General features: G+C 73.1%; 202 protein-coding genes, 1 tRNA gene, 3 pseudogenes and 1 riboswitch (2 of these 207 cut by a window edge). Of the genes and pseudogenes, 108 read left to right on the forward strand and 98 right to left on the reverse strand.

Going from position 1 to position 228,513, the window contains the following annotated elements:
* Window positions 1-38, forward strand: the 3' end of a protein-coding gene (lgt, locus tag B086_RS40125; RefSeq protein ID WP_078531114.1) for a prolipoprotein diacylglyceryl transferase. The gene continues 1,072 nt to the left of window position 1, outside the view; only the last 38 of its 1,110 coding nucleotides appear in the window; the start codon falls outside the window, past its left edge; its stop codon occupies window positions 36-38.
* Between the two features lie 100 nt (window positions 39-138).
* On the opposite strand, the gene B086_RS0116510 is transcribed toward lgt, so the two are convergent.
* The 6 genes from B086_RS0116510 to B086_RS45465 are packed head-to-tail and all read right to left on the reverse strand — an operon-like array spanning window position 139 to window position 7,687.
* Window positions 139-1,026, reverse strand: a complete 888-nt coding sequence (locus B086_RS0116510; RefSeq protein WP_018567532.1) for an HpcH/HpaI aldolase/citrate lyase family protein — start codon at window positions 1,024-1,026, stop codon at window positions 139-141.
* Window positions 1,023-2,291, reverse strand: coding sequence for a CaiB/BaiF CoA transferase family protein (locus B086_RS0116515; protein ID WP_018567533.1), 1,269 nt, complete (start codon window positions 2,289-2,291; stop codon window positions 1,023-1,025). Before B086_RS0116515 ends, B086_RS0116510 begins: the two co-directional genes overlap by 4 nt.
* A complete protein-coding gene (locus tag B086_RS0116520) occupies window positions 2,288-3,652 on the reverse strand; it encodes an ADP-ribosylglycohydrolase family protein (protein ID WP_018567534.1) in 1,365 nt (454 codons plus the stop codon). The genes B086_RS0116515 and B086_RS0116520 overlap by 4 nt, the downstream gene beginning before the upstream one ends.
* A complete protein-coding gene (locus B086_RS0116525) occupies window positions 3,640-4,821 on the reverse strand; it encodes an ADP-ribosylglycohydrolase family protein (RefSeq protein WP_018567535.1) in 1,182 nt (393 codons plus the stop codon). The genes B086_RS0116520 and B086_RS0116525 overlap by 13 nt, the downstream gene beginning before the upstream one ends.
* 8 nt (window positions 4,822-4,829) lie before the next feature.
* Window positions 4,830-5,948: an ADP-ribosylglycohydrolase family protein gene (locus tag B086_RS0116530; RefSeq protein ID WP_018567536.1), complete on the reverse strand. Its 1,119-nt coding sequence runs from the start codon at window positions 5,946-5,948 to the stop codon at window positions 4,830-4,832.
* Window positions 5,945-7,687 (reverse strand): ADP-ribosylglycohydrolase family protein, encoded by a 1,743-nt coding sequence (locus B086_RS45465; RefSeq protein WP_018567537.1) that lies wholly within the window; start codon window positions 7,685-7,687, stop codon window positions 5,945-5,947. The genes B086_RS0116530 and B086_RS45465 overlap by 4 nt, the downstream gene beginning before the upstream one ends.
* A 320-nt stretch (window positions 7,688-8,007) precedes the next feature.
* Here B086_RS45465 and B086_RS0116540 point away from each other — a divergent pair, with 320 nt between their 5' ends.
* The 4 genes from B086_RS0116540 to B086_RS0116555 all read left to right on the forward strand — a co-directional run bounded on the left by B086_RS0116540 (window position 8,008) and on the right by B086_RS0116555 (window position 16,100).
* Entirely contained in the window at window positions 8,008-8,739 is a 732-nt protein-coding gene (locus tag B086_RS0116540; RefSeq protein ID WP_018567538.1) for a VIT1/CCC1 transporter family protein, read from the forward strand.
* 477 nt (window positions 8,740-9,216) lie between these two features.
* Window positions 9,217-13,749: a glutamate synthase large subunit gene (gene gltB / locus B086_RS0116545; protein ID WP_018567539.1), complete on the forward strand. Its 4,533-nt coding sequence runs from the start codon at window positions 9,217-9,219 to the stop codon at window positions 13,747-13,749.
* Entirely contained in the window at window positions 13,742-15,205 is a 1,464-nt protein-coding gene (locus B086_RS0116550; RefSeq protein ID WP_018567540.1) for a glutamate synthase subunit beta, read from the forward strand. Before gltB ends, B086_RS0116550 begins: the two co-directional genes overlap by 8 nt.
* A gap of 172 nt (window positions 15,206-15,377) precedes the next feature.
* Window positions 15,378-16,100: a vWA domain-containing protein gene (locus B086_RS0116555; protein ID WP_018567541.1), complete on the forward strand. Its 723-nt coding sequence runs from the start codon at window positions 15,378-15,380 to the stop codon at window positions 16,098-16,100.
* Between the two features lie 27 nt (window positions 16,101-16,127).
* Here the strand turns inward: B086_RS0116555 and B086_RS0116560 are convergent, their stop codons facing one another.
* A complete protein-coding gene (locus tag B086_RS0116560; protein WP_018567542.1) occupies window positions 16,128-17,006 on the reverse strand; it encodes an aldo/keto reductase in 879 nt (292 codons plus the stop codon).
* A 94-nt stretch (window positions 17,007-17,100) separates the two neighbouring features.
* The gene (locus tag B086_RS0116565; RefSeq protein WP_018567543.1) at window positions 17,101-18,000 is read right to left on the reverse strand and encodes a hypothetical protein; all 900 of its coding nucleotides are present in this window, start codon (window positions 17,998-18,000) and stop codon (window positions 17,101-17,103) included.
* 131 nt (window positions 18,001-18,131) lie between these two features.
* On the opposite strand from B086_RS0116565, the gene B086_RS0116570 reads away from it, so the two are divergent.
* The 5 genes from B086_RS0116570 (at window position 18,132) to B086_RS0116590 (ending at window position 25,799) form a co-directional block, all read left to right on the forward strand.
* Window positions 18,132-18,482, forward strand: coding sequence for a chorismate mutase (locus tag B086_RS0116570; RefSeq protein WP_018567544.1), 351 nt, complete (start codon window positions 18,132-18,134; stop codon window positions 18,480-18,482).
* 363 nt (window positions 18,483-18,845) lie between these two features.
* Window positions 18,846-21,500 (forward strand): aminopeptidase N, encoded by a 2,655-nt coding sequence (pepN, locus tag B086_RS40135; RefSeq protein WP_018567545.1) that lies wholly within the window; start codon window positions 18,846-18,848, stop codon window positions 21,498-21,500.
* Between the two features lie 207 nt (window positions 21,501-21,707).
* A complete protein-coding gene (locus B086_RS0116580; RefSeq protein WP_018567546.1) occupies window positions 21,708-22,541 on the forward strand; it encodes an NAD(P)H-binding protein in 834 nt (277 codons plus the stop codon).
* A 319-nt stretch (window positions 22,542-22,860) separates the two neighbouring features.
* Window positions 22,861-24,258 (forward strand): pyridoxal phosphate-dependent decarboxylase family protein, encoded by a 1,398-nt coding sequence (locus B086_RS0116585; RefSeq protein ID WP_018567547.1) that lies wholly within the window; start codon window positions 22,861-22,863, stop codon window positions 24,256-24,258.
* Window positions 24,255-25,799, forward strand: a complete 1,545-nt coding sequence (locus B086_RS0116590; RefSeq protein ID WP_018567548.1) for a SidA/IucD/PvdA family monooxygenase — start codon at window positions 24,255-24,257, stop codon at window positions 25,797-25,799. Before B086_RS0116585 ends, B086_RS0116590 begins: the two co-directional genes overlap by 4 nt.
* Before the next feature lie 75 nt (window positions 25,800-25,874).
* On the opposite strand, the gene B086_RS0116595 is transcribed toward B086_RS0116590, so the two are convergent.
* Window positions 25,875-27,695, reverse strand: a complete 1,821-nt coding sequence (locus tag B086_RS0116595) for a bifunctional metallophosphatase/5'-nucleotidase (RefSeq protein WP_018567549.1) — start codon at window positions 27,693-27,695, stop codon at window positions 25,875-25,877.
* 221 nt (window positions 27,696-27,916) lie between these two features.
* Between B086_RS0116595 and B086_RS0116600 the strand changes: the two genes are divergently transcribed.
* Complete coding sequence (locus tag B086_RS0116600) at window positions 27,917-28,636, forward strand: SIMPL domain-containing protein (protein ID WP_018567550.1); 720 nt, start codon at window positions 27,917-27,919, stop codon at window positions 28,634-28,636.
* Between the two features lie 171 nt (window positions 28,637-28,807).
* Window positions 28,808-30,244 carry a pyruvate kinase gene (pyk, locus tag B086_RS0116605; RefSeq protein WP_018567551.1) on the forward strand — a complete coding sequence of 479 codons (1,437 nt, stop codon included), beginning with the start codon at window positions 28,808-28,810 and terminating at the stop codon, window positions 30,242-30,244.
* 7 nt (window positions 30,245-30,251) lie between these two features.
* On the opposite strand, the gene B086_RS0116610 is transcribed toward pyk, so the two are convergent.
* Both B086_RS0116610 and B086_RS0116615 read right to left on the reverse strand, forming a co-directional pair.
* Window positions 30,252-31,040: a hypothetical protein gene (locus tag B086_RS0116610; RefSeq protein WP_018567552.1), complete on the reverse strand. Its 789-nt coding sequence runs from the start codon at window positions 31,038-31,040 to the stop codon at window positions 30,252-30,254.
* Window positions 31,041-31,120: 80 nt separating this feature from the next.
* A tRNA-Leu gene (locus tag B086_RS0116615) sits at window positions 31,121-31,203 on the reverse strand.
* A 98-nt stretch (window positions 31,204-31,301) separates the two neighbouring features.
* On the opposite strand from B086_RS0116615, the gene B086_RS0116620 reads away from it, so the two are divergent.
* The gene (locus tag B086_RS0116620; protein ID WP_018567553.1) at window positions 31,302-31,988 is read left to right on the forward strand and encodes an ANTAR domain-containing response regulator; all 687 of its coding nucleotides are present in this window, start codon (window positions 31,302-31,304) and stop codon (window positions 31,986-31,988) included.
* A gap of 92 nt (window positions 31,989-32,080) precedes the next feature.
* Here the strand turns inward: B086_RS0116620 and B086_RS0116625 are convergent, their stop codons facing one another.
* The 7 genes from B086_RS0116625 to B086_RS0116655 all read right to left on the reverse strand — a co-directional run bounded on the left by B086_RS0116625 (window position 32,081) and on the right by B086_RS0116655 (window position 41,130).
* Window positions 32,081-32,797 (reverse strand): ABC transporter ATP-binding protein, encoded by a 717-nt coding sequence (locus B086_RS0116625; protein WP_018567554.1) that lies wholly within the window; start codon window positions 32,795-32,797, stop codon window positions 32,081-32,083.
* Window positions 32,794-33,657, reverse strand: coding sequence for an ABC transporter ATP-binding protein (locus tag B086_RS0116630; protein ID WP_026252493.1), 864 nt, complete (start codon window positions 33,655-33,657; stop codon window positions 32,794-32,796). Before B086_RS0116630 ends, B086_RS0116625 begins: the two co-directional genes overlap by 4 nt.
* Before the next feature lie 5 nt (window positions 33,658-33,662).
* A complete protein-coding gene (locus B086_RS0116635; protein WP_037873622.1) occupies window positions 33,663-35,435 on the reverse strand; it encodes a branched-chain amino acid ABC transporter permease in 1,773 nt (590 codons plus the stop codon).
* 5 nt (window positions 35,436-35,440) lie between these two features.
* Entirely contained in the window at window positions 35,441-36,373 is a 933-nt protein-coding gene (locus tag B086_RS0116640) for a branched-chain amino acid ABC transporter permease (RefSeq protein ID WP_018567557.1), read from the reverse strand.
* 109 nt (window positions 36,374-36,482) lie between these two features.
* Window positions 36,483-37,712: a branched-chain amino acid ABC transporter substrate-binding protein gene (locus B086_RS0116645; protein ID WP_018567558.1), complete on the reverse strand. Its 1,230-nt coding sequence runs from the start codon at window positions 37,710-37,712 to the stop codon at window positions 36,483-36,485.
* A gap of 593 nt (window positions 37,713-38,305) precedes the next feature.
* Window positions 38,306-38,800, reverse strand: a complete 495-nt coding sequence (locus B086_RS0116650; RefSeq protein WP_018567559.1) for a PaaI family thioesterase — start codon at window positions 38,798-38,800, stop codon at window positions 38,306-38,308.
* A gap of 50 nt (window positions 38,801-38,850) precedes the next feature.
* Window positions 38,851-41,130 carry an FdhF/YdeP family oxidoreductase gene (locus B086_RS0116655; protein ID WP_018567560.1) on the reverse strand — a complete coding sequence of 760 codons (2,280 nt, stop codon included), beginning with the start codon at window positions 41,128-41,130 and terminating at the stop codon, window positions 38,851-38,853.
* Window positions 41,131-41,428: 298 nt separating this feature from the next.
* Here B086_RS0116655 and polA point away from each other — a divergent pair, with 298 nt between their 5' ends.
* Window positions 41,429-44,155: a DNA polymerase I gene (gene polA, locus B086_RS0116660; protein ID WP_018567561.1), complete on the forward strand. Its 2,727-nt coding sequence runs from the start codon at window positions 41,429-41,431 to the stop codon at window positions 44,153-44,155.
* A gap of 217 nt (window positions 44,156-44,372) precedes the next feature.
* A complete protein-coding gene (locus tag B086_RS45470; RefSeq protein ID WP_234029321.1) occupies window positions 44,373-44,909 on the forward strand; it encodes a hypothetical protein in 537 nt (178 codons plus the stop codon).
* A gap of 161 nt (window positions 44,910-45,070) precedes the next feature.
* Here B086_RS45470 and B086_RS0116670 read toward each other — a convergent pair whose 3' ends face one another.
* Window positions 45,071-46,000 carry a DUF4184 family protein gene (locus B086_RS0116670; RefSeq protein WP_018567562.1) on the reverse strand — a complete coding sequence of 310 codons (930 nt, stop codon included), beginning with the start codon at window positions 45,998-46,000 and terminating at the stop codon, window positions 45,071-45,073.
* Window positions 46,001-46,297: 297 nt separating this feature from the next.
* On the opposite strand from B086_RS0116670, the gene B086_RS0116675 reads away from it, so the two are divergent.
* The gene (locus tag B086_RS0116675; protein ID WP_026252494.1) at window positions 46,298-48,148 is read left to right on the forward strand and encodes a lytic transglycosylase domain-containing protein; all 1,851 of its coding nucleotides are present in this window, start codon (window positions 46,298-46,300) and stop codon (window positions 48,146-48,148) included.
* Between the two features lie 97 nt (window positions 48,149-48,245).
* On the opposite strand, the gene hrpB is transcribed toward B086_RS0116675, so the two are convergent.
* Together hrpB and B086_RS0116685 are read right to left on the reverse strand one after the other, a co-directional pair.
* On the reverse strand, window positions 48,246-50,774 hold the full coding sequence (gene hrpB, locus B086_RS0116680) for an ATP-dependent helicase HrpB (protein WP_018567564.1): 2,529 nt from the start codon (window positions 50,772-50,774) through the stop codon (window positions 48,246-48,248).
* A gap of 85 nt (window positions 50,775-50,859) precedes the next feature.
* Window positions 50,860-51,816, reverse strand: a complete 957-nt coding sequence (locus B086_RS0116685) for a class I SAM-dependent methyltransferase (RefSeq protein WP_018567565.1) — start codon at window positions 51,814-51,816, stop codon at window positions 50,860-50,862.
* Between the two features lie 226 nt (window positions 51,817-52,042).
* On the opposite strand from B086_RS0116685, the gene rpsA reads away from it, so the two are divergent.
* Window positions 52,043-53,545 (forward strand): 30S ribosomal protein S1, encoded by a 1,503-nt coding sequence (gene rpsA / locus B086_RS0116690; RefSeq protein ID WP_018567566.1) that lies wholly within the window; start codon window positions 52,043-52,045, stop codon window positions 53,543-53,545.
* A 118-nt stretch (window positions 53,546-53,663) separates the two neighbouring features.
* On the opposite strand, the gene B086_RS0116695 is transcribed toward rpsA, so the two are convergent.
* Window positions 53,664-54,638, reverse strand: a complete 975-nt coding sequence (locus B086_RS0116695) for a right-handed parallel beta-helix repeat-containing protein (protein ID WP_037873582.1) — start codon at window positions 54,636-54,638, stop codon at window positions 53,664-53,666.
* Window positions 54,639-54,885: 247 nt separating this feature from the next.
* Between B086_RS0116695 and B086_RS0116700 the strand changes: the two genes are divergently transcribed.
* From B086_RS0116700 to B086_RS0116710, 3 genes are all read left to right on the forward strand, one after another.
* Window positions 54,886-55,824 (forward strand): PAC2 family protein, encoded by a 939-nt coding sequence (locus tag B086_RS0116700; protein WP_026252497.1) that lies wholly within the window; start codon window positions 54,886-54,888, stop codon window positions 55,822-55,824.
* A gap of 56 nt (window positions 55,825-55,880) precedes the next feature.
* Complete coding sequence (coaE, locus tag B086_RS0116705) at window positions 55,881-56,501, forward strand: dephospho-CoA kinase (protein ID WP_018567569.1); 621 nt, start codon at window positions 55,881-55,883, stop codon at window positions 56,499-56,501.
* An 88-nt stretch (window positions 56,502-56,589) separates the two neighbouring features.
* Window positions 56,590-56,970: a tetratricopeptide repeat protein gene (locus B086_RS0116710; RefSeq protein ID WP_018567570.1), complete on the forward strand. Its 381-nt coding sequence runs from the start codon at window positions 56,590-56,592 to the stop codon at window positions 56,968-56,970.
* 27 nt (window positions 56,971-56,997) lie between these two features.
* Here B086_RS0116710 and B086_RS0116715 read toward each other — a convergent pair whose 3' ends face one another.
* Window positions 56,998-57,252 carry a DUF6343 family protein gene (locus B086_RS0116715; protein WP_018567571.1) on the reverse strand — a complete coding sequence of 85 codons (255 nt, stop codon included), beginning with the start codon at window positions 57,250-57,252 and terminating at the stop codon, window positions 56,998-57,000.
* Between the two features lie 168 nt (window positions 57,253-57,420).
* Window positions 57,421-58,008 carry an RNA-binding S4 domain-containing protein gene (locus B086_RS0116720; RefSeq protein ID WP_026252498.1) on the reverse strand — a complete coding sequence of 196 codons (588 nt, stop codon included), beginning with the start codon at window positions 58,006-58,008 and terminating at the stop codon, window positions 57,421-57,423.
* A gap of 55 nt (window positions 58,009-58,063) precedes the next feature.
* Between B086_RS0116720 and B086_RS0116725 the strand changes: the two genes are divergently transcribed.
* Together B086_RS0116725 and pip are read left to right on the forward strand one after the other, a co-directional pair.
* Window positions 58,064-58,771 carry a uracil-DNA glycosylase gene (locus tag B086_RS0116725; RefSeq protein ID WP_018567573.1) on the forward strand — a complete coding sequence of 236 codons (708 nt, stop codon included), beginning with the start codon at window positions 58,064-58,066 and terminating at the stop codon, window positions 58,769-58,771.
* A 94-nt stretch (window positions 58,772-58,865) separates the two neighbouring features.
* A pseudogene (pip, locus tag B086_RS40145) lies at window positions 58,866-59,833 on the forward strand (prolyl aminopeptidase).
* A gap of 63 nt (window positions 59,834-59,896) precedes the next feature.
* Here the strand turns inward: pip and B086_RS45475 are convergent.
* Both B086_RS45475 and B086_RS45480 read right to left on the reverse strand, forming a co-directional pair.
* Window positions 59,897-60,352: a GNAT family N-acetyltransferase gene (locus B086_RS45475; RefSeq protein ID WP_026252499.1), complete on the reverse strand. Its 456-nt coding sequence runs from the start codon at window positions 60,350-60,352 to the stop codon at window positions 59,897-59,899.
* 114 nt (window positions 60,353-60,466) lie between these two features.
* Window positions 60,467-60,907, reverse strand: a pseudogene (locus B086_RS45480) (RidA family protein); the annotation flags it as partial.
* A gap of 77 nt (window positions 60,908-60,984) precedes the next feature.
* Here B086_RS45480 and B086_RS0116740 point away from each other — a divergent pair.
* Window positions 60,985-61,824, forward strand: a complete 840-nt coding sequence (locus B086_RS0116740; protein ID WP_018567576.1) for a nucleotidyltransferase domain-containing protein — start codon at window positions 60,985-60,987, stop codon at window positions 61,822-61,824.
* Window positions 61,825-62,001: 177 nt separating this feature from the next.
* The gene (locus B086_RS44605) at window positions 62,002-62,187 is read left to right on the forward strand and encodes a hypothetical protein (RefSeq protein ID WP_158690395.1); all 186 of its coding nucleotides are present in this window, start codon (window positions 62,002-62,004) and stop codon (window positions 62,185-62,187) included.
* Between the two features lie 59 nt (window positions 62,188-62,246).
* Here the strand turns inward: B086_RS44605 and B086_RS0116750 are convergent, their stop codons facing one another.
* Together B086_RS0116750 and B086_RS46245 are read right to left on the reverse strand one after the other, a co-directional pair.
* Window positions 62,247-62,735: a hypothetical protein gene (locus tag B086_RS0116750; protein ID WP_051115846.1), complete on the reverse strand. Its 489-nt coding sequence runs from the start codon at window positions 62,733-62,735 to the stop codon at window positions 62,247-62,249.
* Window positions 62,726-63,709: an ATP-binding protein gene (locus B086_RS46245; RefSeq protein ID WP_420712551.1), complete on the reverse strand. Its 984-nt coding sequence runs from the start codon at window positions 63,707-63,709 to the stop codon at window positions 62,726-62,728. The genes B086_RS0116750 and B086_RS46245 overlap by 10 nt, the downstream gene beginning before the upstream one ends.
* A gap of 210 nt (window positions 63,710-63,919) precedes the next feature.
* Here B086_RS46245 and B086_RS0116760 point away from each other — a divergent pair, with 210 nt between their 5' ends.
* Together B086_RS0116760 and B086_RS0116765 are read left to right on the forward strand one after the other, a co-directional pair.
* On the forward strand, window positions 63,920-64,780 hold the full coding sequence (locus B086_RS0116760; protein WP_018567580.1) for a helix-turn-helix domain-containing protein: 861 nt from the start codon (window positions 63,920-63,922) through the stop codon (window positions 64,778-64,780).
* On the forward strand, window positions 64,781-65,071 hold the full coding sequence (locus tag B086_RS0116765) for a DUF397 domain-containing protein (protein WP_018567581.1): 291 nt from the start codon (window positions 64,781-64,783) through the stop codon (window positions 65,069-65,071).
* Between the two features lie 229 nt (window positions 65,072-65,300).
* Here the strand turns inward: B086_RS0116765 and B086_RS0116770 are convergent, their stop codons facing one another.
* The gene (locus tag B086_RS0116770; RefSeq protein ID WP_018567582.1) at window positions 65,301-66,788 is read right to left on the reverse strand and encodes a glutamate synthase subunit beta; all 1,488 of its coding nucleotides are present in this window, start codon (window positions 66,786-66,788) and stop codon (window positions 65,301-65,303) included.
* Window positions 66,789-67,089: 301 nt separating this feature from the next.
* A pseudogene (locus B086_RS42895) lies at window positions 67,090-67,752 on the reverse strand (DUF2293 domain-containing protein); the annotation flags it as partial.
* Between the two features lie 67 nt (window positions 67,753-67,819).
* Between B086_RS42895 and B086_RS0116780 the strand changes: the two are divergent.
* Both B086_RS0116780 and B086_RS0116785 read left to right on the forward strand, forming a co-directional pair.
* Complete coding sequence (locus B086_RS0116780) at window positions 67,820-68,452, forward strand: uridine kinase (protein WP_018567584.1); 633 nt, start codon at window positions 67,820-67,822, stop codon at window positions 68,450-68,452.
* 293 nt (window positions 68,453-68,745) lie between these two features.
* A complete protein-coding gene (locus tag B086_RS0116785; RefSeq protein WP_018567585.1) occupies window positions 68,746-69,540 on the forward strand; it encodes a methyltransferase domain-containing protein in 795 nt (264 codons plus the stop codon).
* A gap of 35 nt (window positions 69,541-69,575) precedes the next feature.
* Here the strand turns inward: B086_RS0116785 and B086_RS0116790 are convergent, their stop codons facing one another.
* Together B086_RS0116790 and B086_RS0116795 are read right to left on the reverse strand one after the other, a co-directional pair.
* Window positions 69,576-70,553 carry a sugar kinase gene (locus B086_RS0116790; RefSeq protein ID WP_018567586.1) on the reverse strand — a complete coding sequence of 326 codons (978 nt, stop codon included), beginning with the start codon at window positions 70,551-70,553 and terminating at the stop codon, window positions 69,576-69,578.
* Window positions 70,550-71,455 (reverse strand): pseudouridine-5'-phosphate glycosidase, encoded by a 906-nt coding sequence (locus B086_RS0116795; RefSeq protein WP_018567587.1) that lies wholly within the window; start codon window positions 71,453-71,455, stop codon window positions 70,550-70,552. Before B086_RS0116795 ends, B086_RS0116790 begins: the two co-directional genes overlap by 4 nt.
* A gap of 107 nt (window positions 71,456-71,562) precedes the next feature.
* On the opposite strand from B086_RS0116795, the gene B086_RS0116800 reads away from it, so the two are divergent.
* Entirely contained in the window at window positions 71,563-71,991 is a 429-nt protein-coding gene (locus B086_RS0116800) for a VOC family protein (RefSeq protein WP_018567588.1), read from the forward strand.
* A 97-nt stretch (window positions 71,992-72,088) separates the two neighbouring features.
* Here the strand turns inward: B086_RS0116800 and B086_RS0116805 are convergent, their stop codons facing one another.
* The gene (locus tag B086_RS0116805) at window positions 72,089-72,661 is read right to left on the reverse strand and encodes a methylated-DNA--[protein]-cysteine S-methyltransferase (protein ID WP_018567589.1); all 573 of its coding nucleotides are present in this window, start codon (window positions 72,659-72,661) and stop codon (window positions 72,089-72,091) included.
* A 110-nt stretch (window positions 72,662-72,771) separates the two neighbouring features.
* Window positions 72,772-73,644 carry a glycerophosphodiester phosphodiesterase gene (locus B086_RS0116810; RefSeq protein ID WP_018567590.1) on the reverse strand — a complete coding sequence of 291 codons (873 nt, stop codon included), beginning with the start codon at window positions 73,642-73,644 and terminating at the stop codon, window positions 72,772-72,774.
* A gap of 281 nt (window positions 73,645-73,925) precedes the next feature.
* Here B086_RS0116810 and B086_RS0116815 point away from each other — a divergent pair, with 281 nt between their 5' ends.
* The 7 genes from B086_RS0116815 to aroQ all read left to right on the forward strand — a co-directional run bounded on the left by B086_RS0116815 (window position 73,926) and on the right by aroQ (window position 83,028).
* On the forward strand, window positions 73,926-74,819 hold the full coding sequence (locus tag B086_RS0116815) for an MHYT domain-containing protein (RefSeq protein WP_018567591.1): 894 nt from the start codon (window positions 73,926-73,928) through the stop codon (window positions 74,817-74,819).
* A 40-nt stretch (window positions 74,820-74,859) separates the two neighbouring features.
* Complete coding sequence (gene uvrB / locus B086_RS0116820) at window positions 74,860-77,007, forward strand: excinuclease ABC subunit UvrB (RefSeq protein ID WP_018567592.1); 2,148 nt, start codon at window positions 74,860-74,862, stop codon at window positions 77,005-77,007.
* Between the two features lie 176 nt (window positions 77,008-77,183).
* A complete protein-coding gene (locus tag B086_RS0116825; protein ID WP_018567593.1) occupies window positions 77,184-77,762 on the forward strand; it encodes a TerD family protein in 579 nt (192 codons plus the stop codon).
* A 58-nt stretch (window positions 77,763-77,820) separates the two neighbouring features.
* Window positions 77,821-79,935: a TerD family protein gene (locus B086_RS0116830; protein ID WP_018567594.1), complete on the forward strand. Its 2,115-nt coding sequence runs from the start codon at window positions 77,821-77,823 to the stop codon at window positions 79,933-79,935.
* Window positions 79,936-80,213: 278 nt separating this feature from the next.
* On the forward strand, window positions 80,214-81,218 hold the full coding sequence (locus B086_RS0116835) for a TerC family protein (RefSeq protein ID WP_018567595.1): 1,005 nt from the start codon (window positions 80,214-80,216) through the stop codon (window positions 81,216-81,218).
* Window positions 81,219-81,345: 127 nt separating this feature from the next.
* On the forward strand, window positions 81,346-82,446 hold the full coding sequence (locus B086_RS0116840) for a calcium:proton antiporter (RefSeq protein ID WP_026252500.1): 1,101 nt from the start codon (window positions 81,346-81,348) through the stop codon (window positions 82,444-82,446).
* Between the two features lie 123 nt (window positions 82,447-82,569).
* Window positions 82,570-83,028, forward strand: a complete 459-nt coding sequence (gene aroQ / locus B086_RS0116845) for a type II 3-dehydroquinate dehydratase (RefSeq protein WP_018567597.1) — start codon at window positions 82,570-82,572, stop codon at window positions 83,026-83,028.
* A 39-nt stretch (window positions 83,029-83,067) separates the two neighbouring features.
* On the opposite strand, the gene B086_RS0116850 is transcribed toward aroQ, so the two are convergent.
* Window positions 83,068-83,724: an MBL fold metallo-hydrolase gene (locus B086_RS0116850; protein WP_018567598.1), complete on the reverse strand. Its 657-nt coding sequence runs from the start codon at window positions 83,722-83,724 to the stop codon at window positions 83,068-83,070.
* A 63-nt stretch (window positions 83,725-83,787) separates the two neighbouring features.
* Window positions 83,788-84,474 (reverse strand): maleylpyruvate isomerase family mycothiol-dependent enzyme, encoded by a 687-nt coding sequence (locus tag B086_RS0116855; protein ID WP_018567599.1) that lies wholly within the window; start codon window positions 84,472-84,474, stop codon window positions 83,788-83,790.
* Between the two features lie 236 nt (window positions 84,475-84,710).
* Here B086_RS0116855 and uvrA point away from each other — a divergent pair, with 236 nt between their 5' ends.
* Entirely contained in the window at window positions 84,711-87,719 is a 3,009-nt protein-coding gene (uvrA, locus tag B086_RS0116860) for an excinuclease ABC subunit UvrA (RefSeq protein ID WP_018567600.1), read from the forward strand.
* 120 nt (window positions 87,720-87,839) lie between these two features.
* On the opposite strand, the gene B086_RS0116865 is transcribed toward uvrA, so the two are convergent.
* Window positions 87,840-88,751 (reverse strand): carbohydrate kinase family protein, encoded by a 912-nt coding sequence (locus B086_RS0116865; RefSeq protein WP_018567601.1) that lies wholly within the window; start codon window positions 88,749-88,751, stop codon window positions 87,840-87,842.
* Complete coding sequence (locus B086_RS0116870; protein WP_018567602.1) at window positions 88,748-89,800, reverse strand: LacI family DNA-binding transcriptional regulator; 1,053 nt, start codon at window positions 89,798-89,800, stop codon at window positions 88,748-88,750. Before B086_RS0116870 ends, B086_RS0116865 begins: the two co-directional genes overlap by 4 nt.
* A gap of 294 nt (window positions 89,801-90,094) precedes the next feature.
* Here B086_RS0116870 and B086_RS0116875 point away from each other — a divergent pair, with 294 nt between their 5' ends.
* Window positions 90,095-90,517 (forward strand): Rieske (2Fe-2S) protein, encoded by a 423-nt coding sequence (locus B086_RS0116875; protein ID WP_018567603.1) that lies wholly within the window; start codon window positions 90,095-90,097, stop codon window positions 90,515-90,517.
* Window positions 90,518-90,545: 28 nt separating this feature from the next.
* Here B086_RS0116875 and B086_RS0116880 read toward each other — a convergent pair whose 3' ends face one another.
* Window positions 90,546-91,493: a hypothetical protein gene (locus B086_RS0116880; protein WP_026252501.1), complete on the reverse strand. Its 948-nt coding sequence runs from the start codon at window positions 91,491-91,493 to the stop codon at window positions 90,546-90,548.
* A 385-nt stretch (window positions 91,494-91,878) separates the two neighbouring features.
* On the opposite strand from B086_RS0116880, the gene uvrC reads away from it, so the two are divergent.
* The 12 genes from uvrC to B086_RS0116940 all read left to right on the forward strand — a co-directional run bounded on the left by uvrC (window position 91,879) and on the right by B086_RS0116940 (window position 107,609).
* Window positions 91,879-94,038, forward strand: a complete 2,160-nt coding sequence (gene uvrC, locus B086_RS0116885) for an excinuclease ABC subunit UvrC (RefSeq protein WP_026252502.1) — start codon at window positions 91,879-91,881, stop codon at window positions 94,036-94,038.
* A complete protein-coding gene (gene rapZ, locus B086_RS0116890) occupies window positions 94,035-95,129 on the forward strand; it encodes an RNase adapter RapZ (RefSeq protein WP_018567606.1) in 1,095 nt (364 codons plus the stop codon). Before uvrC ends, rapZ begins: the two co-directional genes overlap by 4 nt.
* Window positions 95,126-96,217: a gluconeogenesis factor YvcK family protein gene (locus tag B086_RS0116895; protein WP_018567607.1), complete on the forward strand. Its 1,092-nt coding sequence runs from the start codon at window positions 95,126-95,128 to the stop codon at window positions 96,215-96,217. The genes rapZ and B086_RS0116895 overlap by 4 nt, the downstream gene beginning before the upstream one ends.
* Window positions 96,208-97,197, forward strand: coding sequence for a DNA-binding protein WhiA (gene whiA, locus B086_RS0116900; protein ID WP_018567608.1), 990 nt, complete (start codon window positions 96,208-96,210; stop codon window positions 97,195-97,197). The genes B086_RS0116895 and whiA overlap by 10 nt, the downstream gene beginning before the upstream one ends.
* Window positions 97,198-97,946: 749 nt before the next feature.
* Window positions 97,947-100,964: a M14 family metallopeptidase gene (locus tag B086_RS0116905; RefSeq protein WP_026252503.1), complete on the forward strand. Its 3,018-nt coding sequence runs from the start codon at window positions 97,947-97,949 to the stop codon at window positions 100,962-100,964.
* A gap of 250 nt (window positions 100,965-101,214) precedes the next feature.
* Window positions 101,215-102,225 carry a type I glyceraldehyde-3-phosphate dehydrogenase gene (gene gap, locus B086_RS0116910; RefSeq protein ID WP_018567610.1) on the forward strand — a complete coding sequence of 337 codons (1,011 nt, stop codon included), beginning with the start codon at window positions 101,215-101,217 and terminating at the stop codon, window positions 102,223-102,225.
* A 164-nt stretch (window positions 102,226-102,389) separates the two neighbouring features.
* On the forward strand, window positions 102,390-103,601 hold the full coding sequence (locus B086_RS0116915) for a phosphoglycerate kinase (protein WP_018567611.1): 1,212 nt from the start codon (window positions 102,390-102,392) through the stop codon (window positions 103,599-103,601).
* Window positions 103,602-103,606: 5 nt separating this feature from the next.
* Window positions 103,607-104,383, forward strand: a complete 777-nt coding sequence (tpiA, locus tag B086_RS0116920) for a triose-phosphate isomerase (protein ID WP_018567612.1) — start codon at window positions 103,607-103,609, stop codon at window positions 104,381-104,383.
* A gap of 108 nt (window positions 104,384-104,491) precedes the next feature.
* A complete protein-coding gene (secG, locus tag B086_RS0116925; protein ID WP_078509975.1) occupies window positions 104,492-104,728 on the forward strand; it encodes a preprotein translocase subunit SecG in 237 nt (78 codons plus the stop codon).
* Window positions 104,729-104,937: 209 nt separating this feature from the next.
* Window positions 104,938-105,273, forward strand: a complete 336-nt coding sequence (locus B086_RS0116930; RefSeq protein ID WP_003957010.1) for an RNA polymerase-binding protein RbpA — start codon at window positions 104,938-104,940, stop codon at window positions 105,271-105,273.
* Between the two features lie 134 nt (window positions 105,274-105,407).
* The gene (locus B086_RS0116935) at window positions 105,408-106,676 is read left to right on the forward strand and encodes an MFS transporter (protein WP_018567614.1); all 1,269 of its coding nucleotides are present in this window, start codon (window positions 105,408-105,410) and stop codon (window positions 106,674-106,676) included.
* Window positions 106,677-106,748: 72 nt separating this feature from the next.
* Window positions 106,749-107,609 (forward strand): hypothetical protein, encoded by an 861-nt coding sequence (locus B086_RS0116940; RefSeq protein ID WP_026252504.1) that lies wholly within the window; start codon window positions 106,749-106,751, stop codon window positions 107,607-107,609.
* A 79-nt stretch (window positions 107,610-107,688) separates the two neighbouring features.
* On the opposite strand, the gene pgl is transcribed toward B086_RS0116940, so the two are convergent.
* From pgl to tkt, 5 genes are read right to left on the reverse strand one after another with little or no spacing between them, the layout of a single operon-like run.
* A complete protein-coding gene (pgl, locus tag B086_RS0116945) occupies window positions 107,689-108,471 on the reverse strand; it encodes a 6-phosphogluconolactonase (protein WP_018567616.1) in 783 nt (260 codons plus the stop codon).
* The gene (gene opcA / locus B086_RS0116950; protein WP_018567617.1) at window positions 108,468-109,583 is read right to left on the reverse strand and encodes a glucose-6-phosphate dehydrogenase assembly protein OpcA; all 1,116 of its coding nucleotides are present in this window, start codon (window positions 109,581-109,583) and stop codon (window positions 108,468-108,470) included. The genes pgl and opcA overlap by 4 nt, the downstream gene beginning before the upstream one ends.
* Window positions 109,580-111,136, reverse strand: a complete 1,557-nt coding sequence (gene zwf / locus B086_RS0116955; protein WP_018567618.1) for a glucose-6-phosphate dehydrogenase — start codon at window positions 111,134-111,136, stop codon at window positions 109,580-109,582. The genes opcA and zwf overlap by 4 nt, the downstream gene beginning before the upstream one ends.
* 4 nt (window positions 111,137-111,140) lie before the next feature.
* A complete protein-coding gene (tal, locus tag B086_RS0116960) occupies window positions 111,141-112,259 on the reverse strand; it encodes a transaldolase (RefSeq protein WP_018567619.1) in 1,119 nt (372 codons plus the stop codon).
* Between the two features lie 34 nt (window positions 112,260-112,293).
* Complete coding sequence (gene tkt / locus B086_RS0116965) at window positions 112,294-114,381, reverse strand: transketolase (protein ID WP_018567620.1); 2,088 nt, start codon at window positions 114,379-114,381, stop codon at window positions 112,294-112,296.
* Between the two features lie 432 nt (window positions 114,382-114,813).
* Between tkt and B086_RS0116970 the strand changes: the two genes are divergently transcribed.
* Both B086_RS0116970 and B086_RS0116975 read left to right on the forward strand, forming a co-directional pair.
* Window positions 114,814-115,800, forward strand: coding sequence for a heme o synthase (locus tag B086_RS0116970; protein ID WP_078509976.1), 987 nt, complete (start codon window positions 114,814-114,816; stop codon window positions 115,798-115,800).
* Between the two features lie 96 nt (window positions 115,801-115,896).
* Window positions 115,897-116,229 (forward strand): hypothetical protein, encoded by a 333-nt coding sequence (locus B086_RS0116975; protein ID WP_018567622.1) that lies wholly within the window; start codon window positions 115,897-115,899, stop codon window positions 116,227-116,229.
* Window positions 116,230-116,353: 124 nt separating this feature from the next.
* Here B086_RS0116975 and B086_RS0116980 read toward each other — a convergent pair whose 3' ends face one another.
* Genes B086_RS0116980 through B086_RS0116995 form a run of 4 tightly spaced genes read right to left on the reverse strand, consistent with a single transcriptional unit; the run spans window position 116,354 to window position 120,040 of the window.
* Complete coding sequence (locus tag B086_RS0116980) at window positions 116,354-117,376, reverse strand: COX15/CtaA family protein (RefSeq protein ID WP_018567623.1); 1,023 nt, start codon at window positions 117,374-117,376, stop codon at window positions 116,354-116,356.
* A gap of 54 nt (window positions 117,377-117,430) precedes the next feature.
* Window positions 117,431-118,222 (reverse strand): ABC transporter permease, encoded by a 792-nt coding sequence (locus tag B086_RS0116985; protein WP_018567624.1) that lies wholly within the window; start codon window positions 118,220-118,222, stop codon window positions 117,431-117,433.
* On the reverse strand, window positions 118,219-119,196 hold the full coding sequence (locus B086_RS0116990; RefSeq protein WP_018567625.1) for an ABC transporter ATP-binding protein: 978 nt from the start codon (window positions 119,194-119,196) through the stop codon (window positions 118,219-118,221). The genes B086_RS0116985 and B086_RS0116990 overlap by 4 nt, the downstream gene beginning before the upstream one ends.
* Before the next feature lie 31 nt (window positions 119,197-119,227).
* Window positions 119,228-120,040 carry an aminoglycoside N(3)-acetyltransferase gene (locus B086_RS0116995; protein ID WP_026252506.1) on the reverse strand — a complete coding sequence of 271 codons (813 nt, stop codon included), beginning with the start codon at window positions 120,038-120,040 and terminating at the stop codon, window positions 119,228-119,230.
* Between the two features lie 161 nt (window positions 120,041-120,201).
* On the opposite strand from B086_RS0116995, the gene B086_RS0117000 reads away from it, so the two are divergent.
* The 11 genes from B086_RS0117000 to dapD all read left to right on the forward strand — a co-directional run bounded on the left by B086_RS0117000 (window position 120,202) and on the right by dapD (window position 128,830).
* Window positions 120,202-120,954, forward strand: a complete 753-nt coding sequence (locus B086_RS0117000) for a helix-turn-helix transcriptional regulator (RefSeq protein ID WP_018567627.1) — start codon at window positions 120,202-120,204, stop codon at window positions 120,952-120,954.
* On the forward strand, window positions 120,951-122,372 hold the full coding sequence (gene sufB, locus B086_RS0117005; protein ID WP_018567628.1) for a Fe-S cluster assembly protein SufB: 1,422 nt from the start codon (window positions 120,951-120,953) through the stop codon (window positions 122,370-122,372). Before B086_RS0117000 ends, sufB begins: the two co-directional genes overlap by 4 nt.
* Window positions 122,373-122,435: 63 nt before the next feature.
* Window positions 122,436-123,659: a Fe-S cluster assembly protein SufD gene (gene sufD / locus B086_RS0117010; protein ID WP_086024229.1), complete on the forward strand. Its 1,224-nt coding sequence runs from the start codon at window positions 122,436-122,438 to the stop codon at window positions 123,657-123,659.
* Window positions 123,656-123,979: a non-heme iron oxygenase ferredoxin subunit gene (locus B086_RS0117015; RefSeq protein WP_018567630.1), complete on the forward strand. Its 324-nt coding sequence runs from the start codon at window positions 123,656-123,658 to the stop codon at window positions 123,977-123,979. The genes sufD and B086_RS0117015 overlap by 4 nt, the downstream gene beginning before the upstream one ends.
* Before the next feature lie 7 nt (window positions 123,980-123,986).
* A complete protein-coding gene (sufC, locus tag B086_RS0117020; protein WP_018567631.1) occupies window positions 123,987-124,751 on the forward strand; it encodes a Fe-S cluster assembly ATPase SufC in 765 nt (254 codons plus the stop codon).
* Window positions 124,748-126,004, forward strand: coding sequence for a cysteine desulfurase (locus tag B086_RS0117025; protein WP_018567632.1), 1,257 nt, complete (start codon window positions 124,748-124,750; stop codon window positions 126,002-126,004). The genes sufC and B086_RS0117025 overlap by 4 nt, the downstream gene beginning before the upstream one ends.
* 11 nt (window positions 126,005-126,015) lie before the next feature.
* On the forward strand, window positions 126,016-126,483 hold the full coding sequence (sufU, locus tag B086_RS0117030) for a Fe-S cluster assembly sulfur transfer protein SufU (RefSeq protein ID WP_018567633.1): 468 nt from the start codon (window positions 126,016-126,018) through the stop codon (window positions 126,481-126,483).
* On the forward strand, window positions 126,480-126,812 hold the full coding sequence (locus B086_RS0117035; RefSeq protein ID WP_009187969.1) for a metal-sulfur cluster assembly factor: 333 nt from the start codon (window positions 126,480-126,482) through the stop codon (window positions 126,810-126,812). The genes sufU and B086_RS0117035 overlap by 4 nt, the downstream gene beginning before the upstream one ends.
* Window positions 126,813-126,924: 112 nt before the next feature.
* Window positions 126,925-127,245, forward strand: coding sequence for a DMT family transporter (locus B086_RS0117040; RefSeq protein WP_018567634.1), 321 nt, complete (start codon window positions 126,925-126,927; stop codon window positions 127,243-127,245).
* Window positions 127,245-127,799, forward strand: coding sequence for a TetR/AcrR family transcriptional regulator (locus B086_RS0117045; protein ID WP_018567635.1), 555 nt, complete (start codon window positions 127,245-127,247; stop codon window positions 127,797-127,799). Before B086_RS0117040 ends, B086_RS0117045 begins: the two co-directional genes overlap by 1 nt.
* 44 nt (window positions 127,800-127,843) lie before the next feature.
* Window positions 127,844-128,830, forward strand: a complete 987-nt coding sequence (dapD, locus tag B086_RS0117050; RefSeq protein ID WP_018567636.1) for a 2,3,4,5-tetrahydropyridine-2,6-dicarboxylate N-succinyltransferase — start codon at window positions 127,844-127,846, stop codon at window positions 128,828-128,830.
* A 132-nt stretch (window positions 128,831-128,962) separates the two neighbouring features.
* Here the strand turns inward: dapD and dapA are convergent, their stop codons facing one another.
* Complete coding sequence (dapA, locus tag B086_RS0117055; protein ID WP_018567637.1) at window positions 128,963-129,892, reverse strand: 4-hydroxy-tetrahydrodipicolinate synthase; 930 nt, start codon at window positions 129,890-129,892, stop codon at window positions 128,963-128,965.
* A 155-nt stretch (window positions 129,893-130,047) separates the two neighbouring features.
* Between dapA and B086_RS0117060 the strand changes: the two genes are divergently transcribed.
* The 5 genes from B086_RS0117060 to B086_RS0117080 all read left to right on the forward strand — a co-directional run bounded on the left by B086_RS0117060 (window position 130,048) and on the right by B086_RS0117080 (window position 132,812).
* The gene (locus B086_RS0117060) at window positions 130,048-130,224 is read left to right on the forward strand and encodes a hypothetical protein (RefSeq protein WP_018567638.1); all 177 of its coding nucleotides are present in this window, start codon (window positions 130,048-130,050) and stop codon (window positions 130,222-130,224) included.
* Entirely contained in the window at window positions 130,221-130,946 is a 726-nt protein-coding gene (locus B086_RS0117065; RefSeq protein WP_018567639.1) for a hypothetical protein, read from the forward strand. The genes B086_RS0117060 and B086_RS0117065 overlap by 4 nt, the downstream gene beginning before the upstream one ends.
* Window positions 130,947-130,997: 51 nt before the next feature.
* On the forward strand, window positions 130,998-131,435 hold the full coding sequence (locus B086_RS0117070) for a phage holin family protein (RefSeq protein WP_026252508.1): 438 nt from the start codon (window positions 130,998-131,000) through the stop codon (window positions 131,433-131,435).
* Complete coding sequence (locus B086_RS0117075; RefSeq protein WP_018567641.1) at window positions 131,432-131,845, forward strand: DUF3618 domain-containing protein; 414 nt, start codon at window positions 131,432-131,434, stop codon at window positions 131,843-131,845. The genes B086_RS0117070 and B086_RS0117075 overlap by 4 nt, the downstream gene beginning before the upstream one ends.
* Window positions 131,846-132,080: 235 nt before the next feature.
* Window positions 132,081-132,812 carry an antibiotic biosynthesis monooxygenase gene (locus B086_RS0117080; RefSeq protein WP_018567642.1) on the forward strand — a complete coding sequence of 244 codons (732 nt, stop codon included), beginning with the start codon at window positions 132,081-132,083 and terminating at the stop codon, window positions 132,810-132,812.
* A 40-nt stretch (window positions 132,813-132,852) separates the two neighbouring features.
* On the opposite strand, the gene B086_RS0117085 is transcribed toward B086_RS0117080, so the two are convergent.
* Window positions 132,853-134,685: an endonuclease/exonuclease/phosphatase family protein gene (locus tag B086_RS0117085; RefSeq protein ID WP_018567643.1), complete on the reverse strand. Its 1,833-nt coding sequence runs from the start codon at window positions 134,683-134,685 to the stop codon at window positions 132,853-132,855.
* Window positions 134,686-134,990: 305 nt separating this feature from the next.
* Here B086_RS0117085 and B086_RS0117090 point away from each other — a divergent pair, with 305 nt between their 5' ends.
* Window positions 134,991-136,445, forward strand: coding sequence for a hypothetical protein (locus B086_RS0117090; RefSeq protein ID WP_018567644.1), 1,455 nt, complete (start codon window positions 134,991-134,993; stop codon window positions 136,443-136,445).
* 120 nt (window positions 136,446-136,565) lie between these two features.
* Entirely contained in the window at window positions 136,566-137,135 is a 570-nt protein-coding gene (locus B086_RS0117095) for a TetR/AcrR family transcriptional regulator (protein ID WP_018567645.1), read from the forward strand.
* 115 nt (window positions 137,136-137,250) lie between these two features.
* Here the strand turns inward: B086_RS0117095 and B086_RS0117100 are convergent, their stop codons facing one another.
* The 8 genes from B086_RS0117100 to B086_RS0117135 form a co-directional block, all read right to left on the reverse strand.
* Entirely contained in the window at window positions 137,251-138,459 is a 1,209-nt protein-coding gene (locus tag B086_RS0117100; RefSeq protein ID WP_018567646.1) for a TerD family protein, read from the reverse strand.
* Between the two features lie 96 nt (window positions 138,460-138,555).
* Window positions 138,556-138,777 carry a hypothetical protein gene (locus B086_RS0117105; RefSeq protein WP_018567647.1) on the reverse strand — a complete coding sequence of 74 codons (222 nt, stop codon included), beginning with the start codon at window positions 138,775-138,777 and terminating at the stop codon, window positions 138,556-138,558.
* 122 nt (window positions 138,778-138,899) lie between these two features.
* On the reverse strand, window positions 138,900-139,889 hold the full coding sequence (locus B086_RS0117110) for a zinc-dependent alcohol dehydrogenase family protein (protein WP_018567648.1): 990 nt from the start codon (window positions 139,887-139,889) through the stop codon (window positions 138,900-138,902).
* On the reverse strand, window positions 139,886-140,710 hold the full coding sequence (locus B086_RS0117115; RefSeq protein WP_018567649.1) for a carbohydrate ABC transporter permease: 825 nt from the start codon (window positions 140,708-140,710) through the stop codon (window positions 139,886-139,888). Before B086_RS0117115 ends, B086_RS0117110 begins: the two co-directional genes overlap by 4 nt.
* Window positions 140,707-141,645, reverse strand: a complete 939-nt coding sequence (locus B086_RS0117120) for a carbohydrate ABC transporter permease (protein WP_018567650.1) — start codon at window positions 141,643-141,645, stop codon at window positions 140,707-140,709. The genes B086_RS0117115 and B086_RS0117120 overlap by 4 nt, the downstream gene beginning before the upstream one ends.
* Window positions 141,642-143,015, reverse strand: coding sequence for an ABC transporter substrate-binding protein (locus tag B086_RS0117125; RefSeq protein WP_018567651.1), 1,374 nt, complete (start codon window positions 143,013-143,015; stop codon window positions 141,642-141,644). The genes B086_RS0117120 and B086_RS0117125 overlap by 4 nt, the downstream gene beginning before the upstream one ends.
* Before the next feature lie 135 nt (window positions 143,016-143,150).
* Window positions 143,151-143,921 carry a DeoR/GlpR family DNA-binding transcription regulator gene (locus tag B086_RS0117130; RefSeq protein WP_018567652.1) on the reverse strand — a complete coding sequence of 257 codons (771 nt, stop codon included), beginning with the start codon at window positions 143,919-143,921 and terminating at the stop codon, window positions 143,151-143,153.
* Between the two features lie 289 nt (window positions 143,922-144,210).
* Window positions 144,211-145,020: an NAD-dependent epimerase/dehydratase family protein gene (locus B086_RS0117135; protein WP_018567653.1), complete on the reverse strand. Its 810-nt coding sequence runs from the start codon at window positions 145,018-145,020 to the stop codon at window positions 144,211-144,213.
* Between the two features lie 304 nt (window positions 145,021-145,324).
* Here B086_RS0117135 and B086_RS0117140 point away from each other — a divergent pair, with 304 nt between their 5' ends.
* The 4 genes from B086_RS0117140 to B086_RS0117155 all read left to right on the forward strand — a co-directional run bounded on the left by B086_RS0117140 (window position 145,325) and on the right by B086_RS0117155 (window position 149,066).
* Entirely contained in the window at window positions 145,325-146,266 is a 942-nt protein-coding gene (locus B086_RS0117140; protein ID WP_018567654.1) for a 5-dehydro-4-deoxyglucarate dehydratase, read from the forward strand.
* Entirely contained in the window at window positions 146,263-147,429 is a 1,167-nt protein-coding gene (locus tag B086_RS0117145; protein ID WP_018567655.1) for a hypothetical protein, read from the forward strand. Before B086_RS0117140 ends, B086_RS0117145 begins: the two co-directional genes overlap by 4 nt.
* Before the next feature lie 96 nt (window positions 147,430-147,525).
* Entirely contained in the window at window positions 147,526-148,125 is a 600-nt protein-coding gene (locus B086_RS0117150) for a TIGR03086 family metal-binding protein (RefSeq protein WP_018567656.1), read from the forward strand.
* Between the two features lie 137 nt (window positions 148,126-148,262).
* On the forward strand, window positions 148,263-149,066 hold the full coding sequence (locus tag B086_RS0117155) for an HAD family acid phosphatase (RefSeq protein ID WP_018567657.1): 804 nt from the start codon (window positions 148,263-148,265) through the stop codon (window positions 149,064-149,066).
* 49 nt (window positions 149,067-149,115) lie between these two features.
* Here the strand turns inward: B086_RS0117155 and B086_RS0117160 are convergent, their stop codons facing one another.
* The 3 genes from B086_RS0117160 to B086_RS0117170 form a co-directional block, all read right to left on the reverse strand.
* Entirely contained in the window at window positions 149,116-150,564 is a 1,449-nt protein-coding gene (locus tag B086_RS0117160) for a peptidoglycan D,D-transpeptidase FtsI family protein (RefSeq protein ID WP_026252509.1), read from the reverse strand.
* A 130-nt stretch (window positions 150,565-150,694) separates the two neighbouring features.
* On the reverse strand, window positions 150,695-151,165 hold the full coding sequence (locus B086_RS0117165) for a GNAT family N-acetyltransferase (RefSeq protein ID WP_018567659.1): 471 nt from the start codon (window positions 151,163-151,165) through the stop codon (window positions 150,695-150,697).
* Window positions 151,166-151,168: 3 nt separating this feature from the next.
* Window positions 151,169-151,942: an IclR family transcriptional regulator gene (locus B086_RS0117170; protein ID WP_018567660.1), complete on the reverse strand. Its 774-nt coding sequence runs from the start codon at window positions 151,940-151,942 to the stop codon at window positions 151,169-151,171.
* A gap of 159 nt (window positions 151,943-152,101) precedes the next feature.
* Here B086_RS0117170 and B086_RS0117175 point away from each other — a divergent pair, with 159 nt between their 5' ends.
* From B086_RS0117175 to B086_RS0117190, 4 genes are all read left to right on the forward strand, one after another.
* Window positions 152,102-153,631, forward strand: a complete 1,530-nt coding sequence (locus tag B086_RS0117175; protein ID WP_037873585.1) for an aldehyde dehydrogenase (NADP(+)) — start codon at window positions 152,102-152,104, stop codon at window positions 153,629-153,631.
* Between the two features lie 83 nt (window positions 153,632-153,714).
* Window positions 153,715-154,335 (forward strand): DUF1349 domain-containing protein, encoded by a 621-nt coding sequence (locus B086_RS0117180; RefSeq protein ID WP_018567662.1) that lies wholly within the window; start codon window positions 153,715-153,717, stop codon window positions 154,333-154,335.
* A 153-nt stretch (window positions 154,336-154,488) separates the two neighbouring features.
* Window positions 154,489-155,211, forward strand: coding sequence for a DsbA family oxidoreductase (locus B086_RS0117185; RefSeq protein ID WP_018567663.1), 723 nt, complete (start codon window positions 154,489-154,491; stop codon window positions 155,209-155,211).
* 102 nt (window positions 155,212-155,313) lie between these two features.
* The gene (locus tag B086_RS0117190; RefSeq protein ID WP_037873632.1) at window positions 155,314-156,363 is read left to right on the forward strand and encodes an aminotransferase class V-fold PLP-dependent enzyme; all 1,050 of its coding nucleotides are present in this window, start codon (window positions 155,314-155,316) and stop codon (window positions 156,361-156,363) included.
* 82 nt (window positions 156,364-156,445) lie between these two features.
* Here B086_RS0117190 and thpD read toward each other — a convergent pair whose 3' ends face one another.
* From thpD to B086_RS0117215, 5 genes are all read right to left on the reverse strand, one after another.
* Entirely contained in the window at window positions 156,446-157,339 is an 894-nt protein-coding gene (thpD, locus tag B086_RS0117195; protein WP_018567665.1) for an ectoine hydroxylase, read from the reverse strand.
* A 7-nt stretch (window positions 157,340-157,346) separates the two neighbouring features.
* A complete protein-coding gene (locus B086_RS0117200; RefSeq protein ID WP_018567666.1) occupies window positions 157,347-157,751 on the reverse strand; it encodes an ectoine synthase in 405 nt (134 codons plus the stop codon).
* 53 nt (window positions 157,752-157,804) lie between these two features.
* Entirely contained in the window at window positions 157,805-159,076 is a 1,272-nt protein-coding gene (ectB, locus tag B086_RS0117205) for a diaminobutyrate--2-oxoglutarate transaminase (protein ID WP_018567667.1), read from the reverse strand.
* A gap of 124 nt (window positions 159,077-159,200) precedes the next feature.
* A complete protein-coding gene (gene ectA, locus B086_RS0117210) occupies window positions 159,201-159,740 on the reverse strand; it encodes a diaminobutyrate acetyltransferase (RefSeq protein WP_051115847.1) in 540 nt (179 codons plus the stop codon).
* 371 nt (window positions 159,741-160,111) lie between these two features.
* Window positions 160,112-161,221 carry a pyridoxal-phosphate-dependent aminotransferase family protein gene (locus B086_RS0117215; protein ID WP_018567669.1) on the reverse strand — a complete coding sequence of 370 codons (1,110 nt, stop codon included), beginning with the start codon at window positions 161,219-161,221 and terminating at the stop codon, window positions 160,112-160,114.
* 169 nt (window positions 161,222-161,390) lie between these two features.
* Between B086_RS0117215 and B086_RS0117220 the strand changes: the two genes are divergently transcribed.
* Both B086_RS0117220 and B086_RS0117225 read left to right on the forward strand, forming a co-directional pair.
* Window positions 161,391-162,488 carry an amidohydrolase family protein gene (locus tag B086_RS0117220; RefSeq protein ID WP_026252511.1) on the forward strand — a complete coding sequence of 366 codons (1,098 nt, stop codon included), beginning with the start codon at window positions 161,391-161,393 and terminating at the stop codon, window positions 162,486-162,488.
* A 320-nt stretch (window positions 162,489-162,808) separates the two neighbouring features.
* Complete coding sequence (locus tag B086_RS0117225; RefSeq protein ID WP_018567671.1) at window positions 162,809-163,744, forward strand: SCO1860 family LAETG-anchored protein; 936 nt, start codon at window positions 162,809-162,811, stop codon at window positions 163,742-163,744.
* Window positions 163,745-163,885: 141 nt separating this feature from the next.
* On the opposite strand, the gene cobC is transcribed toward B086_RS0117225, so the two are convergent.
* The 5 genes from cobC to cobM all read right to left on the reverse strand — a co-directional run bounded on the left by cobC (window position 163,886) and on the right by cobM (window position 169,831).
* Complete coding sequence (cobC, locus tag B086_RS0117230; RefSeq protein ID WP_078531117.1) at window positions 163,886-164,998, reverse strand: Rv2231c family pyridoxal phosphate-dependent protein CobC; 1,113 nt, start codon at window positions 164,996-164,998, stop codon at window positions 163,886-163,888.
* Window positions 164,988-165,908, reverse strand: coding sequence for a sirohydrochlorin chelatase (locus B086_RS0117235; RefSeq protein WP_018567673.1), 921 nt, complete (start codon window positions 165,906-165,908; stop codon window positions 164,988-164,990). Before B086_RS0117235 ends, cobC begins: the two co-directional genes overlap by 11 nt.
* Before the next feature lie 88 nt (window positions 165,909-165,996).
* A complete protein-coding gene (gene cobJ / locus B086_RS0117240; protein WP_018567674.1) occupies window positions 165,997-167,697 on the reverse strand; it encodes a precorrin-3B C(17)-methyltransferase in 1,701 nt (566 codons plus the stop codon).
* On the reverse strand, window positions 167,694-169,016 hold the full coding sequence (locus tag B086_RS0117245) for a bifunctional cobalt-precorrin-7 (C(5))-methyltransferase/cobalt-precorrin-6B (C(15))-methyltransferase (RefSeq protein WP_018567675.1): 1,323 nt from the start codon (window positions 169,014-169,016) through the stop codon (window positions 167,694-167,696). Before B086_RS0117245 ends, cobJ begins: the two co-directional genes overlap by 4 nt.
* Window positions 169,013-169,831, reverse strand: coding sequence for a precorrin-4 C(11)-methyltransferase (gene cobM, locus B086_RS0117250; RefSeq protein WP_018567676.1), 819 nt, complete (start codon window positions 169,829-169,831; stop codon window positions 169,013-169,015). Before cobM ends, B086_RS0117245 begins: the two co-directional genes overlap by 4 nt.
* Before the next feature lie 95 nt (window positions 169,832-169,926).
* On the opposite strand from cobM, the gene B086_RS0117255 reads away from it, so the two are divergent.
* The gene (locus B086_RS0117255; protein ID WP_018567677.1) at window positions 169,927-170,658 is read left to right on the forward strand and encodes a ZIP family metal transporter; all 732 of its coding nucleotides are present in this window, start codon (window positions 169,927-169,929) and stop codon (window positions 170,656-170,658) included.
* A gap of 32 nt (window positions 170,659-170,690) precedes the next feature.
* On the opposite strand, the gene cobI is transcribed toward B086_RS0117255, so the two are convergent.
* The 7 genes from cobI to B086_RS0117290 are packed head-to-tail and all read right to left on the reverse strand — an operon-like array spanning window position 170,691 to window position 181,639.
* On the reverse strand, window positions 170,691-171,422 hold the full coding sequence (gene cobI, locus B086_RS0117260) for a precorrin-2 C(20)-methyltransferase (RefSeq protein WP_026252513.1): 732 nt from the start codon (window positions 171,420-171,422) through the stop codon (window positions 170,691-170,693).
* A complete protein-coding gene (locus tag B086_RS0117265) occupies window positions 171,419-172,837 on the reverse strand; it encodes a cobyrinate a,c-diamide synthase (RefSeq protein ID WP_018567679.1) in 1,419 nt (472 codons plus the stop codon). Before B086_RS0117265 ends, cobI begins: the two co-directional genes overlap by 4 nt.
* A gap of 4 nt (window positions 172,838-172,841) precedes the next feature.
* The gene (gene cobO / locus B086_RS0117270) at window positions 172,842-173,441 is read right to left on the reverse strand and encodes a cob(I)yrinic acid a,c-diamide adenosyltransferase (protein WP_018567680.1); all 600 of its coding nucleotides are present in this window, start codon (window positions 173,439-173,441) and stop codon (window positions 172,842-172,844) included.
* Window positions 173,441-175,501 carry a putative cobaltochelatase gene (locus B086_RS0117275; protein ID WP_018567681.1) on the reverse strand — a complete coding sequence of 687 codons (2,061 nt, stop codon included), beginning with the start codon at window positions 175,499-175,501 and terminating at the stop codon, window positions 173,441-173,443. The genes cobO and B086_RS0117275 overlap by 1 nt, the downstream gene beginning before the upstream one ends.
* Entirely contained in the window at window positions 175,498-179,151 is a 3,654-nt protein-coding gene (gene cobN, locus B086_RS0117280; RefSeq protein ID WP_078531118.1) for a cobaltochelatase subunit CobN, read from the reverse strand. Before cobN ends, B086_RS0117275 begins: the two co-directional genes overlap by 4 nt.
* A complete protein-coding gene (locus B086_RS0117285) occupies window positions 179,148-180,668 on the reverse strand; it encodes a cobyric acid synthase (RefSeq protein WP_018567683.1) in 1,521 nt (506 codons plus the stop codon). The genes cobN and B086_RS0117285 overlap by 4 nt, the downstream gene beginning before the upstream one ends.
* Window positions 180,665-181,639, reverse strand: coding sequence for a cobalamin biosynthesis protein (locus B086_RS0117290; RefSeq protein WP_018567684.1), 975 nt, complete (start codon window positions 181,637-181,639; stop codon window positions 180,665-180,667). The genes B086_RS0117285 and B086_RS0117290 overlap by 4 nt, the downstream gene beginning before the upstream one ends.
* A gap of 96 nt (window positions 181,640-181,735) precedes the next feature.
* Window positions 181,736-181,880: riboswitch (cobalamin riboswitch) on the reverse strand.
* Between the two features lie 127 nt (window positions 181,881-182,007).
* On the opposite strand from B086_RS0117290, the gene B086_RS42900 reads away from it, so the two are divergent.
* The 3 genes from B086_RS42900 to B086_RS45920 all read left to right on the forward strand — a co-directional run bounded on the left by B086_RS42900 (window position 182,008) and on the right by B086_RS45920 (window position 182,867).
* Window positions 182,008-182,259: a DUF397 domain-containing protein gene (locus B086_RS42900; protein ID WP_078531119.1), complete on the forward strand. Its 252-nt coding sequence runs from the start codon at window positions 182,008-182,010 to the stop codon at window positions 182,257-182,259.
* 81 nt (window positions 182,260-182,340) lie between these two features.
* A complete protein-coding gene (locus B086_RS0117295; protein WP_018567685.1) occupies window positions 182,341-182,598 on the forward strand; it encodes a hypothetical protein in 258 nt (85 codons plus the stop codon).
* A 140-nt stretch (window positions 182,599-182,738) separates the two neighbouring features.
* Entirely contained in the window at window positions 182,739-182,867 is a 129-nt protein-coding gene (locus tag B086_RS45920) for a hypothetical protein (protein ID WP_018567686.1), read from the forward strand.
* Between the two features lie 171 nt (window positions 182,868-183,038).
* Here B086_RS45920 and B086_RS0117305 read toward each other — a convergent pair whose 3' ends face one another.
* From B086_RS0117305 to B086_RS0117315, 3 genes are all read right to left on the reverse strand, one after another.
* Window positions 183,039-183,860 carry a helix-turn-helix domain-containing protein gene (locus B086_RS0117305; protein ID WP_018567687.1) on the reverse strand — a complete coding sequence of 274 codons (822 nt, stop codon included), beginning with the start codon at window positions 183,858-183,860 and terminating at the stop codon, window positions 183,039-183,041.
* 87 nt (window positions 183,861-183,947) lie between these two features.
* A complete protein-coding gene (locus tag B086_RS0117310; RefSeq protein WP_018567688.1) occupies window positions 183,948-184,169 on the reverse strand; it encodes a hypothetical protein in 222 nt (73 codons plus the stop codon).
* Between the two features lie 46 nt (window positions 184,170-184,215).
* Window positions 184,216-185,526, reverse strand: a complete 1,311-nt coding sequence (locus B086_RS0117315; protein WP_018567689.1) for an inorganic phosphate transporter — start codon at window positions 185,524-185,526, stop codon at window positions 184,216-184,218.
* Between the two features lie 168 nt (window positions 185,527-185,694).
* Between B086_RS0117315 and B086_RS0117320 the strand changes: the two genes are divergently transcribed.
* The 3 genes from B086_RS0117320 to B086_RS0117330 all read left to right on the forward strand — a co-directional run bounded on the left by B086_RS0117320 (window position 185,695) and on the right by B086_RS0117330 (window position 189,458).
* Entirely contained in the window at window positions 185,695-186,480 is a 786-nt protein-coding gene (locus B086_RS0117320; RefSeq protein WP_018567690.1) for a class II aldolase/adducin family protein, read from the forward strand.
* A gap of 192 nt (window positions 186,481-186,672) precedes the next feature.
* A complete protein-coding gene (locus B086_RS0117325; protein WP_018567691.1) occupies window positions 186,673-187,794 on the forward strand; it encodes an alpha/beta hydrolase in 1,122 nt (373 codons plus the stop codon).
* A 206-nt stretch (window positions 187,795-188,000) separates the two neighbouring features.
* Window positions 188,001-189,458, forward strand: a complete 1,458-nt coding sequence (locus tag B086_RS0117330; RefSeq protein ID WP_199790761.1) for a hypothetical protein — start codon at window positions 188,001-188,003, stop codon at window positions 189,456-189,458.
* Window positions 189,459-189,479: 21 nt separating this feature from the next.
* On the opposite strand, the gene B086_RS0117335 is transcribed toward B086_RS0117330, so the two are convergent.
* Window positions 189,480-189,893 carry a VOC family protein gene (locus B086_RS0117335; RefSeq protein ID WP_018567693.1) on the reverse strand — a complete coding sequence of 138 codons (414 nt, stop codon included), beginning with the start codon at window positions 189,891-189,893 and terminating at the stop codon, window positions 189,480-189,482.
* Window positions 189,894-190,151: 258 nt separating this feature from the next.
* Between B086_RS0117335 and B086_RS0117340 the strand changes: the two genes are divergently transcribed.
* The 3 genes from B086_RS0117340 to B086_RS0117350 all read left to right on the forward strand — a co-directional run bounded on the left by B086_RS0117340 (window position 190,152) and on the right by B086_RS0117350 (window position 193,340).
* Entirely contained in the window at window positions 190,152-191,750 is a 1,599-nt protein-coding gene (locus tag B086_RS0117340) for an ABC-F family ATP-binding cassette domain-containing protein (protein ID WP_018567694.1), read from the forward strand.
* 387 nt (window positions 191,751-192,137) lie between these two features.
* Entirely contained in the window at window positions 192,138-192,359 is a 222-nt protein-coding gene (locus tag B086_RS0117345; RefSeq protein ID WP_018567695.1) for a helix-turn-helix domain-containing protein, read from the forward strand.
* Window positions 192,360-192,518: 159 nt separating this feature from the next.
* Window positions 192,519-193,340 carry an enoyl-CoA hydratase/isomerase family protein gene (locus tag B086_RS0117350; RefSeq protein WP_018567696.1) on the forward strand — a complete coding sequence of 274 codons (822 nt, stop codon included), beginning with the start codon at window positions 192,519-192,521 and terminating at the stop codon, window positions 193,338-193,340.
* A gap of 147 nt (window positions 193,341-193,487) precedes the next feature.
* Here B086_RS0117350 and B086_RS0117355 read toward each other — a convergent pair whose 3' ends face one another.
* From B086_RS0117355 to B086_RS0117370, 4 genes are all read right to left on the reverse strand, one after another.
* Window positions 193,488-194,243 (reverse strand): SDR family oxidoreductase, encoded by a 756-nt coding sequence (locus B086_RS0117355; RefSeq protein ID WP_018567697.1) that lies wholly within the window; start codon window positions 194,241-194,243, stop codon window positions 193,488-193,490.
* A 63-nt stretch (window positions 194,244-194,306) separates the two neighbouring features.
* On the reverse strand, window positions 194,307-195,137 hold the full coding sequence (locus B086_RS0117360; protein ID WP_018567698.1) for an SURF1 family protein: 831 nt from the start codon (window positions 195,135-195,137) through the stop codon (window positions 194,307-194,309).
* A gap of 85 nt (window positions 195,138-195,222) precedes the next feature.
* Window positions 195,223-195,456 (reverse strand): hypothetical protein, encoded by a 234-nt coding sequence (locus B086_RS0117365; RefSeq protein ID WP_078509982.1) that lies wholly within the window; start codon window positions 195,454-195,456, stop codon window positions 195,223-195,225.
* 113 nt (window positions 195,457-195,569) lie between these two features.
* Window positions 195,570-196,556, reverse strand: coding sequence for a DEDDh family exonuclease (locus tag B086_RS0117370; protein ID WP_026252515.1), 987 nt, complete (start codon window positions 196,554-196,556; stop codon window positions 195,570-195,572).
* A gap of 201 nt (window positions 196,557-196,757) precedes the next feature.
* Between B086_RS0117370 and B086_RS0117375 the strand changes: the two genes are divergently transcribed.
* A complete protein-coding gene (locus B086_RS0117375; protein WP_018567701.1) occupies window positions 196,758-197,468 on the forward strand; it encodes a VIT1/CCC1 transporter family protein in 711 nt (236 codons plus the stop codon).
* A 170-nt stretch (window positions 197,469-197,638) separates the two neighbouring features.
* Here the strand turns inward: B086_RS0117375 and B086_RS0117380 are convergent, their stop codons facing one another.
* Together B086_RS0117380 and B086_RS0117385 are read right to left on the reverse strand one after the other, a co-directional pair.
* Complete coding sequence (locus B086_RS0117380) at window positions 197,639-199,075, reverse strand: CoA transferase (protein WP_018567702.1); 1,437 nt, start codon at window positions 199,073-199,075, stop codon at window positions 197,639-197,641.
* 82 nt (window positions 199,076-199,157) lie between these two features.
* Window positions 199,158-200,690, reverse strand: coding sequence for a S8 family serine peptidase (locus tag B086_RS0117385; protein ID WP_026252516.1), 1,533 nt, complete (start codon window positions 200,688-200,690; stop codon window positions 199,158-199,160).
* A gap of 541 nt (window positions 200,691-201,231) precedes the next feature.
* On the opposite strand from B086_RS0117385, the gene B086_RS0117390 reads away from it, so the two are divergent.
* The 3 genes from B086_RS0117390 to moaA all read left to right on the forward strand — a co-directional run bounded on the left by B086_RS0117390 (window position 201,232) and on the right by moaA (window position 204,514).
* Complete coding sequence (locus B086_RS0117390) at window positions 201,232-201,588, forward strand: DUF485 domain-containing protein (protein WP_018567704.1); 357 nt, start codon at window positions 201,232-201,234, stop codon at window positions 201,586-201,588.
* Complete coding sequence (locus tag B086_RS0117395) at window positions 201,585-203,225, forward strand: cation acetate symporter (protein WP_018567705.1); 1,641 nt, start codon at window positions 201,585-201,587, stop codon at window positions 203,223-203,225. Before B086_RS0117390 ends, B086_RS0117395 begins: the two co-directional genes overlap by 4 nt.
* A 299-nt stretch (window positions 203,226-203,524) precedes the next feature.
* On the forward strand, window positions 203,525-204,514 hold the full coding sequence (moaA, locus tag B086_RS0117400) for a GTP 3',8-cyclase MoaA (RefSeq protein ID WP_018567706.1): 990 nt from the start codon (window positions 203,525-203,527) through the stop codon (window positions 204,512-204,514).
* Window positions 204,515-204,579: 65 nt separating this feature from the next.
* Here moaA and B086_RS0117405 read toward each other — a convergent pair whose 3' ends face one another.
* The gene (locus B086_RS0117405) at window positions 204,580-204,801 is read right to left on the reverse strand and encodes a hypothetical protein (RefSeq protein ID WP_018567707.1); all 222 of its coding nucleotides are present in this window, start codon (window positions 204,799-204,801) and stop codon (window positions 204,580-204,582) included.
* A gap of 222 nt (window positions 204,802-205,023) precedes the next feature.
* Window positions 205,024-205,533 carry a DUF3099 domain-containing protein gene (locus B086_RS46250; protein WP_018567708.1) on the reverse strand — a complete coding sequence of 170 codons (510 nt, stop codon included), beginning with the start codon at window positions 205,531-205,533 and terminating at the stop codon, window positions 205,024-205,026.
* A 241-nt stretch (window positions 205,534-205,774) separates the two neighbouring features.
* Between B086_RS46250 and B086_RS0117415 the strand changes: the two genes are divergently transcribed.
* Window positions 205,775-206,062 (forward strand): GlsB/YeaQ/YmgE family stress response membrane protein, encoded by a 288-nt coding sequence (locus B086_RS0117415; RefSeq protein WP_018567709.1) that lies wholly within the window; start codon window positions 205,775-205,777, stop codon window positions 206,060-206,062.
* A gap of 66 nt (window positions 206,063-206,128) precedes the next feature.
* Here B086_RS0117415 and tyrS read toward each other — a convergent pair whose 3' ends face one another.
* From tyrS to B086_RS0117435, 3 genes are all read right to left on the reverse strand, one after another.
* The gene (tyrS, locus tag B086_RS0117420) at window positions 206,129-207,397 is read right to left on the reverse strand and encodes a tyrosine--tRNA ligase (RefSeq protein WP_018567710.1); all 1,269 of its coding nucleotides are present in this window, start codon (window positions 207,395-207,397) and stop codon (window positions 206,129-206,131) included.
* A 128-nt stretch (window positions 207,398-207,525) separates the two neighbouring features.
* Window positions 207,526-208,920 (reverse strand): TldD/PmbA family protein, encoded by a 1,395-nt coding sequence (locus tag B086_RS0117430; RefSeq protein ID WP_018567712.1) that lies wholly within the window; start codon window positions 208,918-208,920, stop codon window positions 207,526-207,528.
* A complete protein-coding gene (locus B086_RS0117435; RefSeq protein WP_018567713.1) occupies window positions 208,917-210,440 on the reverse strand; it encodes a TldD/PmbA family protein in 1,524 nt (507 codons plus the stop codon). Before B086_RS0117435 ends, B086_RS0117430 begins: the two co-directional genes overlap by 4 nt.
* A gap of 270 nt (window positions 210,441-210,710) precedes the next feature.
* Here B086_RS0117435 and fabG point away from each other — a divergent pair, with 270 nt between their 5' ends.
* Both fabG and fabI read left to right on the forward strand, forming a co-directional pair.
* Window positions 210,711-211,415 carry a 3-oxoacyl-[acyl-carrier-protein] reductase gene (gene fabG, locus B086_RS0117440; RefSeq protein WP_018567714.1) on the forward strand — a complete coding sequence of 235 codons (705 nt, stop codon included), beginning with the start codon at window positions 210,711-210,713 and terminating at the stop codon, window positions 211,413-211,415.
* A gap of 5 nt (window positions 211,416-211,420) precedes the next feature.
* On the forward strand, window positions 211,421-212,188 hold the full coding sequence (fabI, locus tag B086_RS0117445) for an enoyl-ACP reductase FabI (RefSeq protein WP_018567715.1): 768 nt from the start codon (window positions 211,421-211,423) through the stop codon (window positions 212,186-212,188).
* A 113-nt stretch (window positions 212,189-212,301) separates the two neighbouring features.
* Here fabI and B086_RS0117450 read toward each other — a convergent pair whose 3' ends face one another.
* Window positions 212,302-212,994: a FadR/GntR family transcriptional regulator gene (locus B086_RS0117450; protein WP_018567716.1), complete on the reverse strand. Its 693-nt coding sequence runs from the start codon at window positions 212,992-212,994 to the stop codon at window positions 212,302-212,304.
* A 91-nt stretch (window positions 212,995-213,085) separates the two neighbouring features.
* Here B086_RS0117450 and B086_RS0117455 point away from each other — a divergent pair, with 91 nt between their 5' ends.
* The 4 genes from B086_RS0117455 to B086_RS0117470 all read left to right on the forward strand — a co-directional run bounded on the left by B086_RS0117455 (window position 213,086) and on the right by B086_RS0117470 (window position 215,746).
* Complete coding sequence (locus B086_RS0117455; RefSeq protein WP_234029322.1) at window positions 213,086-214,492, forward strand: CynX/NimT family MFS transporter; 1,407 nt, start codon at window positions 213,086-213,088, stop codon at window positions 214,490-214,492.
* 48 nt (window positions 214,493-214,540) lie between these two features.
* The gene (locus B086_RS45925) at window positions 214,541-214,660 is read left to right on the forward strand and encodes an SGM_5486 family transporter-associated protein (protein WP_018567718.1); all 120 of its coding nucleotides are present in this window, start codon (window positions 214,541-214,543) and stop codon (window positions 214,658-214,660) included.
* 249 nt (window positions 214,661-214,909) lie between these two features.
* On the forward strand, window positions 214,910-215,116 hold the full coding sequence (locus B086_RS0117465; protein WP_018567719.1) for a hypothetical protein: 207 nt from the start codon (window positions 214,910-214,912) through the stop codon (window positions 215,114-215,116).
* 111 nt (window positions 215,117-215,227) lie between these two features.
* Window positions 215,228-215,746, forward strand: a complete 519-nt coding sequence (locus B086_RS0117470) for a SixA phosphatase family protein (protein ID WP_018567720.1) — start codon at window positions 215,228-215,230, stop codon at window positions 215,744-215,746.
* A gap of 687 nt (window positions 215,747-216,433) precedes the next feature.
* On the opposite strand, the gene serB is transcribed toward B086_RS0117470, so the two are convergent.
* Window positions 216,434-217,642 carry a phosphoserine phosphatase SerB gene (gene serB, locus B086_RS0117475; protein ID WP_018567721.1) on the reverse strand — a complete coding sequence of 403 codons (1,209 nt, stop codon included), beginning with the start codon at window positions 217,640-217,642 and terminating at the stop codon, window positions 216,434-216,436.
* Window positions 217,643-218,524: 882 nt separating this feature from the next.
* Here serB and B086_RS0117480 point away from each other — a divergent pair.
* Complete coding sequence (locus B086_RS0117480) at window positions 218,525-221,062, forward strand: FHA domain-containing protein (protein WP_018567722.1); 2,538 nt, start codon at window positions 218,525-218,527, stop codon at window positions 221,060-221,062.
* A gap of 153 nt (window positions 221,063-221,215) precedes the next feature.
* On the opposite strand, the gene B086_RS0117485 is transcribed toward B086_RS0117480, so the two are convergent.
* Window positions 221,216-221,956, reverse strand: a complete 741-nt coding sequence (locus B086_RS0117485) for a transglycosylase SLT domain-containing protein (protein ID WP_018567723.1) — start codon at window positions 221,954-221,956, stop codon at window positions 221,216-221,218.
* 603 nt (window positions 221,957-222,559) lie between these two features.
* On the opposite strand from B086_RS0117485, the gene B086_RS0117490 reads away from it, so the two are divergent.
* From B086_RS0117490 to B086_RS0117500, 3 genes are all read left to right on the forward strand, one after another.
* Window positions 222,560-223,705, forward strand: a complete 1,146-nt coding sequence (locus B086_RS0117490) for a GAF domain-containing sensor histidine kinase (protein WP_026252518.1) — start codon at window positions 222,560-222,562, stop codon at window positions 223,703-223,705.
* Entirely contained in the window at window positions 223,698-224,339 is a 642-nt protein-coding gene (locus tag B086_RS0117495; RefSeq protein ID WP_018567725.1) for a response regulator, read from the forward strand. Before B086_RS0117490 ends, B086_RS0117495 begins: the two co-directional genes overlap by 8 nt.
* Window positions 224,340-224,606: 267 nt before the next feature.
* Window positions 224,607-224,852 carry a chaplin gene (locus tag B086_RS0117500; RefSeq protein ID WP_018567726.1) on the forward strand — a complete coding sequence of 82 codons (246 nt, stop codon included), beginning with the start codon at window positions 224,607-224,609 and terminating at the stop codon, window positions 224,850-224,852.
* A 90-nt stretch (window positions 224,853-224,942) separates the two neighbouring features.
* On the opposite strand, the gene B086_RS0117505 is transcribed toward B086_RS0117500, so the two are convergent.
* Entirely contained in the window at window positions 224,943-225,740 is a 798-nt protein-coding gene (locus B086_RS0117505; RefSeq protein WP_051115848.1) for a hypothetical protein, read from the reverse strand.
* A gap of 152 nt (window positions 225,741-225,892) precedes the next feature.
* Between B086_RS0117505 and B086_RS0117510 the strand changes: the two genes are divergently transcribed.
* The 3 genes from B086_RS0117510 to B086_RS0117520 all read left to right on the forward strand — a co-directional run bounded on the left by B086_RS0117510 (window position 225,893) and on the right by B086_RS0117520 (window position 228,389).
* Window positions 225,893-226,690 carry an ABC transporter ATP-binding protein gene (locus B086_RS0117510; protein WP_026252519.1) on the forward strand — a complete coding sequence of 266 codons (798 nt, stop codon included), beginning with the start codon at window positions 225,893-225,895 and terminating at the stop codon, window positions 226,688-226,690.
* 160 nt (window positions 226,691-226,850) lie between these two features.
* Window positions 226,851-227,282 (forward strand): NfeD family protein, encoded by a 432-nt coding sequence (locus B086_RS0117515; protein ID WP_018567729.1) that lies wholly within the window; start codon window positions 226,851-226,853, stop codon window positions 227,280-227,282.
* Between the two features lie 126 nt (window positions 227,283-227,408).
* Window positions 227,409-228,389: an SPFH domain-containing protein gene (locus B086_RS0117520; RefSeq protein WP_018567730.1), complete on the forward strand. Its 981-nt coding sequence runs from the start codon at window positions 227,409-227,411 to the stop codon at window positions 228,387-228,389.
* Window positions 228,390-228,476: 87 nt separating this feature from the next.
* On the opposite strand, the gene B086_RS0117525 is transcribed toward B086_RS0117520, so the two are convergent.
* On the reverse strand, window positions 228,477-228,513 hold the 3' portion of the coding sequence (locus tag B086_RS0117525) for an HNH endonuclease (RefSeq protein WP_018567731.1). Its footprint extends 470 nt past the window's final position; 37 of the gene's 507 nt are visible here — the last part of the coding sequence; its start codon lies off the right edge, out of view; the stop codon is at window positions 228,477-228,479.

The raw sequence follows: 228,513 nt of genomic DNA on the forward strand, positions 1-228,513 counted from the left end.
GGGTGAAGGACGAGGCGGGTACGGCCAAGAAGGGCTGACCGCCGCGCGGTCGTCCTGGCCGGCCGCCGGTCCTGTGCGCAGCAGGGCGCTCCCGTCCCGGGGGCGCCCTTCGCGTGCGCGGGACCGGCAGCCGCCCGATCAGCAGCGGCGGGCCAGCGCCAGGGTGCGCCGCGCCGCCGCGACCACCGCCGCGTCGATGAAACGGCCGTCCGCGAGGGCCTGGGCGCCCGGATCCATGGTGGCCGCCTTGACGACGGTCTCGGCCTCCTCCAGTTCGCGGTCGGTCGGCAGATAGGCACGCTCGATGATGGGGAGCTGCCGGGGATGGATGGCCGCCCGGCCGAGGAAGCCCAGCGAGCGGCCGTGCGCGCAGGAGGCCGCCAGCCCCTCCAGATCGCGGATGTCGGGGTGCACGGACTGGGCGGGCGGGGCCAGCCCCGCCGCGCGCGCGGCGACGACGACCCGGGCCCGGCACCAGTCGAGCCCGGTGTCCTGGCGCACCCCGAGGTCGGCGCGGAGGTCGGCCTCGCCGATCGAGACACCGCGCAGGGACGGGTGCGCCGAGGCGATGGCGTACGCCTGCTCGACGGCGAGGGCGTTCTCCAGCAGCGCGTACAGCGGCGGCCCCGCGCCGTGCCCGGCGGCCCCCGCGCCGTCCGGCGCGCCGCCGTGTCCGCCGTGCTCGCCGGGCTCGGTCCGCCGCGCGATCCGCACCACCTGCTCCGCCGACGTCACCTTGGGCAGCCGCAGCCCGGCCAGGCCCGGCCGGGCGGCGACGGCGGCCAGATCGGCGGCGGCCAGCGGCCCGTCCAGTGCGTTGACCCGCACATGGACGGGGACCGGCGGCGGCTCGGTCAGGAGTTCCGCGGTGGCGGCGCGGGCGTACTCCTTGCGGTCCGGGGCGACCGCGTCCTCCAGGTCGACCACGACCACGTCGGCCCCGCAGGCGAGGGCCTTGGCGACCACCCGCGGGCGGTCGCCGGGGGCGTAGAGCCAGGTCAGCGGGAAGGCAGCGGTGACCGTCACAGGACGCCCTCCGCGCGCAGCGCGGCCACTTCCTCCGGGGTGAGGCCCAGCTCGGCCAGGACCGCCTCGGTGTCGGCGCCGTGCGGCCGGCCCGCCCAGCGGATCGCGCCCGGGGTGTCGGAGAGCCGGAACAGCACGTTCTGCATGCGCATCCGGCCCAGCTCCGGGTCGAACAGGGTGGTGAGGGTGCCCAGCGCCTGGTACTGCGGGTCGGCGACCACGTCCCGGACGTCCTGGATCGGCGCGACGGCGGCCTGGGCCTTCTCGAAGGCGGCCATGACCTCGGTGCGGGTGTGCCGGGCGATCCAGCCGCCGACCGCCTCGTCGAGGAGGTCGGCGTGCGCCGCCCGCCCGGAACCGGTCGCGAACCACGGCTCGGCGGTCAGCTCCGGGCGCCCCACCAGGCGCAGCACCCGCTCGGCCACCGACTGCGCCGAGGCGGAGACCGCCACCCAGGTGCCGTCCGCGGTGCGGTAGGTGTTGCGCGGGGCGTTGTTCTGGGTGCGGTTGCCGGTGCGCGGCTGGACGTAGCCGAGCTGGTCGTACCAGAGGGGCTGCGGGCCCAGCACGGTCAGGATGGGTTCGATGATCGCCATGTCGACGATCTGCCCCCGGCCGGTGCGCTCGCGGGCCGCCAGCGCGGTCAGCACGGCGTACGCCGTGGCCAGCCCGGCGATGGAGTCGGCGAGCCCGAAGGGCGGCAGCGTGGGCGGTGCGTCCGGCTCGCCGGTGATCGCGGCGAAGCCGCTCATCGCCTCCGCCAGGGTGCCGAAGCCGGGCCGGGACGCGTACGGGCCGAACTGGCCGAAGCCGGTGACCCGGGCGAGCACCAGGCGCGGGTTGGCCGCCGACAGTTCCGGCCAGCCCAGCTCCCAGCGCTCCAGGGTGCCGGGGCGGAAGTTCTCCACGATCACGTCGGCGGTCGCGGCGAGCCGCAGCAGGGTGGCCCGGCCGCCGGGGCGGGACAGGTCCAGGGTGACGGCGCGCTTGTTGCGGCCGAGCAGCTTCCACCACAGGCCGACGCCGTTCTTCGCCGGGCCATGGCCCCGGGCGGGGTCGGGCCTGGCGGGATGCTCGACCTTGATGACCTCGGCGCCGAAGTCGCCGAGCATCATGGCCGCGATGGGCCCGGCGAACAGGGTGGCGAGGTCCAGGACGCGCAGCCCGGTGAGCGGCGGCGCGGTGTCGGGCGGCGCGGTGTGCGGCGGCGCGGTGTCCTGCGGGCCGGTGGTGTGCGCCTCGGTGGCATCGGGGTCGGGCGTCATGGACGGGACGCCTCCTGACGGGTGAGCCGGGCCAGCGCGTCGAAGCCGGTGCCGTCGAAGTCGGCGACGGTGGTGGCGAGCCGGTTCTTGAGCGGGGCGGTCCAACGGTCGGGGAGCGCGGCGGGGGACCCGGCGAGCAGCCCGGCGACCGATCCGGCGGTGGCGCCGTTGGAGTCGGTGTCCCAGCCGCCCGACACCACCCGGCAGATGGAGCCGGTGAAGTCGCCGTCGGCATGGGTGAGGGCGGCGGCGATCAGCGCGGTGTTCGGCACGGCGTGCACCCAGTGGTACCCGGCGTGCGCCGTGTGCAGTTCGTCCACGACGGTGTCGAAGTCCGCGTGGGCACCGGCCAGCCGGACCGCGTGCCGCACCGCGCGGGCCAGCCGGGAGCCGGGCGGCACCACCCGCAGCCCGGTGGCCAGGCAGGCGTGCACGTCGTGGGCGCCGCTCGTGGCGGCGGCGATCACGGCGGCGGCGAACATCGCGGCGTAGACGCCGTTCCCGGTGTGGGTGAGGGCGGCGTCCCGGTACGCCTGCTCCGCGGCGGCCCCCGGATCGCCCGGGTTGGTCCAGCCGTGCACGTCGGCGCGGATGAGGCCGCCGATCCACTCGCGGAACGGGTTGCGGTGGCGGGCGGTGCGCGGCGGTTCGATGCCGAGCAGCAGATTGCGGTAGGCGACGCGTTCGGCGGTGAAGGTACGGCCCGCGGGCAGCTCCTCCAGCCACAGGCGGGCGAGGTCGGCGGTGGTGAAGCCGCGGCCGTGGCGGCGCAGCAGGAGCAGACCGAGCAGCGGATGGTCGAGGTCGTCGTCCTCGGGCATGCCGTCGATGTTCTCGGCGAGGCAGGTGGCCGCCGAACGGCGGTTCCAGGGGTGGGCGGCGGCCAGGTCCTCGGGCACGCCCCGGGCGGTGAACCAGGTGCTCAGCGGCCAGTTGCCGGTGGCGCGCGCGAGCTGCCGGATGCCCGCCAGCGGGAGCTTCTCCACCGGCTTGCCCAGCAGGCAGCCCGCGGCCCGGCCCAGCCAGGCGGCCTCGAAGCGTTCGACGGCGGGCGCGGCCCCCGGGCGCGCGGCGCGGCCGGGCCAGTCGGGGCACAGCGCCCTGATCGCGGCCGGGCCGGTGGGCTCCGCCTCGGCCAGCCGGCTGGGCAGCTCGGCCAGTTCGTCCAGCAGGTCCTCGGCCAGCAGACGCAGATAGCGCGAGACGGGCTCCGGCGAGGCACCGGCGCGCGCCGGTGCGTCGGGGCCGCCCGCCGCCCGCCACCGCGCGGCCACCGCCGCCGGTTCGCGGCCGTCCTGGGCCGCCTGGCGCAGCTCGTGGCCGAGCAGGTCCTCCGGCTGCACCCAGGTCAGTCGGAGCATCCCGCACCTCCCAGCAGGGCGAACGCCCGCTCGTGCGCCCGCCGTCGGCGTACGTCTTCGGTGAAGACCTCGCGCGCCACCGCGGTCAGCGTGCGCGCGGGCTCCCACAGGTCCAGACGGCTGGCCTCGGCCACCGCCTTCGCCCAGTCCTCGGGCACCGGGGAGCCCAGCGCCCCGGCCAGTGCCCCGGCCATGGTGGCGATGGAGTCGCAGTCGCGGCCGTAGTTCACCGCGCCGAGGACGGCCCGCCGGTAGTCGCCGCGCGCCACCAGCAGCAGGCCCAGCGCGACGGGCAGTTCCTCGATCGCGTGCAGCCGGGACGGGCGGCGCGCGCCCAGCGAGGGGCTGCGGTAGTCCGGGCCGACCGTGTCGTACGGGGCGACCGCCGCCCGCAGCGCGCCGAGCGCCGATTCCATGTCCGGGCAGCGGCGGGCCGCCGCGCGGACGTCCTCGATCGCCGCCCGGGTGCCGTCCTTGGCCAGGGACAGACAGGCCGACACGACCGACTCGGCGCTCGCTCCCGGCGAGCAGGCCGCCGCCACCCCGGCCGCGAGCACGCCCGCCGCCTCCCGGCCATAGGAGGACTGGTGGGCGCCCGCGACGTCCAGCGCCTCCGCGTACGCGGCCCGCGGATCGCCCGCGTTGACCAGGCCGACCGGCGCCATGTACATCGCGGCACCGCAGTTGACGATGTTGCCGACGCCCGCCTCGCGCGGGTCGACGTGGCCGTAGTGCAGCCGTGTGACCAGCCACTTCTCCGCCAGGAACACCCGGTGCAGCGGCAGCGCCTCGCGCTCCAGCTCGGGGATCCAGCGCGGGTTGGTCATCAGGTCCGGGACCAGGTGGTCTGCGACGGCGTAGGCGTCGAGGTGGTCGCGGACCCGCGCGTACACCCGTACCAGCGCGTGGGTCATCAGGGTGTCGTCGGTGACGTGCCCGTCGCCCTTGTGGTACGGCGCGAGGGGGCGGGCGGTGGGCCAGGCGTCGCCGTGCCAGGGGCCGACGATCCCGTGCACCCGGCCGCCGTGCCGCTCTGCGATCTGCTCGGGGGAGTAGCCCTCGACGGGCCCGCCGAGCGCGTCGCCGACGGCGGCGCCGACCAGGGCGCCGGTGATCCGCTCGTCCAGACCCGCTCCCGGATCGGCGGTTTCTTCTTCTCTGGGCGTCATGCCCCGAATCATCCTCCTGGCGGGGCCGGTTGTACGGCTTCCAGGAGTCCGGCGAGTTCCACGAGGTCGGTGCCGGTGAGGCGGGGCAGCACACAGCCGGACAGGGTGCGGCAGGCGTCCCGCCAGGGCCCGGGGATCGCCGCGGCGCCCTCCAGCGCGCCGGTGAGCGCGCCCGTCAGGGCGGGCGCGGAGTCGGCGACCCGGGACAGGCAGGCGGCGGCGGGCAGCGCCCGCGCGATCCGGCCGCCCGCCGCCGTGGCCAGGGCGAGCGCCACCGGGACGGTCTCGGCGGCGGCGACGCCGTAGCTGTAGACGTGGTCCACGATCTCGTGCTCCAGCAGCGGCACCAGCGCGAAGGCGTCCGCGCAGTCCGCGGCCAGCTTCAGCGCGTGCCGTGCGTTGCGGCCGATCTCGGTGCCGTCGGGGAGTTCGGCGAGCGCGGCCGACACACAGGCGCCGGTCCCGGACCCGGTGAGCGCCAGGGAGAGCGCCGCCGCCATCGCGCGGGCGCCGTGCACGCCGTCGCCGTCCTGGGTGTAGCGGGCGTCGAACTCGGCCAGGTCTGCGGCGCGCCGGGGGTCGCCGGGGTGGGCCACGGCCAGGGCACAGGCCCGTACGCAGGCGGCGTCGTCGAAGTAGTGCGGGTTGTCGTGGCCGGTGGCGGGCGGGCGCAGCCCGGTGGCCAGGTTGCCGAGGCCCGCCCGGACGGAGATGCGGGCGCGCAGCGGCAGCACCGCCGACTCGATCTCGGCGGCGCGTCCGGCCGCCGCGGCGACCTCGGCCGCCACGGCGTTCCAGGTGAGGTCGATCGCGGCGCGTGTCCGGCGGTCCCGGCTGAGGTCGCCGAGCGCGCCGTCGTCCCCGGCCCGCAGCACGGCCTCCGCCGCGAACACCGCCCACTCGGCGTCGTCGGAGGGGCCCAGGCGCAGCGGTTCGGGGGACTGGTTCAGCGCCACGGGCACCGGCAGCGTGGTCGTCGCGTTCTCCTCGGCGAAGGTGTCCAGCTCGCGGGTGAGCCGCCGGGTCCACTCCGGCATCCGGGCCGCCCGGTGCCGCGCGGACGGCCAGCCGGCGGCGTCCCCCGCCGCGAGCCCCAGCAGCAGCCCCTCGATCCGCCGCCCGGTCACTGCCCCGCCTCGCCCTCGTCGGCGGTCAGCGCGTACGCGCCGGTCCCGGCGAGCGGCCCCGGCACGGGCACCGCCCCCGGGGCGCGGGGCGGTGCGCCGGTCTCCCGGTCCGGTTCCGCCCCGCCCTCCCCGGCGGGCCGCGTGGCGAGCGGGGCGTCGGCGCCCCGGCGGCCGGGGGTGACGACGGCCGGGGCGGGCGGCCCGGATGCCGGAGTGGACCCGGGGAGGGCGGGCGCGGGTCGCGGGGGTGCGGAACGGTCGTCCCGCGCGGGCCCGGCGGCGGGGGAACGGACGCCGTGCGCGGGTACGGCGGTGTCGTGGCCCGCGCGCTCGGCAGCGGGACGGGCGGGTCCGGCGGTCCCGTGCCCCGGGCTCCCGGCCGTGGCGGAGCGGGCGGGGGCGGCGTCGGGGCGCACCGCGCCGGTGGCGGGGCGGCCCACCGGAGCAGGGGGCGCCGAGGGTGCCGAGGGGGCGGGCGCGGTCCGCGCGGGGCGTACGGGGCGTACGGGGCGTACGGGGACGGGCCCCGCGCCCCGGCCCGTACCGGCACCCGAGCCGATTCCGGTACCCGGGGCGATTCCGGCATACGTACCGCTTCCGGCCCCCGGACCCGCGGCGGCGCCCCGGCCTGCTGGGGTGCCGTGGCCCGCACCGGCATGCGGGCCTGCGTCGGCATCCGGACCCGCACCGGCCAGCCCGGTACCGGCCTCCGGACCCGTACCGGCCTCCGGCCCCGCGGCCCCTCCGCCGCCCGGGTCGAGCACCGCCCGGGTCACCAGCAGGTCCGCCACCTCCAGTACGTGCCGCCCCGCCACCGAGGGCAGGCAGGTGCCGCGGGCCGGGCCGATGGCCGCCGCCCAGTCCTCGGGGACGGCGGCCACGCCCTGGGTCGCGCCGGCCAGGGCGCCCGCGACCGCGGCCGTGGTGTCGGCGTCGCGGCCCATGTTGACGGCGGTGAGGACGGCGTCGCGGAAGTCGCCGTCGGCGGCGGCGTAGGCGCCGAAGGCGAGGGCGACCGCCTCGGGGGCCAGGTCGGACCACGGATAGCCGGCGATGACGACGGCGGAGCGGATCGCGCGTTCGCCGCGGTGGGCGGCGGCCGCCGCCCGGCGCAGCGAGCGGGCCGTCCAGGAGTCGTCCGGTACGACGGCCAGCGCGGCGGCCACGACCGCGACCGGGTGCGCGCCCGCCATGGCCGCGGCCACCCCCGCCGCCACGGCCCGGCCGCCGTGGATGCCCTCGCCCTCGTGGCTGACCGAGCCGTCGACCGCCACCAGGCGGGCCGCCTCGGCGGGGCGCCCGGCGGCGAACACCCCGAAGGGCGCCGCCCGCATCGCCAGGCCGTCGCTCCAGGCGTGCCGGTGCTGGGCGGAGACGGGCGCCGCCAGGCCCCGGCGGAGGTTCTCCAGGGTGCCGCGCTCGCTGAAGCCCGCGCCGCGGAAGGGTCCCTCGGCGCGGACGGTGATGTGCTCGTGCCAGGCGGCCTCCACGTGCGCGGGGGTGAGCGCGGAGCCGTGACGGGCGAGCAGCAGCCCGCTGAAGAGGGCGTACTCGGTGTCGTCGGTCCCGGCCGGGCGGGCGGCGACGTAGCCGGTGATCCGGCCCCAGCGGGCGCGGATCTCGGAGGGTCTCAGGTTCTCCGCGGGCGCGCCGAGGGCGTCCCCGACGGCGAGGCCGAGCAGTGCGCCGCGTGCCCGGTCGCACACGCGGGCCGGGGGGACGCCGGCGGTCGAGGCCATCGCGGGCTCTCCTCTCCACGGCGCCCGGCGAAGGGCGCTGAACCCCTGTGGACCCTGCGGACCCTGTGGACCCTTCGGATCCTCCGGGTGCTTTGGACAGGTGTCCCCGGCGGCGGTCCGGTCGCAGCCTGGAGCGGCCCGCTGTCACCCGTACGACATCTGGGCAGGGCCCCGCACGGATGAGCAAAGTCAGGTAAAGCCGCAGGTTAGCCCAGCCTTTCCTTGCTGGCGGCGCGGAATGCCGGGGCGTAGATTCGGTGTTGTCGAAAAGTAGAACCAGTCCAAAAGCAAGCCTTGCCTAAGCATTCTGGGGGACTCTCATGGCCATCCTCGACACCGAAGCGACCCTGCACGAGGCGCACCGGGACAACCACACGCACCGCGATGTGAACGGCGGCTGGCTGCGCCCGGCGGTCTTCGGGGCGATGGACGGCCTGGTCTCCAACCTGGCCCTGATGACCGGTGTCGCGGGCGGCGCGGTGAGCCACCACACCATCGTCCTCACCGGGTTCGCCGGTCTGGCCGCCGGAGCCTTCTCCATGGCGGCCGGCGAGTACACCTCCGTCGCCTCCCAGCGGGAGCTGGTCGAGGCCGAGCTGGACGTCGAGCGGCGCGAGCTGCGCAAGCACCCGCAGGACGAGGAGGACGAGCTGGCCGCCCTCTACATGGCGCGCGGCGTCCAGCCCGAGCTGGCGCGCGAGGTGGCCCGCCAGCTCTCCCAGGACCCGGAGCAGGCCCTGGAGATCCACGCCCGCGAGGAGCTGGGCATCGACCCGGGCGACCTGCCCTCGCCGCTGGTCGCCGCGGTCTCCTCGTTCGGCTCCTTCGCCCTGGGGGCGCTGCTGCCGCTGCTGCCCTATCTGCTCGGTGCCGACGCGCTGTGGCCCGCCGTGCTGCTCGCCCTGGCCGGGCTCTTCGCGTGCGGCGCGGTGGTGGCCAAGGTGACCGCGCGGAGCTGGTGGTACAGCGGGGTGCGGCAGCTTGCCCTGGGTGGTGCCGCCGCCGGTGTGACGTACGCCCTGGGCACCGCGTTCGGAACGGCCGTAGGATGACGTCACCGGAACTTATGCCCTGCACTGCATAAGTAACCGTTTCCCGCTGGTTTCGAGTGTGTGACCACCGGGCATGAGCCGTAAGCGCTGTGGGCAAAGAGGCCCGGAGCACACCCCCTGGGGTGGGCGCGACGCCGCCCGTCCCGCCTCCCGGGTCCGGCCGACGGACGGGGATCTGACCGATCCCGCCCCCGCAGACCCCCCAGCCGAGACCTCCACCGCCGGGCGCGGAGACCCCGCCGTCGACCCCGCGGTGTCCGCATGCTGGAACGAAGTATCCACTTTCCGGGACCCGCTCCATCATGTAACCTGCACCAAATTTCGCACTTCAGCAGAGGGCCAACGTCGTCCCTCGGCACCAGCACATGCCAGATGACGACGACGGGAGAGCCGATGCGTACGCCGCGCCAGCCGTCCCAGCACTCCACGAACGGCCGAAACTGGTCGTTCATGGATGCTCGCCCTGCTGCGCAGGGTATGTACGACCCCCGCAACGAGCACGACGCCTGCGGCGTCGGCTTCGTGGCCACCCTCACCGGCGAGGCGAGCCATGCGCTGGTCGAGCAGGCGCTCACCGTGCTGCGCAACCTGGAGCACCGCGGCGCCACCGGTTCCGAGCCCGACTCGGGCGACGGCGCCGGCATCCTCTCCCAGGTGCCCGACGCGTTCCTGCGCGAAGTGGCCGGATTCAAACTGCCCGCCGCCGGCGCCTACGCCGTGGGCATCGCCTTCCTGCCCGAGGACGGCACCGCCGAGGCCGTCTCACAGATCGAGACGATCGCCGCCGACGAGGGCCTGACCGTCCTCGGCTGGCGCGAGGTCCCCGTCGCCCCCGCGCTCCTCGGCGCCACCGCCCGCTCCACCATGCCCGTCTTCCGCCAGCTCTTCGTCGGCGACGGCACCAGCGAGGGCATCGCCCTGGACCGCAGGGCGTTCGTGCTGCGCAAGCGCGCCGAGCGCGAGGCGGGCGTCTACTTCCCCTCGCTGTCCTCCCGCACCCTCGTCTACAAGGGGATGCTCACCACCGGCCAGCTGGAGCCCTTCTTCCCGGACCTGTCCGACCGCCGCTTCGCCTCGGCCGTCGCCCTCGTCCACTCCCGCTTCTCCACCAACACCTTCCCGAGCTGGCCGCTCGCCCACCCCTACCGGTTCGTCGCCCACAACGGCGAGATCAACACCGTCAAGGGCAACCGCAACTGGATGCGCGCCCGCGAGTCCCGGCTGCACTCCGAGCTGTTCGGCGGCCGGGACAAGGCGATCGACCGGATCTTCCCGGTCTGCACGCCCGACGCCTCCGACTCCGCGTCCTTCGACGAGGTGCTGGAACTGCTGCACCTGGGCGGCCGCTCCCTGCCGCACGCGGTGCTGATGATGATCCCCGAGGCGTGGGAGAACCACGCCTCCATGGACCCGGCCCGCCGCGCCTTCTACGAGTACCACTCCACGATGATGGAGCCCTGGGACGGCCCGGCCTGCGTCACCTTCACCGACGGCACCCAGGTCGGCGCCGTGCTCGACCGCAACGGCCTGCGCCCCGGCCGCTACTGGGTCACCGACGACGGCCTCGTCGTCCTCGGCTCCGAGGTCGGCGTCCTCGACATCGACCCGGCCCGCGTCGTGCGCAAGGGCCGCCTCCAGCCCGGCCGCATGTTCCTCGTGGACACCGCCGAGCACCGCATCATCGAGGACGACGAGATCAAGGCGTCCCTCGCCGTGGAGAACCCGTACGCCGAGTGGCTGGAGGCCGGCGAGATCGAGCTGGGCGACCTGCCCGAGCGCGAGCACATCGTGCACACCCACGCCTCGGTCACCCGCCGCCAGCAGACCTTCGGCTACACCGAGGAAGAGCTGCGCGTCATCCTCGCGCCGATGGCCAAGGCCGCCGCCGAGCCGATCGGCTCCATGGGCACCGACAGCCCCATCGCCGCGCTCTCCGAGCGCCCGCGGCTGCTCTTCGACTACTTCACCCAGCTGTTCGCGCAGGTCACCAACCCGCCGCTGGACGCCATCCGCGAGGAACTGGTCACCTCGCTGCGCAGCTCGCTCGGCCCGCAGGGCAACCTGCTGGAGCCCACCGCGGCCTCCTGTCGCAGCGTCGTCCTGCCCTTCCCGGTGATCGACAACGACGAGCTGGCCAAGCTCATCCACATCAACGCCGACGGCGACATGCCCGGCTTCAAGGCCGCGACCCTCTCCGGTCTGTACCGGGTCTCCGGCGGCGGCCAGGCGCTGGCCGCGCGCATCGACGAGATCTGCGCCGAGGCCGACGCCGCCATCGACAACGGCGCCCGCCTGATCGTCCTGTCCGACCGGCACTCCGACGCCGAGCACGCGCCGATCCCGTCGCTGCTGCTCACCGCGGCCGTCCACCACCACCTCATCCGCACCAAGCAGCGCACCCACGTGGGCCTGCTGGTCGAGGCCGGCGACGTCCGCGAGGTCCACCACGTCGCCCTGCTCATCGGCTACGGCGCCGCCGCCGTCAACCCGTACCTGGCGATGGAGTCCGTCGAGGACCTGGTCCGGGCCGGCACCTTCCTGCCCGGCATGGAGTCCGAGCAGGCCATCCGCAACCTGATCTACGCCCTCGGCAAGGGCGTCCTCAAGGTCATGTCCAAGATGGGCATCTCCACCGTCGCCTCCTACCGTGGCGCCCAGGTCTTCGAGGCCGTCGGCCTGGACGCGGGCTTCGTCGAGAAGTACTTCAACGGCACCACCACCAAGATCGGCGGCGTCGGCATCGACGTCATCGCCCGGGAGGTCGCCGCCCGCCACGCCAAGGCCTACCCGGCCTCCGGCATCGCGCCCGCCCACCGCGCGCTGGACATCGGCGGCGAGTACCAGTGGCGCCGCGAGGGCGAACCGCACCTGTTCGACCCGGAGACCGTCTTCCGCCTCCAGCACTCCACGCGCTCGGGCCGCTACGACATCTTCAAGAAGTACACCGACCGCGTGAACGAGCAGTCCGAGCGGCTGATGACGCTGCGCGGCCTGTTCGCCCTGAAGACAGCTGAGAACGGCGCCTTTGGCCGGACACCGATCCCCGTGGAGGAGGTCGAGCCGGTCTCCGAGATCGTCAAGCGCTTCTCCACCGGCGCCATGTCGTACGGCTCCATCTCCCAGGAGGCGCACGAGACCCTCGCCATCGCCATGAACCAGCTGGGCGGCAAGTCCAACACCGGGGAGGGCGGCGAGGACGCCGAGCGCCTGTACGACCCGGCGCGCCGCTCGTCCATCAAGCAGGTCGCCTCCGGCCGCTTCGGCGTGACCAGCGAGTACCTGGTCAACTCCGACGACATCCAGATCAAGATGGCCCAGGGCGCCAAGCCCGGCGAGGGCGGCCAGCTGCCCGGCCACAAGGTGTACCCGTGGGTGGCCAGGACCCGGCACTCCACGCCCGGCGTCGGCCTGATCTCCCCGCCGCCGCACCACGACATCTACTCCATCGAGGACCTGGCCCAGCTGATCCACGACCTCAAGAACGCCAACCCGGCCGCCCGCATCCATGTGAAGCTGGTCTCCGAGGTCGGCGTCGGCACGGTCGCGGCCGGTGTGTCCAAGGCCCACGCGGACGTCGTGCTGATCTCCGGCCACGACGGCGGCACCGGCGCCTCCCCGCTGACCTCGCTCAAGCACGCGGGCGGCCCCTGGGAGCTGGGCCTGGCCGAGACCCAGCAGACCCTGCTGCTCAACGGCCTGCGCGACCGGATCGTCGTCCAGACCGACGGCCAGCTCAAGACCGGCCGCGACGTCGTCATCGCCGCGCTGCTGGGCGCCGAGGAGTTCGGTTTCGCCACCGCGCCGCTCGTCGTCTCCGGCTGCGTCATGATGCGCGTCTGCCACCTGGACACCTGCCCCGTCGGCATCGCCACCCAGAACCCGGTGCTGCGCGACCGCTTCGCCGGCAAGGCCGAGTACGTGGTGAACTTCTTCAAGTTCATCGCCGAGGAGGTCCGCGAGATCCTCGCCGAGCTGGGCTTCCGCTCCATCGAGGAGGCCGTCGGCCACGCCGAGATCCTCGACGTCACCCGCGCCGTCGACCACTGGAAGGCGCAGGGCCTGGACCTGGCACCGCTGTTCCACGTGCCCGAGCTGCCCGAGGGCGCCGCCCGCCACCGGGTGACCGCCCAGGACCACGGCCTGGAGAAGGCCCTCGACAACGAGCTGATCCGGCTCGCCGCCGACGCCCTGGCCGCCGGTTCCGCGGCCGACGCCCAGCCGGTGCGCGCCCAGGTCGCCATCCGCAACATCAACCGCACCGTCGGCACCATGCTCGGCCACGAGGTGACCAAGAAGTTCGGCGGCGCCGGACTGCCCGACGACACCGTCGACATCACCTTCACCGGCTCCGCGGGCCAGTCCTTCGGCGCCTTCCTGCCGCGCGGCATCACCCTGCGCCTGGAGGGCGACGCCAACGACTACGTCGGCAAGGGCCTGTCCGGCGGCCGGATCGTCGTCCGCCCCGACCGCGCCGCCGACCACCTCGCCGAGTACAGCGTCATCGCGGGCAACACCCTCGCCTACGGCGCCACCGGCGGCGAGATGTTCCTGCGCGGCCGCACCGGCGAGCGCTTCTGCGTCCGCAACTCCGGCGCGCTGGTCGTCTCCGAGGGCGTGGGCGACCACGGCTGCGAGTACATGACCGGCGGCCACGCGGTGGTCCTCGGCGAGACCGGACGCAACTTCGCGGCCGGCATGTCCGGCGGCGTCGCCTACGTGATCGACCTGGACCGCGACCACGTCAACGCCGGCAACCTGGACGCCGTCGAGGCACCGGACGAGACCGACCTGCGGTGGCTGCACGACGTGGTGCGCCGGCACGCCGAGGAGACCGGCTCCACGGTCGCCGCGAAGCTGCTCGCCGACTGGCCGGCCGCCGCCGCCCGCTTCAGCAAGATCATCCCCCGTACGTACAAGGCAGTGCTCGCCGCCAAGGACGCCGCCGAGCGAGACGGTCTGTCCGAGACCGAGATCACCGAGAAGATGATGGAGGCGGCGATCAATGGCTGATCCGAAGGGCTTTCTGAACCACGGCCGCGAGGTCGCCACCTCCCGCCCGGTCGAGGAGCGCGTCAAGGACTGGAACGAGGTCTACGTCCCCGGCTCCCTGCTGCCGGTCATCAGCAAGCAGGCCAGCCGGTGCATGGACTGCGGCATTCCGTTCTGCCACAACGGCTGCCCGCTCGGGAACCTCATCCCCGAGTGGAACGACTACGCCTACCGCGGGGACTGGGCCGCCGCCCAGGAGCGGCTGCACGCGACCAACAACTTCCCGGAGTTCACCGGCCGCCTCTGCCCCGCCCCCTGCGAGTCGGCGTGCGTGCTCGGCATCAACCAGCAGCCGGTCACCATCAAGAACGTCGAGGTCTCCATCATCGACAAGGCGTGGGAGACCGGGGACGTCGCCCCGCAGATCCCCGAGCGCCTGTCCGGCAAGACCGTCGCCGTCATCGGCTCGGGCCCGGCCGGACTGGCCGCCGCCCAGCAGCTCACCCGGGCCGGCCACACCGTCGCCGTCTACGAGCGCGCCGACCGCATCGGCGGCCTGCTGCGGTACGGCATCCCCGAGTTCAAGATGGAGAAGCGGCACATCAACCGCCGTATCGAGCAGATGCGCGCGGAGGGCACCCGCTTCCGTACCGGCGTCGAGGTCGGCCGCGACATCTCGGCCACCGCCCTGAAGAAGCGCTACGACGCCGTCGTCATCGCCGCCGGTGCCACCACCGCCCGCGACCTGTCCGTCCCGGGCCGCGAACTCAAGGGCGTCCACCAGGCGATGGAGTACCTGCCGCTGGCCAACAAGGTCCAGGAGGGCGACTACGTCAGCCCGCCGATCTCGGCCGCTGGCAAGCACGTCGTCGTCATCGGCGGCGGCGACACCGGCGCGGACTGCGTGGGCACCGCCCACCGCCAGGGCGCGGCCTCCGTCACCCAGCTGGAGATCATGCCCCGCCCCAACGAGGAGCGGCACCCGGTCGGCCAGCCCTGGCCCACCTTCCCGATCCTCTACAAGGTCACCTCGGCCCACGAGGAGGGCGGCGAGCGGATCTACTCCGCTTCCACGACCCACTTCGAGGGCGACGAGGACGGCAACGTACAGTGGCTGCACCTGGCCGAGGTCGAGTTCACCGACGGCAAGCTCACCCAGAAGCCGGGCACCGAACGCAAGATCCCGGCCCAGCTGGTCACCCTCGCCATGGGCTTCACCGGCACCGACCGGGACAACGGCCTGGTCGAGCAGTTCGGCCTGGAGCTCGACGAACGGGGTAACATCGCCCGCGACGCCGACTTCCAGACCAACGTGCCCGGCGTGTTCGTGGCCGGTGACGCGGGCCGCGGCCAGTCGCTCATCGTATGGGCGATCGCGGAGGGCCGCTCGGCCGCCCGCGGCGCCGACCGCCACCTGACGGGCGCCAGCGACCTGCCGGCCCCGATCCGCCCGACGGACCGCTCGCTCATGGTCTGACGCGCGGCCGACACAGACGTCCCGTACAACGGCGTACGGAACACCGCCGGCGCCTGCCCGCCCGTCCCCGACCGGACAACAGGGCAGGCGCCGTCACATGTCCGAAACCGCGCGGCCCCGCCCGGCGTCCTGATGAGCGGGACACACGGGACACGGGGGAGGCGCGGGACACATGGCCGCGATCAGTCTGAGCAAGGTGGAGGAGACGGCGCCCGCGCTGGTCAGCCTCTACAAGAGCGCGGGGGTCTCCCTCACCAAGCACGGCCTCACCGGTCAGCGGGCCGCCGTCTACCTCGTCCTGGACCACTCCGGCTCCATGAGCCCGTACTACCGCGACGGCAGCGTGCAGGCGCTCGCCGACCGGGTGCTGGGCCTGGCCGCCCATCTCGACGACGACGGCCGCGTCCCGGTGGTGTTCTTCTCCACCGGCGTCGACGCCGTCACCGAGATCGCCCTCGCCGACCACGAGGGCAGCGTCCAGCGCGTCGCGGCCGGTCTCGGCCACATGGGCCGCACCCACTACGACGTCGCCATGGACGCCGTCATCGACCACTACCTCGACTGCGGCGCCACCGACCCCGCCCTGGTGGTCTTCCAGACGGACGGTGGCCCCTCCAGCAAGGCCGCCGCCGAACGCCATCTGTGCAAGGCCGCGAAGCTTCCGCTCTTCTGGCAGTTCATCGGCTTCGGCAACGCCCGCAGCCGGCAGTTCGACTTCCTGCGCCGGCTCGACGAACTCGCCGTGCCCGCGCGGCGCGTCGTCGACAACGCGGGCTTCTTCCCGGCCGGCCGCGACCCGCGCCGGATGTCCGACGAGGAGCTGTACGACCGGCTCGTCGGCGAGTTCCCGCAGTGGCTCGCGGCGGCCCGCGCCGCGGGGATCGTACGGGACTGAGACCGGCCGCCCGCGCCGCGCGGCACGTCACACGCGCACGCCCGCGCCGATCCGGCGGACCTGCTCCTCGGTCAGGGACAGCCGCAGGGCGCCCGCGTTCTCCGCCGCGTGCGCCGCCGAGGACGTCCCCGGAATGGGGATCACATTGGGCGAGCGGTGCAGCAGCCAGGCCAGGGCGACCTGCGCCGGGGTCGCGCCCAGTTCGTCCGCGACCGCGGCCGGCGCACCGCCGTCCGCGGCGTGCGCGCCCCGGGCCACGGGGAAGTACGGCAGGAACGCGATGCCCAGGCGCGCGGTGTGGTCCACCACCGCGTCATGGCCGCGCTCCGCCAGGTTGTACAGGTTCTGCACACTCGCGATCGGGGCGACGGCGGAGGCGGCCGTCAGCTGCGCGACCGTCACCTCCGACAGCCCGATGTGCCGCACCTTGCCCTCCTCCTGGAGCTGCCGCAGCGCGCCGATCTGGTCCGCCAGCGGATACGCCGGGTCGATGCGGTGCAACTGGAGCAGATCGATGCGGTCGGTGCGCAGCCGCCGCAGACTCAGCTCGGCCTGCTGGCGCAGATACGCCGGATGCCCGTGCGGGATCCACTCCGCGGCGCTCGGCCGCAGCACCCCCGTCTTGGTGGCCAGGGCCACGCCGTCGCGGTACGGGTGCAGCGCCTGCGCCAGTAACTCCTCGTTGGCGCCCAGCGCGTAGGCGTCCGCCGTGTCGAACAGGTCCACCCCCGACTCGGCCGCCGTGCGCAGCACCTGAAGCGCCGTGGCCCGGTCCGCGGGCCCCCGCCACACCGGCGCGGCCGCACGGGAGCGCTCGTGCTCCGTGTCCGCAAGCCGCATGGCGCCGAAACCGATCCGGCGCACCTCCACATCGCCGCCGATCCGGAAAACCTCGTTGATCGTCATGGCAGTGACGATAAGAGATCACACGGTCACAGGAGACCGGACGCCGTATCGCCCCCTGTGAAGGACGTCACGTGCGCATCCGCAGCCCCGCGCCTCACGTGTCGCACTCCAGCACCGTCCGGCACAGCCCGCACCGCGCCCTGACCCGGCCCCGCACCGGCACCCGGATCCGCTGGTGGCAGGTCGGACACGGGAACGACACCCGCAGCGGCTCCGACCCGCCCGCCGAGAACGCGTACGGCACACCCGTGTCCCCGTCCGGCAGCGGGCCGTGCTCCTGGGCGTGCCGGCGGTCGCGCGCGTACCGGCGCCGCCCCGTCCAGCCCGCGGCCGTCAGCGGCGGCCGCCGCGCGTCACTCGCCGCCCGCGCCCGCCCCTTCACATACGCCTCGTAGCCCTGCGCGCTGGTGAACCACGTCGAGGGATCCTCACCGAACAGCAGCGCCCGCTCGGCCAGGACGTAGCCGAACTCCTCCGGCGTCAGATAGCCGAGCTTCTGCGAGGAGGCGCCGTCCTCCCGGAAGGCGTCCAGCAGCAGCCAGCCCGCGCCCAGGTACGTCGCCGCCGTGTCCGTGAGGATCTCGTTGTCCCGGGTGCGCGGGAAGGACAGGTCCAGGCGGTGCAGACAGACGTGCATCACCTCGTGCGCCAGGGCCGCGCCGATGTCCCGGCGGTGCGTACGGAACCGGTCGTTCAGCTCCACGAAGTACTCGGGGCCCGCCGTCAGCTCCACGTTCGCCGCGTGCGTCATCTCCCGGAAGCTCACGATCAGCCGGGCGTCCGGCAGCCCGTAGTGCCGCACCAGCTCATGGGCCACCCGCTGGGCACCCAGATGCAGGTCGTCGGTGTCGGCGAACGCCACGTCCGCCGGGGCCACGCTCGTCGCGAACGTCCGGACGGTCTCGTACGACATCCGCCGGTACAGCGCCGTGATCGAGGCCCGCACCGTCTCCAGATGCGGGAAGCCGTGCTCGACCGGCCCGCCGTTCGCCATGCCCGCACCCCCAGAGCCGACCGGACACCTCTTCCAGCGGTTCCCCGCTGCCTTCCACTGTAGAACCGGTCCTCCGGCTCCACCTGATCAAGGCGGCGCCCACCCCGTGGGGTTGACTAGGGTTGACCCCCATGAGCACCAGCAGCACCGGTAACGGTGACGTCGACCCCGCGGTCCGCCAGGAACTCGCCCGGCTGCGCGACAGCATCGACAACATCGACGCGGCCGTCGTCCACATGCTCGCCGAGCGGTTCAAGGCGACCCAGCAGGTCGGCCACCTCAAGGCCGCCCACCAGCTGCCGCCCGCCGATCCGGGCCGCGAGTCCCGCCAGATCGCCCGGCTGCGTGCCCTCGCCGAGGACGCCAAACTCGATCCGGCCTTCGCGGAGAAGTTCCTCAACTTCATCATCGCCGAGGTGATCCGCCACCACGAGCGCATCGCGGAGGACTCCGCGGGCGACCGGGCGACACCGGCGACCTGACCTGACCTGGGCCGGGCCGGACCGGACTGAGCCGGACCGGACCGGGCCGGGCTGACCCGGAAATGGCTCGGGGAAGGGTTCGGAAAGGCGCTCGGAAGAGGGCTCCGCGGGGGGGCCGGGAGGGGGCGCGGAGGAGGGCTCCGCGGGAGGGCCGGGAGGGGGCGCGGAGGAGGGCTCCGTGGGGCCCGTACCGGCTCCGGAAGGCCCCGGGCCGGTCCGCCGCCGGCCGCCCGCGCCCCCTCCCAGCCGCCCCGGCGCGCGCCGGCACCCGCCCGCCGCGCGCGAGATCACCCCCTGCGCCCGGCACCCCGGCCGGACCCGTCCCTTGAACCCCCTCGTGCCCCGCCCCCGCCATCGGGCAGCATGGCGTGCATGTCCGTACTCACGCGCGACGAAGCGCAGACCCGTGCCCAGCTCCTCGACGTCCACCACTACCACGTCGACCTCGACCTCACCGTCGGGGAGGAGACCTTCGACTCCCGCACCCTGATCCGGTTCTCCGTACGCACCGGCCAGGACGGCACGGACACCTTCGTCGAGCTCAAGCCCGCCGAACTGCGCTCCGCCACCCTCGACGGACAGCCCCTCGACCCGGCCCGCCTCGACGGGAACCGCCTGCCGCTGACGGACCTCGCCCCCGGCGAGCACGAACTGCGCCTCGACGCCGCCATGCGCTACTCCCGCACCGGCGAGGGCATGCACCGCTTCACCGACCCCTCCGACGGCGAGACCTACGTCTACACCCAGCTGTTCATGGAGGACGTCCAGCGCGTCTTCGCCGCCTTCGACCAGCCCGACCTCAAGGCCGTCTTCGACCTCACCGTCAAGGCCCCCGAGGGCTGGACCGTCCTCACCAACGGCATCGCCGAACACACCGGCGGCGGCGCCTGGAAGGCCGCCACCACCCCGCCGCTGTCCACCTACCTCGTCGCCGTCGCCGCCGGACCCTGGCACTCGGTGCGCACCGAACACCGCGGTCTGCCCTTCGGCATCCACTGCCGCCGCTCCCTCGCCCCCCACCTGGACGCCGACGCCGACGAGATCCTCGACGTCACCCGCGCCTGCTTCGACCGCTACCACGAGAAGTTCGAGGAGCCCTACCCCTTCGACTCCTACGACCAGGCCTTCGTCCCCGAGTTCAACGCGGGCGCCATGGAGAACCCCGGCCTCGTCACCTTCCGCGACGAGTTCGTCTACCGCTCCGCCGTCACCGACACCGAGCGGCAGACCCGCGCCATGGTCATCGCCCACGAGATGGCCCACATGTGGTTCGGCGACCTCGTCACCCTCAGGTGGTGGGACGACATCTGGCTCAACGAGTCCTTCGCCGAGTACATGGGCTACCAGACCACCGCCGAGGCCACCCGCTTCACCGGCACCTGGACCGAGTTCGGCCTCTCCCGCAAGTCCTGGGGCTACGACGCCGACCAGCGTCCCACCACCCACCCCGTCGCCCCCGAGGCCGTCGACGACACCGCCTCCGCCCTGCTCAACTTCGACGGCATCTCCTACGCCAAGGGCGCCTCCGCGCTGCGCCAGCTCGTCGCCTGGCTCGGCGAGAAGGACTTCCTCGCCGGGATCAACACCCACTTCCGCCGCCACCGGTTCGGCAACGCCACCCTCGCCGACTTCATCGACTCGCTGGCCTCCGCCACCGACCGCGACGTCCACGCCTGGGCCCAGGCATGGCTGCGCACCACCGGCGTCGACACCCTCGTCCCCACCGTGCGCGCCGACCACGGCGACTGGCACCTTGACATCGCGCACCGGGGCAGCTCCGGCACCTGGTCCGCGCCCGATGCCGCCAAGGACCGCGATGGCCTCAAGCACGCCGGGAGCCTCACACCCGGCGGCGGCACCCGGCCGCACCGCATCACCGTCGGCGTCTACGACCACGACCTCCACGACGCCGGCCGGCTGACCCTGCGCACCCGCGTGGAAGCCGACGTGCCCGCCACCGGCGGCGCCGGCATCAGCGCCGGCGGCCCGCGCCCCGCGCTGCTCCTGCTCAACGACGGCGACCTCACCTACGCCAAGATCCGCTTCGACGCCGAGTCCTTCCGCACCGTCCGCGAGAACCTGTCCGGCCTGCCCGACCCGCTGAGCCGCACCGTCGTCTGGAACGCCCTGCGCGACGCCGTACGCGACGGCGAACTGGCCCCCGACGTCTACCTGGAGACCGCGCGCGCCCATCTGCCGCGCGAGGGCGACCTCGCCCTCGTCGAGGCCGTGCTCTCCTTCGCCCGCGTCCACATCGCCGACCGCTGTCTCGCCCCCGGGCAGCGGCCCGCGGCCCTCGCCACGCTCGCCTCCGTGTGCCGCGACCTGATCCGCCGCACCGAGGACGGCGACCACCCCGGCCTGCGCCTCATCGCCGTACGCCACTTCATCGACGTGGCCGCCCACCCCGACACCATCGCCGCCTGGCTCGCCGACGGCACCGTCCCCGGCGGCCCCGAACTCGACCCCGAGCTGCGCTGGCGGGTCCTCGCCCGGCTCGCCGTCCTCGGCGCCACCGACGAGTCCGCCATCGCCGCCGAACTGGAGCGCGACCCGTCCGCCAGCGGCCAGGAGGGCGCCGCCCGCTGCCGCGCCGCGCTGCCCGACCCGGAGGCCAAGCGGGCCGCCTGGGAGGCGATGTTCGCCTCCGACGACCTCTCCAACTACCTGTTCACCGCCACCGCCCAGGGCTTCTGGCAGCCCGAACAGGCCGACCTCGTCGCCCCGTACGTGGCCCGCTACTACGCGGATGCCGTCGCCCTCTCCGCCCGCCGCGGTCCCGCCATCGCCGCGGCCGCCGGACGCTACGCCTTCCCCGCCCACGCCGTCGACGCCGAGCACCTGCGCCTGGGCCGGGCCTGCCTGCGTGAGGACGACCCGATCCCGGCCCTGCGCCGCAAGCTCGACGACCAGCTCGACGACCTGGCACGGGCGCTGCGCGTCCGCGAGGCCGGGCGGACGGGGGAGCGGGCGGAGCCCGGCGAGCCGGAGGAGACGGCGGCACGCTCGGGGGTGTAGTGCCAGGGGTGTAGTGCCAGGGACGTACGACCCGGCTGGGCCCCGTCTGGTCCCCGACTGGTCCCCGTCTGGTCCCTGACGACGATGCGCGGGCCGGTCGTCCTTCCTAGGCTCGGACCCCGGAAGGACGATCAGCCCGCGGGCCGGCCCGGACACCGTCGCACCGTCCGGAGCCCGCCCGCGCCACGCCCCACCACGGAGGAAACCGTGATCGTAGTCACCGGCGCCACCGGCAACGTCGGCCGTGCCCTCGTCGAGCGCCTGGCCGCCGCCGGCCGGCCCGTCCGGGCCCTGACCCGCGACCCGCAGCGGGCCGGACTGCCCGAGGGCGCCGAGGTGGTGCGGTTCCGGCCGGACGACCCGGCCGCCCTGTTCGCCGGGGCGGACAAGCTCTTCCTGTACGTCCAGGCGGCGGGCGACCGGACGGCCGCCTTCCTGGCGGCGGCCCGCGAGGCGGGCATCCGGCACGTCGTCCTGCTCTCCTCCGCCATCATCGCGGAGGGCGCCGACGAGACCCACCCCATCCACGTCCTGCACGCCACCGCGGAACGGGAGATCCGGGCGAGCGGCCTGGAGTGGACGTTCCTGCGGCCGGGCGCCTTCGCCACCAACGCCTTCCAGTGGGCCGGGCAGATCCGCGCCGGGGACGAGGTCCGCGGAGTCTTCGCGGACGGCATGACCGCGCCCATCCACGAGGACGACATCGCCGCCGTCGCCGAACGCGTCCTGCTCGACGGCGGCCACGAGGGCGCCGCCCACCGCCTCAGCGGGCCGGCGGCCATCAGCAACGCCGGCCAGGTCGCCGCGATCGGCCGCGCCCTCGGCCGCACGCTCACCTACACCGAGGTGCCCCCCGAGCAGGCCGGCCCCGAACTCTTCCCGCACGTGCCGCCGCACATGCTCCAGAGCCTGCTCGCCACCTTCCGCGACACCGTCGGCGCCACCCCCGAGACCACCACCACGGTCGAGGACATCACCGGCACCCCCGCCCGCCCCTTCGCGACCTGGGCCGAGGACCACAGGAAGGACTTCGGGGCCTGAGAGGCAGGTACCGCAGGCCCCCGCGCGCGCCCGTTCGGCCAGGCGGCAGGCGTCGGAGAACCCTGCTCGCCGCCGGTCGCCGCGGTGGCGGTCGCCGGAAGCGCCAGTGCCCGGAGTCGCCGGAGCCCGCGGTCGCCGGAGCCCGGCGGAGCCGTACGCCCCGGCGCTCGGGCGGGTGGCCGAGCGCCGGGGGCGCGGGCTCCGTGTGCTCCCTGTGCGGCAATACCCCGGCGGGCTCCGCTCGTTGGACTTTCCGGGCACCCCGCCTTCAGACGGACAAACCGGAAGCTCCTGGCCCGCGCACCCCTAAGGACAGCCCATGGGCACTCCGCACCCGCCCGCACCGCGGGTCAGCCTCGCCTCCGGGCCCGAGGGCCGCCACGCCCTGCGGCCGCTGCTGGACACCGTGCTCGGCGCGCTGGACAGCGGACGGGCGGCCCGGGGCGGGCCGCTGCCCGCGGGCGGCCCGGAGGCCGTCGCCGCCCGGGTCCGCGCGGCCGCCGGAGTCGTACTGCCCGAGTACGGCGAGCCCGACGCCCTGCGTGCCCTCGTGCACGCCCTGGCCGAGGGCGCCGCCGACCCCGCCGACCCGCTCTGCGCCGCCCACCTGCACTGCCCGCCCCTGGCCGTCGCCGTCGCCGCCGACCTCGCCGCCGCCGTCCTCAACCCCTCGCTCGACTCCTGGGACCAGGCACCCGCCGCCTCCGCGCTCGAAGCCCTCGTCACCCGCGCCCTCGCCCGCACCGCGGGATGCGCCGACGCCGTCGTCACCACCGGCGGCACCGAGTCCAACCACCTCGCGCTGCTCCTCGCCCGCGAGAAGCGGGGCAGCGGCCTCCGGCTCGTCCACGGCGCCAACGCCCACCACTCCCTGCCCCGCGCCGCCTGGCTGCTCGGCCTGCCCGCCCCCGTACGCGTCCCCGCCCCCACCGGCACCCTCGACCCCGCCGCCCTGGCCGAGACCCTCACCGCCCTCACCGGACCCGGCGCCCCCCGCACCCCCCTCCTGGTCGCCGCCACCGCCGGAACCACCGACGCCGGACTCATCGACCCGCTCCCCGAGATCGCCGCGCTCTGCGCCGCCCACGGCGCCCGGCTGCACATCGACGCCGCGCACGGCGGCGGCCTCCTGTTCAGCGACCGCCACCGCCACCTGCTCACCGGCCTCGACGCCGCCCACACCATCACCCTCGACCTGCACAAACTCGGCTGGCAGCCGGTCGCCGCCGGGCTCCTCGCCGTACGCCGCAGCGGCGACCTCGACGCCCTCCGCCACCGCGCCGACTACCTCAACGCCGACGACGACACCGAGGCCGGTCTGCCCGACCTCCTCGGCCGCTCCCTGCGCACCACCCGGCGCCCCGACATCCTCAAGATCGCCGTCACCCTCAAGACCCTCGGCCGCGCCGGACTCGGCGCGCTCGTCGACGAGGTCTGCGCCCACGCCCGCACCCTCGCCGACCTCGTCGAGGACCACCCCGGCCTCGAACTGCGCGGACGCCCCGTCATCAGCACGGTCCTGTTCCGGCCCGCCGGGGCCCCCGACGACGCCGTGGCCGCCGTACGCCGCCGCCTGCTCACCGACGGCCGCGCCGTCCTCGGCCGGGCCCGCCTGGACGGCCGGCTCTGGCTCAAGGCCACCCTCCTCAACCCCCGCACCCGGCCCGACGACCTGGCCGCCCTGCTGAAACTGGTGGAAGGAACCACCCCCCGATGAGCCACCCCCACGCCCCGACCGGCCCCCACCCGCCGACCGGCCGCCCCCCGGCCCAGCACTCCCAGGCCCGGCACTCCCCGGCGAACCGGACGGCCGCCGACCGGCTGCCGCAGAGCCGCCCCCCGATGGACCGCACCCCCACCCGGACCGCCCCCCGCGACCTGGTCGGCATCGGTGTCGGACCGTTCAACCTCTCCCTGGCCGCCCTCGCCCACCCCCTCACCGGCCTGTCCACCGCCTTCTACGAACAGCGCGCCCGCTTCGACTGGCACCCCGGCCTGCTCATCGACGGCGCCCGCCTCCAGGTGCCCTTCCTCGCCGACCTCGTCACCCTCGCCGACCCCGCCAGCCACTGGTCCTTCCTCAACTACCTCAAGGACCGCGACCGGCTCTTCCCCTTCTACTTCGCCGAACGCCTCCACATCGAGCGCGCCGAGTACGACGCCTACTGCCGCTGGGTCTCCGACCAGCTCCCCGCACTGCACTACGGCCACCAGGTCGACACCGTCCGCTGGAACCCCGAACACCGCCTCTTCGAGGTCGACTTCACCCAGCTCGACAGCGACGGCGAGGCCGAGGCCCTGGGCCGCACCTACACCCGCAACGTCGTCCTCGGCGTCGGCACCGAACCCCACGTACCCGAACCGCTGCGCCCCCTGGCCGGCGCCCCCGGCGCCCTCGTCGTGCACGCCGCCGACTACCTCGACCACCGCGACGCACTCCTCGCCGCCGGGCACGTCACCGTCGTCGGCTCCGGACAGTCGGGCGCCGAGGTCTTCCTCGACCTGCTCAAGGGCCGCCCCGCCGGCCACGAGCGGCTGCACTGGATCGGCCGCACCGAGGCGTTCGCCCCCATGGAGTACTCCAAACTCGGCCTGGAACACTTCACGCCCGACTACACCCGCTACTTCCACGCCCTGCCCGAGCCCGTCCGCGACCGGCTCGTCCCCGCCCAGTGGCAACTGCACAAGGGCGTGGACGCGGACACCCTCGCCGCCATCCACGACGAGCTGTACCACCGCACCCTGCACGGCGGCTGGCCCGACGCCGTCCTCACCCCCGGCGTCCGCGTCCGCACCGCGGGCCGCGTCGCGGGCAACAAGGTCGAACTCCACCTGGAACACCCCCAGCAGGACGCCCGCAGCCGCCTCACCACCGACGCCGTCGTCCTCGCCACCGGCTACCGGCCCCGCCCCCTGGGCCACCTCCTCGCTCCGCTCGACCCCTACATGCAACGCGACCAGAGCGAACGCCCCCGCGTCGACGAGCAGTACCGCCTCCTCCTCGACCCCGCCGTCACCGCCGCCGGCTGCCACGTCTACGTGCAGAACGCCGAACACCACACCCACGGCGTCGGCGCCCCCGACCTCGGCCTCGCCGCCTGGCGCAGCGCCACCATCCTCAACTCCGTCACCGGCACGGCCAGCTACCCGCTGCCCGCCCGCACCGCCTTCACCAGCTTCGGCCTGCGACAGCAGCGGCCCCAGGTCCCACCCGCACACCAGTTCAAGGCACTCGCCCCCCTGGCGGACGGGACCTGAGGCCGCGCCCCCACCACCGCACCGCTGCCCGCGGCACGGACACACCGCCGCGGGGCCGGTGCACCGGCCCGCCGGTCAGAACACCGGCGTACCGTCCCGCGTCAGCTTCCAGTCCACCGACGCGAAGTCCTTCGGGTCCAGCACACCCTTCGCCGTCGCCCACTCGGCGATCCGGGTACGGATCTCCGTCGACTCCGACCACAGCTCCTTCGCCGCCGCCACATGCGGGAACGCGCCGCCGCCATTGGCCCGGTAGTTGTTCACCGCCAGCACGAACTGCTGCGCGTCATCCAGCGCGGCACCATTGAACGTCAGGTTCCGGATCCGCGCACCGGCCGGCTGGGCGACGTCGATGTCGTACACCAGCCCCGACACGTAGTCGTAGTTGTAGTCCGGCCGCCCGCCCGCGTTCGTCAGCTTCTCCACGTCCACGGGCGCGCCCGCCGCCGTCTGCACGTAGTAGCCCGCCGAGTACTCCAGGTACTCCCGCACCTGCGCACCCGTCATCAGCTTCGCCACCAGCGTGTTGTCGTACACGTACAGGCTCGACAGGTCCCGGATCGTCACATCGCCCGCCGAGATCTGCGAGGTCCGCGAGAACGGCGACGCCTGCGCGATCACCGGCAGCGCGGCGTACTGCGTACCCGCCAGCGCCGCCTTCACCACGTCCTCCTGGACCTTGGTGATCAGATCGATGATCGGCGCGTCCTTGTAACGGGCGTCCACCGTCGTCAGCGTCTGCGTGGCCTGCCCGACGACCTGGTTGACGTACTGCACCACCTTCTTGTGCTCGTCCTTCAGCAGCCTGGTGATCTTCGGGTCGTCCGGCACCGAGTTCGAGTTGCGCAGCGAGGCGGCGACCGACTCCACCTCCCAGCGGCCCCGGGAGAACACCAGCTCGATGTCGAACAGGGTCAGCCGCTCCGCGAAGCACAGCGGCTCCGACAGCACCACCGTCTTCCCCGACTTCTCGTTGACGACCTTCAGCTCCGGGATCTCCAGATGCGCGTGCCCCACCAGGATCGCGTCGATCCCCGGCACCAGCCGGGCCACGTTCGCCGCCGCGTCCTCCACGTACGGCAACTGGTCACCGTAGGACGACTGGCCCGACGTACCCGAGTGCGCCGACACGATCACCACGTCCGCGCCCATCGACCGCAGCTTCGGCACCCACTTCGCCGCCTGCTCCTCGAGCCCCGGGAACGTCAGCTTCCCCTGCACGTACGCCTTGTCCCAGATCGCGATGCCCGGGTTGGTCAGTCCCAGCACGGCCACCTTCACCGGCGCGGCACCCGGCACATGGAACGTCTTCATGACGTACGGCGCGAACGCCGGGCGCTGCGTCTTCGCGTCCAGCGCGTTCGCGCCCAGCAGCGGGAAACGGCACTGCTGCTCGAACTTGCGCAGCGTCTCGATGCCGTAGTTGAACTCGTGGTTGCCCAGTGCCGCCGCGTCGTAGCCGATCGCGTTCATCGCCTGCGCCATCGGGTGCACCGGACCGCCCTTGGCGGTGATCGGGTCCACCTTCGCGTAGTAGTACGACAGCGGGGTGCCCTGGATCGTGTCACCCGCGTCCAGCAGCAGCGTGTTGCGGCGGCCCTTCTCCTCGCGGACCTGGTTCACCAGCGTCGAGATGCGCGCCAGGCCCTGCGCGTTGCCCGCGCCGTCCGTGTACTCCGCGTCCTTGAAGTAGTCCCAGTTGAAGACGTGCCCGTGCAGGTCCGTCGTGCCCATCACGGTCAGCGAGTACCGCTGGGGACGGTGCCCGTGCCCATGACCGTGGCCGTGCCCGGCGGTCGCGGCCTCGGCCGCCGGAGCCGCCGCCGCACCCGCCAGCGCCACCCCCGCCCCGGTCACGGCGGACTTCTTCAGGAACTTCCGGCGGTTCAACGCCATGTCTGGTTCTCCTTGCGAAGGATCGGCTTGCGAGGACCGGCCCGCGGGCCGGCCGGAGCGCGACCGGCCGCGGACGGCCGACGACGCGCGTAGACCGACCATGGATGGACGCGCGTAGATTCTGGCCGGGACATGCCGAAGCGCAACAGTCCCCGCAGGTTGCGATCTGATGACCGCCGCCCCGTGCCCCCGCCCCGGCACCCGGTGGCACAGTGGGAGACATGACCTTCGCCACCCCCGAGGAACCCGGCCCCGCCGTCCCGTACGGCACCCCCGACGCCCCGCGCATCGCTGTCCGCGGCGAGGCCCACCTCGAAGTCGACCCCGAGATCGCCCGCATCGGCATCACCGTCAGCGCCCGCGGCAGGGACCGCCGCTCCGCCCTCGACGACCTCACCCGCCGCAACACCGCCGCCCTCGACCTCGTCCGGTCCTACGGCCCCGCCGTCGAACGGCTGGAGACCGGCGCCTTCTCCGTCGCCCCCGAACCCGCCCGCCACGGCCGCGGCGAACGCGTCCGCACCTACCACGGCGCCGTCCACCTCACCGCCGAACTCACCGACTTCACCGCCCTCGGCGAACTCACCACCCGACTGGCCGACTTGGACCTCACCCGAGTGGACGGCCCCTCGTGGGAACTGCGCCCCGGATCACCCGCCCACCGCGAGGCCCGCCGACAGGCCGTACACGCCGCCGTCCAGCGCGCCAAGGAGTACGCCGAAGCCCTCGGCACCACCCTCGCGGCCCTCATCGAGATCGCCGACATCGGCGCCGAGGGCAACGCCTCCTTCCCGCCGTACCTCGGACGCGCCCGCGCCGCGGCCTTCGGCGCCCCCGGCGGCGCCCCCGAGGAGGCGGCCCCGCTCGACCTCGAACCCCAGCGTCAGCACGTCCATGCGCAACTCAACGCGCGATTCACCATGAAACCGCCCAAACTGTAAACACGTCAGAACACCGGACCGAGAGCGAGCCCCCCGCCGGAAGCCCGCCGAACGCTCAGAGGAGCACCACCCCGCACACTTCAACACTTGTCAATAACCCTTCATCCAAAGGTCGTTGAACAGTCACGTCGCACCAAATCCCTACCGACAGGTAAGGCCTAGGCTCACACCATGCGCCGAGCGAAGATCGTCTGTACCCTGGGGCCCGCCACCGACACGTACGACCGGATCAAAGCCCTGGTCGACGCCGGAATGGACGTCGCCCGCTTCAACCTCAGCCACGGCGAGCACGCCGAACACGACGAGTGCTACCAGCACGTACGCAAGGCCGCCGACGAGACCGGCCGCAGCATCGGCCTCCTCGCCGACCTTCAAGGCCCGAAGATCCGCCTCGGCCGCTTCCGCGAAGGACCCGTACTCCTCGAACGCGGCGACACCTTCACCATCACCGTCGAAGAAGGCGTCGAGGGCGACCGCCACCAGTGCGGCACCACCCACGCCGGCCTCGCCGCCGACGTCACCCCCGGCGAGCGCATCCTCGTCGACGACGGCAAGGTCAGCCTCGAGGTCACCGCCGTGGACGGACCCCGCGTCCGCACCCGCGTCACCGAGGGCGGCATGGTCTCCGACCACAAGGGCCTCAACCTCCCCGGCGTCGCCGTCTCCGTCCCCGCCCTGTCCAAGAAGGACGAGGACGACCTGCGCTGGGCGCTGCGCACCGGCTTCGACGTCATCGCGCTCTCGTTCGTGCGCAGCGGCCGCGACATCCTCGACGTCCACCGCATCATGGACGAGGAGGGCCGCCGCCTGCCCGTCATCGCCAAGATCGAGAAACCGCAGGCGGTCGAGGCCGTCGACGAGATCGTCGCCGCCTTCGACGGCATCATGGTCGCCCGCGGCGACCTCGGCGTCGAGATGCCCCTCGAACAGGTGCCCATCGTGCAGAAGCGCGCCGTGGAACTCGCCCGGCGCAACGCCAAGCCGGTGATCGTCGCCACCCAGATGCTGGACTCCATGATCGACAACTCCCGTCCCACCCGCGCGGAGGCCAGCGACGTCGCCAACGCCGTCATCGACGGGACCGACGCGGTGATGCTCTCCGGCGAGACCAGCGTCGGCAAGCACCCCGTCACCACCGTCCGCACCATGGCGAAGATCGTCGCCGCCGCCGAGGAGGTCATCCTCGCCCGCGGCCTGCCCCCGCTGACCGAGCACAACAAGCCCCGCACCCAGGGCGGCGCCGTCGCCCGCGCCGCCGCGGAGATCGGCGACTTCCTCGGCGCGCGGTTCCTCGTCGCCTTCACCCAGTCCGGCGACACCGCCCGCCGCCTCTCCCGCTACCGCTCACCCATCCCCGTCCTGGCCTTCACCCCCGAGCCCGCCACCCGCTCCCAGCTCAGCGCGACCTGGGGCGTCGAGACCTTCCTCGGCCCGCACGTCGACTCCACCGACGCCATGGTCGCCCAGGTCGACGAACTCCTCCTGCGCCACGGCCGCTGCGAGAAGGGCGACGTCGTCGTCATCACCGCCGGCTCCCCGCCCGGCGTCCCCGGCTCCACCAACCTGGTCCGCGTCCACCACATCGGCGAGGACGACCGGCCGCGGTAGGGGATCGTCAGTACTTGGGCCCGATGTGCGCGTCCATGAGGGCCACGGAGGCTCTGCGGGCGACGGAGATGTTGAAGGGATCACTGCCGCGGGCCAGGGTGCTCCACTCGACGCCCACTTTGTCGAGGGCGTCGGTGAAGAGCCGCCGGATGTCGTCCGACTTGTTGGTGAAGAAGTACCGGGGATATTCGTAGCGCTTGGGCTGACCTCCGACGAGACGGGTCGTCCAGTTGGTGATACGGCAGCCGTCCGAGTGGATCAGGCCCCTGATGAACTCCCAGGGGTGTGCCTCGACGATCTCCTCCTGCCAGGGTTCGAGCGCGATGCGCCGTTCATGCTTCTTGCCAGGGCCGTGCTGCGGGAAGAGGCAGCGGAGGTGCTTGGAGTAGACCTTCACATTGCGGCAGCCTGTGCGGCGGACCCGGCAGACGGAGTTGCCGGGAAACACGGCACGCATCGCCCGCTCGCACTCATCCATGAGCCCGCCCCATGACTCGGCGCACGTGATCATCAGGTTGGGTACGCGGTGTCCGGAGCAGTGGCTGATGTGGCCGTCACCGAGGTAGAGGCCGAGCAGGTAGCTGTACGCCGGGCGGTCCAGGCCGCTCCCGTCGCAGCGCGGGCACTGCGGGGCGTGCTGCCCCGGACACTCGCCCCGTGTCCTGCGGTCGACGTGCTTCCAGTAGCTGATGGTGCCGAGCGGCACGTCCAGCCGACGGGCCACGTCCGCGTTCCTCACGCCGTCCCGCAGCAAGGTCAGCGCCGTCTGTCGCACCTCTGTGCAGTGGTGGATCATGTGAACACCGTGAGTGATCCGCCCTCGCTGCGCGCAGCAAAAAGCGGAGAACCACGCGAACGTGATCCTCCGCTTACAGGTGCCGGGTGCGGGATTCGAACCCGCACGCCCTTTCGGACAGATGTGTTTGAGACATCAGCGTCTGCCATTCCGCCAACCCGGCTGGGCAACCCGTGAGGAGTGTACCGGGTGACCAGTTGCCCTCGCAGCTAGGTACGCTCTAGGGGCAGCCCCTAGCCTGCCCGAACAAGGAGCGCCCCCGTGACCGGCCCCGAGTCGCCCCAGTCCGTCGACGCCGCCGCCGGCGACGACACGTCGCATGTCCCGCCGCTGACGACCCGCGTGGTCATCGCCGAGGACGAGGCGCTGATCCGTCTCGATCTCAAGGAGATGCTGGAGGAGGAGGGCTACAGCGTCGTCGGTGAGGCCGGGGACGGTGAGCGGGCGGTGGAGCTGGCCCGGGAGCACCGGCCGGATCTGGTGATCCTGGATGTGAAGATGCCGAAGCTGGACGGCATCTCGGCGGCGGAGAAGATCGCCGAGGAGAGCATCGCCCCGGTGCTGATGCTGACGGCGTTCTCGCAGCGTGATCTGGTGGAGCGGGCGCGGGACGCCGGTGCGATGGCGTATCTGGTGAAGCCGTTCAGCAAGAGTGACGTGGTGCCGGCGATCGAGATGGCGGTGTCGCGGTTCACGGAGCTGCGGGCGCTGGAGAAGGAGGTCGCGGATCTCTCCCAGCGGCTGGAGACCCGGAAGCTGGTGGACCGGGCGAAGTCGGTGTTGCAGACGGAGTACGGGCTGACGGAGCCGGCGGCGTTCCGCTGGATCCAGAAGACGTCGATGGACCGCCGGATGTCGATGCAGCAGGTGGCGGAGGCGGTCATCCAGGACAGCGAGGAGAAGAAGGCGGCCAAGGGCGGGAAGCCGGTGCGGTCCGAGGAGGACTGAGCGGCGCCCGCCCGCCGGTGCGTACGGAGAGGCCCGCACCCCCTGACCGGGGTGCGGGCCTCCGCGTGTGCGGCGGGTGCGGTCCGGTGGGCTCAGTCCTCGCCGAGGTAGGCCTTGCGGACGGATTCGTCGTGCAGAAGGTCCCGTCCGGTGCCGGAGAGGACGATGTTGCCGACCTCCATGACGTGTCCCTGGTCGGCGAGGGAGAGCGCGGCCTGGGCGTTCTGTTCGACGAGCAGGATGGTGGTGCCCTGGGACTTCAGTTCGACGATCGTGGCCATGATCTTCTGCATCATGATGGGTGACAGGCCCATGGACGGTTCGTCGAGCATGAGGAGCTTGGGCTGGGACATGAGGGCGCGGCCCATGGCGAGCATCTGCTGTTCGCCGCCGGAGAGGGTGCCGGCGGCCTGCTTGCGGCGTTCGCCGAGGATGGGGAAGAGGTCGTAGGCGCGCTGGATGTCCTTCTCGATGCCTTCCTTGTCCTTGCGGAGGAAGGCGCCGAGCTGGAGGTTCTCGGCGATGCTGAGGCGGGGGAAGATGTGCCGGCCCTCGGGGGAGTGGGCGAGTCCGAGGGCGACGATCTTGTGGGCGGGGACGCCGGTGAGCGGCCTGCCGTCGAAGAGGATCTTTCCGCCGCTGGGTTTGAGCAGGCCGGAGAGGGTGCGCAGGGTGGTGGTCTTGCCGGCGCCGTTGGTGCCGATGAGGGTGACGACCTCGCCCGCCTCGACGCTGAAGGAGATGCCTTTGACGGCCTCGATCTTGCCGTAGGCGACCCTGAGGTCCTCGACCTCCAGGAGTGCGGTCACTGGGCTTCTCCCTTGGTGCTGTGCTCCGCTTCGGTCTCGGCGGCTTCCGCCTCGGCCGCCTCGACCTCGGCGGCCTCCGCGTCGCCGGGGGCGCCTTCGAAGGGTTCGCCGAGGTAGGCGGCGACGACGCGTTCGTCGGCCTGGACGACGTCGGAGGTGCCCTCGATGAGTTTCTCGCCCTGGACGAGGACGGCGACGCGGTCGCAGAGGTTGAAGATGAACCGCATGTCGTGCTCGATGACGAGGACGGCGATGCTCTGCTCGCGGATGGCGAAGACGAGTTCTTCGGTGGCGCGGGTTTCCTGGGGGTTCATTCCGGCCGTGGGCTCGTCGAGGAGCAGCAGGCCGGGTTCACTGGCGAGGGCGCGGGCGATCTCCAGTTTGCGCTGTTCGCCGTAGGGGAGATTGCGGGCGAGATGGTCGCGTTTGTGGGCGAGGCCGATGAACTGGAGCAGTTCCATGGCCCGTTCTTCGCTCGCTTTTTCCGCTTTCTTGAATCCGGGGCCGCGCAGGAGTGCGGACCAGAGTCCTTCTTTGGTGCGGGTGTGCCGTCCGATCAGCACGTTTTCCAGGACGGTCATGTTGGCGAAGAGCCGGATGTTCTGGAATGTGCGGGCGATTCCGGCCTGGGTGACCAGGTGGGGTTTGGGGGGAAGGACGGTTCCTTTGTAGGAGACGGTTCCTTCGGTGGGGACGTAGAGGCCGGTGAGGCAGTTGAAGAAGGTGGTCTTGCCGGCGCCGTTGGGTCCGATGAGTCCGACGATCTCGCCGCTGTTGACGGTGAAGTCGACGGAGCGTACGGCGGTGAGGCCGCCGAAGCGCATGGTGACGTCACGGGCTTCGAGTACTGGTGTCGTCATCGTCCTCACGCCCCTGCCTTGGTGACGGCCGGGTCTTCGGGGAGCGTCTTCTGTTCGGGTACGTCGAGTTGTCCGGTCTCGTGGAACTCCAGCTGGCGGCGGCGGTTGGCGATGATGCCCTCCGGCCGGAACCGCATGAGGAGGACGAGGGCGAGGCCGAAGGCGAGGAGTTCGTAGTTCTTGAGGAACTGGAGCTTCTCGGGGATGAGGTAGAGCATGCTGGCGCCGAGGAGGGGGCCGCTGACGGTGCCCATGCCGCCGAGGACGACGGCGGCCAGCAGGAACGCGGAGTTGGGCGGGGCGGCGCCGGCGAACTGGTAGGGCGTGGGGACGACGGAGTAGCTGACGTGGGCGCTGACGGTGCCGGCGAGTCCGGCGAGCGCGGCGCCGAGGGCGAAGGCGATGAGCTTGACGCGGAAGCCGTTGATGCCCATGGCGGTGGCGGCGGTCTCGTCCTCGCGGATGGCGACCCAGGAGCGGCCGATGCGGGAGTCGGCGGCGCGGGTGAAGACCAGGACGACGATGGCCGTGAAGATCAGCATCAGCAGGAAGTAGTTGGCGAAGCGGCCCAGGGTGAAGGAGCCGATGTCGTGCGGGTCGCCGAAGTTGAAGCCGAACATCTCCAGGTCGGGGATGTTGGCGATGCCGTTGGGGCCGTTGGTGATGTCGGGTCCGGAGGAGCCGTCGAGGTTGTTGACGGCGATGCGGAAGATCTCTCCGAAGCCGAGGGTGACGATGGCGAGGTAGTCGCCGCGCAGCCGCAGGGTGGGGGCGCCGATGAGGACGCCGAAGACGAGGGAGGCTCCCATGCCGACGAGGACGGCTCCCCAGAAGGGGAGTTGGGTGCCGGAGAAGCGGGAGTACTCGGAGCCGGAGACGAGGGCCGCGGCGTAGGCGCCGACGCCGAGGAAGGCGACGTAGCCGAGGTCGAGCAGGCCGGTGAGTCCGACAACGATGTTCAGGCCGAGCGCGACGGTGGCGAAGATGAGGATGTTGACGCCGATGTTGGCGTTGTGGTCCTCGGTCTGGGTGAAGGGGAAGATCGCCGCGGCGAGGAAGGCCATGGAGGTGGCGAATCCCTTGTGGCGGGCGTTGAGCGCGGAGAAGCGGTCGGTGAGTCCGGCGCTGAAGAGGGCCCAGGCGGAGAAGACGACGAGGAGTCCGAAGCCGCTGAAGGTCTCGCCGTACTCGTCGTCGGGGGTGCTGATGCCGTAGGTGAAGACGACGAGTCCGAGGGCGAGCGCGAGGGTGATGGCGACGCGTTCGGCCCAGGCGGGCAGCGGGGCGGGGCGGGGGATGTCGTCGGCCTTGGCGAAGTACGACTTCCAGGTGTCGCCGGGGCGCGGCAGGGCGAGGGCGCCGATGACGGGCAGCAGTGAGGCGACGGCGGCGACGTAGCCGCCGGGTTCGAGGTTGGCGAGGCCGCCGAGTTCGATGGCGATCGCGAGGATCGTGTACCAGGTGACGGCGAAGGCGGCCAGGGCGGTGAGGAAGACGGGGGCGGTGGTGCGGGCGGGGTTGAGCCAGCGCAGTCCGCGTACGTCCCAGAGGGTGAGGGCGTACAGGAGGGTGAGGATGCCGCCGGTGAGGGTGAGGAGCTGGAGTCCTGCCGGGTAGGCGGTGACGGTGAGGTCGCCGGGGAATTCGGCGGTCCAGGTCCAGGCGAGCATGGTGCTGGCGATGGTGGCGACGGCGCCGACGGTGGTGAGCAGCCGGGCGGCGCCGTGCGGCAGCGGGATGAGCGGGGTGCCCCGGTCGGGGCGGGTGGTGTCGGTCATGGTGCTCACGCCCTGTCCGCGACGCGTTCGCCGAGCAGGCCCTGTGGCCTGAAGAGGAGGACGAGGATGAGCAGGACGAAGGCCCATACGGAGGCCCAGCCCTGGCCGCCGAACTGGTCCATGCCGGGGATGTCGGCGATGTAGGCGGTGGCGAGTCCTTCGGCGAGGCCGAGGACGATGCCGCCGAGCATGGCGCCGTAGATGTTGCCGATGCCGCCGAGGACGGCGGCGGTGAAGGCCTTGAGTCCGGCGACGAAGCCCATGTCGTAGTTGACGCTGCCGACGCGGAAGCCCCAGGCGATGCCGGCGACGGCGGCGAAGAAGCCGCCGATGGCGAAGGCGATGACGATGATGCGGTTGGTGTCGATGCCCATGAGCTGGGCGGTGTCCGGGTCCTGGGCGGTGGCCTGCATGGCGCGGCCGGTGCGGGAGGTGCGGACGAAGAAGGCGAGGGCGCCCATGCAGAGGGGGGCGGCTATGAGGACGAAGAGTTCACCGGACTGGATCTTGAGGCTGTCGGTGATGTTGAACGGGCCGCCGGGCAGCTGGGGGAATTTGCGGGCGTTGTCGGCGTGCGGGTACCAGTTGAAGACGGCCTGCTGGAGGGCGAGGGAGAGGCCGATGGCGGTGATGAGGGGGGCGAGGCGTGGGGCGCCTCTGAGCGGCCGGTAGGCGAATCGTTCCGCTCCCACCGCGATGAGCACGGCCACCAGGCCGCCGCCGATCAGCATGAGGGGGAGGGCGATCCACATGGATGTGCCGTCGGGCAGGACGAGATAGACGGAGAGGGCGCCGAAGCCGCCGGTCATGAAGATCTCGCCGTGGGCGAAGTTGATGAGCTGGACGATGCCGTACACCATCGTGTAGCCGATGGCGATCAGCCCGTACATCGAGCCGAGAATCAGCCCGTTGGCCAGCTGTTGCGGCAGGGTGTGCACCGCAAGGCCTCCATGTGGGTGCGGAGAGTGACGGGGGAGAGAGGTCGGGCCGCGCGGTGACGGGTCGTCGTGGCCGCGCGGCCCTGGTGTCGTCCGTACTGAAGCTGGATCAGCTTGCGTTGTACGTACCGGTCTTGACGGACTTCCACGCACCGTTGGTGACTTGGTACAGGGTGAGCTGCTTGTTCTTGGTGTCGCCGTACTGGTCGAAGCCGACCGGTCCTGCGATGCCCTCGAAGTCGATCTTCTGGAGCTGGTCGACGACCTGCTGGCGGGCGTCGGAGGGGACCTTGCCGTCCTTCACGACGTTGCCGACGGCCTTGATGATGGCGGTGGCGGCGTCGTAGGAGTAGCCGCCGTAGGTGCCGTAGTCGCCCTTGTAGCCACCGGACTTGTACTTGTCGATGAACTCCTTGGCGGCGGGCAGGGTGTCGACGGGGACGCCGACGGAGGTGACGAAGTCGCCCTCGGCCGCCTTGCCGGCGGTCTGGATGTAGGTCGGGGTGAACATGCCGTCGCCGCCCATCAGCGGGATCTTGGCACCGGCGTCCTTGAGCTGCTTGGTGAGGACCTGCGACTCGTCGTACTGGCCGCCGTAGTAGAGGAGTTCGGCGCCCGAGTTCTTGATCTTGGTGACGAGGGTGGAGAAGTCCTTGTCACCGACGTTGATGTGGTCGGTGCCGGCGACGGTGCCGCCCTGCTCCTTGAACTTCTTGCCGAAGATCCCGGCCAGACCCGCTCCGTAGGTCTGCTTGTCGTCGACGACGAAGACCTTCTTCTTCTTGAGGGTCTTGAAGACGTAGTCGGCCGCGAAGCCGCCCTGCACCTCGTCGGTGATGGCGGTGCGGAAGTACGTCTTGAAGGGGCGGACCTTGTTGCCGGAGACCCAGTCCTTGCCCTGCGTCAGCTCGGGCGCGGTGTTGGACGGGGAGATCTCGGCCAGGTTGGCGGAGGCGAAGACCTTCTGCATGGTCTGCGCGACACCGGAGTTGAGCGGGCCGACGACGCCGAGGACGTCCTTGTTGGCGACCAGCTGGGAGGCGTTCTGCTGGCCGGTCGGCGGCAGGGCCTTGTCGTCGAGGGCGACGACCTTGAAGGTGACGCCGGGGACGAGCTTCTTCTCGTTGGCGTCCTTGACCGCGATCTCGACGCCGGACTGGATGCCGAGGCCGGTGGCGGAGTTCTGTCCCGTCAGCGGGGCGTCGACACCGATGACGACCGTGGTGCCGCCCTTGTCGTCGCCGCCCTTGTCGTCGCCTCCGCGGGAGCCGCACGCGGTGAGGGCCAGAGCTCCGGTCGTGAGGACGGAGGTGAGTATCACCAGGGAACGCTGTCGCACAATCAGTCCTTTCCGCAGGCATGTCCGCCCGGTGTGGGGGTGGCACAGGCCGCGCTGGTACCGAACTCCCGGTGGAGCGGTGACTGGCCGTGACTCTAAGCCTGGGGTGTGGCCATGGGCATGGTGGTGGACTGGCTTGTGACTTTCTTGTTATGCCGTTCCGGTTCAGGGGCTTCTCGGAAGGTCGCTCTCGGCCGGTTTGGTGGAATTCCCGTCCGGTCCGCATTCTGAGAATGCGCACTTCCGGTTGGCCGTCGGCGGGGCGGCGGCGGAGCGGGCCGCGAGCGCGCCGCGAGGCCCCGGAAAGATCATGCCGGGGGGTGTCCGCGAAGAGGAATCAGAGCCTTCGTATTGCTTCTGTGTTACGCAGTGTTACGCAGAAAAATGGAAGATCGCATTCAGCGACGGCCGGGAAGGCATGAATACGGATATCTGGAGTGCGATACGCCGGGATGTCCCGCCCTGCGCGGTAAACGGCGCGTTGGGGCTGATGGGGCCGGTGGTGTTCGTGATGCACGTGGTGCGTCACGGTGTCCGGGAATGCCGCAGGGGGCGGCCCGGCACGCGACCGGACCGCCCCCTGCCCGCGCGGGTCAGTTTGTGGCGGCGGCCCGTGCGCCGTCCGCGCCCGCCGGCCGCGCCTCGCGCAGCAGACAGGTGAGCCGCGCGCTGCACACCCGCCGCCCCTGCTCGTCACTGATCACGATCTCGTACGTGGCCGTCGAGCGTCCCCGGTGCAGCGGCGTGGCCACACCGGTGACCGCGCCCGAACGCGCCCCGCGGTGATGCGTGCAGTTCAGGTCGACCCCCACGGCGATCCTGGAACTGCCGCCGTGCAGCATCGCGCCCACCGAGCCCAGGGTCTCGGCGAGGACGGCGGAGGCGCCGCCGTGCAGCAGCCCGTACGGCTGGGTGTTGCCCTCCACCGGCATGGTGCCGACGACACGCTCGGCCGACGCCTCGGTGATCCGCACGCCCATCCGGTTCCCGAGGTCGCCGGCGGAGAACAGGGCGGGCAGGTCGATGCCGAGGGCGGCGTACTCGTCGATGACCTCCTGAGGGAACTTCACGTGCTGCTGCTCGCCCATGGGCCCGGCTCCGTTCGTCGTCGGTCGGCACTACGCCACTGAGCGGACGCTCAGTCGGTCGCCGATTGTTCCAGACGCACCACGACGGACTTGCTGGCCGGGGTGTTGCTGGTGTCCGCGGTGGCGTCCAGGGGCACCAGGACGTTCGTCTCCGGGTAGTACGAGGCCGCGCAGCCGCGCGCGGTCGGGTAGTGCACCACCCGGAAGCCGCTCGCCCGCCGCTCCACACCGTCCTTCCACTCGCCGACCAGGTCGACGTACGAGCCGTCGGCCACCCCGAGCCGCCGCGCGTCCTCGGGGTGGACGAGCACCACCCGGCGGCCGTTCCGGATGCCCCGGTAGCGGTCGTCCAGGCCGTAGATCGTGGTGTTGTACTGGTCGTGCGAGCGCAGCGTCTGGAGCAGCAGCCGCCCCTCGGGCAACTCGGGGAACTCCACCGGGGCGGCCGTGAAGTTGGCCTTGCCGGTCGCGGTCGGGAAGCGGCGCTCGTCGCGCGGGGCGTGCGGCAACGCGAAGCCGCCGGGGCGGGCCACGCGCGCGTTGAAGTCCTCGAAGCCGGGGACCACCCGCGCGATCCGGTCGCGGATCGCGCCGTAGTCCCGCTCGAACTCCTCCCACGGCACCACGCTGTCCTCGCCCAGCACCCGACGGGCCAGCCGGGACACGATGGCCGGCTCCGACAGCAGCACCGGGCTCGCGGGCGCCAGCCGGCCCCGGGAGGCGTGCACCATGCCCATCGAGTCCTCGACGGTGACGAACTGCTCGCCGCCGCCCCGCACATCGCGCTCGGTGCGGCCGAGCGTGGGCAGGATCAGGGCGCGCGCGCCCGTGACGACGTGCGAGCGGTTGAGCTTGGTCGACACGTGCACGGTCAGCCGGGCCCGGCGCATGGCCGCCTCGGTGACCTCGGTGTCGGGCGAGGCGGAGACGAAGTTGCCGCCCATGGCGAAGAACACCTTCGCCTCGCCGTCGCGCAGGGCGCGGATCGCCCGGACGACGTCGTAGCCGTGCTCGCGCGGCGGCGCGAAGCCGAACTCCTTCTCCAGGGCGTCCAGGAAGGCCGGGGCGGGACGCTCGAAGATGCCCATCGTGCGGTCGCCCTGCACGTTGGAGTGGCCGCGCACCGGGCACACGCCCGCGCCCGTGCGCCCGATGTTGCCGCGCAGCAGCAGGAAGTTGACCACCTCGCGGATGGTCGGCACCGAGTGCTTGTGCTGGGTCAGGCCCATCGCCCAGCACACGATGACGCGCCGGGAGGCGAGCACCATGTCCAGGGCGCGCTCGATCTCCGCGCGACCGAGGCCGGTCGCGGCGAGCGTCCGGTCCCAGTCGGCGGCGCGGGCGGCGGCCGCGAACTCCTCGTAGCCGTGCGTGTGCTCGCGGACGAACAGCTCGTCCACGGCGCCCGGGGTCTCAAGGATCAGCCGGTTGAGGAGGCGGAAGAGCGCCTGGTCGCCGCCGATGCGGATCTGGAGGAACAGATCCGTGAGCGCGGCACCGGCGGCCAGGCCCTTCGGTGTCTGCGGGTTCTTGAAGCGCTCCAGACCGGCCTCGGGCAGCGGATTGACGCTGATGATCTTCGCGCCGTTCGCCTTGGCCTTCTCCAGCGCGGAGAGCATGCGCGGATGGTTCGTCCCCGGATTCTGGCCGGCCACGATGATCAGATCGGCCTGGTGGAGGTCCTCCAGCAGGACGCTGCCCTTGCCGACGCCGATCGTCTCCGACAGGGCCGAACCGGACGACTCGTGGCACATGTTCGAGCAGTCGGGCAGGTTGTTGGTGCCCAGCTCCCGCGCGAACAGCTGGTAGAGGAACGCGGCCTCGTTGCTGGTGCGGCCGGAGGTGTAGAAGACGGCCTCGTCGGGGGAGGAGAGCGCGGCGATCTCCTCGGCGACGATGCCGAAGGCGCGCTCCCAGGTGACCGGCTCGTAGTGGTCGGCGCCCTCCGGCAGATACATGGGGTGGGTCAGCCGCCCCTGCTGCCCCAGCCAGTAGCCGCTGCGGCCGGCCAGGTCCGACACGGGGTGGGCGGCGAAGAACTCCGGGGTGACCCGGCGCAGGGTCGCCTCCTCGGCGACCGCCTTCGCGCCGTTCTCGCAGAACTCCGCCGTGTGCCGGTGCTCCGGCTCGGGCCAGGCGCAGCCCGGACAGTCGAAGCCGTCCTTCTGGTTGACCCGCAGCAGGGTCAGCGCGGTGCGCTTGACTCCCATCTGCTGCCGGGCCATGCGCAGCGAGTGCCGGACGGCGGGCAGTCCCGCCGCCGCGTGCTCGGGCCCGTCCACCTGCGGCGCGTCCTGGACCGGATCACCCTTGGGCGGCTTGGTGGCCATCGGACGCTCTCCTTCGACTGGCGACTGCGTGGGTGCTGCCTGTGCTGCCTGTGCTGCCGGTACTGCCTGTGCTGCGCCGGTGCTGCTTTCCCCGGCCGGTGCCGCGAGATCGCGCCCCGGGCCCCGGACCGGACCCTCTCCGATCCTCGCACGAGGCGGTGACAATGCCGCCGGCCGGGGAGCAGCGCGGACCGGGGGCCGGGTGCGGGGGCCGGGTGCCGGGGCCGTCGGGGTCCTGGCGGCCGGGCACAGCGCGGGTGGCGTCCGGCTGTCAGTGGCACGTGGCAGGATCGGGGACGTGGCAGAGACAGCATCGAAGAAGACCGAGACCGACCCCGGCGGCACCCGTCCGCGGCTGATGCTCATGGACGGGCACTCGCTGGCCTACCGCGCGTTCTTCGCGCTGCCCGCGGAGAACTTCACCACCGCGACGGGCCAGCCGACGAACGCGATCTACGGCTTCGCGTCGATGCTGGCCAACACCCTGCGTGACGAGGCGCCCACGCACTTCGCGGTGGCGTTCGACGTCTCCCGCAAGACCTGGCGCTCCGAGGAGTTCACGGAGTACAAGGCGAACCGCTCCAAGACCCCCGACGAGTTCAAGGGGCAGGTGGAGCTGATCGGCGAGCTGCTCGACGCGATGCACGCCTCCCGCTTCGCCGTCGAGGGGTTCGAGGCGGACGACATCATCGCCACCCTCGCCACCCAGGCCGAGGCCGCGGGCTTCGACGTGCTGATCGTCACCGGCGACCGCGACTCCTTCCAGCTGGTCTCCGAGCACACCACCGTGCTCTACCCCACCAAGGGCGTCTCCGAGCTGACCCGGTTCACCCCGGAGAAGGTCTTCGAGAAGTACGGATTGACGCCCGCCCAGTACCCCGACTTCGCGGCGCTGCGCGGCGACCCCTCGGACAACCTGCCGGGCATCCCGGGCGTGGGCGAGAAGACGGCCGCGAAGTGGATCAACCAGTTCGGCTCGTTCGCCGAGCTGGTCGAGCGCGTCGAGGAGGTCAAGGGCAAGGCCGGGCAGAATCTGCGCGACCACCTGGAGGCCGTCAAGCTCAACCGCCGCCTCACCGAGCTGGAGCGCGGCGTCGAGCTGCCGAAGGGCGTCGCCGAGCTGGCCAGGGCCGCCTACGACCGCAAGGCCGTCGCGATGGTCCTGGACACCCTGGAGATCCGCAACCCGTCGCTGCGCGAGCGGCTCTTCGCCGTCGACCCGGGCGCCGAGGAGGCCGAGACCACGCCGGTCGCGACGGAGGGCGTGGAGCTGGACGGCGCGGTGCTGGGCACCGGCGAGCTGGCCGGCTGGCTGGCCGAGCACGGCGGCCGGACCCTGGGCGTCGCCACGGTCGACACCTGGGCGCTGGGCACCGGCTCGGTGGCCGAGGTCGCGCTGGCCGCCGACGGCGGGGCCGCCGCCTGGTTCGACCCGACGCAGCTCGACGAGGCCGACGAGCAGGCGTTCGCGGGCTGGCTGGCCGACACGGGCCGGACCAAGGTGTTCCACAACGCCAAGGGCGCCATGCGGGTCTTCGCCGAGCACGGCTGGAGCGTCGCGGGCGTCGCCATGGACACCGCGCTCGCCGCCTATCTGGTGAAGCCAGGACGCCGCTCCTTCGACCTGGACGCGCTGTCCCTGGAGTACCTGCATCGCGAGCTGGCACCGGCCGCTGCGGCCGACGGCCAGCTCGCCTTCGGCGCGGACGACGCCGCCGAGGCCGAGGCCCTGATGATCCAGGCCCGTGCCGTCCTCGACCTCGGCACGGCCTTCGGGGACCGCCTCCAGGAGGTCGGCGCCGCGGACCTGCTGCGCGACATGGAGCTGCCCACCTCCGCACTGCTCGCCCGCATGGAGCGGCACGGCATCGCCGCCGACCGCACCCATCTGGAGGCGATGGAGCAGACCTTCGCCGGCGCGGTGCAGCAGGCCGTGAAGGAGGCGCACGCCGCGGCCGGGCACGAGTTCAACCTCGGCTCGCCCAAGCAGCTCCAGGAGGTCCTCTTCGGCGAGCTGGCCCTGCCGAAGACCAAGAAGACCAAGACCGGCTACACCACCGACGCCGACGCCCTGGCCTGGCTGGCGGGCCAGACGGACAACGAGCTGCCGGTGATCATGCTCCGCCACCGCGAGCAGGCCAAGCTCCGGGTGACCGTCGAGGGCCTGATCAAGACGGTCGCCGCGGACGGCCGCATCCACACCACCTTCAACCAGACGGTCGCCGCGACCGGCCGCCTCTCCTCGACCGACCCGAACCTCCAGAACATCCCCGTGCGCACCGACGAGGGCCGGGCCATCCGCCGCGGCTTCGTGGTCGGCGAGGGCTTCGAGTCGCTGATGACCGCCGACTACAGCCAGATCGAGCTGCGCGTCATGGCCCATCTGTCCGAGGACGCGGGCCTGATCGAGGCGTTCACCTCCGGTGAGGATCTGCACACCACCGCGGCCTCGCAGGTCTTCGCCGTCGAGCGCTCGGCGGTGGACGCGGAGATGCGCCGCAAGATCAAGGCCATGTCCTACGGTCTGGCGTACGGCCTGTCGGCCTTCGGCCTCTCCCAGCAGCTGAACATCGAGGCGGGCGAGGCCCGCGCCCTGATGGACGCCTACTTCGAGCGGTTCGGCGGCGTACGGGACTATCTGCACCGGGTGGTGGACGAGGCCCGCGCCACCGGCTACACCGAGACTCTGTTCGGCCGCCGCCGCTACCTCCCCGACCTCAACAGCGACAACCGCCAGCGCCGCGAGATGGCCGAGCGGATGGCCCTCAACGCGCCGATCCAGGGCACGGCGGCCGACATCGTCAAGATCGCCATGCTGCATGTGGACCGGGCGCTGGCCGAGGCCGGGCTGAGGTCCCGGATGCTGCTTCAGGTCCACGACGAGATCGTGCTGGAGATCGCCCCCGGCGAGCGCGCGGCCGTGGAGGAGATCGTCCGCCGCGAGATGGCCGGCGCGGTCCGGCTCAGGGCGCCCCTGGACGTCTCGGTGGGCGTGGGGCCGGACTGGGAGTCCGCGGCGCACTGACGGCCGCCGGGCCCCGCGTACGGCCCGGCCGGGACGGGTCCGGCGGACGGCTTCATGAGCCGTCCACCGGACCCGTCCGCGTGCGCCGCCGGGCCGCCCGGTCGCCGGGTCGACCGGAGACGCCCGGACCTGCCGTGACCTGCGGCGACTGCGTGTACATCACTCACGTGGCCCCCGCGAAGACGCACCGGCCATCCTCGCCCGACAGGATCTGGGCATGGGTATACGCATGCTCAACCACCGGCCGGCGGTATCCCAGACAGCCGTCGGCGCGGCCCCGGCCGCGTCGCCCCCGCCGGTTCCGGCCCTCGCGTCGACCGCGAGCACCGCCCGCGTCCCGACCGACCTCGCGGTCACCCTCCGGCGGGCCGCGTGGGACCTGCGCCGCCGGTTCACCCCCGGCGCGCGGCTTCCCTGGCGGCTGTGGGCGGATCTGACGCGTGGCTACGCGGCGCTCCTGCTCGCCCGGGTGCCGCGCCCCGTCCCCACCCGCACCCTCACCGTCTTCGTCGCGGCCTCCCCGGCCGTGCCCCGCCGCCCGAGCGGCCCGGCACCACGCGAGGCCCGCCCCGACCGCCCCGACCGCCGGGACCGTAAGAACCGCCCGGACCGTACGGACCGTACAGACCGTACAGACCGCAGGGACCGTCCCGACCGCCCGGCTCGTCCCGATCGCACGGACCGCCCGTCGCCTCACCCGTCCCCGCAGGACCACCAGAGCCGCCGCAACGGTCCGGGCCACGGCGACCGGTAGCCGGGCCGGGACAGCCTTCGGAAGGCACTGAGCGGCGGTGACCGCCCGGGACCGAGACCGGAACCAGGCCGGAACCAGGCCGGAACCAGGCCGGAACCAGGCCGGAACCAGGCCGGAACCAGGCCGGAACCAGGGCCCGGCTCCCCGAAGGCCGGGCCGCCTCACCGAATCCGTAGGCCGCCGTCCTGCCGACGCCCGCCGTCGTCTCCCGCACCCGGCTGGGGCCGGCCCACGCCCTCACCCCCGCCGCTGCTCCCCACGCCCGCGCCCCCGCCCTCGGCGGCGACCCTGTGCCGGTGGCGCACCCGCACCACCACCGCGTACGCCGTCACCCCCGCCACCAGCCCGGCGCCCGCGCCGAAGCACACGGTGGGGATCAGGTCGAACAGGCCCCCGCCCCTCCCGTCCCCGGCCCGCGACCGGGCGACCCGCTGCACCGTCCCGGCCGCCGCGCAGCCGCCGATCAGGGCCAGGCCCCACCACCGGTCCCGGGTCGGCAGCACCGGAACCCCGGCCCCGGCGGGCTCGACGGCCACCGCCCGCCGCAGCGCGTGGACGACGAATCCGGTGATCGCGAGCGCCGCCACCGCCGAGCCGCCGTACTGGAGGTACCGGTGGCCCGGCGCGCCCCAGACCCGGTGGTCCAGCACCGGGAACACCCGTACGCCCCACCGGTCGTGGTGGGTGAAGGCGTCCCAGACCACATGGGTCAGCGCGCCCACGGCCGCGGAGAGGTACCAGCGCGCCACCGAGGAGGGCTCCACGCGCGCGCGTGGAGCACCGCACCGCAGCAGTGCCGCGGGCCGCCCCTGGACACTCCGGGGGAGCAGCGCCACCAGGGGCTCACGGGCCAGGAGCCACAGCCCGGCCAGGAGCCAGGCCGTCGCCACGTCCACCGTCACGACGCCCGGCAGGGAGTGGGTGAAGGCGCCGAACCCCATCGCCGAGGGCAGCGCGTTCGCCGCGTAGTAGGTCGCGTCCGGTGCGGAGGAACCCGCGACGAGCACCACCGGCACCAGCCGCCACCGGCCCGTGCCGTCCCCGCGCACCGCGGGCAGGACGGCGGCCGCGTGGCTCGGAGTGAACGGCAACGGAACCTCGCACAAGGCGTGTTGACCGGACCGGGCGGCCCGGATGACCGACACGTCCAGTATGCGGGAGGGAGAACCGGACACGTCGGTTCCGCGTCCTCGTGCGGCCGAAGGTGGCCAACCGGAGCAAACCGGGCACGAACCGCTCCCGACACAAAGGAAGTTGTCGTAGGGTCACCTGGGTCGTGCATCCGGAAGGCTCCACAAGGGCAACCAGTACCGCGGGTCAACCGTCACAACAGGGCGAACACACAGGAACAGAGGGACGCTCGGGCGTTCACGGGAGGGGTTCACTCCATGGCGGCGCATTTCGGCAGGAGGCTGTACAAAGGGGCGGCGACCACCGCTGTGGCCGCGGTCGCGGTCGCGGCGCTCTCCGCTTCGGAGGCTCCCGGTGTGACGGCCGGCGACGACGGCAGACAGGCGGCGGCCGGTGCGTCCTCCGCCCCCGACACCCCCGCGGGCGCCGGTGACACCGCGACCGGTGACACGCAGTACTACACGGACCTGCCGCCGCTGAAGAGCCCCGAGCCCGCCACCGGCACCGGTACCGGCACGGGGAGCGGCACCTCCGCCGTCGGCGGCCCGGCCGAGGCGGGCATACCCGCCACCGTGCTCGACGCCTACAAGAAGGCCGAGTCCGAGCTACGGACCGCCAAGCCCGGCTGCAACCTGCCCTGGCAACTGCTCGCCGCGATCGGCCGGGTCGAGTCCGGCCAGGCCCGCGGCGGCCAGGTGGACGCGCAGGGCACGACGCTCACCCCGATCCTCGGTCCCGTCCTCAACGGCAGCGGCTTCGCGCACATCAGCGACACCGACCACGGCGTCTACGACGGGGACAGCACCTACGACCGCGCGGTCGGCCCCATGCAGTTCATCCCCTCCACCTGGGCATGGGCGGGCCGGGACGGCAACGGTGACGGCAAGAAGGACCCCAACAACATTTACGACGCCGCCCTGGCCACCGCGCACTACCTGTGCCGCAACGGCTGGGACCTGTCGGACCAGGCGGACCTGAACAGCGCGATCCTCAGCTACAACCACTCGCAGGAGTACCTGAACACCGTCCTGTCCTGGCTGGAGTACTACCGCAAGGGCACCCACTCCGTGCCGGACGGCACCGGCCAGCTGCCGAGCCACAGCAGCGGCGGCGGCACCCCCGGCACGCACCCCGGAACCTCGCCCACGGTCCCCTGGCAGCCGACCGCGCCGACGACCGGCCCCGGGAAGTCCGGCACGCCGGGCACACCGGCCGAGCCGGGCAAGCCGAGCACCCCGAGCAAGCCCGGCAAGCCGGGCGGCGGCTCCCCGACCGAGCCGCCCACCAAGCCGCCGACGCCCCCCACCAAGCCCCCCACGCCCACCGACACCGTGGACCACCTGAAGGACGCGGACGCGGGCACGGGCGAGCTGACGGCGCGGGCCGGTGACACCTTCGCGCGGAAGATCGGCGCCCGCGCCGAGACCAAGGCCGGCAAGGCGGTCGCCAAGGTCAGGATCCGGTTCGTGATCAACGGTGACACCGACGCCGCCTTCGCGGGGGGCGAGAAGGCCGCCACGGTCGTCACCGACGCCTCCGGTCTGGCCGTCGCACCCGCGCTCCAGGCCGGTGAGAAGACGGGCTCCTTCACCGTGCGGGCCCTGCTGGTGGGCCGTACGGTCTCCGCCGTCGACTACCGGGCCACGGTCACCGCGCGCGCCGCCGACAAGCTCGTCCGCACCGGCGACACACCGCTGCTCTGCACGCCCGGCGGCACCTTCGCCGACCAGGTCGAGGTCAAGGCCACCTACAAGGGCGCCGTCGCGGACCGGGTCGCGGCCACCGCCACCCTGGTCACGTCCGCCGAGGACGGCACCGAGAACGACAAGGGCCCCTACTTCAAGGGCGACGACGACAAGCCCGTACGCACCCTGAAGGACCTCACGACCGACGGCAAGGGCCTGATCAAACTGCCCAAGCTGTACGCGGACGACACCACCGGCACCTTCCTGCTCCGCATCACCACCACCGGTGGCGCGACCCTGACCGTGGAGCTGAAGGTCGCGGCGGACGGCACCGCCGAACCGTCACCGGACCCGTCCGGGTCCCCGTCCACGTCCCCCTCCCCGTCCGGATCCCCGTCGGCATCTCCGTCCACCGGCTCGTAGGCCGCCCGGCGGCACCGGCACAGCGCCGGGGCGCCCGCTCCCGCACCCGCGCGGGAGCGGGCGCCCCGGCGCGTGCGGCCCCGGACCGGCCGCCGGGTCAGCGCCGCAGCCGGGCGTTGGTGTGCCGGGTCGGCTCGGCGGCCGCCGGGTCCTCGGGCCAGGGGTGCTTCGGATACCGCCCGCGCAGCTCAGCCCGTACGCCCTTGTAGCCGTCCCGCCACAAGGACGCGAGGTCGGCGGTGACGGCGACGGGACGGCCGGCGGGGGAGAGCAGGTGCACGAGGACCGGCACCCCGGCCACGGCGGGCGAGGCGTCCAGCCCGAACATCTCCTGGAGCTTCACCGCGAGCACCGGCCGCTCGGGATCGCCGTAGTCGACCCGGACGGCCGACCCGCTGGGCACGGTGATCCGCTCCGGGGCCAGTTCGTCCAGGCGGGCCGCCTCCCCCGAGGCCCACGGCAGCAGCCGGGACAGCGCCTGCCCGGCGTCGATCCGCGCGAGGTCCGCGCGGCGGCGGGCGCGGCCGAGTTCCGGCTCCAGCCACTCCTCCACGCGCGCGTGCAGGGCGTCGTCGCCCACATCGGGCCAGGGCGCGCCGAGCCGCCGGTGCAGGAAGGCGAGCCGCCGCCGCAGCGCCTCGGCCCCCGGCGACCAGCGCAGCAGCCCCCAGCCCTCCTGGCGCAGTCCCTGGAGCAGCGCCTCGCGCACGAGCGCGGGATCGGGGTCGGAGAGGGGACGCGCCCTCAGTTCCACCGCCCCCAGCCGTTCGACGCGCCGCGCGACGACGTCCCCGCCGGTCCAGCCGACCTCCTCCCGCTCCTCGTGCAGCGCCCCGGCCGCCCACCGGGCGGTGTCCTCGTCGACGGCCGCGGCGAGCTGCACGCGCGCGTGCCCCCGGCCCAGCGGCCGGTCGGCGACCGCGACGGCGAGCCACGGCGACCCGCGCAGCGCGGACCCCTCGGCCGGCTCCGCCCGGGTGCCGGAGACCATCAGGTACGAACCGCCGTCCAGCCGCGCCACCCGCTCGGGGAAGGCCAGCGCGGCGACCAGCCCGGCCACGTCCTCCTCCCGGCGCCCGCCGGAGGACTCCGCGGCTCGTCCTTCCGGGGCGGGCGCCGCGGACCCCTTCGCCGCGGCCCGCAGCCGCCGCACCTCCGTGCGCCACCGCCCCGCGTACGGGTCGCCGCCGCGCCGGGCGGCGCGCAGCGCGGCCGCGAGATCGTCGCCGTACTCCCGGGGCACCTCCTCGCTGAGCAGCGCGACCACCTCCGCGGCCCGCTCGGCCGCACCACCGGCGCCCGCGTCGAGCAGGGCCCGTCCGAGCCGGGGATGCACGCCGAGCCGGGCCAGCCGCGCACCGCGCTCCGTGGCGCGCCCGTCCGGACCGACCGCGCCCACGGCGGTCAGGACCTCCCGCGCCGCCGCCATCGCCCCGGCGGGCGGCGGATCGAGCAGGGCGAGCCCGGAGGCGTCCGGGTCGCCCCAGCAGGCCGCCTGAAGAGCGAACGCGGTGAGGTCGGCCACCTTGATCTCCGGCGCCGGGAACCGCGGCAGGCGGCCGTCCTCGGCCTCGGTCCAGCACCGGTACACCGTGCCCGGCGCCTCCCGCCCGGCCCGGCCCGCCCGCTGCCGTCCGGCCGCCTGCGAGGCCCGTACCGTCGTCAGCGCGCTCAGCCCGCGCGCGTGGTCCACCCGCGGCTCCCGGGCGAGCCCCGCGTCCACCACGACCCTGACGCCGGGCACCGTCAGCGAGGACTCCGCGACCGACGTGGCGAGCACCACCCGCCGCCGCGTCCCGGGCGCCAGCACCGCGTCCTGCACGGCCGCCGGGGCCCGTCCGTGCACCTGGAGCACGTCCGTGCCCGCCAGATCCCCGAGCGCGCCCGCCACCCGGGCGATCTCGCCCGCGCCCGGCAGGAAGCACAGCACGTCACCGGTCCGCTCGGCCAGCGCCCGCCGCACCACCGAGCCCACGTGCGCGAGCAGCGCGGGATCCACCCGCATGCCGTGCGGCGGCCGCACCGGGCGCGCGGGCGGCGCCCACACCACCTCCACCGGGTACGACACGCCGGCCGCCTCGACCACCGGTGCCCCGCCCAGCAGCCGCGCCCAGCCCCCGGCGTCCGTGGTCGCCGAAGCGGCCACGAGCCGCAGCTCCGGCCGCAGCGCCTCCCGTACGTCGCACAGGAACGCGGCGGCCGTGTCCGCGTCCAGATGCCGCTCGTGGCACTCGTCGAGGACCACCGCGTCCGTACCGGCCAGTTCCTGGTCGCGCTGGAGGCGCTGGAGCAGCACACCGGTGGTGACGACCTCCACGCGCGTGCGCGGCCCGACGACGCGTTCCCCGCGGACGGTGTGGCCGATGCTCTCGCCGGGCCGTTCGCCCAGCAGCCAGGCCATCCGCCGGGCCGCGGCGCGCGCCGCGATCCGCCGCGGCTCGGCCACGACCACCCGCCGGGCCGGGCCCCCGCCGGTCAGCCCGGCCAGGGCGAGCGGCACCAGCGTGGTCTTGCCGGTGCCGGGCGGGGCCACCAGGACGGCACTGCCGTGCCCGTCGAGCGCGTCGTTCAGGGCGGGGAGGGCCGCGCGCACGGGAAGCGCGGCCAGGGCGTCGTCACGGATCACGCCCCCAGTGTCGTACGGGTACGGGAACGCCCTCCACGCGCGCGTGGAGGGCGGACGGGAATCGGGGTCCGTGTCCGGGCCGGGGTCAGTCCCGCTCGCAGACGAAGATCGCCGTCCCCGGGATGAGGTGCCCGCGCAGCGGGGACCAGCCGCCCCACTCGGAGGTGTTCCAGTCGGGCCACTCCGGTTCGACCAGGTCCACCAGGCGGAACCCGGACGTGACCACGTCGCGGACCCGGTCGCCCAGGGTGCGGTGGTGCTCGACGTAGACCGCGCCGCCCTCCTCGTCCTGCTCCACGTAGGGCGTGCGGTCGAAGTAGGAGGCGGACACCGACAGACCCTCCGGGCCGGGCTCGTCGGCGAACGCCCACCGGACGGGGTGCGTCACCGAGAAGACGAACCGCCCGCCCGGCCGCAGCACCCGGCGCACCTCCCGCAGCACCAGCCGCGGGTCGGCGACGAAGGGCAGCGCCCCGTACGCCGAGCAGGCCAGGTCGAACGAGCCGTCCGCGAAGGGGAGCACGGCGGCGTCCGCGCACACCAGGGGGAACGGTCCGCCGATGCGCAGCGCGTGCTGGAGCTGGCGGTGGGAGAGGTCGAGGGCGACCGGACGCGCGCCCTGTCCGGCCAGCCAGCGCGAGCACTGGGCCGCGCCGGCGCCGATCTCCAGGACGTCCCTGCCCTTCAGGTCCTCGGGCGGACCGAGGAGTTCCGCCTCCACCTCGTCCAGCCCCTCCGGACACCACACGAAGCGCTCGTCGCCGAGGAACGTGCCGTGCTCGACCTGGTACTCGTCGGCGTTCCGGTCCCACCAGCCGCGGTTGGCGCGGGCGCTCTCGGCGACACCGGCCGCGCGTCGGGTGGCCTCGGGCTCGCACAGTTCGGACTCTTGGATGATCGGCTCCCTCGTACTAGTCTGCGGGCTCTTCCGTGCGCCCCCGTGGCGCGCGCCGCCGAGGGCGTTCCGGTGCCGGTACGACCCCGGAGGACGGTTCCTGTGCCGGGAATGCGGTGTTCGCCCCGGGTGTGCGACTTCGCGCATTGACCCTGCCCGGCTGCCCCCGTATGCTACAAGTTGCGCTGCGGGCCTGCGCGCCTCAGACGGAGCAGGCTGCGCTCGCATCTGTTGTATGTCCCCTCGGTTCTCGAGGCGCCACCAGCGGTTTTGTGTGGCGCTTCCTTGGCTGTCCGGCTTCGGCAGAGCGAAACGGGCTCCCGGCGTAAGCAGTACCTACGACTTCAATGTCCGTACCGGAGCCCTTTCCCACATGACGAGCAGCACCGAGACCACCGCCACCACCCCGCAGGTAGCGGTCAACGACATCGGTAACGAGGAAGCATTCCTCGCCGCGATCGACGAGACGATCAAGTACTTCAACGACGGCGACATCGTCGACGGCGTCATCGTGAAGGTCGACCGGGACGAGGTCCTGCTCGACATCGGTTACAAGACCGAAGGTGTCATCCCGAGCCGCGAGCTCTCGATCAAGCACGACGTCGACCCGAACGAGGTCGTCGCCGTCGGTGACGAGATCGAGGCCCTTGTTCTCCAGAAGGAGGACAAGGAAGGCCGCCTGATCCTCTCGAAGAAGCGCGCCCAGTACGAGCGTGCCTGGGGCACCATCGAGAAGATCAAGGAAGAGGACGGCATCGTCACCGGTACCGTCATCGAGGTCGTCAAGGGTGGTCTCATCCTCGACATCGGCCTCCGCGGCTTCCTCCCGGCCTCCCTGGTCGAGATGCGCCGCGTCCGCGACCTCCAGCCCTACGTGGGCAAGGAGCTCGAGGCGAAGATCATCGAGCTGGACAAGAACCGCAACAACGTGGTCCTGTCCCGCCGTGCCTGGCTGGAGCAGACCCAGTCCGAGGTCCGCCAGACGTTCCTCACGACCCTCCAGAAGGGTCAGGTCCGCTCCGGCGTGGTCTCCTCGATCGTCAACTTCGGTGCCTTCGTGGACCTGGGTGGCGTCGACGGTCTGGTCCACGTCTCCGAGCTGTCCTGGAAGCACATCGACCACCCCTCCGAGGTCGTCGAGGTCGGCCAGGAGGTCACGGTCGAGGTCCTGGACGTCGACATGGACCGCGAGCGCGTCTCCCTGTCGCTGAAGGCGACCCAGGAAGACCCGTGGCAGCAGTTCGCCCGCACCCACCAGATCGGCCAGGTCGTGCCCGGCAAGGTCACGAAGCTGGTGCCGTTCGGTGCGTTCGTCCGCGTGGACGAGGGCATCGAGGGTCTGGTCCACATCTCCGAGCTGGCCGAGCGCCACGTGGAGATCCCGGAGCAGGTCGTCCAGGTCAACGACGAGATCTTCGTCAAGGTCATCGACATCGACCTCGAGCGCCGTCGCATCAGCCTCTCGCTGAAGCAGGCCAACGAGTCCTTCGGTGCCGACCCGTCGGCGGTCGAGTTCGACCCGACCCTGTACGGCATGGCCGCGTCCTACGACGACCAGGGCAACTACATCTACCCCGAGGGCTTCGACCCCGAGACCAACGACTGGCTCGAGGGCTACGAGAAGCAGCGCGAGGAGTGGGAGCGCCAGTACGCCGAGGCGCAGACGCGCTTCGAGCAGCACCAGGCGCAGGTCATCAAGTCCCGCGAGGCGGACGAGAAGGCCGCTGCCGAGGGTGGCGACACCGCGGGTGGGGCTCCGGCCGCGTCCGGCGGTGGCGGCTCGTACTCCTCCGAGGGCGGCGACACCTCCGGTGCGCTGGCTTCGGACGAGGCGCTGGCTGCCCTGCGCGAGAAGCTGGCCGGCGGCCAGAGCTGACCGCTCGCCGTCAGGCACCCGCAGTAGCGCACGACCGCGGCCCGTACCCCCTGTGTGGAGGTACGGGCCGCGGCCTTGTGTGCGCGGAGAACCGGCCGGTGCCCGGCGGTGCCCGTCCTCAGGGCGTCGGCGTCACCTCGATGTTCGTCAGGCCCTTCCCGCCAGTCACCGTGTTGCTGTCGTAGACGGTGGTCGGGCAGCTCGCGCTCCGGCCGGTGACGTCGACGGCCAGCCGGGTCGAGCCGGTCGCACCCGTCAGGGTCGACCTGTTGCCACGGAACACGGTGCCGCAGCCCCAGCCGGACTGCTGGGTGTGGGTCTGGTAGCCGTCGTTCGTGGTACGGGTACCGGTGTTGTCCTGGACCAGGACGCCGTTGCCCTTCACATCGACCCAGGAGTCGTCGTAGTTGGCTCCGGTGAGGCCGCTGCCGTCGAACGTGTTCCCGACGATCCGGGCGCCGGTGGTGCCCTCCTTGATGTCGACGTTCTCGCCCCCGACACCGGGCCCGATGGTGTTGCCCAGGATCTGGATGTTGTCGCTGCGGTCCGAGAGCGTGTTGGCGGTGCCGACGTAGACGCCCTCGCCCATGCCCCGCCCGTCGTGCCCGGTGTCGTAGATCCGGGAGTTCCGGATGACGCCGTCCGTGCTGGAGTTCCGGAAGTGGACGCCCTCCATGTCGAGGTCGTGCACGGTCACACCGTCCACGATCACGCCCCGCGCAGCGTCGATCATGATGCCCTTCTGGCCGCCGGTGACGGTCAGCCCGCTGACCGTCCAGTACGACGCGCCGTTCAGGTGCAGCCCGTAGCCGCCGCCCGCGGTGAGCACGGCCCCGGCCGAGCCGGTCAGGGTGATGCGGGCGCCGGACGTGGCCGCGCGGGTGGCCTTGAAGTTGCCGGTGTACGTGCCGTCGGCGAGGTGGATCGTGTCGCCCGGGGCCGCCGCGGACAGCGCCGTCTTCAGCTGGGCCGCGGTGGAGACCTCGACCACCGGGGCGGCCGCCCGCGCGCCCGGGGCGCCGAGGAGCGGGGCGGCGAGGGCCGCGGTGACGGTGAGCAGGGAGGTGAGCAACGTGCGGGAACGTCGGCGCATGGGGGAGCCTTCCTGTGGTCACGAAGACGGGCGGGTGCGGGCGGTACCGAGCAGCGCGGGTTCGCGTACCTGAACCGAGGGCGGTCACATGAACCGCGGACCGCTCCGGGACCGTAAGAGAGAGGCATGAGCGCGTCAAGAGTGCCGGTGTGGCGCGCCTGGAGTCGCGCGACGGCACGCGGCGGCGGGGAATGCCCGCGCCCCGCTCCTCGTTGTGAACCGATGAACACGAGGAGGGGCGATCACAGTGCTTGATCCGCAGGGTTTGTACACATGGGAGCCGAAGGGCCTGGCGGTCGTCGACATGGCGCTCGCGCAGGAGTCGGCCGGCCTGGTCATGCTCTACCACTTCGACGGCTACATCGACGCGGGGGAGACCGGCGACCTGATCGCCGGCGGGCTGCTCGACTCCCTGCCCCACCAGGTCGTGGCCCGCTTCGACCACGACCGGCTCGTGGACTACCGCGCCCGCCGGCCGCTGCTGACCTTCAAGCGCGACCGCTGGAGCGCGTACGAGGAGCCCTCCATCGAGGTGCGCCTCGTCCAGGACGCCACCGGCGCGCCGTTCCTGCTGCTGTCCGGTCCGGAGCCGGACGTCGAGTGGGAGCGCTTCGCGGCGGCCGTGCGGGAGATCGTGGAGCGGCTGGGCGTACGCCTCGCCGTGTCCTTCCACGGCATCCCCATGGGCGTCCCGCACACCCGCCCGGTCGGCCTGACCCCGCACGGCAACCGCAGCGACCTCGTCCCCGGCCACCGCAGCCCCTTCGAGGAGGCCGAGGTGCCCGGCAGCGCCGCCGCCCTGCTGGAGTACCGGCTCATGGAGGCCGGGCACGACGTCCTGGGCGTCGCCGCGCACGTCCCGCACTACATCGCCCGCTCCCCGTACCCGGACGCGGCCCTGACCGTGCTGGAGGCCATCACGGCCGCCACCGGGCTGGTCCTGCCGGGCCTCGCCCACTCCCTGCGCAACGACGCCCACCGCACCCAGACCGAGATCGACCGGCAGATCCGGGAGGGCGACGAGGAGCTGACCTCCCTGGTCCAGGGCCTTGAGCACCAGTACGACGCGGCCGCCGGAGCGGAGACCCGCGGCAACATGCTCGCCGAGCCCGTGGAGATCCCCTCGGCGGACGAGATCGGCCGGGAGTTCGAACGGTTCCTGGCCGAACGGGAGGGCGAGAACTGACCGCCCCCGCCGGGCCCGGCGCCCGCGCCGCCCGCGCCAGGCCCTAAGCTGCCGCCATGCTGAAGGTGGGCCTGACCGGGGGCATCGGAGCCGGTAAGAGCGAGGTGTCACGGCTGCTCGTGGAGTGCGGGGCGGTGCTGATCGACGCCGACCACATCGCGCGCGAGGTGGTCGCCCCGGGCACACCGGGACTGGCCGCCGTGGCCGACGCCTTCGGCCCCGCGGTGCTCGCCGCCGACGGCAGTCTGGACCGCCCCCGGCTGGGTGCCGTGGTCTTCGCCGACCCGGAGCGGCTCGCGGTCCTCAACGCGATCGTGCACCCCCTGGTGGGGGCCCGCTCGCGCGAACTGGAGGAGGCCGCCGCCGAGGACGCCGTCGTCGTCCACGACGTCCCGCTCCTCACCGAGAACGGCCTGGCCCCCCTCTACGACCTCGTGATCGTGGTGGACGCCCGCCCCGAGACCCAGCTCGACCGGCTCGTACGGCTGCGCGGCATGACCGAGGAGGACGCCCGCGCGCGCATGGCCGCACAGGCGACGCGCGAACAGCGCCTGGAGATCGCCGACATCGTCATCGACAACGACGTACCGCTGGAACGGTTGCAGGACCGGGTGCGCGAGGTCTGGGCGCAGCTGACCGACAGGGCGCACAGCGCACCGGCCGGCGACCGGGAGTAGCCCGCGCGCCCCCGCACGGCCCGCGTCCGCCGGAATACGGTTGCCCGGTCGGGGCGTTGGACCCTTCCAGCAAGGGAAGGACTCAGCCGTGCCCGAGACCAGCGGTTCCCCCGGACGTACTCCGGAGACGCATGTCATCGACTTCCGCGCCGCCGAACACCTGCTCGCCGCGCGGGATCCACGGGGCGCGGTGAAGCTGCTCGACGGCGTCATCGCCGCGCACCCCGAGAACACGGCCGCCCGGCTGCTGCGCGCCCGCGCCTTCTTCGCCGCCGCGCAACTGAGACCGGCCGAGCTGGAGTTCACCATCGTCCTGGAGCGGGAGCCGGACAACGCGTACGCGCACTTCGCGCTCGCCCGCACCTACGAGCGGCAGGGCCGTCCCGACCAGGCCAAGCGCCACTTCCGGCTGGCCGCCGCGCTGGACCCCAACCCGGAGTACCTGCAACGGGCCAAGTTCGACACCTGATCCGACAGTCCGCTTCCGGGGGAACCCTCAGTCGGGGGGCCGGTACGGGGGGACGTCACGGCCCGGCTGGTAGTGCGGACCCTGGCGCAGATGACGGACGACGACCGCGAAGTCGACCGCGATCACCAGCCACAGCACACCGCAGGCCGCCGCCCACCCCGGCCGCCCGACCAGCACGAACACGGCCACGCCGAACATCGCCCAGGCCAGCCCCCACAGGCACAGCCAGAACCGCGCCCGCAGAGCACTGCGCGCGGTCGTCGGTTCGCTGCCCGTACGCATCGCCGCTCACCACTTCTCCCTGCCAACGTACTCTTCGCGCTGCGGCGGCGCGGCGGTGCGGGGAGTATGCCGGCGCGACGGTGTGAGGAGTACGCCGGTGCGGTGGTGCGGGGAGTACGGCGGCCCCCCGGGATTGCGGCCGGGGCGGGGCGGCGTGACGGTCGGTGGTCAGTGGCCGCGCGGACGGCCCTGCGGACCGCTCGGACCGTCCAGGGTGCCCAGGTCGCGCAGCCGCTCCAGCTCCCGGCGGTCGCGCTTGGTCGGCCGTCCGGCTCCGCGGTCGCGCACCCCGGCGGGCGCGACGGCCTCCCGGGGCGGGGGCGGCGGGGAGTTGTCGACGTAGCACTGGACGGCCACGGGCGCGCCGACCCGCTTGCGGATCAGCCGGGTGACCACGACGATCCGCTCCCGGCCCTCGCCGCGCAGCCGCACCTCGTCGCCGACGCGGACGGAGTACGCGGGCTTGACCCGCTCGCCGTTCACCCGGACATGGCCGCCCCGGCAGGCGGTGGCGCCGACGGAGCGGGTCTTGACCAGGCGGACGGCCCAGATCCAGCTGTCGATCCGCACAGTCTCGCCCGCGCCCGGACCGGCCGCCGCAGCGGCGGCCACGGCGGCGGCGACCCGGGGATCGACGGCGGCCGCCGCCGGAGCGGCGTCCCCGCGCCCCTGCCCGTCCGCGCCGCCCTCGTGCTCGCCGTCCCCGCTCGGGCCGCCCCTGTCCTGGTCGCGGTCCATGTCGTCTCCCGAAGCCATGGACCCGACCTTAGCCGCCCGGACCCACCGCCCCGGTGCTATTTACGGTGGAGGCATGGACACCAGCAGTCTCGACGCCCTCGACCGGCGCATCACCCGCTGCCGGGCCTGCCCGCGCCTGGTGGCCTGGCGCGAGGAGGTGGCCGAGACCAAACGGGCCGCCTTCGCCGACTGGACGTACTGGGGCCGCCCCGTACCGGGCTTCGGCCCCCCGGACGCACGGCTGCTGATCGTCGGACTCGCCCCGGCCGCGCACGGCGCCAACCGCACCGGCCGCATGTTCACCGGGGACCGCTCCGGCGACGTCCTCTACCGGGCGCTGTACGACGTGGGCCTGGCCTCCCGGCCCACCGCCGTCTCCGCCGACGACGGTCAGGAACTGCACGGCGTACGTCTCACCTCGCCGGTGCACTGCGCCCCGCCCGCCAACAAGCCGACCCCCGGCGAGCGGGACACCTGCCGGCCCTGGCTGGTCCAGGAACTGCATCTGCTGCGGCCCACCCTGCGGGCGGTGGTGGTGCTCGGCGCGTTCGGCTGGCAGGCCGCGCTGCCCGCGTTCACCGAGGCGGGCTGGACGGTGCCCCGGCCCCGCCCCGCCTTCGCGCACGGCACCCGGGTGGTGCTCCCCGGCCTCGACCTCTTCGGCTGCTTCCACGTCAGCCAGCGCAACACCTTCACCGGCCGCCTCACCCCGGCGATGCTCCGTGACGTCCTGCGCACGGCGGCGGACGCGGCGGGGCTGGAGACGAAGCCGGAGGAATGACCGCGCGGGCGCGCGCCCGGGACAGGAGCCCCGGGCGCGGGGGCGCGCGGAAAACCGGGGGACGGCGCCGCCGCACCCCGGCTAAGGTGCGCCGATGCCCCTCTATCCGGAGACCGAACCGTACGACCGCGGCCTGCTCGACGTCGGCGACGGCAACCACGTCTACTGGGAGACCTGCGGCAACCCGGACGGCAAGCCCGCGCTCGTGCTGCACGGCGGCCCCGGCTCCGGCTGCACCCCGGGCCACCGGCGCTACTTCGATCCGGCCGTCTACCGGATCGTGCTCCTCGACCAGCGCGGCTGCGGACGCTCCGTGCCGCACGCGAGCGCCCCCGGCACCGACATGAGCGTCAACACCACCCGGCACCTCCTGTCCGACCTGGAACTGCTGCGCCGGCATCTGGGCATCGAGCGGTGGCTGGTGTGGGGCGCCTCCTGGGGCTCGGTCCTGGGACTGCGGTACGCCCAGACCCACCCCGGGGTGGTCTCCGAGCTGGTGCTCACCGGGGTCGCCACCGGTTCGAACGCCGAGGTGGCCCTGCTGACCCACGGACTGGGCAGGCTCTTCCCGGACGCCTTCGCCCGCTTCCTCGCCGAGCTGCCCGAGGACGCCGACCGCACCGGCAACCTCGCCGCCGCCTACAGCCGGCTGCTCGAATCGCCCGACCCGGAGGTCCGCGCGCGGGCGGCACGGGCCTGGACCGACTGGGAGACGGCGATCGTCCCCGCCCCGCCGCGTTCCGTGCCCCGCTACGAGGACCCGGCGTTCCGCATGGCCTTCGCCCGCACCGTCACGCACTACTTCGGCAACGACCACTTCCTCGGCCCGGACAACGACGAGGGCGTGGTCCTGCGCGACGCCCCCTGCTGGCGGGCATCCCCGGCACCCTCGTCCAGGGCGGCCTCGACCTCGGCAACCTCCTCGGCATCGTCTGGCGCCTGGAGCGGGCCTGGCCGGACAGCGAGCTGGTGATCGTGGACCGGGCCGGGCACCACGCGGGCGCCCCCGGAGTGGTGGACGTCCTGGTCGCGGCCACGGACCGGTACGGCGCCCGTGGCTGACGCGACCGCCGCGGCCCTGCGGCGGCGGCCCGCGGACGCCTGCCGGCACGGTGCCGCCCGCCCTCAGGGCCGCCAGACGTACCGGACGTCCGGCTCGCGCTCCTCGTTGCCGCTGCCGTCGGTGTACTCGGCGGCGACGAAGCCGTGCCGCTCGTAGAAGCGGTGCGCGGGCGCGTTGACCTGGAACGTCCACAGCTCCAGCCCGCGCGGGCGGCGCTCCTTGGCGAGGGCGACGAAGCGGTCGCCCAGCCCGCGCCCCCGCCAGGCCGGATCGAGGTAGAGCTGGGACACCTCGGCGTCGTCGAGCACCATCACGCCGACGACGCCGTCCCCGCCGGTGTCGTCGGCCACCCACGTCTCCCGCGAGGGCACCACCACGTCCCGGAAGTACGCCCGCACCTCGTCGTCGGTGCGCGGCCGCACGACGGTGGGCAGCGCGGCGGCGAAGGACCGCAGCCAGACGTCGGCGACGGCCGCGGCGTCCGGTGCACCGGCCCGGCGCAGCACCACGGGCTCCACCGCACCCGGCGCCTCGCCCGCTGCCTCCTCCGGCGCCTCGTCCGCTGCCTCCGGTACGACGGCCGTCGCCGTGATCTCCACCAGCTGGCCCGGATACCCCAGGCAGGCGACGCCGAGCAGCGTCGACGAGTGCGGACCCGTGGCCAGTCCGGACGCCTCGACCACCTCCCATACGGTGCTGAGCACCGCCGGGTCCCCGCTGACGACGTACACGTCGGTCACCAGCACATGGGCCAGGTCGCTGCCCACGTCACGGAGCTGCCGGGACAGATTCGCGATCACCTGTTCGGCCTGGCGCACGGGGTCGCCCGCCCCGACGAGTCCGCCCTCGGCGTCGAGGGGCACCGCCCCGGCGAGGAAGGCCAGCCTGGTGCCCGCCTCGACGACGGAGGCGTGGGAGTACGTCGGCGGCGGGAAGAGGGCGGAGGATGTGACGCGCTGTATCAACAGGACTCCTGGGACGGGGCCGGCCGACGGCCCCGGAGAGTGGGACGGTGGACAACCCGCCGATGATGCGCGCCGCGCGCACACCGGCGCACCCGAATTTCCCGCCATGAGAGCCGAGCGGGACAACGAGCGAGACAACGAGACACGAGACAAAGCGAGACGCGAGACAAGGGGAGCACCACCGCATGGAACGCCCGGAACAGGCGGAAGATCCGGAACAGGCGGAAGATTCGGAACGGGCGGAAGACCCGGACCAGCTCTTCCTCGACACCGTCGCCGACCGGCTCGCCGCCCTCCCCGGTGTCCGGGCCGTCGCCCTCGGCGGCTCCCGCGCCCAGGGCACCCACCGGCCCGACAGCGACTGGGACCTCGCCGTCTACTACCGCGACCGCTTCGACCCCGCCGAGCTGCGCGCCGTGGGCTGGCCGGGGGAGGTCTCCGGGATCGGCGAGTGGGGCGGCGGCGTCTTCAACGGCGGCGCCTGGCTGACCGTGGACGGCCGCCGTGTCGACGTCCACTACCGGGACCTCGCCGTCGTCGAGCACGAGTGGGCCGAGGCCGAGGCGGGCCGGTTCCGGGTGGAGCCGCTGCTCTTCCACCTCGCCGGGATCCCGAGCTACCTGGTGGTGGCGGAACTCGCGGTGAACCGGGTACTGCGCGGTGAGCTGCCCCGGCCGACGGCGTATCCGCACAGGCTGAGCCCGGCCGCGCGCGACCACTGGTACGGCCTGGCCACCGCCACGCTCGCCTACGCGCGCGCCGGACACGCGCCCAGGGGCGCCCTCACCCAGGTCGCCGGGGCGGTGGCCCTGGCCGCGACGCAGACGGCGCACGCGGTGCTGGCCGCGCGCGGGGAGTGGACCACCAACGACAAGGGGCTCGTGGCGCGCGCGGGGCTGGCGGACGTCGACGGCGTCCTCGGCGGGCTGACGGCGTCCCCCGAGGAGCTGGAGCGGGCCGTGGACCGCGCCGGACACCTCCTCGGCACGGCGATGGCCGCCCTCCCGGATCACGCGGACGAGTGAGCACGATCCGTGCGCGGGGTGCCGCGCACGGTGCCCGGCTGCGCCGGAAGTGTGAGGTCGGACGCGGTTTCGGCGGTGAACTCGTGTCGACTGCGTCTCAGTACGGTCACCGCGCGAGGCGTTCACCCCATGCTTGGCGTTTAACTCTAGGAGTACAGCTCGACAGGGAGGTGCGGCGTGAACGGGCGAACAGTGCTCGAACGCTTTCCCGCCGGTGGTCCGCGCGGGTCATGGCCCGCGGAGGAGTTCGCGCACGCGCGGCGTCTGGAGGGCCTGCCGGCCGAGGTCGTCATGGACCTCGCCACGGACACCTTCCTGGTGATCGTCCGGGGCGGCGACGGCGGCGGTGACGTGAGCGCCTGAGTGCCGGGCACACCGGCGTACGCCCAGCGCTCCGCCGGTTGTACGCCGACGGGGGAGGATCAGGCGCTGACCGACCGGGACCAGGCCGGGGTCGTCCCCGTCACCCGGCACAGGGCCAGGTACAGGGGGATGGGCGGCGTGTAGGGGACCGTGCCGTCCGGGCGGTGGATGAGCGTGGGCAGCCGGTCGCGCGCCGTGTCGGGCAGGACCGCGCCGGTCGCGTAGTACGAGGGGGCGGGCCAGCGCAGGGCGTAGTCGGAGTCCGAGGGCACGATCCACCACCAGTGCGTCGCGTCGGCGAAGACGCAGCCCACGCGCGGCAGCCGGGGCATCAGCTCGGAGCCGAAACGGGCGGGCACCGCCACGGCGTCACAGCCCAGCGGGACCGTCATGCCCTCGGGAAGGGTGAGCCGGAGCGGCGGACCGGACGGTTCCGGGCTGCCCGGTGCGCCGGGCGTGCGCGGCGTGCGCCCCAGGCGTACGAGGGTGTCCAGGCTGCATACCTGGCCGGAGCCGAGATCGGAACCCTGAGTACCGCTCACAGCCATACAGACCCCGTTCCCTGAGCTTCGTGCGGTCGCGTGCCCTGCGGGGTGTGCGGGGTGAGCGGCGGGTGGGACGCCTGTGGCGCGTGCGTCCCGTGCGGTGCGGCATGCGGTCCGTGGGCCGCCTGCGGTGTGTGTGATGCGTGTGGTGTGTGCGCCGCGTGATGCGGTGGCGGGGTGTGCTGGGCGTGCGGGTGCCCGTGCGGCTCCCGTGCCGCCCGCGGGTCGTCCTCGTGGCCGGGGTGACGGGCGGGGGCCGGCTTGGGGCGCGCGCCCCAGCCGAGGTCGCCGCGCACCTCGCGGTCGTCCCGGGAACCCTGTTCGTGCGCCGGTGCCTGGGCATCCGCGGGCGGCTCCGCGTCCGCCTCGGCCTTCGCCTCCGCGGGCGGGTTCGCGTCCGCCGGTGCCGGTGTCGGTGCGTCCATGGATGCCGGTGCGTCCGCGGGGCGCCGTACGTCCGTGGACGCCGCAATGTCGGCGGCGGGACCGTCCGCCGTGGCGGCCGCGCGGGGCAGGTCGGCCCACACGACGAGACCGTGGCCCAGCTCCTGCGCTCCCCAGGCGCGGCACAGGGCCTCGACCAGGAGGAGCCCTCGGCCGTGCTCCTCCTCCGGCCGCTGCGGCGAGGAGTGCGGCTCACCCGGGGCGCAGCCCTCGTCGCGCACGGATATGCGCACCAGGTCGTCGCCGTCGAGCAGCTCGCAGACGACCTGGTTGCTCGCCGTGTGCACGATGGCGTTGGTGACCAGCTCGGTGACGATCAGGGCCGCGGTGTCACAGGTGTCCTCGCACACCGACCAGCCGGTGAGCCGTGACCTGGTCAGTCGTCTGGCCTGTGCGGGCGAACCCGGATGCGCGGCCAGTTCGAAACGGAACCGGCGCTCGGCAACGGCCCCGGTGGGGCCCGCTCCCGTGGCGGCGCCGGGGGCGAGAAGACCCGCGGCGGCGTCTGTTCCTAAGGGCGGGGACGGAATCACGCTTGCCACTATCTCCCCGCCGTGAACACTTGGCAAGTGTCACTATGAAAAATGCAGAGTGCTGTATGACGCGGTGAGGGGCCGTGGCACACTGCACGCAACAGCATGTCGCGCGGCGCCAGTTGAGATCGGCCGGAGATCCCTCGGGTCTTCGAATGAATCTTCGAATGGCGCCGCAGGGCTGTCAGGACTTTCAACTGGAGGTGGAGGGTGAGCGAACCGCGGTCCGCGCCGACCGTCGGGCAGGTCGTGCTCGGTCGGCGCCTCCTCGACCTGCGGGAACGCGCGGGACTCAAGCGCGAGGAAGCCGCCCGCATCCTCCGCGTCGCCCCCGCCACCGTCCGCCGGATGGAGATGGCCGAGGTCTCCCTCAAGATCCCGTACCTCCAGCTCCTGCTGAAGGCCTACGGCATCCCCGACGACGAGGCTGACGCCTTCGTACAACTGGCCGAGGAGGCCAACCGGCCCGGCTGGTGGCAGCGGTTCCACGACATCCTGCCGGGCTGGTTCTCGATGTACGTCAGCCTGGAGGGCGCCGCCTCGCTCATCCGGTCCTACGAGCCGCACTTCGTGCCCGGACTCCTCCAGACCGAGGACTACGCGCGCGGGGTGCTCACCTCGGGCGCCATAGGCCAGACCAGCCCGGAGGACATCGAGCGCCACGTCGCGCTCCGTATGCAGCGCCAGGCCCTGCTCACCCGCTCCGACGCGCCCCGCTTCTGGGTCGTCCTGGACGAGACCGCGCTGCGCCGCCCGGTCGGCGGCCCGGAGGTGATGCGCACCCAGATCGACAAGCTGCTCGACGCCACGAAGCTGCCCAACGTGACGCTACAGATCGCCCCGTTCTCCTCGGGGCCGCATCCCGGCACGTACGGGCCCTTCGTGCTGTTCCGATTCGCCATGCCCGAACTGCCGGACATGGTCTACAGCGAGTACCTGACCGGCGCCGTCTACCTGGACGCGCGCAGCGAGGTGGCGACCCACCTGGAGGTCATGGACCGCATGGCGGCGCAGGCCGCCACAGCACATCGCACGAAGGAGATCCTCCGGGATCTCCGCAAGGAGTTGTGAATGGATCACATCACGTCCCAGCCCTCGCCGAGCCGTCGCGGCCGGCGGGTCCGCGGCGAGCGGATCTACAACGGCATGCCGGCCAGGGAGCTGGGCAGCGAGGGCTGGCACAAGCCGTGGAGCGGCGGCAACGGGGGCAACTGCCTGGAGGCGATGAAGCTGGCCGACGGCCGCATCGCCGTACGCCAGTCGACCGACCCGGACGGTCCTGCCCTCATCTACACCACCGACGAGATGACCGCCTTCATCGAGGGTGCCAAGGCGGGGGTGGCCGACTTCCTGCTCTCCTGACCGGCTTCCGCTGTTTTTCTTGCACGGCCCTTCTTGCACGGTTTCTTCTTAACTCTTGGCACTGACTTGATCCCCACCGACATCGACCGCTTACCGTCCGCCCGTCCCTCTCGCGACCGCTTACATTCCGGCTTACATTCCGCCTGACCGCTGACCGCTGACCGCTGACCGCTGACCGCAGAACCGCCGGACACCGGTTACGGGTGACCGCGTTCCCGCCCCGGCGGGCCTACACCGCCATCGGGCGGTCGTACGGCCCGATCGGGGCGGGCAGCCGTGAACCGCCCGTCAGATAGCGGTCGACCGCCGCGGCCACCGCCCGGCCCTCCGCGATCGCCCACACGATCAGCGACTGCCCGCGACCGGCGTCCCCGGCGGCGAACACCCCGGGGACGCCCGTCTCGAAGTGCGGGCCGCGCACGATCGTGCCGCGCGGCGCCAGTTCGAGCCCGAGTCCGTCGACGAGCCCGTCCCCCCGGTCCGGCCCGGAGAACCCGAGCGCCAGCAGCACCAGATCGGCCGGCAGCGTCCGCTCCCGGTCCGGCAGCGGGCGGCGCCGCGCGTCCACCTCGGTCAGGTGCAGCTCGCGCACATGCCCCTGCCCGTCACCGACGAGACGCAGCGTCGACGCGGCGAACAGCCGGGCGTCGGCGTCCGCGGCGGGCGCCGTACGCAGTTCCCCGGCCTCCTCGTGCGCGGCCGACATCCGGTAGATCTTCGGGTACGTCGGCCACGGCTCGCTGTCCTCGTCGCGCTCCGCGCCGGGCCGGCCGTAGATGTCCAGCTGGGTCACGGACGCGGCGCCCTCCCGCACCGCCGTGCCCAGGCAGTCGGCGCCGGTGTCGCCACCGCCCACGATGACCACATGGTGTCCGGCCGCCGACATCGGCGAGACCTCGATGTCCCCCTCGCACACCCGGTTGGCCAGCGGCAGATACTCCATCGCCTGCCGCACTCCGGCCAACTCCCGTCCCGGCAAGTCCAGTTCGCGCCAGGCCGTGGCGCCGGTCGCGATCACCACCGCGTCGTGCCGCGCCCGCAACCGGTCCGCGCCGATGTCCCGCCCGACCGCCGTGTTCGTACGGAACCGGGTTCCCTCGGCCCGCATCTGCTCCAGCCGGCGCTCCAGATGGCGCTTCTCCATCTTGAACTCCGGGATGCCGTACCGCATGAGACCGCCGAGCCGGTCGTCCCGCTCGTACACGACGACCGTGTGCCCCGCGCGGGTCAGCTGCTGCGCCGCGGCGAGCCCGGCCGGTCCCGAACCGATCACCGCCACCGTCCGCCCCGACAGCCGCTCCGGCGGGCGCGGCGGGGTGAACCCCTCCTCCCAGGCGCGGTCGGCCACGGCGCACTCGACGTTCTTGATGGTGACCGCCGGCTGGTTGATCGCCAGCACACACCCCGCCTCGCAGGGCGCCGGACACAACCGGCCGGTGAACTCGGGGAAGTTGTTGGTGGCGTGCAGCCGGTCGCTCGCCGCCCGCCAGTCGTCCCGGGCGACCAGGTCGTTCCACTCGGGGATGAGATTGCCCAGCGGGCACGCCTCGTGGCAGAACGGGACCCCGCAGTCCATGCACCGGTCGGCCTGCTCACCGATGATCGGCAGCAGCGCACCCGGGACGTACACCTCGTCCCAGTCCCCGGCCCGCTCCGGGACCGGCCTGCGGGGCCACTCCCGGCGAGGCGTGTTCAGGAAACCCTTGGGATCGGCCATGGCCGTCTCCCTCGTGCTCGGGCGGCACTCTTCCGGCCACGGGGCGGGCGCGACTCTCCTGGTCACGATACGTCGCGCCGGACGCGTGCGCAGAGCGGTGGGGCCCCTCGCCCGCGCGACCGATCCCGCCGAGTGGTTCGCTTCGCGCCCCGTGCGCCTCCTGCGCCTCGTGAGCCCCGGATGCCCTGTGTGGCTCGTGCGTGCCCGCTGCTTCGGTCGCCTCCGCTTCGGGCGGCGGTGCTGCGGTCGGCGGTGTTTCGGTCGTCTCCGCTTCGGCCGTCTCCGGTCCGGTCGTCTCCGTGGCGCGCCACGTCCGCAGTACCGACTCCACGGTGTCCGCGCTGCGCCGCCGCGCCTCGGGCCACGGCACTCCGTCCATCAGCAGCCGGTCGTACGGTGTGTCCAGATGCCGTACGGACGCCCGCACCGCGCACACGACCGCACTCTCGGACAGGGCCCGTCCCGCCGCGCTGCGCCCCACCCGTCCGCTGCCGCGCACCGAGGCGTGCGCCGCGACGGCCCCTGCGCGTCCGGCCGGGCAGCCGGGAAACAGCCGCCGTATCTCCGCCGCGAACCGCAGGTCCCGCGCCGCCCGTCGCCGCGCGTCCCGGGCCCGGCGCCGCCGCCGCGCCTCGGCGTCGGCCAGACACCGCTGTTCGGCGCGGGCGAGGGCCGCCTCTTCGACGAGGACGCCCTGCCGTTCGTAGCGGCCGCGGCGCCGGGCGAACCGCACCACCGGGACCGACAGCGTGCTCTCCTCCCCTGACCTGCGGGTCAGCGCGGTGTCGCCGCGCGGCAGGAACACCAGGTGGGCGAGGTCCGCGCAGTCCAGGCAGCGGGGCCGCCCCTCTTCGAGGACGAGCAGGGACAGCGGCCCGCGGCGGCACGCCGAGCAGTGCTTCCCGCGCAGGGGCTGGATCGCGACGAGGCCCTGCGGAAGCGGGGGTGCGGGGAGCGGGGCCATGTGGGGTACATGCCCGTACCGCCCTCGGCCCACCCGCGGGCGTCCCCGGCTGCCGCATCATGGCCGTGTGCGACTCGAAGCGATCACCTGGGAACGGCTCGGCGACCTCCTGGCCGAACGGCTGCTCGACGTGGAACCGGGTGACGGCGGCGCCTGGCCGCGCGTCGCCTTCGACGGTGCCCCCGCCGCCCGCCCCGGCGACCTGGCCGCGCGGGTCTCGGAGGCGCTGCGCGTACGCGGCCGGCCGTCCCTGGTCGTCGGCACCGAGGGCTTCCTGCGGCCCGCCTCCCTGCGGTTCGAACACGGCCGCCGGGACGTGGACACGTACTACGACGGCTGGCACGACACCGGCGCGCTCTGGCGCGAGGTCTTCGGGCCGCTCGAACCGGGCGCGGACGGCCGGGTCCTGCCCGATCTGTGGGACCCGGCCACCGACCGGGCAACCCGCAGCCCGCACGTCCGGCTGCCGCCCGGCGGACTGCTGCTGCTCCACGGCCCCCTCCTGCTGCGGCACTGGTTCCCCTTCGACCTGAGCGTCCACGTCCTCCTCTCGCCGGGCGCCCTGCGCCGCCGCACCCCCGAGGCCGACCACTGGACGCTGCCCGCCTTCGCACGCTACGAGGCCGAGACCGACCCGGCCGCCGCGGCGGACGTCCTGATCCGCGCCGACGACCCACGCCACCCCGCCTGGAACGGCTGACCTCCCCTCGACGACGGCCGAACCCCTCCGACCCCGCACGCACCACGATTCCCGGCGCCCCGAACCTCCCGAAGACCGGGGCCGAAGACAGGGGCCGGGGCCTGGCCCCATGGCGTTCCGGCTCTGGGCTCTCGGCGTTCCGGCCCTCGGCTTGGCCGCCCGCCCGCTCGCCCGTCCTCCGGACCCCGGACCCGGAACTCCGAACTCCGCACCCCGGCCCCGGCCGTCCCTCCCCGCCCCGGACGGCCTCCCCTCCGCCGCCTCCTCCGCGCGCCCCGCGAGATGATCGGGGCATGACGCACGGCGACGGATATCTGCTGGACAACCGGCAGGACGAGGCAGGAGAGCGTTTCGACGCCTTCGCGCATCTCTTCGACCCCACCACCTTCCGGCATCTGGACGCGCTCGGCGTGGCCCCCGGCTGGCGGTGCTGGGAGGTCGGCGCGGGCGGGACGTCCGTCGTCTCCTGGCTGGCGGACCGGGTCGGCCCCACCGGGCGGGTCGTCGCGACCGACATCGACACCACCCGGCTCGCCGCCACCGCCCGCCCGCCGATCGAGGTGCGCACGCACGACGTGGGCGCCGAGGAGCCGCCGGGGGAGGGCTTCGACCTGGTGCACGCCCGGCTCGTCCTGGTCCACGTCCCCGACCGGGAGCGGGCACTGCGGTCCATGATCGCGGCGCTGCGACCCGGCGGACGGCTGCTCCTGGAGGACGCCGATCCGGCGCTGCAACCGCTGATCTGCCCGGACGAGCACGGCCCCGCCGAGGAACTGGCCAACCGGCTGCGGCGCGGCTTCCGCGGACTGCTCGCCGGCCGCGGGGCCGACCTGGCGTACGGGCGCACGCTGCCCCGGCTGCTGCGGGAGGCCGGGCTGCGCCGGGTCGAGGCCGATGCCTTCTTCCCGGTCGCGTCGCCTGCCTGCACCGCCCTGGAGTCGGCCACCGTCCGGCAGATCCGCGGCCGGCTCGTCGCCGCGGGCCTGGCCACCGACGAGGAGATCGACCGCCACCTGGCCAACGTCGCCACCGGCACCATGGACCTCGTCACCGCCCCGATGTTCTCGGCCTGGGGGCACAAGGAGTAGCGCCGCGCCCGAGATGCCACGGCGCGTCCCGTCGCTCACGAGGGCACCGCTCCCCGCGCCCGCCGAGGAGGTCTCCCGCCCACCCGGACCACCGCGAGCGCGCCCGCCCGGCAGCCGTCCGCCGCGGCGGTCCCGGGTCCGGCGCCGTCGGCGAGCGCGGCGAGGAAGGCACCCGTGAACGCGTCACCGGCGCCGGTGGTGTCCAGGGGCACCACCGGCCGGGCGGGCACGCGGGCGCACACGGCGCCCGAGCGGGCCACCAGCGCACCGTCCCGGCCGCCCTTGGCCACCACCAGAGGGAAGCGCCGGCTCAGCGCGGCCGCCGCGTCCGCCGGATCGGCCGCCCCGGTCAGCAGGCACGCCTCGTCGCGGCTGGGCAGCAGGACGTCCACGCCTTCGGTGAGCGCCAGGAACCGCTCCACGCCCAGCGTCGCGAGGAAACCCGCCGACGCGGGATCCAGGCTCACCGGCACCCCACGCGCGCGTGCCGACCCGACGGCTGCCGTCACCAGCGCCCGGCCCGTCCCGGAGAACAGCAGATAACCCGACAGATGCAGCCGGGTGACCCCGTCGAGCAGCGCCGGGGACCAGTCGGCGGGCTCCAGACGCAGCGACGCCCCGCTGTCCGTGAGGAACGTGCGCTCCGCCGCGGCCGCCCCGTCGACCAGGCAGACCACCGTGCCGGTGGGCGCCTCGGGGTCCACGACGAGCCGGGCCCGCACCCCCGAAGCGGTCAGTTCCCGTTCGTGCCAGGCCGCCGTGTCCGCGCCCACCCGGCCGAGCAGCCGCACCTCGGGGCCTCCCCGGTACGCGGCCCAGCAGGCCACGTTCGCCCCCGCGCCGCCGGGCAGCAGCCGGATCGCGGCGGCGGTGTCGGTGCCGGGCGCGAGCGGCCCCGGGTGCCGGGCCACTACATCCGTGACCACGTCCCCGACCACCAGCAGCGCGCCCGCCCCGGCGCACGGGGTCCCGGTGCCCCCGTCACCCCCTGCCGCCGCCCGCCCGGTGCTCACATCCGGGCCCAGGCGGCGGCGATACGCCCGGCCAGCCGGACATTGCCGCGGACGGCCGCCAGATTCGCCCGGAGCGAGGCGCCGTCCGTGTGCCGGACGAGGAAGTCCAGCAGGAACGGCGTCACCGCCTGGCCCGTGACCCCCTCCGCCTCGCACGCGCCCAGCGCGTCGGCCAGCACCCGCGCGTGCAGCCCGGGATCGAGCTGTTCCTGCGGCGGGACCGGGTTGGCGACGATCAGCGCGGACTCGGGCGCCCGCAGCATGTTCTGCGCCCGCATGACCTCGGCCACCTCCTCGGGCGTGCGCAGCGTCCAGTCCACCGGATGCCCCGAGTCCGACAGATAGAAGCCGGGGAAGCGGTCCGTGCCGTAGCCCGCCACCGCCACGCCCAGCGTCTCCAGCCGCTGCAAGGTCGCCGGCACGTCCAGGATCGACTTCACCCCGGCGCACACCACCGTGATCCGGGTACGCGCCAGCAGCCCCAGGTCGGCCGACTCGTCCTGGGTCACCGTCCACTGCCGGTGCACCCCGCCGAGCCCGCCGGTCGCGAAGACACGGACCCCCGCCAGCGAGGCCAGCAGGGCGGTCGCCGACACCGTGGTCGCCCCGCTCGCCCCCGCCGCCACGGCGAGCGGCAGGTCCCGGTGGCCCAGCTTGCGGATCCCCTCCTCGTTCGCCACCCGCTCCAGCCGGTCCTTGTCCAGACCGATGTGCGGCCGCCCGTCCAGCACGGCGATCGTCGCCGGTACGGCGCCCTCCTGCCGCACCGCGTCCTCCAGCTCCAGCGCCACCTGGAGATTGCGCGGGCGCGGCAGCCCGTGCGCGATGATCGTCGACTCCAGGGCCACCACGGGACGCCGCTCCGCGAGCGCCTCCCGCACCTCTTCGGACACCACCAGCACGTGCCTGCCTCCCGTCCGCCACGGCTCTCCCTCCCCTCATCTCTGGCGGGCCCCGGCCCCGGTCAAACCCCTTGCGGCCCAGGCGGCACGGCACCAGCCTGGAATCCATGACGGACAACACGACACGTCTCGACCACGTCGTCCTCTGGGTGCGCGACCCGCTCGCCGCGGCCGGCTTCTACGAGAAGACGCTCGGCTTCGAGCCACTGAGAACCGCGGAGTTCACCGCGGGCGAGGCGTCCTTCCCCTCCGTACGCGTCAACGAGGAGACGATCCTCGACCTCGCACCGCTCGACCTCGTGCAGGCCATGAACATGCTCCCCGGGGCGGCGGGCAGCGCGGGCCACCCGGTGAACCACGTCTGCCTGTCCCTGCCCGCCGACGCCTTCGACGCGCTGCGCGCCCGCCTGGAGCAGGGCGACGTCCCCGTGTCACGCCTCTCCCACGACTCGTACGGGGCCCGCGGGGCGGCCCGGCGCAGCTTCTACTTCCGCGACCCGGACGGCAACGTCTTCGAGGCCAGGCACTACGACTGAGCCCACCCGGAGACGAAGACCCCCGTCCCTGGGACGCGGAGCACCCGTGTGCCGTGGACCCGGAACACCCGCGACCCGCTCACCCGCGCTCAGGCGCTCAGAACAGGGGCTCGGGCAGGACGCCCTCCAGCGCGAGCAGCGCGCGCTTGGTCTCCAGACCGCCGCCGAAGCCGCCTATGCCGCCGTCCCGCTCGACGACCCGGTGGCAGGGCACCACGACCGGCAGCGGATTGGAGCCCATCGCCACGCCCACCGCCTGGGCCGCGCCGGGCTGGCCCACCCGTCCGGCCAGATCGCCGTAGCCGACGACCGAGCCGAACGGCACGTCCGCCGCCAGCGCGCGCAGCACCTGCCCGTTGAAGCCCGAGTCGCCCGGGAGCATGGACCAGTCCAGCGGCAGCTCGAAGTCCCGCCGCTCGCCCGCGAAGTAGGCGTCCAGCTGGCGTATCGCCTCGGCGAGCAGCGGGGAGCCGGGCGCCTCGACGGGCGTGGCGCCCAGCCGGGCGGCGAGCCGGGCGAGCGCCCGGTCGCGCACCGCCTCGGTGGCGTGGAACACGACGTTGACCAGTCCTTCGTCGGTCGCCGCCAGCAGCAGGGGACCGATGCCGCTGTCGACCACGGCCCACACGACCTGCCGCCCGCTGTGCTCGTCCTGCTCGTGCTTGTCCATGCCGACCACCGTACGGGCCCCCACTGACAAACCCCGCCGACCTGCGGTTTCCCGGCCCGCGGAGGCGGATCGGCACGGCCGGGGGCCGCGTCAGGCCGCGTCAGGCCGCGTCAGGCCGCGTTCAGGGCCTCGCGCACCACGTCCGGCTTGTCGGTGATGATGCCGTCGACGCCGTAACCGGCGACGGTCCGGGCGCGGGCCGCGTCGTCGACCGTCCAGGCGAACACCCGCATCGGCCTGCCGTGCGGCCCGGCGACCGCGTGGACACGGGAGACGTAGTCCGCCGAGAGCGTCCCGTACGACGGGTTGACCAGGTCGGCGAAGCCCGCGTACCGCGGCAGGTCCGCCGGGTCCGGCCGGCCGAGGAAGGCGGTCGTGACCCCGGGCGCCAGGCCGTGCACGGTGCGCACGCTGTCGGCGCTGAAGCTCTGCACGATCAGCCGGTCCGCCAGATGCCGCCGGTCGAGCCAGCCCTCGTCGCCGAGCAGCTTCAGCGTCTGGCGCTCGATGCCGGGGTACAGCTCCGGGTTCTTGACCTCCAGGAGCAGCTTCTCGTGGTTGTGCTCGATGCGGCGCATGTACTGCGCGAGCGTCGGCACGCGCGTGCCCGCGTAGGCGGGGGAGAACCAGCTGCCCGCGTCCAGGCGCGCGATCTCGGCGGCGGTGAAGTCCTTCACCTGCCACGGTGACCGGCCCGGGAAGACCTCCTCGACGTTCGTGGTGCGGCGCAGGCTGTCGTCGTGCAGGACGACGAGTTCGCCGTCCTTGGTGCGCTGGACGTCGTTCTCCACCCAGCGGAAGCCGAGGGCCGCCGCCTTGTCGATCGAGGCCAGCGTGTTCTCCGGGGCGTAGGCGTCGGCACCCCGGTGGGCGACGACCAGGGGCCGTTCCTGGACGCCCGCCGCCCGGACCTCGGCGGCGGGCGGCAGCACCAGGGCTCCCAGGAGCACGGTGGTCGTGGCGGCAACTGCGCGCGCGTGCATGCGGACTCCTCGTTTCGTGTGATCACCGACAGTGCAAGAGTGACAGCGAGGAGTCATTCATCGGGGATGATGGCGCATCGGACACGCGGACGAGGGAGTCGTGCCGGTCCCGTCACCGGGGCCGCACATCTGAGGAAGGGTCGTGCTTCTTTGCCGGAAAGTCGTTCGACCGTTCCGGCGGGGGCCATACTCTCTGCGTCAACCCTGGCCGCGGGGGCGGTCATGGGGCGGGGGCGACTCCCTCACATTCCGGGGCTCGACAGGGCGGAAGGGAACCTCGCATGCACGGCACGGTCGACGGATTCGGCTACGGGCTCGTCACTCCGCTGGTGGCCTGTCTCATGGCCTGCCTGGGCGGGGCGCTCGGCCTGCGCTGCACCACCCGCGCCCTGCTCGTCGCCCACTCCTGGCGCCCCGGCTGGCTCGCCCTCGGCTCGGCCGCCATCGGTTCGGGCATCTGGACCACGCACTTCGTGGCGATGATGGGATTCACCGTCCGGGGGGCGCCGATCCACTACGACCGGCCGACGACGTACGCGAGCCTGGCCGTGGCGATCGTCATGGTGGGCGTCGGGGTCTTCATCGTCGGCTACAAGGGCGCCACCGGCTCGGCGCTGTTCACCGGAGGCACCGTCACCGGTCTGGGCGTCGCCTCCATGCACTACCTGGGCATGGCCGGGATGCAGCTCGACGGCACCTTCGAGTACAACACCCTCACCGTCGCCGCCTCGGTCGTCATCGCCGTCGTCGCGGCGACCGCCGCCCTGTGGGCGGCCGGGCAGGTCAGGGGGTTCCTGTGGAGCGTCGGCGCGAGCCTCGTCATGGGCCTCGCCGTCACCGGCATGCACTACACCGGCATGGCCGCGCTCAGCGTGCACCTGCACGGCACGGGCGGCACCCCCGCCCCCGGCGAGTCACCGGCCGCGCTGCTCGCCCCCATGCTGATCGGCCCGCTCGCCTTCCTGGTCCTGGCCGGGGTCGTCGTCCTGCTCGACCCGCTGATGGTCATGGGGCACAAGGACTGGGTCCCCGTGGTGCACGAGCCGGGGGTCCCGGCCCGCGCCCCGGCCGCCCGGCCCGCCCGCCGCCCCGCGCCCGGCCCCGGCCATGCCGCGACCGGCCCCGGCCGCCGGTCCCCGGCCTCGCGCAGCCCGCGCACCCCGCAGAACCGCTGATCGCGGCCCGTTGTCAGTGGGGGGTCGTACGGTGGATGGCATGCGGCCCGTTTCCCAGATCGAACGCACGGTGGCGCCCTTCGAGGTCGTCAGCCCCTACCAGCCCAGCGGCGACCAGCCGCAGGCCATCGCCGAGCTCGCCCGGCGCATCGAGGCGGGCGAGAAGGACGTCGTCCTGCTCGGCGCGACCGGCACCGGCAAGTCCGCCACGGCCGCCTGGATGATCGAGAAGCTCCAGCGCCCCACGCTCGTCATGGCCCCGAACAAGACATTGGCCGCCCAGCTGGCCAACGAGTTCCGCGAGCTGCTGCCCGACAACGCCGTCGAGTACTTCGTCTCGTACTACGACTACTACCAGCCCGAGGCGTACGTCCCGCAGTCGGACACGTACATCGAGAAGGACTCCTCGATCAACGAGGAGGTGGAGCGGCTGCGGCACTCCGCGACCAACTCGCTGCTCACCCGCCGCGACGTCGTCGTGGTCGCCTCCGTCTCCTGCATCTACGGCCTCGGCACCCCGCAGGAGTACGTCGACCGCATGGTCCCCCTCCGGGTCGGCGACGAGATGGACCGCGACGAGATGCTGCGCCGCTTCGTCGACATCCAGTACACCCGCAACGACCTGGCCTTCACCCGGGGCACCTTCCGGGTCCGCGGCGACACCATCGAGATCTTCCCGGTCTACGAGGAACTGGCCGTCCGCATCGAGATGTTCGGCGACGAGATCGAGGCGCTGTCCACGCTGCACCCGGTCACCGGCGAGATCATCAGCGACGACCAGCAGCTCTACGTCTTCCCGGCCTCCCACTACGTCGCCGGACCCGAGCGCATGGAGCGCGCCGTCCGGGGCATCGAGGAGGAGCTCAAGGAGCGCCTGGCCGAGCTGGAGACGCAGGGCAAGCTGCTGGAGGCCCAGCGGCTGCGGATGCGCACGACGTACGACATCGAGATGCTCCGCCAGATCGGCACCTGCTCGGGCGTGGAGAACTACTCGATGCACTTCGACGACCGCGGCCCCGGCACCCCGCCCAACACGCTGCTGGACTACTTCCCGGACGACTTCCTCCTCGTCATCGACGAGTCGCATGTGACCGTCCCGCAGATCGGCGCGATGTACGAGGGCGACGCCTCCCGCAAGCGCACCCTGGTCGAGCACGGCTTCCGGCTGCCCTCCGCCCTGGACAACCGCCCGCTGAAGTGGGAGGAGTTCCAGGAGCGCATCGACCAGACGGTGTACCTGTCGGCGACCCCCGGCCAGTACGAGATGTCCCGCTCCGACGGCCAGGTCGAGCAGATCATCCGCCCCACCGGACTCGTCGACCCGGAGGTCGTGGTCAAGCCCACCGAGGGCCAGATCGACGACCTGGTGCACGAGATCCGCGCGCGCACCGAGAAGGACGAGCGCGTCCTGGTCACCACCCTCACCAAGAAGATGGCCGAGGACCTCACGGACTACTTCCTGGAGCTGGGCATCCAGGTGCGCTATCTGCACAGCGACGTCGACACCCTGCGCCGGATCGAGCTGCTGCGCGAGCTGCGTGCCGGCGAGTACGACGTCCTGGTCGGCATCAACCTCCTGCGCGAGGGCCTGGACCTCCCCGAGGTCTCCCTGGTGGCGATCCTCGACGCCGACAAGGAGGGTTTCCTCCGCTCGGGCACCTCGCTCATCCAGACCATCGGCCGCGCGGCGCGCAACGTCTCCGGCCAGGTCCACATGTACGCCGACAAGATCACCCCGGCGATGGAGAAGGCCATCGACGAGACCAACCGCCGCCGGGAGAAGCAGATCGCCTACAACAAGGCGAACGGCATCGACCCGCAGCCCCTGCGCAAGAAGATCAACGACATCGTCGCGCAGATCGCCCGCGAGGAGGTCGACACCGAGCGGCTGCTCGGCACCGGCTACCGCCAGGGCAAGGACGGCAAGGGAGCCAGGACCCCGGTCCCGGCGCTCGGCGACCCGGCGGCCAAGGGCGCCAAGTCCCCGAAGGCCGCCAAGGGCAAGGCGAAGGAGACGGTGCCGACCGACCGCCCCGCCGCCCAGCTCGCCGAACAGATCGAGCAGATGACCGACCGGATGCGCGCCGCCGCCGCGGAGCTCCAGTTCGAGGTCGCGGCCCGGCTGCGCGACGAGGTCTCCGAGATGAAGAAGGAACTGCGCCAGATGCGAGAGGCCGGCCTGGCCTGACGGGAGAGACGGGTGCCCGGGGAGCGCCGCCCCGCGGGCACCCGCGTTCGCGCAGTGTTGCAAGACCGACACAAAGTGCGGACCGGAGTGCGGCGATGTCAGTGCCTCTGCGTAGGGTGCTGATCAACCGCGCGAACCCGCGGCAACAGGGGAGCAGTCCGAGAGGGGAATCAGCCGTGACCGTCAACATGACCAAGGGTCAGGCCATCAGCCTGCAGAAGAACGACGGCGGCAGCCTGACCGCGGTCCGCATGGGTCTCGGCTGGCAGGCAGCCCCCCGGCGCGGTCTGTTCGGTTCGCGCACGCGCGAGATCGATCTCGACGCCTCCGCCGTGCTGTTCGCCGACAAGCAGCCGGTCGACGTCGTCTTCTTCCGCCACCTGGTGAGCGACGACGGCTCCGTGCGCCACACCGGCGACAACCTGGTCGGCGGTGTCGGCCAGGGCGGCGACGACGAGGCGATCCTCGTCGACCTCCAGCGCGTCCCGGTCCACATCGACCAGATCGTCTTCACCGTGAACTCCTTCACGGGCCAGACCTTCCAGGAGGTGCAGAACGCCTTCTGCCGCCTGGTGGACGAGACCAACGGCCAGGAGCTGGCCCGTTACACCCTCGCCGGCGGCGGCAACTACACCGCGCAGGTCATGGCGAAGGTGCACCGCGCGGGCAGCGGCTGGACGATGACGGCCCTCGGCACCGCGGCCAACGGCCGTACGTTCCAGGACCTGATGCCGGCCATCCTGCCGCACCTGTAGGACGGCACCGGCGGGCGGGCACGACACGAGCAGCGGCACGGCACAGGGGGATAAGGCGATGACGGCCGAGCTGGTGCGGGGGCAGAACCACCCGCTCTCCGAGGCGCGCCTGGAGATCCGGGTCTCCGCCGGGACACCGGTGGTGGCCCTGGCCACCACCGGCGACGAGCAGGGCACGGTCCCGGGCACCGCCGGGGTGGCACATCCCGGCGCCCCGGTGCTGCCCGGCATCGAGGTCTCCCGCCAGGCCGCCGCCGACCACCGGCTCGCCGTCGACCTGGACGCGGTGCCGGAGACGGTGCACCGGGTGGACGTGCTCCTCGCCCTGCCCGGCGGCGGCCACGGCCCGGCCCGGTTCGGCGCGGTCGCCGCCCCCTTCGTGGCCGTCACCGGCCTGGACGGCGGCGAACTCGCCAGCTACACACTCACCGGCCTGGACGCCGAGTCGGCCGTGATCGCGCTGGAGCTCTACCGCCGGCAGGGCGCCTGGAAGGTACGCGCCGTCGGCCAGGGATACGCCGGCGGTCTCGCCGAGCTGCTGGCCGACCAGGGGCTCGCCCAGGCCCGCGAGCTGGCGGGCACCGTCGAGGAGGCGGTCGCCGGCGGACTGGCCCGCTCGGTGGCCGCCCCGCCGCCGCGCACGGCGGACGGCGAGCGCTCCCGGCGGACCACCGCGTCCGCCCCGGGCACCGGACCGGGCGACCCCACGGCCGCCCCGACCGCCACGGGAACCGCCCCCGCGGCCCCGGCCCCCGGATACGCGGGCCGGACCACCGGCACCCCCGCGCCCCCGGCCGCGCAACCGCCGCGCCCGGGTACCGGCCCGGCAGCGACGTCCCCGTCCCCGTCCCGGGCCGACGCACCCCCGTCCGCCCCCACGCCTCCCGCGGGTCCCACGGCCCCGACAGGCCCCACCGCCCCCACGGCTCCCACCGCCTCCACGACAGGGGGCCCCATCGACTACAGCCACCCGCGACGGCAGACGACGGCCCCGCCCCCGCCCGCACCCGCCGCGCCCCCGGCGGAGCCGGGACAGCCCACGCGGCCCGTGGCCGGCGACGCGACCGGCTGGTCCATGGAGGAGCGCCTCTACAACCAGGTCTGGGGCATGTTCGAGGACCTGGCCCGCACCACGGCCGCCTACCGCAGCGCCGTCGACTTCGCCGACGCGCGCCGGGACAAGGAGCTGGACCAGGCCCTGTCCGACCCGCGCAGCCGCATCGGCGGCCAGGCCGACGCCGTACGGCAGGCGGCACACGCCCGGCACGAGGAACTGGCCGACCAGGCCAGGGCCGCCCTCGACCGCGACCTCGCCCAGCTCACCGCCGAGTCCGAGGTGGTCGAGCCCGCGCTGCCGCCCGCCTACGCGGGCTGGGACAACCCGGTCTGGCACGGATACCGCGTGCCGATGGAGATCCCGATGGCCGTGCGGCTGGGCGACCTCCATCTGCCGGAGGAACCCGGCCTGCGCATCCCCCTGCTGGTCCGGCTGCCGCTGGAGCGCGGCCTGTGGATCGACAGCGGCCGCTCCGGGCTGTCCGGCGACACGGCGGCCGGCGGCGAGCAGTCGCGGCGGCTGGCGATGGAGACGGCCGTGGCGCTCACCGCCCGCCTGCTCGCCGTGTATCCGCCGGGCGAGTTCGGCGTCCATGTCGTCGACGCGGCCGGGTCCGCGGCCGGACCCCTCGCGCCCCTGCTGCGCTCGGGCGTGCTCGCGACGCCCCCCGCGGCCGGTGCCGCCGGGGTCGCGGACGTGCTCGGCCGGCTCACCCGGCGGGTGGACCTGGTGCAGATGGCGGTGCGCGCCGGTGCGCCCGACTCGCTGCCGCCGGACCTCGACACCGCCGAGCAACTGCTGATCGTCCACGACTTCCCGCACGGCTTCGACGACCGTGCCGTGACCCAGCTGCGCTATCTGGCGGACGAGGGCCCGGCCGTGGGCGTCCATCTGATGCTGGTCGCGGACCGGGAGGACGCCGCCGCCTACGGCCCGCTGCTCGACCCGCTGTGGCGTTCGCTGATGCGCCTCACCCCCGTGCCCGACGACCATCTGGCCGACCCGTGGGTCGGGCACGCCTGGACGTACGAGCCGCCCCTCGTGCCACCGGGGAGCCGGGTGGTCGAGCAGGTGCTCGCGCAGGTCGCCGCGGCGCGCCGCGACTGGGGCGGGTGAGCCGGTCGCCGGGCGGGCGCCCCGGCTGCGTCATCTGCGTCAAGCACAGGTAAAGACAGGTTGATCAGGGCTTTTGATCTTTTCTTTGCCTTGCACTTTACCTTTCCTTGGTGATTCGGGTACTGTTTTCCGTACGGAGGGGAGTACTCCCTATCTGCTGCGGCGTGCCCGTCAATACGGATCGGACCAGATCCCGGGGCGCCGGCCCGTTCCGGGTGGAAGAGACCTCCGGCAGCGATGACGCTGACTCATCTGCCCGTGCAACAGCCGGAGGCGCAGTGGAAGTTTCCATCAACCTGTGGGTCCTGACCATCGTCGGTCTGGCCGCGCTGATCGCGGTCGACTTCTTCATCGGCCGCAAGCCCCATGACGTGTCCGTCAAGGAAGCGGGCATCTGGACCGTCGTCTGGATCGCCCTGGCCGGCCTCTTCGGGCTCGGTCTGTTCCTCTTCGGCGGCGGGCAGCCGGCGGGCGAGTTCTTCGCGGGCTTCATCACCGAGAAGTCGCTCAGCGTGGACAACCTCTTCGTCTTCGTCCTGATCATGGCGAAGTTCGCCGTACCGACGCAGTACCAGCAGCGGGTGCTGCTGGTCGGCGTGCTGATAGCCCTGGTGCTGCGGGCCGTCTTCATCGCCGCCGGTGCCGCGATCCTCGCCAGCTTCTCGTGGGTCTTCTTCCTCTTCGGCGCGTTCCTCATCTGGACCGCCTGGAAGCTGATCCAGGAGGCCCGCTCCGGCGGCGACGAGGAGGAGTTCGAGGAGAACAAGCTGCTCAGGGCCGCCGAGCGCCGCTTCGGAGTGGCCGACCGCTACCACGGCACCAAGCTCTGGATCCAGCAGAACGGCAAGCGCGTCATGACGCCGATGCTGGTCGTGATGCTCGCCATCGGTACCACCGACGTCCTGTTCGCCCTCGACTCGATCCCCGCGATCTTCGGCCTCACCCAGGACCCGTACATCGTCTTCACCGCCAACGCCTTCGCGCTGATGGGACTCCGGCAGCTGTACTTCCTGATAGGCGGCCTGCTGAAGAAGCTGGTCCACCTCTCGTACGGCCTGTCGGTCATCCTCGGCTTCATCGGCGTCAAGCTCGTGCTCCACGCCCTGCACGAGAGCGGTGTGCACGTCCCGGAGATCAGCATCCCGGTCTCTCTCGGCGTGATCTGCGCGGTCCTGGTCGTCACCACCGTCACCAGCCTGCTGGCCACCCGGAAGCAGGCCGCGACCGAGGAGGTGCGAGAAGAACAGGGCGACGCCGCGCACAAGGACCGTGCCGATGTCTGAGCGCCGTACGGGGACGTCCTCCCGTCCCGCGACCGGGCCCGGATCCCTGCACCCCGAGAGTGCGGAGGCCGCCGCCCCGGGCGCCCACCGGAATGCGAACCCGGTCGGCCTCTGCGACGATCGCAGCATGATCACGCGGTTCAGGGCGCTAGCCAAGGCATGGACCACGGTCGTGCCGGTCCTCGCGGTCGTCCTGCTGGTCCTCACCTGGGGGCGGGGGCTGCCCGGAGCGGTCGTCGTCCTGGTGACGGTGGTGCTGGCCGGCGCGGTCCTCGCCGCGGTCCACCACGCCGAGGTGGTCGCCCACCGGGTCGGCGAACCCTTCGGGTCGCTGGTCCTCGCCATCGCCGTGACCGTCATCGAGGTCGCCCTGATCGTGACCCTGATGCTGGACGGCGGCGACAAGAGCGCGACCCTGGCCAGGGACACGGTGTTCGCCGCCGTCATGATCACCTGCAACGGCGTGGTGGGACTCTGTCTGCTCGCCGGCTCGCTGCGGCACGGCACGGCCGTCTTCAACGCCGAGGGCACCGGCGCGGCCCTCGCCACCGTGGCGACCCTGGCCACGCTCAGCCTCGTGCTGCCCACGTTCACCACCAGCAAGCCGGGGCCGGAGTTCTCCGGTGTGCAGCTCACCTTCGCCGCCGTGTCCTCACTGATCCTGTACGGGCTGTTCGTGGCCACCCAGACGGTCCGGCACCGCGACTACTTCCTGCCCATCACCCGGCAGGGCGACGTCATCACCGCCGACGACCACGCGGAGCGCCCCTCCGCGCGTATGGCCTGGACCAGCGTCGGACTGCTGGCCCTCGCCCTGATCGGCGTGGTCGGGCTGGCGAAGGGCGTCTCGCCGACCATCGAGTCCGCGGTGGAGTCCGCGGGACTGCACCACGCGGTCGTCGGTGTGATCATCGCCCTGCTGGTGCTGCTGCCCGAGACCATCGCCGCCCTCCGCTCCGCCCGCCGCGACCGCGTGCAGACCAGCCTGAACCTCGCGCTGGGCTCCGCGATGGCCAGCATCGGCCTGACCATCCCGGCCGTCGCCCTGGCCTCCGTATGGCTCTCCGGGCCGCTCGTGCTCGGCCTCGGCTCCACCCATATGCTGCTGCTCCTGCTCACGGTGGTGGTCAGCTCGCTGACCGTTGTGCCGGGCCGGGCCACCCCGCTCCAGGGCGGTGTCCACCTGGTGATCTTCGCGGCGTACCTCGAACTGGCCATCAACCCCTGACGGCGCGGACCGCGAGAGGGGCGGCCCGGGGAGGGGCGTCCGGAGCCCCGTGATAGACCGGGTCCGGCGGCGGTCACAGCCGACCGCCGCCGATCGCCGTGCCCCGACGGACCCGGAGGAACCGTGCCCCGCACCCTGGCCAACGCCCCGATCATGATCCTCAACGGCCCCAACCTGAACCTGCTCGGGCAGCGGCAGCCGGAGATCTACGGCTCCGACACCCTCGCCGACATCCAGGCCCTGTGCGAGAGGACGGCGGCCGCGTGCGGCGGCACGGTGGACTTCCGGCAGTCCAACCACGAGGGCGAGCTGATCGACTGGATCCACGAGGCCCGGCTCGGCCACTGCGGCATCGCGATCAACCCCGCCGCCTACTCGCACACCTCCGTGGCCATCCTGGACGCGCTCAACGCCTGCGACGGGATGCCGGTCGTGGAGGTCCACCTCTCCAACGTGCACCGCCGCGAGGCGTTCCGGCACCACTCCTACGTGTCGCTGCGCGCCGACGGAGTCATCGCCGGCTGCGGGGTGCAGGGGTACGCCTTCGCGGTGGAGCGGATCGCGGCCCTGGCCGCCGGGTGAGGGCTGCACACGGGGTGTGCGGCTCCACCGGACGGGAGGTCACCACCCGCGCGCGTGCCACTCCGGCAGATGCGGCCGCTCCGCGCCCAGCGTGGTGTCGTTGCCGTGCCCGGGGTAGACCCAGGTCTCGTCCGGCAGCGGCTCGAAGATCTTCGTCTCGACGTCGTGGATCAGGCTCGCGAACGCCTGCTTGTCGTGGTGCGTGTTGCCCACGCCGCCGGGGAAGAGGCAGTCACCGGTGAACACGTGCGGGTGTCCGTGCGGGTCGTCGTACACCAGCGCGATGGAGCCCGGGGTGTGTCCGACCAGATGGCGGGCGGTGAGCCGCACATGCCCGACGCTGATCGCATCCCCGTCCCCGACCGGGAAGTCCGTCGGCACGGGAATGCCCTCGACGTCGTCCCGGCCCGCGTACGTACGCGCGCGCGTGGCCGCCACCACCTCGGCCAGCGCCTGCCAGTGGTCCGCGTGCCGGTGGGTGGTGACGACGGAGGCGATGCCGTCGTCACCGATCGTGCCGAGCAGGGTGTGCGCGTCGGCCGCCGCGTCGATCAGCAGTTGTTCGTCCGTGGCCCGGCAGCGCAGCAGATAGGCGTTGTTGTCCATCGGACCGACCGCGATCTTGGTGATCATCAGGTCCTTCAGCTCGTGCACGTCCGCCGGGCCGCCGACCCGCACCTCTCCGCTGTACGTCATGGCCGTCAGCCTATGCCGTGCGGGCCGAGGCCGCGGACCCGCGGGCGCCGGTCTGGGCACCGGTCACAGCGGCGGAAGCTTCGGGAGCGCGCCGCCCGTCACGGTGAGCGCGGCGCCGTCCCGCCGTCCGGCGAGCCAGCCGAGCAGGTCGGCCGGGGCGCCCGTGACGGTGATCTCCGGCGCGGTGGCCTCCCGGCCGGTGCTCCACGCGCGCGTGCCGTCCGCCAGCCGGGTCGCCGGAACGTCGGGACGGCCCGTGAACCGCCGGGCGAGGAAGTCGGTCTCCCGCTCCGTGAACTCGTCCCCCAGGTCCTCCAGCTCGTAGCCGATGCCGAGGTCGACGTGGTGCAGCCCGACCTCCGCCCAGCGCCGGAAAGGCACCCGGGAGGCGCTGTCGGTGACGCCGTTGCGCAGTTCCACCGTGCGCGACCAGTCAGCGGGCGCGGCCGCCGCCCGCCCGAAGCGGGCCGCGCTCTCGCGCACGTCGGCGAGCTGCTCGTCCAGCGGGCGCGGGGCGTCGCGCTCGATGTCCGCGTCGCGCGCCTCGCCGGAGACGTACATGGGACGCCCCTCCAGGACGTTGACGAGTGCGTCCGCGTTGCGGGCCAGGTGGGCGAGGACATGGCCGCGGGTCCAGCCGGGCAGCCGTGACTCGTCGGTCACAGCCGCGTTGTCCAGTGCACCGGCCGCGCTGAGCAGTCGTTCGGTGGCTTCCTGTACAGACGCCAGGTCACGCGCGTGATCCATCATGCGCCCGACCCTAGCGGCGTCACACCTTCGGGTGAAGGAGGCGGACTACGGCCGCAAATCGAAAGCGCGTGCGATATCGTCGGCGGCGGCGTCGGGCATGCTGGAGAGCCGGGGATTGTTGGACCCTCCGGGCGGATCCGGGAATCCCACCCGGCGTTGTCAGTGGCTCCCCCTAGGCTGAAGAAGCACGGGGGCCCCGCCCCTGTCACTTCTCCCAAAGAAAGGTGCGGACCGGCGTGGCCGACCGTCTCATCGTCCGTGGCGCGCGCGAGCACAACCTGAAGAACGTGTCGCTCGACCTGCCTCGGGACTCGCTCATCGTCTTCACGGGCCTGTCCGGTTCGGGCAAGTCCTCCCTCGCCTTCGACACGATCTTCGCCGAGGGCCAGCGGCGCTACGTGGAGTCGCTCTCCTCGTACGCCCGCCAGTTCCTCGGCCAGATGGACAAGCCGGACGTCGACTTCATCGAGGGCCTCTCCCCGGCGGTCTCCATCGACCAGAAGTCGACCTCGCGCAACCCGCGCTCCACGGTCGGCACCATCACCGAGGTCTACGACTACCTGCGTCTGCTGTTCGCCCGTATCGGCAAGCCCCACTGCCCCGAGTGCGGCCGGCCGATCTCCCGGCAGTCGCCCCAGGCCATCGTCGACAAGGTCCTGGAGCTGCCGGAGGGCAGCCGCTTCCAGGTGCTCTCGCCGCTGGTGCGCGAGCGCAAGGGCGAGTTCGTCGACCTGTTCGCCGACCTCCAGACCAAGGGCTACTCCCGCGCGCGCGTGGACGGCGAGACGATCCAGCTCTCCAGCCCGCCCACGCTGAAGAAGCAGGAGAAGCACACCATCGAGGTGGTCATCGACCGCCTCACCGTCAAGGACTCCGCCAAGCGCCGCCTGACCGACTCCGTGGAGACCGCCCTCGGCCTGTCCGGCGGCATGGTCGTGCTCGACTTCGTCGACCTCCCCGCGGACGACCCCGAGCGCGAGCGCATGTACTCGGAGCACCTGTACTGCGCCCACGACGACCTGTCCTTCGAGGAGCTGGAGCCCCGCTCCTTCTCCTTCAACTCGCCCTTCGGCGCCTGCCCCGAGTGCACCGGCATCGGCACGCGCATGGAGGTCGACCCGGAGCTGATCGTCCCCGACCAGGACAAGTCGCTCGACGAGGGCGCCATCCACCCCTGGTCGCACGGCCACACCAAGGACTACTTCGGCCGGCTCATCGGCGCCCTCGCCGACGCCCTCGGCTTCCGCACCGACATCCCCTTCGCGGGCCTGCCGCAGCGCGCCAAGAAGGCCCTGCTGTACGGCCACAAGACGCAGATCGAGGTCCGCTACCGCAACCGGTACGGCCGCGAGCGCGTCTACACCACGCCCTTCGAGGGTGCCGTGCCCTTCGTCAAGCGCCGGCACAGCGAGGCCGAGAGCGACGCCAGCCGCGAGCGCTTCGAGGGCTATATGCGCGAGGTGCCCTGCCCCACCTGCGAGGGCACCCGGCTCAAGCCGGTCGTCCTCGCGGTCACGCTCATGGGCCGCTCGATCGCCGAGATCTCCGCGATGTCCATCAGCGACTGCGCGGACTTCCTGGGCGAGCTGAAGCTGACCGCCCGCGACAAGAAGATCGCCGAACGTGTCCTCAAGGAGGTCAACGAGCGGCTGCGCTTCCTGGTCGACGTCGGCCTGGACTACCTGTCGCTGAACCGCGCCGCGGGCACCCTCTCCGGCGGCGAGGCCCAGCGCATCCGCCTGGCCACCCAGATCGGCTCCGGCCTCGTCGGCGTCCTCTACGTGCTGGACGAGCCGTCCATCGGCCTGCACCAGCGCGACAACCACCGGCTGATCGAGACCCTGGTCCGGCTGCGCGACATGGGCAACACGCTCATCGTCGTCGAGCACGACGAGGACACCATCAAGGTCGCCGACTGGGTCGTGGACATCGGCCCCGGCGCGGGCGAGCACGGCGGCAAGGTCGTGCACAGCGGTTCCCTGAAGGAACTGCTCGCCAACGAGGAGTCGCAGACCGGCCAGTACCTGTCGGGCCGCAAGGCGATCCCGCTGCCCGGCATCCGCCGCCCGCTCGACCCGTCCCGGCGGCTCACGGTGCGCGGCGCCCGGGAGAACAACCTCCAGGACATCGACGTGTCCTTCCCGCTGGGTGTCTTCACGGCCGTCACCGGCGTCTCCGGTTCCGGCAAGTCGACCCTGGTCAACGACATCCTCTACACCCACCTGGCCCGCGAGCTGAACGGCGCGCGCAACGTCCCCGGGCGGCACACGCGCGTGGACGGCGACGACCTCGTCGACAAGGTGGTGCACGTCGACCAGTCGCCCATCGGCCGTACACCGCGGTCCAACCCGGCGACGTACACCGGCGTCTTCGACCACGTCCGCAAGCTGTTCGCCGAGACCACCGAGGCGAAGGTCCGCGGCTACCAGCCCGGCCGCTTCTCCTTCAACGTCAAGGGCGGCCGCTGCGAGAACTGCGCGGGCGACGGCACCATCAAGATCGAGATGAACTTCCTCCCGGACGTCTACGTCCCGTGCGAGGTCTGCCACGGTGCCCGGTACAACCGGGAGACCCTGGAGGTCCACTACAAGGGCAAGTCCATCGCCGACGTGCTGAACATGCCCATCGAGGAGGCCACCGACTTCTTCGAGGCGGTCCCGGCGATCGCCCGGCACCTGAACACCCTCAAGGACGTCGGCCTCGGCTACGTCCGGCTCGGCCAGTCCGCGACCACCCTGTCCGGCGGTGAGGCGCAGCGCGTCAAGCTCGCCAGCGAGCTCCAGCGCCGCTCCACCGGACGCACGGTGTACGTCCTGGACGAGCCGACCACCGGTCTGCACTTCGAGGACATCAGCAAGCTGCTCAAGGTCCTGTCCGGCCTGGTCGACAAGGGCAACTCGGTCATCGTCATCGAGCACAACCTCGATGTGATCAAGACCGCCGACTGGGTCATCGACATGGGCCCCGAGGGCGGCGCGGGCGGCGGTCTCGTCGTGGCCGAGGGCACGCCCGAGCAGGTCGCCGGGGTGCCGGCCAGCCACACCGGCAAGTTCCTGCGGGAGATCCTGGGCGCCGACCGCGTCAGTGACGCGGAACCGGTCAAGGCTCCGCGCAAGTCCGCCGCCAAGAAGGCGGTGGCCGCCGCTGCCGCCCCGCGCAAGACGGCCACGGCCAGGACGAAGACCGCGGCGGCGGGCAAGAAGGCCGCCCCCGCGAAGAAGACCGCGCGGGCCCGCAAGGGCTGATCCGCCGCACGGTCACCGCAGGCGCCCCGTGGGACCTCCCCCCGCGGGGCGCCCGCATGCACGCGGGAGGAGGGCCCGCGTCGGCTACTTCTCCGCTCCTACTCCTACTTCGCTGCGCCTCTACTCCTCGCCCAGCTCCGAGGCGTACGGCGGCTCCGCCCCCGCACGGGAGCAGGTGACGGCCGCCGCACGCGCCGCGAACCGCAGCAGTGCCGTCCAGCCCGCCGCGCCCAGCCCGGCGAGCCCTTCCGGGGAGAGCGCGTCGCGGGCGGCCAGACCGTGCAGCAGCGCGGCGTTCACGGTGTCGCCCGCGCCGATCGTGTCGACGACCGCCACCTTCTCGCCGGGCACCGTGTGCACGGCGCCGTCCCGCGTGTGCGCGGTGAGTCCGTCGCCGCCATGGGTGACCACCACGGCCGACGGCCCGGCGGCCAGCCACTCGCGCGGGGAGCCGCCCAGCCACCGCGCGTCCTCCTCGGAGAGCTTCAGCAGGGTCACCGAGGGCAGCCAGCCGCGAAAGCGCGCCCGGTAGGCATCGGCGTCCGGGATCAGCCCGGCCCGGATGTTCGGGTCCAGCGCCGTGAACACGCCCGCCCCGGCCGCCGTCCGCATCAGCTCCTCGTAGGCGCTCGCCCCCGGCTCCAGCACCAGCGAGCAGGTCCCGAACGACACCGCGCGGGTCCCGGCGGGCAGCGCGGCAGGCGCGCTGAACAGGCGGTCCGCGGTGCCGTCGACGTAGAAGGAGTACGCGGCCGAGCCGTCGGCGCCGACCGTCGCGACCGCCAGAGTGGTCGGCTCGCCGCCGCGCTGCACACCGCTGACGTCGACCCCGGCCCGTCGCAGCCCGTCCAGCAGGGCCTCGCCGAAGGCGTCGCGCGAGGTGCGGGAGCAGAAGGCGGCGGGGGAGCCGAGACGGCCGAGGGCGACCGCCGTGTTGTAGGGGCCGCCGCCGAGCGCCGGCTTGAGGTCGGCGAGGGCGCCCGCGCCCTGCGGTACCAGGTCGATCAGGGCCTCACCGGCGACGACGATCACGAGTCGGTTCCTTCCTCGGGCTGTGCGGGGCATCCGCAGGACGTGCGGTGGACGAAGGCGCAGGGCAGCCGCACCGTACGGGCGGGTGCCTCCGGGTCGGCCAGACGGTCCAGCAGCACCTGGACGGCGCGCGCCCCCAGCTCCCGGCCGGGCTGGGCGATCGCCGTCAGCCCGGGGGAGAACAGATCGGCCCAGTCGAAGTCGTCGAAGCAGCACAGCGCCAGGTCCCCCGGGACGGACAGGCCCCGCTCGCGCAGTGCCCGCAGCGCTCCGATGGTCATCGCGTTGTTGGCCGTGACGAGCGCCGTGGGCGGTGCGGCCAGGGACAGCAGGGCGGCCGTGGCCCGGTGTCCGCCGTCCGCCGCCGAGTCGCCGTGCACGACGAGCCGCTCGTCGTGGGGGAGTCCGGCGGCGGCGAGACCGTGCCGGTAGCCGGTGATCCGCTCCCGGGTGGTGCTCAGTCCGGGCAGCCCCGCGACGAGGCCGATCCGGCGGTGGCCGAGCCCGGCGAGGTGGGTGACCAGGAGCGCGGTCGGCTCGGCGCTGTCGGCGCAGACCTGGTCGAAGCCCGGCGCGCCGGACGCCCCGGTGTCCGGTGCCGCGTCGATCAGCCGGTCGAGGAACACGGTCGGTACGGCGTGCCGCGCGAGGTAGGCGACGAGGGCGTCCGGCCGGGCCGAGGGGGCGACGATCATGCCGTCCACGCGGCGCTCGTGCAGGAGCTGGACCACCTTGCGCTCGTGCACCGGGTCGTCGTGCGGATCGGCGATGAGCAGGCCGTAGCCGTGCTCCAGCGCATGCGCCTCGACCCCCTGGAGGATCTCCGTGAAGTACGGGTTGCTGATGGCGGACACGGCCAGACCGATGGACCGGGTGCGGGCGGTGACCAGGGAGCGGGCGAGCCCGTTGGGCGTGTAGCCGAGCTGCTCCACGGCGTCGAGCACCGCCTGGCGGGTGTGGGGCAGCACCGGGCGGGTGCCGTTCAGCACGTGCGAGACGGTCGCCACGGAGACTCCCGCGTTCCGTGCGACATCGGCCATGGTCGGCATCGCGCGTCCCCTCCCGAGTGGCCTGCCGGTGTCCGTGGCGGGGACCGTACCGCATCCGGGGAGTCGCGTAAACGCTTGCGCAAGCGTTTACGCGGCCCGCACCGGCCCCCGAGGACCTCGCTCCGGCAGCCCCCTGGCCCGCTCCAGCGGCCTCCGGGCGCGTCCCGGCGGTCCCCGGCGGCCCCCGGCGGCCCCGGGCCACCACCGCCCGGACCCGCTCCCCGCCCGCGCCTCGCCGGTGGGTATCGTCGGCGGTGCCCGAATCAGCGACCCGTAGCGACCAGTGGAGTCCCCATGCCAGGCCGTCCCCGCGCGAGCCGCCGTGCGATCCTGCGCACGGCGGCCGTCACACCTGTCGCCGGGCTCGGGCTCGCCGCCTGCGGGCCGGAGGGCGGCGGCGCGGCCTCGGCCCCGACGGCACCGGTCGACCTCGGCGCCGAGAGCGAGATCCCCAAGGGCGGCGCCAAGCTGTTCACGGACCACAACGTGGTCGTCAGCCGGTCCGGGGACGGCGCGCTGAAGGCGTTCAGCACCATCTGCACCCACAGGGGATGCGCGATCACCGAGCTGGAGGGGACGACGCTGACCTGCCCGTGCCACGGCAGTCAGTTCGACGCCGTCACCGGCCGGGTGGTGCGGTCCCCGGCCACGGTGCCGCTGGACACGCTCCCGGTCCACGCGGACGGCGGCAAGATCGTCGCGGGGCCCGGCGCCTGATCCCCGGGCCGCCGCGCGGTCCGGCCGGTCACTCCCAGTCCCAGCCGATCCCCACCACCCCCGGCCGCACCCGCGGCTCGACCAGGTGGACCGAACGGTGCCGTTCGCTCACCTCCAGTTCCTGGCGGCCCCCGCGCGGCGCCGCCGCCGACTGCTGGGCGAACCGATGGCAGCGCACCGGGAGCGCACTCGCGTCGAACCGCACCTGGAGGGCGTACTGCCCGCCCGCCGCGTCGAAGGCGCGCAGATACTCGCCGGACACCCCGGCCGTGCCGTCCTCCACGGCGTAGCGGAACAGGAAGGTGTCCCCGGACCGCAGCCGGGTGTCGAAGAGGAACTCGGCCACCAGCACCCCCGTCCCGTGGTCCCGGCGCACCCGCCCGGCGCGGCAGTTCTCCAGCGCGTGCACGCGCATCCGCTCCGGCACGCACTCAGGGTCGCCCTGGTGCACGGCCAGGAACCGGTCCACGCCGTCCCGGTGGGCGCGCACGATGTGCTGCGACTCGCGCCAGGCCAGTTCCCGGCGCGCGCCGAGCCCCACCCGTTCGTGGTGCCCCAGGCACTGCAAACCGCCGTCGACCGGCGCGTCGAGCTCGGCCAGGAGGCCGCGCAGGACGTCCGACGCCTCGACGAGGGAGCGGTAGGAGCGGACGCCGGACCGCCGGGCGACCGGGCGCTCCCCGGTCTCGGCCAGCAGCCGGATCAGTGACTCGTCGGGCAGTTGGAGGATCTCCTCCAGGGCCCGCACGGCCCGCAGCGACTCGGGGCGCTGCGGGCGCCGGGCGCCCTGCTGCCAGTAGCTCAGACTGGTCACCCCGACCTTGACGCCGTACCGCGACAGATGGTGCTGCACGCGTTGCAGCGGCAGCCCGCGGGCGGCGATCGCGGCGCGCAGCGCCACATGGAACGGACCGCCCCGCAGGGCCGTGTCCAGTTCCGCGGTGGCGACGTCCTCCTGCTGGGGGGCGTGCGGCAGCATGCACGGGCCTCTCTGTGAAGGACGGACGACGGCTGGTCGGACCGTCCGCGCGGATCGCCGGGGCCGCCCCGCGGGCAGGGACGTGGGAGCCGCCGGCGTGCGCGCACGTCCGTGGACCGTCGTCCGCGGGCCCCGACTTCCCCCGCATTGAAGCGTGTTGACCAAGTCCCGACAACACCTTCGGCCCGGCCGGAGGCACTCCTGGCCGAGTCCGCACCCCGCCGCCGGACCCGGGCCTCGTCCACGGACCGGTCCCGGCACCGTGCGAAGACGGCTGGTCACAGCGGGTAGCCGCACATCTGTCCGGGGGGTGGCCGGGCGGCTGTGCGGGGTTGTCCACAGGCTCATCGCCCTGTCACCGCTCGCCAGTAGGGTGTGAGACATGGCCGACCCCTCCAGCTACCGCCCCAGGCCGGGAGACATCCCGGAAACCCCCGGGGTGTACAAGTTCCGCGACGAGCACCGCCGGGTGATCTACGTCGGAAAGGCGAAGAGCCTGCGCCAGCGCCTGGCGAACTACTTCCAGGACCTGGCGAACCTCCACCCGCGCACGCGCACGATGGTGACCACCGCCGCGTCCGTGGAGTGGACCGTGGTGTCCACCGAGGTCGAGGCCCTCCAGCTGGAGTACTCCTGGATCAAGGAGTTCGACCCCCGGTTCAACGTCAAGTACCGGGACGACAAGAGCTACCCCTACCTCGCCGTGACGATGAACGAGGAGTTCCCGCGCGTGCAGGTCATGCGCGGCCACAAGAAGAAGGGCGTGCGCTACTTCGGTCCGTACGGGCACGCGTGGGCCATCCGCGACACCGTCGACCTGCTGCTGCGCGTCTTCCCGGTGCGCACCTGCTCGGCCGGCGTCTTCAGGAACGCCGCCCGCACCGGCCGCCCCTGCCTCCTCGGCTACATCGGCAAGTGCTCGGCGCCCTGCGTCGACCGGATCTCCGCCGAGGACCACCGGGAACTGGCCGAGGACTTCTGCGACTTCATGGCCGGCCGCACCGGCACCTATCTGCGCCGCCTGGAGCAGCGCATGACAGCGGCGGCCGAGGAGATGGAGTACGAGCGGGCCGCCCGCCTGCGCGACGACATCGGTGCGCTGAAGAAGGCCATGGAGAAGAGCGCGGTCGTGCTCGCCGACGCGACCGACGCGGACCTCGTCGCCGTAGCCGAGGACGAGCTGGAGGCCGCCGTGCAGATCTTCCACGTGCGCGGCGGCCGGGTGCGCGGCCAGCGCGGCTGGGTGACCGACAAGGTGGAGGACGTCACCACCGGCGCCCTGGTCGAGCACGCCCTCCAGCAGCTGTACGGCGAGGAGACCGGCGACGCGGTCCCCAAGGAGGTCCTCGTCCCCGCCCTGCCCGACCCCCTGGAACCGGTCCAGCAGTGGCTCACCGGCCGCCGCGGCGCGGGCGTGTCCCTGCGCATCCCGCAGCGCGGCGACAAGAAGGCCCTCATGGAGACCGTGCAGCGCAACGCCCTCCAGTCGCTCGCCCTGCACAAGACCAGGCGCGCCTCCGACCTGACCACCCGCTCGCGAGCCCTGGAGGAGATCGCCGACGCCCTCGGCCTGGACAGCGCCCCGCTGCGGATCGAGTGCTACGACATCTCCCACCTCCAGGGCGACGACGTGGTGGCCTCCATGGTCGTCTTCGAGGACGGGCTCCAGCGCAAGGGCGAGTACCGGCGCTTCCAGATCAAGGGCTTCGAGGGCCAGGACGACGTCCGCTCCATGCACGAGGTGATCACCCGCCGCTTCCGCCGGTACCTGGCCGAGAAGGAGCGGACCGGCGAGTGGGCCGACGGCGAGAGCGACGGCGCGCCCGACGGCGAGCAGGCAGCAGTGCCCGCCCTCGCGCCCGGCGAGGGCCCCGGCGACACGCCCGACGCCCCGGCCGGCGCCCTCACCGAGGACGACGGACGCCCCAAGCGGTTCGCCTACCCGCCGCAGCTCGTCGTCGTCGACGGCGGCCGGCCGCAGGTCGCCGCCGCCCGCCGCGCCCTGGACGAGCTGGGCATCGACGACATCGCCGTGTGCGGCCTGGCCAAGCGCCTGGAGGAGGTGTGGCTGCCCGGCGAGGACGACCCGGTGGTCCTGCCCCGCACCAGCGAGGGGCTGTATCTGCTCCAGCGTGTCCGCGACGAGGCCCACCGCTTCGCCATCACCTACCAGCGCACCCGGCGCGCCAAGCGCTTCCGGGCCGGCCCGCTGGACGAGGTGCCCGGCCTCGGCGAGACACGCAAGCGGGCGCTGCTCAAGCATTTCGGCTCGGTGAAGAGGCTGCGGTCCGCCACAATCGACCAGATCTGCGAGGTGCCGGGCATAGGCCGCAAGACGGCCGAGACCATCGCCGTGGCCCTCGCCCAGGCGGCCCCGGCCGCACCCGCCGTGAACACGGCGACCGGAGAGATCGTGGAAGACGCAGAAGACCCAGCAGGCGCAGAAGCCGCGGAGAAGACGGAGCCCGGGGCGACGCCGGGCACCGCACAGCAGCCGGTGCCCACGGGCGGCCCGGCCGAACGACGGGGGCAGGAGACATGACCGAGCACGAGAAGCAGTCCGCGGCGCCACGAGAACAGGCGCGGACGGAGCAACCCGGCCGGACCCCCGGGGCGTCACGGGAACCGGCGCACGACGCCGCACAGGACACCGCGCACGGCACGCCGCAGGACGGCACGCACGACGCGGCGCAGGAGGGCCGGCAGCAGCCGGACCAGGACCACGGAGCACAGGTGAGTACGGGCATCGACACGGCAGGCGTCCCCGAGGCGGCCATCCCCGAACTGGTGATCATCTCCGGCATGTCGGGGGCCGGCCGGTCCACGGCGGCCAAATGCCTGGAGGACCTCGGCTGGTTCGTCGTGGACAACCTGCCGCCCGCGCTGATCCCCACCATGGTGGAGCTGGGCGCCCGTTCGCAGGGCAACGTCGCGCGCATCGCCGTCGTCGTCGACGTCCGCGGCCGTCGCTTCTTCGACAACCTCCGTGAGTCCCTCGCGGACCTGGAAGCCCGCAACGTCACACGGCGGATCGTCTTCCTGGAGTCCTCCGACGAGGCCCTGGTGCGCCGCTTCGAGTCGGTGCGCCGCCCGCACCCCCTCCAGGGCGACGGCCGCATCGTCGACGGCATCGCCGCCGAGCGGGAACTGCTGCGCGAGCTGCGCGGCGACGCCGACCTGGTCATCGACACCTCCAGCCTCAACGTGCACGAACTGCGCGCCAAGATGGACGCCCAGTTCGCCGGCGAGGAGGAGCCCGAGCTGCGGGCCACCGTGATGTCGTTCGGCTTCAAGTACGGCCTGCCGGTCGACGCCGACCTGGTCGCCGACATGCGGTTCCTGCCCAACCCGCACTGGGTGCCGGAACTGCGCCCCTACACCGGGCTCAACGAGGAGGTCGCCGGGTACGTCTTCAACCAGCCCGGCGCCAAGGAGTTCCTGGACCGCTACGCCGAACTGCTGCGGCTCATCGCGGCCGGCTACCGCCGGGAGGGCAAGCGGTACGTGACCATCGCCATCGGCTGCACGGGTGGCAAGCACCGCTCGGTGGCCATGTCGGAGAAGCTCGCCGCGCGACTCGCGGCCGAGGGTGTGGAGACGGTCGTCGTCCACCGGGACATGGGGCGCGAGTGACCGGACGTACTCCCCGGCTGAGCAGGCTGCGCCGCGTGGTCCCCGAGGGCCGTGCGGGCCGCCTGGCGGCCGGTGCGGCCAGCCGGCCGGCCGAGGCGCGCGGCGCCCGGCCGCGGCGCCGCGGCGCCCAGCCCAAGGTGGTCGCCCTCGGCGGCGGCATGGGCCTGTCCGCCTCGCTCGCCGCGCTGCGCCGGATCACCGGCGACCTCACCGCCGTGGTCACCGTCGCCGACGACGGCGGCTCCAGCGGGCGCCTGCGCGACGAACTCGGTGTGCTGCCGCCCGGCGACCTGCGCAAGGCGCTGGCGGCGCTGTGCGGCGACGACGACTGGGGCCAGACCTGGGCCCGTGTCATCCAGCACCGCTTCACCTCCCAGGGCGATCTGCACGACCACGCGGTCGGCAATGTGCTGATCGTCGCCCTGTGGGAGCAGCTCGGCGACCACGTGCAGGCTCTCGACCTGGTCGGCAAGCTGCTGGGCGCGCACGGCCGGGTGCTGCCCATGTCCGCCGTACCGCTGGAGTTGCAGGCCCTGGTCAAGGGGCACGACCCGGAGCGGCCCGAGGACGTCGACACCGTCCGCGGGCAGGCGACCGTCGCGCTCACCCCGGGCGAGGTGCAGTCCGTGCACCTGGTGCCGCACGACCCGCCCGCCGTCCCCGAGGCCGTCGAGGCGGTCCTGGACGCGGACTGGGTGGTGCTCGGTCCCGGCTCCTGGTTCTCCTCGGTCATCCCGCATCTGCTGGTGCCCCAGCTCCTCGACGCGCTCACCGAGACCAAGGCCCGCCGGGTGCTCTCCTTGAACCTCGCCCCGCAACCGGGAGAAACCGCCGGCTTCTCCCCGCAGCGTCATTTGGAGGTTTTGGGACGACACGCCCCTAAACTCGCCCTGGACGTGGTGCTGGCCGACGAGGCCGCCGTGCCCGACCGCGACGTCCTCACCGAGGCCGCCAAGCGGTTCGGCGCCGCGGTCGAGCTGGCGCCGGTCGCCCGGAGGGACGGAACTCCGCGGCACGACCCGGAGCTGCTGGCCGCCGCGTACGACCGTATTTTTCGGATGCATGGAAGGATCGGCCCATGGCGATGACGGCAGCGGTGAAGGACGAGATCTCCCGGCTCCCCGTCACCCGGACCTGCTGCAGGAAGGCGGAGGTCTCCGCCATCCTGCGGTTCGCCGGCGGCCTCCACCTGGTCAGCGGGCGCATCGTGATCGAGGCGGAACTGGACACCGCGATGGCGGCGCGGCGTCTGAAGCGGGACATCCTGGAGATCTTCGGGCACAGCTCGGAGCTGATCGTGATGGCGCCCGGCGGCCTGCGGCGCGGCTCGCGCTACGTGGTCCGGGTCGTCGCGGGCGGCGACCAGCTGGCCCGGCAGACCGGCCTGGTCGACGGCCGGGGCCGTCCGATCCGCGGCCTGCCCCCGCAGGTGGTCTCGGGGGCCACCTGCGACGCGGAGGCCGCCTGGCGCGGGGCGTTCCTGGCGCACGGCTCGCTCACCGAGCCCGGCCGCTCCTCGTCCCTGGAGGTCACCTGCCCGGGACCGGAGGCCGCGCTCGCCCTCGTCGGCGCCGCGCGTCGGCTCTCCATCGCCGCCAAGGCCCGCGAGGTCCGCGGAGTGGACCGGGTGGTCGTCCGTGACGGTGATGCGATCGGCGCGCTGTTGACGCGTCTGGGTGCCCATGAGTCCGTGCTGGCCTGGGAGGAGCGGAGGATGCGCCGCGAGGTCCGCGCCACGGCGAACCGGCTGGCCAATTTCGACGACGCCAACCTGCGCCGCTCGGCCCGCGCGGCGGTCGCGGCCGGCGCCCGGGTGCAGCGCGCCCTGGAGATCCTCGCCGACGACGTGCCCGAGCACCTGGCGGCGGCGGGGCGGCTGCGCATGGAGCACAAGCAGGCGTCCCTGGAGGAGCTGGGCGCGCTCGCCGACCCGCCGCTGACCAAGGACGCCGTGGCCGGGCGCATCCGCAGACTGCTGGCCATGGCCGACAAGCGCGCCGGAGACCTGGGCATCCCGGGCACGGAGGCCAATCTCAGCGAGGAGCTGGCGGACAACCTCGCGGGCTGAGCGGGTGCGCCGCGCGGCAGGGCCCGCCCGCGAGAGCGGCCGGGCCCCGGCCCGGCCCGGACGGGACACGGGCGCCACCGGGCCATGTGCCGCGGCACAGCCCGCCCGGCGCCCCCACCCGGCCACCGTCCCCTGGCCGAGCCCGCTCCACTTCCAGCGGACGCGACCGGCTCCCCGCTCGCGCCGGATCCGGCCGGTGCGCCTTTCCCGCCGGTTCGGGCGGGCTCTGCCCTTCCGCCGGGCGCGATCAGCCCTCCTCCTCTCGGTCCGGGCCCGGCCGGTGCCCCCTGGCCGCCGGGTCCGGTGGGCTCTTCTCCCGCACCCGGCGCGACCGGCCCTCCTCCCGCGCCTGACCCGGCCGACCTCCCCGTCCTCCCGGGTCCGGCCGTGCCGGTGGCAGATAGCCGACGGCCGGTCGCCGGTCCCGGGCGCCGTCGGGCTCCGCTGCCGCCCCCGTATGCCGGGGGCCGCGCGCCGCCGCGGAGGCGACCGTCGGTAGGCGCCACCGGCCGCCCCTCCCGCTCACGCCCTTCCACCCGTCCCGTCCTGTCGGCCGTCGCACCGGTCTGCCCCACCACCCCTGTGCATCTGTGCATCTGTGCATCTGTGCGTCCTGCGCACTCGTCGCCCAGGCGTGGGGGCCGGGTTCCGGTGTTCCCCTGACTCAAGAGGCACCCTTGACCCGTTCCCGCAGTGACATGAACCTGGCAGGCGTGCGCCATGGTGGCGGACCACCGCCGGGGGGTTCCATGAGACACCGAGCGAGATCGATCCTTGCCGTCACCGCGCTCCTGCTCGCAGGGGCGGCCCTGACGCCCGCCGCCCAGGCGCGGAGCGGAAGCGCACCGGGGCCGCACCCGGACGAGGTGAAGGTCTTCCGCGCCGAGGTCACCGCACAGCAGATGCCCCTGCTGCTGAAGGCGGGGCAGGACGCCCATGAACTCGGGCCCCGCCCGGCCGCGAACGGCCACACCCCCGTCGAGCTGTATCTGACCGACGCCCAGGCCGGGAAGCTGCGCGCCCAGGGAGTCCGGCTCACCGAGCACGACCTGGCCTCCACGGCGCAGCGGCGGGTGCGCGCCGCCGGGCAGGGCGTCTTCCGGCCCTACAGCGGCAGGGGCGGGCTCGCGGCGGAGATCGAGGCGACCGCCCGCGACCACCCCGACCTCACCAAGGTCGTCTCCCTCGGCAGGACGGTCCGCGGCCAGGACATCCTCGCGCTGAAGCTCACCAGCGGCGCGCGGCGGACGGCGGACGGCACCAAGCCCGCCGTGCTCTACCTGTCCAACCAGCACGCGCGCGAGTGGATCACGCCGGAGACGACCCGCCGGCTGATGCACCACTACCTGGACCACTACCGCACCGACCGGCGTATCAGGAAGATCGTCGACACCACCGAGCTGTGGTTCGTCCTCTCCGCCAACCCGGACGGCTACGACTACACCTTCCAGGACGACAGCACCCGGCTGTGGCGCAAGAACCTGAGGGACAACAACGGCGACGGGGTCATCTCCAGCGGCGACGGCGTCGACCTCAACCGCAACTTCCCGTACAAGTGGGGCTACGACGACGAGGGTTCGTCGCCGGGACCGGCCAGTGAGACGTACCGCGGCCCGGCCCCGGCCTCCGAGCCGGAGACGCGGGCGCTCGACCGGTTCGAGAAGCGCATCGGGTTCCGGTACGCCGTCAACTACCACTCGGCCGCCGAACTGCTCCTCTACGGCGTCGGCTGGCAGGTCGCCACGCCGACCCCGGACGACGTCCTCTACAAGGCGCTGGCCGGCACGCCGGACAGACCGGCGATCCCGGGCTACCGCTCGCAGCTGTCCTCGGAGCTGTACACCACCAACGGCGAGGCGGACGGCCACGCGGCCAACGTCAATGGCACGGCGATGTTCACCCCCGAGATGGCGACCTGCGAGACCGCCTCGGACGCCGACCCGGACGACGCCTGGAACGCCGCCGACTGCCGGTCGGTGTTCAACTTCCCGGACGACGAGAAACTGATCGAGCGGGAGTTCGAGAAGAACCTCCCGTTCGCGCTCGCCGTCGCCGAGACCGCCGCCCACCCCGACCGGCCGAGTTCGCCGGTCGGCCTGGACGCCCCCGACTTCACCCCGGCCGCCTTCGGGACGTCGTACGCGCGCGGCGCCGACCAGGAGGTCTCGGTCGTCGCCCGCAGGTCCGTGCGGGACAAGGAACTGCGCTACCGCGTCAACGGCGGCCGCACCCAGGTGCGCGCCCTGCGTCCCTGGAAGGGCGGCACGACCTACGGCGGTGCCGACCACCTCTACTTCGACGAGTACCGGGCCCAGGTCCACGGCGCGGCACCGGGCGACCGGGTGGAGGTGTGGTTCACCGGCCACACCGGCACCGCGCCCACGCTCATGCCCACGTCCACGTCCACGTCCACACCGACCCCCACACCCGGGTCCGCGTCCGGAGCGGGAACGGCGAGCGAGCACTTCACCTACACCGTGGCCCGCCGCCCGCGCGCCGACACGCTCGTCGTCGCCGAGGAGGGCGCGCCCGCCACACGGACGCGCGCGTACGTGGACGCGCTGCGGTCCGCCGGGCGCACGGCGGTCGTCTGGGACGTCGCGACCCAGGGCGCGCCCGACGCGCTCGGCGTACTGAAGCACTTCGGCACGGTCGTGCACTACTCGGGCGCCCCCGGGCCGGGCAACGCCACCCAACTCCGGTTGCGCGCCTACCTCAACGAGGGCGGCAGGCTGATCGAGGCGGGCGAGCAGGCCGGCGGCAGCGTCGATCTGGGAGGCGGGAACCTCTCGGACGACTTCGGCCAGTACTGGCTGGGCGCCTTCTCGCACACCCCGACGCCGGGCGCCACCGGCTTCACCGGCTCCGGGCCGCTGGCCGGCTTCTCCGGCGCGCTCGGCGACGCGCCCGGCCACCCGCTGGACCGGGCCGGTGCCTACGAGGTGACCTCCGAGCAACTGCCGCCGGACACGTACCCGCAGTTCGCGAGCGCGGGCGCGGGACGGTTCGCCGGGACGGCCGACCCGTACGCCCCTTACGCGGGCGCGGGGATGGCGGCCGCCGTGCACACCGACGACGCCTACAAGCGCCTCACCCGCACCGTCGACCTCACCGGAGTCACCGCGGCGGACCGGCCCGCCCTGCGCACCCGTCTGCTGTGGGACACCGAGCGCGGCTACGACCACGTACTGCTGGAGGCGCACACCGGCGCCGACGACTGGACGACGCTCCCGGAGGCGGGCGGCGCGACGAGCGCCGCCGTGCCCGCCGAGTGCGGCGCCGGGTTCCTGATCGAGGACCATCCCTGGCTGAAGCACTATCTGACGCCGGACACCGGCGGCTGCGCCGCGCACGGCACGAGCGGGGCGTGGAACAGCCTCACCGGCTCCTCCGGCGGCTGGCGGCAGGTGAGCTTCGACCTGAGCGCGTACGCCGGACGGACGGTCGAGGTCTCCCTCGCCTACGTCACCGACCCGGGCACCGGCGGTCACGGCGTCCTCGCCGACGACGCCTCGCTCGTCGTCGGCGGCGCCGCGCGGGACACCGAGGGCTTCGAGACGTCTCTCGGCCCCTGGCGGGTGCCGGGACCGCCGCCGGGCAGCCCGGCCGTCGTCAAGGACTGGGCCCGCACCGGCGTCCTCTTCCGGACGTACGGAGCGGTCGCCACGGGCCGGACCGTGCTGCTCGGATTCGGTCTGGACCACCTCGCCTCGGAGGCCGATCGCGCGGCCCTCCTGCGGCGGGCGATCGCGGCACTCGACAAGTGAGCCGGGGCCTGCACGAAAGAGTGATGAATGCGGTCAACGCGTACTGACACTCCGTACCGAAATGGAGTGAACCGGACGCGGGGCCACGGCGGCCCGTACCCCTACTGCCGGGTACGGGCCGCCGTGCCGTTCAGGGGGTCTCCGAATGTCACCCCGGGGGGCTCAGGGAGGTAGGGTCGGGGGTGGTCGGGGACATCCCAAATACAGCTCGCCGGCGTCGAAACCGGCGTACCAACGAGGAGATCGGTTCGTGACGATCCGCGTAGGCATCAACGGCTTTGGCCGCATCGGTCGTAACTACTTCCGCGCGCTGCTGGAGCAGGGTGCGGACATCGAGATCGTGGCTGTCAACGACCTGGGTGACACCGCGACCACCGCTCACCTGCTCAAGTACGACACCATCCTCGGCCGCCTCAAGCAGGAGGTCACGCACACCGAGGACAGCATCACCGTCGACGGCAGGACCATCAAGGTCCTCTCCGAGCGCAACCCGGCCGACATCCCCTGGGGTGAGCTGGGCGTGGACATCGTCATCGAGTCCACCGGCATCTTCACCAAGAAGGAAGACGCCGCCAAGCACCTGGCCGGCGGCGCGAAGAAGGTCCTCATCTCGGCCCCCGCCAAGGACGAGGACATCACCATCGTCATGGGCGTCAACCAGGACGAGTACGACCCGGCGAACCACAACATCATCTCGAACGCCTCCTGCACCACCAACTGTGTGGCGCCGATGGCGAAGGTCCTCGACGAGAACTTCGGCATCGTCCGGGGTCTGATGACCACGGTGCACGCGTACACCAACGACCAGCGCATCCTGGACTTCCCGCACAAGGACCTGCGCCGCGCCCGCGCCGCCGCCGAGAACATCATCCCGACCACCACCGGTGCCGCCAAGGCCACCGCCCTGGTCCTGCCGCAGCTCAAGGGCAAGCTGGACGGCATCGCGATGCGCGTCCCGGTCCCCACCGGCTCGGCCACCGACCTGGTCGTCACCCTCCAGCGCGACGTCACCAAGGACGAGGTCAACGCCGCGTTCAAGAAGGCCGCCGAGGACGGCGCGCTCAAGGGCTACCTCGTCTACACCGAGGACCCGATCGTCTCCTCGGACATCGTGGGCGACCCGGCCTCCTGCACCTTCGACTCGTCCCTGACCATGGTCCAGGACGACAAGTCGGTGAAGATCCTCGGCTGGTACGACAACGAGTGGGGCTACTCCAACCGCCTCGTCGACCTCACGGTCTTCGTCGGCGACCAGCTCTGATCGGCAGAGCAGGCACCTCGATGTGAGAACAGGGCTCGGGCAGCGCACCTCGGCGCGGTCCGGGCCCTGACGCACGTACGGCGAGCCGGGCCGCCCGGTCCGCCCGCGTGCGGATCGACCGGTCCTCGTACGATCAAGAGCCCCTCCTCAGGAGTCCCATTCCCATGAAGACGATCGACGAACTCCTCACCGAAGGCGTGGACGGCAAGCGGGTCTTCGTCCGCGCCGACCTGAACGTGCCGCTGGCCGACGGTGTCATCACCGACGACGGCCGCATCCGCGCCGTGCTGCCCACCGTCAAGGCGCTCGCCGACGCCGGCGCCAAGGTGATCGTGGCCTCCCACCTGGGCCGCCCCAAGGGCGCCCCGGACCCGGCTTTCTCGCTGCTGCCCGCCGCCGAACGGCTCGGTGAACTCCTCGGCACTCCCGTGGCCTTCGCCCAGGACACCGTCGGCCCCGCCGCGCACGCCGCCGTCGACGGCCTTGAGCCCGGCCAGGTCGCGGTCGTCGAGAACCTGCGCTTCAACCCGGGTGAGACGTCCAAGGACGACGCCGAGCGCGGCGAGTTCGCCGACGCCCTCGCCGCCCTCGCCGACGTCTACGTCGGCGACGGCTTCGGCGCGGTGCACCGCAAGCACGCCTCCGTCTACGACCTGCCGGCCCGGCTGCCGCACTACGCCGGGTACCTCATCGCCACCGAGGTCGGCGTCCTGAAGAAGCTCACCGAGGACGTCAAGCGGCCCTACGTCGTCGCCCTCGGCGGTGCCAAGGTCTCCGACAAGCTCGCCGTCATCGACCAGCTCCTCGGCAAGGCCGACCGGCTGCTCATCGGCGGCGGCATGGCCTACACCTTCCTCAAGGCGCAGGGCCACGAGATCGGCAAGTCGCTCCTCCAGGAGGACCAGATCCCGGCCGTCCGGGAGTATCTGGAGCGCGCCGAGAAGACCGGCGTCGAGCTGGTGCTGCCGGTGGACACGCTGGTCGCGCCCGCCTTCCCGGACCTGAGGACCAAGGCCCCGGCCCACCCCGCCACCGTCGCGACGGACGCCATCCCGGCCGACCAGGAGGGCCTGGACATCGGCCCGCGCACCCAGGAGCTGTACGCCTCGAAGCTCGCCGACGCCGCCACCGTCTTCTGGAACGGCCCGATGGGCGTCTTCGAGCACCCCGACTTCGCCGAGGGCACCAAGGCGGTCGCCCAGGCCCTCGTCGACTCCGACGGCTTCACCGTGGTCGGTGGCGGCGACTCCGCCGCCGCCGTCCGTACGCTCGGTTTCGACGAGAACGCATTCGGCCACATCTCGACCGGTGGCGGCGCCTCCCTCGAATACCTCGAGGGCAAGACGCTCCCCGGCCTCGCAGCACTGGAGGACTGACCTCAATGACCACCCGCACGCCGCTGATGGCGGGCAACTGGAAGATGAACCTCAACCACCTCGAGGCCATCGCGCACGTCCAGAAGCTCGCCTTCGCCCTGGCCGACAAGGACTACGACGCCGTGGAGGTCGCCGTCCTGCCGCCCTTCACCGACCTGCGCTCGGTGCAGACCCTGGTCGACGGCGACAAGCTCAAGATCAAGTACGGCGCCCAGGACATCTCGCAGCACGACTCGGGCGCCTACACCGGCGAGATCTCGGGCCCGATGCTGGCCAAGCTCAAGTGCACCTACGTGGTGATCGGCCACTCCGAGCGCCGCCAGTACCACAACGAGACCGACGAGCTGGTCAACGCCAAGGTCAAGGCCGCCTACAAGCACGGCCTGACCCCGATCCTGTGCGTCGGCGAGGAACTGGACGTCCGCGAGGCGGGCAACCACGTCTCCCACACCCTCGCCCAGGTCGAGGGCGGCCTCAAGGACCTCCCGGCCGAGCAGGCCGAGTCCGTCGTGATCGCCTACGAGCCCGTCTGGGCCATCGGCACCGGCAAGGTCTGCGGCGCCGGGGACGCCCAGGAGGTCTGCTCCGCGATCCGCGCCAAGGTCGCCGAGCTGTACTCCCAGGACCTGGCCGACAAGGTCCGCATCCAGTACGGCGGCTCGGTCAAGTCGGGCAACGTCGCCGAGATCATGGGCCAGGCCGACATCGACGGCGCCCTGGTCGGCGGTGCCTCGCTGGACGCCGACGAGTTCGTCAAGATCATCAGGTTCCGCGAGCAGTGAAACCGGACGTGAGTAGGCGGTAGCGGCGATACGTCGTACTCTTGCGGGGGCACAGCCGAGGTGCTGTGCCCCTGTCGTCCATCCGAATCCGAGGAAGTTGGTCCAGCCGTGGTTTTGGGGTTCTCGATCACCCTGATCGTCTTCAGCCTGCTGATGATGCTGCTGGTGCTGATGCACAAGGGGAAGGGCGGCGGCCTCTCCGACATGTTCGGTGGCGGCATGCAGTCGTCCGTCGGCGGCTCCTCCGTCGCCGAGCGCAACCTGGACCGCATCACCGTGGTGGTCGGCCTGCTCTGGTTCGCGTGCATCATCGTCCTCGGCCTGCTGATGAAGTCCAACAGCTGACGAGCCGGCGGACACCGCACATTCCGCACGTAAAGCCCCATGGTCGGTACGCGCCCTGTAGCGCGGCCTATCATGGGGCTTGCGTCTGTGCACGGGGGACGGTAACTCCCCACACTGGACGCGCGTTGGGCCTTACGTAGACTGAGGCGCTCGCGGCGAAGCGGTACGCCGACTCGCTTCGCGGCACCATCACGCAGGGAGTTACGACCGTGGCAAGTGGCAACGCGATCCGGGGAAGCCGGGTCGGGGCGGGGCCGATGGGCGAGGCCGAGCGCGGCGAGTCCGCGCCGCGCCTGCGCATCTCCTTCTGGTGCTCCAACGGACACGAGACACAGCCCAGTTTCGCCAGCGACGCACAGGTCCCCGACACCTGGGACTGCCCGCGCTGCGGCTTCCCGGCCGGACAGGACCGGGACAACCCGCCGGACCCGCCGCGCACCGAGCCGTACAAGACGCACCTGGCGTACGTACGGGAGCGGCGCAGCGACGCGGACGGCGAGGCGATCCTCGCCGAGGCGCTCGCCAAACTCCGGGGCGAGATCTAGTACCTGACGTCCCGTCGGGTACCGCTCGGGCGCCCGGGACGACCCCGGCCCCACCCGGGCGGCAGGCCGCCGCCGGCCGATTGTCAGTGGTGCCCTCTACGGTTTGTGCATCAGCGAATCGTGAGGGGGCGGCGATGACGACGGTCGACGCGGCACAGGCCGTGGCACAGCCCGCGTGGCGCGGGGCGTTCGGGCGGCTGTGGAGCGCCGCCGTGCTGTCCAGCTTCGGTGATGCGCTGCGCACGGCCGCACTGCCGCTGCTCGCCGCCTCGCTGACCGATGACCCCCTGCTCATCGCCTCGGTCACCGCCTGCGGCTATCTGCCCTGGATCGTCTTCGGACTGCTCGGCGGAGCCGTCGCCGACCGGGTGGACCAGCGCCGCGCGATGGGAGCGGTGGACGCGGTACGCGCGCTGCTGGTCGGTGCCTTCGCGGTGGCCGTCGCCCTCGGGCACGCCTCGATCGGGCTGCTCATCGCCCTGGCCTTCGCGCTGACCACGCTCCAGACCCTCTTCGACAACGCGGCGACGGCCCTGCTGCCCGCCCTGGTGGACCGCGAGGCGCTCGGCAGCGCCAACACCCGGCTGATGACGGGGCAGCGCGTCGCCGGCGGCCTCGTGGGCGCTCCGGTGGTGCCCGTACTGATCGCGGCCGGGGCCGCCGTCCCCTTCGCGGCCGACGCCGTCACCTTCCTGCTGGCCGCCGTGCTGGTCGCCTCGCTGCGCACCGCGGCGCCCCCGCGCCCGCCGAGACCGGCGGGCAGCACCCTGCGCCGGGAGATCGCCGAGGGACTGCGTGTGCTGCGCCGGGACCGCGCCCTGCGTGCCCTGTGCACCGCCACCGCCCTGTGCAATGTGGGCATGGGCGCCCTCATCGCCACCCTGGTCGTCCTGGTGACCGGCCGGCTGCACACCGGGCCCGGCGGCTACGCGGCGGCGACCACCGCCTACACCGTGGGCAGCCTGGCCGGGGGAGCGGTCAACCGGCCGCTCGTGGCCCGGCTCGGCCGGACCCGGGCCGTGCTGCTGGCCGGTCTGACACAGATCGCCGCGCTCCTCGTCATCGGCACGGTGCGCGACCTGATCGCCCTGGTGGCCGCGATGGCCGTCTTCGGCCTCATGGGCATGGTCTGGAACGTCAACACCACCACGCTGATGCAGCAGCGCAGCCCCGAGGGGCTGCTGGGCCGGGTCAGCGCCGCCTTCCGGACCCTCGCGGTCGCCGGGGCACCGCTGGGCGCCCTGCTCGGCGGCGCCGTCGCTGCCGCGTGGGGCCCGAACACCCCGGCGCTGCTCGCGGCCGCGTTCTTCGTACTGTCCGTCTGCGCGCTGACGCCCGTGCGCGCACAGCCCGAAGTCGGAACCGGAGAAAGGCAGGTGACGTCTCATCAGTCCACCGGATGAGCCGACAGGGGCGCGGCGCGGGTGCCGTACACTCCTGACGATCATCAGAGCCGTCACTCGGGGGAGTTCGACATGGCTGGTGCGCCACAGGGCTGGCTGAGCGGGGAACTGTCGGCGCGGTCGCTGCTGCGGCCCAGGGAAGTCGCGCGGGCGGTGTTCCACCCGGCCTGGATCCCGCCCGCACTCGATCCGGACGTGGAGAAGCTCAAGCGCGTGCGGATCATCGCCGGGACGGTCGCGGCCGTCGGTGTCTACACCTTCGTGCAGGGCGGCTTCGCCTTCGACGAGATGCTGGAGAACATGCTGACGGCCTCCGTCGTCCTGCTGTTCGTCACCCCGCTCACCGTGGGGGCGATGCTCTACCGGTGGCGCCGCACCGGCCCGGTCCGGGAGCTGAGGCAACCGCTGCTGCGGTCGATGCAGTTGCTGCTGGCCTTCGTCGGGACCATCGTCGGCACCGTCGTGCTGTGGAAGCTGGCGGCGGGCAGCGGACTGCTCGTGCTGCTGCTCGGACTCGCCGCCCTGTGGCTCACCGTCTTCGTCGGCTACGGCGCCTACCTGGTCTCGGGGAACTTCTTCGGCACCGCGGTCGTGCACCGCTGCCTGCCGCCGCTGCTCGCCACGGTGACGAGCTGGCTGATGGCCCTGCCCGACCTGGCCACCGGCGACCTGCACGGGCTCAGCCTCACCCTGGGTGTCCTGTTCGTCCTCGGCGCGCCGGTCACCGTGACCGGCATATCCCTGCTGGAGATGGGCCGCCTGCGCAGCCGCCACGGCATCCGCCTGGACACCCACCCCGCCGTCCGGCCCCGCCCGGTCCCGCCGAGGCCGGCCGCACCCCCGCCGTACATCCCGCCCCAGCCCCCGCACGCACCCCAGCCCCCGCACGCACCGCGGAACCCGTACGCGCGGCGGAACCCGTACGGCCGCTGACCTCGACGCACGGACGGGGGCGGCGCGGGCACGACGCCCGCACCACCCCCGTCGGGTGCTCTGTGTCTCCGGTGACCGGTCAGGCCGACGCCGGTGGATACAGCGACCTGGGCAGCTGCGCCGCCGCCGCCGTGTCCAGCAGCCACAGCGTGCGGGCCCGGCCGTGGGCGCCCGCCGCCGGGGCCTGCACCTCGCCCGCGCCGGACAGCGCCATCGCCACCGCGTTCGCCTTGTCCTCGCCCGCCGCGAGCAGCCACACCTCGCGGGCCGAGCGGATCGCGGGCAGCGTCAGCGAGATCCGGGTGGGCGGCGGCTTCGGCGAGCCGTGCACCCCGACGACCGTGCGCTCCGTCTCCCGCACCCCCGGATGCTCGGGGAACAGGGACGCCACATGCGTGTCCGGGCCGACGCCCAGCATCAGCACGTCGAAGGCCGGTACCGCGCCGTGGTTCTCCGGTCCGGCCGCCCGTGCCAGCTCCTCGGCGTAGGCGTCGGCCGCCGCCTCGACGTCCGTGCCGTAGGGGCCGTCCGACGCGGGCATGATGTGCACGCGCTTCGGGTCCAGCGGTACGGAGTCCAGCAGCGCCTGCCGGGCCTGGGTGATGTTGCGCTCGGGGTCGCCCTCGGGCAGGAACCGCTCGTCGCCCCACCACAGGTCCAGGCGCGTCCAGTCGACGGCGTCCCGGGCGGGTGCCGCCGCCAGCGCGGCCAGCACGCCGTTGCCGTTGCGCCCGCCGGTCAGCACCACGGACGCCGAACCCGTCGACGCCTGCGCGTCCACGATCTTCGTGATCAGCCGGGCCGCGGCGGCCTGCGCCATCAGCTCCTTGTCACGGTGGACGACCAGCTGCGGAGTGCTCACTTCGCCGCCGCCTTCCGGGTCGGGGACTTGCGCGCGGTCTTCGCGGCGGCGCGCCGCGCGGGCGCCTTCGCCGTGTCCTCCTCGCGGGTGGCCACCGCGACCGGACCCTCGGAGTCCGTTCCCTCGGCGTCCGTTCCCTCGGCGTCCGTTCCGTCGGCGTCCGCCGGCCCGCCGACCGCGCCGTCGCCGCCGTTCAGCCGCTCGACGCCGTACCGCAGCGCCGAGGCATAGGTGTCGTCCGGGTCGAGGCGCCGCAGCTCCTCCGCTATCAGCTCGGCCGTGTCGCGCCGCTTCAGCGCGACCGCCCGCTCCGGCTGGCCCTGGATGGCCAGCGTGGCCAGCCGGCCGTCGGCCCGGTCCAGCCGGATCGGACCGCAGCTCGTGTCCATCCGGACCCCGGTCAGCCCGGGACCGGCCGACGGCGAACGCTTCACCGGCACGTCCAGCCGGTCCGCCAGCCACATCGCCAGCAGCTCACAGCTCGGGTTGGACTCCTCGCCCTCCACCTCGACCGACTGGACCTCGCAGGTCACCTGGTCGAGCGCGGCGGCCAGCATGGAACGCCAGGGCGTGATCCGGGTCCACGCGAGATCCGTGTCGCCCGGGGTGTACGCGGCGGCCCGCGCGGTCAGTTCCCGCACCGGCCGCTCGCAGGCGTAGGTGTCGGTGACCCGGCGCTGGGCCAGCGCGCCCAGCGGGTCCTCGGCCGGGGCCGGCGGGCCGTTCACCGGCCACCACACGACGACCGGCGCGTCCGGCAGCAGCAGCGGCAGCACCACCGACTGGGCGTGGTCGCAGACCTCGCCGTACAGCCGCAGCACGACCGTCTCGCCCGCACCCGCCTCCGCGCCGAGGCGTACCTCGGCGTCCAGCCGCGAGGACGTGCGGTCGCGCAGGGTGCGCGAGACCCGCCGGATGACGACCAGGGTCCGCGAGGGGTGTTCGCGGGAGGCGTCAGCGGCGGCCTTGAGCGCGTCGTAGGCGTTCTCCTCGTCGGTGACGATGACGAGGGTCAGCACCATGCCGACCGCAGGGGTGCCGATCGCGCGGCGGCCCTGCACGAGCGCCTTGTTGATCTTCCCGGCGTTGGTGTCGGTCAGGTCGATCTTCATGGCCTGCGCCAGCTCCGTCCGTCTCGTGCGAGCATCTCGTCGGCCTCGGCCGGCCCCCATGTCCCGGACGCGTACTGCGCGGGCCTGCCGTGGCTGTCCCAGTACCGCTCGATCGGGTCGAGGATCTTCCAGGACAGCTCGACCTCCTCGGTGCGCGGGAAGAGGTTGGAGTCGCCCAGCAGCACGTCCAGGATCAGCCGCTCGTACGCCTCCGGGCTGGACTCGGTGAAGGACTCGCCGTAGGCGAAGTCCATCGAGACGTCCCGGATCTCCATCGACGTGCCGGGCACCTTGGAGCCGAACCGCACGGTCACGCCCTCGTCGGGCTGCACCCGGATGACGACCGCGTTCTGGCCCAGCTCCTCCGTCGCCGTGGTGTCGAAGGGGGAGTGCGGGGCCCGCTGGAAGACCACCGCGATCTCGGTGACCCGGCGGCCCAGCCGCTTGCCGGTGCGCAGATAGAAGGGGACGCCCGCCCAGCGGCGGTTGTCGATGCCCAGCTTCACGGCCGCGTAGGTGTCGGTCTTGGACTTCGGGTCGATGCCGTCCTCTTCGAGATACCCGATGACCTTCTCGCCGCCCTGCCAGCCGGCCGCGTACTGGCCGCGCACGGCGGAGGCGCCGAGGTCCCTGGGCAGCCGGACGGCGCCGAGCACCTTCTCCTTCTCCGCCGCCAGCGCGTCCGCGTCGAAGGAGGACGGCTCCTCCATCGCGGTGAGCGCCATCAGCTGGAGCAGGTGGTTCTGGATGACGTCACGGGCGGCGCCGATGCCGTCGTAGTAGCCGGCCCGGCCGCCGATGCCGATGTCCTCGGCCATGGTGATCTGCACATGGTCCACGAAGGACCGGTTCCAGATCGGTTCGAACATGGTGTTGGCGAAGCGGAGCGCCAGGATGTTCTGGACGGTCTCCTTGCCCAGGTAGTGGTCGATGCGGAAGACCTGGTCCGGGGCGAAGACCTCGTGGACGACCTTGTTCAGCTCCTCGGCCGACTCCAGGTCGTGGCCGAACGGCTTCTCGATGACCGCGCGCCGCCAGGAGCCGCCCGTCTGGTCGGCCAGCTGGTGCTTCTTGAGCTGCTGGATGACGACCGGGAAGGACTTCGGCGGGACGGACAGGTAGAAGGCGAAGTTGCCGCCCGTGCCCTGTGCCTTGTCCAGCTCGTCGATCGTGGCGCGCAGCCGCTCGAACGCCTCGTCGTCGTCGAAGGTGCCCTGGACGAAGCGCATGCCCTGGCTGAGCTGCTGCCAGACCTCCTCGCGGAAGGGCGTGCGCGCGTGTTCCTTGACGGCGTCGTGCACGACCTGCGCGAAGTCCTCGTGCTCCCAGTCGCGCCGGGCGAAGCCGACGAGCGAGAAGCCCGGCGGCAGCAGACCCCGGTTGGCGAGGTCGTACACGGCGGGCATCAGCTTCTTGCGGGACAGGTCGCCCGTGACGCCGAAGATGACCAGGCCCGACGGCCCCGCGATACGCGGGAGCCGTCGGTCGGCGGGGTCACGGAGCGGGTTCGCTCCGCTGCCGGAAAGACCGGAAAGCCCGGAAAGAGACGACAAGGCGTCAGCCCTCCGCGGGGGCGAGGCGCTCCAGCTCCGCCTCGGTCGACTTCAGCAGGTCGTTCCAGGAGGACTCGAACTTCTCGACGCCCTCGTCCTCCAGGACCCGGACGACGTCGTCGTAGGAGATCCCGATCTTCTCCAGGGCGTCCAGGTCGGCGCGGGCCTGCGCGTAGGTGCCGCGGACCGCGTCGCCGCGGATCTCGCCGTGGTCCTCGGTGGACTCCAGGGTGGCCTCCGGCATGGTGTTCACCGTGTTCGGCGCCACCAGCTCCTCGACGTACATGGTGTCCTTGTACGCCTTGTCCTTCACCCCGGTGGAGGCCCACAGCGGGCGCTGCTTGTTGGCGCCCGCGTTCTCCAGCGCGCTCCAGCGGTCGGACGAGAAGACCTCCTCGTACGCCTGGTAGGCGAGGCGCGCGTTGGCCACGCCGGCCTTGCCGCGCAGCGCCTTGGCCTCGTCGGTGCCCAGTTCGTCGATGCGCCGGTCGATCTCGGTGTCGACACGGGAGACGAAGAAGGACGCCACCGAGTGGATCTTCGAAAGGTCCAGGCCGCGCTCCTTGGCCTTCTCCAGGCCGGTGAGGAAGGCGTCCATGACCTTGCGGTAGCGCTCCAGCGAGAAGATCAGCGTGACGTTGACGCTGATGCCGTTGCCGATGGTCTCGGCGATCGCCGGCAGACCCGCCTCGGTGGCCGGGATCTTGATGAGCGTGTTGGGGCGGTCCACCAGCCAGGCCAGCTGGCGGGCCTCGGCGACCGTCGCCCTGGTGTTGTGGGCCAGGCGCGGGTCGACCTCGATGGAGACCCGGCCGTCCTGGCCGTCGGTGGCGTCGAAGACCGGGCGCAGGATGTCGGCGGCGTCGCGGACGTCCGCCGTGGTGATCATGCGGATGGCCTCTTCGACGGTGACCCGGCGGGCCGCGAGGTCGGAGAGCTGCTGGTCGTAGCCGTCGCCCTGCGAGATCGCCTTCTGGAAGATCGTCGGGTTGGTGGTGACGCCCACGACGTGCTGCTGGTCGATCAGCTCGGCGAGGTTGCCGGACGTGATCCGCTTGCGCGACAGGTCGTCCAGCCAGATCGCGACGCCTTCATCGGAGAGGCGCTTGAGTGCGTCTGTCATGGAAATTGCATCTCCTACGTGTCGTATATGAGCGTCAGCGCTGGGTGGCGGCGAGGGATTCCCGGGCCTTGGCGACCACGTTCTCGGCGGTGAAACCGAATTCGCGGAACAGCACCTTGGCGTCGGCGGAGGCACCGAAGTGCTCCAGGGAGACGATGCGTCCGGCGTCGCCGACGTACTTGTACCAGGACAACGCGACACCGGCCTCGACCGCGACGCGCGCCCGCACGGCCGGGGGCAGCACGCTCTCCCGGTACCCCTGGTCCTGCTCCTCGAACCACTCGACGCACGGCATGGACACCACGCGCGTGGGGACGCCGTCGGCCTGGAGCCGCTCGCGCGCCTCGACGGCGAGCTGCACCTCGGAACCGGTGGCGATCAGGATGACCTCGGGCTCGTCGCCCTCGGCGTCGAACAGCACATAGCCGCCCTTGGCCGCGTCGTCGTCCGGCTCGTACGTCGGCACGCCCTGGCGGGTGAGCGCGAGGCCGTGCGGGGCGCCCTTGCCGTACTCCTTGGTCCAGCGGCGCTGGATCTCGGCCCAGGCGATGGCGGTCTCGTTGGCGTCGGCCGGGCGGACGATGTTGAGGCCGGGGATGGCGCGCAGCGAGGCGAGGTGCTCGACGGGCTGGTGGGTCGGGCCGTCCTCGCCCAGGCCGATGGAGTCGTGCGTCCACACGTACGTCACCGGCAGGTGCATCAGGGCGGACAGGCGCACGGCGTTGCGCATGTAGTCGGAGAAGACCAGGAAGGTGCCGCCGTACACGCGTGTGTTGCCGTGCAGCGTGATGCCGTTCAGCTCGGCGCCCATCGAGTGCTCGCGGATGCCGAAGTGGATGGTGCGGCCGTAGGGGTCCGCCTCCGGGAGCGGGTTGCCCGCGGGGAGGAAGGAGGACGTCTTGTCGATGGTGGTGTTGTTGGAGCCGGCCAGGTCGGCGGAGCCGCCCCACAGCTCGGGCAGCACCTCGCCGAGCGCCTGGAGCACCTTGCCGGAGGCCGCGCGGGTCGCCACGCTCTTGCCCGCCTCGAAGACCGGGATCTTCTCGGCCCAGCCGGCGGGCAGCTCGGCGGCGGCGATGCGGTCGAACTCGGCGGCCCGCTCCGCGTCGCTGTCGCGCCACGCCTGGAAGGACTTCTCCCACTCCTCGCGCGCCTGCCGGCCGCGCTCCAGCGCCTGCCGGGTGTGGCCGATGACCTCGTCGGAGACGTCGAAGTGCTTGTCCGGGTCGAAGCCGAGGACGCGCTTGGTGGCCGCGACCTCGTCCTCGCCCAGCGCCGAGCCGTGCGCGGCCTCGGTGTTCTGGGCGTGCGGGGCCGGCCAGGCGATGATCGAGCGCATCGCGATGAACGACGGCCGGTCGGAGACCGCCTTGGCCGCCTGGATCGCGGCGTAGATCGCCTGCGGGTCCAGGTCGCCGTCGTCCTTGGCCGCCACGCGCTGCACGTGCCAGCCGTAGGCCTCGTACCGCTTGACGGTGTCCTCGGAGACGGCGGTCTCGGTGTCGCCCTCGATCGAGATGTGGTTGTCGTCCCACAGCAGGATCAGGTTGCCGAGCTTCTGGTGGCCGGCCATCGAGGACGCCTCGGCCGAGATGCCCTCCTGGAGGCAGCCGTCACCGGCGACGCAGTAGATGAAGTGGTCGAAGGGCGACTCGCCCTGCGGGGCCTCGGGGTCGAAGAGGCCGCGCTCGTAGCGGGCGGCCATCGCCATGCCCACCGCGTTGGCCACACCCTGTCCGAGCGGGCCGGTGGTGGTCTCCACCCCGGCGGTGTGCCCGTACTCGGGGTGGCCCGGGGTCTTGGAGCCCCAGGTGCGGAAGGACTCCAGGTCCGCCAGCTCCAGGCCGAAGCCGGCCAGGTAGAGCTGGGTGTAGAGCGTCAGGGAGGAGTGGCCGGCGGACAGCACGAAGCGGTCGCGCCCCACCCACTGCGGATCGGCCGGGTCGTGCCGCATCACCTTCTGGAAGAGGGTGTACGCGGCGGGAGCCAGACTCATGGCCGTACCGGGATGGCCGTTTCCGACCTTCTGTACGGCATCGGCGGCCAGGACGCGCGCGGTGTCCACCGCGCGCTGGTCCAACTCGGTCCACTCGAGGTCTGTGGTGGTCGGCTTGGTGCTCACCCTGGGTCAGGGCTCCTCTCCACATGTCGGATGCCGGTGCGTGTGTCCACGCACGGGTTGCCGGCGTTCTCGGCGTCGGCCGGCCGTTGTTGAGCCTACCCCCGTAAAGACGTGCGTTTTTTCGAGTCATTCAAGACTGACGGGACTACGGGAAATCCGCCTCTCGGCCAACCGGGAGTGAATTCGGCACCTGAATAGGGGACCGCTCATCCGATCGCTCGATCGAGCCGGGCCGCGCCCGTTCGAAGGGGTGCCCGGCGGGGGAGCCGGCCGGGCCGGACGGCCCTGGCCGGACGGCCGCCGGGCGGGCGCGGCCAACACGACCCCACCCCCGCGAATGTCCGGGTCTGGGCAACGTCTACAGTGGCGTGGTACGCGCGAGCTTTTACCCTGCGTTCACGGGACGGGGCTCGCTGGGAGTCTCTGTCAGGGGTGTGCGTGACGGCCGTCGAATCCCGTCCTGGGGGTCCCTCCCAGGCCCTTGAGGCCCTGGGGGAGGGACTGCTCGGTGCAGGCCAGAGCCCGAGCCACCGGCCGTTCGGGGCCCGGGTCAAGGCGTTCGTGGCACTGACCAAGCCGCGGATCATCGAGCTGCTGCTGATCACCACCGTGCCGGTGATGTTCCTGGCACAGCAGGGTGTGCCCAGCCTCAGGCTGGTGCTGCTCACCTGCGTCGGCGGTTATCTGTCCGCGGGCGGCGCCAACGCGCTGAACATGTACATCGACCGCGACATCGACGCGCTGATGGACCGCACCTCGCAGCGTCCGCTGGTCACCGGAATGGTCAGCCCGCGTGAATGCCTCGCCTTCGGCATCAGCCTGGCGGTCGTCTCCACGCTGCTGTTCGGATTCACCGTCAACTGGCTGTCGGCCTGGCTGTCGCTCGGCGCGCTTCTCTTCTACGTCGTCGGCTACACGATGATCCTCAAACGGCGTACGTCGCAGAACATCGTGTGGGGCGGCATCGCCGGCTGCCTGCCGGTGCTCATCGGCTGGTCGTCCGTCACGAACTCCATGTCGTGGGCGCCGGTCATCCTCTTCCTCGTGATGTTCTTCTGGACGCCGCCGCACTACTGGCCGCTGTCCATGAAGGTCAAGGAGGACTACGCGCGCGTGGGCGTGCCGATGCTCCCGGTCGTCGCCTCCAACAAGGTGGTCGCCCGGCAGATCGTGATCTACAGCTGGGTGATGGTCGTCGTCTCGCTGCTGCTGACCCCGCTGGGCTACACCGGCTGGTTCTACACCGTGGTCGCCCTGCTGTCCGGCGGCTTCTGGCTGTGGGAGGCGCACGGGCTACAGAACCGCGCCAAGGCCGAGGTGACCGGCACGAAGCTCAAGGAGATGCGGCTGTTCCACTGGTCGATCACCTATGTGTCGATCCTGTTCGTCGCGGTGGCGGTGGACCCCTTCCTGCACTGACCCCCGCAGCATCTGCGCCGTCCGGGCGGGGTGCGTGGCCAAGGCCACGCACCCCGCCCGTCGCCGTTGTGTCTACCCGTCGGTAGCATCCTGGCCATGGCAGACACGCAGCAGGTTGACCCCAGGGCCGAGCGCAAGGCGGCCCGCCTCGCCCACCGGATCGGCTCCTTCGCCAAGGCGCACGGCGGCGCCGAGGGGCAGGTCGCGTACCTCGGCGAGCGCGGTGCCCGGATCGTCCTCGTCGGCGAGGACGGCACCTGGGGCGACATCGTGGCCCCCACCTTGGCCATCGCCGAGCAGGCCGTGCAGAAGGCGGGGATCACCGTCCACGAGTCCTTCGACGGCGAGTTCGCCGCCAAGGTGAAGACGGGCCCGTACGAGTGGACGCGCATGGCGGGCATCCAGCTCGGCGGCCCCGCCAACCGCTGACCGGGACGCACCCGCTGACCGGGGCGCACGGAACGCAGTCGGCCGGTGCTTCGGCGGGGAACCTGGACCAGGTTCCCCGCCGAAGCACCGGCCGACGTGTGCGCGGGGCCGCGCGGGCGGGGTGCTACGCCTTCGTCAGTGCGACCGGCTCGGCGGCGGTGTCCGGCAGCGCGCCGTCCGCGCCGTCCGCCGCCCCGGGCCGCTCCCGCAGGGACAGCAGGACCCGCAGCACACCGATCCACATCACACAGGACCCCAGCATGTGCGCGGCCACCAGGACCTCGGGCAGATGCGTGAAGTACTGGACATAGCCGATGACGCCCTGGGACAGCAGGATCAGGAACAGGTCCCGGGTGCGGTCCAGGGGACCCTTGGGGGCGTCGACGGCCTTGAGGACGAACCACAGGGCGAACGTCAGCGTGACCACGATCCAGGCCAGCACCGCGTGCGCCTTGGCGACGGTCGCCCAGTCGAGCGGGATGCGGTCCACCTCGGCGGAGTCGCCCGCGTGCGGACCGGCGCCGGTCACGACGGTGCCCACCGCGATCAGCAGCACGCTCGCCGCGACCAGCACCCACACGAGCTGCTGCACGGCCTTGCCGACCAGCGGACGCGGCGCCCCGTCGCCCTCGCGGGTGCGCTGCCACATCACCGTGGCGACCGCGATCAGCGCCGTGGAGAGCAGGAAGTGCGCCGCGACGGTGTACGGGTTCAGACCGACCAGGACGACGATGCCGCCGAGCACCGCATTGCCCATGACGACCCAGAACTGCACCCAGCCCAGCCGGGTCAGCCCGCGCCGCCACGGCTTCTGCGAGCGGGCGGCGATGATCGCCCAGCCGACCGCGGCGCACAGCACGTACGTCAGCATGCGGTTGCCGAACTCGATCACGCCGTGGAAGCCCATCGCGCGGGTCGTGGTCAGCGAGTCGTCGGTGCAGGTCGGCCAGGTCGGGCAGCCAAGGCCCGAGCCGGTCAGCCGGACGGCGCCCCCGGTGACGACGATGACGACCGCCATGACGAGCGCGGCGAGGGCCGCCCGCTGGACGGTCCTGGGCTGCGGGGTCCAGCGTTCGGCGATGAAGGCGAGCGGGTTGCGCACGGCGGCTACGGCGTCGTCGCGGGTCAGGTTCGGCACGCGTTCCATCGTAGGCCGCCGCTTGTGCACACTTTCACGAGGGTCCATGGGTGTCTTCGGTGCCTATTCCCAGCGGAAGAACTTCGCGGCGGCGGCCAGCCCCGCCACCGCCCACACGGCGAGGATCCCGAGGTCGCCCCAGGGCATGCCCGCGCCGTGCTGGAGAACGTCGCGCAGCCCGTCGGAGAGCGCCGAGACCGGCAGCAGGGCCAGGACGTCCTGGACGCCGGAGGGGAACTTGTCCAGCGGCACGATCACCCCGCCGCCGACGAGCAGCAGCAGGAAGACCAGGTTGGCGGCGGCCAGGGTCGCCTCGGCCTTCAGCGTCCCGGCCATCAGCAGGCCCAGCCCGCTGAAGGCGGCCGTGCCGAGGACCAGCAGCACCAGCACGACCAGCGGGTTGCCGTGCGGGGACCAGCCGAGGGCGAAGGCGATCACGGTCAGCAGGATCACCTGGAGCACCTCGGTGACCAGCACCGACGCCGTCTTGGCGGTCATCAGACCCCAGCGCGGCAGCGGTGACGACGCCAGCCGCTTCAGCACGCCGTAGCGGCGCTCGAAGCCGGTGGCGATGGCTTGTCCGGTGAACGCCGTCGACATCACCGCGAGCGCCAGCACCCCCGGTGCGAGGAAGTCCACGGACTTACCCGCGCCCGTGTCCACGATGTCCACCGAGCCGAACAGCACCAGCAGCAGCGCGGGGATGATCACCGTCAGCAGCAGCTGCTCGCCGTTGCGCAGCAGCATCCTCGTCTCCAGCGCCGCCTGCGCCGCGATCATGCGCGGCAGCGGGGCGGCACCGGGCCGCGGCACGTAGGCCCCGGCGGTCGAGCCGGTGGCCGAGGTGGTGGTCATGAGCGCAGCTCCTTGCCCGTCAGTTCGAGGAAGACGTCCTCCAGGGTGTGCCGTTCGACCGAGATCCGGTCCGGCATCACCCCGTGCTGCGCGCACCAGGACGTCACCGTGGCGAGCAGTTGCGGGTCGACCTCGCCGACCACCCGGTAGGCGCCGGGCGTCAGCTCGGCCGCGGAGGACTCGGGCGGCAGGGCCTTGAGCAGGGAGGCGACGTCCAGTCCGGGGCGGCCGCTGAAGCGCAGGGTGTTCTCCGCGCCGCCGCGGCACAGCTCCTCGGGGGAGCCCTGGGCGATGACCCGGCCGGCGTCGATGATCGCGACGTCGTCGGCGAGCTGCTCGGCCTCGTCCATGTGGTGCGTGGTGAGGATCACGGAGACCCCGTCGGTGCGCAGGTCGCGGACCAGGTCCCAGGTGGCGCGGCGGGCCTGCGGGTCGAGTCCGGCGGTGGGCTCGTCCAGGAAGACCAGCTCGGGCCGGCCGACCACGGCCATGGCCAGCGCCAGCCGCTGCTGCTGGCCGCCGGAGAGCCTGCGGTAGCCGGTCCGGCCGCAGCTTCCGAGGCCCAGCCGTTCGATCAGGGCGTCCACGTCCAGCGGATGCGCGTGCAGCTTAGCGACGTGGCGCAGCATCTCGTCGGCCCGCGCCCCCGAGTACACGCCGCCGGACTGGAGCATCACCCCGATCCGGGGGCGCAGCCCGGCGGACTGGGCGACCGGGTCGAGGCCCAGGACGCGCACCGTGCCGGAGTCCGGCCTCCGGTACCCCTCGCAGGTCTCGACCGTGGTCGTCTTGCCGGCGCCGTTGGGACCGAGCACGGCGGTGACGCCCGCCCCGGCCACCAGGTCGAGGCCGTCCACCGCGGTCTTCGTGCCGTACCGCTTGACCAGGGAGCGGATCTCGACGACCGGCTGCGGCGCGAAGCGTCTCGCCGGGGGGCGGTGGTCGGGAGACGGGCGGGCGGGCTCACTTCGCATGGGTCCAGAGTCTAGGGACGCGCCGGACCTCTCAGGCGCCCGGGTGCGTGATGTCCTCCTCACGGGGACGGTGCAGCGCGAGCCAGCGCTCGGCGTAGGCGACCGCGTCGGCCAGCGGGAACAGCCGGGCCGCGGCGGCGCCCACGGTGCCGCGGACGACCGGCCGGTCCCGTTCGAAGTCGTGGCCGAGCTCACCGAAGCACCCGGAGTCGATCGAGACCTCGGTCACGGTCTCCCAGCCGTGCGGTCCGGGCCTGCCCACGCGCACGCGCGGCGCGGGGACGCGGTACTCGGCGAGGTGGAAGCAGGTGCAGGTGTCGTAGCCGGTGCCGAGCAGCAGCACGCGCGCGCCGAGCGCCTCCAGGCGGGCCAGCGGGCTGCGCTCGCCCAGCCGGCAGTCGGTGGCGTGCCCGTCGGTGATCTCCCGCGCGCGCGGGCCGATCGCGGCGAACGACGTCTGGGGGTGGGCGCTGCGCAGGGCGCCCGGCCAGGTGCGGACGGTCTCGGGGACGACGCCGACCCCGAGCGTGGGGGTGGTGGCGGGGTCGTAGCCGGGCATGGCGGCGCGGATGGTGTCCCACCACGCCTCGGGCACCGGCGGCCGCGACCACAGGGCCGGGTCGGACAGGTCGCCGCTCTGGGCGGGGACGACGAGGGTGCCGTCCGGGCCGAGCGCGTCGAGCAGTCCACGGACGACGGCGGCCCGGCTTCCGCAGACCCAGCCGAGGGACTTCATCGAGGAGTGCGTCAGCAGGGTCTCGCCGGGCCGGACGCCGAGGGCGCGCAGGTCCTCGGCGAGGGTGTCGCGAGTCACAAGTGGGCCGGTCGGAGGGGGTGTGGGCATGGTCCGGGAGTGTGGCGCACCGGGTGTGCCGACGCCACCCGTTTGATCGATCACCGACCGTTTCCGCAGGTCGGATTAGGTATGCCTAAGTGACGCAGGGCACCGTCGGCCCGCCCCGGCGGCGCTTGTCAGGCCCCGATGAATTACGCAACAATGGCGTTGTGAAAAACGTCGGCGAGGCTCGGGCGACCCCCACGGGGACCCGGCAGGAGGAACTGGCGACCGGGGAGCGCTCCACGCGCAACCGGGTCGCGCGGTCCATCCTGGACCACGGTCCCTCGACCGTCGCCGAGCTGGCCGGACGGCTGGGGCTCACCCAGGCGGCCGTACGCCGTCACCTGGACGCGCTGGTCGCCGACGACGTCGTGGAGGCCCGCGAGCGGCGGGTGTACGGCGCGCGGACGCGCGGACGGCCCGCCAAGGTCTTCGCGCTCACCGACTGCGGCCGGGACGCCTTCGACCAGTCGTACGACAAGCTCGCCGCGGACGCGATGCGCTGGATCGCCGAGCGGGAGGGCGGCCCGGAGGCGGTGGCCGCCTTCGCACGGGCCCGCTTCGCCGCGCAGGCGCGCGCCTACCGCAAGGCGATCGAGGGGGCCGGTCCCGATCAGCGCGCCCAGGCACTGGCCAAGGCGCTGAGCCTGGACGGGTACGCTGCCACCGCACGCGGCGCGCCCCTCCCGCAGCAGGGCGAGCAGCTCTGCCAGCACCACTGCCCGGTCGCCCATGTCGCGGAACAGTTCCCGCAGCTGTGCGAGGCGGAGACGGAGATCTTCGCCGAGCTGCTGGGTACCCACGTCCAGCGACTGGCGACCATCGCCCACGGCGACGGCGTCTGCACGACGTTCATCCCCAGGATTTCCCAGACAAGCGACACCGCATCCACCAGCACGGCCGGGAGGAACCCCGCATGACTCTCCCCACGGAGACTGCTCACCCCGAACTCGAGGGCCTGGGCAACTACGAATACGGCTGGGCCGACTCCGACGAGGCCGGTGCCTCCGCCCGGCGCGGTCTGAACGAGGACGTCGTCAAGGACATCTCCGCGAAGAAGTCCGAGCCGGAGTGGATGACCAAGCTCCGCCTCAAGGGCCTGAAGCTCTTCGAGAAGAAGCCCATGCCGAACTGGGGCTCGGACCTGTCGGGGATCGACTTCGACAACATCAAGTACTTCGTGCGCTCCACGGAGAAGCAGGCGGAGTCCTGGGAGGACCTGCCCGAGGACATCAAGAACACCTACGACAAGCTGGGCATCCCGGAGGCCGAGAAGCAGCGGCTGGTCGCCGGTGTGGCCGCCCAGTACGAGTCGGAGGTCGTCTACCACCAGATCCGCGAGGACCTGGAGGAGCAGGGCGTCATCTTCCTGGACACGGACACGGCCCTCAAGGAGCACCCGGAGCTCTTCAAGGAGTACTTCGGGACCGTCATCCCCGTCGGCGACAACAAGTTCGCGTCGCTGAACAGCGCGGTGTGGTCCGGCGGCTCCTTCATCTACGTCCCGCCGGGCGTGCACGTGGAGATCCCGCTCCAGGCCTACTTCCGTATCAACACGGAGAACATGGGCCAGTTCGAGCGGACCCTGATCATCGTCGACGAGGGTGCCTACGTGCACTACGTCGAGGGCTGCACCGCCCCGATCTACAAGTCGGACTCGCTGCACTCCGCGGTCGTCGAGATCATCGTCAAGAAGAACGCCCGCTGCCGCTACACGACCATCCAGAACTGGTCGAACAACGTCTACAACCTGGTCACCAAGCGCGCCGTCGCCTACGAGGGCGCGACCATGGAGTGGATCGACGGCAACATCGGCTCCAAGGTGACGATGAAGTACCCGGCCGTCTACCTGATGGGCGAGCACGCCAAGGGCGAGACCCTGTCCATCGCCTTCGCGGGCGAGGGCCAGCACCAGGACGCCGGTTCCAAGATGGTCCACATGGCGCCCAACACCTCCTCCAACATCGTCTCCAAGTCGGTGGCGCGCGGCGGCGGCCGCACCTCGTACCGCGGCCTGGTCGAGATCGGCGAGGGCGCCGCGGGCTCCAAGTCCAACGTGCTGTGCGACGCGCTGCTCGTCGACACCATCTCCCGCTCCGACACCTACCCCTACGTGGACGTCCGCGAGGACGACGTGTCCATGGGCCACGAGGCGACCGTCTCCAAGGTCTCCGAGGACCAGCTCTTCTACCTGATGAGCCGCGGTCTGACCGAGTTCGAGGCGATGGCGATGATCGTGCGCGGCTTCGTCGAGCCGATCGCCAAGGAACTCCCCATGGAGTACGCGCTGGAGCTGAACCGGCTGATCGAGCTTCAGATGGAAGGCGCGGTCGGCTGACCACCGCACCGGGCAGCGACCAGCCAGCGAACACCGACGTAGGAAGAGAGCAGACCGACAGCCATGGCTGAGGCTCAGAACTCCCCCCAGTCCGCGACCCCGCTCGGACAGGGGGCACCCCCACCCGTGGGCTCCACCACCGCGGGCCAGATCGCGGTCGCCGCGGAGTCGACCGTCGCCACGCGCATGAGCGCGCCGCCGTCCTTCGACGTGGCGGACTTCCCGGTCCCGCACGGCCGTGAGGAGGAGTGGCGGTTCACCCCGCTGGAGCGGCTGCGCGGCCTGCACGACGGCACCGCGACCGCCACCGGCGGCGGCGTGAAGGTGGACGTCCAGGCGCCCGAGGGCGTGAGCGTGGAGAGCGTCGGCCGTGACGACGCGCGGCTCGGCAGGGCCGGCACGCCGGTCGACCGGGTCGCCGCGCAGGCGTACTCCGCCTTCGAGACGGCCTCGGTGGTGAGTGTCCCCAAGGAGACCGTCCTCACCGAGCCGATCCGCATCGCGGTGCACGGCGAGGGCGGGGTCGCCTACGGCCACCAGGTCATCGAGCTGGGGGCCTTCGCCGAGGCCGTCGTCGTCATCGACCACACCGGTGACGCGGTGCTCGCCGCCAACGTCGACTACCTGCTGGGCGACGGCGCCAAGCTCACCGTCGTCTCCGTCCAGGACTGGGACGACAAGGCCGTCCACGTGGGCCAGCACAACGCGCTGATCGGCCGGGACGCCTCCCTCAAGTCGGTCGTCGTCACCTTCGGCGGCGATGTCGTCCGGCTGCACCCGCGCGTGACGTACGCCGCCCCCGGCGGTGAGGCCGAACTGCTCGGCCTGTACTTCACCGACGCGGGCCAGCACCAGGAGCACCGGCTCTTCGTCGACCACGACGCCCCGCACTGCAAGTCGAACGTGGTCTACAAGGGCGCGCTCCAGGGCGAGCAGGCGCACGCGGTGTGGATCGGCGACGTGCTCATCGAGGCCAGCGCCGAGGGCACCGACACCTACGAGATGAACCGCAACCTGGTGCTGACCGACGGCGCCCGGGTCGACTCCGTGCCGAACCTGGAGATCGAGACCGGCGAGATCGTCGGCGCCGGTCACGCCTCCGCCACCGGCCGCTTCGACGACGAGCAGCTCTTCTACCTGATGGCCCGCGGCATCCCGGAGCACGAGGCCCGCCGCCTGGTGGTCCGCGGCTTCTTCGCCGAACTGGTCCAGCAGATCGGTGTCAAGGACATCGAGGAGCGCCTGCTCACCCGGATCGAGGAGGAGCTGGAGGCGTCGGTCGCATGAGCGGCACCTTCGTACGCGTCTGCGGGCTGAGCGAGCTGGAGGAGGACACCCCCAAGCGGGTGGAACTCGACGGCACGCCCATCTCCGTGGTGCACACCGAGGGCGAGGTGTTCGCCATCAACGACATCTGCTCGCACGCGAACGTCTCGCTCTCCGAGGGCGAGGTCGACGACTGCCACATCGAGTGCTGGCTGCACGGCTCGCGCTTCGACCTGCGCTCGGGCAAGCCCGACAGTCTTCCGGCGACGCGTCCCGTCCCCGTATACCCCGTAAAGATCGAAGGGGACGACGTGCTCGTCTCCCTCTCCCAGGAGTCCTGAGGCACCCATGGCAACGCTTGAAATCCGAGACCTGCACGTCACCGTCGAGGCCGACAACGCCACGAAGGAGATCCTCAAGGGCGTCGACCTCACCGTGAAGCAGGGCGAGACGCACGCCATCATGGGCCCCAACGGCTCCGGCAAGTCGACCCTCGCCTACTCGCTCGCGGGTCACCCGAAGTACACGATCACCGGCGGCACCGTCACCCTCGACGGCGAGGACGTCCTGGAGATGTCCGTCGACGAGCGCGCCCGCGCCGGCCTGTTCCTGGCGATGCAGTACCCGGTCGAGGTCCCCGGCGTCTCGGTCTCCAACTTCCTGCGCACCTCCGCCACCGCGATCCGCGGCGAGGCCCCCAAGCTGCGCACCTGGGTGAAGGAGGTCAAGGAGACCATGGAGCGGCTCCACATGGACCCCTCCTTCGCCGAGCGCAACGTCAACGAGGGCTTCTCCGGCGGTGAGAAGAAGCGCCACGAGATCCTCCAGCTCGAACTGCTCAAGCCGAAGGTCGCGATCCTCGACGAGACGGACTCCGGCCTGGACGTCGACGCGCTGCGGATCGTCTCCGAGGGTGTGAACCGCGTCCGCGAGACCGGCGAGGTCGGCACCCTGCTGATCACGCACTACACGCGCATCCTGCGCTACATCAAGCCCGACTACGTCCACGTCTTCTCCGGTGGCCGCATCGTCGAGTCCGGCGGCGCCGAACTCGCCGACAAGCTGGAGAACGAGGGCTACGAGGCATACGTGAAGGGTGGCGCATCCGCGTGACACAGCTGCCGGGCCTCCTCGACACCGAGGCGATCCGCAAGGACTTCCCCGTCCTGGACCGACTCGTCCACGACGGCAAGAAGCTCGTGTACCTGGACAACGCGGCGACCTCCCAGACCCCGCGCCAGGTGCTCGACGTGCTGTCCGAGTACTACGAACAGCACAACGCCAACGTGCACCGCGGGGTGCACGTGCTCGCCGAGGAGGCCACGGCGCTGTACGAGGGCGCCCGCGACAAGGTCGCGGCGTTCGTCAACGCGCCCAGCCGCGACGAGGTGATCTTCACCAAGAACGCCTCGGAATCGCTCAACCTCGTGGCGAACATGCTGGGCTGGGCCGACGAGCCCTACCGGGTTGACCACGACACCGAGATCGTCATCACGGAGATGGAGCACCACTCCAACATCGTGCCCTGGCAGCTGCTGGCGCAGCGCACGGGCGCGAAGCTGAAGTGGTTCGGCCTGACCGACGACGGCCGCCTGGACCTGTCGAACATCGACGAGGTCATCACCGAGAAGACGAAGATCGTCTCCTTCGTGCTGGTCTCCAACATCCTCGGCACCCACAACCCGGTCGAGGCCATAGTGCGCCGCGCCCAGGAGGTCGGCGCCCTGGTCTGCATCGACGCCTCCCAGGCCGCCCCGCACATGCCGCTGGACGTGCAGGCGCTCCAGGCCGACTTCGTGGCCTTCACCGGCCACAAGATGTGCGGCCCGACCGGCATCGGCGTGCTCTGGGGCCGCCAGGAGCTGCTGGAGGACCTGCCTCCGTTCCTCGGCGGCGGCGAGATGATCGAGACGGTGTCGATGCACTCCTCGACCTACGCCCCCGCTCCGCACAAGTTCGAGGCGGGCACCCCGCCGATCTCCCAGGCGATCGGCCTGGGCGCGGCGATCGACTACCTGAACTCGATCGGCATGGACAAGGTCCTCGCCCATGAGCAGGCGCTCACCGAGTACGCGGTGAAGCGGCTGACGGAGGTCCCCGACCTGCGGATCATCGGCCCCGCCACGGCCGAGGACCGCGGTGCCGCGATCTCCTTCACGCTCGGCGACATCCACCCGCACGACGTGGGCCAGGTCCTCGACGAGCAGGGCATCGCCGTCCGGGTCGGCCACCACTGCGCCCGGCCGGTCTGCCTGCGCTACGGAATTCCTGCGACCACGCGGGCGTCGTTCTATCTGTACTCCACGCCGGCCGAGATCGACGCACTGGTCGACGGCCTGGAGCACGTACGGAACTTCTTCGGATGAGGGGCTGAGGCGTGAAGCTGGACTCCATGTACCAGGACGTCATCCTGGACCACTACAAGCACCCGCACGGGCGGGGCTTGCGGGACGGTGACGCCGAGGTGCACCACGTCAACCCGACGTGCGGCGACGAGATCACCCTCCGTGTGAAGTACGACGGCACCACGATCGAGGACGTCTCCTACGAGGGCCAGGGCTGCTCCATCAGCCAGGCCTCGGCCTCGGTGCTGAACGACCTGCTGGTCGGCAAGGAACTCGCCGAGGCGCAGAAGATCCAGGAGACCTTCCTGGAGCTGATGCAGTCCAAGGGGAAGATCGAGCCCGACGACGCGATGGAGGAGATCCTGGAGGACGCGGTCGCGTTCGCCGGGGTGTCCAAGTATCCGGCCCGGGTCAAGTGCGCCCTGCTGAGCTGGATGGCCTGGAAGGACGCGACGGCCCAGGCGCTGGACGGCGCCGACGCCGAAAGGAAGACCGCATGAGCGAGACCGTGGAGATGAAGCCGGCCTCGGAGGAGGAGCTCCGCGAGGCCCTGATGGACGTCGTCGACCCCGAACTGGGCATCGACGTCGTCAATCTGGGACTCATCTACGGCATCCACGTCGACGACGCCAACATCGCGACCGTCGACATGACCCTGACGTCGGCGGCCTGCCCGCTCACCGACGTGATCGAGGACCAGGCCAAGTCCGCCACGGACGGCCTCGTCAACGAGCTGCGCATCAACTGGGTCTGGATGCCCCCGTGGGGCCCGGACAAGATCACGGACGACGGCCGCGAGCAGCTCCGGGCGCTCGGGTTCAACGTCTGAGCGACACATCGGCCAGGCGGCGGCACCCTCGGGGGGTGCCGCCGTTCTGCTGTGTCCGGAACCCGTCGCCCGCGGCCGCGGGGCCGTCCCGCCGCTATGTACGCTCGTACACATGGGATACCTGTTCCTTGCCGGAGCCATAGCCGCCGAGGTCGCCGGCACCACCGCCATGAAGTACAGCGAGGGGTTCAGCAGGCTGGGGCCCTCGGTGCTGACCGCGCTCGGCTATCTGATCTCCTTCGGGCTGCTCGCCCAGACGCTCAAAACGCTGAACGTCGGTACGGCGTATGCCATCTGGTCCGGCATCGGGACCGCGGCCATCGCCGCCATCGGCGTCGCCTTCCTGGGCGAGGGCATGACGCTCACCAAGGCCGCCGGGGTCGCGCTGATCATCGTCGGTGTGGTGGTGCTCAATCTGGGCGGCGCGCACTGATGGCCCGGCGGCACGATCCCGGCCGGCGGCAGCGGATCATCGACGCGGCGCTCCGGGTCGTGGGGGCGAAGGGCATCGCGGGGCTCAGTCACCGTACGGTCGCCGCCGAGGCCGACGTGCCGCTCGGCTCGACCACGTACCACTTCGCCACGCTCGACGATCTGCTGGTGGCCGCGCTGCGCCAGGCCGACGAGGGCTTCGCCGCGGCCGTCGCCGCGCGCGGCGCCCTGAGCGGCCCGCACCCCGACGTGGCCCGGGAACTCGCCGCCGCGATGGGGGAGTGGCTGGCCGGGGACCGCACCGGGGTCGAGCTGGAGTACGAGCTGTATCTGGCCGCGCTGCGCCGCCCGGCCCTGCGCCCGGTCGCCGCCGAGTGGGCCGACGGCCTCGCCGCCCTGCTGGCCCGGCACACCGACCCGGTCACCGCCCGCGCCCTGGTGGCCGCGGTGGACGGCATCTGCCTCCAGGTACTGCTGACCGGCGGTTCCTACGACGAGGAGTACGCCCGCGGGACGCTGGCCCGGCTGATCCCACCGGAGCCGCCCGGCACGTGAGACACGGTTCGCTCCCGCACCCCGCCCCACGTTAGGTTTTCCCCATGACCGAGACTGCTCCCCGCACCACCGGCGCCGTGGCCGCCGGACTCGCCACGATCGCCGCCGACGGCACCGTCCTCGACACCTGGTTCCCCGCTCCCGAGCTGACGGCGGAGCCCGGCCCGGCCGGTACCGAGCGGCTGTCCGCCGAGCGCGCCGCCGAACTGCTCGGCGCCGGCGCGACCGCGGCGACCGGGCCGGACACCCGCCGGGGCGTCGAGGTGGTCGCGGTCCGCACGGTCATCGCCTCGCTCGACGACAAGCCGCTCGACGCGCACGACGCCTATCTGCGGCTGCACCTGCTCTCCCACCGCCTGGTCAAGCCGCACGGCGTGAGCCTGGACGGCATCTTCGGCCACCTCGCCAACGTCGCCTGGACCTCGCTCGGCCCGGTCGCCGTGGACGACGTCGAGAAGGTGCGCCTCAACGCGCGCGCCGAGGGCCTGCACCTCCAGGTGACCTCCATCGACAAGTTCCCGCGCATGACGGACTACGTGGCCCCCAAGGGCGTCCGGATCGCCGACGCCGACCGGGTCCGCCTCGGCGCGCACCTGGCCGAGGGCACCACCGTGATGCACGAGGGCTTCGTGAACTTCAACGCGGGCACCCTGGGCACCTCCATGGTCGAGGGCCGCATCTCCGCCGGTGTCGTGGTCGGCGACGGCTCGGACATCGGCGGCGGCGCCTCCACCATGGGCACGCTCTCCGGCGGCGGCAACGTGATCATCTCCATCGGCGAGCGCTGCCTGATCGGCGCCGAGGCGGGCGTGGGCATCGCGCTCGGCGACGAGTGCGTCGTGGAGGCCGGCCTCTACGTCACCGCGGGCACCCGGGTCAGCATGCCCGACGGACAGATCGTCAAGGCCCGCGAGCTCTCCGGCGCCTCGAACATCCTCTTCCGCCGCAACTCGGTCACCGGCGCCGTCGAGGCCCGCCCGAACAACGCGGTCTGGGGCGGCCTCAACGACGTGCTGCACAGCCACAACTGACCGCCCGGCAGCCATTGCGGCCACGGCGAGGCACCCTTCCCGTCCGGGGAGCGGTGCCTCGCCGTGTTCCGGGGCGGTCAGGGGGTGAGCGGGCCGTCGACGTCGAGGAACAGCAGGGGGCGGCTCACCGGGTCAGCGTACGGGGCGGAGTGCGGGGGCGGTCAGGTCCTCGTACGCCGTCAGCAGGGCGGCCGTGGCCTCCTCGGAGGCGGGCAGCAGCGGGGCGCGGACCGGGCCCGCGGGCAGGCCGAGCGCGCTGAGCAGGGCCTTCGCGGTGACCGCGCCGGGCAGCCCGGAGGACATCGTCAGCTCGATGAGGTGCGTGGCCCGCTGCTGGGCGCGGGCCGCCCCCGCGGTGTCGCCCGCGTCGAACGCGTCCAGGACGGCGCGCAGCCGCCCGGGGACCGCGTTGGCGACCGTGCTGATGTATCCGGCGCCGCCGACCGCGTACAGGGCGAGGTTGTGCTCGTCGCAGCCCGCGTAGACGCCCAGATCGGTGCGGGCCAGCAGCTTCTGGACGCCGAGGAGGTCGTAGGAGCAGTCCTTGACCGCCGTGATCCGCGGGTGCTCCGCCAGGCGCAGCAGCGTGTCCGTCTCGATGCGGGTGCCGGTGCGGGCGGGGATGTCGTACAGCACGACGGGCAGCCCGCAGGTGTCCGCGACGGTGCGGAAGTGGGCCTCGACGGCGTCCTGCGGCGGCCTGCTGTAGTACGGCGCCACCACGAGCACCGCGTCGGCGCCGGCCTTCTGAGCGGCCAGGGCCAGCTCGGTGGTGTGCCGGGTGTCGGCGGTGCCCACGCCCGCGACGAGCCGGACGCGGTCCCCGACCGCGTCCCGGACGGCCCGGACCAGCTCGGCCTTCTCGGTGTCGGTGGTGGTCGGCGACTCGCCGGTGGTGCCGTTCAGCACGAGGCCGTCGCACCCCTCGCGCACCAGGTGGTCGGCCAGGCGCGCGGCGCCGTCCAGGTCGAGCGCTCCCGACGGGGTGAAGGGCGTGATCATCGCGCACAGGGCGCGGCCCAGCGGGGGCGTGGGGGCGGATGCGGGGTGCGTGGTCGTCATGGGGGTAGTCTCGGCAGTCCGAACGTACAGCACCACTTAATTCTTCTACGTCGTATTGATAAGTGATGCTTCAATCGTGGGCGGTCTGTCCAAAGTCGCCCGTCATGGGTCACCATGGGCATGAGGTCACCGACCGGCAGCTCATGGGAGGCGTCATGAAGCTCGGAAAGGCACTGGCCACCGGATTCGCCGAGGAGCGGCAGCAGCCGCGGCCGGAGGAGGCGGAGACCCTCGTACGGCCCGGACGGCCCGTACCGCTCCTGGAGGAGCGGCAGGACACCGTCTCCGCCGAAGAGACCCCCGCCGCCGAAGAGGTCCCGGCCGCCCGATGAGGCTGCGGCTGCCGACGGAGCACCCGGCGGAGCCGCCGACCGGATACAAGATCGCCCACCCGGTGCTGTGGCGGGACGGCACCCGGGCCGGGTTCACCGGAGTGTCGCTCGGCGGCGCGCTGCCGTACGGCGTCGTCGCGGACGCCGGCTGCGTCTACGGCCGGCGGCACCGGCCGCCCGCGCGCCGGTGCGACTGCGGCTTCCACTGCGTGCGCGAACGCGCCGCCGCCGAGGCCCTGTTGTGCATCACGGAGCACCGGGCCGCCGTCCTTCTGGAGGTCTCGGTCCTCGGCGCCTACATCCGTTTCGAACGCGGCTACCGCTCGGCCCGCCAGCGGGTGCGCACGATGACGGTCGGGCCCTGCGCGTGCGGCGCGCCCGCCCTCGCGCTGGCCGACGCGGGCTGGGGCCGGCCCGGCCGCAGCGCCCTGGCCGCCACCTGCGCGGGCTGTGTGCGCGGGCGTACGCCCGTGACGTTCGCCGCCTTCGCGCGGCTCGCCGGGGACGGGCTGCGGGTCGTGGCCGCCCCCGGCGCGGAGGTCCTTCCGGGTCCGGCGGGCGCGGAGTCCGCTCCGGCAGCGGGCGGGCCGGGCAGCCAGGCCGTGCCGGGGATGCCCGAACTCGTCGCGGAGGCGGCCCTGTTGCAGGCCCGGCTCGACTGGTTCCAGACCCGGCTGGCGCTGCTGGGCGAGCGCGGACCCGGCGGCGCGGGCCAGGGGTAGCGCGGGCGACGCGGGGTACCCGGGCCTCCGACCGAGAGGAGGCGGTCCACCGTGACCGGGACCATCGATGCCAGACCAGTGCACGCGGAGCACGCTCCGGCGGGCGACCGCTCGGTGGGCGAGCTGGTGCACGACGCCACCGAACAGCTTTCCCTGCTCGCCCGGCAGGAAGTGGCCCTCGCCAAGGAGGAACTGACCGCGAAGGGCCGGCGCATGGGGCGCGGCGGCGGCCTCCTCGGGGCCGCGGGCGCCCTCGCCTACGTCGGCGTGTTCGCACTCGCCGGCACGGGCGTCGCCGCGCTCAGCCTGGTGCTGCCCGTGTGGGCCGCGGCACTCATCGTGACCGGTGTGCTGTTCGCGCTGGCGGGCCTGCTGGCCCTCACCGGCCGCGCCCAGCTGCGCCGCGCCGGACCGCCCACGCCGCAGCGGGCACTGGGCAGTGTCAGGGCGGATGTCGAGGAGATCAAGGAAAGGGCACACCACCGATGACCGACAGCAGGCACGGGACGGACAAGGCCGCGACGGCGCCCGGCGCCAAGGGGCCCGACGAGCTGCGCGCGCAGATCGAGCGGACCAGGACCCGGCTCGGCGACACCGTCGAGGAACTGGCGGCCAAGGCCGATGTGAAGGGCCGCACCAAGGCCCGCGCGGCCGATCTGCGCGACCGGGCCGGGGCGATGACGGTGCAGCTGCGCAGCGGCGCCGCCCACGTCGGACACCGCGCCCAGGACCGGGCGGCGCTCACGGCCCGCAACGCACCGGACGCCCTCGGGCAGCCACTGGACAGCGCCGTGCGGACCGTCCGCCGCAACGCCCGCCCCCTGCTGTTCGCGGGCGCGGCCGGAGCGACGGTCCTGGCGGTGGGGCTGCTGCTCAACCGGCGCCGCGCGCACTGCTGATCCGCGGGCCCGGCGCGTACGGCCGACAGGGGACGACCGCGCCCCCGGAAGACCCGTCCAGGGTCTCCGGGGGCGCGCGGTCGTGCGCGCGCCCCCGGACGCCCCGCGCCGGGGCCCGACCGGAGAGGTGACCCCGCCGCGCTTCCGGAGGGCTCACGGACAGGGCTTGACCTCAATCTTGGTTGAGGTCGGAGAGTGATCGTGTCGCTCAGACAGCCGATCACCGGAGGCCCCGATGAGTTCCGTACCGCGTACGACCCTGCGCACCGACGACCACCCCGATCTCACCGATCCGCGCGTGGGCTCGCCGCTCTTCAGTACCTGGCGGGTGGGCACGCCGCAGCGGCAGCGGGCGACGGTCGAGGCGATCGCCGGGACCTGGCAGCGCCGTCCCTGGCCCGCGGACGGGCTGATCTCCTACCACGTCTACACGGGCGAGGACGGCACCACGCTGCTGCACCACTCGCAGTGGGCGAGCGAGCAGGAGTTCGAGGCGTTCGTACGGACCCGGCGGCAGGAGCGGGTCGACGAGATCGACGTCGCCGTGCCCGGGATCGAGCGGGTCGGGCTCGGCCGGTTCCGGCACCACCGGAGCACCGCCCGCGGCGGCCCCGCGGGGCGGGACCGCCGGGTGCCCGGCTGCCTCGTGGTCGTCGACGTCGAGTTCGACGGGCCCGACCCGGACCGGCAGCGGGCCTGGGTCGACGCCGTCTTCGAGGCCCTGGAGAGCGACCCCGCGCCACGCCCCGGCGCCATCGCCGCCCACTTCCATCTGAGCACCGACGGCCGGCGGGTGCTGAACTACGCCGAGTGGGAGAGTGCGGAAGCCCACCGCGCGGCGCTCGCGGCCCCGGGTGACGGCGTCGGGTCGGCGACCGCGCAGTGGAAGCGCGTGCAGACCTGGCCCGGCGTCCGGAGCAGCACGGTGAGCCGGTACGAGCACGCGCTCGGTCTCGTACCCGCCTGAGGGGCGGATACGGGACCGGGGCCGTGCGCCCTGGCATGGCCTACGGGCGGAAGCGCAGCACCTGCGGGTCGTGGTCGCTGATCTGGTCGTGGAACTCCGAGTTGATGTGCACGCTGTCGTACGCGAAGCGGCCGTGCCGGATCGAGGGGCTGACCAGGATCTGGTCGAGGACCTGCGCGTTGCCCTGGTAGTCGTAGGTGTACCGCTCGCTCCTGGGCAGCGACTTGATCGCCGACCACAGCTCGCCCCGGCCCTCCAGGATCTGTGCGGTGCCGGAGAACTCGAAGTCGTTGATGTCGCCGAGGGCGATCACGTCCGCGTCGCGCTGGACCTTCAGGATGTCCTTGACGAAGGAGTTCACCTCGGTCGCCTGGAGGTGCCGCTGCGTCTCCGAACTGCGCACCGGCGGCTGGTACGTGGACGTCAGTCCCTGGTCGCCGCCCTTGGAGGCGAAGTGGTTGGCGATCACGAGGACCGTACGGCCGTGGAAGACGAACTCGCCGGCCAGCGGCTTGCGGCTGGACTTCCACGCCTCGCTCGCCGGGTCGATCCGGCCCGGCGAGGAGGTCAGGGCGGCCCTGCCGTGCACCCGGGTGACGCCCACGGCGGTGGTGGAGCCGCCGCCGGGGCGGTCGGTGAAGGAGACCCGGGCCGGGTTGAACAGGAACGCCTGGCGGATGTTGCCGCCCGGCTCGCCGCCGTCCTGGTCGTTGACCGGGTCGATGGAGCGCCACTCGTAGCGCGGGCCGCCCGCCGCGACGATGGCGTCGATCAGCTTGGCCATCGTCACGCCCGCGGTGACGGTGCCGTCGTCGGTGGCGCCGTTGTCGTCCTGGATCTCCTCCAGGGACACGATGTCGGGCGAGCGGAGGTTGTTCACGATCGCGGAGGCGTGCGCCGCGAAGGTGGTGTCGGACGGGTCCAGGTTCTCCACGTTGTAGGTGGCCACGGCCAGCTCGTCGCGGGACTGCTTGCGGGTGCTCTCGCGGCGCAGGCCGCCGCTCTCCAGGGCGCCGATGCGGTTGGCCACCAGGGTGTAGCCGCCGTACTGGGTGTAGTCCAGCGGCCCGGCGGTGGTGCCGCGCAGGGTGTCGCCGACGTCCGCCACCGGGAAGTCGGCGGTGGCGCCGAGCGACTGGATCTGGAGCCGGCCGGTGTTCTGCGAGGTGTAGGAGCCGTACACCGTGCCGCCGCGCCTGTTGGCGTTCTCGTGCGGCTTCACCGTGACCCACAGCTCGGTGTACGGGTCGCTGGCGGTGACCACGCGGACGTCCTTGACCTGGACGTTCATGCCCTCCAGGGACTCGTAGTAGTCCAGGGCGTAGCGCTTCGGGCGCAGCGGCAGGGCGTCGATCGAGCCGCCCGCCGCGCTGTCGCCGGCCGGGGTGTAGGCGGCCGGGACCGACTTCGCGTCGATGACGACCGGGGCCGGGACGGCGTTGCCGGAGGAGACCACGGTGACGGCCGGCTTGGTGATCTCGGTGATCGACTGGTTGCCCGAGGAGGTGCCGCCGGGCACGTACTCGGAGACGGTGCCGGTGACCGTGACGGAGTCGCCGACGGCGGCCTTCGGGGCGGAGCCGGTGAAGACGAAGACGCCCTCACTGGTGGCCGGGTCGGCGTCGGGGTGGGGGTCCTGCATCCAGAACCCCTTCGAGGCGCCGTAGGTGCGCACCCCGGTGACGATTCCGGCCACGTCGGAGACCTGCCGGCCGGCGTACGGGGAGATCCGGGTGGTGCCCTGGATGTCATGGATGCGCACGGAGTCCGCGTGTGCGGGCGCGGGGAGCACGATCATCTGGGTGACCGCCGCCGCGGAGCACACGGCGGCGACGGTCAGCGCGGCGAGGCGGGCGGAAGACTTGCTCGGCAACGGAATCCCTCCGGGGACGTACAGAAGCGCCGGGACGAGGGTGGAGCGGGGAACAGGATGCCGCGACCGGGGCGGCCGTGGCACGCAGCGCGCTCGGTGGACAGTTGTCCCCCGAATGTCTACGCGCGTCAATCTCCTGCGGAGCCAGGGGCGTTGTCAAGGTTTCGGCCATGTACGAAGAGCGTCGGGGAGATGAACCGGGCGGCATGGGTGGAAATCCGTCTAGGCTGAGCGGTCGAGTCGTCAGGCTTCACCGGTCCGGGGTGCGCAACCCCCGGTCCATCAGGTCCTAGGAGAACCCGCCGATGTCAGACACGTCCCCGCTGCCGCCGGTGCGGCTGGCTTCCGAACCGGAGCTGGCCCGGGACGCCCTCGCCGCTCCGCTGCTGTCCCGGGCCGCCCGGCTGGCCCGCTGGGCCTCTCCCGCCACCCGGGTCGACGCGGGCGGCGCGCTGCTGCCCGAGCAACTGCCCGCCGCCGCCGGGGAGCTGGGGCTGAGCGGCGACGACGCGGCGGCCTCGGCGAGCGAGGCATGGCGGATGGCCGTCGACACCGGACTCGTCGAGATCACCGACGAGGAGGAGGGCACCGTCGCGGCGGGCGCGGAGCTGCGGCGGCTCACCGGCGGCTCGCCGCACGACGTGCTCACACTCTGGCTGACCGCGCTGGACGCCGTCCTGGCCGACGCGAGCGTGCCCGACCTGGACGGCCTGATCGACGCCATGGACGAGGGCGGCGCCGTCGACCTCTCCGCCCTCGACTGGGACCCGCAGGCCGAGGCGGAGTTCCTGGACGGGGTGCTGGCCAATCTGTATCTGCTGACCGTCGGCGAGAGCGGGCCGGGCGCCGGGCCGGTGCCGCTGCCCGCGCTCGCCGCCTCCATGATCGTGCCCAGCGACATGGGTGAGCCCACCGACGACATACTGGAGCAGGTCTCCGACGCCATGATGCGGCTGGACGACCAGTTCCGGCTGCTGGAGCCGATCGGGCTCGTCGTCCACCGGCCGGTGGACGAAGCCCTGCTGGAGGACGCCGAGTCCGGCACGGACGGCGGCGGGCCCGCCGCCTCGGCGCCGGGGTCCGACGACGACGTGGACGTCGCCCGCTACGGCATGGTGCGGCTCACCCCGCTCGGCCTGTACGGCATCCGGGCGCGGCTGCTGGAGGCCGGGCACGACGCCCCGGCCGTCGGTGACCTCGCGGACAAGGGCGCCGACGCGCTGCTGGACGGCACCGCCGTCTTCCCGCCCCCGGCCGCGCACGCCGAGACCGAGCAGTGGCTCGCCCGCCGCGAACCGCTGGCCGCCGCCCGTGAACTGCTCGCCGCGGCCCGCGGCGCGGACGCCGGGGGCCCGCTGCGGCGGCTGCGCTGCCAGCAGGCCCTGTCCCTGGTGGGCGTGGTGGCCGAACCGGCGCTGCGCGAGGTGCTCGGCGACGCCGAACTGGGCGGTCTGGCCCGGGTCTGGCTGACCGAGCGGGGCCTGCCCGACGTACCGCCGCCCTCCCAGGACATGGTCTTCTGGCTCACCATCGACACGGTGGCGGCGCAACTGGCCGCCGAGGGCGACTCGGAGGAGCTGCTCGCGCTGGTGCAGGGGCTCGCCGAGCAGCACAGCGGGTTCTTCGCCGCGGCCTGGCGGGTGGACCATCCGCACACCGCCGACGTCCTGGAGGCCATGGGCCGGCTGCACCCGGACAAGAAGATCGCCAAGGAGGCCCGCAAGGCGGCCTTCAAGGCGCGCTCCGCGCACGGGGGCTGAGCGGCTGCGGGACGTGGCCGGGCGGGGCCTGGGGGGCTCCGGGAGAGGGCGGGCGGGGAGGTGCCCGCTCCGGCTCCGGTACATTCTGGAGACGGCCTCCGGTCCCCGAGGAGTATGCGGATGGCGCAGGTCAGACCCATGCGGGCGGACGCCCGGCGGAACTACGAACGGCTGCTGGAGGTGGCCCTCCGGGCCTTCACCGAGCACGGTGAGAACGCCTCGCTCGATGACATCGCCAAGCGGGCCGGGGTCGGTTCCGGGACGCTGTACCGGCACTTCCCGAACCGGCAGGCGCTGCTGGAGGCGGCCTTCGTCGGCCGGGTCGAGGCGATCGCCGCGCGCGCGGACGAGCTGGCGGAGCGGCTGGCGCCGGGCGAGGCGCTGTCGCAGTGGCTGTACGAGCTGTGCGCCTGGACGATCGAGGCGCGCGGGCTGAAGGCGCTGCTGGGCTCGGCGGTCACGGACGGCAGCACGACGGCGGTCACCGTCTGCGGTACGTCGCTCATGGGCGCCGCGGCCCGACTGACGGAGGCCGCCCGGCGCGCGGGCACCCTGCGGGCGGACCTGGAACCGGTCGAACTGCTGCGGCTGGCGCACGGCGTGGCGACGGCCGCGGAGCTGGCGGACGGGCAGGGCGCGCACCTGCGCCGCTATCTGACGCTGCTGCTGGAGGGCCTGCGGGCGTCGTGAGGGTCCGTGGCCGCGGGGGAGCCGGGCGCGGGGGCGGGCGTGGCCGGTGGCCGGTCCCGGGCGCCCGGACGTCCCGGCACCGGGCGGTGCCGGGACGCCCTGACCCAGGGTGCCGCTACAGCGCCTGGGCCGCCGGCTTCACCATGTTCCGTACCGTGCGGGCCTTGACGAAGTCGCCCATGGCGGTCATGTCCCACTCGCCGGAGAACTGCCGGACCAGCTTGGCCATCATCACGCCGGTCTGGGCCTCGGCGTTGGTGAGGTCGAAGCGGACCAGCTCCTCGCCGGTGGCGGCGTCCAGCAGGCGGCAGTACGCCTTGGCGACCTCGGTGAACTTCTGGCCGGAGAAGGAGTTGACCGTGAAGACCAGGCCGGTGACCTCCTGGGGGAGCCGTCCGAGGTCCACCACGATGACCTCGTCGTCGCCCGCGCCCTCGCCGGTGAGGTTGTCGCCTGAGTGCTTCACCGCGCCGCCCAGGATGGACAGCTTGCCGAAATAGCAGCTGTCGATGTGGTTGCGCTGCGGGCCGTAGGCGATGACGGAGGCGTCCAGGTCGATGTCCGCGCCCCGGAACGCGGGCTCCCAGCCGAGACCCATCTTCACCTGGGACAGCAGCGGGCGGCCGCCCTTGACCAGGGACACCGTCTGGTTCTTCTGGAGGCTGACGCGGCCCTTGTCCAGATTGACCTTCCCGGCGCCGGGGGCGGGCGGGGCAGGCGGCGCGGGCGGGGCGGGCGGCGGCGGCGCCATCGGCTGCGGCGGGGTGAGGGGCTGCGGCGGGGCCGCGGCCGGGGCGGGCGGTGCGACGGGCGCCGCCGGTGCGGACGCCGGTTCCTCGACGCTGACGCCGAAGTCGGTCGCGATGCCCGCGAGCCCGTCGGCGTACCCCTGGCCGACGGCCCGTGCCTTCCACTGGCCGGCGCGCAGATAGATCTCCATGACGACCAGCGCCGTCTCGGTGCCCAGCCGGGGCGGGGTGAACGTGGCCAGCGCGGCGCCGCTGTCCGCGTCGCGCAGGGTGGCCGTGGGCTCGATGCCCTGGAAGGTCTGCCCGGCGGCGTCCGGGCTGGCGGTGACCACGATCTTCTCGATGCCCGGCGGCACGGCGGAGGTGTCGACGGTGATCGCGTCCGGCGCGCTGCCGCCGCCCGAGCGGTGGGTGACGCCCGGACCGGAGGGCTGGTTGTAGAAGATGAAGTCGTCGTCCGAGCGCACCTTGCCGTCGGCGGTGAGCAGCAGGCCCGAAACGTCCAGCCGCACCGGAGCGGCCACGTCCACCGTGACGCGGGCGGTGGGCAGGGGGATGTTCGAGCCGGGGGTCATAGCTGTCATGCCGGGTGTAACGAGCGAGGGTGCTTTACCGTTCCCTTACCCTCCATTCGGGTGCGTCCACGGCGGCCTGGTCATCGTCCGCGCAGGTCAGCGGCGGTTGCGTGGATGCTCGCGTGCGGTGCGCTCGTTGCCGCGCCGGTAGTTGCCGGTCCAGCGGGCCATGACGAGCTGGGGATCGCCCGCGGCGACCTCGGCGAGGAAGCGGGCGGCGCGCGGGCCCCTGAGGGTGGCCGCCGCGCGGCCCTGGTGGGTGATGCGGACGGTGCCGTCGCCGTCGGCGGCACAGGCGAAGCCGTGGGGTCGGGGCATGCGGGGGATCGTACGGCGGCGGGGCGGACGGTCCCAGCGGATTTCCGCCCGCCCCGCCCCCCGCATGCCCCGTACGATCCCCCGGGCTCACGATCCCCGGGCTCACGATCCCCGGGCTCGGGTCAGGGCACGACCACGATCTTGCGGCCGACGCCCGCCGCGAACTGCTCCAGCGCCTGCGGGTAGCTGTCCAGCGGCAGGCGGTCGCTGATGAAGACGTCCGGGTCCAGGACGCCCCCCGCGAACAGTTCCGCCGCGCGCTCGTAGCTGTGCAGGACCGCCATGGAGCCCGTGATGGTGATCTCCTGGTTGTAGATGCGGTACGGGTCGATCTGCACGCGGGTGGCGTAGTCGGCCACGCCGAACTGGAGGAACGTGCCCGCCTTGGCGACCCGGTCCAGGCCGTCCTGGATGGCCGCCGCGTTGCCGGTGGCGTCGATGACCAGGTCCCAGCCCTCGGGGCGGTCCAGCTCGTCCGCGTTCGCGGCGGACGCCGAGACGCCGAGGCCGCGCGCCGTCTCCAGGCGGGCCGGGTTCAGGTCGACCACGTCGACGCTCGCCGCGCCGGTGCGCTTGGCCAGCTCCAGCATCATCAGGCCCATCGTCCCGGAGCCGTAGATCAGCACATGGGCGCCCAGCCGGGACCGGAGGACGTCGTAGCCGCGCACCGCGCAGGACAGCGGCTCGATCAGCGCGGCGTCCTCGGTGCGCACATGGTCGGGCAGCTTCACGCAGTTCGCGACCGGCGCCAGGGCGTAGCGGGCGGCGCCGCCCGCGGTGGTGACGCCGATGGCGGCCCAGCGCTCGCACAGGTTGTTGTGGCCGGTACGGCACTGTCGGCACTCGTAGCAGTACAGCGAGGGGTCCACCGCCACCCGGTCGCCCTCGGCGACCTCGGTGACACCGGTGCCCACGGCGACCACCCGGCCGGCGAACTCGTGGCCCGGCACGATCGGCAGCTTGGGCGCGAACTCGCCCTGGAGGATGTGCAGATCGGTGCCGCACAGCCCGCACGCGGCGACCTCCACGACGACCTCGCGCGGCCCTGGCGTCGGGTCGGGGACCTCGGTGACGACGGCGCGGCCCACGGACTCGATGACGGCGGCCTTCATTTCACGGCTCCCAACGACAGGCCCTGGACGAGTTTGTCCTGGGCGGCGAACCCCGCGGCGAGCACCGGCAGGGAGATGACGAGCGACGCGGCGCACACCTTCGCCAGGAACAGGCCCTGGCTGGTGATGAAGCCGGTCAGGAAGACGGGGGCGGTCTCGGCGACCACGCCGGTCAGGACCCGGGCGAAGAGCAGCTCGTTCCAGCTGAAGATGAAGCAGATCAGCGCGGTGGCCGCGATCCCGGGGACGGCGATGGGGGCCACCACCCGGGCCAGGATCGTGGGCAGCCGGGCCCCGTCGACCCGGGCCGCCTCGATGACGGCGACCGGCACCTCGGCGAGGAAGGACTGCATCATCCACACCGCGATCGGCAGGTTCATCGAGGTGTAGAGGATGACGAGCAGCCAGATGTTGTCCAGCATCCCGGTGTTCTTGGCGAACAGGTAGATCGGCAGCAGGCCCGCCACCGCCGGGAGCATCTTGGTGGACAGGAAGAAGAACAGCACGTCCGTCCACTTGCGCACCGGCCGGATCGACAGCGCGTACGCCGCCGGCAGGGACAGGACGAGGACGAGCAGCGTCGAGGCCACCGAGGCGACCGCCGAGTTGGCGAGCGCGGGCCAGGGGCTGGCCCCGCCGCCGCTGCCGAAGAACTCGCGGTAGCCGTCCAGGGTCAGGGAGGCGGCGAAGGACGGCGGGTTGGTCGCCGCGTCCGACTCGGAGTGGAAGGACGTCAGCGCCATCCAGGCGATGGGCAGGAAGAACACGATCCCGGCGAGCCAGGCCACGAGGCCGAGACCGTTGCGCTTGAGGGCGTTCATGCGCGGGACACCTCCTCGCGGAACAGGGACGAGACCACGCGCAGGGCGAAGGTCGCGATGAGGATCGAGCCGATGACGACCAGGACACCGGCGGCGGAGGCCAGTCCGTTCTCGTGGGCCTGGTAGAAGCTCTGGTAGACGGTGTAGGGCAGGTTGGCGGTGCCCAGGCCCCCGGAGGTGAGGGTGAACACCGCGTCGAAGTTCTGCACGATGTAGATCGAGCCGAGCAGCGCGCCGAGTTCGAGGTAGCGGCGCAGGTGCGGCAGGGTCAGATGGACGAAGATCTGCCAGTCGCCGGCCCCGTCGACCCGGGCGGCCTCGATCTGCTGCTGGTCACGGCTCTGGAGCCCGGCCAGCAGGATCAGCATCATGAACGGCGTCCACTGCCACACCAGTGAGGCCTCGACCGCGAGCAGCGGGGTGTTCGAGATCCAGTCGGGCTGCGGGCCGCCCACGTAGTGCAGCAGGCCGTTGAGCAGGCCGTACTCCGGGTTGTAGAGGACGTGCTTCCACAGCAGGGCGGCGGCGACCGGCACCACCAGGAACGGCGCGATCAGCAGGGTGCGCACGGCGCCCCGGCCGGGGAAGCGGCGGTCCAGCAGCAGGGCGAGGGCGAGGCCCAGGACCAGGCTGGCCAGCACCACCCCCACGGTCAGCAGCACGGTCGTCCACACCGAGTGGCGCAGGTCCGCGTCGGTGAGCACCTGCTGGTAGTTGTCGAGCCCGGTGAAGCGGCGGGCCTTGGGATAGAGGGCGTTCCAGTCGAAGAAGGAGATCACCAGCGTGGCCACGAACGGCAGCTGGGTCACGGCGATCATGAAGACGAGGGCGGGCAGCAGCGGGGCGCGGGTGGCCCAGGCGCGCAGCCGGGGTGAGGTCCGGCGGCCCGTGAGCGGCTGGGTGGCGGCCACGGGGGCCGTGGTCGTGGCGGTCATCGTCCCTCGTACTCCTTGGAGATCTTCTCGGCGAGCCGCTGGGCCTTCGCGAGGGCGGACTCGACCGACTGGCGTCCGGCGACGGCCGCGCTGATCTCCTGGGAGACCTTGGTGCCGAGGTCGGTGAACTCGGGGATGTCGACGAACTGGATGCCGGGCGCGGGCCGGGGCTGGACGCCCGGGTCGTTGGGGCGGGCGTTCGCGATCGCGTCCTTGGTGCGCTCCTGGAAGGCGGCGGCCTCCGCGCGGTAGGCGGGGATGAGGTAGGTGGAGGCGCGCTTGCCCGCCGGGACGTTCGACCAGCCGCTCGTCTCGCCGACCAGCCGCTCGTACCCCTTGCCGGAGGCCCAGGAGACGAACTTCCACGCCTTGTCCGGGTTGCGGGACGCCTTCTGGATGCCCCAGGCCCAGGTGTAGAGCCAGCCGGAGGACGCGGTCTTCTCCACCGGCGCGGGGGCGTAGCCGACCTTGCCCTTGACGGGGGAGCCCTTGGCCTCCAGCAGGCCGGCCGCGCTGGTGGCGTCGTACCACATGGCGACCTTGCCCTGGGTCATGTTGTTCAGGCATTCGGCGAAGCCGGACTGGGCGGCGCCGGACTCGCCGTGCTGCCGTACCAGGTCGACATAGAACTTCGTCGCCCCGGTGAACTCGGGGGAGTCCAGGTGCGCCTTCCAGTCCTGGTCGAACCAGGTGCCGCCGAAGGTGTTGACGACCGTGGTGAGCGGTGCCATCAGCTCGCCCCAGCCGGGCAGTCCGCGCAGGCAGACGCCCTTCATGCCGGGCCGGGCGCCGTCCGCCTTCGCGGCCAGGTCGGCGACCTGCCGCCAGGTGGGGTGGGCGGGCATGGTCAGGCCCTTGGCCGCGAAGACGTCCTTGCGGTACATGAGGAAGGACGACTCGCCGTAGAAGGGCTCGCCGTAGAGCTTGCCGTCGTCGGCGGTGAGGGACTGGCGCATCGGGGCCAGTACGTCCTGCTGGTCGAAGCCCGGGTCCCGGGCGACGTAGGAGTCCACCGGACGCAGCCAGCCGTTGCGGGCGTAGATCGGGATCTCGTAGTTGGACAGGGTGGCCACGTCGTACTGGCCCGCCTGGTTGGCGAAGTCCTGGCTGATCTTGTCGCGGACGTCGTTCTCCGGCAGCACGGTGAAGTTCACCTTGATGCCGGTCTCCTTGGTGAAGTGCGCGGCGGTGAGCTTCTGCAACTCCGTCATCTGCGGGTTGTTGACCATCAGCACATTGATGGAGTCGCCGCCCGAACCGGCCCCGCCCGCCCCGACCCAGCAGCCGGAGAGCAGCGGGGCGAGCAGCGTCCCTGCGGCGGCCAGGGCGAGTGTCGCTCGCGGTGGCCGCCGTCGGCTCTGGGTTCGCATGGATCGCTCCTGAACATTGGGGAGGGAGGGGCATGGGGAGTGGGAGGTACAGAGGTACAGGGGGATAGCGGGACATAAGGGGTGGTGCGGGGTGTGCCGGTCCGGGCGGCGGGGGCCGCCGTACGGGCGGGTGGTTCAGACCCGGATGACCTGCGGGCCCAACAGGGCGTAGCGGTGGGCCTCGGCGGCCGGGAGCAGGGTGCTGGTCACGATCGCCTCCAGCGCGCCGACCTCGGCGAACCGGCAGAAGCTGACCGCGCCGAACTTGGTGTGCACCCCGGCGAGCACGGTGCGCCGCGCGGCCCGCATCGCCTGCGACTTGACCTCGCTGACCGCCGGGTCGGGCGTGGTCAGGCCGTGTTCGCGCGAGATGCCGTTGGCGCCGATGTAGGCGAGGTCGACGACGAATCCGGCGAGCATCTTCGTCGTCCAGTGGTCGACGGTGGCCAGCGTGCCCGCGCGCACCCGGCCGCCGAGCAGCAGCACCGAGACGTTCGCCGCCCCGGCGAGGGCCCCGGCGACCGGCAGGGAGGCGGTCACCACGGTCAGCGGCCGGTCCACGGGCAGGGCCTCGGCGATCAGCTGCGGGGTGAAGCCCTCGTCCACGAAGACCGTCTCGGCGTCCCCGAGCAGTTCGGCCGCCGCCGCGGCGATCCGGCGCTTCTCGGGCACATGGGTGGTGGCGCGGACGGCGAGGGTCGTCTCGAAGCCGGCGCTCTCCACCGGATAGGCCCCGCCGTGGGTGCGGCGGACCAGCCCGTGGTCCTCCAGGGCGCGCAGGTCGCGGCGGATGGTCTCCTTGGCCACGCCCAGCGTGCCGGCCAGCGCGGTGACGTCGACCTGGCCGTCGGCACGGGCGGCCCGCACGATCTCCCGCTGCCGTTCCTCCGCCGTCCGCGCGCCCATGGCCGGTACCTGCCCTCCTGGTGTGTTGCCCGTTCGGGCCCGGTGCGGCCCTCGGGGCACAGTTGTACAGCCGGTGTGCGGTGCTGACCAGGTCTGTTGCCGGTCCGATGATGCCCGGGTGCGCCTGTTTGCCGGGGTGTGTGTCCGTCGCGGACCTGGGCGGCTGTCCGGCGCCCGGTGGGATCGGGCACGGCGGATGCCCGCATGGCGCGGCGGGCGGGCCCGTTCGGTGCCCGCCCGCCGTGTACGGGGGTGGTTCCGCGCCGTGCGGCGGACGGCCGCGGCGCCGTCAGTACGGCCAGATCGGCGGGTCGGTGACGAAGTGGCCGCCGAGGAAGGCGTGGGACGGCTCGTCCGGGTCGAGTCCGCCCTGCTCGGCGACGAGCTTCGCGGCGTACGGCTCCGAGTCGTCCCGGGGGTCGTAGCCGAGCGCCCGCGCGCCCGACAGGTCCCACCACAGGCGGGTGTTGGCGGAGGAGCCGTGGACGACGGTGTGGCCCACGTGCTCGGCGGTGAGGGCGGCGTGGAAGAGGCGGGCGCCGTCGGCGGGGCTCAGCCAGATCGAGAGCATGCGCACACTGGTCGGCTCGGGGAAGCAGGAGCCGATGCGCACCGAGACGGTCTCCAGGCCGTGCCGGTCCCAGTAGAGCTGGGCGAGGTCCTCGCCGAACGACTTGGACAGGCCGTAGAAGGTGTCGGGGCGCCGCGGCGTGTCGACCGGGATCAGCGGATCGCCCTCGCGCGGGACGGGCGTGCGGCCGACCGCGTGGTTGGAGGAGGCGAAGACGATCCGCCCGACGCCCTCCTCGCGCGCGGCCTCGTAGAGGTGGTACGTCCCCTCGATGTTGGCCCTGAGGATCTTCTCGAAGGGGGCTTCCAGGGAGATGCCCGCCAGGTGGATGATCGCGTCGACGCCGCGGACCGCCTCGCGCAGGGCCGCCCGGTCGGCCAGGTCGGCGGTGACGGCGTCCGGGGCGCCCTCGACCGGCCGCATGTCGAACAGGCGCAGCGCGTAGCCGTATGGGGGCAGCAGCTCCCGCATCAGGGTGCCGAGTCCGCCGGCGGCGCCGGTGAGCAGAACGGTGCGGGGAGCGGGCATCCGTGGACTCCTTGCGTCGAGCGTGCGCGACGGTCAGCCGTATGCGGGGCCAGCCGTATGCGGACTCAGCCGTATGCGTGGACCTGATTCACATGCATGATCACGCTAGGGAGCGCGGGCGGGCGGCGTCAAGGGTGCCGTGCCGGGGCAGGATCCCTGGTCGCTCGCGGGTGGGGCGCTTGACCGGCCGCAGGGAGGCCACTTAGCGTGGACGCGTTCATGCATATGGACGTCAGTCAGAAACGTGAGTGACTGTCTGCCTGTTCTCTTGTCCGTCCCTGCCCGCCTGCCCCAGGGAGAGCCCGTGACGTCAGCCCCCCTCGCCGAACGCCTCAGCATCCCCAGCGGGCCGCTGTTCTTCCCCGTCACCGCCTTCGGCCCCGACGGCGCCCCCGACCTCGACGCCTACCGCGCCCATGTGCGCCGCGGCGTCGAGGACGGGGCCGCCGCCGTCTTCGCCTGCTGCGGCACCGGCGAGTTCCACGCGCTCACGCCCGAGGAGTTCGGGACCTGCGTCCGCGCGGCCGTCGAGGCGGCCGGCGGACGCGTCCCGGTCGTGGCGGGCACCGGCTACGGCACCGCGCTCGCCGTGCGGTACGCCCGGCTCGCCGAGGCCGCGGGCGCGGACGGACTGCTCGCGATGCCGCCGTACCTCGTCGTCGCCGGACAGGAGGGACTGCTGCGGCACTACCGAGAGCTGGCCGCGGCGACCGCCCTGCCCGTCATCGTCTACCAGCGCGACAACGCCGTCCTCACCCCGGAGACCGCCGTCGCGCTCGCCCGCACGGACGGCGTCATCGGCCTCAAGGACGGCCTCGGCGACCTCGACCTCATGCAGCGGGTCGTCAGCGCCCTCCGTACCGAGGGCCTGGACGGCTTCCTCTGCTTCAACGGACTGCCCACCGCCGAACAGACCCAGCTCGCCTACCGGGGCATCGGCGTCACCCTCTACTCCTCCGCCGTCTTCTGCTTCGTCCCCGAGATCGCCCTCGCCTTCCACCGGGCGCTGCGCGAGGGCGACGACACCACCGCGCACCGCCTGCTGGACGGCTTCTACCGCCCCTTCGTCGAACTGCGTGCCCAGGGCGCCGGATACGCCGTCTCCCTGGTCAAGGCCGGGGTGCGGCTGCGCGGACTGGACGTGGGCGGCGTACGGCCGCCGCTGCACGAACCGGCCCCCGAGCACATCGAGCGGCTGGCCCGGCTCGTCGAACGCGGCCACGCGCTGACCGAGGGGGCCGAGTGAGGGCGTCGGCGTTCCTCTACCCCTGGGACGTCAACGGCGACCCGGCGGCCCCCGAGCGCACCGCCGCCCTCGGCGTGCGGGGGGCGACCCTGGCCGCCGCCTACCACTCCACCCGCGCGCTGACCCCCCGCCACCCGCGCCACCGCGTGGTCACCGCCGAGTACGCGGCCGTCCTCTACCCGCCCGGCGGCCACTGGCGGGAACGGACCCCGCGCCCCCACCCGGCCGGCGACTGGGCGCCCGGGGACGCGTACGGCGAGGCCGCCGGGGCACTGGCCGCCGCGGGCCTGGAGGTGCACACCTGGGTGGTCCTCGCGCACAACTCCCGGCTGGGCGCCGAACACCCGGAGACCTCCGTCGTCAACGCCTACGGCGACCGCTACCCGTGGGCGCCCTGCGTCGCCCAGCCCGCCACGCGCGCGTACCTGGTGGACCTGGCCGCCGAGGCCGCCGTACGGCCCGGCGCGCGCGGCACCGAACTGGAGTCCCTCGGCTGGTACGGGTTCGCCCATCTGCACGCCCACGACAAGACCGCCGGGGTCGCGCTCGGCGACGCCGGGCAGTACCTGATGTCCCTGTGCTTCTGCCCGGCGTGCCGCACCGGCTACGGCGCGCGGGGCCTGGACGCCGACGCGCTGGCGCACGCCGTGCGCGGCGCGCTGGAGCCGGTGTGGCGGGGAGCGGCGCCCTCCGGGGGCGGCTGGCCCGCGGTGGAGCGGCTGCTCGGCGCCGGGGAGGCGGGCTCCACGCGCGCGTGGCGCGAGACGGCCGCGCGCACCCTCCAGGAGGAGGCCGTCGCCGCGGTCCGCGCGGCGGCCCCCGAGGGCTTCCGGGTGCTGCTGCACGCCGACCCGGTGTCCTACCACTGCGGCGCCGACGCCGGTACCGACCCCGCGCACGTCCTGTCCGTCGCGGACGGCGTGGTCGTGCCCTGCGCCCAGGGACCGGACCGGCTCGCGCCCTTCGCGCGGCACGCCCGTGCGGGCACCGTCCTGGCCGCCAACCTCACCGTCGTCTCCGGCCTGGGCGGCCGTCCCGCCGCGCTGGCCCGGGACGCCGCACGCGCCCGCAGCCTCGGCGCCACCGAGCTGCGCCTCTACCACGCGGGCCTGGCCTCGGACGCCGACCTGGAGGCGGTCGCGGCCGGGCTCGCCGCGCTGTGAACGGGGTGGCGCCGCCCGGCCGGGCACCGATGAGTTCCGGCGCTCCGGGCGGTCTGCCTCCAGGAGAGACGCCCCACGCGATCCCAGGAGCAGACGATGACGACCGGCACCCCTCTCGACCTCGGCCCGCAGGCCCGCATCGTGGCACGGCTCGCCCTGGACGTGCGCGACGACCAGCTCGCCGCCCCGACGCCCTGCCCCGACCTGGCCGTCCGCCATCTGCTGGGCCATCTGCTGGGCCTGTCCGCCGCCTTCCGTGACGCGGGCCGCAAGGAGCTGGGCCCGGGGACCGACACCCGCCCGGACAGCACCCGGCCCGACGTCGGACCCGGCTGGCGCGAGGAACTGCCCCGGGCCCTGGGCGAACTGGCCGCGGTCTGGCGCGATCCGGCCGCCTGGACCGGCATGACCCGGGCGGGCGGCGTCGACCTGCCCGGCGAGGTCGCCGGTGCCGTCGCCGCGGACGAACTCGTCGTCCACGGCTGGGACCTGGCACGCGCCACCGGGCGCCCCTACGAGCCGGATCCGGCCGCGCTGCGGGCGGCGTTCGGCTTCCTGTGCGCGGCGGCCGACGGCAGCCCGGAGGAGGGCAGCGGCATCTTCGGACCCGTCGTGCCCGTCCCGGGCCGGGCCCCGCTGCTGGACCGCGCGGTGGGCCTGAGCGGGCGCGACCCGGGCTGGCGTCCCGGGTCCTGACCCGGCGCCGGCCGCCGCCGCGCGGACCCGGGGACGGCGTCCGCGCGGCGGCGAGCGGCCCGCTCGCGCGGAACCGGTAGATATCGATCGGGCAACGGTGCTCGCGCTCACCGGGGTGACGCGCGTAGAAACCTGTCATGAATAAGCCACTGCGTCTCGCGGCGATCGCCGCCACCTGCGCCCTCACCGCCACCGTCGTCTACGGTGCCGGCGCGGCCACCGCCGGGCAGTCCACCGCCAACTCCACCCGTGAGCCGTACAACATCGGCCTGCTCACCAAGGACATCGACACCTACTACGGCACCACGCTCGACGCGGACGGCGTGTACCAGGCGTCCCCCGACAGCCAGTACGCCAAGGACCTGGCGCGCGTCGACGCCGCCGCCAAGCGGCAGATCGACAAGGCGGCGCGCGCGGCGCAGCACCACGGCCACCGGGGCAAGAAGCCGGCCGTCGTCTTCGACATCGACGACACGCTGCTGCTCAGCCTCGACTACGAGAAGAAGAACAACTACGGCTACAACGGCACCACCTGGGCCGCCTACGTCGACAAGGCCGACCGGCCGGAGGTCTTCGGCAGCCCCGAGCTGGTGCGCTACGCCACGAAGAAGGGCGTGGCCGTCTTCTACAACTCCGGTCTGAGCGAGGCCCAGCGCGCCGCCGCCGTGGAGAACCTGAAGAAGGTCGGCGCCGATGTGAACCTGGACGCCGGGCACATGTTCCTCAAGGACGCCGCCAACCCGCCCGCCTATCTGCGCGACTGTGCGGCGCCGGGCGCCTGGAAGTGCACCACCGTGCAGTTCAAGGCGGGCACCCGCAAGCACATCGAGAGCCTCGGGTACGACATCGTCGCCAACTTCGGCGACCAGTACTCCGACCTGGAGGGCGGCTACGCGGACCGCACCTACAAGCTGCCCAACCCGACGTACTACGTCGCGTAGGGACGGACGGGCCACCGTCCGGGGTGCCCGGCGGCACCCCGGGCGGGGCTCACTTCAGCGCGGCCTCGGTCATGGCGCGGGCCACCGGCGCCGCGAGACCGTTGCCGCTGACCTCGGAGCGGGCCGCGTCCGACTGCTCGACCAGCACCGCGACCGCGATCTGCTTGCCGGTGCGCTGCGAGGTGCCGAACGAGGTGAACCAGGCGTACGGCACCTGGCTGTTGTTCTCGCCGTGCTGCGCGGTGCCCGTCTTGCCGCCCACCGTGACCCCGTCGACGCGCGCGTTGGTGCCGGTGCCCTGCTCGACCACCGTGCGCATGGCCGATTGCAGCTGGGCGGCGGTGGCGGCGCTGACGATCCGCTTGCTGTCCGGATGGTCGTCATAGTCCCGCACCACATTGCCGTTGCCGTCCGTAGTGCGCGACACCATGTGCGGTGAGACGAGAGTGCCGCCGTTGGCTATAGCTGCCGACACCATGGCCATCTGGAGCGGAGTGGCCGTCACATCGAACTGCCCGATGCCGCTCAGCGCGGTCTGCGCCTGGTCCATCCCGGACGGGTACACACTCGGATAGGCCCGTACGGGCACGTCCTGCGCGCTGTCGTCGAAGCCGAACCGGTCGGCCATCGCCCGCACCTTGTCCTGCCCGAGGTCGACGGCCAGCTTGGCGAAGACGTTGTTGCACGAGTAGCGCAGCGCGGTGCGCAGCGTGGCGTTCTCGCAGGGCGCGGACGGGTTCTCGTTGGCCAGGTCCCGGGTGGTGCCCGGCAGCCGGTACGGGTCGGGGCTGTCGGTGGGGGTGTCCACCGAGGCGTAGCGCCCGTCCTCCAGCGCCGCCGCCGCGACGACCAGCTTGAACGTCGAGCCCGGCGGCAGCGGCTGGCGCAGCGCCCGGTTCGTCATCGGCTTGTCCGGGTCCTCGGTCAGCTTCTTCCAGGCGGCGCTGTCACCGGTGCTGAGCACGGAGGGGTCGTACGACGGTGTGGAGACCACCGCCAGGATCCGCCCGGTGGCCGGGTCGATCGCCACGGCCGCGCCCTTCTTGCCGCCGAGCGCCCGGTAACCGGCCTTCTGCACCTCGGGGTCGATCGTCGTGACCACGTCCCCGGGCGCGGCCCGCTCGCCGGTGAGGGTGTCCAGCGGGTCGCGCAGCCGGCTGTCGGAGCCGTTCAGCAGGTCCTTGTAGACGCCCTCCAGCTGGGTCGTGCCGTAGACCTGCGAGCTGTAGCCCGTGATGGCCGCGTACAGCCTGCCGTCCTCGTAGGTCCGCCGGTACGCGAGGTCACCGCTCGTGGTCCGCGCGGAGCCGGTCACGGCTCTGCCGCCCACGACGATGTTCCCCAGCGGCTGCGCGTACGTCGCGATCGCCCCGCGCCGGTTGTCCTTGTCGTCCGCGAGCGCCCTGCCGTCGTAGAACTGCACCCAGGTCGCCCTGACCAGCAGCGCGAACACCAGCAGCAGCGTGAAGACGGCCGCCCGCCTGATCGTCTTGTTCATCCCGTTCATCGCGTTCATCCCGGTCAGGACGACGAACAGGAGGGGACGAATCGTTCCGGTCCGGCCCTTTTCTCATCGGACGCTCATGAGACCGGCGGCACGCAGGGCAGGGCGAGGGCGCCGCCCGGGCTCAGCCGCGCAGGGTCAGGACGACCTCGTCGATCTCCTCGCCGCGCGCCTGCGCGTAGCCGCGGGCGGTGGCGGTCTGGAGGAAGCCGCACTTCTCCAGGACCCGGCGGGAGGCGGCGTTGTCCGCCGCGGCCCGTGCGTACAGGGGGCGTTCGGGGAACTCGGCCAGCAGGGCGCGCAGGGCGGCGGTCGCCACGCCGCGGCCCCAGTGGGCGCGGTCCACCCAGTAGGTGACCTCGCGCTCACCGGGCTCGCCGTACACCGCGGCGCTGCCGACCACGTCCCCGTCGGCCAGGATCGTGCGCTGCACGTCGCGGGAGGCGCGCAGCCGCGCCCAGTGGGCGGCGAAGGCGTCCGCGTCGGCCGGGTCCTTCGGGGTGAAGGCGGCCATCCGCAGCGCCTCGGGGTCGTTGAGCAGGCGGAAGAACACCGGCAGGTCGCTGTCGTGGACCTCGCGCAGGACGATGTGCATGGCTCAGAGCCTCCGGGTGGCGAGCGTCAGGCGGTCACGGGCGTCGAAGAGGGCATCCTTCACCAACTGCTCGTGCGCGGGCGTCAGGCGCGCCACCGGGATCGAGCAGCTGATCGCGTCCCGGGCCGGGGTGCGGTACGGGATGGCCACGCCGAAGCAGCGCAGGCCCAGTGTGTTCTCCTCGCGGTCCACGGCGAAGCCCTGCTCGCGGATCTGGTGCAGCTCCTCGATGAGCTTCTCGCGGTCTGTGAGGGTGTGCTCGGTCAGCGCGGGCAGCGTCTCGGGGAGCATCTTGCGCACCTGCTCGTCCGTGTACGTGCTCAGCAGCGCCTTGCCGAGCGAGGTGGAGTGGGCGGGCAGCCTGCGGCCGACGCGGGTGAACGGCCGCAGGTAGTGCTGCGACTGGCGGGTGGCCAGGTAGACGACGTTGGTGCCGTCCAGCCGGGCGAGGTGGATGGTCTCGGTGGTGTCGTCGGAGAGCCGGTCCAGGGTGGGGCGGGCCGCCGCGACCACCTCGTCGCCGTCGATGTAGGAGGTGCCGACCAGCAGGGCGCGCACCCCGATGCCGTACCGCGTGCCGGTCGCGTCGGTCTCCACCCAGCCCAGCTCGACCAGGGTGCGCAGCAGCATGTACAGACTGGACTTGGGATAGCCCACGGCCTCCTGGACCGCGGCCAGGGAGTGCATGCCGGGCCGGCCGGCGAAGTACTCCAGCAGTTCCACGGTCCGCACGGCGGACTTGACCTGTGATCCGCTGCCTGTGTCGCCTGCCGGCATCGCCCTTGACCCCTTCGTTCGGCGGGAAATAGTCTCGTGGTCATTCATCATCAGAGACAGCGTTCAGTATATCGAACGACTCTGCTGGATGACCCACGGATGAGCGACGGACGGCCTACGTCCTGCGGCGCGAGCGGCAGGCAGGTGGAGGGACCCGCGGTGGCAGCAGCACCAGTCTGGAGTGTCGATCCCCGAACCGGGAAGCAGCGCGAGCGGGTTGCGGCCGAGGCCACAGCCGAGGACGTGGACGCCGCGGTGCGTGCCGCCCGCGGCGCGCGCGGCGCGCTCGCCGACCGGGCCGTCCGGGCGGCCTTCCTGCGCACCGCGGCCGACCGCCTGGAGGCGGCCCGGGACCGGCTCGTGGCGACCGCCGACGCCGAGTCCGCCCTCGGCCCGGCCCGGCTCACCGGAGAACTCGCCCGCACCTGCCACCAGTTGCGCTCCTTCGCGGACCTCGCCGACGAGGGCGCCTTCCTCGACGTGATCATCGACCACCCCGACGACACGGCCACGCCGCCCGTCCCCGACCTGCGCCGCTACAAGGTGCCGCTCGGTGTGGTCGCCGTCTACGCCGCCTCCAACTTCCCGTTCGCCTTCTCCGTCGCCGGGGGCGACACCGCGAGCGCGCTCGGCGCCGGCTGCCCGGTCGTCGTCAAGGCCCACCCGGACCACCCGGCGCTGTCCGAGCAGGTCGCCGAGGTGCTGCGCGCCGCAGCCGCCGAGCACGGCGTACCGGCGGGCGTGCTCGGCCTGGTCCACGGCTTCGAGGCGGGCCTGGACCTGATCCGGCACCCGCTGGTCGCCGCCGCGGGCTTCACCGGCTCCGTACGCGGCGGCCGGGCGCTGTTCGACGCCGCCGCGGCCCGCCCGGCGCCGATCCCCTTCCACGGCGAGCTGGGCTCCCTCAACCCGGTCCTGGTCACCGAGGCGGCCGCCGAGGAGCGGGCGGAGGCCGTGGGCGCCGGACTCGCCGGGTCGATGACCCTGGGCACCGGGCAGTTCTGCGTCAAGCCCGGCCTGGTGCTGGTCCCGGCGGGCGCGGCCGGGGACCGCCTGGTCAAGGCCCTGGCGGACGGCGTCGGCGCCACCACGCCCGGCGTCCTGCTCGACCACCGCATGCGCGACGCCTTCGTCGCCGGGGTCGCCGAGCGCGCCGCGCTGCCCGGCGTCGAGGCGCCCCTCGCCCCGGGCGCCGCCGACGCGCACACGGTGCGCGCCGGATTCCTCACCGTCCCGGCCGCGGAACTGACCGGCGGGGGCGCCCACGACCTGCTCCTGGAGGAGTGCTTCGGGCCGGTCACGGTGGTGGCCCGCTACAGCGGCGCGCACGAGGCGACGGCCGTGCTGTCCCGGCTCCCGGGCAACCTCACCGCCACCGTGCACCTCTCCGCCGACGAGGCGGCCGGCCGGGGCCGGGGCGCGGAGATCCTCGCCGAGCTGACCCCGCTCGCCGGACGCGTCCTGGTCGACGCCTGGCCCACCGGCGTGGCGGTGGCCCCGGCCCAGCACCACGGCGGCCCCTACCCGGCGACCACCTCCACCTCCACCTCGGTCGGCGGCACCGCCGTGGAACGCTGGCTGCGCCCGGTCGCGTACCAGAACACCCCCGAGGCCCTGCTGCCCCCGGAACTGCGCGACGACAACCCGCTCGGCCTGCCGCGCCGCTACGACGGACGTCTGGAGCGCTGATACGACGGGCGCCCGGAGCGCTGAGGGGCGGCCGCCGCGGACCCCGTGGCGGCCGGGCGGAGCCGGGCTGCGAGACTGCGGCGATGGACGCCGAACCTCTCGCACTGCCCGGACTCCCCTTCGCGCTGCGCCCGTACGGGCCCGACGGCCGGTGGGCGTACGCGGACGGGACCCTCACCGGCCGGGCCGGTCCCCGGCAGGACCGCTTCGTGCCGCCCGCCGGGGAGTCCCTGGAGTCCGTCTCCGACGCGCCCCGGCTGCTCGGCGCGCCCCCGGAGGGCGACTTCCAGCTGATCGCCCGGGTCACGGTCGGCTTCGGCGCGGCCTTCGACGCGGGTGTGCTCTATCTGCACGCGGGCGAGCGGCACTGGGCCAAGCTGTGCCTGGAGCTGTCCCCGGACGAGCCGACCGTGTGCACGGTGGTCACCCGCGGCCACTCCGACGACGCCAACTCCTTCACCGTGGACGGCGACGCGCTGTGGCTGCGGATCAGCCGCACCGGCCGCGCGTACGCCTTCCACGCCTCCCTCGACGGCGCGCGCTGGACCTTCGTCCGTGTCTTCGGCCTGGCCGGAGCCGAGCGGGCGGAGGAGACCCTGGTCGGCTTCCTGGCGCAGTCGCCGACGGGCGAGGGCTGCACGGTGACCTGGGACGGCATCGAGTTCCGGCCGTACGGGCCCACGGACCCGCGGGACGGCAGCTGAGGCGGACCGGTCCCACCCGCCCCCGGGGGGACCGGTCCCGCCCGTCCGGGGAACCGGTCCCAGCCGTCGGGGAATGAACCCGGATCCTTGAACGTTCACACAGGCGCGCGGAGAGTCCTTCCGCACCCGTACGACCGGAGAAGAGCCGAGAGCATGCGCGTCGAGATCTGGACGGACATCGCCTGTCCCTGGTGCTACGTGGGCAAGGCCCGCTTCGAGAAGGCGCTGGCCGCCTTCCCGCACCGCGACCGGGTCGAGGTGGTGCACCGCTCCTTCGAACTGGACCCGCACCGCGCCAAGGGCGACGTCGAGCCCGTGCTCACCATGCTCACCAGGAAGTACGGGATGAGCCAGGCGCAGGCACAGGCGGGCGAGGACAGCCTCGGCGCCCAGGCCGCCGCCGAAGGACTCGACTACCGCACCCGGGACCGCGACCACGGCAACACCTTCGACCTGCACCGCCTGCTGCACCTCGCCAAGGAGCACGGCAGGCAGGACGCGCTGCTGGACGCGCTGTACCGGGCCAACTTCGCCGAGGAGCGCTCCGTGTTCACCGAGGACGACGAGCGGCTGGTCGACCTGGCCGTGGCGGCGGGCCTGGACGCCGGGGCGGTGCGCGCGGTGCTCGCCGACCCGGACGCCTACGCCGACGACGTGCGCGCCGACGAGCAGGAGGCCGCGCAGCTCGGCGCCACCGGGGTGCCCTTCTTCGTCCTCGACCGCGCCTACGGGGTCTCCGGCGCCCAGCCCGCCGAGGTGTTCACCCAGGCCCTCACCCAGGCGTGGGGCGACCGCGCGCCGCTGACCCTGGTCCAGGACGGCTCCGCCGACACGGCGGCCTGCGGCCCGGACGGCTGTGCGGTGCCGGGGGCCTGAGACCCGGCACGCACCGCTCCGGCGCTCACATAAGCGTTCCTTCGGGGAACCGCGCAGAACGACGCGATGGACTTCGATCCGGACGGGCCGCACAGTGGTCCCATGGAGACCTTCGAGAGCCGCGTCCGAGCCGAGTTCGCCCCGAAGAGCACCTATCTGAACACCGCGAGCTGCGGGCTGCTGCCGGGCCGCACGGTGGAGGCGCTGCGCGTCGCCGTCGAGGCGGCGGCCGGCGGCCGGCCCACCGACATGTTCGCCGACGTGGAGGCGGCCCGCGCGAGCTTCGCCCGGCTGGTGCGGGTGCCTGCGCACCGGGTGGCCGCCGGTGCCTCGGTCGCCGTCTACAGCGGGGTCGTCGCCGCCTCCCTGCCCGAGGGCGCGGAGGTCGTCACCGCCGAGGGCGACTTCAGCTCCGTGGTGAACCCCTTCCACCTGCGCGGCGACCTGAAGGTGCGCACCGTGCCGCTGGAGGAGGTCGCCGAGGCCGTACGGCCCGGCACGGCGCTGGTCGCGGTCAGCGCCGCGCAGTCCGCCGACGGCCGGATCGCCGACCTGCCCGCCGTCCGCGCGGCGGCCCGCGCCCACGGCGCCCGCACCTACATCGACGCCTCCCAGGCCGCCGGCTGGCTGGACCTCGACGCGGACGCCGACGACTATGTGGCCGCCGTCGCCTTCAAGTGGCTGATGTGCCCGCGGGGCGTGACCTTCCTGGTCGTCCCGGAGGACCTCGGCGGCCTCCGCCCGCTGTTCGCCGGCTGGGTGGCGGGGGAGCGGCCCTGGGACAGCTGCTACGGCCCGATCGCCGAACTCGCGCACTCGGCCCGCCGGTTCGACGAGAGCCCCGCGCTCTTCTCCTACGCGGGCGGCCGCCGCTCCCTGGAACTCGTCGAGGAACTGGGCGTGTCCGCCGTACGCGCCCACGACCTGGCCCTCGCCGACCGCTTCCGCGCCGGACTGCGCTCGCTGGGCCACGAACCGGTCCCGGCGCCGGGCTCACCGATCGTCTCCGTGCCCGGACTCGGCGATCGGCAGGGCGAGTTGAGCAGCGCCGGGCTGGAGCTGTCCGCCCGCGCGGGACGGCTGCGGGCCGCCTTCCACCTCTACAACACCGAGGCGGACGTGGACCGGCTGCTGGACGTCCTGGCGGGCTGAGCGCCGGAGGTGTCCCCGGGCGTGCGCGGACACGGGAAGGGGCCTCCCGTCCCACACGAGGAGGCCCCTTCCCGGCTCGGTGTCAGCGCACGGGCGTGAAGTCCCGCGCCCCGATGAAGTCCGGCCTGCGCACCGGCGCTGCGAACGGCTCCACCGCCGCGTTCTCCACGCTGTTGAACACGATGAAGACGTTGCTGCGCGGATACGGCGTGATGTTGTCGCCGGAGCCGTGCATGCAGTTGCAGTCGAACCAGGTGGCCGACCCCGCCCTGCCGGTGAACAGCTTGATGCCGTGCGCGTCGGCCAGCGCGGTCAGCGCCTCGTCGGACGGCGTGCCCGCGTCCTGCATCTGGAGCGACTTCTTGTAGTTGTCCTCGGGCGTGGCGCCCGCGCAGCCGAGGAACGTCCGGTGCGACCCCGGCATGATCATGAGGCCGCCGTTGGTGTCGAGGTTCTCGGTCAGCGCGATCGAGACGGACACCGTCCGCATGTTCGGCAGCCCGTCCTCGGCGTGCCAGGTCTCGAAGTCCGAGTGCCAGTAGAAGCCGCTGGCGCCGAACCCCGGCTTGACGTTGATCCGCGACTGGTGGACGTAGACGTCCGAGCCGAGGATCTGCCGCGCCCGGCCGACCACCCGTTCGTCGCGCACCAGCCGGGCGAACACCTCGCTGATCCGGTGCACCTCGAAGACGGAGCGGATCTCCTGGGACGTCGGCTCCACGATGGAGCGCTCGTCGGCCCGGACCGCCGGATCGGCCACCAGCCGGTCCAGCTCGCGCCGGTAGACGGCGACCTCGTCGGGGCCGATCAGCTCCTCGACGGCGAGGAAGCCGTCGCGCTCGAACGACTGGAGCCCGTCGGACGTGATCGGGCCGGGCGTGTCCGGGGCGCCCCAGACGACCGGGTCCTGGCGCGGGACGGACACCTCGGTGGCTCCGCGGGTCGGGTAGAGGTCCTGCACGGTGGCGGTGGTCATGGGTTCCTCACACCTCCTCGGGCTCGGTGAGCAGGGGGTAGACGCCGTTCTCGTCGTGGTCCTCCCGCCCGGTGACCGGCGGGTTGAACACGCAGATGCAGCGGAAGTCCTCCTTGACCTTGAGCGTGTGCCGCTCGTGGCCGTTCAGGAGGTACATGGTGCCGGGCGTGATCGTGTACGTCTTCCCGGTCTCGCGGTCGGTCAGTTCGGCCTCGCCCTCGACGCAGACCACGGCCTCGATGTGGTGGGCGTACCACATCGACGTCTCCGTGCCCGCGTACAGGATCGTCTCGTGGACGGAGAAGCCGACCTTCTCCTTGGCCAGGACGATGCGCTTGCTCTCCCAGGTGCCGGACGCCGCCTTCACGTGCCGGTCGGTGCCTTCGATCTCCTTGAACGATCGGACGATCACGGTGGTACGTGCCTCCTTGCAGAGTGTTCGCGATGGGTCGGGGACGACCCGGGTCAGGCGGTCTCGCGGACCGCGCGGGCGAGGGTGCTCATGCCCTCGTCCAGTTCCTCGGGGGTGGTGGTCAGGGCCGGCAGCAGCTTGACGACCTCGCTCTCGGGACCCGAGGTCTCGATGAGCAGGCCGAGGGCGAAGGCGCGCCGCGCCACCCGCTCGGCGCGGCCCTTGTCGTGGAACTCCAGGCCCCACACCAGGCCGCGGCCCCGGTACTCCTTGATGGCGGCGGCGTTCTCCTCGGCGATCGAGACGAGCCACTGCTCGACGCGCTCACCGCGGGCGCGGGTCTGCTTCTCCATCGCCGCCCCGTCCGCCCAGTACGCCTCCAGGGCGGCGGTCGCGGTGACGAAGGCCGGGTTGTTGCCGCGGAAGGTGCCGTTGTGCTCGCCCGGCTCCCAGACGTCCAGCTCGGGCCGGAACAGGCACAGTGACATCGGCAGGCCGTAGCCGCTGATGGACTTGGACACCGTGACGATGTCGGGGACGATCCCGGACTCCTCGAAGGAGAAGAAGGCGCCGGTGCGTCCGCAGCCCATCTGGATGTCGTCGACGATCAGCAGCATGTCCTGGCGTTCGCACAGCTCCTTGAGCGCGCGCAGCCACTCGGGCCGGGCGACGTTGATGCCGCCCTCGCCCTGCACGGTCTCCACGATCACGGCGGCCGGCTTGTTCAGACCGGAGCCCTGGTCCTCCAGGAGCCGCTCGAACCACAGGAAGTCGGGGACCGTGCCGTCGAAGTAGTTGTCGAACGGCATCGGCGTGCCGTGCACCAGCGGGACACCGGCCCCGGCCCGCTTGAAGGCGTTGCCGGTCACGGCGAGCGAGCCGAGCGACATGCCGTGGAAGGCGTTGGTGAACGACACGATGGCCTCGCGCCCCTTCACCTTGCGCGCCAGCTTCAGCGCGGACTCCACAGCGTTGGTGCCGGTCGGGCCCGGGAACATCACCTTGTACGGCAGGTCGCGGGGGCGCAGCACCAGGTTCTGGAAGGTCTCCAGGAAGCGGCGCTTGGCGACGGTGGACATGTCGAGTCCGTGGGTGACGCCGTCGCGTTCGAGGTAGTCGATCAGCGCCCGTTTCAGCACGGGGTTGTTGTGGCCGTAGTTGAGGGAGCCGGCACCGGCGAAGAAGTCGAGGTACTCGTGGCCGTCCTCGTCGTACATCCGGCTGCCGCGCGCGTGGTCGAAGACGGTGGGCCAGCCGCGGCAGTAGCTGCGCACCTCGGACTCCAGGGTCTCGAAGACGCTCAGGTCGGGCTGGGTGATGGTCACGACGAATCGCTCCTCGGGGGGTGGGGAGTGGAAGACCGGTCGGGTCGGCGGTTCGGGCGGGGCCCGGCGGGCGCGGTGGTCCGGTGCGCCGCGCGGGTCCCCGGTGGGTCCGTGGGCCGGGGGATCAGTGGTTCAGCGGGCCTATCCGGTGCAGGACCTCGGGGTCGTGCGGTCCGTCCGGGAACTCGGCGGTGCGGAACAGCACCTCGCGCTCGACACGGGCGCCGTGCCGGGCGGCGAAGGAGGCAAAGAGCCGCTCGGAGGCGGTGTTCCCCGGAGAGATCGTGGTCTCCAGGGCGGTGAGCCCGCTCTCGGCGGCGACGCGGGCGGCGAGCGCGTCCAGCAGCCGGGCGGCGAGTCCGCGTCCGCGGTGGCCGGCGTCGACGGCGACCTGCCACACGAGGAGGGTGCCGGGGCGGTCGGGCCGCACGTACCCGGTGATGAAACCGACCGGCTCGCCGTCGGCGTCACGCGCCACGGCGGAGGTGGCGGCGAAGTCGCGGCACCACAGCAGGTAGCTGTACGAGGAGTTCACGTCCAGCGTCCCGGAGTCCTTGGCGAGCCTCCAGAGCGCGGCGCCGTCGGCGACGACGGGGCGCTCGATGGATACGGGATCTGTCTTTTCCGTGGAGTCGGTTCGCAGGTCTGCTTGTGCGGCAGTCATGCGAATTGAACTTACCGAGCTGAATTGGAAAATGCATCGCCCGGCACTCTTACGTGGCAACGCCACGTGTGTTATCGCGCGAGCGTGCGTCCGCGCGATCGGCCGCAACTTGCGGTGGTTTGCCCGGTAATTACGGGGCAAAAGGGGCGCGTCTGTGGAGTGCATCACAATGGCGTAACTCCCGGGACCGCCTTGCCGAGGCCCGGGAATTACGTCTTCGAACGTTCGTGAAAACGTGGCGTTTAGAGATGGGGAAACGGGGCAGAAGAGAACGGGAAGCTGCCCCGAATTTAATTCCTGGAATTACTGTGCTTTCACGGTTCTCACCGATCCCGCGACGACGGCGGCTGCCGCGGCCGCGGGCGGCGCGGCTAGTCCCAGGCCGCTGCGGCGGCCCGGCGGGCGGCCTCCGGGTCGAGACCGTCCGCGGTGCCGCGTTCGGCGGACAGGGCGGCGGCGAGGGCCGTCAGACAGGCGTCGACGGTCTCGGGGGTGGCGTCCGGGCCGTAGTGGTTGACCCGGATCATCTCCCCGGCCAGCGGACCGCCGCCCGCCGCCAGCGGGAGCGCCGGGTCCGCCGCCAGGGCGCGGGCCACCAGGGCGGAGGCCGCGACGTCGGCGGGCGCGCGCAGGGTCGTGGCGACCGGGGCCGCCTCGGACGCCTTGTGGACGTACGGTTCGAGGCCGCCGCCCAGCGCGCTCGCCCCGGCCCGGGTCGCCGCGGCGGCGGACCGGTGGCGTGCCGTCACCGCGTCCAGGCCGCTCTCCTCGATGCGTTCGACGCACGCCTCCAGGGCGAGCATCTCCAGTTGCGCGGGGGCGTGCAGCAGCGCGCGGCGCCCGCCGTCGATCCAGCGCTCCTTCCAGTCCAGCAGGGACAGGTAGGAGCGGCGGGGCGCGTGCGGATTGGCCGCCATCCGGGCCCAGGCGCGCTCGCTGACCGACACCGCCGACACCCCGGCGGGACCGCCCATCGCCTTCTGCGCCCCGATCACGCACAGGTCCACGCCCCACGCGTCCGGCAGCACCGGCTCCGCGCCGATGGAGGCCACCGCGTCCAGGTAGAACAGGGCGCCCTGCTCCCGTACCGCCGCGCCGATCTCCGCGACCGGGTTGGTGTTGCCGGTCGCCGCCTCCGCGTGCACCAGCGACACGAAGTCGATCTCCGGGTGCTCGGCGAAGGCCGCGCGGACCTGCGCGGCGGTCACCGCCGTGTGGTACGGCACCGACAGGTCGTGCACCGTGGCGCCGCAGTCCCGCAGCCAGTCGCCGAACGTCTGGCCGTAGGGACCAGTGATCACGTTCAGCGCCACCGTGCCGGGCCCCGCCGCCGCGCGGATCGCGCCCTCCAGCGGCAGCAGCGCCTCGCCCTGGGTGATCACGACGTCCTGCTCGGTGGCGAGCAGCCGCGCCACCCGGTCCTCGATGGAGGCGAAGCGGGCGGCGCTCAGCGGGGCGAGGTCCAGGAAGGGATGGGTCACGGCGGTGCTCTCTTCTCGGTCACGAGGTACGACGGAGTCGAGAGTATCCGGCGGCCCGGTCCGGGGTGCCCGGCGCCCGCCCTCCGCCGGGCGGCACCCGCCCTGTGCCGGGCCGGGCGGCCCGGGGCGGCCCCGGCCCGCCGGGGAGCGGGTCACTAGGGTGCGGGGCATGAGCGATGGCGCGGTGCTGCATGTGAAGGGGCGGGTCCTTCTCGGTCCCGGCGACGACCAGGTCCGTGACGAACTGTGGGTGGTGGGCGGCCGGATCACCTACACCCGCCCGCCCGGCGCCCGGGAGGCGCGCACCGTCGAGGGCTGGGCGCTGCCCGGTCTGGTCGACGCGCACTGCCACGTCGGCCTGGACGCACACGGCGCGGTCCCCGACGAGGTGGCCGAGAAACAGGCGCTCACCGACCGGGAGGCCGGGGCGCTGCTGCTGCGGGACGCCGGTTCGCCCGCCGACACCCGCTGGACCGACGACCGCGAGGACCTGCCGAAGATCATCCGCGCGGGCCGGCACATCGCCCGCACCCGCCGCTACATCCGCAACTACGCCCACGAGATCGAGCCCGGGGACCTGGTCGCGTACGTCGACCGGGAGGCCCGGCGCGGCGACGGCTGGGTCAAGCTGGTCGGCGACTGGATCGACCGCGACCTCGGCGACCTGTCCGCCTGCTGGCCCCGCGAGGCGGCCGCGGCGGCGATCGCGCGGGCGCACGAGCTGGGCGCCCGGGTGACCGCGCACTGCTTCGCCGAGGACTCGCTGCGCGACCTGGTCGAGTCCGGCATCGACTGCATCGAGCACGCCACGGGCCTCACCGAGGACCTGATCCCGCTGTTCGCCGAGCGCGGGGTCGCCATCGTGCCCACCCTCGTCAACATCGCGACCTTCCCCTCGCTCGCGGCGGGCGGCGAGGGCAAGTTCCCGCGCTGGTCGGCCCATATGCGCCGGCTCCACGAGCGCCGCTACGACACCGTCCGCGCCGCCCGCGACGCCGGGATCCCGGTGTACGTCGGCACCGACGCGGGCGGCTCGCTGCCGCACGGCCTGGTCGCGGCCGAGGTCGCGGAGCTGGTCAAGGCGGGCATCCCGCCGGTCGAGGCCCTGTCGGCTACGGCCTGGGGCGCCCGGTCGTGGCTCGGCAGGCCCGGCCTTGAGGAGGGCGCCCCGGCCGACCTCGTCGTGTACGAGACGGATCCGCGGGCGGACGTACGGGTGCTGGCGGCGCCGCGGCGGGTGGTGCTGAACGGGCGGGTCGTCGGCTAGGGCAGCTCCCGGCCGGGACACCGGCCGGGACACCGGCCGGGCGGCAGGCGGCGGTCGTCGCGCGGTTGACGGGTGGGTGACCGCCGCACCGGCCGGTCGTTGTGCACGCCTTCACGCGCGCCGCGTGCGCCCGGTCGGTGCGCGCGTCCGGTGCGCGCGGGGGACATGTGGGTGACGCAGGCGAACACTCGTACCGGACAAATCGAAAACAGGGCCGGAAACCCCACGAAGGAGTGAAGTCACGCAGGATCGCCGCCCGTTCACTCTGGGTGCGTAATTCTGTCCGGGTCCCAAGCATCACTCTCTGGGGGTCCCACTCCGTGAACGGCAACAACTTCCGCATGCCCGCACGCCGCTGCGCCGTCGCAGCCGCGGCCACCGTCCTCGCCGCAGGCCCGGTGGCGCTGGCCGGCGCGGGCTCCGCCCACGCCGGCGACGGCCACGGCCACGGCCGCGCGAGCGCGTCCGTGCTGCGCACCGGCCTGGACGTGTCCCTGCTCAACAAGACGGTGAACGTCCCGCTCACCCTCTCCCTCAACGAGGTCCAGGCACCGGCGAGCGCCCGGCAGACCGCGCTGAGCGCCCGCCTCGACGGCGTCGACGGCGGCAGGCCGTTCACCGTGCTCAGCGCGGACGTGGCGACGGCGGACGCGAAGGTCTCGGCGAGCGGGGCCGAGGGCAGCGTGCACCTCGCCCACGCCCGCGTCCACCTGCCCGGACTGCCCCTGCTGTCCGTCATCGAGGTCGACCAGGTCACCTCGAAGGCGATCTGCGCGACCGGCCGGGCCCCGGCCGCCACCAGCGACGTGCTGGGCGCGGTGACCGTGCTCGGCAAGAAGGTGACGCTGTCCGCGGGCGGCACCACCCGGGTGCAGGTCCCGGCGGTCGGCGAGGTCCGCCTCGACCTCTCGCAGCACGAGACCACCTCCCGCACGGCCGCGGCGACGGCCCTGCGGCTCAAGGTCTCCGTCAACCCGCTCAAGCTCAACGTCGCCGAGGTCGAGGGCACCGTCACCCTCGCCCACGCGAGCTGCGAGTCCCCCACGGCCCCGGAGAAGTCCCCCGAGCCCGCCGCCACCCCCGCCGCCGGGGTGAAGCCCCAGGGCGGCCCCGCCACCGAGCCCGCCGAACCCGCGAAGGCCGACCTCGCCGAGACCGGCGGCAGCTCCCTGACGCCCTACCTCGCGGGGGGCTCGGCGGTGCTGCTGGCCGTGGGCGGCGGAGTCCTCGCGCTGCTGCGCAGGCGCAGGAGCTGACGCGGGGGAGGCGCGGTAGGAGGGGGCGGCCGGAGGGGCAGGAGGGGAAGGGCGCGGGGGCGCGGGAGGCGGTCGGCCTTGCACGCCCTCCGTGCCGCCCTCCGTGCCGCCCTCCGGGGCGCCGGCCGTGCCGCCGCCCGGTCAGGACAGCGCGGCGTCCAGTGCCGCCAGGAACCCGTCCGTCGTCTCCCGGTCCCGTACCGCGACCCGTATCCAGTCGGGTCCGAGCCCCGGGAAGGTGTCGCCGCGGCGGACCGCGTACCCGAGGGTGCGCAGCCGCCGTCGTACCCGGGCCGCGTCCGGTGTCCGCACCAGGACGAACGGGCCCTCGGCGGGCCCGGCCACCTGGAGGCCCCGGTCCGCGAAGGCGGTCAGGCCCGCCACCAGGTGGCCGCGGTCCGCGGCTGTGCGGTGCGCCGCGTGTGCCGCCTCGGCCAGGGCGCGCGGCTCCACGCACGCCGCAGCCGCCGCCAGCGCCGGGCCGGACACCGGCCACAGCGGCTGGGCCCGTTCCAGCGCGGCGACGGTCTCCGGGGCGGACAGCACATAGCCGATGCGCAGTCCGGCCAGCCCCCAGGTCTTGGTGAGGCTGCGCAGCACCACGAGGCCGGGCACGTCGGTCCGCCCGGCCAGCGCCTCCCGCTCGCCGGGCACCGCGTCCATGAACGCCTCGTCGACCACCACCGTGCGGCCCGGCCGGGCGAGCCGGGTGAGCGTCCGGGCCGGATGCAGCACCGACGTCGGGTTGGTGGGGTTGCCGACCACCACCAGGTCCGCGTCCCCGGGCACATCCGCCGGGTCGAGCCGGAAGCCGTCCCGCTCCCGCAGCAGCACCCGGTCCACGGAGTGCCCGGCGTCCCGCAGCGCCGCCTCCGGCTCGGTGAACTGCGGGTGCACGACGACCGGCCTGCGCACCTTCAGCGCCCGCGCCAGCAGCACGAACGCCTCCGCCGCGCCCGCCGTGAGCAGCACCCGGTCCACCGGCAGCCCGTGCCGGGCGGCCACCGCGGCCCGCGCGGCCCGCCCGTCCGGATAGGCCGCGAGCGAGTCCAGCGAGGCGGTGATCCGCTCCCGCAGCCACGGCGGCGGGGTCCCGGTCCGCACGTTCACGGCGAGGTCGGTCAGCGCCGCGCCGTCGTCGCGCACCTCCGCGTCACCGTGGTGCCGCAGATCGTGCCCGCCGGTCTCGTCGGCCCCGGCCGCCCCGGCCGCCCCGGCCGTCTCGTCCGTCACCGCGTGCTCCTCAGTGCGCATGCTCGTGCGCGTGCCCGCCGTGGTGGTGGCCGTGGTGGTGGCCGTCGTCGTCCGGGTGGAAGTGCGGCTGCTGCGGCAGTCCCACCTTGTCCTCGAAGCCGGGCAGGGCGATGCGGTAGACGCAGGAGTCGCAGTTCATGCGCACCATGCCCCCGGCCGCCTCCTCGTAGCGCTCCATCACCAGGTCGAGCAGTTCGGGCTCCGGTCCGATGACGTCCGCCGAGCGCACCTCGACGTCCGGGTGGGCCGCCGCCCAGTCCTCGGTCTGCCGCCGGACCCGGTCCGGCAGGATGCCGGTGAACAGGAAGTACGGCAGGACGACGATCCGGCGGGCGCCCAGCCGGACACAGCGGTCCAGGCCGCTCGGCACGTCCGGCGCGGCCAGCGACACGAACGCGGTCTCCACGCCCGCGTACCCGCGCCCCTCCCACAGCAGCCGGGACGCCTTGAACACCTCGGCGTTGGCGTCCGGGTCGGTCGAACCGCGCCCGACCAGCAGCACGGTCACCTCCGACCGGTCGCCGTCCGTGCCCCGGAGCGCCTCGTCCAGCCGCCGCTCCAGCACCCGCAGCAGCGCCGGGTGCGGACCCAGCGGACGGCCGTAGGTGTACGAGATCCCCGGGTGCCGCTCCTTCTCGCGGGCCAGGGCCGCCGGGATGTCCCCCTTGGCGTGCCCGGCGGACACCAGCATCAGCGGCACGGCGGCGAACCGGCGCGCACCGCGCTCCACCAGTTCGGTGACCGCGTCGCCCAGCGGCGGCGGGGACAGCTCGATGAAGCCGCCCGCCACGGGCAGTTCGGGGTGGCGGCGGCCCAGCTCCCGCACGAAGTCGCGGAAGGCCTCGGCACCGGCGTCGTCCCGGGTGCCGTGTCCGGCGATGAGCAGGGCGGGCGGCGTCGGGGTGGTCACAGGATCTCCTCGGGTGAAAAGGGGTGGTGCGATGGGTGGTGCGGGGGGTGGCAGGGGAGGCGGGGGGTGGCCGCCGGGGCACCGGCGCTCACGCGTGCTCCCCCTGCCAGCGGTAGCCGCGCGGGGTCACCATGCGGCCCGCGATCCGCCGGGTCGCCGTGTTGCCCACGGTCACGACGGTCATCATGTCCACGGTCGCCGGGTCGAGCGCGGCCAGTGTGGTCAGCCGGCTGGACTCGTCGGGCCGTGAGGCGTTGCGCACGACACCGACCGGCGTCCCGGGGTCCCGGTGCCCGGCCAGGATCGCCAGCGCCTTGGGCAACTGCCAGTCCCGGCCCCGGGAGCGGGGGTTGTAGAAGGTCACGACGAGATCGGACTCGGCGGCGGCCCGCACCCGCCGCTCGATGACCTCCCACGGGGTGTGCAGGTCGGACAGGCTGATCGAGACATGGTCGTGCCCGAGCGGCGCGCCCAGGATCGCCCCGGCCGCGAGCGCCGCCGTGACCCCCGGCACCCCGACCACGTCGATGTCGTCGGACGCCTCGGCGAGCGCGGGCGAGGCCATGGCGTACACCCCGGCGTCGCCGCTGCCGATCAGCGCGACGGCGTGCCCGGCGCGGGCCTCGGCGACGGCGGTCCTGGCCCGCTCCTCCTCGGCGCCGAGCCCCGACTCCAGGATCCGGGTGCCCGGCCGCAGCAGGTCGCGGATCTGGTCGACGTACTGGTCGAGCCCCACCAGCACGGCGGCGCGGCGCAGTTCGCCGCGGGCGCGCGGGGTCAGCAGGTCCCGGGCGCCGGGGCCGAGCCCGACCACCGCGAGCCGCCCGCGCACCGGCCGCCGTACGACCGCGCAGGTCGCCATCGCGGGCCGGCCGTCCGCCCGCGCCGACTTCCGCTTGGGGACGAGGAGTTCGCCGCCGCCGAGCAGGGCGGCGGCCTCGGCGACCGAGGGGGTGCCGACGGCGGCGAGCGGCGCGTCGGACGGGTGGGGCACGTCGACCCCGGCCAGTTCGGCGGCGGAGTACGTCACCAGGGGCACGCCCAGCGCCTCGGCCGCCGCGACGATGCCGGGCTCGCCCGCCTTGGCGTCCACCGTGGCCAGGCGGGCGACGCTGCGGGGGGAGAGACCGGCCTCGCGCAGCGCGTCCTCGACCAGGCCCAGCACCTCTTCGGCGGGCGCCCCGGCGGAGGCGCCCACGCCGACGACCAGGGACGGCGGCCTGAGGACCACCTCGCGCCCGCCCGCCGCGCCCGCCCGGTCCGTCACCCGTACGGCGTACTCGGCCGCCGTTCCGGGGGGCGCGAGGGGCAGCGCGGGCAGTGGCCAGGGCACCTCGGCGTCGAGCCGTACCGGCACCCCGTCCAGCAGCGCCCGCGACACCCCGGCCACATCGCCCTCGACGGGCAGGCCGAGGGTGTCCAGACCGGCCAGTCCCGCGGCGTCCGTCGCGGTCGTCACCACCGGCGCGGCACCCAGCACCCCGGCGACCTCTCCGGCCAGCCCGTTGGCGCCGCCGCCGTGCCCGCCGACCAGCGACACGGCGAACCGGCCGCCCTCGTCGACGCAGACCACGCCCGGGTCGGACGCCTTGTCCGCCAGCAGCGGCGCGATCAGCCGGACCACCGCGCCCGTGGCCAGGAAGCACACGAGCTGCTCGCACTCGGCGAACGCGGCCCGTACGGCGGCGCCCGCGGGCCCGTCGTAGACCCGGGTGCGCTCCGGCCACGCGGCCGCCAGCCGGTCCCGCGCCACCGCGCCCGCCGCGGTGGCGGAAATGAGGCCGATCACTGGGCAACTCCTTCTTCGGGTTCTTCTGCTTCTTCTGCTTCTTCTGCGGATCCGTTTTCGGGCAGGGCCGCCGGGGACCCTTCGGCGGGGGCCGCCGGGGGCCGTACGCCCCACAGCAGGAAAACGGGATGGGTCGCCGCGAGCCGGGTCACGTCCCCCGGCAGCGGCGCGAGCCGGGACGCCTGGAGCAGTACGCCGTCGCAGGTCAGCCCGGCGTCCAGGAGCGCCTGCCGGGCGGTGGGCACCCGGTCGAGGGCGGCCAGCGCGACGACGACCGTACGGCGGGCCCGGCGCGCGCACACCCCGACGACGGCCGGCAGATCGCGTCCGCCGCCGCCGACGAACACGGCGTCCGGATCGGCGTCGAGCCCGGCCAGCGCGCCGGGCGCCGTCCCGTGGACCACGGCCATGTCCACGCCGTGCGCGGCCGCGTTGGCCCGCACCCGCTGCACGCCGTCCGCGGTCTTCTCCACCGCGACGACCGCCGCGCCCAGCCGGGCGCACTCCACGGCCACCGAACCCGATCCGGCGCCGACGTCCCACACCAGGTCGCCGGTGCGCGGCCCGAGCCGGGCCAGGGCCAGCGCCCGCACCTCCGCCTTGGTGATCATCGAGTCGCGGTGCGCGAAGGCGTCCTCCGGCAGCGCCCAGCCCGGGGCGGGCGGCGGCGGCCCGGCGAGCGTCCGCACGGCGCCCAGCGCCCGCGCCTCGTCCAGGCAGAGCACCACGTTGACCGCCGTGCCCCAGTCCCGGGCGGCGGCCTCGGCGGGCGTGACCCGCTCCACGCGCTCGCGGTCGCCGCCCAGCGCCGAGGCCACCACCAGCACCCGGTCACCGGCCGGATGCCGGGCCAGCGCGGCGCCCAGCTCGGCGGGGCCCGCGCCAGGACCGGTCAGCACGGCCACCTTCGGCCGGGCCCTGCACACGTTGACCGCGGTCCGCAGCTCCCGCCCGTGCGCGCTGACCACCGCGGCGTCCTCCCACGGCAGCCCCACGCGCGCGAACGCGGCGGCCACCGAGGACACCCCCGGCCGCACGTCCAGCGCCCTGGGCCCGAACCGCTCCGCCAGCGCCCGTACGATCCCGAAGAACCCCGGGTCGCCCGAGGCCAGCACGACCGCGCGCCGTCCGGCCCCGGAGCACTCGGCGAGCGCGTCCAGCGCGGGCGCCAGCGGCCCCAGCACCACCCGCCGGGCGCCCTCGGGCAGCGCGGCGGCGTCCAGGTGCCGCCGCCCGCCCACGACGAGCGCGGCCCCGGCGAGGACGTCGGCGCCCACGCCCCCGGAGACGCCCGTCCCCGTGCCGACCACCGTGATCACGTGCTCGCACCCCGCGCGCGCAGGGCCTTGCGGGCCTCCGGGTCGGCCTTGCGGAAGCCGTGGAAGTGCCCCGGGTGGTACAGGTGGGAGCGGGTGCCGTGCGCGCCGAGCGCCGGGCCGACCAGGAAGAGGGTGTGCTTCCAGAGCCGGTGCTCCTTGACGGTCTCCTCCAGGGTGCCGATCGTGCACCTGACGACCAGCTCCTCCGGCCAGGTCGCCTGATGGGCCACCACGACCGGCGTCGACGTCGGATAGCCGCCCTCCAGCAGCTCCCGCACCAGCTGGCCGCTGCGGGCCGCCGACAGGAAGACGGCCATGGTGGTGCCGTGCCGGGCGAACTCGCGCACCTCCTCGCCGGGCGGCATCGGCGTCTTGCCGCCGCCGAGCCGGGTGAGGACGACCGACTGCGCCACCTCCGGGATGGTCAGCTCGCGCCCGGCGAGCGCGGCCACGGCGGAGAAGGACGACACCCCGGGCACGATCTCCGTCTCGATGCCGAGGTCCGCGCACCGGTCCAGCTGCTCCTGCGTACCGCCCCACAGCGCCGGGTCGCCGGAGTGGATCCGCGCCACCTTCAGACCCTCGGCGCGGGCCCGCTCGTACACGGCGACGACGTCCTCCAGGGACATGGTGGCCGAGTCCAGGATCTGGGCGCCCGCGCGGGCGTGCTCCAGCACCTCGGCCTGGACCAGGCTGGCCGCCCAGATCACCACGTCGGCCTCGGCGATCGCCCGCGCGGCGCGGAAGGTCAGCAGGTCGGCGGCGCCGGGACCGGCACCGACGAAGGTCACCTTGCCGGTGGGGGCATCGGCCATGGGGTCGGGTCCTCTCGTACGGAATGTCATGGTGTGTGGTGGTCGGGAAGTGGCCGGATGTGCGCGATCGGGGGTTGATCGGATAGCAAGGGCACATGGCGGTCTTCGTCGCGCTCGGCGCGTTCCTGATGACGCTGGCCGGCGGCTGGACGGCACAGCGGGTCACCGACCGCCGCCATCTGGTCCTCGGACTGGCCGGCGGCCTGATGCTCGGTGTGGTCGGACTCGATCTGCTGCCCGAAGCGCTCGACGCGGTGGGCCGGGAGGTGTTCGGCGTCCCCGCGGCCCTGCTGCTGTTCGTGGCCGGATTCCTGCTGGCCCATCTCGTCGAGCGGCTGCTGGCCGCCCGGCAGGCCGCGCACGGCGGCGAGGAGGGCCACCGGCACCGCTCGGCCGAGGTGGGCCTGACGGCCGCCGCCGCGCTGGTCGGGCACAGCGCCATGGACGGCGTGGCGATAGGCGCCGCCTTCCAGATCGGCGGCGGCATGGGCATCGCCGTCGCTCTCGCCGTGATCGCCCACGACTTCGCGGACGGCTTCAACACCTTCACCCTGACCAGCCTGTACGGCAACGCCCGCCGCAAGGCGATCGCGATGCTCGTCGCGGACGCGCTGGCCCCCGTGGTGGGCGCCGCCTCGACCGCGTTCGTCACCATCCCCGAGTGGTTCCTCGGCGGCTATCTCGGCCTCTTCGCCGGCGTGCTGCTCTATCTCTCCGCCGCCGAGATCCTGCCCGAGGCCCACCACGAGCACCCGGCCCGCTCCACCCTGCTGTGCACGGTGGCGGGCGTCGCGTTCGTCTGGCTCGTGGTGGGCCTGGCGGCCTGAGCGGCCCCGGGCCCGGTCCCGGACGGCGGCACTCACAGCTTGCCGCCCCGGCCGTCCGCGCGCCGCGCCGGTGCGATCAGCGTCGACAGATACGGCAGCGGAGCGCCGTCCAGCTCGGCGGCCGGCCGCACCGACTCCTCCGGCAGCCCCAGCGCGGAACCCCACACGGCGTCGTCGAGCCGCCCGCTGTCCCGCAGCGCCTCGGCGACCTCGGCCGCCTGCCGCCCGAACTTGTACGCCACGACCGTCCCCGGCCCGTTCAGCGCGTCCTTGAGCACCGCCGCACCGGCGGTCACCGGCACCAGCGTCAGCGGCTCCGTGCCCTCGGTCAGCACCGCGCCCGAGCGGGCCGCCAGGTCCTGCATCGCGGTGATCCCCGGCACCGTCTCCACCACCGTGCCCGGCACCAGGGCGGCCACGGTCTGCGCCAGATACGTGAACGTCGAATAGACGTTCGGATCGCCGATGGTCGCGAAGGCCACGCTCCCGTGCTCCCGCAGCAGCCCGGCGACCCGCTCCCCGGCCGCGTCCCACGCCGCCTCGCGCCGCGCCCGGTCGGTCCGCTCGTTCAGCGCGAACACCACCCGTACGACCTTGTCCGACGGCACGTAGTGCAGCACGGTGGCCTCCGCGCGCCCGCGCTCCCCGGTGTCCATGACCGGCACCACCACGACGTCGGCCGCGCGCAGCGCGTTCACGCCCTTGACGGTCACCAGCTCCGGATCACCCGGCCCGACCCCCACTCCGACCAGCCTGCTGCTCATGACGTCCGGCACCTTTCCACGAACCGACGGGCCACATTGGGCTCGGACGCCCAGTGCGTGTGCAGATAACTCGCGTGCACGCCCCGGCGCACGAAACCCTCCATCCGGCGCACCGGGGCCCGCAGGCCCCAGGCGGCCTCCTCACCGGCACCGGGCTCCACGGCGGTGCGGTGGAACTCGTGCCCCCGCATCCGCGTACCGGCCGGCGCCAGCGCGCTGTCGGAGACGGCCACCGCGTCCCGGTAGCCGAGGGTCAGCCGGTCCGTCATCCGCGCGGTGGCGTCCAGCACCCCGCACATCGGCTGCCCGTCCAGCTCCCGGCACAGATACAGCAGCCCGGCGCACTCGGCGGCCACCGGGGCCCCGGACAGCGCCAGCGCGGCGACCGCCTCGCGCAGCGCCTCGTTGGCCGACAGCTCGGCGGCGTGGACCTCCGGGAACCCGCCGCCGACGACCAGCCCGGCGGTGCCCTCCGGCAGCTTCTCGTCCCGCAGCGGATCGAAGACGACGACCTCCGCCCCGGCCGCGGCCAGCAGCTCGGCGTGCTCGGCGTAGGAGAAGGTGAACGCGGCCCCGCCGGCCACGGCGACCACGGGCGCGCGCCCGCCGCCGGAACCCGGCGCCGGGCCCCCGGGATCCCAGGGGGAGGGGTCGCCGGGCAGCGGCCCCGCCGACCGCGCCAGCGCCTCCAGCGCGGCCAGGTCGCAGCCCCGCTCCACCTGCGCGCCCATCGCGGCGACCGCCTCCACCGCGGCACCCTGCCGCTCGGCGACCGGCACCAGCCCGAGGTGCCGGGACGGCGTGTCCACCTGCGGCGCCCGCCGCAGCACCCCCAGCACCGGCACCCCCACCGACTCCAGCGCCTGGCGCAGCAGCTCCTCGTGCCGGTCGGAGCCGACCTTGTTGAGGATCACGCCCCCGATCCGCACCAGCGGGTCCCACGTCACGAACCCGTGCACCAGCGCCGCCACCGACCGCGACTGCGAGGACGCGTCGACCACCAGCACGACCGGCGCCCGCAGTAGCTTCGCGACCTGCGCCGTGGACGCCAGCTCGCCCTGCCCGGCCGCGCCGTCGTACAGCCCCATCACGCCCTCGACGACGGCGATGTCGCACCCGCGCGCCCCGTGCAGGAACAGCGGCGCGATCAGCTCGGGGCCGCACAGGTAGGCATCGAGATTGCGGCCCGTCCGCCCGGTGGCGAGCGCGTGGTACCCGGGGTCGATGTAGTCCGGCCCCACCTTGTGCGGGGACACGGCGAGACCGCGCCCGGCCAGCGCGGCCATCAGACCGGTGGCCACGGTGGTCTTGCCGCTGCCGGAGGCCGGCGCGGCGACGACCAGCCGCGGCACGGACGTGGCGGACGCAAAGGACGCGCCGGACGCGGCCGGGCGCGGGGGAGGGGAGGTCAGCACGGCGTCACCACTCGATGCCCCGCTGGCCCTTCTGCCCCGCGTCCATCGGGTGCTTGACCTTGGACATGTCGGTGACGAGGTCGGCGGCCCCCACCAGCTTCTCCGGCGCGTTGCGCCCGGTGATCACCACATGCTGGTTCCCCGGCCGGTCGCGCAGCACCTCCACGACCTCGTCGGTGTCCACCCAGCCCCAGTGCATCGGGTACGCGAACTCGTCGAGCACGTACAGCCGGTACGTCTCGGCGGCCAGGTCCCGCTTGACCTGCTCCCAGCCCTCGCGGGCCTTGGCCTCGTTGTCCGTCTGCGCGTCCCGCTGGACCCACGACCAGCCCTCGCCCATCTTGTGCCAGACGACGCTGCCGCCCTCGCCGGAGTCGCCGAGCACCCGCAGCGCCCGCTCCTCGCCGACCCGCCACTTCGCCGACTTGACGAACTGGAACACCCCGATCGGCCAGCCCTGGTTCCAGGCGCGCAGCGCCAGCCCGAACGCGGCCGTCGACTTGCCCTTGCCGATCCCCGTGTGCACGACCACCAGCGCCCGGTTGCGGCGCTGACGCGTGGTCAGCCCGTCGTCCGGCACGGCACTCGGCTGTCCCTGCGGCACTACGCGGCCCTCCTCGACGTCCCCTGCACATCCCGGACCAGACCGGCGATGCTGTCGGCCCGCAGCTCGTCCAGCGTCACCGGCGTACCGCCCAGCTCACCGGCGAGCCGCCCGGCCAGACCCAGCCGCACCGGACCGGACTCGCAGTCCACGACCACCGAGGCGACCTGTCCGGCCGCCAGCAGCCGCGCCGCCCGCTCGGCCAGGGCGACCGGCTCGGGCCCGCCCGTCGCCCGGCCGTCGGTGACGACCACGAGCAGCGGACGCCGCGCCGGATCGCGCAGCCGCTCCACCCGCAGCACCTCGTGCGCCCGCAGCAGCCCGGCCGCCAGCGGCGTACGCCCGCCGGTCGGCAGCGACTCCAGCCGGACCGCCGCCGCGTCCACCGACGAGGTCGGCGGCAGCGCCACCTCGGCCGAGGATCCCCGGAAGGTCACCAGACCCACCTTGTCCCGCCGCTGGTAGGCGTCCAGCAGCAGCGACAGCACGGCACCCTTGACCGCGCTCATCCGCTGCCGCGCCGCCATCGACCCGGACGCGTCCACCACGAAGAGCACGAGGTTGCCCTCGCGCCCCTCCCGGGTCGCCTGCCGCAGATCGTCCCGGCGGACCACCAGACCGGGTCCCGACCGGCCGCGCGCCCGCTGGTGCGGCGCCGCCGCCCGCACGGTCGCCGCCAGATGCAGCTTGGTCAGCGTGCCGCGCGGCCGCCGCGCGCCCGTCGTACGCCCGTGCTCGGTCCGCGCCCGCGAGCGCCGCCCGGCGGCGCCCTCGCCGAGCCCCGGAACACTGAGCACCTTGGTACGGAACGGCTCCGCCGCCCCCACGGCGGCCTGCTCGCCCGCGCCCGCCCCGGACGGCTGCGGCTCGCCGCCCGTCTCGTCCTGCTGGTCCTGCTGGTCCTGCTGGTCCGGCTCGGGCCGCGCGCCGCTCTCGCCGCCCCGCGGACCGCCGTCCTCGGGCTCCGGCTGTCCGCCGCCCCCGCCCGGCCCGTCCGTCCCCGGACCGGGGTCCGGGTCGGGGTCCGGGTCGGGATCGTCGTCCTCGGGACCGGCGTACTCCTGGAGCGTCTCGTCCAGCTTGTCCTCGTCCAGGCCCGGCGCGTCGAACGGATTGCGGCGCCGCCGGTGCGGCAGCGCCAGCAGCGCGGCCTGCCGCACGTCCTCGGCGAGCACATCGCTCCGCCCCGCCCACGCGGCCAGCGCGGTCGCCGTGCGCGCCATCACGATGTCGGCGCGCATGCCGTCGACCTCGAAGGCCGCACAGGTCGCCGCGATCTGCCGCAGCGCCGCGTCACCGAGCCGCACCCGCGGCAGCAGCTCCCGCGCCGCCGCGATCCGGGCGCGCACCGCGGCCTCCTCGTCGGCCCAGCGCGCCGCGAAACCGGCCGGATCGTCGTCGTACGCCAGCCTCCTGCGCACCACCTCGACCCGCTGGTCCGGCTCCCGCGAGGCGGCCACCTCCACGGTCAGCCCGAACCGGTCCAGGAGCTGCGGGCGCAGCTCGCCCTCCTCCGGGTTCATGGTTCCCACCAGCAGGAACCGCGCGGCGTGCCGGACGGACACGCCCTCGCGCTCCACGTAGGAGGCGCCCATGGCGGCGGCGTCCAGCAGCAGGTCGACCAGATGGTCGTGGAGCAGGTTGACCTCGTCGACGTACAGGATCCCGCGGTGCGCGTCGGCGAGCAGCCCCGGCTCGAACGCCTTCACGCCCTCCGCGAGCGCCCGCTCGATGTCCAGCGCGCCCACCAGCCGGTCCTCGGAGGCGCCCACGGGCAGCTCGACCATCCGCGCCGGACGCGTCTCGAACGCCCCCGGCTCGTGCGGTCCGTCCGGGCAGGACGCATCGGGGGAGTCCGGGTCGCAGGAGAACCGGCACCCGGCGACCACGTCCACCGCGGGCAGCAGCGCCGACAGCGCCCGCACGGCGGTGGACTTCGCGGTGCCCTTCTCGCCGCGGACCAGCACCCCGCCGACCGCCGGGGAGACGGCGTTCAGCAGCAGCGCGAGCCGCAGGTCGTCCTGACCCACGACCGCCGTGAACGGAAACGGGGTACTCACTTCTCGTCACCCTCCAAGTCGCCCTCCAGCTCCAGATACGTGGCGCGCAGCCGCTCCAGCGTGTCCGCGTCCGGCTCCGCCCACAGCCCGCGCTCGGCGGCCTCCAGGAGCCGTTCGGTGATGCCGCGCAGCGCCCACGGGTTGGACGTGCGCATGAACTCCTGGTTCTCCGGCGAGAACACGTACTCCGCCGACAACTTCTCGTACATCCAGTCGTCGACCACGCCCGCCGTCGCGTCGTACCCGAACAGGTAGTCCACGGTCGCGGCCATCTCGAAGGCGCCCTTGTAGCCGTGCCGGCGCATGGCGGCCATCCAGCGCGGGTTGACCACCCGGGCCCGGAAGACGCGGTGGGTCTCCTCGCCCAGCGTCCGCGTCTTCACCTGGTCGGGCACGGCGGAGTCGCCGACGTACGCCTCGGGGCTGCCCCCCGTCAGATGCCGCACCATGGCGACCATGCCGCCGTGGTACTGGAAGTAGTCGTCGGCGTCGACGATGTCGTGCTCGCGTGTGTCGACGTTCTTGGCGGCCACCGCGATCCGCCGGAACGCCGTCTCCATGTCGCCGCGCGCCGCCCGCCCGTCGAGCCCGCGCCCGTAGGCGTAGCCGCCCCACACCGCGTACACCTCGGCGAGGTCCGCGTCCGAGCGCCAGTTGCGGGCGTCGATCAGCGGCAGCAGGCCCGCGCCGTAGGCGCCCGGCTTGGAACCGAAGATGCGGGCCGTGGCCCGGCGCCGGTCGCCGTGCTCCGCGGTGTCCTCGTCCGCGTGCGCCCGTACGTAGTTGGACTCGGCGGGCTCGTCCAGCTCCGCCACCGCCCGGACCGCGTCGTCGATCAGCCCGACCACGTGCGGGAACGCGTCCCGGAAGAAGCCGGAGATACGGACCGTGACGTCGACGCGCGGCCGGCCCAGCTCCTGGAGCGGGACGATCTCGAAGCCGGTGACCCGGCGCGAGGCGTCGTCCCACACGGGGCGGCAGCCCAGCAGTGCGAGGATCTCCGCGATGTCGTCGCCCTGGGTGCGCATCGCGGAGGTGCCCCACACCGTCAGGCCGACCGACCTCGGGTACGCGCCGGTGTCCTGGAGGTACCGCTGCACCAGCGAGTCCGCGAGGGACTGCCCGACCTCCCAGCTCAGCCGCGACGGGATCGCCTTGGGGTCGACGGAGTAGAAGTTCCGGCCGGTCGGCAGCACATTGACCAGACCGCGCGTCGGCGAGCCCGAGGGACCCGCCGGGACGTAACCGCCGTCCAGCGCCCGCAGGATGTGCCCGATCTCGTCGGTGGTCCGGGCCAGCCGGGGCACCACCTCCGTGCAGGCGAACTCCAGCACGGCCACGGCCGCGGAGAGTTCACCGCCGAGCACCCCGGCCACCAGCGCGGGGACGGCGGCCCGGTCCCAGCCGCGCTCCTCCATGCCCTCGGCGAACCGCCGGCACAGCGTCTCCAGCAGATCGATCGTGTCCGCCGCCGTCCGCGCCGGGCCCTCCACCAGGGCGGTCAGCTCCACCGGCACCTTCACCGCGGCACCCGGCTCGGCCAGCAGCTCCTTCTCCACCAGCCCGAAGTGCGCGGCCAGCGCCGCCCGCAGGCCCGGCAGCGCGTTCGCCTGGCCGCCCCACACCTGCGAGGCGCGCAGCACGGCCAGCACCAGGTTCACCCGGGGCTCGCCGACCGGTCCGCCGCCCAGGATGTGCAGTCCGTCGCGGATCTGCACGTCCTTGATCTCGCAGAGATAGCCGTCGATGTGCATGACGAACTCGTCGAACGCCGCGTCGTCGGGCTGCTCGTCCACATGCAGGTCGTGGTGGAGCTCGGCGGCCTTGACCAGGGTCCAGATCTGCGCGCGCACGGCCGGGGCCTTCACCGGGTCCAGGTCGGAGACGAGTGCGTACTCGTCCAGGAGCTGTTCCAGCTTGGCCAGGTCGCCGTAGGTGTCGGCGCGGGCCATCGGCGGCACCAGGTGGTCGACGACCGTGGCGTGCCCGCGCCGCTTGGCCTGGGTGCCCTCACCGGGGTCGTTGACGATGAACGGGTAGATCAGCGGCAGATCACCGAGGACCGCGTCCGGGGCGCAGCCGCCGCTCAGGCCCAGGCCCTTGCCCGGCAGCCACTCCATGGTGCCGTGCTTGCCCATGTGCACGACCGCGTCGGCGCCGAAACTGTGGTCCAGCCAGCGGTAGGCCGCCATGTAGTGGTGCGAGGGCGGCATGTCGGGGTCGTGGTAGATCGCGATGGGGTTCTCGCCGAAGCCGCGCGGCGGCTGGATCATCACGACCACGTTGCCGAACCGCAAGGACGCCAGCACGATGTCGTCGCCGTCCACGTACAGGCTGCCCGGCGGCTCGCCCCACGCCTCGGTCATCGCCTCCCGCAGCGCCGGGTCCAGCGTCTCGAACCAGGCCCGGTAGTCGGCCAGCGGCACCCGCGCGGGCGCGGCGGCCAGCTGGTCCTCCGTCAGCCACTCCACGTCGTGGCCGCCGGCCTCGATCAGCCGGTGGATCAGCTCGTCGCCGTTGTCCGGGTACTCCGTGAGCCCGTACCCGGCCTCCCGCAGCGCGTCCAGGACCCGTACCGCCGAGGCGGGCGTGTCCAGGCCGACCGCGTTGCCGACCCGGGAGTGCTTCGTCGGGTACGCGGTGAAGACCAGCGCGACCTTCTTCCCGGCGTTCGGCGTGTACCCGAGCCGGGCGTGCCGCACGGCGATCCCGGCGACCCGGGCCGCCCGCCCGGGGTCGGCGACGTACACCGGTACGCCGTCGGGGCCCTGCTCCTTGAAGGAGAACGGGACGGTGATCAGCCGTCCGTCGAACTCGGGGATGGCGACCTGCATCGCCGCGTCCATGGGGGACAGCGCGGCGTCGGAGGCGTCCCAGGCGGCCCGCGAGGAGGTCAGGCACAGCCCCTGGAGCACCGGGACGTCCAGGTCGGCGAGGGCGCCGATGTCCCACGCCTCCTCGTCGCCGCCCGCCGACGCCTGCGAGGCGTGGGTGCCGCCGGCCGCCAGGACGGTGGCCACCAGGGCGTCGGTCCGCCCGAGGATCTCGAACAGGCCGGGGTCCGCGCCGCGCAGCGAACCGCAGTACACCGGAAGCGCGTTGGCGCCGTGCGCCTCGATCGCCTCGCACAGGGTGTCCACGAAGGCGGTGTTGCCGCTCAGCTCGTGGGCGCGGTAGAAGAGCACACCGACCGTGGGGCGGCCCGGCACGCGCGGACGCTCCCCGCGCACCCCGAACTCCGGCATCCGGCGCGGCTCCTCGAAGCCCTCGCCGGTCAGCAGCACCGTGTCGGACAGGAACCGGGCCAGCTCGGCGAGGTTGTCCGGGCCGCCCTCCACCAGGTAGCGCAGCGCCTCGGCGACCACACCGGCGGGCACCGACGACTCGGCCATCAGCTCCGCGTCCGGCACGCTCTCGCCGCCCAGCAGCACGGTCGGCACACCGGACGCCTTCAGCGCGGCGAGCCCGTCCTCCCAGGCGCGCTTGCCGCCCAGCAGCCGCACCACGGCGAGGTCCGCGCCGTCCAGCAGCGCGGGCAGCTCACCGGTCACGTCCACCCGGGTCGGGTTGCCGATCCGGTAGGACGCCCCGCAGGCGCGGGCCGCCAGCAGATCGGTGTCGGCGGTGGACAACAACAACACTGTGCTCATGCGGGCGCTCCCGGTGGAATGAAAGGCAGTCCTTGCGGCGCGCCGGACTCGATGAGCCGCCACAGCGCGTCCGTGTCCGCGTGCTGTTCGATCAGGTCGCCGAGCCGGTCGAGCTGCTCCTCGCGCAGCGCGGCGAACGACGTGGTGGGCGAGGGCACGAAACGGCGGCCCGCGGCGGCGGCGACCACCCGCAGGAAGGCCCGGCGGAAGCCGTCCGACTCCAGCGAGCCGTGCCAGTGCGTGCCCCAGACCGAGCCGGCCCGGCAGCCGTCGAGGAAGGGCTCGCCGCCGGTGACGTCGGCGACGCCGTGATGGATCTCGTAGCCCTCGACCCGCTCGCCGAGGGCCGTCCCCTCGGGCCGGGCGAGGGTCTTGTCCGGGGCGAACCGGACGCGTACGGGCAGCAGTCCGAGCCCGTCGACCCGGCCGCGACGGCTCTCGACGTCGTCCTCGATGTGCTCGCCGAGGAGCTGGAAGCCGCCGCAGACACCGAGGACGGGCCGCCCCTCGGCGGCCCGGCGGCGCAGCGCGTCCGCGAGGCCCCGCTCGCGCAGCCAGTCCAGCGCCCGCACGGTGCCGCGGGTGCCCGGGACCACGACGAGATCGGCGTCGGCCAGTTCCTCGGGCCGGTCCACGAACCGCACGACGACGCCCGGTTCGGCGGCCAGCGCGTCCACGTCGGTGAAGTTGGACATCAGCGGGACGGCGCAGACGGCGACCCGCAGCACGTCCTCGCCGACCGGCGGCGCCACGGCGGACTCCCGTACGGCACCGCGCAGCGACACCCGCAGTCCGTCCTCCTCGTCGATGCCGAGCCCGTGCCGGAAGGGCAGCACCCCGTAGGTGTGCCGCCCGGTGAGCCCGTGCAGCATGCCGATGCCGGGTTCGAGCAGCGAGACGTCGCCGCGGAACTTGTTGACGAGGAAACCGGCGACCAGTTCCTGGTCCTCGGGACAGAGCAGGGCCACGGTGCCGAAGAAGGAGGCGAAGACGCCGCCGCGGTCGATGTCGCCGACGACGACCACCGGCAGCCGCGCGCCGCGCGCGATGCCCATGTTGACGATGTCGGTGCGGCGCAGATTGATCTCGGCCGGACTGCCCGCGCCCTCGCAGATCACCGCGTCGTAGGAGCCGCGCAGTTCGGCCAGGCAGTCCAGCACCGTGCCCAGCAGCCGCTGCTGGCGCCCGCCGTGGTAGCCGCGCGCGCTCATCTCGCCCACCGGCCTGCCCAGCAGCACCACTTGGCTGCTCTGCTCGCCGCCCGGCTTGAGCAGCACCGGGTTCATCAGCGCGGTCGGCTCGATCCGGCACGCCTGCGCCTGCATGGCCTGCGCCCGGCCGATCTCGGCGCCCTCACGGGTGACGAACGAGTTGAGGGACATGTTCTGCGCCTTGAACGGCGCGACCTTGACGCCCTGGCGTGCCAGCCACCGGCAGATCCCGGCGGTGACGACGCTCTTCCCGGCGTCGGAGGTGGTCCCGGCGACGAGCAGCCCGCCGCCCCGGCCACCGCTCATGACGTACGTCCCTTCGTCCGACGGTCGCGACGGCCGCACAGGAGCCTCACGGCGGCGCAGGTGCCGAGCGCGAGCCAGCTCACGCGCCGTGAGAGCCGTACGGCCCGGTCGATGTCACCGGCCCGCACCGCGCGCCCCGCCGCGCCGTTCAGCACCGGCCGGTGCTCCACGCGCCCGGCGTACGACAGCGTGCCGCCGAGGCGGACGCCGAGCGCGCCCGCGAACGAGGCTTCCACCGGCCCGGCGTTGGGGCTCGGGTGCCGTCCGGCGTCCGCGCGCCAGGCGCGCACGGCGCCGCGCGGATCGCCGCCCGCCGCGGTGGCCAGGACGGCGGTCAGCCGGGCGCCCGGCCAGCCGGCCAGGTCGTCCAGGCGGGCGGAGGCCCAGCCGAAGCGCCGGTGGCGGGGCGACTTGTGGCCGACCATGGCGTCCAGGGTGTTGACGGCACGGAAGCCGAGAAGGCCGGGCACGCCCGCGACGGCGCCCCAGACGAGGGCGCCGACCACGGCGTCGGAGGTGTTCTCGGCGACCGACTCGACGACCGCGCGGGCGATCTGGGCGGCGTCCAGCGCCTGCGGGTCGCGCCCGCACAGATGCGGCAGCCGCGCCCGCGCGGCCTCGATGTCGCCGGACTCCAGGGCCTGTCCGACGGCGCGGGCCTCGCGGGCCAGCGAGGTGCCGCCGACCACGGCCCAGGTGGCGGCGCCGGTCAGCAGGACGGAGGCGGTGTACGGGAAGCGGGAGGCGCGGGCGGCGCGGGCGGCGGCGGCCCCCAGCGCGACGGCGCCACCGGCGCACACGGCGGTGTGCAGCGCGCCCCAGCCGCGGTGGTCGTGCCACAGCGCACGTTCGACGGCGCCCGCGGCCCGCCCGAACACGGCGACCGGATGCCCGCGGCGCGGGTCGCCGAGGAGCAGGTCACCGAGGAGGCCGGCGGCGGCGCCGTACGCGAAGACGCGATCGGCACCCATCGGGTCAGCCGGCCGCGGGGTCGGTCAGGGAGTCGCTGATGAACCTCGGTCGGCAGCCGCGCATGGCGATGGTCCTCACTCAGGGTGTCCGCGCCCTGGTTCGACGTGACCGGCGGCGAGAGTTCCTGGCTTCCGGGGGTGTTCCTCCCCGGTGACAGTGGCGGGACCGCGCCGGATTCGCACCGGCTTCCTCTTCTGCCGCCGTACATGGCCCCGGAAGTCCACCACGGCCCCGGAACAGCCGTCAACTTGCCGTTGACCTGCGGCGGGGTGGTGTGCCGAGGCTCATATCCCCGATCCGGGCCCGCGGACTTGAAACGGCTCCTTCTGGCCTCTTTCCCGGCGGCGAAGCTGGGAAGACTCCTGTCATGAACATCCATGGGGGCTGGAGGAGGCGGGCGTCGGCAGGCAGGGAGCCGACGGGGCGCGCTTGGGTCAGGAGCAGCTACTCGGCGAGCGGCGGAGAGTGCGTGGAGGCAGCTTGGGAGCAGGGCCGTGTGCTCGTGGGCGACTCGAAGCGGCCGGTGGACGGCGCGAGCGGGCCCGTGCTCGCCTTTCGCCGTACGGCGTGGTGTGGTTTTCTGGCGGGGCTGGTGAACCCGGAAGCGGGCGGCTCGTGATCGCCCCGGGGGACGGGAGGTCCACCTATGCGGGACCGAGCTGACGGAACGGCGTCGGCGGTGGGAAACCGCGATGGAACCATGGAGAACCGGACGTCCGCGGCGCTCCCGCTGATCCTCTTCTCCTCGGCCACCGGGATCCTCGCGGTGGGGGCCGGCGCGTTGGCGGCGCTGCTGGTACCGGACGGCGCGGCGCGCGGCGTTGTCTGGCTGCTGGTCACCGCGCTGGTGGCCGTCGGCGGCGGACTGTGGTGGGGGCTCACTCCGCTCACGGAGCGGCTGAGGGTCCTGAACCGGGCCCTTGAGACGGTTCAGCCCCGGGGCGAGCCCCCTCGCTGACCCCGCCGGGCACGGCGGCACCGGAGCGCCGACGCAGCGCTCTGCCCACGGTGGCGCCGAGCGCTGTGAGGACCGCCGCGCCGACCGCCCCGGTGACAGTGGTAGTCAGCGGGGTGGCCGCCGCGAACGGAACGGCGGGAGTGACCCGGGTGGCCACGGCGATGCTCAGCAGGAGGACGCTCGCGCACGCCGTGGCCACCAGCATGCGGGCGGACAGCAGCCGGATCTCGTTGGAGACCCGGGCGTTCTCCAGCTCGATCAGCCGCTGAAGCCACTCGGGCTGCTTGATCGCCTCGACCTTGACCGTGTTGTCGTCGAGTGGAGCAGCGTTCTCCGGCTCGGCGCCCCCCGTACGCAGGCGCTGCCACCACGTTCGTATTCCGAAGACCGCCATGGTCCTCCCACCCCGTTCCCGCCCGGGTCGTCGTCCCGTCCCGGGGTCAGCTGTTGTCCAGGCTCCCTCTGACTGCGCCGAGCAGGTCGGTCATCCGGTCGCCCTCGTACGCGATGGCGCTGATCTCCTCGAAGCACTCCTGGTAGCGGGCCATCAGGGCCAGATCATCGCGGCTCGACAAGCCGCCTCCTGGTCCCTCCACGTAGAGCAGGTCGTCGTCGTCGCGGAAGCTGAGCAGGATGAACGGCGTCGCGACGCTGAAGTGCGCCCCGGCGGAGAACGGCAGCACCCGCAGATTGGTGCGCGGGTGCTCCGTGAGGGACAGCAGATGATCGATCTGCCGTCGCATCACGGCGGGTCCGCCGACCTGCCGCCGCACGGCCGCCTCGTCCAGGACGATGTCGATCCGGGGACCGTCGCTCCCGTCGAAGAACCGCTCCTGCCGGGAGAGCCGGAGGTCCACCTGCTGGCGCAGCAGCGACTCGGGGCCCAGCGCCGACAGCAGCGCCGTGGCGTAGTCCTCCGTCTGCACGAGCCCCGGCAGGATGGTCGGGTTGTACATGCGGATCGTGTCCGCCGACCCCTCGTACCCCAGGTACAAGGCGTACTGGGGCGACACCACGTCGCTGTACTGCGCCCACCATGACTGTCCTTTCGAGCCGCGTGCCGCGTCCTCCAGCTCCGCGACCAGACCGGCGTCCGTGACCTCGTACAGCTGGAGCAGGGCCCGCAGGTCCGTGACCCCGAGACTGACCGTCCCGGCCTCGATCCTGATCAGTTTGGAGAGCGACCATTCGAGGGCCTTCGTTGCGTCCCGCTGGGTCAACCCGGCGTTCTCGCGTGCCTTGCGCAGTTCGATTCGCAGCAAAAACCCCCGTAAGCGTCATAGAACGGCTCACGGGGGTCGATGCGGATGGTGCGGCCGGGGACTGAGCGGCCGCAGGGCTTCCTGTGGTCAGCCCAGAATCAGGGAAATTCCGTAGGCGACAGCCGCCGCACACAGCGCGAAGCACGCATAGGCACCGGCGGTGGCGGCGACGGCCGACTCGCCGCGGGTCGACGCGGCCTCGCGGCGGGACAGGCCCGCGATGCCGAGGGTGAACAGGGCCACCAGGCCGACGGTGGCCACGAGACTGACGCCGAAGACGGAGCCGAGCGCCGCCCAGTCGATCTTCATGTCGGAGCTGCTTTCTTGATTCTCGGGAGCCGGGTGGGGCGCGCGGTCAGACGGCCGCGGCGGGCGGGGTGGCCGCCGCCGGGGTCGCGACCGGGCTCGGGTCGAGGACGGGGACGGGCGCCGGGGCGGGGATGGTGGCCATGAGGCCGTCGGCCGCCGTCGCGCCCGCCAGGGGCGCCGCCGGTGCCGCGACCGGGGGCGGGGCCACCGCGGCGATCGCCTGGGTCACCACACCGGCCGGTTCCCCGGCGGCGGGCTCGGCCGCGTTGACGTTGGTGTGGTCGACGACCTGGCGGCGGGAGATCTTCCAGATCGCGAAGCTCGCGGCCACCAGGAACACGGCGACCAGCGTGGTGCCCCAGTCGCCCAGACCGGTGACGGCCTCGGCGCCCGCGCCGACCACCGCGGCGGCCGGCAGCGTCAGCACCCAGGCGACGGCCATGCGGCCCGCGGTGGACCAGCGGACCACACCGCCCTTGCGGCCCAGGCCCGCACCCATCACCGAGCCGGAGACGACATGCGTGGTGGAGAGCGAGAAGCCCAGGTGGGAAGAGGCCAGGATGGCTGCCGCCGAGCTGGTCTGGGCGGCGAAGCCCTGCTGCGGCTGGAGGTCGGTCAGGCCCGTGCCCATGGTGCGGATGATGCGCCAGCCGCCGATGTAGGTGCCGAGCGCGATGGCCAGACCCGCGGAGAGGATCACCCAGGTGGGAGGGTTGGCGCCGGGGGAGACGGCGCCACCGGCGATCAGGGCGAGGGTGATGATGCCCATCGTCTTCTGCGCGTCGTTGGTGCCGTGCGCCAGCGAGACCAGGCCCGCGGAGGCGATCTGCCCGGCCCGGTGGCCCTTCTCGGCGGCCTTGCCGTCCGTCTTCGCACCGATCCTGTACGACAGCCGGGTCGCGACCACCGCGGCGACACCCGCGACGACCGGCGCGGCGACCGCCGGGATCATGACCTTGGTGACCAGGACGTCGCCGTGCACGGCACCGACGCCGGCCGAGGCGATGGTGGCGCCGATCAGACCGCCCAGCAGGGCGTGCGAGGAACTGGACGGGAGCCCGACCAGCCAGGTCAGCAGATTCCAGAGGATCGCGCCGACCAGGGCGGCGAAGATGACCTCGGGACGGATGCCGGTCTCGTCGACGAGACCCTTGGAGATCGTGTTGGCGACCTCCACGGAGAGGAACGCGCCCACCAGGTTCAGCACGGCGGACATGGCCACCGCGACCTTGGGCTTGAGTGCGCCGGTGGAGATGGTGGTGGCCATCGCGTTGGCGGTGTCGTGGAAACCGTTCGTGAAATCAAACGCGAGTGCGGTTACCACCACAATCGCGAGGATCAGCGAGAAGCTTTCCATTTACCCAGGCAATCGTTCGAGCGTCATTGGCTCGTCGAACGTAGGTAACCCGGGTGAACGGAAGATGAACTGGGACGGTCGCAGTGGTGTCCGAACCTGTGGCCTGTCTCCCACTTCCGGGAGATCCGCTTCCGGTCCGGACCCCCGCCGGGCTGGCAGGATCGCCGCATGGCTGAACGACGGCGGGAGACCGGGCACACGGGACGCGCGAGCGGCACGCGCGGGACCCAGGAGACACACGAGATCCGGGCGGCACAGGAGACAGGGGAGGCGCCGCCGGACGAGGATGAGGACGAGACGGCCCGCGCCTGGCGGGACCTGGTGGACACGGCCCGCCGCACCGTCGCCGACGGCCTGGTCGTCGGGACCTCGGGCAATGTGTCGGTACGGGTGGGGGACACCGTCCTCGTCACCCCGTCGGGCGTCCCCTACGACCGGCTCACCCCGGACGATGTGACGGGCGTCGCACTCGACGGCCGACAGGTGCTGGGCACCCTGGTCCCGACCAGCGAACTCCCCATGCACCTGGCCGTCTACCGCACCACCGACGCGCGCGCCGTCGTGCACACCCACGCCGTGCACGCCACGGCCGTCTCGACGCTGGTGTCCGAGCTGCCGCTGATCCACTACATGGCGGGCGCGCTCGGCGGCCCGGTGCGCGTCGCCCCCTACGCGACCTACGGCACCGAGGAACTGGCCGCGCACATGCTGACCGCGCTCGACGGCCGCTCCGGCTGCCTGCTGCGCAACCACGGCACCCTCACCCACGGCGCCACCCTCGACCAGGCGTACGACCGCACCGCCCAGCTGGAGTGGATGTGCCGCCTGTGGCTGACCGCCTCCTCGGTGCCGGGCCTGACCCCGTCCCTGCTCTCACCGGAGCAACTGGCGCAGGCGTCGGAGCGGCTGCGCGGCTACGGCCAGCACGGCGGGGCGCGCGGCACGGGCCGGTGACGGCCCGCCGGGGTGGCGGGAGTGGCCGGGGTGGCGGGGACAAGGGCCGGTGACGGCTCGCCGGAGCGGGCGAACACCGGCCGGTGGAGGCTCGCAGGGGTGAATTCCGCCGTTCCTGGAACTCGCGAGGACATGTCACCCCGACCGCACCTTCCGCTGGCCGGTGACCCGGTACGCCCGGACACTGGACCCGTGCGCACAGTCAAAGCGGCGGCCGCGGCCGTCACCGCGGCCCTGGCGGCCGGCGCGGCGAGCGTCGCCGCCGGCCGGCTCGCCAGCGACGCCGCGCTCAAGTCGCCCCCGGGCCGGCCCCTGCCCACCGAGCCCCGGCTCACGGTGCACAGCACGGCCGCCGGTCAGATCACCCTCACCCGGGACCTGGCCTCGCTGCGCCCCGGCAGCTACGGCCTGGCCGGCAACGGCTCGCACGCGGTCGTCGGTCCCGTCCTGCGGGATGCGCCGCACCTGCCCGACACCGTCGTACGCCGCCTCGAACGCGTCACCCACGGCTCGCTGCACCCCCGCGACCGGGTCTGGCTCACCCCCAACCTGCACGTCGGCAACCCCGGCACGGCCCTCGGCCTGAAATACGCCGACATCGACGTGCCCGGCGAACTCGGCCCGCTGCCCGCCTGGTTCGTGCCCGCGGTGCGCGAGACCTGGGTGATCACCGTGCACGGCCTGGGCGCCACCCGCGAGCACCCGCTGAACATCATGGAGTTCCTGCACCGCAGGCACTTCCCGGTGCTGGACCTCGCCTACCGCGGCGACCTCGGCGCCCCCCGCCCCCCGGACGGTCTCAGCCACCTCGGTGCGACCGAGTGGCGCGACCTGGACGCGGCGATCCGCCACGCCGTCGGGAACGGCGCCGAACGCGTCGTCCTGCACGGCTGGTCCACCGGCGCCACCATGGCGCTGCGTGCCGCCCTCCACTCGAAGCTGCGCGAGCGGGTCTCCGGACTGATCCTGGACTCGCCCGTGCTCGACTGGGAGGCGACGCTGCGCGCCCTGGCCAGGGCCCGGCACACCCCCGGCCCGCTGCTGCCGCTCGCGGTGCGCGCCGCGCAGGGCCGCACGGGCCTGTACGCCGACGGCGACACCGGCGCCCCGGCACCGCTCACGGTCCCGACCCTGATCTTCCACGGCCCCGACGACGAGGTCGCCCCCTGGGCGGCCTCCCGCCGCCTCGCCGCCGACCACCCCAACCTGGTCGCCCTCCGCCCGGTCCCGCACGCCTCCCACGGCGCCATGTGGAACGCCGACCCGGAGGCGTACGAGGAGACGCTCCGGCGCTTCCTCACCCCCTTGATGTGAGGCGGGCCGGGACCCGGGGCCGGACAGGGGCGTCCGGGCCCGGCGTCCCGGCCCCGCGACCCTCTCCGGAGGTTCCGGTTGAGGGGCGGCGGGATGGCCTGAATGCGGTGTGTCGCGGCCGTCCCGGAGGTTTGCCTTGGCCCTCTCCGTCGCCCGCCGTGACATTCCGTTTGGGTTTTCGGACCGTCAACCGGAAGACTGCACCCGTGACGTCCCGTATCCCGCGCGACTCCAGGCTTCGACTCGTCCGCCCACGACCCCTGGCCGCCGCCCCCCGAGCCGTGAACCAGCGGCGCTCGCGCCGCCCCGCCCCGCGTCCACCGGAGGGCACCCCGGCGCCCGCGGAGCTGGCCAGAATGGCGCGCTCCGGCCTGGCCGGGGCAGCCCGCGTCGCCCGCTGGGCCGATGCCGCCCTCGGACCCGGCCGGGCCGGGGCGACCGCGGACGGCAAGGCCACCCTTTCCCCGGCCACCGCCGAGCGCGCGGCCGGTGAGCTGGACCTGACCGCCGCTCAGGTCCGTGCCGAGTGGGACACCGCCCGCCTCGCCGGGCTCATCGAGGTGCACGGCGACAGAGCCCGCCCCGGCTGGCGGTTGCGCGCCTGGGACCGCGACGACAGCGCCGTGCTGCGCGGCTGGGTCGCCCTCTTCGACGCCTGGTCGCTGGCCTGCCCGGAGCCCGACGGCCATGAGGCCGCGGCGGTCGCCGAGGTCGTCTCGGCCATGCCGCAGGTGCTCTCCTTCCTCCAGCTCTCCGCCGGTCCGGTCCCCGTCGACCAGCTCCTCGACCTGCTCCAGCAGCGCGTGACCGAACTGCGCACCGAACGCTGCGAGGTCCCCTACGGTCCCCGGACCCAGGAACCGGAACAGAGACAGGAACCGGACCAGGGGCAGGCACGGGCACAGGCACAGGAACCGGAACAGGCGCAGGAGCCGCTCCCGGCCGCCCTCGCCCCGCTGCTCGACTGGGCCCTGCGCGCCCTCGGCGCCGTGGGAGCGCTCACCTACGGGGAGGGGCAGGCCACGCTCACCCCGCTGGGCAGCTGGGCGGTCTGGGTCAAGCTGGAGCAGATCTGCGTCGCCGCGCAGAGCCCCGCCGGCAACATCGAACAGGCGGCCGAGGGCATGCTGCGCGGCTGCGCCCAGCTGCGCCCCAACGCGGCCCGTGCCGAGTACCGCGCCTGGCTCGCCGCCCGTCCCGTGGGCAGCGCCATCACCGAACTGCTCGGGGCCGCCCGCGGCGAGGACGCCCTGCTGCGCGGCCTCGCCTTCGAGGCGCTGCGCGTCGTCGGCGCCCCCGCCGAGCCCGAGGTGCGGGCCGTCCTCGACGAGCCCGCGCTGCGCCCGTACGCCCTGCTGTGGCTGGCCGAGCACGACGGCGTGGACCCGGAGGACGCCCATGAGGTCCTGACCCGCGAGGAGGCCACCTGGCTGTGGGTGGACACCGCCGCGGCCGTCGCCGACCACGGCGAGGCCCCGATGCTCGTCCGGCACCTGGAGTCGGCGCTCCAGCCCACCGTCCCCGCCCTGCTCGACGAGGTGCGGGCGGTGGGGCACCCGCGCACCGTGCAGGTGCTGGTCGCCCTCGCCGCCGCGCACCCGGACCCCGCCCTGGCCAAGGCCGTCCGCCGGGCCGCCTTCCAGGTGCACACCGGCGGGAGCTAGCTCCCCCCCGCCCGCGCGCCGTCAGCCCTCCGTGCGAGGGGCGTACGTGCCGAAGCTCCAGACGTTGCCCTCGGCGTCCCGGGCCATGTAGTCCCGGGAGCCGTACTCCTGGTCCGTCGGGGGCATCAGGATCTCCGCGCCGTGGTCCACGGCCCGCTGGTGGTGGCCGTCCACGTCGTCCACGACGACATAGACCCCCACCGGGCCGGAGCCGCGCATCGCCTCGTCGAAGCGTCCGCCGCGCCCCTTGGAGCCGAGCATCACCGCGCCGTTGCCCTGCACCAGCTCGGCGTGCTGGACGAGTCCGTCCTCGCCCTCGTACACGGACAGCTCGGTGAAGCCGAAGGCCTCGGTGAGCTGCCGCAGGGCTGCCCTCGCGTCCGCGTAGAGCAGCGTCGGGTAGATGCTCGGACGTCCGCCGGCTGTGTCCGCCATGCCGATCACTCCCTTGTGTGTCGTGCCGCGCGAGCCGCCGCCCGCCCGGTTTCGCCCCGTCCATCCGGTTCGCCGACCAGTGTGGCACCGGCCACCGACAACGCCCCGCCGCGCCCGCCGCGCCCCTGGGCAAACACCCGGGAAAACAGCTTGCACACCCCCGTTAGACTGTTCCGCATGGCCTTTCTCCTCGCGCATTAGACGGCGGGAACGTCCTCAGCCGCCCAACCCGCCAACGACCCGCCCTGGAGTCTGTCCGTGATCTCCGCTTCCGGCATCGAGCTGCGCGCCGGTGCCCGCATCCTCATCGAGAGCGCCACCTTCCGCGTCGCCAAGGGCGACCGCATCGGCCTCGTCGGCCGCAACGGCGCAGGCAAGACCACGCTCACCAAGTGCCTGGCCGGCGAGGGCGTCCCGGCCGGGGGCACCATCACCCGTTCGGGTGAGGTCGGCTATCTCCCGCAGGACCCCCGCACCGGCGACCTCGACGTGCTCGCCCGCGACCGCATCCTCTCCGCCCGCGGCCTGGACGTGCTGATCCGCAAGATGCGCGAGAACGAGCAGCGCATCGCCAACGGCAAGGGCGCCACCCGCGACAAGGCGATGAAGCAGTACGAGCGCCAGGAGACGGAGTTCCTCACCAAGGGCGGCTACTCCGCCGAGGCCGAGGCCGCCACCATCGCCGCCGCGCTGAATCTGCCCGACCGGGTGCTCGGCCAGCCCCTGCACACGCTCTCCGGCGGTCAGCGCCGCCGGATCGAGCTGGCCCGGATCCTGTTCTCCGACGCGGACACCCTGCTGCTGGACGAGCCGACCAACCACCTCGACGCGGACTCGATCATCTGGCTGCGCGACTATCTGAAGACCTACCGCGGCGGCTTCATCGTGATCTCCCACGACGTGGAACTGGTCGAGACGGTCGTCAACAAGGTGTTCTACCTGGACGCCAACCGCTCCCAGATCGACATCTACAACATGGGCTGGAAGCTCTACCAGCAGCAGCGCGAGGCCGACGAGAAGCGCCGCAAGCGCGAGCGCGCCAACGCCGAGAAGAAGGCCGCCGCGCTCAACGCCCAGGCCGACAAGATGCGCGCCAAGGCCACCAAGACCGTCGCCGCGCAGAACATGGCCCGGCGCGCGGACAAGCTGCTCTCCGGTCTTGAGGCGGTCCGCCAGTCCGACAAGGTCGCCAAGCTGCGCTTCCCCGAGCCCTCGCCCTGCGGCAAGACCCCGCTGATGGCCGAGGGCCTGTCGAAGTCGTACGGCTCGCTGGAGATCTTCACCGACGTCGACCTGGCCATCGACAAGGGCTCCCGGGTCGTCATCCTCGGGCTCAACGGCGCGGGCAAGACCACGCTGCTGCGGCTGCTCGGCGGGGTGGAGAAGCCCGACACCGGCGAGGTCGTCCCCGGTCACGGCCTCAAGCTCGGCTACTACGCCCAGGAGCACGAGACCCTGGACCCGGAGCGCACCGTCCTGGAGAACATGCGTTCGGCCGCGCCCGACATGGATCTCGTCGAGGTCCGCAAGGTGCTCGGCTCGTTCCTGTTCTCCGGCGACGACGTCGACAAGCCGGCCGGGGTCCTCTCCGGCGGTGAGAAGACCCGGCTCGCGCTGGCCACCCTGGTCGTGTCCTCGGCCAATGTGCTGCTCCTGGACGAGCCCACCAACAACCTCGACCCGGCCAGCCGCGAGGAGATCCTCGGCGCGCTGCGCACCTACAAGGGCGCCGTCGTCCTCGTCACGCACGACGAGGGCGCCGTCGAGGCGCTCCAGCCGGAGCGCATCATCCTGCTGCCCGACGGTGTCGAGGACCTGTGGGGCGCGGGCTACGCGGACCTGGTGGCCCTCGCCTGACCCCGCCCGACCCCGCCCGACACCGCGTCCCCGGTCCCGTCTCCCGACGCGGCCGGGGCGCTGATCAACGGGGTATGGATCATTCGGCCCATCGGTGATCCATCATCTGCGTGAGATCTCCTCGTATCGAGGTGTGTCTGCCACGTATTTACCGGCCGAGCCCTTATGTGCCAAGGGCTCGGCCGTCGTGCGTCTCTGACCTGGCACTTCGCGGAACAACCCGTTCGGCCGTACGGACGGTGACGTGCGGAATCGGCAATTCCGCATGTGGGGACGTGCTCCTGTCGTCACAAGCCTGTCTCACGGACCTTGCCGAATGGGTGGCCATGCGGCCCCGGAGGGGTGATCATGAGGAGACCAGAGCGCACTTCCCATGAGGAGGCACGGGTGGCCGAGACTCTGAAGAAGGGCAGCCGGGTGACCGGCGCCGCGCGCGACAAGCTCGCGGCAGACCTGAAGAAGAAGTACGACGCCGGTGCGAGCATTCGGGCGTTGGCCGAGGAGACCGGCCGCTCGTATGGCTTCGTGCACCGGATGCTCAGCGAGTCGGGCGTCACGCTCCGTGGGCGTGGCGGGGCGACACGCGGCAAGAAGGCCGCTTCGGCCTGACCGACCGCGGGCGGTCCATCGGCTCCTACGGTGGCCACCCGGTCGGTCGACCGGCCGGCCGGGTGGTTACTGTGCAGTCACTTACGGGCGCCCGTACGTCTCGCACGACAGTGCGGCCGTACGGCGTCCAGAGCTGACCGCACCCATCGGAGGCGCCCCATGGCTTCGCCCGGAATCGAGCACGACCTCGAACCAGTACGCGACACAGTTCTCGACAAGGACGGCGTACGGCTCACCGTCGACGACGCGCTCGCCACGGTGACGCTGACCAACCCGGCCAAGCGCAACGCGCAGACCCCCGCGCTGTGGCGCGCGCTCGCCGAGGCCGGGCGGCTGCTGCCGGGCTCCGTCCGCGTCGTACTGCTGCGCGCCGAGGGGAAGTCCTTCTCCGCCGGGCTCGACCGGCAGGCGTTCACGCCCGAAGGCTTCGACGGTGAGCCGTCCTTCCTCGACCTGGCGCGCGGCGGCGACGCCGAACTGGACGCGACCATCGCCGAGTACCAGGAGGCGTTCACCTGGTGGCGGCGCCCGGACGTGGTGTCCGTCGCCGTGGTCCAGGGGCATGCCATCGGGGCCGGCTTCCAGCTGGCGCTCGCCTGCGATCTGCGGGTCGTCGCGGACGATGTGCAGTTCGCGATGCGCGAGACCAGCCTCGGCCTGGTCCCGGACCTCACCGGCACGCATCCGCTGGTGGGTCTCGTCGGCCACGCCCGCGCGCTGGAGATCTGCCTGACGGGCCGCTTCGTCGCGGCCGAGGAGGCGGTCGCCACCGGGCTGGCCAACCTCGCCGTGCCCCGCGACCAGCTGGACGCCACCGCGCGCGATCTGGCCTCGGCGGTCCTCGCCGCGCCCCGCGGTGCGGTCATCGAGACCAAGGCCCTGCTCCAGGGCGCCCGGGAGCACTCCTACGAGGAGCAGCGCGCCGCCGAGCGGCAGGCCCAGGCCCGCCGCCTGCGCGACCTGGCCGGCCTCGGCGAGTAGCGCCCGGCGAGCGGCCCGCGCGCCCCGCCACCGCAGCGCGCCCCGCCACCGCATCCCGCCCCCGCCCCGCCGTCGCACCGCGGTCCGGCGGGGGGGCGGGACGGCGGCGGTCCGGCGGTGCCGCGGCGGCGGGTGCCCGGCCGGAGGTCAGAAGCCGTGCCGGAACCCGCCGTCCACGGGCAGCATCACGCCCGTGACGTAGGAGGCGGCGGGGGAGAGCAGGAAGGCCGCGGTCCGTCCGAACTCAGCCGGGGTGCCGTACCTGCGCAGCGGGACGCGGGACTCGTTCGCGGTCCGCGTCGCCACCGGGTCCGCCGACAGACCGTCCAGCTCGCGCATGCGGTCGGTGTCGATCCGGGCGGGCAGCAGGCCGACGACCCGGATGCCGCGCGGGCCCAGCTCGTCCGCCAGCGACTTGGCGAACCCGGCGAGTCCGGGCCGCAGACCGTTGGAGATGGTCAGCCCCGCGATCGGCTCGTGCACCGACCCCGACAGCACGAAGCCGATGACGCCGCCCTCCTCCAGCTCCGCCGCGGCGGCCCGCGCCAGCCGCACCGCGCCCAGGAACACCGACTCGAACGCCGACCGCCACTGCTCGTCGGTGGTGTCGGCGACAAGGCCCGGCGGCGGTCCGCCGACGCTGACGAGGATGCCGTGGAAGCCGCCGAAGTGCTCGCGCGCCGTCGCGATCAGGCGCTCGGCCGCGCCGGGATCCGCGTTGTCCACGGCCACCCCGACGGCGTTCGGGCCCAGCTCGGCCGCGGCCTCGGCGGTCCGCTGCTCGTCCCGCCCGGTGACGACCACCTTCGCGCCGTCCGCGACCAGCTCGCGCGCCGCGGCGTTGCCCAGCCCGCGGGTGGCCCCGGTGACGACGTACACCCGGTCCTTCAGTCCAAGATCCATGGCCCTATCCTGCCCGCTCGTCCCGGCGCGGGGCGAGGGCGGGGCGGCGGCCGTGCCGCGCGGCTACACCGCGGCGGGTGCGGACTCCTCGCGTGCGGGCTCCTCCTGGGCCCGGCCCGCCCGGTCCCGCAGCTCGCGGCGGACCAGGATCAGCCAGCCCACGGGGACGCAGGCGGCGAACAGCCACCACTGGATCGCGTACGGCAGGTTGATGTCGTCCACGCCGATCCAGCTCGTGTCCTCCTTGGGCGACGGCACCGGCTCGGGGCTGCCGCCCTGGGGCGCGGGCGCCGTCAGCTCGACGTAGCCGCCCAGCACCGCGGAGGCGGAGGGGGCGCCCCGGTCGCGCAGGAGCGCGCCGACCTGCTCGCTGTTGATCAGCATGATCTGGCGGTCCGGCAGCCCCTTGACGTTCTTGATGCCGCTGGCGGCCGTCGTCTGGTCCTGCATCAGCCGCCCGGTGATCGTGAGGCCGCCGGAGGGCGGTGCCGGGATCTTCGGGAAGGCGGACTGCGAGGTGGGTGACGGGACCCATCCCCGGTTGACGAGGAGGACCTTGCCGTCGTTCGTCACGAACGGCGTCAGGACGTGGTAGCCGATCCGGTCGTCCGCGTTGGTGCGCCGGCGCACCACGAGTTCGTGCGCGGTGTCGAAGCGGCCCTCGGCGGTGACCCGGCGGTAGATGTCGTCGTGCGCGACCTCGCCGCCGACCGAGGCCAGCGACTCCACGGGCACGGGCGGGGCCGCCAGCGAGGCCTCGATCACCTGGTTCAGCGCCTGCCGGTGGTCGTGGCGGTGCAACTGCCAGAAGCCCAGCCAGGCCATCGTCGGGATCAGCGCGATCGCGAAGAGAGTGAGGATCACCCACTGGCGGGTCAACAGGAAGCGGTACACCCCACGACGGTACCTCTCGCGCCACGGGGTGATTCCGGCAGGGGTGTCCTCGGGCGGCGCCGCGCCCCCGGGCGCGAAGGCGTCCTCAGACACTGTCGACGATGCCGACCCTCCCCTCGGCACGGGCGCAGTGGCCGCCGCAGTACCAGTGCCCCTCGACCTCGACGCCCTGCCCGATGACCTGGACCCGGCAGTGCTCGCAGATCGGTGCCATGCGGTGGATCGCGCAGGCGAAGCAGTCGAACACGTGCACGGCGCCCTGGGCGTGCACCTCGAAGGTCATACCGTAGTCATTTCCGCATACTTCACATCTCGCCATGCGCCACAGAGTGAGCCGTGGCCGTCGCGCGGGCGAGCGGGCGCCGGGCGCGTCGCCCGGCAATCACCCGTACGCCGCCGGTCACCCGTACGCCGCCGGTCGCCCGTGCGCCGTCAGTCGCCGTCCGCGGGCTCCACGTCCCGCAGGAGCTGCCCGAACGCCGCCTCGTCGATCACCGGTGTGCCGTACTGCCGGGCCTTGGCCGTCTTCGACGTGCCGGAGTCCGGGTCGTTGGTGACGAGCAGGCTGGTCAGCCGGGACAGACTGGTGGCGACATGCAGTCCGGCCTCGGTGGCGCGGTCCTCCAGAAGGTCGCGCTCGACGGAGGTGTCACCGGAGAAGGCGACCCGCATGCCCTGTTTGAGTCGTTTGCCCGCTTCATAGCGTCCCGGGTTGGGATGCGGGCATGCGGGCCTCTTGCGGGACGGGCGCCAACTCCCCGCGCGATAGCCGCCGTAGCCGCCCGACTGCTGCCGGGGCACCGGCCGGTCCGACCACTCCGTCAGCGGCCGGCACTCCAGCAGCGGCAGCCGGACACCGCCCGCCGCCGCGGCCCGCAGACTCGGCCGGAACGCCTCCGCCAGGACCCGGGCGTCGTCCAGCGCGTGGTGCGCCCGCTGCTGCACCACGCCGAAGTGCGCGGCCAGCGACTCCAGCTTGTGGTTCGGCAGGGGCAGCCCCAGCTCCTTGGAGAGCGCGATGGTGCACAGCCGCTGCCGCACCGGCGCCTCGCTCCTCGCGCGCGCGTACTCGCGGGCGATCATCTGCCAGTCGAAGACCGCGTTGTGCGCGACGAGCACCCGGTCCGCCAGCCGGGCGGCGAACTCCTCGGCGATGTCCGCGAAGAGCGGCGCGCCCTCCAGCACGTCGCTCGTCAGCCCGTGGATCCACACCGGACCGGGATCGCGCTCCGGATTGACCAGCGTGTACCAGTGGTCCTCGACCTCGCCGCGCGCGTCCAGCCGGTAGACCGCCGCGGAGATGATGCGGTCGTCCCGGGCCAGGCCGGTGGTCTCCACGTCAACGACCGCGTATCCCCGGGGATACGCGGCCGGCCACGGTGTGGGGGAGGGCCCTGCGAGGGTGCGGTCTTCGAGCATGGTCAATGAGGATACGGGCCACGACTGACAGCCCGGTCCCTCAGGTGCCCCGCACGCCGTCCACGCGCCCGCGCGCGGGCGCGTTCCGGTCACCGCGGAGGTGAGACCGCGTCAGGGGTGCCACGGGGACGCGCACGGGCGCGCGCCACTCACCGACCGGGTTCGCCGGTCCCGGGACGCGGCCGTGCGATCCTCCCTGCTGTGACCGGACCCACACACGACGAGGCGCACGGCGGGGCGCTCGGCTCCCGCCTCAACTGGCTGCGGGCCGCCGTCCTCGGGGCGAACGACGGCATCGTCTCCACCGCCGGACTGGTCGTCGGCGTGGCCGGTGCCACGGACTCCCGCACGGCGCTGCTCACCGCCGGGCTGGCCGGTCTGCTGGCCGGTTCGATGTCGATGGCCGCGGGGGAGTACGTGTCGGTGTCCACCCAGCGGGACTCGGAGCGGGCCGCGCTGGCGCAGGAGCGGCGCGAACTGCGCGAGCAGCCGGAGGCCGAACTGCGGGAGCTGACCGAGCTGCTGCGGGCGCGCGGCCTGTCGCAGGAGGTGGCCCGCGACGCGGCCCGCCAGCTCACCGCCCGGGACGCGCTGCGGGCCCACGCGAGCGTCGAGCTGGGCATCGACCCCGACGCGCTGACCAATCCCTGGCACGCCGCCTGGGCCAGCTTCCTGGCGTTCACGGTGGGCGCGCTGCTGCCGCTGCTGGCGATCGTGCTGCCGCCGCCCGGCCTGCGGCTCGCGGTCACCGTCCTCTCCGTCCTGGCCGCCCTCGTCCTCACCGGCTTCAGCAGCGCCCGCCTGGGCGCGGCCCGGCCCGGCCGGGCGGTCCTGCGCAACACGGCCGGCGGCGCCCTGGCCATGGCGGTCACCTACGCGGCGGGCGCCCTGCTCGGCGCGGCGGGCGCGTGACCCCCGTCCCGTCCGCCCCGCCGCCCTTCACGGCCGAACCACCCGCCCTCCACGCGCGCGTGCGGCGCGCGAGGACAGGGCGCCGGTGACGGAGGTGACGGAGGGCACGCGACCGCCCGCCCCGCGCGCGTACCGGGCGCCTCACGGGGCGTTGCGTGCCAGCCGTCCCCTCAGGTCCAGTGCGGCGCGTCCGTCCCCCAAGGGCCCGGGGGGCGGGTCCAGGTGGTGGGGCCGTCGGTGAAGGCGAGGGGGGACCGGGCGTGGCGGAGCCTGCCGATCCGGCTGCCGGTCTCGTCGAGCCAGGGGGCGGGGCTGTCGTACGGGGCGTCCTGGACCCGTTCCGGCCCCCGCGCGGCCCCGGGGGCGGTCTCCGTCAGCCAGGCCGCCGTCCGGGCCAGGGCCAGGCGTACGAACCGGCCGCCGCCGTCACGGGACTGTTCGGTCAGGGCCCGCAGCACGGCAGCCGCCAGCAGATAGCCCGAGCCGTGGTCGAGGGCCTGCGCGGGCAGCGCACCCGGCTGCCCGTCGCCGCCCTCGACGGCCGCGATGCCGGTGGCGACCTGCACGAGGCTGTCGAAGCCCCGCCGCCGTGCCCACGGCCCGTACGCGCCCCACGCCGACAGCTCGGCCACGACCAGACCGGGCCGTCGCTCGGCCAGCGCCTCGGGGGAGAGGCCGAACCGGTCCAGGGCACCCGGCCGGTAACCGGTGACGACGACGTCCGCCCCGGCGAGGAGTTCCTCGAAGGCGGCCCGGTCGGCGGCGAGGTCCAGCGCCGCCGACCGCTTGCCGAACCCCGTGTCCGCGTGCTGGTCGGCCAGTTCGGGCAGGTGCGGCGGGTCCACCCGCAGCACGTCCGCGCCGAGGAGGGCGAGCGTGCGGGTGGCGACGGGACCCGCGATGACCCGGGTCAGATCGAGTACGCGTACTCCGGCGGCGGGCAGCAGCGGGGTGCCGGTGCGGGACGGCAGCACGCGCGCGCGTGCCGCACCGAGACGCCCGCGCTCGACCAGCGGCCGGGCGGCCAGTTCGGCGTGCTGCGGGTGCGCGGCCCACTCCTCGGGGGTGCGCAGTGCCACCGCCAGACCACCGGCGGCGTACACGGCCTCCTCGACGTCGAGGGCGGAGCGTTCGGCGAGCACGGACGCCACGGATGCCACCAGGGCGTCGTCCTGGTCACCGTCCCTGCCCCCGTTCCCGCTCCCGTCGCGCTCCTCCCCGGACGGCAGTCCGAGCGCGGTCAGCAACCTGGCGCGGTGGTGCGGGTAGTTGGCGTGCGTGCGCACCCAGCCGTCGGCGGTCCGCCAGAACCGCGACAGCGGCGCGAAGGTGACCGGCGCCCGCCCGTCGATCAGCAGATGCCGCTCACTGACGAACGCGGTCGCCAGGGCGCCGTCGTCGACGCGTACCGCGGGCACCTCGGCGAGGGCGGCCCGCCGCGCCGCCAGTTCGGCGGCGGCCAGCGCGCAGGCGCCCACGCACGCGCGTGCCAGGTCCCGTACGGGAAGGCGGGCCGTGAGCGTGCCCTCCCGTTCCACCGTGGTGATCCGCTGCACGAGGCCCGGATCGCCGCCCAGCGCGGACCATGCGAACGAGATGTCGGTCATGACGGCACTATGCACCCCCGGACGGGTGCGTTCCGTCCGGGGGTGCGATCAGTGCCACCGGCGGTGCGGTGCGCCTACCGAGTCACCGAGTCACCGCGGCCAGCGCGTTCGCCGTGCCCCAGCCGTAGAAGCCGTTGCGGTTCTTCGGGCCCTTGCACACCGCGTCGATCTTGCCGTCCCCGTTGATGTCGTAGGGGTCGGTGCACGGCGTGGCGTCGGCCTCCGCGTACAGCAGCGCCTTGACCAGGGCGGGCGAGGCGTGCGGGTGCGTCGACTTGATGAGGGCGGCCACCCCGGCGACGTGCGGGCTCGCCATCGACGTACCGGCCATGTAGCCCCACGTGCCGCCGGGCAGCGGGCCGAGGATCAGTCCGCTGGTCGCCGGGGCCTGCGGCGCCTGGTACGCCGTCGAGTCGCCGCCCGGCGCGGCGATGTCGATGACCCCGAGGCCGTAGTTGGAGAACGACGACTTGATCCCCTTGGCGCCGGTCGCCGCGACCGTGACGACACCCGGCAACTGGGTCGGGATGTCGTAGCACTTGTGCGGGTCGACCGTACGGCTGCCCGGCGTGGAGTCGTTCGGGGAGGCCGGGTCGGTGATCGAGCGGGAGTCGAGGTCGTAGTTCTCGTTGCCGGCCGCCGCGACGTTGACCGTGCCCTTGCGCTCCGCGTACTGCGAGGCCCGCCGGACGGCCGTGACGAGCGCCTTCTGGTCGGGGTCGTCGGTGCAGTTGAAGTACCAGGGGTCGGTGTAATAGCTGTTGTTGGTGACATCGACGCCGTGGTCGGCCGCCCACACGAAGCCGCACACCACGGCCTCCGTGTAGAAGAAGCCGTCCGGGTTGCCGACCTTGATGCCGGCCACCTTCACGCCCGGCGCCACACCGGTGATGCCGACGCCGTTCTTGGCGCCCGCGATCTCCCCGGCCACATGGGTGCCGTGCGGGCTCTCGGAGGCGCTGGGCCGCCAGGCGCCGTCCGCGGTGTCCGGCTTGCCGGTGACGCAGTTGACGGAGGCCCGGCGGTCGAAGTTCGGGGCGATGTCGGGGTGGGTGTCGTCCACGCCGGTGTCGATGACGCCGACCGTGACCCTGGGGCTGCCGAGCGTCTTCTGGTGCGCCTTGTCGGCCTTGATGGCGGGCAGGTCCCACTGCAACGGCTCCAGCGGGTCCTGCCCGGCGGCGGCCCGGGACCCCGCACCGGCCAGCTGGGCGGCGGTGAGCGGTGTCGGGGTGCCGGTGTCGGTGGTCGACTGGGCGGGCAGCGGCGCCGTGCGCGTGGCACCGGCCGACTCCACGCCGCGCACCGTGCGGACGGTTCTCGCGAAGTCGGGGTTCGCGGAGTGGACGACGACGACGCCTATGCGGTCGTAGGAGGTCACGATGGTGCCCCCGGCCTTGCCTATCGCCTTCCGCACCTGTGCCGGGACTCCGTACCCGGGACGGACGTTGACGACGTAGCTGAGCGAGGTCGCGTCCGCCTGTGCGGTGCCGGCGGCGGGCGCGGCCGGGGTCGCCGAGGCGGTGGCGCCCGGCAGGAAGGCCAGGGCACCGGCCATGGCCATACCGAGCGGAAGGGCGAGGACGCGGCGAGCGCGCGGCTGAGACGCTGTCATGTGTCTGTCTCTCCAGTGTGTTCGCGGTGGCATGGGTGCAGCGGTGCGCGAGTCGTGCCCGAGTGGATGCCGCGAGGGTGACGGCCCGCGCCGGTGTTGACGGCGCGGACCGGCGTGCGCGGGCCCGCGGCCCGGACCGCGCGGCGGATGCCGGAGGCAGCCGGTGCCGGGTCCGTGCGGACACCGGACACGGCGGCCGGGACGGGCACCGGCCGGACCGCCGGCGCCGGCCGGCGTCCGGAACGCGGACGGACCAAGGGATCTCCACATCTCCGGGCACGGCACCGCCCGAGCCACGGGTACGGCTCGGGCAGGTACATGACGGGTGGTGCAGGGCGAAACTATCCCGCCACCTCACCGGCCAGCAATGAGCGGGTCATGACTTGTCCAAGGCCACTTGCCGGAAGAACTCATAGGACTTGAACCGGACCTCGCGTGGCGCCGTGGACCTTGGACAGGGGGTCCGAGCACGATCGAGCCCCCGTCGCACCATCCGCGAACCTCCGTATCCGCACACGAGATCCGCACCGAGGAGACAGACGTGGCCACCGAGACACCGCCACCCCCGAAGACCGGGGCGCCCCTTCCCTCCGCCCAGGAGTTCACCACGGTGGCCCAGAGCGCCGAGTTCGGTGAACTGCGCCGCTCCCACCGCTCGTTCGCCTTCCCGCTGACCATCGCCTTCATCGCCTGGTACCTGCTCTACGTCCTGCTGTCCAACTACGCGGGCGGCTTCATGGGCACCCGCCTGTTCGGCAACATCAACGTCGCCCTCGTCCTCGGACTCGCCCAGTTCCTCACCACGTTCCTCATCGCCTGGTGGTACGCGCGGCACGCCGCGGCGAAGCTCGACCCCCAGGCGCAGGAGATCAAGTCCCGGATGGAGGGCGGCGCATGAGCCCCGCGACATATCCCACGGCCCACACCCTGCTGGCCGCGGGCGGCGCCGCGAGCGAGCACCGGACCCTGATCGTCACGCTGTTCTCGGTGTTCGTCGCCGCGACCCTCGTCATCACCGTGTGGGCCGGCCGCCAGACCAAGGACGCCGCCGACTTCTACGCGGGCGGACGGCAGTTCACCGGCTTCCAGAACGGACTCGCCGTCTCCGGCGACTACATGTCCGCCGCGTCCTTCCTCGGCATCGCCGGCGCCATCGCCCTCTTCGGCTACGACGGCTTCCTGTACTCCATCGGCTTCCTGGTCGCCTGGCTGGTCGCGCTGCTCCTGGTCGCCGAGCCGTTGCGCAACTCCGGTCGCTACACCATGGGCGACGTCCTGGCGTACCGCATGCGCCAGCGCCCGGTGCGCACGGCGGCGGGCACCTCCACGATCGTCGTCTCGATCTTCTACCTGCTGGCCCAGATGGCGGGCGCCGGTGTCCTGGTCTCCCTGCTGCTCGGCATCACCAGCGACGCCGGGAAGATCGGCATCGTCGCGCTGGTCGGCGTACTGATGATCGTCTACGTCACCATCGGCGGCATGAAGGGCACCACCTGGGTCCAGATGGTCAAGGCCGTGCTGCTCATGGTGGGCGCGATCCTGCTGACCTTCCTGGTGCTGCTGAAGTTCGACTTCAACATCTCCGACCTGCTCGGCCGCGCCGCCGACAACAGCGGCAAGGGCGCCGCCTTCCTGGAGCCCGGACTGAAGTACGGGGCGAGCGGCACCACCAAGCTGGACTTCCTCTCGCTCGGCATCGCCCTGGTGCTCGGCACCGCTGGACTGCCGCACATCCTGATCCGCTTCTACACGGTCCCCACCGCCAAGGCCGCCCGCAAGTCCGTGCTCTGGGCGATCGGCCTGATCGGCGTCTTCTACCTGATGACCCTCGCGCTCGGCTTCGGCGCCGCCGCGCTCATCAAACCGGACGAGATCATCGGCTCCAACAAGGCGGGCAACACGGCGGCCCCGCTGCTCGCGCTGCACCTCGGGGGAGTCGACTCCGACTGGGGCGCCATCCTGCTGGCCTCCATCTCCGCGGTCGCCTTCGCCACGATCCTCGCCGTCGTCGCGGGCCTCACCCTGGCCTCGTCGTCCTCCTTCGCCCACGACATCTACGCCAACGTCATCAAGAAGGGCCAAGCCACCGAGAAGCAGGAACTGGGCGCCGCCCGCTGGGCGACCGTCGGCGTCGGCGCGGTCTCCATCGTCCTGGGCGCCCTCGCCCGCGACCTGAACGTGGCCGGCCTCGTCGCCCTCGCCTTCGCGGTGGCCGCCTCCGCCAACCTGCCCACGATCCTCTACAGCCTGTTCTGGAAGCGGTTCACCACCGCGGGCGCCCTGTGGTCGATCTACGGCGGCCTGGTCACCGCCGTCGGCCTGGTGCTGTTCTCCCCGGTGGTCTCCGGCAAGCCCACGTCGATGTTCCCGGACGTCGACTTCCACTGGTTCCCGCTGGAGAACCCGGGCCTCATCTCCATCCCGGTCGGCTTCCTGCTCGGCGCGGCCGGCACCCTGCTGTCCAAGGAGAAGCCGGACCCCGCCAAGTACGCGGAACTGGAGGTCAGGTCCCTGACCGGCACCGGAGCGCACTGACACGCCCGCACCGGGACGAGCGCACTGACACGCGCGTACCGGGACGAGCGCACTGACACGCGCGTACCGGGACGAGCGCACCGGCACCCGCGCCCGCGCCCGGGACCGGCGGCCGTGCCGTGGAGATCGTAGAGACCTACGACACGGCCGCCGCGCACGTCGTGGGATCGGGCCCGGTGTCGCTGTCGGTCCCGTCACGTAGGCTCGGTGAACGAAGAAGAGACCGACGGGAAAGCTCGACGCCACCGCCGCCGAAGGGTCCGCCGGTCCGCCGACACGCGACGAGGGAGGGGGCCCACGTGCTCATCGACACCTACGGCCGGGTCGCCACCGACCTGAGGGTCTCGCTGACCGACCGGTGCAATCTCCGCTGCACGTACTGCATGCCCGAGGAGGGCTTGCAGTGGCTGGCCAAGCCCGATCTGCTCACGGACGACGAGATCGTCCGGCTCATCGGCATCGCGGTCACCTCCCTGGGCATCGAGGAGGTCCGCTTCACCGGCGGCGAGCCGCTGCTGCGCCCCGGCCTGGTGGGCATCGTGGAGCGCGTCGCCGCCCTGGAACCGCGCCCCCAGATGTCCCTCACCACCAACGGCATCGGCCTGCGGCGCACCGCGGCGGCCCTGAAGGCGGCGGGCCTCGACCGGGTCAACGTCTCCCTGGACACCCTGCGTCCGGATGTCTTCAAGACCCTCACCCGCCGCGACCGCCACCGCGACGTCCTCGACGGCCTGCTGGCCGCCCGCGAGGCGGGCCTGACCCCGGTGAAGGTGAACTCCGTCCTGATGCCGGGGCTGAACGCCGACGAGGCCCCGGACCTGCTGGCCTGGGCCATGGAGCACGACTACGAACTGCGGTTCATCGAGCAGATGCCCCTGGACGCCCAGCACGGCTGGAAGCGCGAGGGCATGGTCACCGCGGCCGACATCCTGGCCTCCCTGCGCACCCGCTTCGAGCTGACCGCCGAGGGCGCCGACGCGCGCGGCGCGGCGCCCGCCGAGCGCTGGACCGTCGACGGCGGCCCGCACCGGGTGGGGGTCATCGCCTCCGTCACCCGCCCGTTCTGCGCCGCCTGCGACCGCACCCGTCTGACCGCCGACGGGCAGATACGCACCTGTCTGTTCGCCACCGAGGAGACCGATCTGCGCGCGGCCCTGCGCGCGGACGCCCCCGACGAGGAGATCGCCCGTCTGTGGCGGGTGGCGATGTGGGGCAAGAAGGCGGGCGCGGGCCTGGACGACCCGTCGTTCGTCCAGCCGGAGCGGCCGATGTCCGCGATCGGCGGCTGACCGGGCCGGACCGCACAGCCCGGCGGCCGCAGGAGCCCAGGGGGAGCCCGGGGGAGCCGAAGGGCTCAGCCCTCGTGCGCCGCCTGCCACTCGGCCAGCGCGACCACGTCCTTCAGGAACCCGCGCACCCCGAGGAACTGCGACAGATGTTCCCGGTGCTCCTCGCACGCCAGCCAGGTCTTGCGCCGCTCCGGCGTGTGGATCTTCGGATTGTTCCAGGCCAGCACCCACACGGCGGCGGCACGGCAGCCCTTGGCGGAGCAGATCGGGGCGGTCTCGTCACTCACAGTTCGTCTCACAACCACTGCACACAAGGCGACGCCGAGCAGCCACGGGGGGAGCTGCCCGGCGTCGGTCCGTCGCTCCGACGGGGGATGCGGAGCGCGTACGAAGTATGTCACGGCAGACCCGTCGCCCGGGACCGGAACAACACGATTGATCTTGAGCATTTATTGAGGTTCGCCTGACACGGCCCGCCGCCGGACCGTCCCGGCGGGGAACGCCGCCGGTCACAGCCCGTCGCGATGCTCCCGCGCGGATCCGGCCGCGCCCGCCGCCGGGTCACGCGCCGTGTCCCCGGCGGCGGACTGCGTCAAGTCGTCGCTTCCGAAGGCACCGTGCGCGCCGTCCCGGGCGCCACCGCCCGGCCCGTCCCCGGCGCCGCTCCGCGTGCCGTCCTGACCACTGTCCCGCGCTCCGTCCTGCGCCGTGCGCGGCGGCGAGATCATCGGCTTCACCGGCGTGGTCACGAAGGTCGACGGCAGCCCCGGCGCGTTCTCCCGCCCGGCGTTGGCGATCACCACGGCGATGTAGGGCAGCGCCGCGCCGAGCACCAGGGCCACGATCGCCACGTACCGCTGGACGTCCCACAGCACCACCGCGAGCAGCACCGCCACCGTACGGACCGCCATGGAGATGACGTACCGTCGCTGCCGGCCGCGGACGTCCTCCTGGAGGCCCGTGCGGGCTCCCGTGATCCGGAACACCTCGGCGCCGCCACCGCCATGCTGCTTGCGCATCGCACTTCCACCATTCGCCCGCATCGGACAGTCCCCCGGCCCGTTCCGGCTCCCGGCCGGTCGGGGACACCGGCCCGCACTTCCTCGACGTCCACGGTACGCCGCGAGCACCGCGCCGACGAGGCCGGGGCGCCCTTCTGCCTGCGCGAACGACCCGGGCGGCGGCGTCCGAGGTGCGCCGCAGGGTGGACCGGCCGACACTGGCGGTGATGCTCGTGTCGAGCGGGACGAGGAGGCAGCCATGGCCTGGTTGTGGGCGATCATCGTGGGTTTCGTGCTCGGCCTGATCGCCAAGGCGGTCATCCCCGGAAAGCAGCACAGTCCGCTCTGGCTGACCACCATCTTCGGCATGCTCGGCGCCATCGCGGGCAACGCGGTCGCGCGGGCGGCCGGGGTCGCGTCCACCCGCGGCATCGACTGGACCCGGCACATCTTCCAGCTCATCGCCGCGATCATCATCGTCTTCGTCGGCGACATGCTGTACATGGCGCTGTGGGGCAACAAGCACCGGCGCCGCGAACGGGCATGAGCCGCGCGCGGGGGCGGTTCCCGGGACCCGTGGTCCGGGGAACCGCCCCCGCGGCACGCTTCCGCGTCAGCCCGCGGTGACCTCGACCGCGGCCAGGTTCTTCTTGCCCCGGCGCAGCACCAGCCACCGGCCGTGCAGCAGGTCCTCGCGGGACGGCACGGCGTCCTCGGCGGTGACCTTCACGTTGTTCACGTAGGCGCCGCCCTCCTTGACCGTGCGGCGGGCGGCCGACTTGCTGGGCACCAGGCCGACCTCGGCGAACAGGTCGACGACCTGGCCCGGCTCGGCGACCTCGATGTGCGGCACCTCGGACAGCGCCGCGGTGAGCGTGCGCTCGTCCAGCTCCGCCAGCTCGCCCTGGCCGAACAGCGCCTTGGACGCGGCGATCACGGCGGCCGTCTGGTCGGCGCCGTGCACCAGCGTCGTCAGCTCCTCGGCCAGCGCCCGCTGCGCGGCCCGCGCCTGCGGCCGCTCCTCGGTCTGCCGCTCCAGCTCCTCCAGCTCGGCCCGGGAGCGGAAGGACAGGATCCGCGCGTACTTGGAGATGTCCCGGTCGTCCACGTTCAGCCAGAACTGGTAGAACGCGTACGGCGTGGTCAGCTCCGGGTCCAGCCAGACGGCGCCGCCCTCGGTCTTGCCGAACTTGGTGCCGTCCGCCTTGGTCATCAGCGGCGTCGCCAGCGCGTGCACGCTCGCCTCCGGCTCCAGCCGGTGGATCAGGTCCAGGCCCGCCGTGAGGTTGCCCCACTGGTCGCTGCCGCCCTGCTGGAGCGTGCAGCCGTGGCGCCGGTAGAGCTGGAGGAAGTCCATGCCCTGGAGGAGCTGGTAGCTGAACTCGGTGTAGCTGATGCCCTGGTCGGACTCCAGACGGCGGGCCACCGAGTCCTTCGTCAGCATCTTGTTGACCCGGAAGTGCTTGCCGATGTCCCGCAGGAACTCGATCGCGGACAGGCCCTCGGTCCAGTCCAGGTTGTTCACCATGACCGCGGCGTTCTCGCCCTCGAAGGACAGGAACGGCTCGATCTGGCGGCGCAGCTTCTGCACCCAGCCGGCCACCGTCTCCGGCGAGTTCAGCGTGCGCTCGGCGGTCGGGCGGGGGTCGCCGATCAGCCCGGTCGCGCCGCCGACCAGGGCCAGCGGCCGGTGCCCGGCCTGCTGGAGCCTGCGCACGGTGAGCACCTGCACCAGATGCCCCACGTGCAGCGACGGCGCGGTCGGGTCGAAGCCGCAATAGAACGTGACGGGACCGTCCGCGAGCGCCTTGCGCAAAGCGTCCTCGTCGGTGGACAGGGCGAACAGCCCACGCCACTTCAGCTCGTCGACGATGTCCGTCACGGTTCTCGTGTCTCCTAGATGAGGTGCTGCTCGTGCAGATGATGCTCGTGGATGAGGTGCTGCCCGGCCGGTGCCCCGCCGGCCGGTGCACCGCACCCCCGGCGGTCGGGTGACAGCCGCCTACGAGGTTATACGCCCTGGCTGACAGAGCTCATGTTGAAATCCGGGACGCGCAGCGGCGGCATGGCGGCCCGGGTGAACCAGTCGCCCCACTCCCGCGGCAGCGTCCGCCCGGTGCGCCCGGCCTCCGTCGCCCGGCCCAGCAGGTCCACCGGCGACTCGTTGAACCGGAAGTTGTTGACCTCGCCCGTCACCTCGCCGTCCTCGACCAGGTACACGCCGTCCCGGGTCAGCCCCGTCAGCAGCAGCGTCGCCGGGTCCACCTCGCGGATGTACCACAGGCACGTCAGCAGCAGGCCGCGCGCGGTCCCGGCGACCATCTCCTCCAGCGAGCGGTCCCCGCCGCCGTCCAGGATCAGGTTCCCGGCCGAGGGCGCCACGGGCAGCCCGGTCAGGCCCGCGCTGTGCCGGGTGGTGAGCAGGTGCTCCAGGCGCCCGTCGCCGATCCAGCGCACCGGCCGTACCGGCAGCCCGTTGTCGAACACCGACTGGTCGCCGCCGGAGGAGTGCGCGACGACGAAGGGCGCGCACTGGAGGCCCGGCTCGGCCGGGTCGCTGCGCAGGGTCAGCGGCAGCTCGCTGAGCCGGTCACCGATCCGGGTGCCGCCGCCGGGCCGGGAGAACACGGTCCGCCCCTCGGCGGCGTCCCGGCCCGACGCGGACCAGATCTGGTAGATGAGCAGGTCGGCGACCGCGGTCGGCGGCAGCAGCGTCTCGTAGCGCCCCGCGGGCAGCTCCACGCGCCGCTTCGCCCAGCCGAGCCGTACGGCCAGCTCCGCGTCGAGCGCCGCCGGGTCGACGTCCTTGAAGTCCCGGGTGGCGCGGCCCGTCCAGGCCGAGCGCGTACGGTCCGGGCTCTTGGCGTTCAGCTCCAGCGTGCCGCTGGGCTGGTCGTGCCGCAGCCGCAGCCCCGTGGACGTGCCCAGATAGGTGGACACCAGCTCGTGGCTGGCGAAGCCGTACAGCTCGCGGCCACCGGCACGCGCGCGGGCGAACGACTCCCCGAGGGCGGGCGCGAAGTCCGCGAACACCGCCGAGGAGGTCTCGGCGGGCGCCTCGGTGAAGTCGGCGGCCACCGGCACGTCCGCGACCAGCGGCTGCGCGTCCTCGGCGGGCCCGGCCGCGCGGGCGGCGGCCTCGGCGGCCCGCACCAGCGGCTCCAGCTCGTCGGCGGTGACGGCCGACCGGGACACGACACCCGAGGCGGTGCCCTCCCGGCCGTCGACCGTGGCGACCACGGTGAGCGTGCGCCCGCGCGTGACACCGTTCGTGGTGAGCGCGTTGCCCGCCCAGCGCAGATTGGCGCTCGATTCCTCGTCCGCGATGACCACGCACCCGTCGGCCCGGGACAGGGCCAGGGCCCGCTCGACGATCTCGTGCGGCTTGCTCGTACGCGGGCTCATCGGCCGGCCTCCTGGGTCGTGTTCAGGATGTTGACGCCCTTGAAGAGGGCCGAGGGGCAGCCGTGGGAGACGGCCGCGATCTGGCCCGGCTGGGCCTTGCCGCAGTTGAAGGCGCCGCCCAGGACGTACGTCTGCGGGCCGCCCACCGCGGCCATGGACCCCCAGAAGTCGGTGGTGGTCGCCTGGTAGGCCACGTCCCGCAGCTGCCCGGCCAGCCGCCCGTTCTCGATCCGGAAGAACCGCTGCCCGGTGAACTGGAAGTTGTAGCGCTGCATGTCGATCGACCACGACCGGTCCCCGACCACGTAGATGCCCCGCTCGACCCCGCCGATCAGGTCCTCCGTCGACATGCCCGCCGGGTCCGGCCGCAGCGACACGTTCGCCATGCGCTGCACCGGGACGTGCCCGGGGGAGTCGGCGTACGCGCAGCCGTTGGACCGCTCGAACCCGGTCAGCCGCGCGATCCTGCGGTCCAGCTGGTAGCCCACCAGCGTCCCGTCCTTCACCAGGTCCCAGGACTGCGCGGCGACGCCCTCGTCGTCGTAGCCGACGGTCGCCAGGCCGTGCTCGGCGGTGCGGTCACCGGTGACATTCATCAGCTCGGAGCCGTAGCGCAGCTTGCCGAGCCGGTCGAAGGTGGCGAAGGAGGTGCCGGCGTAGGCGGCCTCGTAGCCGAGCGCCCGGTCCAGCTCGGTGGCGTGCCCGACGGACTCGTGGATGGTCAGCCACAGGTTGGACGGATCGACGACCAGGTCGTAGACGCCCGCCTCGACGCTCGGCGCCCGCATCTTCTCGGCCAGCAGGGCGGGGATCCGCTCCAGCTCGTCCGCCCAGTCCCAGCCGGTCCCGGTCAGATACTCCCAGCCGCGGCCCACCGGCGGCGCCAGCGTCCGCATCGAGTCGAACTCCCCGCTGGCGGCGTCCACCGACACGGCCGTCAGCTGCGGATGCAGCCGCACCCGCTGCTGCGTGGTCACGGTGCCCGCGGTGTCGGCGTAGAACTTGTTCTCGTGCACGGCGACCAGCGAGGCGTCCACATGGTCCACGCCGTCCGCCGCGAGCAGCCGCGCGCTCCAGTCGGCCAGCAGCGCCGACTTCTCCTCGTCCGGCACCGCGAAGGGGTCGATCTCGTACGAGGACACCCAGGTCCGCTCGGCGTGCACGGGCTCGGCCGCCAGCTCCACCCGCTCCTCGGAACCGGCCGCGGCGATCACCCGCGCGGACAGCTTCGCCATCTCCACCGCCTGCGAGGCGACCTTCGCGGCGGCGTCCATGGTCAGGTCCACGCCGGACGCGAAGCCCCACGCCCCGCCGTGCACCACCCGCACCGCGTACCCCAGGTCGGTGGTGTCCGACGCCCCGGCCGGCCGCGCGTCCCGCAGCCGCCGGGACGCGCTGCGCACCCGCTCCAACCGGAAGTCCGCGTGCTCCGCGCCCAGCGCACGCGCGCGTGCGAGGGCGGCGTCGGCCAGCGCGCGCAGCGGAAGGGCGGTGAAGGCCGCGTCGATCGTATGTGGCACGGGGGGTCTCCCTGCTCTCGTCGCCTGTCGGACCGATCATGTCGCGCGGGCGGCACCGCGGACCACACGTTTGCCGGTCGAGTCCGCCGCTTTCTGTAGGGACTCGACAGCGCGGCCCCCCTGCCACTGTCGGTGCCCGATTGTCCGCCGTAGCGGCCCTACCGATAGGTTTTCGGATGAAGCCGCCTGTCATCGCCTGCCGCCGCCCGTCGTCGGCGGGGCGCGGGCGTGCTGTCGGAACGATAGAGACCGCTAGGAAAGGGTGATCCGTTGAGCCGCTCGGTTCTCGTCACCGGAGGCAACCGGGGCATCGGCCTCGCCATCGCCCGCGCGTTCGCCGATGCCGGTGACAACGTAGCCATCACGTACCGGTCCGGGGAGCCGCCGGCCGGCTTCCTCGCGGTCAAGTGCGACATCACCGACCCCGAGCAGGTGGAGCAGGCCTACAAGGAGATCGAGGCCCAGCAGGGCACGGTCGAGGTCCTGGTCGCCAACGCGGGCGTCACCAAGGACCAGCTCCTGATGCGCATGACCGAGGAGGACTTCGCCACGGTCGTCGACACCAACCTCACGGGCACCTTCCGGGTCGTCAAGCGCGCCAACCGCGGCATGCTGCGCGCCAAGAAGGGCCGGGTCGTCCTGATCTCCTCGGTCGTCGGACTGCTCGGTTCCGCGGGGCAGGCCAACTACGCCGCCTCCAAGGCCGGCCTGGTCGGCTTCGCGCGCTCCCTCGCCCGCGAGCTGGGCTCGCGCAACATCACCTTCAACGTCGTCGCCCCCGGTTTCGTCGACACGGACATGACCCGGGCGCTCAATGACGAGCAGCGCGAGAACATCATGGCGCAGGTGCCGCTCGGCCGGTACGCGCAGCCGGAGGAGATCGCCGCCGCGGTGCGCTTCCTCGCCTCGGACGACGCCTCGTACATCACTGGAGCCGTCATCCCCGTTGACGGCGGACTGGGAATGGGTCACTGAACACCATGAGCGGAATTCTCGAGGGCAAGCGCGTCCTGATCACCGGTGTGCTGACGGAGGCGTCCATCGCCTTCCACGCCGCGAAGCTGGCCCAGGAGCAGGGCGCCGAGGTCATCCTGACCGCGTTCCCGCGGCCCACGCTGACCGAGCGCATCGCCAAGAAGCTGCCGAAGCCCACCAAGGTCATCGAGCTGGACGTCACCGACGAGGAGCACCTCGCGCGCCTGGCCGACCTCGTCGGCGAGGAGCTGGGCGGCCTGGACGGCGTCGTGCACTCCATCGGCTTCGCCCCGCAGGACGCGCTCGGCGGCAACTTCCTGAACACGCCGTTCGAGTCGGTCGCCACGGCCATGCACGTCTCGGCGTACTCCCTGAAGGCGCTGACCATGGCCTGCCTGCCGCTGATGCAGAACGGCGGCTCGGTCGTCGGCCTCACCTTCGACGCGCAGTTCGCCTGGCCGCAGTACGACTGGATGGGCCCGGCCAAGGCCGCCCTGGAGGCCACCAGCCGCTACATCGCGCGGGACCTGGGCGAGCAGAACATCCGCTGCAACCTCGTCTCCGCCGGGCCGCTCGGCTCCATGGCCGCCAAGTCCATCCCGGGCTTCAGCGACCTCGCCGCCGTGTGGGACTCCCGCTCCCCGCTGGAGTGGGACCTGAAGGACCCGGAGCCGGCCGGCCGCGGCATCGTCGCCCTGCTGAGCGACTGGTTCCCGAAGACCACCGGCGAGATCGTCCACGTGGACGGCGGACTGCACGCCATCGGCGCCTGATCCCGGTCTCCCGGTCGCGACGGCCGCTGTACGTCGAGGGGCCCGCACCCGCCAGGGGTGCGGGCCCCTCCGCGTCGCCCGGCCCGTCCGGCGGGTGGCCCGCGCGGTGCGGATCAGGCGTGCGCGGGCGGACCGAACCGGCCCGGGGCGCACTGGAACGGATAGCTCGCGGCCTCGGCGGCGGCGGCCTCCGCGTCGCCCGCGCGGATCGCGTCGACCAGCCGGGCATGGTCCATGTACGCCCGCGGCGTCAGCTCCGCGCCCACGTCCGCGCGCAGCGCGTCCCGCGTGACCTCGCCCAGGTCGGCGTACATCGCCGTCATGACGTCGTTGTGCGAGGCGGCCACCACCGCCAGGTGGAAGGTCGCGTCCGCCGCCACGAACGCCTCCGCGTCACCACTCTCCCAGGCCTCCTCGCGCCGTACCAGCAGGGCGTCGAGCTGCTTGAGGTCCTTCTCGCCGCGCCGCTCGGCGGCCAGCTTCGCCGCGGCAGACTCCAGCGTGGAGCGCAGCTCGGCGAAGTGCCGGGGATCCGCCCCGGCGAACCGGCGCTGCATCACCCCCGCCAGCTCACTGGTGGCCACCACGTACGTGCCGGACCCCTGGCGGATGTCCAGCAGACCGTTGTGGGCGAGGGCCCGGACCGCCTCACGGACGGTGTTGCGGGCCACGCCGAGCTGCTCGACCAGTTCGGGCTCGGTCGGGATGCGGGAGCCGACCGGCCACTCCCCGGAGGTGATCTGGCTCCGCAGCGCGGCGATGACCTGCTCGGACAGGGCCGAGCGGCGGGGATGGCTCAGAGGCATGGCTCACCTTCGCACGCGGGGACCGGGACGGGCGCCCCGGGCTGTGGACGGACTGGACAGCTAATCATCCCATCATTCTATGATGGGCCTCATGGCACGTGAGGAATCAACCCGGACGACGACACCGACCGAGCGGCAGGCACCGGCCGTGCCCGCCGCCGCCCGGACACCCGGGACGACGGCCGACACCGCGGCGAAGCACGCCCCGCGCGCGTGGGCGACCCGGCTGGTCGTCGTCGGCATCGTGCTGGCCGCGCTGAACCTCCGCCCCGCCATCACCAGCCTCGGCGCGCTCCTCGAAGAGGTGCGCGACGGCCTCGGCATGAGCGGCGGCGTCGCCGGACTGCTCACCTCCGTGCCCCCGCTCTGCTTCGCGGTCTTCGGTGTCATGGCCCCCCGGCTCGCCCGCCGGTTCGGACCCGCCGCCGTGGTCTGCGCGGGCATGGCCGCCATCGGCGCCGGACTGCTCATCCGCCCCTACGCGGGCGGCACCGCCGGATTCCTGGCCGCCAGCGCCCTCGCCCTGATGGGCATCGCCGTCAGCAACGTCCTGATGCCGGTCATCGTCAAGCGCTGGTTCCCCGACCGGGTCGGCTCCATGACCGGCCTGTACTCGATGGCCCTCGCCCTGGGCACCTCGACCGCCGCCGCCGCGACCGTGCCGCTGACCGACGCGCTCGGCGGCGACTGGCAGCCCGGCCTGGCGGTGTGGGCGGCGCTCGCCCTGGCCGCCGTGCTCCCGTGGCTGCCGCTGGTCCGGGACCGCGGCCCGGCCCCCGCCACCCCGGAGGCCGTACGGCAGGACCGGGAACCGGCGGACGGGGGCGCGTCCGGCGCGTCCGTGTCCGGTACGTCCGATTCCGGTACGTCCGTGTCCGGCACGTCCGCGATCGAGCGGCCCGCGCCGCCGGCCCTGCGCATCACCCGGAGCCGTACCGCCTGGGCCCTGGCCGTCTTCTTCGGCCTCCAGGCCACCGCCGCCTACATCACGATGGGCTGGATGGCGCAGATCTTCCGCGACGCGGGGGTGTCCGCGGGCACCGCCGGACTGCTGCTCGCCGTGACCATGGTGATGGGCGTACCGCTGGCCTTCGTCATCCCGCGCGTGGCCACCCGGCTGCCCCACCAGGGCCCCATCGTCCTCGTGCTCGGCCTGTGCGGCCTCGCCGGATACGCGGGCCTGTACTTCGCCCCGTCCGGCGGATCCTGGGCCTGGGCCATCCTGCTCGGCGTCTCCAACTGCGCCTTCCCGCTCGCGCTCACCATGGTCGGTATGCGTGCCCGGACCGGCGCGGGCGTGGCCCAGCTGTCGGCGTTCGCCCAGAGCACCGGCTACCTGATCTCCATCCCCGGGCCGCTGCTCGTCGGTGTGCTGAACCAGAGCAGCGGCGGCTGGGGCCTGCCCATCGCGCTGATGAGCGGCCTGATGATCCCGCAGATGGTGGTGGGCTGGCTGGCGGGCCGCGACCGTACGGTCGAGGAGGAGGCGGCGCGCTGAGCCGCCCCCCGGCGCACTTCCGCGGGGCGGGAGTGCGAGACTGGGGCCATGCAGCCTGTGCTCGACCCGAACCCGAAGAACAGCCAGAAGAAGATGCTGCTGGTCTTCGGGTCGTTCTTCGCCATCTTCGTGATCATCGCCATCGTCGCGACCGTCGTCGCTCCCTGACACCCGGCAGCACGCACCCGGCACCCACCCGGTGCTCACCGGCGCCCCTCGCGGCGGCCCGGAAGCAGACCGGTGCCCGGGGGCAGGGCCGGTGCCCGGGGTAGGGCTATCCCCCCGTCCCCTAGGGGGTACGGGTCAGGGTCAAGTGGGTGGGATGCCGGATGGGCCGGGGCCCGCCGTTTCCGTACCTTCGTGGTGTGGCCGCGGGACAGCGGTCCGCGGAGCACCCGAAGACCAGCGGAGGCAAGCATGTCGGCCCGTACGCAGACCCGGCCCCACCCGGCGACCTCGGGTGGCGTCGGCATCCGGTTGCCGTGGTGGGCCCTGGCCCTGCCGGCGCTCGCCTTCGTCGCCCTGCTCGTCCTGATATCGAACCCGTCGAACGCCCATGCGGCAACCGGCGAGCCCGCGATCACCCAGCTGCTGGAGCACGCCCAGCACCTCCTCGGCCACTGAGCCGTACACCCCCGACCGGCACGGTCCGCGCAGGTCCCCGGCCCGCCCACAGCGCGGCGCCCCTGTCAACTCCCTGCGCCCCATGGCCTGTTTCGTGCGAAGCTGGGAGTCATGAGCGCCGCAGAACCCCGCAGGATCGTCCTCTTCCGCCATGCGAAAGCCGACTGGCCGCAGGTGACCGACCACGAGCGACCGCTCGCCGAGCGGGGCCGCAAGGACGCCGCGGTGGCCGGCCGCAGACTGGCCGACGCCGGTGTCCCGTTCGACCTGGCCCTGTGCTCGACCGCGGTCCGGACCCGGGAGACCTGGAAGCTCGCCGTCCACGAGCTGCCGGACCGACCGAAGACCGTCTACGAGGAGCGGATCTACGATGCCTCGCCCGGCGAGCTGATCGCCGTGCTCAACGAGACCCCTGACGATGTGCGCAACGCCGTCCTGATCGGCCACAACCCGGGCGTCCAGGGACTGGCCGAGATCCTCTCCGGCACGGCCGAGGACGACGCCCGCGAGCGGATGGGCCGCCGCGGCTTCCCGGCCGCCGCCTTCGCCGTCGTCACCTTCGACGGCTCCTGGAAGAGCCTGGAACCGGGCGTGGCCACGCTGACCGACTACTGGGCACCATCGGAGTAGCCCGCCCCGGCCCGCACGGGTACGGGATCGGTGGCGCGGGCGGGGGCCGCGTACGGCCGTAGCCCGTGCCCGGCCCGCTCGGGCACGGGCACGGCCCGGTACGACGAGCATGGGACTGGCTCGGCACGGGACGAGAGGCGCGGGCCCTGTTCGACGGAGGGGTGACCGGCGCGGACCAGACTCTGCCCGGCGAGCATGGGCCTGACCTGGTGCCGCACGGTTCGTGCGGCTCGTACGGGGGAGACCCGACACCGTAGGCCCGGCAGCGGCCCGGTCCAGGGACGGCCCGACGCGGGCCATGTTCGGCTCGGGGACGACCGGCGCCGGCTCGATCCGGCACGGTCGACGAGGGCCCGGCCTGGTGCCGTGCGGCTCGTACGGGCGCGACCCGGCCGGGTCGACCGGCCCCAGCCCGCGCGTGCGGATCCCACCGGCACGGGCCCTGCCGGGGCCTGCGCGAGAATGATCCCCGTGCGGGCCCGGACCGGGCCCGCACGGGCAAGGGCATGACATGCGCGGGCGCGCGGGCATGGCCCCCAGGCCCAGGTCAGGCCCCCGCGCCCGGCCTCGGGCCGACGTACCCCGCCCGGCGGACGCGCACAGCAGGCTCCTGGCGCGCCCCCGGACCAGGTGACCGCAGGGTGTCCGTCCGTGCGCCCAGCGGTGGGCGCACGGACGGCGGACCGCTCAGCGCTCCTCGTGCGCGTCCGCCGCCTCGACCTCTTCGCGAGTCACGCCGAGCAGATACAGGACCGTGTCGAGGAACGGCACGTTCACCGCGGTGTACGCGGCCTCGCGCACCACCGGCTTGGCGTTGAAGGCGACCCCGAGGCCCGCCGCGTTCAGCATGTCCAGGTCGTTGGCGCCGTCACCGATCGCCACGGTCTGCGCCAGCGGAACACCCGCCTCGGCGGCGAACCGGCGCAGCAGCCGCGCCTTGCCCGCCCGGTCGACGATCTCGCCCGTGACCCGGCCCGTGAGCTTCCCGTCGACTATCTCCAGCGTGTTGGCCTGTGCGAAGTCCAGCCCGAGCCGGTCCTTCAGATCGTCCGTGACCTGGGTGAAGCCGCCCGAGACCACGCCGACCTGGTAGCCGAGGCGCTTCAGCGTACGGATCAGCGTCCGCGCGCCCGGCGTCAGCCGCACCTCGCTGCGCACCTTCTCCACCACCGAGGCGTCCAGCCCCGCCAGCAGCGCCACCCGGGCGTGCAGCGACTGCTCGAAGTCCAGCTCCCCGCGCATCGCGGCGGCCGTCACCTCGGCGACCTCGTCCTCGCACCCCGCGTGCGCGGCGAACAGCTCGATCACCTCGTCCTGGATGAGGGTCGAGTCCACGTCCATGACGACCAGGCGCTGCGCCCGCCGGTGCAGGCCCGCCGCGACGACCGCGACATCGACGCCAAGGGCCGCCGCGTCCGTCGCCAGCGCGGTGCGCAGCGGCTCCGTCTCCACCCCGGACACCGCGAACTCCACGGCCGTCACCGGGTACTTGGCGAGCCGGAAGACACGGTCGATGTTGCCGCCGGTCTTGGTGATGCGCGCCGCGATCTGGGCGGTGGCCTCGGCGGTGAGCGGATGGCCGAGCACGGTGACCAGCGAGCGCCCCAGGCCGCGCGGCCGGTTGTCGCCGCGACCGGAGATGATCTCCGCCTGCATCCTCATGGACTCGGCCCAGCTGTGCACCGTGGCGCGCAGGTCGCCCTCAAGACCGGCGGGCGGCTGGGTGACGAGCGCGCACAGCACCATCCGGCCGCGGGTGACGACCTGCTCGATGTCGACCACGTCGACGGAGTAGGCCGCGAGGGTGTCGAAGAGGCCGGCCGTGATGCCGGGCCTGTCCTTCCCGAAGATCTTGACGAGAAGGGTGAGGTCATCGGAACTCTGCGAAGCACTCATGGTGCCTTCCACCGTATCCGGCACCCAGTGCCTTCTGCCCCTCAGGTCCGCCTGGCGGACAGCGAACACTGGGGGTCGGCCGGATGACCGCCGCCCGACGATCCGGCCACGGCACCGGGACCCACGGCGTGTCACTCCTCCGGAGCGTCCGGCGGGCCACCGCGGAGGGGGCGGGGCGGCGCGTCCTCGCGGTACGCCCCCTCGGGGCACCCGGTGCCATGGCCGCCCGCCGTCCGTCCCGTGGCGCGATCTCGACGGCGGAGTGCGCACCGACGGCCCCGGCGGGCAGGGCGGCCCGCCGCCGCACCGGGTGCGTACGGGCCCCCGGGACGGGAGCCGCACCCGTCCGCCCCGACCGCGCCCTCACGCTCCGCCCGCCCCGGCCGTGCCGCCCGCCACCGCCGCCCCGGCGCCCCCGCGACCGCCGCGGCGACCGTCCCGGAGGCTCCGTCCGAGCCCGTCCCCACCGCCGGGGACCGGACGCGCCCGCACCCCCCGCCCCCCTGACCGCCCAGCTCACGCGGGCGGCGGCGACCGGCGACGCCCCCGCCCGCGACGGCACGGCGCCCGCTCCGCCCCGCACCCGGACCGTGCCCCCCGGCCTCGTGGCCGTGCTTCGGACGGACCGTCCGTCGCGTCCGGCGGACCGCCCGCCGCTCGGCACGGGCGGCTGCCACCGCATGTCTGCCTCGGGGTGAATGCCACACTCCGTCCGCGTTTCCACCGGACGTGCGTCACCGACCGGTTGCCTGCGTTACCTACTCATGACAAGGCCCGGCTTTCGGTCAGAGGGCGGAGCCTGGAATAGTTCAGCACGATGTTCGACATCCCTAGACTCCCCGCGACGGGGGCAATTCGGGGGACAACTCAGTGGGGCTTGGAGTGCCGGAACTCGTACTGGAAACAAATGGACGGACCTGGACGCTCGATCCGTCCCGGACCTACACCCTCGGCCGTGATCCGCAGGGTGACATCGCATTCGACGACGCCAGGGTCTCCTGGCGCCACGCCACGGTCAGGCACAACGGCCGCAGTTGGCTGATCGAGGACCACGGCAGCACCAACGGCACGTTCCTGCGGGGGCAGCGCGTCCAGCAGACGGAGATCGGCCCGGGTTCGGCCGTCCACCTCGGCAACGCCACCGACGGCCCGTGCCTGAACCTCTCGGCCGCGGCGGTGGCCGCCGCCGCACCGCAGGCGCAGCCCTACGCCGCGCAGGGCGCCGGTGCGGGCTGGGCCGGGCAGCAGGCGCAGCAGCCGCCGGCCGCCCAGCCGGACCCGCAGGCCGGCTGGCAACAGGCCCAGGCCCAGGCACCGCAGGCGGCGGCGATCCCGCAGCAGCCGGTGCCGCAGCAGGGCCCCGGTGGTGGCGCGGGGGCGCCGCCGGCCCACGGCGACCGCAGCCCCACCACGTTCCACCAGTTCTCCCTGGGCCGTGTGATGCGCATCGGCCGTGCCCTGGAGAACGACCTGGTCGTCTCCGACCTCCAGGTCTCCCGCAACCACGCGGAGTTCCACGCAACGCCCGACGGCCGCATGGAGATCCGCGACCTGGGCTCGCACAACGGCACGTACGTCAACGGCCAGCCGATCACCAAGGGTGGCTCGGCGACGCTCGGCCCGACCGACATCGTCGGTGTCGGCCACTCGACGTTCCGGATCGTCGGCGACCGCCTGGAGGAGTTCGTCGACACCGGTGAGGTGTCCTTCTCCGCCCGTCATCTGACCGTCACGGTCGACGGCGGCAAGCAGATCCTCAAGGACGTCTCCTTCGGTGTCCCGGAGAAGTCGCTGATCGCGGTCATCGGCCCGTCCGGCTCCGGCAAGTCGACCCTGCTCAAGGCGCTCACCGGCTACCGCCCGGCCGACCAGGGCGAGGTCCTCTACGACAACCGGAACCTGTACAAGCAGTTCGCCGAGCTGCGCCAGCGCATCGGTCTGGTCCCGCAGGACGACATCCTGCACAAGGAGCTGACCGTCAAGAAGGCCCTGAAGTACGCGGCCAAGCTGCGCTTCCCGGCCGACACCACGGGCGCCGAGCGCGACGCCCGGATCGACGAGGTGCTGCGCGAGCTGAAGCTCGACCCGCACAAGGACAAGAAGGTCACCTCGCTCTCCGGCGGCCAGCGCAAGCGCGTCTCGGTCGCCCTGGAGCTGCTGACCAAGCCGTCGCTGATCTTCCTGGACGAGCCGACCTCCGGCCTCGACCCGGGCATGGACCGCGATGTGATGACGCTGCTGCGCGGCCTCGCCGACGACGGCCGCACCGTCCTGGTCGTCACCCACTCGGTGGCCGAGCTGGCCATCTGCGACAAGCTCCTGGTGATGGCGCCGGGCGGCAGCGTCGCCTACTTCGGTCCGCCCGAGGAGGCGCTGAACTTCTTCGGCTACGAGAGCTGGGCCGACGTCTTCTCCGCGTTCGAGAACTACCGCGACTACGACTGGGCGGGCCGCTGGAAGGGCTCGCAGCACTACCAGATGTACGCCGCGGACATCGACGCGGTCGCGCCGCAGTCGGCGGCCGTCCCGCCGCCGCAGGCCATCAGGCCGCCCAAGCCGCAGGCGTGGGGTTCGCAGCTGCTGACCCTGATCCGGCGGTATGTGTCGGTGATCGTCTCCGACAAGGGGTTCCTGGCGCTGACGGTGATCCTTCCGGCGGTGCTCGGCGCGGTCAGCCTGCTGATCGACCACGAGAAGGGCCTGCTGGTCAACCCGATCAACTCGCGGACGCATCTGCCCACCCCGAACGGCACCGCGACCACGGTCCTGCTGATCCTCGCGGTCGGCGCGTGCTTCGCGGGCGCGGCGAACTCGGTGCGCGAGCTGATCAAGGAACGGGTGATCTACGAACGGGAGCGGGCCACCGGCCTGTCCCGGTCTGCGTATCTGATGTCGAAGGTCGTCGTGCTCGGCCTGATCACCGTGCTCCAGGGGCTGATGGTCGGCCTGATCGGCTTCTCCAGCCGGGAGATCCCCGGCAAGGGCCTGGTCCTGGGCAGCGCCACGCTCTTCGAGCTGTGCCTGCCGATCATGGCGCTCGGCTTCACCTCGATGATGGTGGGCCTGGTCATCTCCTCGCTGGTGAAGACCGCCGAGAAGACGATGCCGCTGCTGGTGATGTTCGCGATCATCCAGGTCGTGTTCACCGGCTGCCTGTTCACGCTGCACGGCACGCTCGGCGTCAACGAGTTCTCGTACCTGATGCCCTCGCGCTGGGCGGTGGCGGGCGCCGGCACCACGCTGGATCTCAACAACATCGCCCCGAACGTCGACGACCCGACCAGCACCGACCCGCTGTGGGACCACACGGTCTCGGCCTGGAGCCTCGACATGGCCGCGCTGATCGCGCTCGGTGTGGTCTGCGGCTTCCTGGTGGCGCGCTTCCTGCGCCGCCACGAGCCGGAGGTCATGCGCAAGTGACGGCCGGCGCGTCCCGCGCGCGGTGAGACGCGGGCGGTGACACGGGCCGCGGGGACCGCGGCGCACCGTGCGAAGAGCGGCGAAGGGCGGCACCCGTACCGGGTGCCGCCCTTCCGCGTCGTGCCGTCAGAGGTCCGCGCCGACCCCCTGGGGTCAGTACGCGCTGTTGACGTTGTCGATCGAGCCGTAGCGGTGGGCGGCGTAGTTGGCCGCGGCGGTGATGTTGGCGACCGGGTCGTAGATGTTCGCCGACGTGCCGGGCACGTGGTAGGCGTTGAAGGTCGGCTGGATGACCTGGAGCAGACCCTTGGAGGGTATGCCGTTGCGGGCGTTGATGTCCCAGCCGTTCATGGCCGTCGGGTTGCCCGAGGACTCCCGCATGATGTTGCGGTGCAGGCCGCTGTAGGAGCCGGGGATGTTGTGCTGGCGCATGATCGACAGCGACTTGCGGATCCAGCCGTCGAGGTTGTTGCCGTAGCTGGTGGCCGCCGCGACCGTCTCCATGCGGGGACGCTCGGCGGACCGGGAGGCGGCCTTCGCGGCCTTGTGGGCGGCCTGCGCCTTGTGGCGGGCCGCGGCCTCGGCCTTGTGCTGCGCGGCGGCGGTACGGGCCTTGTGCTGCGCGGCGGCCTGCTTCTTGGCCTCGATGGCCTGGATCTTGACGCTGGTACCGGCGAGCTGGTCGGTGACGCTGGCCTTGACGTCCTTGACCGGCTGCGAGCCGATCTGCACCGGGGCCGCGACGGTGTCGGCGGACGCGGTGGTGTGGGCGCCGCCGGGGACGGCGGTGAAGGCGATCGCGGCGGCACCGAGGGTGGCGACACCGGCGACGGCGGCCTTGTGGGTTCGGGTCAGGGCACGACTGGATCGGGGGATGCGGAAGTTTGCAGGCATGGTGAAACGGACCTCTTCGAGTAGCGCGGAGGTCGCTCTCCGGACTGCGGGAGGGGGTCCTACCCACACGAACGCCGCGAACGGAAACCCGCGGCGCTGAGCGACGAGAGCCATTCTTAGCTGCCGCAAAATCCGAGGGCAAAGGTGTGACGTACGAAGCCGGGTAGTGGATCAGGAAGCGACAAAACGGGACAGACTGGGATGCCTGTCCCGTTCATCGAGGGACGGTCCTCTCCTATGCCCCTTCGTACGTGATGTGCGCCCTATGTGCGTCCTCACATCGGAGGAGGGCCATTCTCACCGTTCGTTGCCGTCGCAACGCAATGCGTGAACGGCCTCCTCCGCAAGGAGGAGACGAGCGCGGCCGACGTGGTGCCACAGGCGTGCCCGCGTACGGCCTCCGCACGACCCACGCACGGCCGCGTACGACGACACACGGCTCCGCCCCACCTCTGTCCCCTCTCTGCCTCCGGTGTCCCCTCCCTGCCGCCGGCCCGCGCTCGCCCCCGGCCGCGTCCCCGTCCCCAGACCTAGGTCCGGCGGCCCTGCGGGGGCGTCCCCAGGTCCCATCCCCCTGTCACACCGCGCCGGTACCGTGAGGTCATGAGTCAAGGCCCCCGGTCCGGCCTCGGTGCGGTGAGTGCCGCGCTGCTGGCCATGAGCAGGCACCTGGAGGTGCGCGACGTCCTGAAGACGATCGTCGCCTCGGCCCGCGAGCTGCTCGACGCGCAGTACGCCGCGCTCGGCGTCCCGGACGACCACGGCGGCTTCGCCCAGTTCGTGGTCGACGGCGTCAGCGAGGAGCAGTGGCGGGCCATCGGCCCGCTCCCGCGCCAGCACGGCATCCTCGCCGCGATGCTGCACCAGACGGAGTCCGAGCGCCTGGCGGACGTGCGCACCGACCCGCGCTTCGGGGGCTGGCCGGCTGCCCACCCGGAGATGTCCGACTTCCTGGGCCTGCCCATCCGTGACGGCGACGAGGTCATCGGGGCCCTGTTCCTGGCCAACAAGCGCTGCCCCAGACCGGCCGGCGGCTGCGGTTTCACGGAGGAGGACGAGGAACTGCTCGCCCTCCTCGCCCAGCACGCCGCCATCGCCCTCACCAACGCCCGCCTCTACGAGCGCAGCCGCGAGCTCACCATCGCCGAGGAGCGCTCCCGCCTCGCCCACGAGCTGCACGACGCGGTCAGCCAGAAGCTGTTCTCCCTGCGCCTGACCGCCCAGGCCGCCGCCGCCCTCGTCGACCGCGACCCGGTGCGCGCCAAGGGCGAGCTCCAGCAGGTGGCCGTGCTCGCCGCGGAGGCCGCCGACGAGCTGCGCGCCGCCGTGGTCGAGCTGCGCCCGGCCGCCCTCGACGAGGACGGCCTGGTCGCCACCCTGCGCACCCAGATCCAGGTCCTCGACCGCGCGCACAGCGCCCGTGTCACCTTCACCGCCCGCGGCTTCCGCGCGCTGCCGGCCGCCCAGGAGGAGGCCGTGCTCCGCGTCGCCCAGGAGGCCCTGCACAACGCGCTGCGCCACTCCGGCGCCGCGCACGTCGACGTCACCCTGGACCGCCGCGGCCCCGGCGCCGTCCTGCGCGTCACCGACGACGGCACCGGCTTCGACCCGCGCACGGTGCGCCGCGCCGGCCGCCATCTCGGCCTGGTCTCCATGCGGGACCGGGCGAGTGGCACCGGCGGCACGCTCACGGTGGAATCGGCGCCCGGCAAGGGCACCACGATCGAGATGGAGGCCCCGGGTGGCTGACGCAATCAAGGTGCTGGTCGTCGACGACCACCAGGTGGTCCGCCGGGGCCTGCGCACCTTCCTGGAGGTGCAGGACGACATCGAGGTGGTCGGCGAGGCGGCCGACGGCGCCGAGGGGGTGCAGCGGGCCGAGGAGCTGAGACCCGACGTGGTTCTCATGGACGTCAAGATGCCCGTCATGGACGGTGTCGAGGCGCTGCGCAGGCTGCGCGAGCTGGGCAACCCCGCGCGCGTGCTCATCGTCACCAGCTTCACCGAGCAGCGCACCGTGGTCCCGGCCCTGCGCGCGGGCGCCGCCGGGTATGTGTACAAGGACGTGGACCCCGACGCGCTGGCCGGCGCCATCAGATCCGTGCACGCCGGTCACATCCTGCTCCAGCCCGAGGTCGCAGGCGCCCTGCTGTCCCAGGAGGACACCGGCCTCGGCCAGGGCCGCGGCACCTCCCTCACCGACCGGGAGCGCGAGGTGCTGGGCCTCATAGCGGACGGCCGCTCCAACCGCGAGATCGCCCGCGCCCTGGTCCTCTCCGAGAAGACCGTCAAGACCCACGTGTCCAACATCCTGATGAAGCTCGACCTGGCGGACCGCACCCAGGCCGCGCTGTGGGCCGTACGCCACGGGGCGGCGGGCTGACCCGGCCGCGCCGCGCACCGGCACGGCGCGCCGCGCACCGGCACGGCGCACCGCGCACCGGCACGGCGCACCGCGCACCGGCGCCGCGCACGGCACCTGGCGCACAGCACATGGCACCTGGCGCATGGCAACGGAGCGTTCCGTTCCGGACTGAGATTCATACCGTCGTGGGAATGTCCCCCGGATGGCGCAACCTCCAGGCGCCCCGGCCGTTCTCCAGTGCGTGCCGCGGCGACTGCCGCGGCGGACACCAGAAGGGCTTGGAACGTGAAGAACCTGAAGAAGGCAGCGGCCGTGACGATGGTGGCCGGCGGACTCATCGCCGCCGGTGCCGGAATGGCCTCCGCCGCCGACGGCGCCGCGGCGGCCGGTGCCGCCAAGGGCTCCCCGGGCGTCGTCTCGGGCAACACCATCCAGGTGCCCGTCGCCGTCCCGGTCAACGCCGTCGGCAACAGCGTCAACGTCATCGGCGTACTGAACCCGGCCTTCGGCAACCTCGGCCTCAACCGCTGAGAACGGCGCCACACCGATGCCCACGGCCTCCCGGGTCCGCCCCGGGGGGCCGGTCGGCTCAGCACACCCCGCGCACCACCCCCACCGCTTCTACCGGGTGCCCCTCTCCCGCTTCTCCCGCTCCTCGATCACGGAGTTGTACGCCGCCACCTGCGCCCGCCGCGCCGTACGCTCCACCGGCCGCAGCGCGGCCCTCCGCGCGGCCATCTCCGACGCGCTCACCGCCCCTCCGTGCCCGTTGCCGTACGCCAGCGACACCAGCAGCCCCACCCGCTGCGCCAGCTCCAGCACCCGCACCGCCCGCGGCGGGTACCCGGGCGCGAGCACCTCGCGGCCCCGCTCGGCCCGCGCCCGGTAGGCGTCGAGCGCCGCTTCGGCCACCGGCCCCGACCCGGCGACGTCCAGTCGCGACAGCACCTCGGTCGCCTCCCGCAGCGCCTCGGCCAGCTCCCGCTCGGCCTCGCCCAGCGACGGCACGTCGGCGGGCGGCGCCTCCCGCACCGGCAGCACATGCCAGACCACCTCGGCGTGCACATCACCCGCCGGCCCCGCCTCGTGCACCTCGGGCACCAGCCCGAGCGCGGCACCGTGGCACACCACCGCCTCACCGGCCTCCAGCGCCCGCGCGTTGAACTCCGGCGGACCGCTCAGCCCCAGCGGATGACCCGGCACCGGCAGCGCCACTTGCAGGGCACCCGCCCCGAGCGCGCGCAGCCGCCCCAGCGCGAGCGTGAGCCCGACCGGCCCCGACTCGCCGGGCAGCCCCGCCACCCGGTGGACGGCGTCCTCACCCACCACGGCGAGCACGGCGTCGTCCGGCGCGACAAGTCCGGCAAGAAGGGCATTTCCCCAAGCTGCGAGGCGTCCTGAACGCGGTTCCGAGAGCATGCGTCCACCCTAAGGACCGGACCGATGGAACAGCCCGCCCGGCCGGTGGCGTAGATTCGGTGGGGGCTGCGCCCACCGGCGCGGCGGACCGAGCCACAGGCGTACGCGACAGCCGAGACCGGCGGCACACTGCAAGGGGAGACAACGCGCTCATGAGCGATGTTCTGGAGCTTCAGGACGTATCCGTGGTCCGCGAGGGCCGGGCTCTGGTGGACCAGGTCTCCTGGTCGGTCAAGGAAGGCGAGCGCTGGGTCATCCTCGGCCCGAACGGCGCCGGCAAGACCACCCTCCTGAACGTCGCCTCCAGCTACCTCTACCCCAGCAAGGGCACCGCCACCATCCTCGGCGAGACCCTCGGCAGGCCCGGCACCGACGTCTTCGAACTGCGCCCCCGCATCGGCGTCGCCGGTATCGCCATGGCCGAGAAGCTCCCCAAGCGCCAGACCGTCCTCCAGACCGTGCTGACCGCCGCCTACGGCATGACCGCCGGCTGGCAGGAGGAGTACGAGGACGTCGACGAGCAGCGCGCCCGCGCCTTCCTCGACCGCCTCGGCATGACCGACTACCTCGACCGGCGCTTCGGCACCCTCTCCGAGGGCGAGCGCAAGCGCACCCTGATCGCCCGCGCCCTCATGACCGACCCCGAACTGCTGCTCCTGGACGAGCCCGCCGCCGGACTCGACCTCGGCGGCCGCGAGGACCTGGTCCGCCGGCTCGGCCGGCTGGCCCGCGACCCGATCGCCCCCTCCATGATCATGGTCACCCACCATGTCGAGGAGATCGCGCCCGGCTTCACCCACGTCCTGATGATCAACCAGGGCAAGGTGCTCGCCGCCGGACCGCTGGAGCTGGAGCTGACCTCCCGCAACCTCTCCCGCTGCTTCGGCCTCCCGCTCGTCGTCGAGCAGGTCGGCGACCGCTGGACCGCCCAGGGCCTCCCGCTCTCCTGACCCGCGCCGAACTCCCCACCCGCGCAGCCGACTCGCTCTCCCGCCGCCGTCGACGGCCGCCCCCTCGGCCCCGGTTGACGACCACCTCTCCCGAACCCTGCACCGAGCCACCCCCCGTGCGCCCTGTCGGTCACGCGACCCGCGGTCCTACCATGACCATGTGAACGACATCGACGCATGGGTGTGGTGGCTCGTCGGCGCGGCGGCGCTCGGAATCCCGCTCGTGGTGACCGCCATGCCCGAGTTCGGCATGCTCGCGGTCGGCGCCGTCGCCGCCGCGGTCGCCGCGGGACTCGGTTTCGGGACCGTCGTCCAGGTCCTCGCCTTCCTCGCCGTCTCCGTCGCCCTCATCGCCGTCGTACGCCCCATCGCGGCCCGGCACAGCAGGCAGAGCCCCCGACTCGCCACCGGAATCGACGCGTTGAAGGGCAGGCAGGCCCTCGTGCTCGAACGCGTCGACGGCGCCGGCGGACGGATCAAGCTCGCCGGTGAGACCTGGTCCGCGCGGGCGCTCGACCCCGGCCGCAGCTACGAGCCCGGGACCGAGGTCGACGTGGTCGAGATCGAGGGAGCCACCGCCATCGTCATGTGACCTGCGCCGAACACCCCACGAGGCGGACGACGGTCTGTCAGACTCGACCAGCAAGATCTTCAACAGCCGCAGAGCCCATAAGATCTTCCTAGAGCGCCGAGGCGGAGAGGGGACAGGGAACCCACGATGGAACCGGTCATCATCGTCCTGATCATTCTGGTGGTGTTGGTCTTCATCGCCCTGATCAAGACCATCCAGGTCATCCCACAGGCCAGCGCGGCCATCGTGGAGCGCTTCGGCCGCTACACGCGGACACTGAACGCGGGCCTCAACATCGTCGTCCCGTTCATCGACACCATCCGCAACCGCATCGACCTGCGCGAGCAGGTCGTGCCGTTCCCGCCGCAGCCGGTGATCACCCAGGACAACCTGGTCGTCAACATCGACACCGTCATCTACTACCAGGTGACCGACGCCCGCGCCGCGACCTACGAGGTCGCCAGCTACATCCAGGCGATCGAGCAGCTCACCGTCACCACCCTGCGCAACATCATCGGCGGCATGGACCTGGAGCGCACCCTCACCTCCCGCGAGGAGATCAACGCGGCCCTGCGCGGCGTCCTCGACGAGGCCACCGGCAAGTGGGGCATCCGCGTCAACCGCGTCGAGCTGAAGGCCATCGAGCCGCCCACCTCCATCCAGGACTCGATGGAGAAGCAGATGCGCGCCGACCGTGACAAGCGCGCCGCCATCCTCCAGGCCGAAGGTGTGCGGCAGTCCGAGATCCTGCGCGCCGAGGGCGAGAAGCAGTCCCAGATCCTGCGTGCCGAAGGTGAGGCCAAGGCCGCCGCGCTGCGCGCCGAGGGCGAGGCCCAGGCCGTCCGTACGGTCTTCGAGGCCATCCACGCCGGAGACCCGGACCAGAAGCTCCTCTCCTACCAGTACCTCCAGATGCTGCCGAAGATCGCCGAGGGCGACGCCAACAAGCTCTGGATCGTCCCCAGCGAGATCGGCGACGCCCTCAAGGGGCTCTCCGGCGCCATGGGCAACTTCGGCTCCCTGGGCGGCAATTCAGGCGGCGGAAACGGCGGCGGCAGCACCGTACCGGCCCAGAACGACGGCAGGAACGCCCCCGCCGAACGCCGCGAGAAGCCCTTCATCGACTGAGGCGCCGGGCCGCCAGGACTCCGGGGCAGCGGAGAACGGGCACCCGGAGACGGGTGCCCGCAGCCCGCGGCCGACGGCGGGAGGACGTCAGGCGGCCGCGCGGCCCAGCCAGTCCGGCAGCGCC

The organism is Streptomyces sp. PsTaAH-124, assembly GCF_000373685.1.
Classification (GTDB): Bacteria; Actinomycetota; Actinomycetes; order Streptomycetales; family Streptomycetaceae; genus Streptomyces; species Streptomyces andamanensis.

What these genes read in the sequence shown, in the direction of transcription:
- B086_RS0116555 (WP_018567541.1), top strand. Translation starts at nt 15,378, where the DNA reads ATGGCCGCGATCAGTCTGAGCAAGGTGGAGGAGACGGCGCCCGCGCTG.
- B086_RS0117455 (WP_234029322.1), top strand. Translation starts at nt 213,086, where the DNA reads ATGGCACGTGAGGAATCAACCCGGACGACGACACCGACCGAGCGGCAG.
- B086_RS45925 (WP_018567718.1), top strand. Translation starts at nt 214,541, where the DNA reads ATGCAGCCTGTGCTCGACCCGAACCCGAAGAACAGCCAGAAGAAGATG.
- B086_RS0117165 (WP_018567659.1), bottom strand. Translation starts at nt 151,165, where the DNA reads ATGCACATCGTCCTGCGCGAGGTCCACGACAGCGACCTGCCGGTGTTC.
- sufB (WP_018567628.1), top strand. Translation starts at nt 120,951, where the DNA reads ATGACTCTCCCCACGGAGACTGCTCACCCCGAACTCGAGGGCCTGGGC.
- B086_RS0117045 (WP_018567635.1), top strand. Translation starts at nt 127,245, where the DNA reads ATGGCCCGGCGGCACGATCCCGGCCGGCGGCAGCGGATCATCGACGCG.
- B086_RS0117285 (WP_018567683.1), bottom strand. Translation starts at nt 180,668, where the DNA reads ATGAGCGGTGGCCGGGGCGGCGGGCTGCTCGTCGCCGGGACCACCTCC.
- B086_RS45465 (WP_018567537.1), bottom strand. Translation starts at nt 7,687, where the DNA reads ATGGCCTCGACCGCCGGCGTCCCCCCGGCCCGCGTGTGCGACCGGGCA.
- B086_RS0117015 (WP_018567630.1), top strand. Translation starts at nt 123,656, where the DNA reads ATGAGCGGCACCTTCGTACGCGTCTGCGGGCTGAGCGAGCTGGAGGAG.
- B086_RS0116590 (WP_018567548.1), top strand. Translation starts at nt 24,255, where the DNA reads ATGAGCCACCCCCACGCCCCGACCGGCCCCCACCCGCCGACCGGCCGC.
- rpsA (WP_018567566.1), top strand. Translation starts at nt 52,043, where the DNA reads ATGACGAGCAGCACCGAGACCACCGCCACCACCCCGCAGGTAGCGGTC.
- B086_RS0117105 (WP_018567647.1), bottom strand. Translation starts at nt 138,777, where the DNA reads ATGCCCCGACCCCACGGCTTCGCCTGTGCCGCCGACGGCGACGGCACC.
- B086_RS0116630 (WP_026252493.1), bottom strand. Translation starts at nt 33,657, where the DNA reads ATGACGACACCAGTACTCGAAGCCCGTGACGTCACCATGCGCTTCGGC.
- B086_RS0116770 (WP_018567582.1), bottom strand. Translation starts at nt 66,788, where the DNA reads ATGGCCGATCCCAAGGGTTTCCTGAACACGCCTCGCCGGGAGTGGCCC.
- B086_RS0117095 (WP_018567645.1), top strand. Translation starts at nt 136,566, where the DNA reads ATGGCGCAGGTCAGACCCATGCGGGCGGACGCCCGGCGGAACTACGAA.
- B086_RS0117090 (WP_018567644.1), top strand. Translation starts at nt 134,991, where the DNA reads ATGTCAGACACGTCCCCGCTGCCGCCGGTGCGGCTGGCTTCCGAACCG.
- B086_RS0116595 (WP_018567549.1), bottom strand. Translation starts at nt 27,695, where the DNA reads ATGGCGTTGAACCGCCGGAAGTTCCTGAAGAAGTCCGCCGTGACCGGG.
- B086_RS0116830 (WP_018567594.1), top strand. Translation starts at nt 77,821, where the DNA reads ATGACGGCCGAGCTGGTGCGGGGGCAGAACCACCCGCTCTCCGAGGCG.
- B086_RS0117110 (WP_018567648.1), bottom strand. Translation starts at nt 139,889, where the DNA reads ATGAAGGCCGCCGTCATCGAGTCCGTGGGCCGCGCCGTCGTCACCGAG.
- B086_RS0117370 (WP_026252515.1), bottom strand. Translation starts at nt 196,556, where the DNA reads ATGCTCGAAGACCGCACCCTCGCAGGGCCCTCCCCCACACCGTGGCCG.
- B086_RS0116635 (WP_037873622.1), bottom strand. Translation starts at nt 35,435, where the DNA reads ATGACCGACACCACCCGCCCCGACCGGGGCACCCCGCTCATCCCGCTG.
- B086_RS0116750 (WP_051115846.1), bottom strand. Translation starts at nt 62,735, where the DNA reads ATGGCTGTGAGCGGTACTCAGGGTTCCGATCTCGGCTCCGGCCAGGTA.
- B086_RS0116560 (WP_018567542.1), bottom strand. Translation starts at nt 17,006, where the DNA reads ATGACGATCAACGAGGTTTTCCGGATCGGCGGCGATGTGGAGGTGCGC.
- pepN (WP_018567545.1), top strand. Translation starts at nt 18,846, where the DNA reads ATGGCGTGCATGTCCGTACTCACGCGCGACGAAGCGCAGACCCGTGCC.
- B086_RS0117115 (WP_018567649.1), bottom strand. Translation starts at nt 140,710, where the DNA reads ATGAACGCCCTCAAGCGCAACGGTCTCGGCCTCGTGGCCTGGCTCGCC.
- thpD (WP_018567665.1), bottom strand. Translation starts at nt 157,339, where the DNA reads ATGACCACCGCCACCGTGCAGGACCTCTACCCGACCCGCGGAGCCACC.
- sufD (WP_086024229.1), top strand. Translation starts at nt 122,436, where the DNA reads ATGGCTGAGGCTCAGAACTCCCCCCAGTCCGCGACCCCGCTCGGACAG.
- B086_RS0117160 (WP_026252509.1), bottom strand. Translation starts at nt 150,564, where the DNA reads ATGAACAAGACGATCAGGCGGGCGGCCGTCTTCACGCTGCTGCTGGTG.
- B086_RS0117120 (WP_018567650.1), bottom strand. Translation starts at nt 141,645, where the DNA reads ATGACCGCCACGACCACGGCCCCCGTGGCCGCCACCCAGCCGCTCACG.
- B086_RS0117490 (WP_026252518.1), top strand. Translation starts at nt 222,560, where the DNA reads ATGAGTCAAGGCCCCCGGTCCGGCCTCGGTGCGGTGAGTGCCGCGCTG.
- B086_RS0116675 (WP_026252494.1), top strand. Translation starts at nt 46,298, where the DNA reads ATGGCGGCGCATTTCGGCAGGAGGCTGTACAAAGGGGCGGCGACCACC.
- B086_RS0117295 (WP_018567685.1), top strand. Translation starts at nt 182,341, where the DNA reads ATGGAGAACCGGACGTCCGCGGCGCTCCCGCTGATCCTCTTCTCCTCG.
- dapD (WP_018567636.1), top strand. Translation starts at nt 127,844, where the DNA reads ATGACCGAGACTGCTCCCCGCACCACCGGCGCCGTGGCCGCCGGACTC.
- B086_RS0116715 (WP_018567571.1), bottom strand. Translation starts at nt 57,252, where the DNA reads ATGCGTACGGGCAGCGAACCGACGACCGCGCGCAGTGCTCTGCGGGCG.
- B086_RS0117355 (WP_018567697.1), bottom strand. Translation starts at nt 194,243, where the DNA reads ATGGATCTTGGACTGAAGGACCGGGTGTACGTCGTCACCGGGGCCACC.
- B086_RS0117385 (WP_026252516.1), bottom strand. Translation starts at nt 200,690, where the DNA reads ATGACAGCGTCTCAGCCGCGCGCTCGCCGCGTCCTCGCCCTTCCGCTC.
- B086_RS0116975 (WP_018567622.1), top strand. Translation starts at nt 115,897, where the DNA reads ATGGCAGACACGCAGCAGGTTGACCCCAGGGCCGAGCGCAAGGCGGCC.
- B086_RS0117350 (WP_018567696.1), top strand. Translation starts at nt 192,519, where the DNA reads ATGGCTTCGCCCGGAATCGAGCACGACCTCGAACCAGTACGCGACACA.
- B086_RS0116810 (WP_018567590.1), bottom strand. Translation starts at nt 73,644, where the DNA reads ATGCACGCGCGCGCAGTTGCCGCCACGACCACCGTGCTCCTGGGAGCC.
- uvrB (WP_018567592.1), top strand. Translation starts at nt 74,860, where the DNA reads ATGCGGCCCGTTTCCCAGATCGAACGCACGGTGGCGCCCTTCGAGGTC.
- B086_RS0117290 (WP_018567684.1), bottom strand. Translation starts at nt 181,639, where the DNA reads ATGGGTGCCGATCGCGTCTTCGCGTACGGCGCCGCCGCCGGCCTCCTC.
- dapA (WP_018567637.1), bottom strand. Translation starts at nt 129,892, where the DNA reads ATGACGACCACGCACCCCGCATCCGCCCCCACGCCCCCGCTGGGCCGC.
- B086_RS0117395 (WP_018567705.1), top strand. Translation starts at nt 201,585, where the DNA reads ATGAGCCCCGCGACATATCCCACGGCCCACACCCTGCTGGCCGCGGGC.
- B086_RS0117465 (WP_018567719.1), top strand. Translation starts at nt 214,910, where the DNA reads ATGTCGGCCCGTACGCAGACCCGGCCCCACCCGGCGACCTCGGGTGGC.
- B086_RS0116650 (WP_018567559.1), bottom strand. Translation starts at nt 38,800, where the DNA reads ATGGGCGAGCAGCAGCACGTGAAGTTCCCTCAGGAGGTCATCGACGAG.
- uvrC (WP_026252502.1), top strand. Translation starts at nt 91,879, where the DNA reads ATGGCCGACCCCTCCAGCTACCGCCCCAGGCCGGGAGACATCCCGGAA.
- B086_RS0116525 (WP_018567535.1), bottom strand. Translation starts at nt 4,821, where the DNA reads ATGACGCCCAGAGAAGAAGAAACCGCCGATCCGGGAGCGGGTCTGGAC.
- B086_RS0117135 (WP_018567653.1), bottom strand. Translation starts at nt 145,020, where the DNA reads ATGCCCGCTCCCCGCACCGTTCTGCTCACCGGCGCCGCCGGCGGACTC.
- B086_RS0116980 (WP_018567623.1), bottom strand. Translation starts at nt 117,376, where the DNA reads ATGGAACGCGTGCCGAACCTGACCCGCGACGACGCCGTAGCCGCCGTG.
- B086_RS0117450 (WP_018567716.1), bottom strand. Translation starts at nt 212,994, where the DNA reads ATGCCTCTGAGCCATCCCCGCCGCTCGGCCCTGTCCGAGCAGGTCATC.
- B086_RS0117380 (WP_018567702.1), bottom strand. Translation starts at nt 199,075, where the DNA reads ATGACCGACATCTCGTTCGCATGGTCCGCGCTGGGCGGCGATCCGGGC.
- B086_RS0116800 (WP_018567588.1), top strand. Translation starts at nt 71,563, where the DNA reads ATGACGGACAACACGACACGTCTCGACCACGTCGTCCTCTGGGTGCGC.
- B086_RS0116520 (WP_018567534.1), bottom strand. Translation starts at nt 3,652, where the DNA reads ATGCTCCGACTGACCTGGGTGCAGCCGGAGGACCTGCTCGGCCACGAG.
- B086_RS0116610 (WP_018567552.1), bottom strand. Translation starts at nt 31,040, where the DNA reads ATGATCCACCACTGCACAGAGGTGCGACAGACGGCGCTGACCTTGCTG.
- B086_RS45470 (WP_234029321.1), top strand. Translation starts at nt 44,373, where the DNA reads ATGGGTATACGCATGCTCAACCACCGGCCGGCGGTATCCCAGACAGCC.
- cobI (WP_026252513.1), bottom strand. Translation starts at nt 171,422, where the DNA reads ATGAGCAGCAGGCTGGTCGGAGTGGGGGTCGGGCCGGGTGATCCGGAG.
- tpiA (WP_018567612.1), top strand. Translation starts at nt 103,607, where the DNA reads ATGACCACCCGCACGCCGCTGATGGCGGGCAACTGGAAGATGAACCTC.
- B086_RS0116935 (WP_018567614.1), top strand. Translation starts at nt 105,408, where the DNA reads ATGACGACGGTCGACGCGGCACAGGCCGTGGCACAGCCCGCGTGGCGC.
- coaE (WP_018567569.1), top strand. Translation starts at nt 55,881, where the DNA reads ATGCTGAAGGTGGGCCTGACCGGGGGCATCGGAGCCGGTAAGAGCGAG.
- rapZ (WP_018567606.1), top strand. Translation starts at nt 94,035, where the DNA reads ATGACCGAGCACGAGAAGCAGTCCGCGGCGCCACGAGAACAGGCGCGG.
- fabI (WP_018567715.1), top strand. Translation starts at nt 211,421, where the DNA reads ATGAGCGGAATTCTCGAGGGCAAGCGCGTCCTGATCACCGGTGTGCTG.
- opcA (WP_018567617.1), bottom strand. Translation starts at nt 109,583, where the DNA reads ATGAAGATCGACCTGACCGACACCAACGCCGGGAAGATCAACAAGGCG.
- B086_RS0117180 (WP_018567662.1), top strand. Translation starts at nt 153,715, where the DNA reads ATGGACGCCGAACCTCTCGCACTGCCCGGACTCCCCTTCGCGCTGCGC.
- B086_RS0117100 (WP_018567646.1), bottom strand. Translation starts at nt 138,459, where the DNA reads ATGACCCCCGGCTCGAACATCCCCCTGCCCACCGCCCGCGTCACGGTG.
- B086_RS0117470 (WP_018567720.1), top strand. Translation starts at nt 215,228, where the DNA reads ATGAGCGCCGCAGAACCCCGCAGGATCGTCCTCTTCCGCCATGCGAAA.
- B086_RS0117220 (WP_026252511.1), top strand. Translation starts at nt 161,391, where the DNA reads ATGAGCGATGGCGCGGTGCTGCATGTGAAGGGGCGGGTCCTTCTCGGT.
- B086_RS0117255 (WP_018567677.1), top strand. Translation starts at nt 169,927, where the DNA reads ATGGCGGTCTTCGTCGCGCTCGGCGCGTTCCTGATGACGCTGGCCGGC.
- cobM (WP_018567676.1), bottom strand. Translation starts at nt 169,831, where the DNA reads ATGGCCGATGCCCCCACCGGCAAGGTGACCTTCGTCGGTGCCGGTCCC.
- B086_RS0117080 (WP_018567642.1), top strand. Translation starts at nt 132,081, where the DNA reads ATGAGTTCCGTACCGCGTACGACCCTGCGCACCGACGACCACCCCGAT.
- B086_RS0117315 (WP_018567689.1), bottom strand. Translation starts at nt 185,526, where the DNA reads ATGGAAAGCTTCTCGCTGATCCTCGCGATTGTGGTGGTAACCGCACTC.
- B086_RS0117075 (WP_018567641.1), top strand. Translation starts at nt 131,432, where the DNA reads ATGACCGACAGCAGGCACGGGACGGACAAGGCCGCGACGGCGCCCGGC.
- pyk (WP_018567551.1), top strand. Translation starts at nt 28,808, where the DNA reads ATGCGCCGAGCGAAGATCGTCTGTACCCTGGGGCCCGCCACCGACACG.
- B086_RS0116815 (WP_018567591.1), top strand. Translation starts at nt 73,926, where the DNA reads ATGCACGGCACGGTCGACGGATTCGGCTACGGGCTCGTCACTCCGCTG.
- B086_RS0116990 (WP_018567625.1), bottom strand. Translation starts at nt 119,196, where the DNA reads ATGCGAAGTGAGCCCGCCCGCCCGTCTCCCGACCACCGCCCCCCGGCG.
- whiA (WP_018567608.1), top strand. Translation starts at nt 96,208, where the DNA reads ATGGCGATGACGGCAGCGGTGAAGGACGAGATCTCCCGGCTCCCCGTC.
- B086_RS0117060 (WP_018567638.1), top strand. Translation starts at nt 130,048, where the DNA reads ATGAAGCTCGGAAAGGCACTGGCCACCGGATTCGCCGAGGAGCGGCAG.
- B086_RS0116720 (WP_026252498.1), bottom strand. Translation starts at nt 58,008, where the DNA reads ATGGCTTCGGGAGACGACATGGACCGCGACCAGGACAGGGGCGGCCCG.
- B086_RS0116550 (WP_018567540.1), top strand. Translation starts at nt 13,742, where the DNA reads ATGGCTGATCCGAAGGGCTTTCTGAACCACGGCCGCGAGGTCGCCACC.
- B086_RS0116740 (WP_018567576.1), top strand. Translation starts at nt 60,985, where the DNA reads ATGGAACGCCCGGAACAGGCGGAAGATCCGGAACAGGCGGAAGATTCG.
- B086_RS0117190 (WP_037873632.1), top strand. Translation starts at nt 155,314, where the DNA reads ATGGAGACCTTCGAGAGCCGCGTCCGAGCCGAGTTCGCCCCGAAGAGC.
- B086_RS0116600 (WP_018567550.1), top strand. Translation starts at nt 27,917, where the DNA reads ATGACCTTCGCCACCCCCGAGGAACCCGGCCCCGCCGTCCCGTACGGC.
- B086_RS0116855 (WP_018567599.1), bottom strand. Translation starts at nt 84,474, where the DNA reads ATGATGGATCACGCGCGTGACCTGGCGTCTGTACAGGAAGCCACCGAA.
- B086_RS0116875 (WP_018567603.1), top strand. Translation starts at nt 90,095, where the DNA reads ATGCCAGGCCGTCCCCGCGCGAGCCGCCGTGCGATCCTGCGCACGGCG.
- B086_RS0117125 (WP_018567651.1), bottom strand. Translation starts at nt 143,015, where the DNA reads ATGCGAACCCAGAGCCGACGGCGGCCACCGCGAGCGACACTCGCCCTG.
- B086_RS0116725 (WP_018567573.1), top strand. Translation starts at nt 58,064, where the DNA reads ATGGACACCAGCAGTCTCGACGCCCTCGACCGGCGCATCACCCGCTGC.
- B086_RS0116655 (WP_018567560.1), bottom strand. Translation starts at nt 41,130, where the DNA reads ATGGCCACCAAGCCGCCCAAGGGTGATCCGGTCCAGGACGCGCCGCAG.
- B086_RS0117505 (WP_051115848.1), bottom strand. Translation starts at nt 225,740, where the DNA reads ATGCTCTCGGAACCGCGTTCAGGACGCCTCGCAGCTTGGGGAAATGCC.
- B086_RS0116985 (WP_018567624.1), bottom strand. Translation starts at nt 118,222, where the DNA reads ATGACCACCACCTCGGCCACCGGCTCGACCGCCGGGGCCTACGTGCCG.
- B086_RS42900 (WP_078531119.1), top strand. Translation starts at nt 182,008, where the DNA reads ATGAACATCCATGGGGGCTGGAGGAGGCGGGCGTCGGCAGGCAGGGAG.
- B086_RS46250 (WP_018567708.1), bottom strand. Translation starts at nt 205,533, where the DNA reads ATGCGCAAGCAGCATGGCGGTGGCGGCGCCGAGGTGTTCCGGATCACG.
- B086_RS0117185 (WP_018567663.1), top strand. Translation starts at nt 154,489, where the DNA reads ATGCGCGTCGAGATCTGGACGGACATCGCCTGTCCCTGGTGCTACGTG.
- B086_RS0117155 (WP_018567657.1), top strand. Translation starts at nt 148,263, where the DNA reads ATGAATAAGCCACTGCGTCTCGCGGCGATCGCCGCCACCTGCGCCCTC.
- B086_RS0116940 (WP_026252504.1), top strand. Translation starts at nt 106,749, where the DNA reads ATGGCTGGTGCGCCACAGGGCTGGCTGAGCGGGGAACTGTCGGCGCGG.
- B086_RS0117040 (WP_018567634.1), top strand. Translation starts at nt 126,925, where the DNA reads ATGGGATACCTGTTCCTTGCCGGAGCCATAGCCGCCGAGGTCGCCGGC.
- B086_RS0116915 (WP_018567611.1), top strand. Translation starts at nt 102,390, where the DNA reads ATGAAGACGATCGACGAACTCCTCACCGAAGGCGTGGACGGCAAGCGG.
- B086_RS0117415 (WP_018567709.1), top strand. Translation starts at nt 205,775, where the DNA reads ATGGCCTGGTTGTGGGCGATCATCGTGGGTTTCGTGCTCGGCCTGATC.
- B086_RS0116695 (WP_037873582.1), bottom strand. Translation starts at nt 54,638, where the DNA reads ATGCGCCGACGTTCCCGCACGTTGCTCACCTCCCTGCTCACCGTCACC.
- B086_RS0117310 (WP_018567688.1), bottom strand. Translation starts at nt 184,169, where the DNA reads ATGAAGATCGACTGGGCGGCGCTCGGCTCCGTCTTCGGCGTCAGTCTC.
- sufC (WP_018567631.1), top strand. Translation starts at nt 123,987, where the DNA reads ATGGCAACGCTTGAAATCCGAGACCTGCACGTCACCGTCGAGGCCGAC.
- gltB (WP_018567539.1), top strand. Translation starts at nt 9,217, where the DNA reads ATGTACGACCCCCGCAACGAGCACGACGCCTGCGGCGTCGGCTTCGTG.
- B086_RS0117510 (WP_026252519.1), top strand. Translation starts at nt 225,893, where the DNA reads ATGAGCGATGTTCTGGAGCTTCAGGACGTATCCGTGGTCCGCGAGGGC.
- B086_RS0116515 (WP_018567533.1), bottom strand. Translation starts at nt 2,291, where the DNA reads ATGACGCCCGACCCCGATGCCACCGAGGCGCACACCACCGGCCCGCAG.
- B086_RS0116765 (WP_018567581.1), top strand. Translation starts at nt 64,781, where the DNA reads ATGGATCACATCACGTCCCAGCCCTCGCCGAGCCGTCGCGGCCGGCGG.
- B086_RS0116585 (WP_018567547.1), top strand. Translation starts at nt 22,861, where the DNA reads ATGGGCACTCCGCACCCGCCCGCACCGCGGGTCAGCCTCGCCTCCGGG.
- B086_RS0117150 (WP_018567656.1), top strand. Translation starts at nt 147,526, where the DNA reads ATGACGACCGGCACCCCTCTCGACCTCGGCCCGCAGGCCCGCATCGTG.
- B086_RS0116850 (WP_018567598.1), bottom strand. Translation starts at nt 83,724, where the DNA reads ATGACGTACAGCGGAGAGGTGCGGGTCGGCGGCCCGGCGGACGTGCAC.
- B086_RS0117335 (WP_018567693.1), bottom strand. Translation starts at nt 189,893, where the DNA reads ATGGCGGACACAGCCGGCGGACGTCCGAGCATCTACCCGACGCTGCTC.
- B086_RS0116995 (WP_026252506.1), bottom strand. Translation starts at nt 120,040, where the DNA reads ATGCCCACACCCCCTCCGACCGGCCCACTTGTGACTCGCGACACCCTC.
- B086_RS0116565 (WP_018567543.1), bottom strand. Translation starts at nt 18,000, where the DNA reads ATGGCGAACGGCGGGCCGGTCGAGCACGGCTTCCCGCATCTGGAGACG.
- cobN (WP_078531118.1), bottom strand. Translation starts at nt 179,151, where the DNA reads ATGAGCACAGTGTTGTTGTTGTCCACCGCCGACACCGATCTGCTGGCG.
- B086_RS0116840 (WP_026252500.1), top strand. Translation starts at nt 81,346, where the DNA reads ATGATCACGCGGTTCAGGGCGCTAGCCAAGGCATGGACCACGGTCGTG.
- B086_RS0116905 (WP_026252503.1), top strand. Translation starts at nt 97,947, where the DNA reads ATGAGACACCGAGCGAGATCGATCCTTGCCGTCACCGCGCTCCTGCTC.
- B086_RS0117035 (WP_009187969.1), top strand. Translation starts at nt 126,480, where the DNA reads ATGAGCGAGACCGTGGAGATGAAGCCGGCCTCGGAGGAGGAGCTCCGC.
- B086_RS0117485 (WP_018567723.1), bottom strand. Translation starts at nt 221,956, where the DNA reads ATGCCTGCAAACTTCCGCATCCCCCGATCCAGTCGTGCCCTGACCCGA.
- B086_RS0117170 (WP_018567660.1), bottom strand. Translation starts at nt 151,942, where the DNA reads ATGCCGGCAGGCGACACAGGCAGCGGATCACAGGTCAAGTCCGCCGTG.
- B086_RS0117320 (WP_018567690.1), top strand. Translation starts at nt 185,695, where the DNA reads ATGGCTGAACGACGGCGGGAGACCGGGCACACGGGACGCGCGAGCGGC.
- B086_RS0117065 (WP_018567639.1), top strand. Translation starts at nt 130,221, where the DNA reads ATGAGGCTGCGGCTGCCGACGGAGCACCCGGCGGAGCCGCCGACCGGA.
- B086_RS0116570 (WP_018567544.1), top strand. Translation starts at nt 18,132, where the DNA reads ATGAGCACCAGCAGCACCGGTAACGGTGACGTCGACCCCGCGGTCCGC.
- B086_RS0116805 (WP_018567589.1), bottom strand. Translation starts at nt 72,661, where the DNA reads ATGGACAAGCACGAGCAGGACGAGCACAGCGGGCGGCAGGTCGTGTGG.
- ectA (WP_051115847.1), bottom strand. Translation starts at nt 159,740, where the DNA reads ATGACTGCCGCACAAGCAGACCTGCGAACCGACTCCACGGAAAAGACA.
- tal (WP_018567619.1), bottom strand. Translation starts at nt 112,259, where the DNA reads ATGACAGACGCACTCAAGCGCCTCTCCGATGAAGGCGTCGCGATCTGG.
- B086_RS0116685 (WP_018567565.1), bottom strand. Translation starts at nt 51,816, where the DNA reads ATGCGCGAAGTCGCACACCCGGGGCGAACACCGCATTCCCGGCACAGG.
- B086_RS0117365 (WP_078509982.1), bottom strand. Translation starts at nt 195,456, where the DNA reads ATGGCGAGATGTGAAGTATGCGGAAATGACTACGGTATGACCTTCGAG.
- B086_RS0116785 (WP_018567585.1), top strand. Translation starts at nt 68,746, where the DNA reads ATGACGCACGGCGACGGATATCTGCTGGACAACCGGCAGGACGAGGCA.
- B086_RS0117430 (WP_018567712.1), bottom strand. Translation starts at nt 208,920, where the DNA reads ATGAGCCCGCGTACGAGCAAGCCGCACGAGATCGTCGAGCGGGCCCTG.
- B086_RS0116540 (WP_018567538.1), top strand. Translation starts at nt 8,008, where the DNA reads ATGGCCATCCTCGACACCGAAGCGACCCTGCACGAGGCGCACCGGGAC.
- cobC (WP_078531117.1), bottom strand. Translation starts at nt 164,998, where the DNA reads ATGCGCACTGAGGAGCACGCGGTGACGGACGAGACGGCCGGGGCGGCC.
- B086_RS0116870 (WP_018567602.1), bottom strand. Translation starts at nt 89,800, where the DNA reads ATGCCGACCATGGCCGATGTCGCACGGAACGCGGGAGTCTCCGTGGCG.
- B086_RS0117520 (WP_018567730.1), top strand. Translation starts at nt 227,409, where the DNA reads ATGGAACCGGTCATCATCGTCCTGATCATTCTGGTGGTGTTGGTCTTC.
- B086_RS0117130 (WP_018567652.1), bottom strand. Translation starts at nt 143,921, where the DNA reads ATGGGCGCGCGGACGGCGGAGGAACGGCAGCGGGAGATCGTGCGGGCC.
- serB (WP_018567721.1), bottom strand. Translation starts at nt 217,642, where the DNA reads ATGAGTGCTTCGCAGAGTTCCGATGACCTCACCCTTCTCGTCAAGATC.